At 61.9% G+C, this 169,051-nt stretch carries 161 protein-coding genes and 3 pseudogenes; 80 read left to right on the top strand and 84 right to left on the bottom strand.

What is annotated here, in order from left to right:
- Positions 1-317: 317 nt before the first annotated feature.
- Entirely contained in the window at positions 318-662 is a 345-nt protein-coding gene (locus J7302_RS20190) for a cupin domain-containing protein (protein WP_215378768.1), read from the bottom strand.
- A 221-nt stretch (positions 663-883) separates the two neighbouring features.
- On the opposite strand from J7302_RS20190, the gene J7302_RS20185 reads away from it, so the two are divergent.
- Positions 884-1,594: a lipopolysaccharide kinase InaA family protein gene (locus J7302_RS20185; RefSeq protein ID WP_215378766.1), complete on the top strand. Its 711-nt coding sequence runs from the start codon at positions 884-886 to the stop codon at positions 1,592-1,594.
- On the opposite strand, the gene J7302_RS27050 is transcribed toward J7302_RS20185, so the two are convergent.
- Together J7302_RS27050 and ada are read right to left on the bottom strand one after the other, a co-directional pair.
- Positions 1,582-1,938: an Ada metal-binding domain-containing protein gene (locus J7302_RS27050; protein ID WP_215378763.1), complete on the bottom strand. Its 357-nt coding sequence runs from the start codon at positions 1,936-1,938 to the stop codon at positions 1,582-1,584. The genes J7302_RS20185 and J7302_RS27050 overlap by 13 nt on opposite strands.
- The gene (gene ada / locus J7302_RS20175) at positions 1,935-2,999 is read right to left on the bottom strand and encodes a bifunctional DNA-binding transcriptional regulator/O6-methylguanine-DNA methyltransferase Ada (RefSeq protein WP_215378760.1); all 1,065 of its coding nucleotides are present in this window, start codon (positions 2,997-2,999) and stop codon (positions 1,935-1,937) included. Before ada ends, J7302_RS27050 begins: the two co-directional genes overlap by 4 nt.
- Before the next feature lie 220 nt (positions 3,000-3,219).
- Between ada and J7302_RS20170 the strand changes: the two genes are divergently transcribed.
- Positions 3,220-3,849 carry a class I SAM-dependent methyltransferase gene (locus J7302_RS20170; protein ID WP_215378756.1) on the top strand — a complete coding sequence of 210 codons (630 nt, stop codon included), beginning with the start codon at positions 3,220-3,222 and terminating at the stop codon, positions 3,847-3,849.
- A gap of 81 nt (positions 3,850-3,930) precedes the next feature.
- Here J7302_RS20170 and J7302_RS20165 read toward each other — a convergent pair whose 3' ends face one another.
- Positions 3,931-4,173 carry a hypothetical protein gene (locus tag J7302_RS20165; protein ID WP_215378753.1) on the bottom strand — a complete coding sequence of 81 codons (243 nt, stop codon included), beginning with the start codon at positions 4,171-4,173 and terminating at the stop codon, positions 3,931-3,933.
- Positions 4,174-4,278: 105 nt separating this feature from the next.
- On the bottom strand, positions 4,279-5,217 hold the full coding sequence (locus tag J7302_RS20160) for a LysR family transcriptional regulator (RefSeq protein ID WP_215378750.1): 939 nt from the start codon (positions 5,215-5,217) through the stop codon (positions 4,279-4,281).
- 121 nt (positions 5,218-5,338) lie between these two features.
- Here J7302_RS20160 and J7302_RS20155 point away from each other — a divergent pair, with 121 nt between their 5' ends.
- Positions 5,339-6,088, top strand: a complete 750-nt coding sequence (locus J7302_RS20155; RefSeq protein WP_215378747.1) for a 3-oxoacyl-ACP reductase family protein — start codon at positions 5,339-5,341, stop codon at positions 6,086-6,088.
- A gap of 100 nt (positions 6,089-6,188) precedes the next feature.
- Here J7302_RS20155 and J7302_RS20150 read toward each other — a convergent pair whose 3' ends face one another.
- The 9 genes and pseudogenes from J7302_RS20150 to J7302_RS26635 form a co-directional block, all read right to left on the bottom strand.
- Positions 6,189-7,115 (bottom strand): aldo/keto reductase, encoded by a 927-nt coding sequence (locus tag J7302_RS20150; protein ID WP_215378744.1) that lies wholly within the window; start codon positions 7,113-7,115, stop codon positions 6,189-6,191.
- Positions 7,112-8,416, bottom strand: coding sequence for an NTP/NDP exchange transporter (locus J7302_RS20145; protein ID WP_215378739.1), 1,305 nt, complete (start codon positions 8,414-8,416; stop codon positions 7,112-7,114). The genes J7302_RS20150 and J7302_RS20145 overlap by 4 nt, the downstream gene beginning before the upstream one ends.
- A gap of 96 nt (positions 8,417-8,512) precedes the next feature.
- A complete protein-coding gene (gene aauR, locus J7302_RS20140) occupies positions 8,513-9,835 on the bottom strand; it encodes a two-component response regulator AauR (RefSeq protein WP_215378737.1) in 1,323 nt (440 codons plus the stop codon).
- A complete protein-coding gene (locus J7302_RS20135; protein WP_215378735.1) occupies positions 9,832-11,730 on the bottom strand; it encodes a sensor histidine kinase in 1,899 nt (632 codons plus the stop codon). Before J7302_RS20135 ends, aauR begins: the two co-directional genes overlap by 4 nt.
- Positions 11,731-11,892: 162 nt before the next feature.
- A complete protein-coding gene (locus J7302_RS20130) occupies positions 11,893-12,627 on the bottom strand; it encodes an amino acid ABC transporter ATP-binding protein (protein WP_215378734.1) in 735 nt (244 codons plus the stop codon).
- Positions 12,624-13,292, bottom strand: a complete 669-nt coding sequence (locus J7302_RS20125; RefSeq protein WP_215378733.1) for an amino acid ABC transporter permease — start codon at positions 13,290-13,292, stop codon at positions 12,624-12,626. The genes J7302_RS20130 and J7302_RS20125 overlap by 4 nt, the downstream gene beginning before the upstream one ends.
- Positions 13,289-14,035, bottom strand: coding sequence for an amino acid ABC transporter permease (locus J7302_RS20120; protein WP_215378732.1), 747 nt, complete (start codon positions 14,033-14,035; stop codon positions 13,289-13,291). The genes J7302_RS20125 and J7302_RS20120 overlap by 4 nt, the downstream gene beginning before the upstream one ends.
- Before the next feature lie 184 nt (positions 14,036-14,219).
- A complete protein-coding gene (locus J7302_RS20115) occupies positions 14,220-15,128 on the bottom strand; it encodes a glutamate/aspartate ABC transporter substrate-binding protein (protein WP_215378731.1) in 909 nt (302 codons plus the stop codon).
- Between the two features lie 452 nt (positions 15,129-15,580).
- Positions 15,581-15,895 (bottom strand): annotated as a pseudogene (locus J7302_RS26635) (NAD(P)-binding protein); the annotation flags it as partial.
- 115 nt (positions 15,896-16,010) lie between these two features.
- On the opposite strand from J7302_RS26635, the gene J7302_RS20105 reads away from it, so the two are divergent.
- Positions 16,011-16,172 carry a hypothetical protein gene (locus J7302_RS20105; protein WP_215378729.1) on the top strand — a complete coding sequence of 54 codons (162 nt, stop codon included), beginning with the start codon at positions 16,011-16,013 and terminating at the stop codon, positions 16,170-16,172.
- A 108-nt stretch (positions 16,173-16,280) separates the two neighbouring features.
- Here J7302_RS20105 and J7302_RS26880 read toward each other — a convergent pair whose 3' ends face one another.
- Genes J7302_RS26880 through J7302_RS20085 form a run of 4 tightly spaced genes read right to left on the bottom strand, consistent with a single transcriptional unit; the run spans position 16,281 to position 25,192 of the window.
- The gene (locus J7302_RS26880; protein ID WP_285899563.1) at positions 16,281-22,046 is read right to left on the bottom strand and encodes an EAL domain-containing protein; all 5,766 of its coding nucleotides are present in this window, start codon (positions 22,044-22,046) and stop codon (positions 16,281-16,283) included.
- Positions 22,039-22,575: a response regulator gene (locus J7302_RS20095; protein ID WP_215378727.1), complete on the bottom strand. Its 537-nt coding sequence runs from the start codon at positions 22,573-22,575 to the stop codon at positions 22,039-22,041. Before J7302_RS20095 ends, J7302_RS26880 begins: the two co-directional genes overlap by 8 nt.
- Positions 22,572-23,921: an HD domain-containing phosphohydrolase gene (locus tag J7302_RS20090; protein ID WP_215378725.1), complete on the bottom strand. Its 1,350-nt coding sequence runs from the start codon at positions 23,919-23,921 to the stop codon at positions 22,572-22,574. Before J7302_RS20090 ends, J7302_RS20095 begins: the two co-directional genes overlap by 4 nt.
- Entirely contained in the window at positions 23,918-25,192 is a 1,275-nt protein-coding gene (locus J7302_RS20085) for an ATP-binding protein (protein WP_215378723.1), read from the bottom strand. Before J7302_RS20085 ends, J7302_RS20090 begins: the two co-directional genes overlap by 4 nt.
- 141 nt (positions 25,193-25,333) lie before the next feature.
- Between J7302_RS20085 and J7302_RS20080 the strand changes: the two genes are divergently transcribed.
- The gene (locus tag J7302_RS20080) at positions 25,334-26,041 is read left to right on the top strand and encodes a DUF6901 family protein (protein WP_251702167.1); all 708 of its coding nucleotides are present in this window, start codon (positions 25,334-25,336) and stop codon (positions 26,039-26,041) included.
- 388 nt (positions 26,042-26,429) lie between these two features.
- Here the strand turns inward: J7302_RS20080 and J7302_RS20075 are convergent, their stop codons facing one another.
- Together J7302_RS20075 and fnr are read right to left on the bottom strand one after the other, a co-directional pair.
- Positions 26,430-26,978: an adenine phosphoribosyltransferase gene (locus tag J7302_RS20075; protein ID WP_215378779.1), complete on the bottom strand. Its 549-nt coding sequence runs from the start codon at positions 26,976-26,978 to the stop codon at positions 26,430-26,432.
- A gap of 56 nt (positions 26,979-27,034) precedes the next feature.
- A complete protein-coding gene (gene fnr, locus J7302_RS20070) occupies positions 27,035-27,769 on the bottom strand; it encodes a fumarate/nitrate reduction transcriptional regulator Fnr (RefSeq protein WP_215378720.1) in 735 nt (244 codons plus the stop codon).
- A gap of 221 nt (positions 27,770-27,990) precedes the next feature.
- Here fnr and J7302_RS20065 point away from each other — a divergent pair, with 221 nt between their 5' ends.
- Complete coding sequence (locus tag J7302_RS20065; RefSeq protein WP_215378718.1) at positions 27,991-28,170, top strand: hypothetical protein; 180 nt, start codon at positions 27,991-27,993, stop codon at positions 28,168-28,170.
- Positions 28,171-28,370: 200 nt separating this feature from the next.
- Here the strand turns inward: J7302_RS20065 and hemN are convergent, their stop codons facing one another.
- The 14 genes from hemN to ccoN (J7302_RS19995) all read right to left on the bottom strand — a co-directional run bounded on the left by hemN (position 28,371) and on the right by ccoN (J7302_RS19995) (position 42,106).
- Entirely contained in the window at positions 28,371-29,753 is a 1,383-nt protein-coding gene (gene hemN, locus J7302_RS20060; protein ID WP_215378716.1) for an oxygen-independent coproporphyrinogen III oxidase, read from the bottom strand.
- 82 nt (positions 29,754-29,835) lie between these two features.
- Positions 29,836-30,561 carry a sulfite exporter TauE/SafE family protein gene (locus J7302_RS20055; protein WP_215378714.1) on the bottom strand — a complete coding sequence of 242 codons (726 nt, stop codon included), beginning with the start codon at positions 30,559-30,561 and terminating at the stop codon, positions 29,836-29,838.
- A complete protein-coding gene (gene ccoS / locus J7302_RS20050) occupies positions 30,554-30,763 on the bottom strand; it encodes a cbb3-type cytochrome oxidase assembly protein CcoS (RefSeq protein ID WP_215378712.1) in 210 nt (69 codons plus the stop codon). The genes J7302_RS20055 and ccoS overlap by 8 nt, the downstream gene beginning before the upstream one ends.
- 60 nt (positions 30,764-30,823) lie before the next feature.
- Positions 30,824-33,223 (bottom strand): heavy metal translocating P-type ATPase, encoded by a 2,400-nt coding sequence (locus tag J7302_RS20045; RefSeq protein WP_215378710.1) that lies wholly within the window; start codon positions 33,221-33,223, stop codon positions 30,824-30,826.
- A gap of 11 nt (positions 33,224-33,234) precedes the next feature.
- Positions 33,235-33,735, bottom strand: a complete 501-nt coding sequence (locus J7302_RS20040) for a FixH family protein (protein WP_215378709.1) — start codon at positions 33,733-33,735, stop codon at positions 33,235-33,237.
- A 14-nt stretch (positions 33,736-33,749) separates the two neighbouring features.
- Positions 33,750-35,162: a cytochrome c oxidase accessory protein CcoG gene (gene ccoG / locus J7302_RS20035; RefSeq protein ID WP_215378708.1), complete on the bottom strand. Its 1,413-nt coding sequence runs from the start codon at positions 35,160-35,162 to the stop codon at positions 33,750-33,752.
- A gap of 135 nt (positions 35,163-35,297) precedes the next feature.
- Positions 35,298-36,272 (bottom strand): cytochrome-c oxidase, cbb3-type subunit III, encoded by a 975-nt coding sequence (gene ccoP / locus J7302_RS20030; RefSeq protein WP_215378707.1) that lies wholly within the window; start codon positions 36,270-36,272, stop codon positions 35,298-35,300.
- Positions 36,269-36,457 (bottom strand): cbb3-type cytochrome oxidase subunit 3, encoded by a 189-nt coding sequence (locus J7302_RS20025; RefSeq protein WP_215378706.1) that lies wholly within the window; start codon positions 36,455-36,457, stop codon positions 36,269-36,271. The genes ccoP (J7302_RS20030) and J7302_RS20025 overlap by 4 nt, the downstream gene beginning before the upstream one ends.
- Before the next feature lie 6 nt (positions 36,458-36,463).
- A complete protein-coding gene (gene ccoO, locus J7302_RS20020; RefSeq protein ID WP_215378705.1) occupies positions 36,464-37,075 on the bottom strand; it encodes a cytochrome-c oxidase, cbb3-type subunit II in 612 nt (203 codons plus the stop codon).
- Positions 37,075-38,517 carry a cytochrome-c oxidase, cbb3-type subunit I gene (gene ccoN, locus J7302_RS20015; RefSeq protein WP_215378704.1) on the bottom strand — a complete coding sequence of 481 codons (1,443 nt, stop codon included), beginning with the start codon at positions 38,515-38,517 and terminating at the stop codon, positions 37,075-37,077. The genes ccoO (J7302_RS20020) and ccoN (J7302_RS20015) overlap by 1 nt, the downstream gene beginning before the upstream one ends.
- Positions 38,518-38,947: 430 nt before the next feature.
- Positions 38,948-39,883 carry a cytochrome-c oxidase, cbb3-type subunit III gene (ccoP, locus tag J7302_RS20010; protein ID WP_215378702.1) on the bottom strand — a complete coding sequence of 312 codons (936 nt, stop codon included), beginning with the start codon at positions 39,881-39,883 and terminating at the stop codon, positions 38,948-38,950.
- A complete protein-coding gene (locus tag J7302_RS20005) occupies positions 39,880-40,056 on the bottom strand; it encodes a cbb3-type cytochrome oxidase subunit 3 (RefSeq protein WP_215378700.1) in 177 nt (58 codons plus the stop codon). The genes ccoP (J7302_RS20010) and J7302_RS20005 overlap by 4 nt, the downstream gene beginning before the upstream one ends.
- A gap of 3 nt (positions 40,057-40,059) precedes the next feature.
- Positions 40,060-40,671: a cytochrome-c oxidase, cbb3-type subunit II gene (gene ccoO, locus J7302_RS20000; protein ID WP_215378698.1), complete on the bottom strand. Its 612-nt coding sequence runs from the start codon at positions 40,669-40,671 to the stop codon at positions 40,060-40,062.
- A gap of 10 nt (positions 40,672-40,681) precedes the next feature.
- Positions 40,682-42,106 (bottom strand): cytochrome-c oxidase, cbb3-type subunit I, encoded by a 1,425-nt coding sequence (gene ccoN / locus J7302_RS19995; protein ID WP_215378696.1) that lies wholly within the window; start codon positions 42,104-42,106, stop codon positions 40,682-40,684.
- A 110-nt stretch (positions 42,107-42,216) separates the two neighbouring features.
- Here ccoN (J7302_RS19995) and J7302_RS19990 point away from each other — a divergent pair, with 110 nt between their 5' ends.
- Entirely contained in the window at positions 42,217-42,834 is a 618-nt protein-coding gene (locus J7302_RS19990; protein WP_215378694.1) for an alpha/beta family hydrolase, read from the top strand.
- A gap of 14 nt (positions 42,835-42,848) precedes the next feature.
- Here J7302_RS19990 and J7302_RS19985 read toward each other — a convergent pair whose 3' ends face one another.
- A complete protein-coding gene (locus tag J7302_RS19985; RefSeq protein ID WP_215378692.1) occupies positions 42,849-43,325 on the bottom strand; it encodes an Lrp/AsnC family transcriptional regulator in 477 nt (158 codons plus the stop codon).
- 137 nt (positions 43,326-43,462) lie between these two features.
- Here J7302_RS19985 and kynB point away from each other — a divergent pair, with 137 nt between their 5' ends.
- From kynB to J7302_RS19965, 4 genes are all read left to right on the top strand, one after another.
- On the top strand, positions 43,463-44,104 hold the full coding sequence (gene kynB, locus J7302_RS19980) for an arylformamidase (protein ID WP_215378690.1): 642 nt from the start codon (positions 43,463-43,465) through the stop codon (positions 44,102-44,104).
- A 9-nt stretch (positions 44,105-44,113) separates the two neighbouring features.
- Complete coding sequence (kynU, locus tag J7302_RS19975) at positions 44,114-45,364, top strand: kynureninase (RefSeq protein ID WP_215378687.1); 1,251 nt, start codon at positions 44,114-44,116, stop codon at positions 45,362-45,364.
- Positions 45,365-45,448: 84 nt separating this feature from the next.
- Positions 45,449-46,765 (top strand): OprD family porin, encoded by a 1,317-nt coding sequence (locus tag J7302_RS19970; RefSeq protein WP_215378685.1) that lies wholly within the window; start codon positions 45,449-45,451, stop codon positions 46,763-46,765.
- Between the two features lie 53 nt (positions 46,766-46,818).
- Positions 46,819-48,234, top strand: a complete 1,416-nt coding sequence (locus J7302_RS19965; protein WP_215378683.1) for an amino acid permease — start codon at positions 46,819-46,821, stop codon at positions 48,232-48,234.
- Between the two features lie 146 nt (positions 48,235-48,380).
- Here J7302_RS19965 and J7302_RS19960 read toward each other — a convergent pair whose 3' ends face one another.
- Together J7302_RS19960 and acnA are read right to left on the bottom strand one after the other, a co-directional pair.
- The gene (locus tag J7302_RS19960) at positions 48,381-49,946 is read right to left on the bottom strand and encodes a methyl-accepting chemotaxis protein (protein WP_215378681.1); all 1,566 of its coding nucleotides are present in this window, start codon (positions 49,944-49,946) and stop codon (positions 48,381-48,383) included.
- A 248-nt stretch (positions 49,947-50,194) separates the two neighbouring features.
- Entirely contained in the window at positions 50,195-52,885 is a 2,691-nt protein-coding gene (gene acnA / locus J7302_RS19955) for an aconitate hydratase AcnA (protein WP_215378679.1), read from the bottom strand.
- Positions 52,886-53,107: 222 nt separating this feature from the next.
- On the opposite strand from acnA, the gene rlmM reads away from it, so the two are divergent.
- On the top strand, positions 53,108-54,157 hold the full coding sequence (rlmM, locus tag J7302_RS19950; protein WP_215378676.1) for a 23S rRNA (cytidine(2498)-2'-O)-methyltransferase RlmM: 1,050 nt from the start codon (positions 53,108-53,110) through the stop codon (positions 54,155-54,157).
- 220 nt (positions 54,158-54,377) lie between these two features.
- Here rlmM and J7302_RS19945 read toward each other — a convergent pair whose 3' ends face one another.
- On the bottom strand, positions 54,378-54,554 hold the full coding sequence (locus J7302_RS19945; RefSeq protein ID WP_215378674.1) for a hypothetical protein: 177 nt from the start codon (positions 54,552-54,554) through the stop codon (positions 54,378-54,380).
- A gap of 149 nt (positions 54,555-54,703) precedes the next feature.
- Here J7302_RS19945 and tusA point away from each other — a divergent pair, with 149 nt between their 5' ends.
- Together tusA and J7302_RS19935 are read left to right on the top strand one after the other, a co-directional pair.
- A complete protein-coding gene (gene tusA / locus J7302_RS19940; RefSeq protein WP_215378672.1) occupies positions 54,704-54,943 on the top strand; it encodes a sulfurtransferase TusA in 240 nt (79 codons plus the stop codon).
- Complete coding sequence (locus tag J7302_RS19935) at positions 54,943-55,398, top strand: gamma-glutamylcyclotransferase family protein (RefSeq protein WP_215378670.1); 456 nt, start codon at positions 54,943-54,945, stop codon at positions 55,396-55,398. The genes tusA and J7302_RS19935 overlap by 1 nt, the downstream gene beginning before the upstream one ends.
- Positions 55,399-55,428: 30 nt before the next feature.
- Here the strand turns inward: J7302_RS19935 and J7302_RS19930 are convergent, their stop codons facing one another.
- The gene (locus J7302_RS19930; protein WP_215378668.1) at positions 55,429-56,832 is read right to left on the bottom strand and encodes an MATE family efflux transporter; all 1,404 of its coding nucleotides are present in this window, start codon (positions 56,830-56,832) and stop codon (positions 55,429-55,431) included.
- A 250-nt stretch (positions 56,833-57,082) separates the two neighbouring features.
- Here J7302_RS19930 and pdxB point away from each other — a divergent pair, with 250 nt between their 5' ends.
- On the top strand, positions 57,083-58,225 hold the full coding sequence (pdxB, locus tag J7302_RS19925; protein WP_215378667.1) for a 4-phosphoerythronate dehydrogenase PdxB: 1,143 nt from the start codon (positions 57,083-57,085) through the stop codon (positions 58,223-58,225).
- Between the two features lie 30 nt (positions 58,226-58,255).
- Here pdxB and J7302_RS19920 read toward each other — a convergent pair whose 3' ends face one another.
- The gene (locus J7302_RS19920; protein WP_215378665.1) at positions 58,256-58,432 is read right to left on the bottom strand and encodes a PA1571 family protein; all 177 of its coding nucleotides are present in this window, start codon (positions 58,430-58,432) and stop codon (positions 58,256-58,258) included.
- Between the two features lie 189 nt (positions 58,433-58,621).
- Here J7302_RS19920 and J7302_RS19915 point away from each other — a divergent pair, with 189 nt between their 5' ends.
- Positions 58,622-59,743, top strand: a complete 1,122-nt coding sequence (locus J7302_RS19915; protein ID WP_215378662.1) for an ATP-NAD kinase family protein — start codon at positions 58,622-58,624, stop codon at positions 59,741-59,743.
- A gap of 120 nt (positions 59,744-59,863) precedes the next feature.
- Complete coding sequence (locus tag J7302_RS19910) at positions 59,864-61,660, top strand: ABC transporter transmembrane domain-containing protein (protein ID WP_215378660.1); 1,797 nt, start codon at positions 59,864-59,866, stop codon at positions 61,658-61,660.
- Between the two features lie 91 nt (positions 61,661-61,751).
- Here the strand turns inward: J7302_RS19910 and rne are convergent, their stop codons facing one another.
- Positions 61,752-64,856, bottom strand: a complete 3,105-nt coding sequence (gene rne, locus J7302_RS19905; RefSeq protein WP_215378658.1) for a ribonuclease E — start codon at positions 64,854-64,856, stop codon at positions 61,752-61,754.
- A 565-nt stretch (positions 64,857-65,421) separates the two neighbouring features.
- On the opposite strand from rne, the gene rluC reads away from it, so the two are divergent.
- Genes rluC through sppA form a run of 3 tightly spaced genes read left to right on the top strand, consistent with a single transcriptional unit; the run spans position 65,422 to position 68,036 of the window.
- Positions 65,422-66,375: a 23S rRNA pseudouridine(955/2504/2580) synthase RluC gene (rluC, locus tag J7302_RS19900; protein WP_215378655.1), complete on the top strand. Its 954-nt coding sequence runs from the start codon at positions 65,422-65,424 to the stop codon at positions 66,373-66,375.
- The gene (locus J7302_RS19895; protein ID WP_215378652.1) at positions 66,368-67,060 is read left to right on the top strand and encodes an HAD-IA family hydrolase; all 693 of its coding nucleotides are present in this window, start codon (positions 66,368-66,370) and stop codon (positions 67,058-67,060) included. The genes rluC and J7302_RS19895 overlap by 8 nt, the downstream gene beginning before the upstream one ends.
- Positions 67,053-68,036: a signal peptide peptidase SppA gene (sppA, locus tag J7302_RS19890; protein ID WP_215378650.1), complete on the top strand. Its 984-nt coding sequence runs from the start codon at positions 67,053-67,055 to the stop codon at positions 68,034-68,036. The genes J7302_RS19895 and sppA overlap by 8 nt, the downstream gene beginning before the upstream one ends.
- Before the next feature lie 64 nt (positions 68,037-68,100).
- Here the strand turns inward: sppA and J7302_RS19885 are convergent, their stop codons facing one another.
- Positions 68,101-68,679 carry a Maf family protein gene (locus tag J7302_RS19885; RefSeq protein ID WP_215378648.1) on the bottom strand — a complete coding sequence of 193 codons (579 nt, stop codon included), beginning with the start codon at positions 68,677-68,679 and terminating at the stop codon, positions 68,101-68,103.
- A 106-nt stretch (positions 68,680-68,785) separates the two neighbouring features.
- Here J7302_RS19885 and J7302_RS19880 point away from each other — a divergent pair, with 106 nt between their 5' ends.
- The 13 genes from J7302_RS19880 to J7302_RS19820 all read left to right on the top strand — a co-directional run bounded on the left by J7302_RS19880 (position 68,786) and on the right by J7302_RS19820 (position 78,834).
- Complete coding sequence (locus J7302_RS19880) at positions 68,786-69,313, top strand: YceD family protein (RefSeq protein WP_215378646.1); 528 nt, start codon at positions 68,786-68,788, stop codon at positions 69,311-69,313.
- Between the two features lie 13 nt (positions 69,314-69,326).
- The gene (gene rpmF, locus J7302_RS19875) at positions 69,327-69,509 is read left to right on the top strand and encodes a 50S ribosomal protein L32 (protein WP_041106089.1); all 183 of its coding nucleotides are present in this window, start codon (positions 69,327-69,329) and stop codon (positions 69,507-69,509) included.
- A 3-nt stretch (positions 69,510-69,512) separates the two neighbouring features.
- Complete coding sequence (gene plsX / locus J7302_RS19870; protein WP_285899562.1) at positions 69,513-70,523, top strand: phosphate acyltransferase PlsX; 1,011 nt, start codon at positions 69,513-69,515, stop codon at positions 70,521-70,523.
- A gap of 103 nt (positions 70,524-70,626) precedes the next feature.
- Complete coding sequence (fabD, locus tag J7302_RS19865; protein ID WP_215378644.1) at positions 70,627-71,565, top strand: ACP S-malonyltransferase; 939 nt, start codon at positions 70,627-70,629, stop codon at positions 71,563-71,565.
- Positions 71,566-71,580: 15 nt separating this feature from the next.
- Positions 71,581-72,324 (top strand): 3-oxoacyl-ACP reductase FabG, encoded by a 744-nt coding sequence (fabG, locus tag J7302_RS19860; protein WP_215378642.1) that lies wholly within the window; start codon positions 71,581-71,583, stop codon positions 72,322-72,324.
- A gap of 191 nt (positions 72,325-72,515) precedes the next feature.
- The gene (gene acpP / locus J7302_RS19855; RefSeq protein WP_003283670.1) at positions 72,516-72,752 is read left to right on the top strand and encodes an acyl carrier protein; all 237 of its coding nucleotides are present in this window, start codon (positions 72,516-72,518) and stop codon (positions 72,750-72,752) included.
- 111 nt (positions 72,753-72,863) lie between these two features.
- Complete coding sequence (fabF, locus tag J7302_RS19850; RefSeq protein ID WP_215378640.1) at positions 72,864-74,108, top strand: beta-ketoacyl-ACP synthase II; 1,245 nt, start codon at positions 72,864-72,866, stop codon at positions 74,106-74,108.
- Positions 74,108-74,923: an aminodeoxychorismate lyase gene (gene pabC, locus J7302_RS19845; RefSeq protein ID WP_215378637.1), complete on the top strand. Its 816-nt coding sequence runs from the start codon at positions 74,108-74,110 to the stop codon at positions 74,921-74,923. Before fabF ends, pabC begins: the two co-directional genes overlap by 1 nt.
- A gap of 6 nt (positions 74,924-74,929) precedes the next feature.
- The gene (mltG, locus tag J7302_RS19840; RefSeq protein WP_349814465.1) at positions 74,930-75,964 is read left to right on the top strand and encodes an endolytic transglycosylase MltG; all 1,035 of its coding nucleotides are present in this window, start codon (positions 74,930-74,932) and stop codon (positions 75,962-75,964) included.
- A gap of 13 nt (positions 75,965-75,977) precedes the next feature.
- Positions 75,978-76,610: a dTMP kinase gene (gene tmk, locus J7302_RS19835; RefSeq protein ID WP_215378633.1), complete on the top strand. Its 633-nt coding sequence runs from the start codon at positions 75,978-75,980 to the stop codon at positions 76,608-76,610.
- Complete coding sequence (locus J7302_RS19830; protein ID WP_215378631.1) at positions 76,603-77,589, top strand: DNA polymerase III subunit delta'; 987 nt, start codon at positions 76,603-76,605, stop codon at positions 77,587-77,589. Before tmk ends, J7302_RS19830 begins: the two co-directional genes overlap by 8 nt.
- 35 nt (positions 77,590-77,624) lie before the next feature.
- A complete protein-coding gene (locus J7302_RS19825; RefSeq protein ID WP_215378629.1) occupies positions 77,625-77,981 on the top strand; it encodes a PilZ domain-containing protein in 357 nt (118 codons plus the stop codon).
- A gap of 67 nt (positions 77,982-78,048) precedes the next feature.
- On the top strand, positions 78,049-78,834 hold the full coding sequence (locus J7302_RS19820; RefSeq protein ID WP_215378627.1) for a TatD family hydrolase: 786 nt from the start codon (positions 78,049-78,051) through the stop codon (positions 78,832-78,834).
- Positions 78,835-79,056: 222 nt separating this feature from the next.
- Here J7302_RS19820 and J7302_RS19815 read toward each other — a convergent pair whose 3' ends face one another.
- Entirely contained in the window at positions 79,057-80,190 is a 1,134-nt protein-coding gene (locus tag J7302_RS19815; RefSeq protein ID WP_215378625.1) for an aminotransferase class V-fold PLP-dependent enzyme, read from the bottom strand.
- Positions 80,191-80,264: 74 nt separating this feature from the next.
- Between J7302_RS19815 and J7302_RS19810 the strand changes: the two genes are divergently transcribed.
- The 5 genes from J7302_RS19810 (at position 80,265) to J7302_RS19790 (ending at position 84,143) form a co-directional block, all read left to right on the top strand.
- Complete coding sequence (locus J7302_RS19810) at positions 80,265-80,903, top strand: TetR/AcrR family transcriptional regulator (RefSeq protein WP_215378622.1); 639 nt, start codon at positions 80,265-80,267, stop codon at positions 80,901-80,903.
- A gap of 90 nt (positions 80,904-80,993) precedes the next feature.
- Positions 80,994-81,962 carry a GTP 3',8-cyclase MoaA gene (locus tag J7302_RS19805; protein WP_215378620.1) on the top strand — a complete coding sequence of 323 codons (969 nt, stop codon included), beginning with the start codon at positions 80,994-80,996 and terminating at the stop codon, positions 81,960-81,962.
- 44 nt (positions 81,963-82,006) lie between these two features.
- The gene (locus tag J7302_RS19800; protein WP_215378618.1) at positions 82,007-82,900 is read left to right on the top strand and encodes a radical SAM protein; all 894 of its coding nucleotides are present in this window, start codon (positions 82,007-82,009) and stop codon (positions 82,898-82,900) included.
- Positions 82,901-82,966: 66 nt separating this feature from the next.
- Complete coding sequence (locus J7302_RS19795; RefSeq protein WP_215378616.1) at positions 82,967-83,569, top strand: DUF4823 domain-containing protein; 603 nt, start codon at positions 82,967-82,969, stop codon at positions 83,567-83,569.
- A 10-nt stretch (positions 83,570-83,579) separates the two neighbouring features.
- On the top strand, positions 83,580-84,143 hold the full coding sequence (locus J7302_RS19790) for a DUF1285 domain-containing protein (protein ID WP_215378614.1): 564 nt from the start codon (positions 83,580-83,582) through the stop codon (positions 84,141-84,143).
- A 55-nt stretch (positions 84,144-84,198) separates the two neighbouring features.
- Here the strand turns inward: J7302_RS19790 and J7302_RS19785 are convergent, their stop codons facing one another.
- On the bottom strand, positions 84,199-85,854 hold the full coding sequence (locus tag J7302_RS19785; RefSeq protein WP_215378612.1) for an electron transfer flavoprotein-ubiquinone oxidoreductase: 1,656 nt from the start codon (positions 85,852-85,854) through the stop codon (positions 84,199-84,201).
- 319 nt (positions 85,855-86,173) lie between these two features.
- On the opposite strand from J7302_RS19785, the gene J7302_RS19780 reads away from it, so the two are divergent.
- Together J7302_RS19780 and J7302_RS19775 are read left to right on the top strand one after the other, a co-directional pair.
- Positions 86,174-86,923, top strand: coding sequence for an electron transfer flavoprotein subunit beta/FixA family protein (locus J7302_RS19780; protein ID WP_215378610.1), 750 nt, complete (start codon positions 86,174-86,176; stop codon positions 86,921-86,923).
- Positions 86,923-87,852, top strand: a complete 930-nt coding sequence (locus J7302_RS19775; protein WP_215378608.1) for an electron transfer flavoprotein subunit alpha/FixB family protein — start codon at positions 86,923-86,925, stop codon at positions 87,850-87,852. The genes J7302_RS19780 and J7302_RS19775 overlap by 1 nt, the downstream gene beginning before the upstream one ends.
- A 173-nt stretch (positions 87,853-88,025) precedes the next feature.
- Here the strand turns inward: J7302_RS19775 and J7302_RS19770 are convergent, their stop codons facing one another.
- Complete coding sequence (locus J7302_RS19770) at positions 88,026-88,949, bottom strand: alpha/beta fold hydrolase (protein WP_215378605.1); 924 nt, start codon at positions 88,947-88,949, stop codon at positions 88,026-88,028.
- 114 nt (positions 88,950-89,063) lie between these two features.
- Here J7302_RS19770 and J7302_RS19765 point away from each other — a divergent pair, with 114 nt between their 5' ends.
- The 8 genes from J7302_RS19765 (at position 89,064) to J7302_RS19730 (ending at position 96,287) form a co-directional block, all read left to right on the top strand.
- Complete coding sequence (locus J7302_RS19765) at positions 89,064-89,882, top strand: substrate-binding periplasmic protein (protein WP_215378603.1); 819 nt, start codon at positions 89,064-89,066, stop codon at positions 89,880-89,882.
- A gap of 14 nt (positions 89,883-89,896) precedes the next feature.
- Entirely contained in the window at positions 89,897-90,253 is a 357-nt protein-coding gene (locus J7302_RS19760; protein WP_215378601.1) for a DUF4398 domain-containing protein, read from the top strand.
- Entirely contained in the window at positions 90,253-91,062 is an 810-nt protein-coding gene (locus tag J7302_RS19755) for an OmpA family protein (RefSeq protein WP_215378599.1), read from the top strand. The genes J7302_RS19760 and J7302_RS19755 overlap by 1 nt, the downstream gene beginning before the upstream one ends.
- Before the next feature lie 155 nt (positions 91,063-91,217).
- Positions 91,218-92,651, top strand: coding sequence for an aminotransferase-like domain-containing protein (locus J7302_RS19750; protein WP_215378597.1), 1,434 nt, complete (start codon positions 91,218-91,220; stop codon positions 92,649-92,651).
- A 107-nt stretch (positions 92,652-92,758) separates the two neighbouring features.
- On the top strand, positions 92,759-94,483 hold the full coding sequence (locus tag J7302_RS19745; RefSeq protein ID WP_215378595.1) for a vWA domain-containing protein: 1,725 nt from the start codon (positions 92,759-92,761) through the stop codon (positions 94,481-94,483).
- Between the two features lies 1 nt (position 94,484).
- Complete coding sequence (locus tag J7302_RS19740; RefSeq protein WP_215378593.1) at positions 94,485-95,075, top strand: RNA polymerase sigma factor; 591 nt, start codon at positions 94,485-94,487, stop codon at positions 95,073-95,075.
- A complete protein-coding gene (locus tag J7302_RS19735; protein ID WP_215378591.1) occupies positions 95,072-95,713 on the top strand; it encodes a hypothetical protein in 642 nt (213 codons plus the stop codon). Before J7302_RS19740 ends, J7302_RS19735 begins: the two co-directional genes overlap by 4 nt.
- 73 nt (positions 95,714-95,786) lie before the next feature.
- A complete protein-coding gene (locus J7302_RS19730) occupies positions 95,787-96,287 on the top strand; it encodes a hypothetical protein (protein WP_251702165.1) in 501 nt (166 codons plus the stop codon).
- Positions 96,288-96,769: 482 nt separating this feature from the next.
- Here the strand turns inward: J7302_RS19730 and J7302_RS19725 are convergent, their stop codons facing one another.
- The 7 genes from J7302_RS19725 to J7302_RS19695 form a co-directional block, all read right to left on the bottom strand.
- Entirely contained in the window at positions 96,770-97,594 is an 825-nt protein-coding gene (locus J7302_RS19725; RefSeq protein ID WP_215378588.1) for an SDR family oxidoreductase, read from the bottom strand.
- A gap of 97 nt (positions 97,595-97,691) precedes the next feature.
- Positions 97,692-99,674 carry a geranyl-CoA carboxylase subunit apha gene (gene atuF, locus J7302_RS19720; RefSeq protein ID WP_215378586.1) on the bottom strand — a complete coding sequence of 661 codons (1,983 nt, stop codon included), beginning with the start codon at positions 99,672-99,674 and terminating at the stop codon, positions 97,692-97,694.
- Positions 99,675-99,812: 138 nt separating this feature from the next.
- Positions 99,813-100,610, bottom strand: coding sequence for an enoyl-CoA hydratase/isomerase family protein (locus J7302_RS19715; RefSeq protein WP_215378584.1), 798 nt, complete (start codon positions 100,608-100,610; stop codon positions 99,813-99,815).
- Positions 100,611-100,703: 93 nt separating this feature from the next.
- Positions 100,704-101,864 (bottom strand): citronellyl-CoA dehydrogenase, encoded by a 1,161-nt coding sequence (gene atuD, locus J7302_RS19710; RefSeq protein ID WP_215378582.1) that lies wholly within the window; start codon positions 101,862-101,864, stop codon positions 100,704-100,706.
- Between the two features lie 71 nt (positions 101,865-101,935).
- The gene (gene atuC / locus J7302_RS19705) at positions 101,936-103,552 is read right to left on the bottom strand and encodes a geranyl-CoA carboxylase subunit beta (RefSeq protein WP_215378579.1); all 1,617 of its coding nucleotides are present in this window, start codon (positions 103,550-103,552) and stop codon (positions 101,936-101,938) included.
- Positions 103,553-103,556: 4 nt separating this feature from the next.
- Positions 103,557-104,426, bottom strand: a complete 870-nt coding sequence (locus J7302_RS19700; protein ID WP_215378577.1) for an SDR family oxidoreductase — start codon at positions 104,424-104,426, stop codon at positions 103,557-103,559.
- Positions 104,427-104,562: 136 nt separating this feature from the next.
- Positions 104,563-106,353: an acyclic terpene utilization AtuA family protein gene (locus tag J7302_RS19695; RefSeq protein ID WP_215378575.1), complete on the bottom strand. Its 1,791-nt coding sequence runs from the start codon at positions 106,351-106,353 to the stop codon at positions 104,563-104,565.
- 202 nt (positions 106,354-106,555) lie between these two features.
- Here J7302_RS19695 and J7302_RS19690 point away from each other — a divergent pair, with 202 nt between their 5' ends.
- On the top strand, positions 106,556-107,185 hold the full coding sequence (locus J7302_RS19690; RefSeq protein ID WP_215378572.1) for a TetR/AcrR family transcriptional regulator: 630 nt from the start codon (positions 106,556-106,558) through the stop codon (positions 107,183-107,185).
- A gap of 117 nt (positions 107,186-107,302) precedes the next feature.
- Positions 107,303-108,124 (top strand): substrate-binding periplasmic protein, encoded by an 822-nt coding sequence (locus tag J7302_RS19685; RefSeq protein ID WP_251702164.1) that lies wholly within the window; start codon positions 107,303-107,305, stop codon positions 108,122-108,124.
- Here the strand turns inward: J7302_RS19685 and J7302_RS19680 are convergent.
- Positions 108,075-108,830: a CPBP family intramembrane glutamic endopeptidase gene (locus J7302_RS19680; protein ID WP_215378570.1), complete on the bottom strand. Its 756-nt coding sequence runs from the start codon at positions 108,828-108,830 to the stop codon at positions 108,075-108,077. The genes J7302_RS19685 and J7302_RS19680 overlap by 50 nt on opposite strands.
- Before the next feature lie 86 nt (positions 108,831-108,916).
- Positions 108,917-109,084 (bottom strand): DUF2897 family protein, encoded by a 168-nt coding sequence (locus J7302_RS19675; RefSeq protein ID WP_215378568.1) that lies wholly within the window; start codon positions 109,082-109,084, stop codon positions 108,917-108,919.
- 207 nt (positions 109,085-109,291) lie between these two features.
- Here J7302_RS19675 and J7302_RS19670 point away from each other — a divergent pair, with 207 nt between their 5' ends.
- Both J7302_RS19670 and pyrF read left to right on the top strand, forming a co-directional pair.
- Positions 109,292-110,026: a ZIP family metal transporter gene (locus tag J7302_RS19670; protein ID WP_215378566.1), complete on the top strand. Its 735-nt coding sequence runs from the start codon at positions 109,292-109,294 to the stop codon at positions 110,024-110,026.
- A 66-nt stretch (positions 110,027-110,092) separates the two neighbouring features.
- On the top strand, positions 110,093-110,791 hold the full coding sequence (gene pyrF / locus J7302_RS19665; protein ID WP_215378564.1) for an orotidine-5'-phosphate decarboxylase: 699 nt from the start codon (positions 110,093-110,095) through the stop codon (positions 110,789-110,791).
- A gap of 54 nt (positions 110,792-110,845) precedes the next feature.
- Here the strand turns inward: pyrF and J7302_RS19660 are convergent, their stop codons facing one another.
- On the bottom strand, positions 110,846-111,850 hold the full coding sequence (locus J7302_RS19660; protein ID WP_215378561.1) for an NADP-dependent oxidoreductase: 1,005 nt from the start codon (positions 111,848-111,850) through the stop codon (positions 110,846-110,848).
- 224 nt (positions 111,851-112,074) lie between these two features.
- Between J7302_RS19660 and J7302_RS19655 the strand changes: the two genes are divergently transcribed.
- On the top strand, positions 112,075-112,836 hold the full coding sequence (locus tag J7302_RS19655; protein ID WP_215378559.1) for an SDR family oxidoreductase: 762 nt from the start codon (positions 112,075-112,077) through the stop codon (positions 112,834-112,836).
- Between the two features lie 142 nt (positions 112,837-112,978).
- Here J7302_RS19655 and J7302_RS19650 read toward each other — a convergent pair whose 3' ends face one another.
- Together J7302_RS19650 and J7302_RS19645 are read right to left on the bottom strand one after the other, a co-directional pair.
- Positions 112,979-114,193, bottom strand: a complete 1,215-nt coding sequence (locus J7302_RS19650; RefSeq protein WP_215378557.1) for a benzoate/H(+) symporter BenE family transporter — start codon at positions 114,191-114,193, stop codon at positions 112,979-112,981.
- Positions 114,193-114,810: a LysE family translocator gene (locus tag J7302_RS19645; protein WP_215378555.1), complete on the bottom strand. Its 618-nt coding sequence runs from the start codon at positions 114,808-114,810 to the stop codon at positions 114,193-114,195. The genes J7302_RS19650 and J7302_RS19645 overlap by 1 nt, the downstream gene beginning before the upstream one ends.
- A gap of 152 nt (positions 114,811-114,962) precedes the next feature.
- On the opposite strand from J7302_RS19645, the gene J7302_RS19640 reads away from it, so the two are divergent.
- Complete coding sequence (locus J7302_RS19640; RefSeq protein ID WP_215378553.1) at positions 114,963-115,595, top strand: hypothetical protein; 633 nt, start codon at positions 114,963-114,965, stop codon at positions 115,593-115,595.
- Here J7302_RS19640 and J7302_RS19635 read toward each other — a convergent pair.
- On the bottom strand, positions 115,592-116,047 hold the full coding sequence (locus J7302_RS19635) for a MarR family winged helix-turn-helix transcriptional regulator (RefSeq protein ID WP_215378551.1): 456 nt from the start codon (positions 116,045-116,047) through the stop codon (positions 115,592-115,594). The two genes, J7302_RS19640 and J7302_RS19635, sit on opposite strands and share 4 nt — an antisense overlap.
- Positions 116,048-116,129: 82 nt before the next feature.
- Between J7302_RS19635 and J7302_RS19630 the strand changes: the two genes are divergently transcribed.
- From J7302_RS19630 to J7302_RS19620, 3 genes are all read left to right on the top strand, one after another.
- Positions 116,130-117,296 (top strand): aminotransferase-like domain-containing protein, encoded by a 1,167-nt coding sequence (locus J7302_RS19630; RefSeq protein WP_215378549.1) that lies wholly within the window; start codon positions 116,130-116,132, stop codon positions 117,294-117,296.
- Positions 117,297-117,315: 19 nt separating this feature from the next.
- Positions 117,316-117,918 (top strand): glutathione S-transferase family protein, encoded by a 603-nt coding sequence (locus J7302_RS19625; protein WP_215378546.1) that lies wholly within the window; start codon positions 117,316-117,318, stop codon positions 117,916-117,918.
- A gap of 154 nt (positions 117,919-118,072) precedes the next feature.
- On the top strand, positions 118,073-118,420 hold the full coding sequence (locus tag J7302_RS19620) for a GFA family protein (RefSeq protein WP_215378544.1): 348 nt from the start codon (positions 118,073-118,075) through the stop codon (positions 118,418-118,420).
- Positions 118,421-118,477: 57 nt separating this feature from the next.
- Here J7302_RS19620 and folE read toward each other — a convergent pair whose 3' ends face one another.
- The 4 genes from folE to J7302_RS19600 all read right to left on the bottom strand — a co-directional run bounded on the left by folE (position 118,478) and on the right by J7302_RS19600 (position 120,766).
- The gene (folE, locus tag J7302_RS19615; protein WP_215378542.1) at positions 118,478-119,026 is read right to left on the bottom strand and encodes a GTP cyclohydrolase I FolE; all 549 of its coding nucleotides are present in this window, start codon (positions 119,024-119,026) and stop codon (positions 118,478-118,480) included.
- Positions 119,027-119,127: 101 nt separating this feature from the next.
- Positions 119,128-119,700 (bottom strand): Smr/MutS family protein, encoded by a 573-nt coding sequence (locus tag J7302_RS19610; RefSeq protein ID WP_215378540.1) that lies wholly within the window; start codon positions 119,698-119,700, stop codon positions 119,128-119,130.
- Positions 119,701-119,749: 49 nt separating this feature from the next.
- Entirely contained in the window at positions 119,750-120,070 is a 321-nt protein-coding gene (locus J7302_RS19605) for a hypothetical protein (protein ID WP_215378538.1), read from the bottom strand.
- Between the two features lie 99 nt (positions 120,071-120,169).
- A complete protein-coding gene (locus tag J7302_RS19600; protein ID WP_215378536.1) occupies positions 120,170-120,766 on the bottom strand; it encodes a cysteine hydrolase family protein in 597 nt (198 codons plus the stop codon).
- Positions 120,767-120,980: 214 nt separating this feature from the next.
- Here J7302_RS19600 and prmB point away from each other — a divergent pair, with 214 nt between their 5' ends.
- Entirely contained in the window at positions 120,981-121,895 is a 915-nt protein-coding gene (prmB, locus tag J7302_RS19595; protein WP_215378534.1) for a 50S ribosomal protein L3 N(5)-glutamine methyltransferase, read from the top strand.
- Positions 121,896-121,904: 9 nt separating this feature from the next.
- On the opposite strand, the gene J7302_RS19590 is transcribed toward prmB, so the two are convergent.
- Both J7302_RS19590 and J7302_RS19585 read right to left on the bottom strand, forming a co-directional pair.
- A complete protein-coding gene (locus J7302_RS19590; protein WP_215378532.1) occupies positions 121,905-122,678 on the bottom strand; it encodes a hypothetical protein in 774 nt (257 codons plus the stop codon).
- Between the two features lie 55 nt (positions 122,679-122,733).
- A complete protein-coding gene (locus J7302_RS19585) occupies positions 122,734-123,714 on the bottom strand; it encodes an alpha/beta hydrolase (protein ID WP_215378530.1) in 981 nt (326 codons plus the stop codon).
- Between the two features lie 129 nt (positions 123,715-123,843).
- On the opposite strand from J7302_RS19585, the gene aroC reads away from it, so the two are divergent.
- The 6 genes from aroC (at position 123,844) to J7302_RS19555 (ending at position 128,980) form a co-directional block, all read left to right on the top strand.
- Positions 123,844-124,935 (top strand): chorismate synthase, encoded by a 1,092-nt coding sequence (gene aroC, locus J7302_RS19580; RefSeq protein WP_215378527.1) that lies wholly within the window; start codon positions 123,844-123,846, stop codon positions 124,933-124,935.
- Positions 124,936-125,029: 94 nt separating this feature from the next.
- On the top strand, positions 125,030-126,181 hold the full coding sequence (locus tag J7302_RS19575) for an MFS transporter (protein WP_215378525.1): 1,152 nt from the start codon (positions 125,030-125,032) through the stop codon (positions 126,179-126,181).
- A complete protein-coding gene (locus J7302_RS19570; RefSeq protein WP_215378523.1) occupies positions 126,178-126,792 on the top strand; it encodes a methylthioribulose 1-phosphate dehydratase in 615 nt (204 codons plus the stop codon). Before J7302_RS19575 ends, J7302_RS19570 begins: the two co-directional genes overlap by 4 nt.
- A gap of 87 nt (positions 126,793-126,879) precedes the next feature.
- On the top strand, positions 126,880-127,425 hold the full coding sequence (locus J7302_RS19565; RefSeq protein ID WP_215378520.1) for a 1,2-dihydroxy-3-keto-5-methylthiopentene dioxygenase: 546 nt from the start codon (positions 126,880-126,882) through the stop codon (positions 127,423-127,425).
- Positions 127,426-127,526: 101 nt separating this feature from the next.
- Positions 127,527-128,210: an acireductone synthase gene (mtnC, locus tag J7302_RS19560; RefSeq protein ID WP_215378518.1), complete on the top strand. Its 684-nt coding sequence runs from the start codon at positions 127,527-127,529 to the stop codon at positions 128,208-128,210.
- Between the two features lie 212 nt (positions 128,211-128,422).
- On the top strand, positions 128,423-128,980 hold the full coding sequence (locus J7302_RS19555) for a histidine phosphatase family protein (RefSeq protein ID WP_215378515.1): 558 nt from the start codon (positions 128,423-128,425) through the stop codon (positions 128,978-128,980).
- A gap of 6 nt (positions 128,981-128,986) precedes the next feature.
- Here the strand turns inward: J7302_RS19555 and J7302_RS19550 are convergent, their stop codons facing one another.
- Complete coding sequence (locus J7302_RS19550) at positions 128,987-129,487, bottom strand: methylated-DNA--[protein]-cysteine S-methyltransferase (RefSeq protein WP_215378513.1); 501 nt, start codon at positions 129,485-129,487, stop codon at positions 128,987-128,989.
- Between the two features lie 3 nt (positions 129,488-129,490).
- Positions 129,491-130,351 (bottom strand): DNA-3-methyladenine glycosylase family protein, encoded by an 861-nt coding sequence (locus J7302_RS19545; protein ID WP_215378511.1) that lies wholly within the window; start codon positions 130,349-130,351, stop codon positions 129,491-129,493.
- A gap of 226 nt (positions 130,352-130,577) precedes the next feature.
- On the opposite strand from J7302_RS19545, the gene speE reads away from it, so the two are divergent.
- Positions 130,578-131,438: a polyamine aminopropyltransferase gene (speE, locus tag J7302_RS19540; protein WP_215378509.1), complete on the top strand. Its 861-nt coding sequence runs from the start codon at positions 130,578-130,580 to the stop codon at positions 131,436-131,438.
- A gap of 293 nt (positions 131,439-131,731) precedes the next feature.
- On the opposite strand, the gene J7302_RS19535 is transcribed toward speE, so the two are convergent.
- From J7302_RS19535 to rloA, 3 genes are read right to left on the bottom strand one after another with little or no spacing between them, the layout of a single operon-like run.
- Positions 131,732-132,718 carry an alpha-L-glutamate ligase-like protein gene (locus J7302_RS19535; protein WP_215378507.1) on the bottom strand — a complete coding sequence of 329 codons (987 nt, stop codon included), beginning with the start codon at positions 132,716-132,718 and terminating at the stop codon, positions 131,732-131,734.
- 3 nt (positions 132,719-132,721) lie between these two features.
- Positions 132,722-134,248 carry an osmotic stress tolerance membrane protein RloB gene (rloB, locus tag J7302_RS19530; RefSeq protein ID WP_215378505.1) on the bottom strand — a complete coding sequence of 509 codons (1,527 nt, stop codon included), beginning with the start codon at positions 134,246-134,248 and terminating at the stop codon, positions 132,722-132,724.
- Between the two features lie 5 nt (positions 134,249-134,253).
- Complete coding sequence (rloA, locus tag J7302_RS19525) at positions 134,254-134,790, bottom strand: retropepsin-like aspartic peptidase RloA (protein WP_215378503.1); 537 nt, start codon at positions 134,788-134,790, stop codon at positions 134,254-134,256.
- 303 nt (positions 134,791-135,093) lie between these two features.
- Between rloA and J7302_RS19520 the strand changes: the two genes are divergently transcribed.
- The 5 genes from J7302_RS19520 (at position 135,094) to prpF (ending at position 141,876) form a co-directional block, all read left to right on the top strand.
- Positions 135,094-135,816, top strand: a complete 723-nt coding sequence (locus J7302_RS19520) for a GntR family transcriptional regulator (protein WP_215378501.1) — start codon at positions 135,094-135,096, stop codon at positions 135,814-135,816.
- The gene (gene prpB, locus J7302_RS19515; RefSeq protein WP_215378499.1) at positions 135,813-136,697 is read left to right on the top strand and encodes a methylisocitrate lyase; all 885 of its coding nucleotides are present in this window, start codon (positions 135,813-135,815) and stop codon (positions 136,695-136,697) included. Before J7302_RS19520 ends, prpB begins: the two co-directional genes overlap by 4 nt.
- Positions 136,698-136,770: 73 nt before the next feature.
- Positions 136,771-137,934, top strand: coding sequence for a bifunctional 2-methylcitrate synthase/citrate synthase (gene prpC / locus J7302_RS19510; protein WP_215378497.1), 1,164 nt, complete (start codon positions 136,771-136,773; stop codon positions 137,932-137,934).
- 1 nt (position 137,935) lies between these two features.
- Complete coding sequence (acnD, locus tag J7302_RS19505) at positions 137,936-140,524, top strand: Fe/S-dependent 2-methylisocitrate dehydratase AcnD (RefSeq protein WP_215378495.1); 2,589 nt, start codon at positions 137,936-137,938, stop codon at positions 140,522-140,524.
- A 158-nt stretch (positions 140,525-140,682) separates the two neighbouring features.
- The gene (prpF, locus tag J7302_RS19500) at positions 140,683-141,876 is read left to right on the top strand and encodes a 2-methylaconitate cis-trans isomerase PrpF (protein WP_215378493.1); all 1,194 of its coding nucleotides are present in this window, start codon (positions 140,683-140,685) and stop codon (positions 141,874-141,876) included.
- Positions 141,877-141,969: 93 nt separating this feature from the next.
- Here prpF and ppsR read toward each other — a convergent pair whose 3' ends face one another.
- Entirely contained in the window at positions 141,970-142,788 is an 819-nt protein-coding gene (ppsR, locus tag J7302_RS19495) for a posphoenolpyruvate synthetase regulatory kinase/phosphorylase PpsR (RefSeq protein ID WP_215378491.1), read from the bottom strand.
- 166 nt (positions 142,789-142,954) lie between these two features.
- Between ppsR and ppsA the strand changes: the two genes are divergently transcribed.
- The 10 genes and pseudogenes from ppsA to J7302_RS19445 form a co-directional block, all read left to right on the top strand.
- Positions 142,955-145,324, top strand: a complete 2,370-nt coding sequence (ppsA, locus tag J7302_RS19490) for a phosphoenolpyruvate synthase (RefSeq protein ID WP_215378489.1) — start codon at positions 142,955-142,957, stop codon at positions 145,322-145,324.
- A gap of 127 nt (positions 145,325-145,451) precedes the next feature.
- Positions 145,452-146,435 (top strand): alpha/beta fold hydrolase, encoded by a 984-nt coding sequence (locus J7302_RS19485; RefSeq protein WP_215378486.1) that lies wholly within the window; start codon positions 145,452-145,454, stop codon positions 146,433-146,435.
- 79 nt (positions 146,436-146,514) lie between these two features.
- A complete protein-coding gene (locus J7302_RS19480; RefSeq protein WP_215378484.1) occupies positions 146,515-146,814 on the top strand; it encodes a Rieske (2Fe-2S) protein in 300 nt (99 codons plus the stop codon).
- Positions 146,815-146,834: 20 nt separating this feature from the next.
- A complete protein-coding gene (rraA, locus tag J7302_RS19475) occupies positions 146,835-147,323 on the top strand; it encodes a ribonuclease E activity regulator RraA (protein WP_215378482.1) in 489 nt (162 codons plus the stop codon).
- A 47-nt stretch (positions 147,324-147,370) separates the two neighbouring features.
- On the top strand, positions 147,371-148,366 hold the full coding sequence (locus J7302_RS19470) for a CorA family divalent cation transporter (RefSeq protein WP_215378480.1): 996 nt from the start codon (positions 147,371-147,373) through the stop codon (positions 148,364-148,366).
- Positions 148,367-148,414: 48 nt separating this feature from the next.
- On the top strand, positions 148,415-148,666 hold the full coding sequence (locus J7302_RS19465) for a CrfX protein (protein WP_215378478.1): 252 nt from the start codon (positions 148,415-148,417) through the stop codon (positions 148,664-148,666).
- A 2-nt stretch (positions 148,667-148,668) separates the two neighbouring features.
- On the top strand, positions 148,669-149,493 hold the full coding sequence (locus J7302_RS19460; protein WP_215378476.1) for a mechanosensitive ion channel family protein: 825 nt from the start codon (positions 148,669-148,671) through the stop codon (positions 149,491-149,493).
- A gap of 96 nt (positions 149,494-149,589) precedes the next feature.
- Positions 149,590-150,180 (top strand): RNA polymerase sigma factor SigX, encoded by a 591-nt coding sequence (gene sigX, locus J7302_RS19455; protein WP_215378474.1) that lies wholly within the window; start codon positions 149,590-149,592, stop codon positions 150,178-150,180.
- A 109-nt stretch (positions 150,181-150,289) separates the two neighbouring features.
- Positions 150,290-151,342 carry an OmpA family protein gene (locus J7302_RS19450; protein ID WP_215378472.1) on the top strand — a complete coding sequence of 351 codons (1,053 nt, stop codon included), beginning with the start codon at positions 150,290-150,292 and terminating at the stop codon, positions 151,340-151,342.
- A 441-nt stretch (positions 151,343-151,783) separates the two neighbouring features.
- A pseudogene (locus J7302_RS19445) lies at positions 151,784-152,098 on the top strand (transposase family protein); the annotation flags it as partial.
- A 227-nt stretch (positions 152,099-152,325) separates the two neighbouring features.
- Here J7302_RS19445 and cobA read toward each other — a convergent pair.
- From cobA to J7302_RS26615, 14 genes and pseudogenes are all read right to left on the bottom strand, one after another.
- A complete protein-coding gene (gene cobA / locus J7302_RS19440; RefSeq protein ID WP_215378469.1) occupies positions 152,326-153,063 on the bottom strand; it encodes a uroporphyrinogen-III C-methyltransferase in 738 nt (245 codons plus the stop codon).
- A 10-nt stretch (positions 153,064-153,073) separates the two neighbouring features.
- Complete coding sequence (locus J7302_RS19435) at positions 153,074-155,806, bottom strand: nitrate reductase (RefSeq protein WP_215378467.1); 2,733 nt, start codon at positions 155,804-155,806, stop codon at positions 153,074-153,076.
- 132 nt (positions 155,807-155,938) lie between these two features.
- Positions 155,939-157,192: pseudogene (locus tag J7302_RS19430) on the bottom strand (NAD(P)/FAD-dependent oxidoreductase); the annotation flags it as partial.
- 262 nt (positions 157,193-157,454) lie between these two features.
- Positions 157,455-159,125: a bifunctional protein-serine/threonine kinase/phosphatase gene (locus J7302_RS19425; RefSeq protein WP_215378465.1), complete on the bottom strand. Its 1,671-nt coding sequence runs from the start codon at positions 159,123-159,125 to the stop codon at positions 157,455-157,457.
- A gap of 94 nt (positions 159,126-159,219) precedes the next feature.
- A complete protein-coding gene (locus J7302_RS19420; RefSeq protein ID WP_215378463.1) occupies positions 159,220-160,431 on the bottom strand; it encodes an MFS transporter in 1,212 nt (403 codons plus the stop codon).
- A 420-nt stretch (positions 160,432-160,851) separates the two neighbouring features.
- Positions 160,852-161,295 carry a thioesterase family protein gene (locus tag J7302_RS19415; protein WP_215378771.1) on the bottom strand — a complete coding sequence of 148 codons (444 nt, stop codon included), beginning with the start codon at positions 161,293-161,295 and terminating at the stop codon, positions 160,852-160,854.
- A gap of 163 nt (positions 161,296-161,458) precedes the next feature.
- Positions 161,459-162,145, bottom strand: coding sequence for a polysaccharide lyase family 7 protein (locus J7302_RS19410; RefSeq protein ID WP_215378461.1), 687 nt, complete (start codon positions 162,143-162,145; stop codon positions 161,459-161,461).
- A gap of 286 nt (positions 162,146-162,431) precedes the next feature.
- On the bottom strand, positions 162,432-163,085 hold the full coding sequence (locus tag J7302_RS19405; RefSeq protein ID WP_215378459.1) for a hypothetical protein: 654 nt from the start codon (positions 163,083-163,085) through the stop codon (positions 162,432-162,434).
- Between the two features lie 462 nt (positions 163,086-163,547).
- Positions 163,548-164,786: an alanine transaminase gene (alaC, locus tag J7302_RS19400; protein ID WP_215378456.1), complete on the bottom strand. Its 1,239-nt coding sequence runs from the start codon at positions 164,784-164,786 to the stop codon at positions 163,548-163,550.
- Positions 164,787-164,921: 135 nt separating this feature from the next.
- Complete coding sequence (locus J7302_RS19395) at positions 164,922-166,295, bottom strand: pyridoxal phosphate-dependent decarboxylase family protein (protein WP_215378454.1); 1,374 nt, start codon at positions 166,293-166,295, stop codon at positions 164,922-164,924.
- 162 nt (positions 166,296-166,457) lie between these two features.
- Positions 166,458-167,036 carry an ANTAR domain-containing response regulator gene (locus tag J7302_RS19390; RefSeq protein WP_215378452.1) on the bottom strand — a complete coding sequence of 193 codons (579 nt, stop codon included), beginning with the start codon at positions 167,034-167,036 and terminating at the stop codon, positions 166,458-166,460.
- A 21-nt stretch (positions 167,037-167,057) separates the two neighbouring features.
- Positions 167,058-168,272, bottom strand: coding sequence for a CmpA/NrtA family ABC transporter substrate-binding protein (locus J7302_RS19385; RefSeq protein WP_215378449.1), 1,215 nt, complete (start codon positions 168,270-168,272; stop codon positions 167,058-167,060).
- Positions 168,273-168,469: 197 nt separating this feature from the next.
- The gene (locus J7302_RS19380; RefSeq protein WP_215378447.1) at positions 168,470-168,679 is read right to left on the bottom strand and encodes a YgdI/YgdR family lipoprotein; all 210 of its coding nucleotides are present in this window, start codon (positions 168,677-168,679) and stop codon (positions 168,470-168,472) included.
- A 216-nt stretch (positions 168,680-168,895) separates the two neighbouring features.
- The coding region (locus J7302_RS26615) for a hypothetical protein (RefSeq protein WP_251702168.1) at positions 168,896-169,051 on the bottom strand (156 nt) is incomplete at its 5' end.

The raw sequence follows: 169,051 nt of genomic DNA, 5'->3' as shown, positions 1-169,051 counted from the left end.
CAGCGCTACGTCACGCGCTACAACACCGCCAGGCTCCATAGCTATAACGGGTATCGGTCGCCAGTTGCGATGGAAAGGCTGGCGGCGTGAAGCCTTAACTGGTGTCCAGAATTACTTGACCAGTTCAGCTTGCTGGCGAATGGCGCATGTTCGCCAGCAAGCTGGCTCCTACAGAGAGAGTACCGGCTATCCGGCTGTCAACTCGCCTCTCCCCCAGATTCCGCGATGAACCTTTTTTTGGGGGGGCAAACGGACGTGCCTGGCTATGCGTGGACAGCTCCCTCTCCCAGAGGGAGAGGGAGCTGGACGATGCGCTATTACGCGAAGACGAAGTACTTGCGTACCGTTTCCACCACTTCCCAGGTGCCCTTCATGCCCGGCTCGATGACGAACACGTCGCCGGCTTTGAGGTGCACCGGCTGCTCGCCTTCCGGGGTGATGATGCAGTAACCGTCGAGGAAGTGGCAGTACTCCCACTTCTCGTAGTTCACCTCGAACTTGCCGGGGGTGCAGATCCAGGTGCCCATGATCTTGCTGCCGTCCTTCGAGACGTAGGCGTTGAGGTTGACGGTGTGCGGGTCGCCGCCGATGCGCTTCCACTTGGTGGCGTCCAGCACCGGGGTCGGACAGGTTTCGCGCAGGACGGTGATGAAGTCGGACATGACAGCTCCAGGTCGATCGGATGAATGGCCCGTCACCATAGGTCTAATGTGAAAGAGGGAGTTGCCTGGTTTCGACCCCGATCTGCCTGGAAACGCATGCGAATGCTTATTTCATTGCAAAGGGCGCAGGTGTTAACCCGGTTCACTCACGCCAATTCTGCAGGTTAGGCGGCTTGATTCGGCGGAGCGTGCACTCAACGCTCCCGCGAGGAGGTGAAGCGATGAACATTCTCGAATCGAAGGAGGCGTCCGCCAACCGGGATGCGAATTTCGACAAATGGTGGGATACCTACGGCGAGTGGTTCGAGTCCGGTGACCAGCTGGTAAGCGGCGAGAGCGGCATCCAACGCCTGCATGCCGCGGATGGCCGGCTGCTATACAGCAAGCGCCAGGTTAACCACCTCAGTCGATCCGCCCTGCATCCCTTCGGGCGCCCGACCATCCTTGACGAATTGCAGGCCCTCGAGGCTCTGAAACGTTTGGGTGTCCGCGTGCCGGAAGTGGTTTTCAGTGATGCGCGGAAGGTCAACGGGGAGTGGCAGGCGTTGCTCGTCACCGAGGCGCTGGAAGGCTTCAACAGCCTGGAAGACTGGTACCTCAAAGGGACCCCGCAGTCAGGGGACGAGGCGCTTAACCAGCAGATGCTGAGGCAGCTGGCCAATACCGTGGGCCAGATGCATGTGGGGGGGTGGGAGCATGGCCGGCTTTCGCCGAAAACGATATTCGTCAAAGTGCGGATGCAGGGCGACGAGGCCGTTCCGGAGATTGCACTGCTCGGCCTGGCGAAAGCTCGGCATCACATGTCGACTCATCAGGCATCCAGTCATGACTTCGACTACTTCAAGGCGCATCACCAGCCCATGCCGGAGTCGGACTGGGTGCAGTTCGCGCATGCCTACCGGGGCGTGTTGGAAAGTGACTACATCCGCTGAGGCTTTGCTGCTGACGCGGTGACTGATCCGCTCCCAGTGTCTCCAAGGCGCGTAAGGCATGCATCAAGCGCAGTGACAGCCCGCCGATGATTTTGCCCTGCCTTCCAGTGCGCATAAGCTTCAGGCAGGCAACGGGCGCACGGGCGATAGCCGGCGGCCTGGGCAGTGGCTTGGTCGAGGAAGAACACGCGCTGCGCCACATAGCCACCCCGCGCGAGGGCGCGCAGCGCGGCGGGGCAGTCGAGCTTTCCATACACGCGGCTGCGTCGGTGGCCGCCGAGTGTTCCCGGCGAGGGGCTCCAGTAGGGCTTGCCGTCGGCGCCGAGCAGTGTCCAGCGCTTCACACCTCGGCCTCGCGGTCCAGCAGTTGGCGCTTGCGCTCGACACCCCAGCGATAGCCGGAGAGGTTGCCGTCGCTGCGCACGACGCGGTGGCACGGGATGGCCACTGCCAGACTGTTGGCCGCGCAGGCCTGGGCGACGGCACGGACCGCCTTGGGGGCGCCGATGCGGGTGGCGATCTCGGCATAGCTGGCCGTGCTGCCTGGGGGAATCTCGCGCAAGGCTTGCCAGACCCGTTCCTGGAAGGCCGTGCCGCGCACATCCAGCGGCAGGTCCAGGCCGAGTGCCGGAGCCTCGACGAAGCCCACTACCTTGGACACCAGTTGCTCGAACTTTCGATCACCGCCGATCAAACGGGCACGAGGAAACTTGTCCTGCAGGTCTTTGAGCAGCACGTTCGGATCATCGCCCAGCAGGATGGCGCAGACGCCGATGCCACTCTGCGCGACGAGGATCGAGCCGAGCGAGCATTCGCCCACGGCAAAGCGGATGTCGGTGTTTGCGCCGCCCGCGCGGTAATCGCTGGGCTTCATGCCCAGGACCTGGCTGGAGGCTGCGTAGAAGCGGCTATTGGAATTGAAACCGGCGTCGTACAACACTTCGGTCACCGAGGCTCCAGCGCTGAGGCGCTGGCGAACCCGCTGGGCGCGCTGGGCCAGCGCATAGGCCTTGGGCGTCAGCCCGGTGATGCCCTTGAATACCCGGTGGAAGTGCGAAGGGCTCATGCCGGCTTCGTCCGCCAGTGTCTCCAGGCCAGGCGCTTCCTCGGCAGTCTCGATACGCCGACAGGCTGTCTCGACCAGGGCCGCATGCTGCGCCGCGACGCTGGTCATGTCGGCGGCGGCGCGACGGCTGGGGCGGTAGCCGGCGGCTTCGGCCTGCTCGGCCGTGTCGAAGAACTCGACGTTCTCTGGACGTGGCAGGCGCGTTGGACTGCTGGGGCGGCAGTAGATCCCGGTGGTTTTCACCGCATACACGAAGTGCCGATCTGCGGCGGGATCACGAGCCTGCACCGCCGCCCAGCGTGGGTCCTGCTCCGTGCTGCTCTTGGCTGAGGCGTTCATCTCGGCTCCCGGTCTCCATTCGATTCAGGGCCAAGCTTATGCCCAGCATGAGGTCTGCGCATCCCGAGTCTTGCGGCCAAATTCGGACAGGTTGGTGCAGGCACGGTGGGGTGAATTCATTGACCAAGGAGCACATGGCAATCCCGCGAAAGGGCCGTAGGGTGGGATGAGCGCATCAGAGGTAAACTGACGCTTCGTTCATCCCTTTCACGAGCCTGCAATGCCACTGCTTCCTGCCGACCTAGCCAGCATCACCGCCACGACCCTGGACGATTACAACCGCAATGCCGAGGGCTTTCGTGAGGGTACCCGCGACCACGACGTCAGCCAGAACATCGAGGCCTTGCTGCGCAATATCCAGGGTTCGACACCGTTCACGCTGCTCGATTTCGGCTGCGGGCCAGGCCGCGATCTCAAAGTGTTCAGCCGCATGGGGCATCGGGCCATCGGGCTCGACGGTGCCCTGGCGTTCGTCGAGATGGCTCGAGCGGACTCCGGTTGCGAGGTGTGGCATCAGGACTTCCTGGCGCTGGACCTGCCTGCCGGGTTGTTCGATGGGATCTATGCCAATGCCAGCCTGTTCCACGTGCCGGTGCAGGAATTGCCAAGGGTGCTCAGGCAGCTACATGCCGCCTTGAAGTCTGGTGGTGTGCTGTTCAGCTCGAATCCGCGCGGGAGCAACGAGGAAGGCTGGAATGGCAACCGCTACGGCGCATGGCACGACTTTGATGCCTGGCGACAGTTGCTGGAGGAGGCGGGGTTCGTGGCGCTGGAGCACTACTATCGTCCCGCCGGCCTGCCGCGCGAGCAGCAGCCATGGCTGGCCAGCGTGTGGCGCAAGCCGAGTTAGTCGTTTCTGTCGAGCGCGCATTTCGCGAATGATTTCGCATCCCCCAGGATGCGGAGCTTCAGTGCCGACGTCCCTGATTTATCAGCTTCGGCCGGAGCGCTGGAGGGGAAGGTCCTTGCCGACGCTGGGAACCTTGGGATGCAGGATGGCGTTGCGGACCTTTTCGTAGTCCTCATAGGGCAGCCCACTGCGGCTGAGCATCTCGAGGGCGAACTGCTTCACTTCGGCGTCCGTGTAGGGGCGCTCCTCGGGTTTGGGCTGGCTGGCGCAGCCGGCCAGAATCACAGCTGTTACGGCCAGCGTCAGGATGTGAAGGGGTTTCATGGTGGGCACCGAGAGCAGGTTTCCAGATACCCGGCAGACTAACAACCACTCAGAGTGGGAAAAAATCATCCCGCCTGATAATGACTATTGCCTCTCGCGTAACGATCAGGAGGCTGGCCGCCAATTGGCGGAGAAGCGCTCGGCCAGTTTCTGGGCACGGAACTGTTCGACGATGAAGTCGATGAAGGCGCGTGTCTTCGCCGGCAGCAGCTTCTGCGCGCTGAAGTAAAGCACCAGGCTGCCCGTGTCGACGTACCAGTCCGGTAGCACCCGCACCAGGGTTCCGCGTTGCAGGTGGGGTAGGGCGTGCACGGTGCTGACCAGGGTGATGCCCAACCCCTGCATCGCCGCATGGCAGGCGGCCTCGGGATCGGTCATCGTCATGCGCAGCCTGAGGTCGAGGGTAGCCAGGCGATCATCTCGGGTGCGTAGTGCCCAGGAGCGCACGCGGCCGGTCTGCGGTGAGCGGATCAGGATGCCGTCGTGCTGCTGCAGGTCGGCAGGGGATTGGACGGCAGGCCGGCTGGCCAGGTAACCGGGCGACGCCAGCAATACGCGATGCGCCGGCCCCAGCTCACGGGCGATAACCCCCTGCGGCAGTTCGAAACCGCCGCCGATGGCTGCGTCGAAGCCCTCGCCGATCAGGTCCACTGGACGGTTTTCGAAGTGCCAGTCCGGGAGGATGGCCGGATAGCGCGTCAGGAATTCGCCCAGCAAGGGCAAAATGTAGTCCCGGCCGAACGCCATGCCCATGCTTACCTTCAAGGTCCCGGCCGGCTGGCCCTGGCTGCTGGCGAGGTTGGCTACGGCGCTCTGGATGCTGGCAAGGCCGCCGCTGACTTCGGCGAGGAAGCGCTCGCCAGCTTCGGTCAGGGTCAACCGCCGAGTGCTGCGCAGGAACAGGCGCACGCCGAGGTTGGACTCCAGCCGGGCGACGTTCTTGCCGACGGCCGCTGGGGTGAGGCCAAGGCGCCGCGCGGCCTCGGCGAAGCTGCCGGCTTCTGCGCTTCGGACGAAACACTCGATGCTGATGAGTGACTCCATGAGGAACTCCGTAAACCTTTGGTATCGACTGAATATAGCGATTGCCAGCTTATCGGTTTCGAGTGAGAGGTGAATACTGGGGCCGTATTCAACCTCACTCTCGGATTCCAGGAGATTCCACATGACCACTTCCAATCAACTTGCAGGCAAAGTCGCGTTCATCCAGGGCGGTTCGCGCGGTATCGGTGCAGCAACAGCCTTGCGCCTGGCGAAGGAAGGCGCGGCTGTCGCCCTGACCTACGCCAGCTCCGCCCAAGCCGCTGAAGCGGTCATCGGGACCATTCGGGCCACTGGTGGCCGCGCCATGGCGATCAAGGCTGACAGTGCCGACGAGCAGGCCATCCGCGGTGCCATCCGCCAGACCGTGGAAGCCTTTGGCCGCCTCGACATCCTGGTGAATAATGCCGGCGTACTGGCGGTGGCACCGATCGAAGACTTCAGCATCGAAGACCTCGACCGCACCCTGGCGGTGAATGTCCGCAGCGTGGTGATCGCCAGCCAGGAGGCGGCCCGTGTCATGGGCGAGGGTGGCCGCATCATCACCATTGGCAGCACCAATGCCGAGCGCATGCCCTTTGCCGGTGGTTCCGTCTATGCCATGAGCAAGGCGGCGGTGGCTGGCTTTACCAAAGGCCTGGCCCGCGACCTGGGGCCGCGTGGCATCACGGTGAACAACGTGCAGCCGGGGCCGGTGGACACCGACATGAACCCCGACGATGGCGAGTTCGCCGACTCCCTGAAGCTGCTCATGGCGCTGCCCCGTTACGGTCGGGCCGAGGAAATCGCCAGCTTCGTCGCTTACCTGGCTGGGCCAGAATCCGCCTTTATCACCGGCGCCAGCCTGATGATTGACGGTGGTTTCTCCGCCTGAAATGGAACTCCGTAGGGTGCGGCGGGCGGCACTCCGCTGAGCAACGCGATAGCCATGACAGGCGTTGATGGGTGTCGCTGCGCTCGACCCATCCTACGAGTTAAGAAATCTGGATCAGGCGCTGGCGCAGCGCCTGGTCCGGTTCCGTCCCCCGCCCGGCCTGGAGGTTGTCCAGCATGTGGCGCGGTTTTCCCGTTCCGGGGATCACGCAGGTGACCGCCGGATGGCTCAGGCAGAACTTCAGCAGCAGTTGCGGCCAGCTTGTGCAATCGTAGTCGCCGGCCCAGCCTGGCACGGGTTGCTGTATCAACCTGCGCAGGAGGTTGCCGCCGCCGAAGGGACGGTTGATCAACACGGCTACGCCGCGCTCCTGGGCCAGTGGCAAGATACGCTCCTCTGCTTTGCGGTCGGCCAGGGCATAGTTGATCTGCAGGAAATCCAGCTTCTGCGCGCGTAACACCTGCTCCACTTCATCAAAGGCGCTGGCGGTGTAGTGGGTGATGCCCAGGTAGCGGATCCGCCCTTCGTCTTTCCACTGCTGCAGCGTCTTCAACTGCTCCTCCCAGTCCACCAGGTTGTGCACCTGCATCAGGTCGATGTGCTGGCGTTGCAGCAAGCGCATCGAGTGCTGCATCTGTTCAATGCCGCGCTCGCGGCCCTGGGTCCAGACCTTGGTGGCGACGAAGGCTTTGGCATGGGCCTGGAGCTCACCGAGCAGGCTGCCGACCACCGTCTCGGCTCCGCCGTACATGGGCGAACTGTCGATCACCGAACCGCCGGCGGCGAAGAGATGTTCCAGAACCCGGCGGCAGTCGGTCCAGGCCTCACTGTCAGCCGGGGAAATGTCGAAGACGCGGGAGGTGCCGACGCCAATCACCGGCAGCAGCTCACCGCTGGTGGGAATGGCGCGGCGTTTGAGCGGTTGTGCTTCGACGGCCTCGGCGCCGAGGCCGAAGGGGCTCATGGCGCAGAGCGCGGCGCCTGCGCCGAGGCGCAGGAATTCGGCGCGGGTAATGCCTGTTTTCATGGTTCCACCTCGTGTGACGGATTTGCAGCGCTGCGCTCGTGGCGCCATCCCAGGCGCCAGCCCAGCAGGCCCCAGGCCAGGGCGACACCGGCGCCCACCAGGGCCACCTGTGCGGCACCGAGGCCGATGGCCGTGAGCAGGGCATTGAGCCAGGCGCTGACGGCATCACCACCGCGGTAGACCACGGTATCGATGAAGTTTTTCGCCCGGTACTTGAGTTGGGCGCCGAGCGGTACGAAAAGCATCTCCCGCCCCGGCCGGATAAAGGCGTATTCGCCGACCCGGCGCAGCACCATCACCCCGACGAACAACGTGAACTGTGGCACCAGCGCCAGCAACAGGAAGCCCAGGGCGACCAGCAGCGGCACTACGCCTAGCAGCGCGGCAACGCCAAAACGCTGGGCTACCCGGCCGGCAATGAACAACTGGCAAAGCAGCGACAGCGCCTGGACGGAGAAGTCGATCAGGCTGAAGACGCGGATCTGCTGCCGGCCTTCCGGGAACAGCGCCGCCACCAGCCGTGCCTGCTCGAAGTAGAGGAAGGTACTGGTGCAGGTCAGCAACAGGACGAAGGCGCAGATGCCCAGCAGATAGGGCGAACCCAATACCAGTGTGATGCCGGCGAAGAGATTGCCGGGCACCGGCCGTTCGGGGGATTCATCGTCGCCAGATGCACCGGGCCGGCCGGCGCCGCCATGCGTTCGCCAGCCCATCAGGTAGCGCCGGACGGGAAGGGTCGGCAGCAGGAGCAGGGCAGCCAGCACCAGCAGACCCGCGGCGCCCAGGTGCCCGACCAGCCAGCCGCCCAGCAGCGGGCCGAGCAGGCCGCCGAGGCTGGCCCCGGCGGCGATGAAGGGGAATAGCCGCTTGGCCTGCCGGCGGTCGAACACATCGGCCAGCAGGCTCCAGGCCAGGGACACCACGAACAGGTTGTAGACCGACAACCAGACATAAAAAGCCCGCGCCGCCCAGAGTGGTTCCGGGTTTTTCCACAGCAGCCAGGCGAAGCCCAGCAGGTTGAGCGCGAAGAACAGGTAGACCCAGTCGAGGAATTGCTTGCGTGGCACCCGCGCGTTCAGCCAGCCATAGGCGGGCACGGCCAGCAGCATGGTGATGAAGGTCGCGCTGAACAACCACTGCAGGTTCTCCACACCGCCCGCAATGCCCATGCTTTCGCGCACCGGCCGCAGCATGAAGTAGCCACCGAACAGGCACAGCAGCAGGGTAAAGGCGGCCATGGCCGGGGCCAGTTCGATTGGCTCGGCCTTGATCGCCTGGCTGGCTCGCTGAAGGAGGGGCATGGCGGCGGTCCATGCGGGTAGGATGTCTGAAGGTTTTAGACCATGGGGACGGGAGCCGCTTTTCCTGTGGGTTCGGCCCACCTCCGGGCCGGGTGGTCAGAGCCCGTACTTCTTCACCTTGTCGAACAGCGTGGTCTTGGCCATCCCCAGCGCAATGCTGGCCTGGCTGAGGTTGCCGCCATGCCGTTCCAGAGCCGTGCTGAGCAGGCTCTTTTCGAAGGCTTCCACCGCTTCGGCAAAACGCGGCTCGTTGCCGTCCGGCGTGAGGCCGGTTTTCTTGAACACCGGCAGGCCAAGGGCGAAGCGTTCGGCGACGTTGCGCAGTTCGCGCACGTTGCCGGGCCAGTCGTGGGCCATCAGCGCCGACACGGTGGCGTTGTCCAGTTCCGGTGCGACGCGGTCGAAGCGCAGCGAGGATTGCTGCAGGAAGTGCTCGAACAGCATCAGGATGTCTTCGCGGCGCTCGCGCAGCGGCGGCAGTTCCAGGGTGACGACATTGAGGCGGTAGTAGAGGTCGCTGCGGAAATTGCCGGCCTTGCCCTGTTCGTCGAGGTCGAACTTGGTGGCGGCGATCACCCGGCAGTCCACCGGGATCGGCTGGTTCGAACCCAGGCGCTCCAGGGTCTGCTCCTGCAGTACGCGGAGGAACTTGATCTGCAGGTTCAGTGGCATGCTCTCGATTTCGTCGAGGAACAGCGTGCCCTGGTGGGCGTGCTCGATCTTGCCGATGCGGCGCTTGCCGGCGCCGGTGAAGGCGTGGGCCTCGTGGCCGAAAATCTCGCTGTCGAACAGGTTCTCCGGCAGGCCGCCGCAGTTGAGGGCGACGAACTCCTTGGTGTGGCGGCGGCTGTAGTCGTGCAGGCAGCGCGCGACCAGTTCCTTGCCGGTGCCGGTTTCGCCTTCGATCAGCACGTTGGCAGCGGTATCGGCGACGTTGGCGATCAGCTCGCGCAGGGCCTGGATGGCCGGCGAGCGACCGATGATACGTTGCTCCAGCGACTGGCGGCCGGCCAGTTGGCGACGCAGTGACGACACTTCGCGGGCCAGGCGACGTTGCTCCAGGGCGCGGCGGGCCACGTCCACCAGGCGTTCGGGGGAGAAGGGCTTCTCCATGAAGTCGTAGGCGCCGTCGCGCATGGCCTGCACGGCCATGGAGATGTCGCCGTGGCCGGTGATCAGCACCACCGGCAGGCTGCGGTCGCGAGCTTTGAGACGTTCCAGCAGGGTCAGGCCGTCCATGCCCGGCAGGCGGATGTCGCTGATGACGATCCCGGCGAAGTCTTCGCCCACCTGCTTGAGTGCCTCTTCGGCGCTGCCGACGCCGATGCTGGGAATATCCTCCAGGTCCAGGGCCTGCTGGCAACCTAGCAATACGTGGGGGTCGTCTTCGACGATGAGGACGCTGAGCGGCTCGGTCATGGGGTGGGGCTCGCAGTGGAATCGGTGCTTTCCAGCAAGGGCAGGCTCAGCTCGAAGGCGGTGCCGCCGGTTTCCGGATGGTGGGCGGCCAGGCTGCCGCCGGCGGCGGTGGCCAGGCTGGCGGAGAGCGTCAGGCCAAGACCCAGGCCGGTTTCGCCAGGCTTGGTGGTGAAAAAGGGCTCGAACAGGTGGACGCGGTTGGCCGGGTCGATCCCTGGGCCGTTGTCGCGGACCTGCAGGCGATAGGTCTGGCCGTCGATCCGACCATCCAGCCAGAGTTGGCAGTCGGGCTGGCCGCTCATGGCGTCCAGGGCGTTGGTGATGAGGTTGACCAGGATCTGCTCCAGCCGAGTCTGATCGATGGCTAGCAATACGTCGCCGAAGTCCCGGTGCAGGGTTAGCGGGGTGCGCTCGAGGCGCGCGTGCAGCAGGAACAGCGCGGCATCCACCGCTTTGCCCAGGCGTGCCTGCCCATGGTCGTCGGAGCGTCGGGCGAAGGCGCGCAGGCTGGCGGTGATGCGGCCCATGCGGTCGACCAGTTCGTTGATCGCCGCGAGGTTGGTCGAGGCCGTATCGAGGGACCCTCGCTGGAGGAAGCGCACGGTGTTGCCGGACAGGGTCCGTAGTGCGGCCAACGGCTGGTTGAGTTCGTGGGCGATGCTGGTGGACATCTGTCCGATCACGGCCAGCTTCCCGGCCTGGACCAGGCCGTCCTGGGCCTTGCGCAGATTGTCTTCGGTCTGCTTGCGCTCACGGATCTCGTCGAGCAGGCGGGCGTTGCTGGCGCGCAGGTCCGCTGTGCGCTCGGCAATCTTGCGTTCCAGCTCATTGTTGGCGGTAAGCAACGCTTCGCGGGCGGCCAAACGGGTGGCGATGACCTTGCGTCGCTCATTCCAGGCAATCAGCAGGAAGGCCAGGAAGGCGAAGCCAACGGCCGCCAGCATCCCCTGAATCATGGCCTCGCGGCGTAGGTCGGTGAGGGGCGAAAGCAGGGTGAAGTGCCAGGGCGTGTCGTTCAGGGTGCGGGTCTGGGCGAGGTAGGCCACTTCACTGGACTGGTCGCTGGCGGCGAAGCTGATGGCTTCCAGCCCGTCGCCGAGGACCTCCCGCGAACGCGGCTCCCATTCGTTGAGGGCCCACCAGTGGTACTGCAGGCTGCGGGCCAGGCGTTCCTTGTCCTCGGCGCTGAGCGGGCGCACGGCCTTCATGCGCAGGGCCGGGTCGCTGGAGAGGATGATGATGCCGTTCTCGTCGCTGACGAAGGCCTGCAAGCGGGCCTTTTCCCAGCGCTCCTGCAGTGCCTCAAGCTTCACCTTGACCACGGCGACGCCAATGATCCGGCCTTGGTAGCGCAATCCGTGGGCCAGGTAGTAGCCCGCTTCGCCGGTGGTGCTGCCGACGCCGTAGAAGCGCCCCGGGCGCCCGTGGACGGCTTCCTGGTAGTAGGCGCGGAAGGACAGGTCCTCACCGAGGAAGCTGTCGGCGTCCCGCCAGTTGCTGGTGGCCAGCACGCGACCGGTGGTGTCGAGCAGGAAAATGGCGCGGTTGCCGCTGCGACGGTTGAGGCCTTCAAGGTAATCGTTGACCAGGGTGCGCCGGTAGGGCGTGGGGTTCAGCAGCAGATGGCTGACGCTGTTTTCCAGCTCCAACAGGCTGGGCAGGTAGGTGTAGCGGTTGATCTCGCTCTCCACGGCGCGGGCATGGAGTTCGAGCTGGCGTTCGCCGTTCACCCGCAGGGCGCGGATTCCGGATTGTTCGCTGAGGTTGTAGCCGATGTAACCGATGCCCAGCATCAGCAGGACCAGCGACAGGAACAGCAGGGTGTGGCGTAGCAGGCGCGGTTTCACGGTCAGGGCGGCGGGCGTGGCGCGGAAGCTGGCGGAAGGACATTGCATCATAGACATCCGGGCCTGACCAGTCGCCGCCCGCCGCTAGGCTTTAAGCGGCGGGGCGGGGCGTGTCGGAAAGCCTGTAGGAGCGAGCTTGCTCGCGAATTGCCTGGCGACCTTCGCCAGCAAGAACTCGGCGTCCCCCTGGCTCCTACAAAAGCCCTGCGATCAGTGTTGAAGAATCTTGGCGAGGAACTGCTGGGCGCGGTCGGAGCGTGCCGAGACGTCACCGAAGAACTCGTCCTTGGCGCAGTCTTCGACGATCTGCCCGCGATCCATGAAGATCACACGGTCGGCCACCTTGCGCGCGAAGCCCATCTCGTGCGTTACGCACATCATGGTCATGCCTTCCTGGGCCAGTTCGACCATTACGTCGAGCACTTCGTTGACCATCTCCGGGTCCAGCGCCGAGGTGGGTTCGTCGAACAGCATCACCACCGGGTCCATCGCCAGCGCGCGGGCAATCGCCACGCGCTGCTGCTGGCCACCGGAGAGCTGGCCTGGGTGCTTGTGGGCGTGGGCCTTGAGGCCGACGCGGTCAAGCAGCTTGAGGCCCTTGTCGATCGCCTCGTCCTTGCCACGGCCCAATACCCTGGTCTGGGCGATGGTGAGGTTCTCGGTGATCGACAGGTGCGGGAACAGTTCGAAGTGCTGGAACACCATGCCGACGCGCGAACGCAGTTTGGGCAGATTGGTGGCTTTGTCGGCGATGGAGGTGCCGTCGACCACGATATCGCCTTTCTGGAACGGCTCCAGGGCGTTGACGCACTTGATCAGGGTGGACTTGCCCGAGCCCGACGGGCCGCACACGACCACCACTTCGCCCTTGCTCACGTCGGTGCTGCAGTTGGTCAGCACCTGGAAGTCCCCATACCACTTGTTGACGTTTTTGATGGAAATCATACGGCTAACCTTTTCTGCAGGAGTTTGACCAGCTGGGAAGCGGCGAAGCTGACAGTGAAATAGACCAGACCGGCGAAGATCAGGAATTCATGTGGCTGGCCGATGATGTCGCCACGCGAGCGGGAGGCATTGAGGAAGTCCATCAGGCCCACGGTGTAAACGAGCGAGGTGTCCTGGAACAGGATGATGCTCTGCTGCAGCAGCAGGGGCGTCATCTTGCGGAAAGCCTGGGGCAGGATGATCAGGCGCATGCTCTGGCTGTAGGTCATGCCCAGCGCGGAAGCTGCGCCCATCTGGCCCTTGGGAATGGCCTGGATGCCGGCGCGGACGATTTCGCAGAAATACGCCGCCTCGAACATCATGAAAGCCACCAGGCAGGAGGTGAACGCGCCGACGGGGGTGTCTTCACCGGTGATCGCACGCAGCAGGAAGGGCACCGCGAAATAGAACCAGGTGATCACCAGCAGCAGTGGGATGGAGCGGAAGTAGTTGACGTACAGCCCGGCGATCTTCGACAGCATCGGGTTGTGCGACAGGCGCATGAGGGCCAGCAGGGTGCCCAGGGCCACGCCGCCGAACACGCCCAGCACCATCAGCTTGAAGGTCATCAGCAGGCCTTCGCCCAGGCCCGGCAACGCGGGGATGATTGCGCTGAAATCCATCATTTACCTCCTACGGAGATCAGGCCGGGCACCGCGACCTTCTGCTCCACCAGGCGCATGAACAGCATCAGGCTCATGTTCAGGGTGAAGTAGATCAGCGTGGCCAGGGTGAAGGCCTCGAACAGGTTGGCGGAGAACTCGGCGGTCTGCTTGGTCTGCGCCAGCAGTTCCATCAGGCCGATCAAGGACGCCACCGAGGAGTTCTTGAAGATGTTGAGGAACTCACTGGTGAGCGGCGGGATGATGATGCGGAAGGCCTGTGGCAACAGCACGTAACGGTAGATCTGCGGCAAGCGGAAGCCCATGGCGCGGGCGGCGCCCAGCTGGCCCTTGGGCAGCGCCTGGATGCCGGTGCGCACCTGCTCGCAGACGCGTGCAGCAGTGAACAGGCCAAGGCACACGACCACGCTGAGGTAGGCGGAAGTCGCGGGGTTCAGGTCTTGCTTGAACCACATCTCCAGCGGCTCGGGCAGCAGGTCCGGCACCAGGAAGTACCAGAGGAATAGCTGCACCAGCAGCGGCACGTTGCGGAAGATTTCCACGTAGGTGGTGGCGATGCCAGAGACCCAACGGTTCGGCACGGTACGCATCACGCCGAGCAAGGCACCCAGCAACAAGGCGATGATCCAGGCCACCAGGGCGATGGCGATGGTCCAGCCCAGGCCGGTGACGAACCAGTCCAGGTAGATTTCGCTGCCGATCCCGGTGGACTTGAAGAACACGCTCCAGTCCCAGTTGTAATTCATCAGGGAGTTCCCCTTTAAGGTCGATCTGTCTGCGGTTGAAGGCAGTGGAAGGGGGAGATAGCTCCCTCTCCCTCCGGGAGAGGGTTGGGGTGAGGGCTGCATGACTTTGCACGGAGCCCACGAACCCTCTCCCCCAACCCCTCTCCCTGACGGGAGAGGGGAGTAGCGGCGGAGCGCGGCGACGTCAGATTTCTTCGGCTGACTTGTCGGTCGGATTGGCCACCAGCTTCTTCAGCTCGTCGCTCATGGGGAAGTTGAGGTTCAGGCCCTTGGGCGGGATGGGCTGGGTGAACCACTTGTCGTAGATGCCGGTGATCTCGCCGGAGGCGTAGGTGTCGGCGATGGCCTTGTCGACCACTTTCTTGAAGGCATCGTCACCTTTGCGCACCATGCAGCCGTAGATTTCGAACGACTGTGGCTTGCCGGTCACGACCCAGTCGTCCGGCTTCTTGGCCTTGGCCATTTCGCCGTAGAGCAGGGCGTCGTCCATCATGAAGGCCACGGCGCGGCCGGATTCGAGCATCAGGAAGGACTCGCCATGGTCCTTGGCCGAGATGATGTTCATGCCCATCTGCTTCTCGGCGTTCATGGACTTGAGCAGACGCTCGGAGGTGGTGCCAGCGGTGGTCACCACGTTCTTGCCCTTGAGGTCGTCGAACTCGTTGACGCCAGCCGACTTCTTCGACAGCAGGCGGGTGCCCACCTCGAAGATGCCGACGGAGAAGCCAACCTGCTTCTGGCGCTCCAGGTTGTTGGTGGTGGAGCCGCACTCCAGGTCGACGGTCCCGTTCTGTACCAGGGGAATGCGGGTCTGCGAGGTGACCAGGTTGTAGCGGACCTTCAGCTCGGGCATGCCCAGCTCCTGCTTGATGGCCTCGACTACTTTCAGCTGGATGTCATGGGAGTAGCCGACTGGCTTGCCCGGCTCGGTGCCGAGGTAGGAGAAGGGGATGGAGGCGTCACGGTGACCGAGGGTGATGGTGCCGGTTTCCTTGATCTTCTTCAGGGTGCCGGTCAGCTCTGCGGCAAAGGCCGGAGCACAAATCAGGGTTGCTGCGATAGTGGAGGCCAATACCTTGGGGAGCATACGCATGAATTTCAGTCCTCGACGATGATTGTTCTTATCGGAGCGAGCGGGATATTCGCGTCCGTCGAGATCTTTGATGGCAGGATGCGTGCCAGCTATCTGGTAATCCGTATTTATAAATAAAGCTTTGAAATATAAGGGTTTTATTTAGTTGGCATGCTAACCGGAAAAACGCGTTGTCCGGTCTTCCGAATATCAATGCCGGACGTCGTTCGGATATCCGAACGAGTGTCACAGGGGCTGTCCGGTGGGAGGGCTCGCAGGTTGGTGCTGAGCGAAGCCCAGCATTCTCGGATTGCACGGCTCCGCTGTGTTGGGCTTCGTACCTCAGCCCGACCTACGTTCACTCCGCCGCCTTGGATGCCTCGACCACCTTGGGCTTGGGTGAGAACTTCGCGGCCAGGCGCATGGAACGGGTGACCAGGCGCTGAAACAGGGTCGAATGGATCTGCGATTCGCTCATGCCAGGTCAGGCGGATGATCTCGGTTTCCAGCAGCGTCTGGTCCTGCAGGCAGTGCTTTCCCCTGCAGCCTTTCAGGTAGGTCTTGATCTCGTCCTGCTTGGCGAACATCCGCGTCCAGTTGGGGTTGGGCTCGAAGGAAAAGGAGTACAGATGCGATTGCACGTCGCAGCCGCAGCCCGGGTCGTTGTTCACACGCCAGGTGCCGCCGATTTCAGCTTCCTTCTCCAACATGAGGAAATCGTTCTCGCCCTTCTGCTTGAGACGGATGGCCATGCCGAGGCCTTTATCATTGGTGTGCGCGAGCTGCATGGCGCTTCACCTGTGCTGCGAGCGGTGCTGCGCGAGGTGATGGACGAGTTCGCTGCTGACATGGCTGAGGACTCCGCAAGATCCAGCTGCTTACGGCCAACTCCCGGAAGCGGTGGTGCTGCGCGTGGCCAGCCAGGTCAGCGACAACCTGTTCCAGATGTCCCTGGACTACCTGGTTGAACCATGCCGTCGAGAGGCCATCCGCACCGAGGCCGAGGAGCAGGTGCTGTTCCTCTTCACGGGAGCCAGGGTTTTGCAGGCGTTGGGGGGCGAGTGAGTGGAGTCGGCTCGAGGTCGCCTTCACAGGATGGTTGAGCAGTGCGATACGCATCATTTCCGACCGCATGTGTAACCATCCGAACTCCATAGGATGAGCTGTCTGGAATTACACGCTTTCGTCCTGAGTGATCGCGGTTGTGCCGTCGTCCTTGTCCTGGGCCAGGCTGTGATGCAGGAAGGCCTGAGCGATGGCCGCGCGTAGCTGTTCGTCGTCCCAGGGCTTGGTGAGGAACTTGTAGATGGCTCCCTGGTTGATGGCATCGGTGACCGATTTCAGGTCGGTATAACCGGAAAGCACGATGCGCACGGTGTCCGGGTACAGGTCTTTGACCAGGCTGAAGAACTCGGTGCCATTCATCTCCGGCATGCGCTGGTCTGAGAGGATGACCTGGACGTTGTGCTTGGCTAGCAGCGTGAACGCATCCTGGGCACGGCTGGCCGTGAGGATCTGGTAGCCGTCGCGGCGCAGCACGCGGGTGAGGGCGCGCAGGATGTTTTCTTCATCGTCGATCAGCAGGAGTGTCTGGGTGCTGCTGGTCCCCGACCGGCTGCTGAGGTAGGCCGCCGGGCTCTTGTGGTGCTCGCGCAGGAAGGTTTCCAGGTCGGCGAAGGGCATGGGGCGGGCGAAGTAGTAGCCTTGGAATTCGTCGCAATGGCTCTTCTTGAGGAAGGCGAACTGGGATTCGTTTTCCACCCCCTCGGCGATGACCCGCAGGCGCAGGTGGTGGGCCATGGAGATGATGCCCAGGGTGATCGCGGCGTCGTGTCGGTCGCTGATGATTTCCTGGACGAAGGCGCGGTCGATCTTCACTTTGTCGATTGGCAGGCGCTTGAGGTAGTTGAGGCTGGAGAAGCCGGTACCGAAGTCGTCGATGGCCAGGCGCACGCCCAGGGTCTTGAGCGCCTGCAGTGTGTTGATGGCGCGCTCGGCATTGTCCAGCAGGACGGTCTCGGTGATTTCCAGTTCCAGCAGTTCGGCGGGTAGCCGGGTCTCTTCGAGGACGCGGCGGACACTGTCGACGAAGATGCTGCGCTGGAAGTGCACCGCCGAGATATTCACGGCCACCACCGCGCCGCTGATGCCGCGGTCCAGCAATTCGCGACAGTCGCGGCACGCCGTTGCAAGGACCCACTCACTGAGCGGGATGATCTGCCCGGTATCTTCGGCAACTGGAATGAACTGCGTCGGGGAAATGGACCCGAGCGTGGGATGCTGCCAGCGCAGCAGTGCCTCGTAGCCGGCGACACGGCCATTGCGACCGTCGATTTGTGGCTGGTAATGCAGGGTGAAGGCGTTGGACTCGATAGCCTTCTGCAGCTCGTTGCGCAAGGTCACCCGCTCGCTGACCTTCTGCTCCAGGTCGGTGGTGTACCACTGGTAGCAATTGCGGCCCTGCTGCTTGGCCTTGTACATGGCCAGGTCGGCCTGCTGGATCAGCTGCATGGGTTGCTGCATGCCGCCCTCGCTCATGGCGATACCCAGGCTGGCGGTGATGTGCAATTCGCTACCGGATACTGGATAGGGGCGGGCGATGCTATCGATGACCCGCTCCGCGATTTGCAGGACGTCTTCCTCGCGAGCCAGGTCTGGCAGGACCAGGATGAACTCGTCGCCACCCAGCCGGGCCACGGTATCGCCGGGGCGCACTTGCTGGCTCAGGCGGCGCGCCACTTCGACGAGGATCTGGTCACCGATGCTGTGGCCCATGGAGTCGTTGATCGGTTTGAAGCCGTCGAGGTCGATGAACATCACCGCAAGTTGGCGCTGGTAACGCTGGCTGATCTGGCAACCCTGGCGCAGCCGATCTTCCAGCAGCGAGCGGTTAGGCAAACCGGTCAGTACGTCATGGCTGGCGTTGTAGGCCAGTTCGGACTCGACGCGCTTCTGCTCGGAGATGTCGTTCTGGACACCGATGAAGTGGGTGATCCGGCCCTGTTCATCAGGTACCGGGGCGATGTAGAGGTCATTCCAGAAGGGCGTGCCGTCCTTGCGGAAGTTGCGCAGCACTACATGCACTTCGCGCTTGTGCTTCAGACTCTTGCGAATTTCGGCGACGCCGGGTTGGCTGTGGTCCGTACCTTGGAGGAAGCGACAGTTGCGCCCGAGCGCTTCGCCTGCGCTGTAGCCGGTGATCCGCTCGAACGCCGGATTGACGTAGATGATCGGCAGGTCGTCGGCTTCAGCGTCACAGATCAGCGCGCCGTTGTAGCTGGCCTCGAGGCTGCGTTGGAGGATGCGCAGCTGTTTTTCCGATTCCTTGGCGCGGGTGATGTCGCGGAAGGCGACGACCCAGCCGCCGAGGGCCCGGGCGTGCAATAGCGGGGCGCAGTCATAGGCGAGGTGACGGATACCGCCATGTTCTTCTTCGAGGCTCGCTTCGCCATGCCGCGACTGGGAGGCGGCGGTGCCGTCGTGGTCCAGCGACAGCGGCAGGCGTATGTCCAGCGGTTGCCCGAGTAGCGCGTCTGCGGTCTGGCCCAGGAGCCCGGCTGCGGCCGGGTTGACGTAGGTCAGGCGGCCCTGGCGATCGATGGCCAGCAGGCCCTCGCCGACGCTCTGGGTGATGGCCGAGGTGAAGTCCAGTTGTTCCTGCAGGCGTTGCTCGCTGGCAAGCACTTGGCGTACCAGGCGGATGTTCTCCAGGGCGGCAATGGCCATCTGGGCGAACTGCTGGGTAATGGCCAGGTCATCCTGGTCGAAGGTGCCCTCGAACTTGTCGGAAAGTTCGATCTGCCCTAGTTGTTTGCCGCTGTGATCGATCAGCGGCGCCGAGAGCTTGCCGGACGAGGGCGGTTGCCCATCGGCGGTGCCGGTGGGCGGTGTTGCTTCCAGTTCCGCAGAGGGCAGCAGATCCGGCTGGCTGGTGGCGACTGGTGGTGGTGGCTGGTGCTGCCTGGCTGCGTAAGTCTCGGAAAGCGACACCTGTTGCAGTGTGTCGGTCTGTTGGCTGTCGGCGGTGAGGGTGATGACGGCGCGATGTGCGCCAATCAGCAGGCGCAGTTGGCCGCACATGTAATCGACAAGCGCACGTGGATCGAGGATGCCACCGATGTTCAGCGCGGTTTCGCTGAGACCACGCAGCAGCAGCGCCTTGCGTTCGGACTGTTGCAGAGTTTCACGCAGTGCGCGGGTCATGCGGTTGCGTTCGCCGATTTCCTTGGCAATGCCGAAGACGCCAACGATTTCGCCTTCGACGACGATGGGCAACTGGGTGATGTCCAGCTCCATCACGTCGCCCAGCCGGGTACGGCATCGAACCTCGTAACGCTGAGCCTCGCCCTTCAGCACTGTACGAAAGTGCTGTTTGATTCGCTCGATATCTTCCTCGAGCAGCAAGGTGGAAAAGTGCTGTCCGAGCAACTCCGCTTCGCTGTATCCCACTCGTTCACAGCAGGCGCGGTTGAGGCTGAGGTAGCGACCAAGGCGGTCGGTTGCGAACACCGGATCGGGGTTGAAGGTGAACAGGGAGCGGTAACGCTGCTCGCTTTCCTCCAGGCGAAGGCGGTCATGCTGGCGCTCGATGGCGATGGCCGCCAACTGGCCGGCCGTACCCATCAGCTGCAGGTCGTCGTCGTCCGGCGAGGCGGGGTCGCGGCGGTAGACGGCGAAGGTGCCGAGCACGTCGCCGTGGTGGGAGATCAGCGGGATCGACCAGCAGGCGCGCAGGCCATGGCGCAAAGCCTGCTCGCGGTGTTCGTGCCAGAGCGGGTCCTCGCTGATATCCAGGCTGGTGACCATCTGCCGGCGGAACACGGCCGTGCCGCAGGTGGTTGCCAGAGGGCCGATGGGCAGGCCGTCGATGGCTTGTTGATAGGCACCTGGCAGGCTGGGGGCCGCGGCAAGGCGAAGTCGCTTCTTTTCTGCGTCGACCAGCATGACCGCGCAGAGCGACCCCGGCTCCAGCGCTTCACTCATCTCGCAGATAGCCTTGAGGATGCTCGGCAGTGGCTGGTCGGTGGAGATCATGCTGAGGATGTCGCGCTGGTCCTCTGCATAGGCCTCGTGCTGGACCAGGTGGGTGATGTCATGGGCCACGGCGAACAGGGTACGTTCGCTGGCTGACCACCCAGCCGACCAGAGCAGGTGGACCGTGCTGCCGTCACGGCGCTGGCACCGATTGCGCACTGACTCCCGGGAGTTGCCATCGATGATGGCGCGCACCTGGGCCTGGGTACGCTCCCGGTCCTCGGGATGGATGAAGTCCGTGTAGCGTCGTCCCATCAACTCTGCGGGGGTATAGCCGAGAGTGGCTTGGCTGGAGGGGCTGACCTGGATGAAACGGTCCGCTTCGTCGATTGAGCACAGCACGTCCATGGAGTGATCCATGATCCGCTGATTCTGGAATTGCAGGCGCGCCTGGAGGTGCAGGCTGTGTTCCAGGTCCTGGTTGCTCCGGTGCAGGCTCTGACTGCGCTCGACCGCCAGCCGCGCCAGGCTCTGGCTGATCATCAGGAAGAACGTGAAGCCGAGCCCGAAGAGCATGAACAGGGGCGGCAGGTAGGTCGTGGTGGCGTCCGCAGGCGGATTCACCTGATAGGTCACGAGGCGCCAATACCTCGAGGGCTCGAGGGCGACCAGGCGCTCACCCGTGGGAAAGGGCGCGCGTGCGCCAAGGCCATCCTGCGAGTCGTAGATGCGCTGCTGGCCTTCGTAGGCCTGGAGCACGAAGCCGCCCAGGTCCTTGCCCAGCTGCTCGTCGAGGGTGGCGCCAATGTTGAGGTTGGCTACGAGCAGGCTGGGCGTTTGATCGCCAATCCGCAAAGGGACTGCAATCAGACTGCTGTCGTCCTGAGCGCTGTAGCGTTGTGTCGGACTCATGCGGGCGACGTCGCCCTGCTGTACCTGCTGCAGCCATTGGCGCAGCTCCGGCTGGGCGAGGAAACGGGTCAGCCAGTCGCGTGCCTGCTGGCCACGACCTTGTTGGTGCTGCAGACGCAGGTCGGGGTCCAATACGGCGATCAGGTTGAGGTTGCTGAAGTCCCGCAGGTAACTCCCGCTTTCCTGATACCACAAAGGTTCGGCAGGCATCGCGCCCAGGCTTTGCCAGCGTTCGGCCATGCGTTTGATAAGTTGCTGGCGGTCGGCAACGGTACGCTCGATGGAGGCCTGCGTGCGCAGCAGCAGCTGGTCGCTGAGGTCGTTGAGGTTGGCAATGCCATTGAGGCTGAGCAGGAACCAGCCGACGCTGGTGAACAGCGCGCCGAGCAGGCCAATGCCCAGGGCGCGCCGGTCAGGCAGGCCGATGCGTGGGGCCGGTTGCGCGCACAACAGCACAATGGCAATGCCGAGCATGGCGACCAGCAGGTTGGCGATGCTGTTGATCTCTGGCCTGATGGCGATACGCAACGGGCTGGTGTCGGGCCAGAAGGTGACCAGTTGCGACAACAGGCTGATGCCGACCAATGCCATGCCTGTCAGGCGGCACAGCCATCGGCCTCCTTGGCGGATCGCCGAGAACAGCAAGGCAAGGCCGAACAGGCAGGCGATCGAGGCCAGTTCGTTGCGCATGCGCCAGTAGCCGCTGACGAGGGAGCTGCCCTGGTCATTGCCGCCGGCCAGAATGTTGTGGGCAAGGCTGTAGCCGGCCAGACCGAGTACCAGGAAACTTCCGATCAGGCACGGGTTGCGCCTGCCCCGGGTGGCAGCCAGCAGGGAAAATCCAGCCAGACCGGCAAGCAGGGCGCTGTCAGGTAGCAGGACCAGGTCCTGCCGCCCCGGGTTGTCGAAAAATGGAACGGCCATCAGGCCGATGCCACCCAGGGCCATGAGGACAAATGCCAGGCAATGCAGATAGGCCTGTGAAACCACGCTGCGGGTGGCATTAGCCTGGCGGATGCCAGCTCTCGCCGTGGCTGTGTGGCGCTCAATCATCCAGCTCGTAACCTTCGATCAGAACTGCACCGTCATTGTCACGACATACGCGCGTCAGGCCAGGATGCTCGGCCTCCAGGCGCAGCAGTTCGCGACGCTGGCGATCGAGGGTGTTCTGCTGGCTGCGGACCTGTGCCAGAAGACGCTGGTTTTCGTTGCGCAGGCGGTGCAGGTCGACGGCGGCGAGCAAGGCGCTTTCTATCTCGTATTCTTCCCAGGGTTTGGAAAGGAAGCGGTACACCTCGACCCGGTTGATCGCTTGCATGAGTGTGCTGCGGTCGCCATGGGCGCTCAGCAATATACGCAGGGCATCGGGTTGGCGCTGGCGGGCGAACTGCAGGTAGGTGAGACCATCGAGTCTGGGCATCTTCAGGTCGCAGACGATCGCGGTGTACTGGTGCTCGCCGAGGGCAGCCAGCGCCGCCTCGGGGTCGTCGAACAGGTGCAGTGTCCAGCCCTGCGGATGCAGCAGGCGTTGTAGTGCGCTGAGTACGTTGCGCTCGTCGTCCACCAACTGGATCTTGATCATCTGGACAGCTCCTCGATCATGCCCGCTGCGGTCGCGGGCTGCCTGACATAAAGGGTGTAGCGCGCCCCTTCGCTGGACTCGAAGGCGATCAGCTTGTCGATCAGGGGGCGGGTCAGTTGCTTGCCGATGTTGAGCAACAACATGCCGCTTTCGGCTTGCAGGTTACGGGCGAGGACCATGCCGGGCTCCAGGCGTCGGGTATCCAGCGCAACGACACCCGGTTCGGTGTCTGCCAGTTCAGGTGCAAGCTCATCACAGAGCTCGATGAAGTGGCGGCAGAGTTCCGGGTCGTAGAGTCGGCCGGCATTCTTGCCGAGGAACTCCAAGGCTTCTTCCCGTGTCAGGCGCCGCTGCAGGAGCAGTCCACACTGGAGTTCGACGAAGTCCACTGCAATCTTGAGCAGCCGTGCGCCAAGGGGGATCGCTTCTCTGTGCAACTGATCAGGGAAGCCCGTGCCGTTCCAGCGCTCTTGGTGGTGCCGAATCAATCGGCCCGCATCATGCAAGGGCTCCAGGGCCATCAACAGGCTTTCCCCGAGCGCCGGGTATTGTCGGTAGCGGTCGCGCTCCTCACTGTGCAGGAGGTCGGATGGTCGGTTGAGCAGGTGGTCATCCCAGGTCAGTTTGCCCAGGTTGTACAGCGCGGCCGCCATGGCCAGGTCGTGGCTTTCAGTCGCGGGCACTGAAAGACGACTGGAGAATGCGCGGACCAGGCCAATGACCTGGGCGTTGCTCTGTTTATCGCACGGCAGGCGCTGGTTGAGCAGGGCCGAGAAGACTTCGGTTGCCGTGACATAGCTGTGCCGCAGTTCGGCATAGGCCAGGTCGAGCATGTCGGCGGTCTGTTGCAGTTCGGCTGTGCGCTCGCGCACGCGTTGCTCCAGGTTGGCGTTGAGCTCTTGCAGGCGCAGGTTCTGTTCCCGGGTGAGCCGTTCCAGGCGCCGATGCTCACGCTCGGCGTGCTGGTGGGCCAGCGCCTGTCGCAAGTTGATGCGCAACTCGTCGTCGTTCCAGGGTTTGCTCAGGTAGCGGTAGATGTGGCCCTGGTTGATCGCACGGATACTGGTGTCCAGGTCCGCGAGCCCGGTCATCAGCAGGCGCAGGGTGTCCGGCCAGCGCTGCTGGACCTGGGCCAGCAGGGTGGGGCCGTCCATTCCTGGCATCTGGGCGTCGGAGATGACCAGGTCCACGGGCTGCCGCTCCAACAGTTGGAGCGCAGCACCTGCGCAGTTGGCGGTCAGCAGCTCGTAAGCCTCGTTGCGCAGCGAGCGGCGCAGGCTGCTGAGCACGTTGTCATCGTCATCCACCAGCAACACATAGCGGCCAGTTTGCCGGGCTTCGCTCATGCGGGCGGCGCTCCCGACGACTTGGCCGGGTCCGGCTGCTGGATCGGTAGCCAGATGCGGAAACGGGTGCCGATGCCGGGCTGGCTGAAGGCTTCAATGCGCCCGTTGTGCTTCTGCACGATGTTGTAGGAAAGGGCCAGCCCGAGGCCGGTGCCCTTGCCCACGGGCTTGGTGGTAAAGAAGGGTTCATAGATGCGGTGGAGGATGCGAGGCTCGATGCCTTTGCCGTTATCTTCCACTTCCAGCCAGACCCAGCCGCCTTCGTGGCCGGTACGCACGGTAATGCGTCCGAATCCTTCAATGGCGTGCGCGGCGTTGATCAGCAGGTTCATCGCCACCTGGTTGATCTGCGAAGGAATGCACTCCACTGCAGGCAGCTCGCCATAGGCCTTGATCACATCCGCTTTGTACTTGAGCTCGTTGTTGACCAGGTTGAGGGTGCTGTCCAGGCCACGATGCAGATCGGCAGCATGGAAGGCCTCTTCCTCGATATGCGAGAAGTCCTTCAGAGCCATGATGATCTTCTTGACGCGCTCGATACCGTCTCCCGACTCGTGGATCAGGGCTTCGACATCGTTGCGGATGTAGTCATAGTCCAGGCTACGCTTGAGCTGCTGCAGGTCCTCCAGGGAGGAGACGGTATCCACGCTGTCGACAATGCGCAGCAGGTCATTGACGTAGCCGGTCAAGGTCTTGAGGTTGGAGAAGACATAGCCGATGGGGTTGTTGATCTCGTGCGCAACGCCTGCCGCGAGTTGGCCGATGGCGGCGAGCTTCTCTGACTGCAACAGCTGGGCATTGGCCTTTTCCAGCTTGCGGATCAGCTGCTCCGGCTTCACTTCATCGATCAGCTCGTCCGGCGTGGCAGTTGGCTTGTCACTCGCGGATTCCTGGTTGGTGGCGTCGTACAGCAGCAGGCCCAGGCAGGCTTGGCCGTCAGCCGAGTGGAACGGTAGGAGCAGGGCGTCCTGCAGCATGCGGTCCGCCTGAAGGTACGGAAGCTGGAGCAGGTCTCGGGCATTGTTGCCGTGGCGATGGACATGGCGTCCGTTGCTGTGGGCTGTGGACGCCATCTGTTGCAGACTTGTTGCATCGGCTTCGGGAAAAACGTCGCTGAAGGGCTGCTGCCTGGCCTGCTGGAGCGATGTGCCGCTCCAACGACTGACAAGGGCATTCCAGTAGAGGATGTTCAGTTTCTGGTCGAGCAGAATCACACCGATGTCGATGTGTTCGGCCCAAGCACTGATGAGTTCTGACGGGCTGCTGTCCATGATGATCGCCCTGACTGCTTAGCTGAGTCCTAAATCGCCCTTGTTCCTGGCGCTTCTTGTATTTTGTTGTATGAATTGTATGACAGATTGCTGGCGCCTGAATTGTGTCGTTTTCGTTTTTTTACTGAGTGAGGCTAGACCATGACACCCAAGGCCATGGCTGATTCGCTGGTGCGTTACGAGTTTGCCTTCCCCGATGGGCATCGCTGGTCGCATCAGGTGAACCTGGCAGAGGGCGAGCAGGGGCCATGTTCGCAGGCCTTACCAGATTGGGTGCGTCTGGGTTTCCAGCAGTGCAGCCATTGCCCGCTGGATGCCCGACAGGTTGCCTGTTGCCCATTCGCCCGCGCGCTGGCGCAGCCGGTTGAGGTGCTGGCGCATTCGCCTTCCTACGAGGAGGTGAATGTGACCGTGTTCTGGCGCGGGCGTGAAATTCGTCAGCACACCACCTTGCAACGGGCACTTGGCTCGCTATTGGGCGTGCTGGGAGCCGCGTGCGGCTGCCCACACACGCGACTGCTCAAGGCCATGGCCTGGTTTCACTGGCCATTCAGCACCTCTACCGAAACCCTCTATCGGGCCCTGGGGACTTACCTGCTGGGCCAGCACTTGCGGCTGCAGCGGGGACTGACCGCGGATTGGTCGATGGCGGGGCTGCGCGATATCTACCGCAACCTCAGGCTGGTGAACCTCGGCATGGCTGGACGCCTACGGGCGGCCGCGGAAGAAGACTCCAGTCTCAACGGCCTGGTACTGCTGGACCTGCTGGCGGCGGACACGCTCTATTCGCTCGATAGTTATGACGGCGAGTTGGATGAGTACTTCGCCGATTTCTTCGAAGAGGAATAGAGGCTTAGCTTGGGGAGCGCACCGCGAAGGGGCGCCGGGCAGCCCAGCGGCCCATCTGAGCTTGACCATTGAAACCACGACGGTGCTTCCAGCACTCTTCCAGGCCCTTGGTCTCGTGGTCGAGGGGTGGAAGTTAGGGCGATAGTAGTCGAAGTAGGGTTTGATCATCTTCGGGAAGAAGCCATCGCGCGGCCCCAGTCGGATCTTCAGGCCGTATGCCCAGCTGCGCCAGTTGAACAGCGGGTCGTTGAAGGAGTCGCTACTCCGCCGTACTTTTGGGTCGATGCAATGCTGAAGTCCATTCGGCGGACCGGGCGGTTGACTTTGGGCTGGGATCGCTGGCCCAGCTACGATTGGGGCGGGCCCATTGGGAGGGCCCGCAGCGAGATCAACGTTCGGCGAGGGAGAAGGCCGTCAGCGAGAAGGTGGGAATGCCTGCATCTTCCAGACGCTGGGAACCGCCCAGCTCAGGCAGGTCGATGATGGCTGCGGCCTCAAACACGCTGGCACCCATTCTTCGCACCAGACGAGCTGCTGCCATCAGTGTTCCGCCGGTGGCGATCAGGTCGTCGAAGATCAGCACCTTGTCACCCTCACACAGGCTGTCGCTGTGGACTTCCAGCAAGGCCTCGCCGTACTCGGTCTGGTAACCCTCGGAGAGCACGTCGGCGGGCAGCTTGCCCTGCTTGCGGAAGAGAATCAGTGGCTTGTTCAGTTCGTAGGCGATGATCGAACCAATCAGGAAACCCCGCGCATCCATGGCGCCGATGTGACTGAAATCAGTCTCGACATAGCGCTGGATGAAGCTGTCGGCCACCAAGCGAAGAATGCGCGGTGACTGAAACAGCGGGGTGATGTCGCGGAAGATCACGCCGGGTCTGGGGAAGTCCGGTACCGGGCGGATCAGGGATTTGATGCTGATTTCGTCGTAGATCATCGTCATGGTCTATGGTGCGGAGGCTGGATCGAGGGCGGGGAGAACCCGCCGTTGGCTCAACTCTGGATGCTGCCGCCGGCCAGGGCGCAAAGCTCGATGGGGTCGAGGATGCTCACTTCCTTGCCCTCGGCGGCGATGAGTTGGTTCTGCTGGAAACGGGTGAAAACCCGGGATACGGTTTCGACCGCCAGGCCCAGGTAGTTGCCGATCTCGTTGCGCGACATGGCCAAGCGGAACTGGTTGGCTGAGAAGCCTCGGGCACGGAAGCGCGCTGAAAGGTTCACCAGGAAGGTGGCAATGCGCTCATCCGCTGTTTTCTTCGACAGCAGCAGCATCATTTGCTGGTCATCACGGATCTCTCGGCTCATCACCCGCATCAACTGCCTACGTAATTGCGGGAGTTGCACGGAAAGGTCATCGAGGCGTTCGAACGGAATCTCGCAGACCGAGGTGGTTTCCAGGGCTTGGGCCGAGACCGGGTAGAGTTCGGTGTCCATGCCGGACAACCCGACCAGTTCACTGGGCAGGTGGAAGCCGGTGATCTGTTCTTCGCCGGTATCCGTCACGGTAAAGGTTTTGAGCGCGCCGGAGCGCACGGCGAAGACCGAACCGAAGGCATCGCCCTGGCGAAAGAGGTATTCGCCTTTCTTCAGGGGGCGGCCGCGTTTGACGATCTCGTCGAGCGCGTCCATGTCTTCCATATTCAGTGACAGCGGCAGGCACAGCGGGGCAAGACTGCAATCCTTGCAGTGGGCCTGGGGCATGTTGCGCACCTTGATGATTTCGGACATCGGCTAATCCTTGCAGGGCATACACACAATGGCCGTAAGGGTAACGCAGAGTATGATCCACGGCCAGAAAAGGCCTACCTGAATGATTGTTCAATTTGCCAGCAGGCAGGCCGATATCGGTTCGCAAGGACGTAAGGAGCACTTCTGATTTGCACCTGGATACGACCGACTGATCGACAGCCTGTGCCTAGTCATGCGGCGACAAGTCGCAGGTGACCAGCATGAGGCTGTCAGTGGCGGCCGCCGGAGGAAAGTGTTCGGGTCAGTTTTTCGCCCTTGGGCAAGGTCGGGCTGTCTGGGCATATGATGCTATGGATCAAATCAACCTGCCCGACGTCATCAAACAGTTGCTCAAGCTGATTCGTGCGATCAAGGCACAATTCGTCGAAAAGCAGGCATAACTGCAGGCCCTGGTGGCGGATAGTAACCTGGCTCAGGCGGCAATGCTGACGCAGATGGAGGCGTTGAACACCGAGCTGTCTGGCCTGCAGTCGGCACTCATGGTCGCCGTTGGGCGCTATGGTCAAGGTGATGGCAGAGGCAAACCTCACCGACGAGCAATCGCTCGAGGCCACCAGGTTGATGGTGGCCCGAGCCTGTTTCAGATGACCCGCGAGTAGCGCTGGTTGTTCTGCCCGGCCAGGAAATGGTCGAACAGCATGCACAGCGAGCGCACCAGCAGACGACCGCTGGGTAGCACGTCTATACCCTTTTCGGTCAGGTTGATCAGCCGATCGTTGGCCATTTGCTGGAGTTGCGGCCATATCGTCGCGAAATAGCCACGAAACTCGATGTTGAAACGTGTCTCGATGTTGGCGAATTCGAGCTCGAATTCGCAGATCAGTTGCTGGATCACGGCGCGCCGGATGCGGTCATCTTCGTCGCAGACCAGCCCACGAGCGGTGGCCAGAAGCCCTTGTTCGAGGCTGGCCTGATAGTCGAGGAGCTGGCTGCTGTTCTGACAGTAAAGATCGCCGACCTGGCTGATCGCGGAAACGCCCAGACCGATCAGGTCGCAGTGTCCGTGGGTGGTATAGCCTTGGAAGTTGCGCTGGAGGCGGCCATCCTCCTGGGCGATGGCCAGCTCATCGTCTGGCAGTGCGAAGTGGTCCATGCCGATGTAGCGGTAACCTGCTGTGCTGAGTTGCTCGATGGTCCGCTCGAGCATTTCCAATTTCTGCGCTGGCGCCGGCAAGTCCTCATTGCGGATCCGGCGTTGCGGCATGAACCGCTCCGGAAGGTGGGCATAGTTGAAGACCGAAAGACGGTCGGGCTGCAAGGCGATCACCTCGTCCACGGTCCGGGCGAAGTTGTCCGGCGTCTGCTTGGGCAGGCCGTAGATGAGGTCGAGGTTGACCGAGCGATACTGCAGCGTACGTGCAGCTTCGACGATGGCGCGGGTTTCCTCGAGACTTTGCAGGCGATTCACCGCGCGCTGAACCGCGGGGTCAAGGTCCTGAACGCCGATACTGACGCGGTTGAAGCCGAGTTCGCGCAGCAGGCCCATGGTCGACCAGTCGGCCTCGCGCGGGTCGATCTCGATGCCGTAGTCGCCGGCATCGTCATCCAGGAGGTGGAAGTGCTTGCGCAGGTGGCCGATCAGGCGTCGTAGTTCGTCGTGGCTCAGGAAGGTCGGGGTCCCACCGCCGAAATGCAGTTGCTCCACCTTTTGGCCTGGGTCCAGGTGGCAAGCGATCAGTTCGATTTCCCGTTCCAGTCGTTCGAGATAGGGCAGGGCCCGACCGCGATCCTTGGTGATGATCTTGTTGCAGGCGCAGTAGTAGCAGATGTTGGCGCAGAACGGCACATGCACATACAGCGAAAGAGGGCGTTTGGCCTTGCGGCTTTCGCGCAGGGCATGAAGCAGGTCAAAAGAGCCTACCCGGTGGTCGAACTGCACCGCGGTGGGGTAGGACGTGTAACGCGGGCCTGGGGTGTCATAGCGCTTTATCAGGCCGGCGTCCCAGCGAATGTCATCGAGCATGCGGGAATCCCCGGATCAACAGTCAGTGTCGGCGAGTCTAGAAGTGGCCAGGGCTAGCCATCTTGACCTGCATCAAGGCTGCTCAGTGACTGTGTACGGGCTCGCTATTGGCGCTGCTATGACTGCTATGGCCCATCAGCCAGGCTTGATGGGGGCCGGGAAGGGACCAGAGGCCGAAGAGGATCACCAGTGCTCCGCCAGCCATGCGCACCCCGCGCTTGCGCAGCAGGGCGGTAAGGCGTTCGGCGGCGAGTCCAGTGGCCAGCAGGACGGGCCAGGTACCGACGCCAAAGGCCAGCATCAGTAGTGCGCTGTCGGCTGATGTTCCCTGGCTGGCAGACCACAATAAGGTGCTGTAGACCAGCCCGCAGGGCAACCAGCCCCATAGTGCCCCGAGCAGCAGGGCGCGCGGCAAGCTGGAGACGGGCAGCAATTTCTGGGCGATGGGTTGGATATGCCGCCAGAGGCCTCGGCCCAGCGCTTCGATATGGGTCAGGCCGCTCCACCATCCGGCCAGGTAGAGGCCCATGGCAATCAGCAGAAGTGCAGCGATTACGCGTAGGAGGGTTGCTGCGGGACTATTGGCGACAGCCCAGCCGACAAGTCCGATGAGCAAACCAGCGAGGCCGTAGCTGAGAATGCGCCCGAGGTTGTAGGCGAGCAGCAGGCGGAAGCGGCGGGTACGTTGCTCGGGCGGAATGGCGAGGGTCAGGGCTCCCATCAGGCCACCACACATGCCCAGGCAATGGCCGCCCCCCAGCAGGCCAAGAATGAACGCGGACAATAGCAGTGGGGCAAGTTCAGCCACGGGGGGCGTCCTGGTCGTCCTTCTCGCCCCCAGCTTCGGCGATGCCAGCTTTGTGCTTGGGATCTTCGTCATCGAACAGGATGCTGTGGGCTGGGCTGTCGAGGTCATCGTACTGGCCGCTGTCCACGGCCCAGAAGAACAGCCAGATGGCGAATCCGACCAATCCAATAGCGACGGGAATCAGAATGTAGAGCGCGGGCATGGCAATTTCTCTATTTGAGCGGCGAGCCTTGGGCGGTGGCAGGCTTCCCGCTTCAGGCCTTCAGCTTTTGGCCAGTCGAAGCGCATTGACTACCACCACTAGAGAACTGACTGACATACCGAACGCGGCCCAGAGTGGGGTGATCCAGCCAAGGGCAGCGAAGGGCAACACCAGGCCATTGTACAGCGTTGCCCAGGTGAGGTTCTCGATGATGATGCGGCGCGTCCTGCGAGCCACAGTGAAGGATTGCACCAGACTTTCCAGTCGGTTCGAGAGCAGCACGGCGTCGGCGCTGGTCTTGGCCAGGTCGGTTGCGCTGCCCATGGCGACGCTGATGTCCGCGCCGGCAAGTACCGGCACGTCGTTGACGCCGTCACCCAGCATGAGGACCCGGCGACCCTGCTTGTGCAGTTGGCGCAGAACTTCCAGTTTTGCATCCGGGGTCATGCCTGCACGGGCATCTTCGATTCCCAGCTGACGAGCGATGGCGGCGACCATGGGCGAGCTGTCGCCGGAGAGCAACAGCAGCCGCCAGCCGCGCTCGCGGCAGGCCTCCAACAAGGCCGGGGCATCCGCGCGCAGGTGGTCGTCGAGAACGAACCAGGCCAGCGGACCCTGATCGTCGCCCAGCAGCAGCCATTGGCCCTGGTCGCCAGGAATGGCCGGTACCGGCTGCCCGCTCAGCTCGGCGACGAACTCCGCCTGGCCGATGCGCAGGTGGCGGCCACTAACCTGGCCTTCCAACCCCCGGCCAGGAACGCTTTCAACGCAATCGGCGGCCTCGGGGGCGCGGCCGAAGGCGCGGGCGATCGGGTGCTCCGATCGGTTTTCCAGCGCGGCGGCCAGGGCTAGGCAGTTATTGCTATCAAGCAGGCCGAGGGGGTGGATGGCGCTGAGGGTCAGGCGACCTTCGGTGAGGGTGCCGGTCTTGTCGAAGATGACGGTATCGATGTGGTTGAGTCCTTCCAGCACATGGCCGCGCGTCAGCAGCAGGCCAAGCTTGTGTAGGCTTCCGGTGGCCGTGGTGAGCGCAGTGGGTGTGGCCAGGGCAAGGGCGCAGGGGCACGTAGCCACCAGCAGCGATAGCACGACCCAGAATGCCCGCTGCGGGTCGATCTGCCACCAGACGATGCCGACGACTGCCGCCGCAGTCAGGACGATGAGCAGGAACCACTGGGCGACTTTGTCGGCCAACTCAGCGAGGCGCGGCTTGTCGGTTTGGGCGCGCTCCAGCAGCCGGACGATCGCGGAGAGGCGGGTACTGTCGCCCAAGGCTTCGACTTCGATGGTCAGTGGGCCTTCGACATTGAGGGTGCCAGCCGTGACAGGGTCGCCCTGGCAGCGTGCCTGGGGCAGGTATTCGCCGGTCAGTACGGATTCGTCGATGCTGGATTGGCCTTCGAGAATGCGTCCGTCTGCGGGGAGCAAGGCCCCCGGCGGAACCAGAACGCGATCACCGGTGCGTAGTTCATTCAGCAGAATCCGTTCGCTGTGGCCATCGACATCCAGCCTCAAGCACGATGACGGTAGCAGGTTCACTAACTGCGCCGTGGCTGCGGCAGTGCGCTCTCGGGCCCTGCGCTCCAGATAACGGCCGGTCAGCAGGAACAGGGCAAACATGCCTACGGCGTCGAAATACAGTTCACCGACCCCGGTGACGGTGGACCAGATACCGGCGACATAGGCACCGCCGATGGCCAGGGAGACGGAGACGTCCATGGTGAGGTGACGGGTGCGCAGGTCGCGCAGGGCACCACGGAAGAATTGACCACAGCAATAGAAGACGATAGGCGTGGTCAGGAACAGGCTGACCCAGCGCAGGATGGTGTCGAGCTCTGCGGAGAGGTCGATATTGAACTCCGGCCAGGTGGCCATGGCAGCCATCATTACCTGCATCCAGAGCAGGCCGGCGACACCCAACTGGCGCATGGCGCGGCGGTTTTCCGCAGTCAGGCGCTCGGCGGCTTCGTCCGGCTTGTAGGGATGGCCGGCGTATCCGATCTTGCGCAGTTCCTTGAGCAGTTGGCTCAGGGGAAGCTGGCTGTCTGCCCAGCGCACCTGCAGGCGGTGGTTGGACAAGTTCAGGCTGGCTTCGGCGACTGCCGGGAGCGCACGTAGATGCTTTTCGATCAGCCAGCCGCAGGCCGCGCAGCTGATGCCCTCGATCAGCAGGCACGTCTCGCTCAGTTCACCCTGATGCTGGACGAAGGGCTGCTGGACTTCGGCGCGATCATAGAGCGCCAACTCGTCAGGCAACTCCCTGGGCAGGGCTTCGGGGTTGGGGGCCCTATCGCTGCGGTGGTGGTAGTAGCTCTCAAGCCCGCCGGCGACGATGGCTTCGGCCACGGCCTGGCAGCCCGGACAGCACATGGCCCGCGTCTCTCCCAGCACGCGGGCCTCGAAACGGCTGCCGGCGGGAACCGGCAGGCCGCAGTGATAGCAGGAAAGGGGGGTGTTCATTCCAGGCTGGCTTATTCGCCGAGACGGATTACGCCACCCTTCTCGAGGTTTTCTTCCTCGAACAGGCGCCAGTCCTGGCCTTGCTCCTGGCCGATCAGTTCAACGAAGCGGCGGCCACTGACCGGGTCTTGCAGTTGGCCACGATACTTGCCGTCAGCCTGGGGCTGAAGCACGACACGGCGGTCCTTTTCAGGCTGAGTGGGGGACAGCAGGCTGAGCACCAGTTGTTGAGGATGGCTTTCGCCGTTCAGTTCCAGTACCACCTCGCCGCTTTCTTCCTGGATTCTCAGGCTGGCCTTCATGCCTAAGCGCTCTGCCAGGTTTTCACGCTCCAGGGAGGTGTTGATGCCTTTGCCGACTTCGTAATAGTTGTCGGATACAAGGCTTGGCGGGTTCTTCGTGGCGATCACCAGCATGGTGGTCCCCAGCACCACGGAGGTGCCGAGGATACTGAGGATGAACCAAGGCCAGAACTGCTTGTACCAGGGGCTTACGGGTGCTTCGGACTGCATGGTGGTTCCATTGTCTAGCGGACGCTGGGGCCGATGAAACGGCTGTCGGCGTCAGTCTTGATGCTGGGGACATCCGCGGAGTGGACGCGGAAGAGGATCTTGTTGGTGCTTGAGGGCAGCTGGTCAGGTTCGATGGACAGCTCCACCGGCACCGAGAGGACTTCTCCGGCCTCTGCGCGAACCTCACGCTTGCCTTCATAGACAAGGCCGTCAAGGCCCTCGGCTTCGATGACGAAAGTCTGGTCCAACTGCGACTTGTTCATCACTTTCAGGGTGTAGACGTTCTCGATTCGGCCCTGTTCGTTCTCGCGGAACAGGACGCGGTCCTTGATCACGTCAAGCTCTACCAGCGAGCGTGCTGCCACGGCGTAGGCGAACATACCGATCATGGCTACAAGGGCGACAGCGTACCCGATCAGGCGCGGGCGCAGCAGATGGGTCTTCTGGCCGTTCAGGTTGTGCTCGGTGGTATAGCTGATCAAGCCTTTCGGGTAGTTCATCTTCTCCATGATCGAATCGCAGGCGTCGATGCAAGCAGCGCAGCCGATGCACTCGATCTGCAGGCCGTCACGGATGTCGATCCCTGTGGGGCAGACCTGGACGCACATGGTGCAATCAATGCAGTCGCCGAGGCCCTGAGCCTTGTAGTCGATGCCCTTCTTGCGCGGACCGCGTGATTCGCCGCGACGCGGGTCGTAGGAGACGATCAGGGTGTCCTTGTCGAACATCACGCTCTGGAAGCGCGCATAAGGACACATGTAGATGCACACCTGCTCGCGGAGCCAGCCAGCGTTGCCATAGGTGGCGAGGGTGAAGAAGCCGACCCAGAAATAGGCCCAACCACTGGCCTGGCCAATGAAGAAATCAAAAATCAGTTCGCGAATCGGCGTGAAGTAGCCGACGAAGGTCATGCCGGTGGCGAAGCCGATCATTAGCCACAAGCCATGCTTGGCCGACTTGCGCAGTAGTTTCTGCGAGGTCATGTGAGCTTTGTCGAGCTTCATGCGCTGATTGCGGTCACCTTCGGTGACCTTTTCGCACCACATGAAGATCCAGGTCCAGACGCTCTGCGGGCAGGTGTAGCCGCACCAGACGCGTCCAGCGAATACGGTGATGAAGAATAGGCCGAAGGCGCAGATGATCAGCAGCCAGGACAGGAGGACGAAGTCCTGGGGCCAGAAGGTGGCGCCAAAGATGTAGAACTTGCGCTCGGGCAGGTTCCACCAGACGGCCTGGCGGTCATTCCAGCTGAGCCAGACAGTGCCGAAATAGAGTAGGAACAAGAACGCTCCGCCGCTCATGCGCAGGTTGCGGAAGATGCCGGTGAAAGCGCGCGTGTAGATTTTTTCGCGGCTGGCGTACAGGTCGACGTTATCGCCTTTGGCCGGAGGAGGGGTGATGTTCTGGACGGGAATCTGTTCGCTCATCGTTCTCATACCACGGCAGTTATCGGCGCCCTGACCAGTACATTGCCGGTCGGAGTCTTGGAGCCTGCCGCATATGGTACGCCTGATAGCGGCCTGCCATGTGCGACAGTGCGTCGCGCATGGCAGGTTAGGGTATTACTTGGCTTCAGCTTCTGCAGCAGGTTTCTGCGACAGGCTGTACACATAGGCGGCCAGCAGGTGCACTTTGTCGTTGCCGAGGATTTGCTCCTGGGCAGGCATCATGCCTTGACGACCGTAACGGATGGTCTGCTGCAGTTGGGCAAAGCTACTGCCGTAGATGAAGGCGTTCGGGTGCGTCAGGTCTGGCGCGCCCATGGCTGGTGTACCTTTGCCTTCCGGACCGTGGCAAGCCACGCAGTTGGCGGCGAAGATCGCCTTGCCAGCTTGCGGATCAGCCTTAGCCTCCTTCGGCAGGTCGCGACCGTGCAGTTGCACGCGGACGAACGCTGCAACGTCACGCACGCCTTGTTCGCCGACTACCTCACCCCAGGCTGGCATTACGCCATGGCGGCCACCGAGAATGGTGGTCTTGATGGTGGCGGGTTCGCCGCCCCAGCGCCAGTCGTGGTCGGTCAGGTTCGGGAAGCCATAGGCGCCCTTGGCGTCGGAGCCGTGGCAGACCGAGCAGTAGGAGGCAAACATGCGGCCGCCCATTTTCAGGGCCTTCTCGTCCTGGGCCACTTCCTCGATTGGCATGGCAGCGTACTTGGCGAAGATCGGGCCATATTCCTTGTCGGCCCTGTCCATTTCCTTTTCCCACTGATGCACGCCGGTCCAGCCGGACTCACCGTTGGCGAACGGCTTCCCTTCAGCGACTTCGTTGTAGCCAGGGAAAATGCCTTTCCAGTTGCCCATGCCTGGGTACATGACCAGGTAGCCGACGGCGAAGATCAGGGTGCCGACGAACAGCATGAACCACCACTTGGGCAGCGGGTTGTCGTATTCCTCGATACCGTCGAAGGAATGGCCGACCTTTTCATCGGTGCTTTCCTGGCGCTGTCCCCGGCGGGTGGCGAAGATCAGCCAGGTCAGCGCTACCAGCGTGGCGCTGGTGAGCAGGGTTACGTACCAACTCCAGAAAGAAGTCATTCTTTGTTACTCCTAGAATCTTGCTCGTCACGCTTGGCGGACTTGGGAGGCTCATCCGCGAAGGGCAAGTTGGCGGCCTCGTCGAAGCTGCTCTTGCGCTTGCTGCTGTAGGCCCAGAGCACGACACCAATAAAGGCGACGAAGACCACGAAAGTGCCAATACCGCGGAGAGTCCCGATATCCATCATGCGTTACCGTTTGTTCTTGATAGAGGTGCCCAGGCCTTGGAGGAACGCAACCAGTGCGTCCATCTCGGTCTTGCCCTTGACGGCTTCCTTCGCGCCAGCGATGTCTTCGTCGGTGTAGGGCACGCCCAGTTTGCGCAGAGCTTCCATCTTGTCGGCAGTGTGCTTGCCGTCGAGCTTGTTCTCAACCAGCCACGGGTAGGCCGGCATCTTCGATTCCGGAACTACGTTGCGCGGGTTGTACAAGTGGGCACGCTGCCAGTCGTCGGAGTAACGGCCGCCAACGCGGGCCAGGTCCGGACCGGTGCGCTTGGAGCCCCACAGGAACGGGTGGTCCCAGACGCTTTCGCCCGCAACGGAGTAGTGGCCATAACGCTCGGTTTCGGCACGGAACGGACGAACCATCTGCGAGTGGCAGCCAACGCAACCTTCGCGGATGTAAATGTCGCGGCCTTCGAGTTCCAGCGCGGTGCGCGGTTTCATGCCTTCGACTGGGTTGTTGGTCACGTCCTGGAAGAACAGAGGCACGATCTGTACCAGGCCGCCGATGCTCACGGCGATCACCATGAACAGTGCCAGCAGGCCGACGTTCTTCTCGACTAATTCATGTTGCTTCATTAGTGATGAGCTCCTTGCGGAATCTGCGCAGCGGCGTCGTATTCAGCCGGCTTGGCAGCACGTACGGTGCGGTAGGTGTTGTAGGCCATCAGCAGCATGCCGGTCACGAAGAAGGCGCCGCCGATCATGCGCACCAGGAAGCCCGGATGGCTGGCCTCAAGGGCTTCGACGAAGGAGTAGGTGAGGGTGCCGTCTTCGTTGACTGCACGCCACATCAGGCCCTGGGTGATGCCGTTGACCCACATGGAGGCGATGTAGAGCACGGTGCCGATGGTCGCAAGCCAGAAGTGGGCGTTGATCAGACCGACGCTGTGCATCTGCTCACGACCGAAGACCTTCGGAATCAGGTGGTACAGCGAGCCGATGGAGATCATCGCAACCCAGCCGAGGGCGCCGGCATGCACGTGGCCGATGGTCCAGTCGGTGTAGTGGGAAAGGGCGTTGACGGTCTTGATGGCCATCATCGGGCCTTCGAAGGTGGACATGCCGTAGAAGGCCAGGGATACCACCAGGAAGCGCAGGATCGGGTCGCTACGCAGCTTATGCCAGGCGCCCGACAGGCTCATCATGCCGTTGATCATGCCGCCCCAGCTCGGAGCGAGGAGGATCAGGGACATGGCCATGCCAAGGGACTGGGCCCAGTCCGGCAGTGCGGTGTAGTGCAGGTGGTGTGGACCAGCCCAGATGTACAGGGTGATCAGCGCCCAGAAGTGCACGATGGACAGGCGATAGGAGTAGATCGGACGCTCGGCCTGCTTGGGTACGAAGTAGTACATCATCCCGAGGAAGCCGGTGGTCAGGAAGAAGCCCACGGCGTTGTGACCGTACCACCACTGGATCATCGCATCGGTTGCGCCGGCGTACATGGAGTACGACTTGAAGGCGTAGACCGGCATTTCCATGCTGTTGACGATGTGCAGCATGGCGGTGACCAGGATGAAAGCGCCGAAGAACCAGTTACCCACATAGATGTGCTTGGACTTGCGCTTGATGATGGTGCCGAAGAAAACCACCGCATAGGTGATCCAGACGATCCCCAGGAGGATGTCGATCGGCCACTCCAGCTCGGCGTACTCCTTGGAAGAGGTGTAGCCCAGCGGCAGTGTGATCACCGCCAGCACGATCACGGCTTGCCAACCCCAGAAGGTGAAGGCGGCCAGACTATCGGAGACCAGGCGGGCTTGGCAGGTGCGCTGTACCACGTAGTAGGACGTGGCGAACAAGGCGCAACCACCAAACGCGAAGATCACCGCGTTGGTATGCAGTGGGCGCAGACGGCCGAAGCTGGTCCACGGTAGGCCAAGGTTGAGTTCCGGCCACACGAGTTGTGCGGCAATGAACACACCTAGACCCATCCCTATGACCCCCCAGATCACCGTCATAACGGCGAACTGGCGGACCACCTTATAGTTATAAGCAGTCTGACTGATTGCTGTGCTCATGCTAGGGGTTCCACGGTTAATGGAGTTTTTCTGGGGACAAAAAATCGGCGGCAAGTATGGAGAAAGAGGGTAGCCATTGCAACGACACATGCCGACACAATCAGGGTTTCAGAGCCCTCTGGACAAGGATTGGCGCGCGTGCTTTCGGCGCGGTCAGAAGGTGACGAGCGCTCAATGCGCTGCGAGAAGAAGGGGATCGCCTTAGAGTCGGGACGTATAGCGACTGCGAGGAAGCTTAGCCTAAGTCAAAGCGGGATGTGTGCTGCTTGTCGGAGAGGTGCGACACTGGGTCGCACTATATAGAGGAAGATAAATGAAGGCGGACACATCCTTGTGTCCTGGCGCCTGTGGACGCCGTATTACGCGGCTGGCAGTTTGGCGTTCACCTGGCCGCCGAAGGGGGAGGCGTCCGTGCCTCCCTCGCGCCTTTCTACTTTCCGGCGGTTTGTTCGCCCTGTTGCGACAGGCTGTATACATAAGCGGCTAGCACGTGGACCTTGTCTTGACCCAGATATTCCTGTTGGGCGGGCATCTGACCGTTGCGGCCGTATCGAATGGTCTGCTGCAACTGCGTTAGGCCGGAGCCGTAGATCCAGCCGCCGGGACGGGTCAGGTCCGGTGCTCCCATCATTGCTGTGCCCCTGCCTTCGGCACCATGACAGGCGGTGCAGGTGCTGGCGAACAGGGCCTTGCCCGCTGCGAGGTCGGCCTTGGTGTCTACCGGCAGTTTCAGGCCAGCGAGGTCCTGACGCACATAAGCGGCGACATTCTTCACGCCCTCGTCACCAAGTATTTCGCCCCAGGCAGGCATGGCGGCAACGCGGCCATGGAGGATGCTGGCCTTGATGGTTTCGGGCTCGCCACCCCAGCGCCAGTTGCTGTCGGTGAGGTTCGGGAAACCCACTGCTCCCTTGGCGTCCGAGCCATGGCAGATGGAGCAATAGGTGGCAAACAGGCGGCCCCCCATCTTAAGGGCTTGGGGGTCCTGGGCCACAGCCTCGATTGGCATGGCCGAATAGCGCGCGAAGATCGGGCCGTACTGTTGCTCGGCCTTGTCCACTTCACGCTGCCATTGCTTGACCTGTGTCCAGCCGTCCTCATAGCCCGGGAACACGCCTTTCCAGTTGCCGAGACCTGGATAGACCACCAGATAGCCGGCTGCGAAGATCAATGTGCCGATGAACAGCAGGAACCACCACTTGGGCAGCGGATTGTCGTATTCCTCAATGCCGTCGAAGCTGTGGCCCATGGTTTGGTCCGTGGTGCCTTTTGCCTCGCCCTTGCGCGTGGCGAAGATCAGCCAGACCAGGGCGAGAAGGGTAAATATGGTGAGCAGGGAGATGTACCAGCTCCAGAAAGTGGTCATGCGTGAGGGCTCCTAGAGTCGTTCCGGTCGAGCGTGACGTCATCAGCGAAGGGTAGATTGGCCGCCTCTTCGAAGCTTGCCTTGCGTTTACCGCTGTACGCCCAGCAGATCACACCAAGGGTGGCGATCAGCACCACGAGGGTGCCGAGGCCACGCAGCGTTCCGATATCCATGGACTACCTCTTGTTCTTCAGGCTGGTGCCGAGGACCTGCAGATAAGCGACCAGGGCATCCATCTCGGTCTTGCCCTTGACTGCCGACTGGGCGCCTGCAACGTCTTCGTCGGTGTAAGGCACGCCCAGTGTCCGCATTGCCTTCAACTTCGCAGCGGTATCCTTGCCGTCGAGGGTGTTTTCTACCAGCCAGGGGTAGGCCGGCATCTTCGATTCCGGCACTACGTTGCGCGGGTTGTACAAGTGGGCGCGGTGCCAGTCATCTGAGTAGCGGCCGCCAACGCGAGCCAGGTCCGGACCGGTACGCTTGGAGCCCCACAGGAACGGGTGGTCCCAGACGCTTTCGCCCGCAACGGAGTAGTGGCCATAACGCTCGGTCTCGGCACGGAACGGGCGGATCATCTGCGAGTGGCAGCCAACGCAACCTTCGCGGATGTAGATGTCGCGGCCTTCCAGTTGCAGGGCGGTATAGGGCTTCATGCCTTCCACCGGGTTGTTGGTCACGTCCTGGAAGAACAGCGGTACGATCTGTACCAGGCCGCCAATGCTGACGGCCAGGACCATGAACAGCGCCATCAGGCCAACGTTCTTCTCGATTACTTCATGCTTTTTCATCTGGCGCTCCTCAGGCGATCTGCGCAGCTGCGTCGTACTTGGCCGGTTCTACGGCGCGGGCGGTACGCCAGGTGTTCCAGGCCATTAGCAGCATGCCGCTGAGGAAGATCGCACCACCGATCATGCGCACCACGAAGCCAGTGTGGCTGGCTTCAAGGGCTTCGACGAAGGAGTAGGTGAGGGTGCCGTCTTCGTTGACTGCACGCCACATCAGACCCTGGGTGATGCCGTTGACCCACATGGAGGCGATGTAGAGCACGGTGCCGATGGTCGCGAGCCAGAAGTGTGTGTTGATCAGGCCGATGCTGTGCATCTCCTCGCGGCCGAAGACTTTCGGGATCAGGTGGTACAGCGACCCGATTGACACCATCGCTACCCAGCCCAGCGCTCCGGCATGGACATGGCCGATGGTCCAGTCGGTGTAGTGGGAAAGGGCATTGACGGTCTTGATGGCCATCATCGGGCCTTCGAAGGTAGACATGCCGTAGAACGCCAGGGAGACGACCAGGAAGCGCAGGATCGGGTCGCTGCGCAGCTTATGCCAGGCGCCGGAAAGGGTCATCATCCCATTGATCATGCCGCCCCAGCTGGGCGCCAGCAGTACCAAGGACATAACCATGCCAAGGGACTGGGCCCAGTCCGGCAGTGCGGTGTAGTGCAGGTGATGCGGGCCGGCCCAGATGTACAGGGTGATCAGCGCCCAGAAGTGCACAATGGACAGGCGGTAGGAATACACCGGGCGCTCGGCCTGCTTGGGCACGAAGTAGTACATCATCCCCAGGAAGCCTGCAGTCAGGAAGAAACCCACGGCGTTATGGCCATACCACCACTGGATCATCGCATCCGTGGCACCCGAGTAGAGCGAATAGGACTTGGTCAGGGTGACGGGGAGTTCCAGGTTGTTCACCAGGTGCAGAATCGCAACTGTGAGGATGAAGCCGCCGAAGAACCAGTTGCCCACGTAGATGTGCTTGGTCCTGCGCTTCATCACCGTGCCGAAGAACACGATGGCGTAGGAAACCCAGACGATGGTGATCAGGATGTCGATCGGCCATTCCAGTTCGGCGTATTCTTTCGAGCTTGTATAGCCCAACGGCAGGCTGATGGCAGCCAGGACAATCACCAGTTGCCAACCCCAGAAGGTGAAGGCGGCGAGTTTGTCCGAAACCAGCCGCGTCTGGCAGGTGCGTTGCACTGCGTAGTAGCTGGTGGCGAACAGCGCGCATCCGCCAAAGGCGAATATCACCGCATTGGTATGCAGCGGGCGGAGGCGACCGAAGCTGGTCCAGGGCAGGTTGAAGTTGAGTTCCGGCCAAGCTAGCTGGGCTGCCAGGAGAACGCCGAGCCCCATCCCGACGATTCCCCAGACCACCGTCATAATGGCGAACTGGCGGACCACCTTGTAGTTGTAGGCGGTACTGGTTGCTGTGCTCATGTTGTGGGCTTCCGTACACGGTTTCTTGGAATTGCGTGGGAAGCATGGTGAAACGCCTCGGAACCCCTATTGACTTGGATCAACGGCCTCTGACTACCGGAGATGTCTGAATGTTGTTGTCGCAAAGGCCTTTGGGCCAGGTAAAGAGCACACTGATTCTTGCCCATGGGGCGGGCGCGCCGATGGATAGTCCATTCATGGAAAACGTGTCGGAGAAGCTGGTGGCGCGTGGGGTTGCGGTAGTTCGGTTCGAGTTTCCCTACATGTCGGCGAGGCGGGAGGACGGGCGAAAACGCCCCCCTAATCCACAGGCACAATTGCTCGCCCACTGGCGTGTGGTGTATGAGCAGGTGCGACAGCAGGTCACAGGGCCACTGGCTATAGGCGGCAAGTCTATGGGAGGGCGTATGGCCAGCCTCGTGGCGGACGAGTTAGGGGCGGATGCGCTGGTATGCCTGGGCTATCCCTTCCATGCCGTGGGCAAGGCTGACAAGCCGCGTGTCGCCCACCTGGCGGATCTAAAAACACCGACCTTGATCATTCAGGGGGAGCGCGACCGCATGGGGGATCGCCAAACGGTCGTCGGTTACAGCCTGTCCCAGGCGATTCGTGTGCACTGGCTCCTGGCCGCCGACCACGACCTGAAGCCGCTCAAGGCTTCAGGCCTGAACCATGAACAGCACCTGGAGACTGCGGCGGATGAAGTTGCGCGATTCCTCGCCAAATAGGCCAGCGCTGGCTGCTACCTCCTCGCCACCAGCAGGTCCAGCACGCCGCCGCCTTCCTTGATCTTTTGCAAGATGATCTCGGAGCGGATATCGGTGACCCCGACCGTCCGGTTCAGCTTGTTAACGATGAAGTCGGAGTACTGCTTGAGGTTGCGGGCCTGCACTCTCAGCACATAGTTGCTGGCGCCGGTAATTACGTAAGCGCTGACGACCTCGGGCCAGGACTGCACCTTCTGGATGAATGCCTCGTGCCAGTTCTCATCGTCCTGGCGCATGGAAATGTGCACGATGGCTCCCAGCTCCACCCCAAGCCGCTCGGCATTGAAGACGGCGCGATAACCTTCTATTACGCCGTTGTCTTCCAGGATGCGCAGCCGGCGCAGACAGGCCGACGGTGAGAGTGCGACCTTTTCCGCCAGATCCTGATTGCTGATGCGGCCGTTCTGCTGCAGGCAGAGGAGGATACGAATGTCTGTGGAGTCTAGTGTCATGATTTTAGAATAATATTGCGTATTTGATTTTATTAGTCAAATTATATTCGAGAATTGGACGATTGTTTCTCTGAATTTGCACGAAAATTCGAGTGGGGTTCCGTCATCATCTTCCCGGTAGCAACTGGAGATCGAGCATGTCGGTATCCCCTCGCTTATGGGACATCAGTCCCTGGATCAACCCGGCCATTCCCACCTGGCCCGGCGATACGCCCTACACCGAAGAGGCGGTTTGGCACATGGGGCCGGACTGCCCGGTCAATGTCGGTCGTATCAGCCTGTCGCCGCATACCGGCGCCCATGCTGATGCGCCCCGGCATTACGACCCGGCTGGTGCTGCTATCGGGGCCGTGTCCCTGGAGCCTTACCTGGGGCCCTGCCGGGTCATCCATTGCATGGATGGCAGGCAACTCGTGCGTCCGGAAGATATTGCACCGCATCTGCAGGGCGTTCCGCCGCGGGTGCTGTTGCGAGCCTGCCAACAGGCCGCCCAAACCCAGTGGGATGAGTGCTTTCGGGCGGTGGCGGCGGACACGATCGAGTTGCTCGCCGCCCATGGCGTGCGCCTGATCGGTATCGATACGCCCTCGCTCGACCCGCAGCAGTCCAAGACTCTGGACGCCCACAAGACCGTTGCACGGCATGGTATGGCGATTCTGGAGGGGCTGGTCCTCGATGAAGTACCGGCTGGCGACTACGAGCTGATCGCGCTCCCTCTCAAGTTCACCCACCTCGATGCCAGCCCGGTTCGTGCGGTGCTGCGTCCTCTATCGACCTAGGAAAAGAAGATGACAACAAGAGAACATTGCCTGGCGCTCGACGCCCAGGACTCGCTCGCCCATTTGCGCGCTGACTTTGCCCTGCCCGAAGGTGTGATCTATCTGGACGGCAACTCCCTCGGCGCCCGCCCGGCTGCCGCGCAGGAGCGTGCCCGACAGGTACTCGCGGAGGAGTGGGGGGACGGCCTGGTCCGTAGCTGGAATACCGCCGGCTGGCGCGCCCTGCCAGAGCGCTTGGGCAACAAGCTCGCACAGCTGATTGGCGCAGCCGAAGACGAAGTAGTAGTGACTGATACCACCTCGATCAACCTGTTCAAGGTGCTGGTGGCAGCACTCCGCGTCCAGGCCAATCGCGACCCCTCACGCAAGGTGATTGTCTCCGAGGCCAGCAACTTCCCCACTGACCTCTACATGGCCGAGGGCCTGGCCGACATGCTCCAGCAGGGTTATTCCCTGCGTCTGGTACAGAGCCCTGAGGAGCTTCCCGCAGCCATCGGCGCGGACACGGCTGTGGTGATGATCACCCACGTCAACTACAAGACTGGCTACCTGCATGACATGGCTGCCCTGACTGCACTGGCCCATGAGTGCGGCGCGCTGGCCATCTGGGACCTGGCCCACTCGGCCGGCGCCGTGCCGGTGGACCTGAAGGGCGCGAATGCCGACTACGCCATCGGCTGCACCTACAAGTACCTGAATGGTGGTCCTGGCTCACCGGCGTTCGTCTGGGTTGCGCCACATCTGCGTGACCTGGTCTGGCAGCCGCTCACTGGTTGGTGGGGGCACGCCCGTCAGTTTGGCATGGAGACCAGTTACGAGCCGGCGCCGGGCATCGGTCGATACCTCTGCGGCACCCAGCCCATCACGTCGTTGGCGCTTGTCGAGTGCGGCCTGGATGTTTTTGCCAAGACCGATATGCAGGCCCTGCGATGCAAGTCCCTGGCGCTGACTGACCTGTTCATCAATCTGGTTCAGCAGCGTTGTGCCAAACACCCGCTCACTTTGGTGACGCCGCTCGAGCATGCCCATCGTGGCAGCCATGTCAGCTTCGAGCATCCGGAAGGCTACGCGTTGATCCAGGCGCTGATCGAGCGCGGCGTCATCGGTGATTACCGTGAGCCCCGCATCATGCGATTCGGCTTTACCCCGCTCTACACAAGCTTCGCCGATGTATGGGATGCAGCAGAGATCCTGGGCGAGATCCTCGACTCCGGTATCTGGCAACAAGAGCGCTTCCGCGTTCGCCACAAGGTGACCTGACCTTCAGACCCACCTGAGACGGCGCCCCAGTACCCGGGGCGCTACGCGATGAAATGCCATAACCACAACAAGAAAGGAAAACCCATGAAGCTGAATATGTCTTCGGCGTGCCCACTCCTGCTGCTGGGCGCGTTCAGTCCGGGCTTGATGGCAGAGGAGGTTGCGGGCGGGCTCTTGGCCGACAGCAGCCTGGTGCTGACGCAGCGCAACTTCTACTTCCACCGTAACCTGCTGAACAATCCAGGCGGCCAGAACTACAGGGAAGAGTGGGCCCATGGCTTCCAGCTCGACTTCGCTTCGGGCTACACACCTGGCACCGTAGGGTTTGGTGTCGACGCCTATGCTCATTTGGGTCTCAAGCTCGACAGCGGCAAGGGGCGCACGGGTACGGACCTGCTGCCGGTAGGCTCCGATGGCCGTGCCGAGGACGAGTACTCCGAGGTAGGCGCCGCAGTGAAGGCGCGGGTATCACGCAGCGAGCTGAAATACGGCAACCTGATGCCCATGAATCCGGTGTTCGGCACTGGCGCTGCGCGCCTGTTCACGCCGACGGCCACCGGATTTCAGCTGAACAGTCGCGAAATCGATGACCTGTTGCTGGATGCTGGTCATTTCACTGCTGGCAACGACGGCAACTCCACCAACTTCGATGGCGCGCTCAAGGCCCTGTACGCGCAGGTCGAGACTGGTCATGTGGACTACGCCGGGGTGGCGTTCGCCCCCGCTGGGGGAACCAGCCTGAGCTTCTATGCCTCGCGTTTCGACGATATCTGGCGGCAGTACTACGTCAACGCAGGTCATGTCTTCCAGCTGGACGAGCTGCGTGCCCTGTCCTTCGACCTCAACCTCTACCGCACGCTCGATGAGGGGCAGCGGCGGGCAGGGGAAATCGACAACACCACTTGGTCGCTTTCCAGTCGTTACAGCCAGGGCCCGCACAGCTTGACCTTGGCTTACCAGCGCGTGCATGGCGACGAGCCATTCGACTACCTGGGCTTCGATCGTCAGCCCGGCACTTCGATCTATCTTGCCAACTCGGTGCAGGTTGTCGACTTCAACGCCCCCAACGAACGTTCCTGGCAGATGCGCTATGACCTCGACATGGCGGCATTCGGCGTGCCGGGGCTTAGTTTCATGACTCGTTACGTGAGTGGCGACCACATCGATGACAGCCATTACGACGGTGGTCCCAATGGCGCCTATGGCCGTTATGGTAGTGACGGCAAACGCTGGGAACGCGACATCGAGCTGCGCTACGTGGTCCAGGATGGGCCGGTCAAGGACCTGTCCGTGCGGCTGCGCCAAGCCAGCCTGCGCTCGTCGGCCGAACTGGCGCGGGCTGACACAGCGGACAACAACGAGGTCCGCGTCATCCTGGAATATCCGTTGAGCCTGCTGTAGCGCCCGGCTCGGATGCTTCTGCTTTCAATAATCACAAGACTCAGAGACAAGAAATGAACGAATCCAATGGTTTCCAGGCGATCGCCGGGCGTGAGAAGGGGCTGCGGCAGCAGTTGACCAGCGCCCAAATGAGCATGATCGCGATCGGCGGTGCCATCGGCACTGGTCTGTTCATGGGCAGCACCTTCGCCATCGGTTTCGCTGGCCCCAGCGTGCTCATCAGTTATGCCATCGGCGCCCTGATCACCTTGTTGCTGATGGGGTGCTTGGCTGAGATGACGGTTGCCCATCCGACTTCGGGGTCCTTCGGGGCCTATGCCGAGTTCTACGTCAGCCCGCTGGCAGGCTTCCTGGTGCGCTACGCATACTGGGCCGCGATCGTCCTGGCTGTGGGCACGGAGGTCACGGCAGTTGCCCTGTACATGAAATTCTGGTTTCCGCAGGTCGCAGAGTGGGTCTGGATCCTGTCGTTCTCTGCCGGTCTGGTGTTGATCAACGCGATCAGTGTGAAGACCTTCGGTCGCTTCGAATACTGGTTCTCGGCGATCAAGATCAGTGCCATCGTCGGATTCATCCTGCTTGGTGCGTACCTGGTCTTCGGAGTCAGCGGAAACGGCTACGGTGTGCATCTCTATAGTGCCCATGGTGGGTTCTTCCCCAATGGCATCCATGGCATGTGGATTGCCGTGATCGTCTCCATCTTCAGCTATCTGAGCGTCGAGATGATCGCGGTGGCGGCCGGTGAGGCCGAGGACCCGCAGCGCGCCGTGAAGCAGGCCTTCCGCGCGACCCTCGTGCGCCTAGTGGTGTTCTATCTGCTGACCCTGGCGCTGATCCTCGCCATTGTGCCCTGGAACACAGCGGGGACGGGCACCCAGAGCCCGTTCGTCACTGTGATGCAGGAAACTGGCATTCCCGGTGCAACAGGGCTGCTCAACTTCGTGATTCTGGTAGCGGCTGTCTCGGCCATGAATAGTCAGCTCTACACCACCACCCGGATGATGTTCAGCCTGTCCCGTGCTGGCCATGCGCCCAAGGCCATGGGGCGACTGAGCCAAAACGGCGTGCCGCTCAATGCCCTGATGCTGTCCTGTGTGGGCATTGCGCTGGCGACCCTGGTGAACCTGATCTATCCGAAAGAATCCTTCACACTGATGATGGCCGTCTCCATGTTCGGTGCGTTGTTCGCCTGGATGATGATCTTCCTGACCCACTATCGCTTCCGTCGCTACCACGAGCGCAATGGTGGTTTGCAGCTTTCGTTCCGGATGCGCCTGTTCCCCTGGACGACATTGCTGGGGCTGGGACTGATGCTGGCGATTCTGGTGACCACGGCATTCACCGAGGTATTCAGGATGACGCTGGTGTTCGGCGTGCCGTTTCTAGTGGTGCTAGTGGTGGCCTACCAGTTTGGACTGCGCAAGCGCTCAGCCGCGGGCGAGGTGGCACTGGAGCCGTCGTCGCGCTGACGCTTGTTCAGGTCTTGAGATAAAGCCATGGCCCCAGCAGGGGCCATGGCTTTTTGTTCTACGGAGAAGCCTGCGATGAGCCCACCAACAAAAACGCCATCGCCCCGAACCGGGGCGATGGCGTTTTTGCTGACGCATGGAAATGCTTAGCGGTTGAAACGATCCACCAGCGAATACTGTCCTTGAGCGGTATTGGTCAGCTCCTCGCTGAGCAGGGCCGTGCGCTGGGCTTCGCCCGAGGTCTGGTCGGCCAGGTGTGCGATGCTGCTGATGCTCTGGTTGATCTGCTCGGCCACTGCGCTCTGCTCCTCGGTAGCGGCGGCGATTTGATCGGCCATGTCGGCGATGTTGGCGACCGCATCGCTGATGCCAGCCAGTGCCTGGTCGGCCTGTTGCACTCGCTCGACGCCCTCGTCTGCCTGGCGACGACCGTTTTCCATGATGAGCACGGCTTCTTCGGCAGTCTTTTGCAGTTGTGCGATCAGCTGGTGGATCTGCCCGGTGGACTCCGCTGTGCGCTGTGCCAGCTGGCGTACTTCGTCAGCCACCACAGCAAAGCCGCGGCCCATTTCACCGGCCCGGGCGGCTTCGATCGCCGCGTTGAGCGCCAGCAGGTTGGTCTGATCGGCGATACCCTTGATCACGTCTACGACACCGCCGATTTCATTACTGTCCTGGGCCAGGCGGGTGACGGTCTCACCGGTTTCACCCACCGACTGCGACAGGCGCTGGATGGCTTCGCGGGTTTCAGCTGCAATGGTCCGGCCCTGGCTGGTCAGGCGGTTGGCTTCCTGGGTTGCATCGGCTGTGCGCTGCACATTGTTGGCGACTTCCTGGGTGGTGGCCGCCATCTGGTTCACGGCGGCGGCGACCTGCTCGGTTTCCACGCGCTGGCGCTCCAGCCCGTCGGAGCTGTTGTGCGCGAGGGTGTCGGCCTGGCGGGCCTGTTTGGTCAGGTGCTCGGCAGTATCCTGCAGGCGGGTCAGGCAGGTCTTCAGGCGAGCCTCCTGGCTGAGCATGGCCATCTCAAGACGGCCTTGTACGCCTCGGCTGTCGGTGTACATCTGAGCGATCAGCGGGTCAGAAGTGGCCTGCTCGGCGAGGTGGAGCAACCGTTTGATGCCCCGGTTCTGCCAAGCCAGGCCGATCAGACCCAGCGGTATCGAGAGGAGGGCTGCCGCCAGGAATCCCCAGTGGGAGTTGAGCCAGGCGCCAATCAGGAAACCGATCTGGCTGATCAGGATGAAGGGCAACCAATCCTGCAGGACCGGTAGCCACTGATCCCGTTTTGGAATGGGGGATTTGCCGGAGTTGATGCGTTGGTAGAGCGCCTCGGCACGGCGAATCTGCTCAGCCGTCGGCTTAACGCGCACGGACTCGAAGCCGGTGATCTGGCTGCCTTCAAAGATGGGGGTGACGTAGGCATTGACCCAGTAGTGGTCGCCATTCTTGCAGCGGTTCTTGACGACGCCCATCCACGGGCGGCCTTTCTTGAGCGTGGCCCACATATGGGCGAACACCGCCGGCGGCACATCGGGATGTCGCACCAGGTTATGGGGGGTGCGAATCAGCTCTTCTCGGTTGTAGCCGCTGATATCGATGAACGCGTCGTTGCAATAGGTGATGACGCCCCTGCTGTCTGTGGTGGAGATCAGACGCTGTTCAACGGGGAATATGCGCTCACGCTGGGTGATAGGTTGGTTGTTTCTCATGGTGTTCTTCCGGAAGGCCTGCTGCTTGTATCGGCATCCAGGCGCTAAGGTTGAGCCTTTTTTCGACGGTGCATTCTAAAGGGTTGGTTTCCCTGGGCGCGGTGCAATGAGCGTGGAGTGTCGTTGTCAGGCGGGTGCTGGCGTAGATGAATATCAGGGGCAGCAGTCTCGCGACGAGTGGGCTCTGTCAGAAAGCGTGGGGCGGTTCGGGGCTCGGACAAATGTGCCGAGCCCCGAACCGCAGCGGATCAAGCCGCCAGCATCTGCCGCAGCACGTAGTGCAAGATGCCGCCCGCCTTGAAGTACTCCACCTCGTTCAATGTGTCGATTCGGCAGAGTAGCTGGACCCTGTCCTGCGTGCCGTCCTCGCGAGTGATCTCCAGTGTCAGGGGCATGTGTGGCTTCAGGCTGGCGCCTGTCAGGCCAAGGATTGCCAAGGTCTCCCGGCCGGTCAGGCACAGCGTCGTGCGGTCATTATCTGCTTCGAACTGCAACGGTAGCACGCCCATTCCCACCAGGTTGGAGCGGTGGATTCGCTCGAAGCTCTCCGCGATCACAGCTTTGACGCCCAGCAGATTGGTGCCCTTGGCGGCCCAGTCACGAGAGGAGCCGGTGCCATATTCCTTGCCGGCCACAATCACCAGCGCAGTTCCCTCCGTCTGATAGCGCATGGCTGCGTCATAGATCGCCAGCTTCTCACCACTGGGAATGTGCAGGGTATTGCCACCTTCCTCGCCACCGAGCATTTCATTCCTGATGCGGATGTTGGCGAAGGTGCCGCGCATCATCACTTCATGGTTGCCGCGTCGTGAGCCGTAGGAGTTGAAATCCTTGGGCTCCACACCATGCTCTCGCAAGTAGCGACCAGCTGGGCTGTCGGCCTTGATGTTGCCGGCAGGGGAGATGTGATCGGTGGTGACCGAGTCGCCCAGCAGGGCGAGGATGCGCGCTTGACGCACATCCTCCACTTTGGGTGGGGCTTTGGAGATGTCCGCAAAGAATGGCGGGTGCTGGATATACGTGGAGTCTGTCTGCCACGCATAGGTGTCGGATTCCGGCACAAGGATGTTGCGCCACTGCTCATCGCCAGAGAACACTTCGGCGTATTCCCTGCGGAACATCGCAGTGTCGACTTTCTGGATCGCCTCGGCGATTTCCTTCTGGCTGGGCCAGATGTCCTTGAGGTACACCGGCTTGCCCTTCTGGTCCTGCCCCAGCGGCTCCTGGCTGATGTCCAGACGTACGGTGCCGGCCAGCGCATAGGCCACGACCAGCGGTGGGGATGCCAGCCAGTTGGCTTTGACCAGCGGATGGACGCGACCCTCGAAATTGCGGTTGCCCGAAAGCACCGAGGCGACCGTCAGGTCGGCCTGCTGGATTGCCTGCTCAATGGGCGCCAGCAGCGGTCCGGAGTTGCCGATGCAGGTGGTGCAGCCGTAACCCACCAGGTTGAAGCCGAGTTGGTCGAGGTAGGGCGTAAGACCGGCGGCCCTGAAGTATTCGGTCACCACCTTGGAGCCAGGGGCCAGCGAGCTCTTGACCCAGGGTCTGCGGGTCAGGCCCTTCTCCACGGCTTTCTTGGCGACCAGGCCGGCGGCCATCATCACGCTTGGGTTGGAGGTGTTGGTGCAAGAGGTGATGGCTGCGATGACCACGGCGCCGTTTTCCAGCGGATAGCGTTGACCGTCATCTTGCTCGACCAGCACGCTTGTGGCGGCAGGAGCACCCCCCGACTTGAGTTGCAGGCCGAGCAGGTCATCGAAGGCCTTCGGTACCTGCGGCAGCGGAACGCGGTCTTGGGGGCGCCTGGGGCCGGCGAGGCTGGCTTCGACACTGCCCAGGTCCAGCGCCAGGGTGTCGGTGAAGAATGGCTCATGGCCCGGCTCGCGCCACAGTCCCTGGGCTTTGCTGTATGCCTCGACCAGTTGCACCGTTTCTTCTGAGCGGCCGGACAGGCGAAGGTAACCCAGGGTGATGTCGTCAACAGGGAAGAAACCACAGGTGGCGCCATACTCCGGCGCCATGTTGGCAATCGTGGCCCGGTCGGCCAGTGGCAGGTCAGCGAGGCCGTCGCCATAGAACTCGACGAATTTCCCCACTACCCCCTTCTTGCGCAGCATCTGGGTGACGGTGAGGACCAGGTCGGTGGCGGTGATGCCCTCCTTCAACTTGCCGGTGAGCTTGAAGCCGATCACCTCCGGAATCAGCATCGACACCGGTTGGCCGAGCATTGCCGCTTCTGCTTCGATGCCGCCGACACCCCAGCCAAGCACGCCGAGGCCGTTGATCATGGTGGTGTGGGAGTCTGTACCGACTAGGGTGTCGGGGTAAGCCCAGGTCTGCTCGTCCTCTTCGCGGGTCCAGACGGTGCGGGCCAGGTATTCCAGGTTGACCTGGTGGCAGATGCCAGTGCCGGGCGGTACCACGCTGAAGTTGTTGAAGGCTCGCTGGCCCCATCGCAGGAAGGCATAGCGCTCGCCATTGCGCTGCATCTCGATCTCAACGTTCTCCTCGAAGGCAGCCGGTGTGGCGAAGCGGTCCACCATCACCGAATGGTCGATCACCAGATCCACCGGGGAGAGCGGGTTGATCCGTTGTGGATCACCGCCCGCGGCGGCCACAGCCGCGCGCATGGCGGCCAAGTCGACGACTGCCGGTACGCCGGTGAAATCCTGCATCAGCACCCGCGCCGGGCGGTACTGGATCTCGCGCTCCGAGTTGCGTGGACCAAGCCAGGCGGCCATGGCTTTCAGGTCGTCACTGGTGACGGTCTCGTCGTCCTCCCAGCGCAGCAGGTTCTCCAGCAGCACTTTCATCGACATCGGCAACTTGTCGATCTGGCCAAGGCGCTTGGCCGCCTCCGGCAGGCTGAAGTACTGGTAGGTCTTGCCTGCAACTTCAAGGCTGCGATGGCAATTCAGGCTATCTAGCGAAGGCATCGTAAATCTCCTCTGGGCCCACACAGCATGGGCCGGCTGCACGTGCGGAGCTTTACAAACTAGCTCTGCTTGGCGGGCCTCGCCATCTCAGCCGACCGAGAGGGTGGCCAGGGAGTTCCCGGTGCCCGCGCATTCGCAGGACTTTGAATGAAGGTTTTTGCTGATTGGGATGTGTGAAAACTGCCGCGGCGGCACTATAGTGCGCGCCCAGGAGGAGCCCCGATGAACACTTTGCTGTTGCACTGCCGCCCCGGTTTCGAAAGCGAGGTTTGTGCCGAGATTTCCGAGCAGGCCGCGCGTCTGGATGTGGCTGGCTATGCCAAGGCAAAACCGAACAGCGCTTATGCCGAGTTCATCTGCAGCGAGCCCGGCGGTGCCGAGCACCTGATGCGCCGTGTGCGCTTCAACCAACTGATATTCCCGCGCCAGTGGGCGCGAGGCGAATATGTCGAACTGCCGGAGAACGACCGCATCGGTGTGTTGCTTGAGAGCCTGGCCAATTATCCAGTGTGCGGCAGTCTCTGGCTGGAAGTGTTCGATACCAACGAAGGTAAGGAGCTCTCGAATTTCTGCCGCAAGTTCGAAAAGCCCCTGCGCACCGCCTTGATCAAGGCCAGCCGGTTGCAGGACGACCCGAAGAGGCCGCGCCTGCTGCTGACTTTTCGCAGTGGCCGTGAAGCGTTCGTCGGCGTAGCTGAATCGAACAACTCGGCGCTCTGGCCCATGGGCATTCCACGTTTGAAGTTCCCCCGCGAGGCACCTAGCCGCTCCACTCTCAAGCTAGAAGAAGCCTGGCACCATTTCATCCCGCGCGACCAGTGGGATCAGCGCCTGGCGCCCGGCATGACCGCCGTGGACCTGGGGGCTGCGCCGGGTGGTTGGACCTGGCAGCTGGTCAATCGGAACATCAAGGTCACCGCGGTCGACAACGGCCCCATGGCGGAAAACCTGATGTACTCCGGGCTGGTGGACCACCAGCGTGCTGACGGTTTTGCTTTCAAACCACGCCGGCCGGTGAATTGGATGGTCTGCGATATCGTCGAGAAACCTGCGCGTACCGCCGCGATGATCGAGACTTGGCTGGGAGAGGGCTGGTGCAAAGAGGCGGTGGTCAACCTCAAGTTGCCGATGAAGCAGCGCTATGCCGAAGTGCAACGCCTGCTCGCTCGCGTCGACGAGGGCCTCAAGGCTCGTGGCTTGAAAGTGTCCATCGCCTGCAAACAGCTCTATCACGACCGCGAGGAAGTCACCTGCCACCTGCGCAGGTTGTGATCTTATTCAAGGGGATTCCTTGTAGGGGCGAACTTATTGGCTATGTCTGGGTTAGCTGTTACTAGCAATCAATGGCCGGGCTGAGAGCGTTGTAGGAGTGAGCTTGCTCGCAAAAGGGGCCGGTTCGCGAGCAAGAACTCGGCGTCCCCCCGCTCCTACAAGGAATGCCGCCACTTGCAACACTCAACGCAGATAGAGCGAATTTATTCGCCCCTACGACTCAATTGGCCATCCGGCTCGCCCAATAGCTCTGCTTGTGCCCCCGATCCTGATACTCGGCGGCCAGCCGCTCGGCCTCGGCGCGGGTCAGGCTATCGCGCAGGATGAACTCGTTGCCGTTGTCGTCCAGGCGTTTGACGCACCAGCAGCGAGCGTCACGAGTCGCGGCATCAGCCATGGCGTCATTCTCCCCATGCGGAAGCACCATGCTGCGCTGGTGCGACAGGAATGGCCAGCGAGGTTGGCCGGATGTCGAACGGTACCCGGCAAGGCTGGGCGTGCTCGCCGCTTTGCGCGACAATGACAGCCAGTTTCTGGAGTCCCCCAATGTCCGATCAGCCTGAAGCCATTCTCGATGCCACCGGCCTCAACTGCCCCGAGCCGGTGATGATGTTGCACAACAAGGTACGTGACCTGCCGGCCGGTGGCTTGCTCAAGGTCATCGCCACCGACCCTTCCACTCGTCGCGATATCCCCAAGTTCTGCATGTTCCTTGGACATGAACTGCTCGAGCAGGCCGAAGAGTCAGGTACCTACCTCTACTGGATTCGCAAGAAGGCTGATTGATGCCGTTCTATTTTGCTTACGGATCCAACATGAACCCGGCGCGCATGCACACTCGTGGGTTGGTGTTCAGCGAGGCGTTGCCGGGGCGTCTGGAAGGCTATGTGCTGTGTTTCGACAAGCGAGCACATGATCGGCCCGGACGCTCCTACGCCAATATCCGTTACCAGCGCGGCGGCGTGGTGGAGGGTGTTCTCTATCGCCTGGAGCACCAGGACGAAATTTTCAAGATGGATCCCTTCGAAGGAACCCCGGTGTTCTACAGCCGCGAACGGATGCCGATCGTCACCACACTGGGCGTCCAGTCAGCCTGGGTCTATGTTGCCAACCCTGCCATGCGGGAAGCGGGGCTTTGGCCGACGCGGAGCTATCTCGAACACCTGTTGGCGGGGCGCGATTTCCTGAGTCCCGCATACTGGGAGTCGCTGGCCGCTGTGCCGGCTCACCCGGACGAGTAAGCATCAGTCGGGTTGCGGCCGCAGCCGGCATCACGTAGGTCCAAGCGACGTAGCGCGCCGAATGCGCGTGCGGGCGCTGCGCACCAGTCTCCAGCCCAGCAGAACCGCCGCGCAGGTCAGCCCGACCACCAGCCCCTGCCACAATCCTTTGGGCCCGCTCGGCTCGCCCAGCCAGTCGGACAGCCCGAGCGCATAACCAACCGGCAGGCCGATGCCCCAATAGGCGAACAGGGTAATGACCATGGTGGCGCGGGTGTCCTGATAGCCGCGTAGCGCACCTGCGGCGGTGACCTGAATGCCGTCAGAGAACTGGAACAGCGCCGAATAGACGATCAGCATCGCTGCCACGGCGATGACCTGCGGATCTGGCGAATACATCTTCGCGATCTCTTCGCGGAACAGCAGCATCAGACTGGCCGAGAGGCAGGAATAGGCCAGTGCTGTGGCAAGGCCGGTGCCGGCAGCAAAGCGTGCTGCGCGTGGTTCCCCCCGGCCCAAGGCTTGGCCGACCCGCACGGTGATAGCCATTGCCAGGGCATAGGGAATCATGAACATCAGCGCGCTGAAGTTGAGGGCAATCTGGTGCCCGGCCACTACTGTGGCCCCCAGGCCACCGATGAGCAGGGCGATCACGGCAAAGATGCTGGACTCGGCGAATACAGCGACGCCGATGGGCGTACCGATGCCTAGCAGCCGCTTGATCTCCGGCCACTTGGGCTTCTCGAAGTGGCTGAGCGGCCGGCTCGCTTTGTAGGCTGGCGCGTGGATGACCCAGACCAGCATGCCCAGGAGCATGAACCACATCACCGTGCCTGTTGCCCAGCCACAACCGACGCCACCCATGGCCGCGAAGCCGAGGTGGCCGTAGATCAGCACATAATTCAGCGGGATGTTCAGCAGCAGGCCGCAGAGTCCGAGAATCATGCTCGGACGGGTCCGGCCGAGGCCGTCGCTGTAGCAACGCAAGACATAATAGAAAGCCACGGCGGGCAGTCCGAAAGCGATGCCCTGCAGGTAGCCCATGCTTGGCGTGACCAGCGCGTCGTCCACCCCCATTAACACCAGTACCGGTCGAGCATTGAGCAGCAGTACAGAGCCGCAGATGCCGACCACCAGGGCCAGCCAAAGCGCTTGACGCACCAGCGGACCGATCTCGTCCTGCTGGCCAGCGCCGAACCGTTGGGCGACTTTCGCCGTGGTGGCGAGGAGGATGCCGGTCATCAGCAGGAACACAGGAATCCAGATCGAATTACCTAGCGCTACAGCGGCCAGGTCTCGCGGGCTGACACGTCCGGCCATCACAGCATCGACGAAGCCCATGGCGGAGTTGGAGAGCTGGGCGATCATGATCGGTAGGGCCAGCTTAAGAAGTGCCCGTACCTCGGCCAGGCTGCGGTCGAAACGGGATGACGAATGGGGCACGGATAGTTCCATATCAATCAGGCATCCACTGCACGTGGCAGGGGCGTCCATGTTGGGTGGCTGGCAATGGTCGGAAAGCTGCCTGGCTGCGACGGGCTCGCAGCGGTGCTCTGTCCCAGCCTTTGCAGGTAGGCTGCCGGCGGAACGGGACAGGGGAGGCTGAAGGACGGCTAGTCTACGCCCTGACGCCTTGGTCAGGAAAGGGGCAGCGCAGTGTCCCACGGGAACGCGTAGAATTGGCCAACCTTTGCTGGAGCCTGCCATGCGAATCGTCGCTGATGAAAACATTCCCCTGGTCGATGCCTTCTTTGCCGGCCAGGGCGAGATCCGCCGACTGCCTGGGCGTTCGATAGACGCCACCGTCCTGGCTGATACCGAAGTGCTGCTGGTGCGCTCGGTCACTCGGGTCGACCGGGCCTTGCTTGCCGGCAGTCCCGTGCGTTTCGTCGGTACTTGTACGATCGGCACCGATCATCTCGATCTCGACTACTTCCAGGAGGCCGGTATTGCCTGGTCCAGTGCTCCGGGCTGCAATGCCCGCGGGGTGGTGGACTATGTGCTTGGCAGCTTGCTGGCATTGGCCGAGGAGGTCGGCGTCGCACTCGCATCTCGCACCTACGGTGTGGTTGGCGCAGGCCAGGTGGGTGGGCGGCTGGTGGACGTTCTACGTGGGCTGGGATGGCGCGTGCTGGTTTGCGATCCGCCACGGCAGGCGATGGAAGGGGGCGACTATGTGGATCTTGCGACCATCCTTCGGGAATGCGACACCATCAGCTTGCACACACCTTTGAGCCACGCTGGCGAACACCCGACACATCACCTTCTGAACGAAGCGCGCCTGGCCGAGCTGCAGTCCGGCGCTTGGCTGATCAATGCCAGCCGCGGTGGTGTGGTGGACAACCAGGCGTTGCGCGCTGTCCTCGCTCGTCGTAACGACCTTCGGGCAGTGCTGGATGTATGGGAGGGGGAGCCTCAGGCAGACGTCGAGTTGGCTGGGCTGTGCCGCATCGCCACGCCGCACATTGCGGGATACAGCCTGGATGGCAAGCTGCGCGGCACGGCGCAGATCTACCAGGCCTATTGCCGAACGCAGGGCTTGCCCGAAACGGTAGTGCTGGATGAGCTGTTGCCAGCCCCATGGCTGGAGGAGCTCACCCTGGATACAAACTGTGACCCGGACTGGGCGCTGGCTACCCTGTGCCGGGCGGTCTACGACCCGCGCCGCGACGATGCCGACTTCCGCCGCAGCCTGCTGGGTGATGACACCCAGCGCCGCGCGGCCTTCGACGGACTGCGCAAGCATTACCCGGTTCGTCGCGAGATCGACGGGCTGCGAGTCAGGTTATTGGGCGAGGCGCCTGGATTGGCGAGCTTGGTCCGGGCGCTCGGCGCAACCTTGGTATAGCGAGCCCCGGGATATCCGGCGCGGCGCTCATCAGGTGGGCCGATTATCCTTGTTCAGCTGCCTTTGTAGTTCCTGGCAGGCACGCTGGATCATGGATTCGGTAATCGGTATCTCGCGCCCCTGGGCGTCGATGATGGCGCCGCCTATTGGCTGGCGTGGCTGAAGCGGAACGACGCGACGGTCGGATGTGCTGTTTGGCAAGCTCATGGCCTGTCTCCTCATCAGTGTGTGCGCAGTCTAGGTCCGCAAGATGAATACGCAGTGACAGTAGGTGGCAGTTTAGCGCCATAAAAAAAGAAGGACCGTTCACAACAGGCTGTCATTTAGCCGCAGCCTGGTTGTCGGTCCTCATGGGTGGACCCCGTTTGCGGGGCACGAGTTCAGATCGAGGTAGGCATGTCCACATTCCATATGGGCCTGATCATCAACCCCTTGGCCGGGCTGGGGGGGATGGTGGCGCTCAAGGGCAGCGACGGCGTCGCCGCAGAGGCCCTGGCCAGAGGCGCTGAGCCACGCGCGGAGATGCGCACGCGACAGGCGCTGGAGTGCCTGCAGCCACTCGTCGGGCGGATCGAGTTCCTGACCTTCCCAGGTCCCATGGGCGCTGATCTTCTGGAGGAAATGGGCTTCGCTCACCGGGTCCTGGGTCACTTGGAAAACCAGGTGACCAGCGCACAAGACACCCGACATGCGGTCGACGCGCTGCAGCAGTCTGGCGTGGCCTTGATCCTCTTTGCTGGTGGCGATGGTACGGCGCGAGATGTCTGCTCGGTCGTGCGTGCGGACCAGCCAGTGCTGGGCATCCCGGCAGGGGTGAAGATCCATTCCGGTGTCTATGCCATCAGTCCGCGCGCAGCCGGTGAGTTGGTGAGACGCCTGGTAGAGGGTGGCCTGGTGCGCCTGGCCAGTGGCGAGGTCCGCGACCTGGACGAGGCCGCCTTACGCGATGGACGCGTGGCAGCACGCTGGTATGGCGAGTTGACCGTGCCGGAGGAAGGCCACTTCATGCAGCACGTCAAACAAGCGGGCATGGAGTCCGAAGAATTGGTGCTGGTGGACCTTGCGGACTGGCTCTCGGACAGCTGGGAGGAGGGCGTCCGCTACATCTTCGGTCCCGGTTCGACCTTGCATGGTCTGGCGGCAAACCTGGGGATGGAGACCACGCTGCTCGGAGTGGATGTGATCCAGGATGGTCGCGTGATTGCACGGGACGTGTCTGAGCAGCAGCTCTTCGATCTGGTTGACCGCCATCCAGCGAGGTTACTGGTCACTGCGATCGGCGGGCAGGGGCACATCATCGGGCGCGGCAACCAGCAGATCAGTCCTCGCGTATTGCGGGCCCTTGGCCTGGACAATCTTCGGGTCGTGGCTACCAAGCGCAAGCTCGGCACCCTGGAGGGTCGGCCATTGTTGGTGGACAGTGGCGATCCTGAGCTGGACTCGGCCTTCCCGGACGCCGTCCGGGTCTGGGCGGGCTACAAAGAAGAGCTGCTCTACCCGCTTGGCTGGGGCGACTGACGTCCCGCCACGACTGTTGTTGTGGAAATGGCTACTATCGAAAGCGCCAGTGTGTTGTGGTGACCGCTGACACCGACCTACGTGCGCTTGAATCCTTTCGACTGGCTGACCGAGACGCATATGGTATCGCTCCTTACTTCACGGCAGCGCAAAGCGCTGCGCATGGCGGGACAGTTCGTGGCGCCCTATCGATGGCGGGTCATTGGAGCGTTGCTGGCGTTGCTTTTCACGGCGGGTATCACCCTGTCGATGGGGCAGGGCATCCGGCTGCTGGTGGATCAGGGCCTGGCAACGCAGTCCCCCGCCGCGTTGAATCGGTCGATCGGCTTTTTCTTCGGTCTGGTGTTGGCATTGGCGGTTGGCACCTTCACCCGTTTCTACCTGGTGTCGTGGATCGGAGAGCGCTTCGTCGCAGATATCCGCAAGCGAGTGTTCGACCATCTGATACAGCTGCATCCGGGCTTCTACGAGACCAATAGAAGCTCGGAGATCCAGTCGAGGCTGACGGCGGACACCACCTTGCTGCAATCGGTGATTGGTTCCTCGCTGTCCATGGCGCTGCGCAACGGCATCATGCTGGTTGGCGGTATCGTCCTTTTGTTCATCACCAATCCGAAGCTGACTGGCATCGTGCTGCTGGCCCTCCCCCTGGTGTTGGCCCCTATCCTGATATTCGGTCGGAGGGTGCGCCGGCTCTCGCGACAGAGCCAGGACCGAATTGCTGATGTCGGCAGCTACGTGGGGGAGACGCTTGGGCAGATCAAGACAGTTCAGGCTTATAACCATCAAGCCCAGGATCGCCTGCGCTTTGCCGGGACTGTCGAGGGTGCGTTCGAGACGGCGCGCAAACGCATTGCCCAGCGCGCCTGGTTGATCACCCTGGTCATCGTCCTGGTCCTGGGCGCCGTCGGCACGATGCTTTGGGTTGGCGGCATGGACGTGATCGGTGGGCGGATTTCCCCGGGAGATCTTGCAGCATTCGTGTTCTACAGCCTGATCGTCGGCGCAGCATTTGGAGCGATCAGTGAAGTGATTGGCGAGTTGCAGAGTGCAGCCGGGGCGGCGGAGCGGATTGCGGAGTTACTGCAGGCGCGTAACGAGATCATGCCGCCGCAGCAGGATAGGGTAGTGCTGCCGGACAGGGTCAGTGGCCGCCTCGAAATGCGCAACGTGCGTTTCGCCTATCCAACCAGACCGCATATCCCGGCACTGGACGGCGTAAGCCTTGAGGTGCGTCCCGGGGAGACGCTGGCTCTGGTGGGGCCTTCGGGGGCTGGAAAGACGACCGTCTTCGAGCTGTTGCTGCGCTTCTTCGATCCCCAGGAGGGCAGCATCCTGGTCGAAGGACTACCGCTGCAGCGCCTGGACCCGGCAGACCTGAGGCGTTGTTTTGCGCTGGTCTCGCAGAACCCGGCGCTGTTCTTCGGCAATGTCGAAGACAACATCCGCTACGGTCGGCCTGATGCCAGTCAGGCCGAGGTGGAGGCGGCGGCCCGCGCGGCCTATGCCCATGAGTTCATCATGCGACTTCCCGAAGGCTACAAGACGCACCTCGGTGAGGGCGGTATTGGATTGTCGGGTGGTCAGCGACAGCGGCTTGCAATCGCGCGGGCGCTGCTGGTGGATGCTCCAATCCTGTTGCTGGACGAAGCGACGAGTGCTCTGGATGCGGAAAGCGAGCACCTGATCCAACAGGCGCTGCCGGCATTGATGAGTGGACGGACAACTTTGGTCATCGCGCACCGCCTGGCAACGGTACAGAACGCGGATCGGATTGCGGTCATGGATCACGGGAGGCTGGTAGCCATTGGCACCCACTCGCAATTGGTCGTCAGCAATCCTCTATATGCGCGCCTTGCCGAGCTGCAGTTCGGCGCCCAGGAAGCAATCGAAGAAACCGGTGAGGTCAGCCGCTAAGTCTCTCCACCAGGCTCCGATAGGGCTTTCTGGCAGGTAAAGAAAAAGGGGGATGCTGGCAGCATCCCCCTTTTTCTATTCAGGTCGGGCTTTAGACTACCGGTTTTGGTTCGTCCTTGGCTTTAGCCTGCTCATGCTCTTCGGTCTTGGGCTCGGCTTCGAGTTCGACCTCAGCTTTGGCAATTGCCTCGGCAGCTTCGTCGGCGTGCTCCTGCTGTTCAGCGGGGGCCTCGGCGATCTGCTCAGGCTGCGGCTCGGTTGCTGCGGCTGGCTGCTCTTCGACATTGGCAACGGCGTGAGCCACCACAGATATCGGTTCGGTGGCAGCGACAGCCTCGACAACGTTTGCGGCTGCCTGTTGGGCTTCCTTGGCCAGACGCTCGGCTTCCAGTTGGCGGCGGCGAACTTCGCGCGGATCGTTAGGTGCGCGACCGGAGCTGGACGGCGCTGTTGCCGGTGTAGCGACAGGTTCCTCCATCTGCGGGGTCGGAACAGGCGCTTCGATCACGGCAGGTTGCTCGGCTTCGACTTCAGCTTCGGTAACGGTGGCCGCAGGTGCTATTTCAACAGCACTGGTCTCTTTGGTGACCGTGGCTGCTTCCATTTCAGCAGCGGCTGGAGTTTCCACTGCCTCGACTTCGCGAGCAGCTACCTCGACCTCGGTGGTCTGGACTTCGGCCCTGGCTTCGACCTCCTGCGCCGGAGCGGCTTCGGTCACTTCGACGGTGGCGCTGGCAATAGCGGTGGCGACTCCAGCGGCAACAACAGCGGAGCCGTCTTCACCCTCGGCAATAGCTTCATTGCCTTCCTGATCGTCGATGACTTCGCCGTTGGCTTCACGTTGACGTTCGCGACGATTGCTGCGGCGACGCTGACCGCGGGAGCGGCGGCGAGGGCGGTCGCCATCGGTGCCTTCCTGGCCGTCATCCTGCAGCAGTTCTTCGTTCAACAGCTCTTCCTCTGGAACCTCGACTGCAGCCAGTTCGTCGTGCGGCTGGCGCGCCTCGCGGGGCTGACGCTCTTCACGCGGCGGGCGCTCGGCGCGCTCGCGGCGCCCTTCCTGAACTTCGCGGGGTTCGCGCGGTTGGCGCTCTTCTCGAGGCTGGCGCTCTTCGCGCGGCTGACGCTCCTCTCGAGGCTGGCGCTCTTCGCGCGGCTGACGCTCCTCTCGAGGCTGACGCTCTTCGCGCGGCTGACGCTCCTCTCGAGGCTGACGCTCTTCACGTGGCTGGCGCTCTTCGCGGGGCTCGCGAGCAGGACGCTCTTCACGCGGCTGGCGTTCTTCGCGGGCAGGGCGCTCGCTACGCTCGCGGCGGCTTTCCTGGCCTTCGCGTGGCTGACGCTCTTCACGCGGCTTGCGATCTTCATCGCGGCGGGTGTCGCGGCCATCGCGGCGACGGTTCTGCTGGCGGCCGTTGCGACGCTCCTCGCTGCGAGGCTGACGCTCGGCTGCCGGCTTTTCCGCTTCCGGTTGAGTTTGTTCCTTGCCGGCGAACAGGCTGACCAGCGACTTCACCAGCCCCTTGAACAGGCTCGGCTCGGGGGACGGCTGCTCTGGGGCCAGCGGAGCAGCGGGGGCAGGGGCTGGAGCCGGAGCCGGGCGCTCTGGGGAAACGGTCTTCACCGCAGCCTCCTGGCGGACCAGGGTGCGGGTGGAGGTGGCCGGTTGGAGTTCTTCGGTTTCGGCCGGGGTCATTTCATAGCTGGACTGGCCTGTCAGCACTTCAGGGCTGTCGTCGCGCAGACGCTGAACTTCGAAATGTGGGGTTTCGAGGTGGTCGTTCGGCAGAATGACGATGCGCGAACGGGAGCGCAGCTCGATCTTGGTGATGCTGTTGCGCTTCTCGTTGAGCAGGAAGGCGGCGACCGGAATCGGTACCTGGGCGCGAACTTCTGCAGTGCGATCCTTCAGCGCTTCTTCTTCGATCAGGCGAAGAATGGCCAGCGACAGGGATTCGACGTCGCGAATTATGCCTTGGCCGTTGCAGCGCGGGCAGACGATGCCGCTGGTCTCGCCCAGGGATGGGCGCAGGCGCTGACGGGACATTTCCAGCAGGCCGAAACGCGAGATGCGGCCGATCTGCACGCGGGCGCGGTCGGCTTCCAGTGCTTCGCGGACTTTTTCTTCCACTGCGCGCTGGTTCTTGGCGGGTGTCATGTCGATGAAGTCGATGACGATCAGGCCACCGATGTCGCGCAGGCGCAGCTGGCGGGCGATTTCCTCAGCCGCTTCCAGGTTGGTCTGCAGGGCGGTTTCTTCAATGTCGCCGCCTTTGGTCGCGCGTGCCGAGTTGATGTCGATGGACACCAGGGCTTCGGTCGGATCGATCACGATGGAGCCGCCGGAAGGCAGCTTCACTTCGCGCTGGAAAGCAGTCTCGATCTGGCTCTCGATCTGGAAGCGGTTGAACAGTGGGACGCTGTCCTGGTAGAGCTTGATCTTGCTCTGGTACTGCGGCATGACCTGGCGGATGAAGCTGAGCGCTTCCTCGTGGGCCTCGACGCTGTCGACCAGTACTTCGCCGATGTCCTGGCGCAGGTAGTCGCGGATGGCGCGGATGATGACGTTGCTTTCCTGATAGATCAGGAAGGGGGCACCACGCTCACCGGAGGCTTCTTTGATGGCGCTCCAGAGTTGCAGCAGGTAGTCGAGGTCCCACTGCAGTTCTTCGCTGGAACGGCCGAGGCCGGCGGTACGAACGATCAGGCCCATGTCTGCGGGTGCATTGAGACCATTCAGGGCCTCACGCAGTTCGTTGCGCTCTTCGCCTTCGATACGACGGGAGATGCCGCCCGCGCGCGGGTTGTTGGGCATCAATACCAGGTAGCGGCCGGCCAGGCTGATGAAGGTGGTGAGGGCGGCACCTTTGTTGCCACGCTCTTCCTTCTCGACCTGGACTATGACTTCCTGGCCTTCGCTCAGCACTTCCTTGATGTTGATTCGTCCCTCTGGGGACTTCTTGAAGTACTCGCGGGAGATTTCTTTCAGCGGCAGGAAGCCGTGGCGTTCAGCGCCGAAATCGACGAAGGCTGCTTCGAGGCTGGGCTCGATACGCGTGATACGGCCTTTGTAGATGTTGGCTTTCTTCTGCTCGCGGGCACCCGACTCAATGTCCAGGTCATACAGGCGTTGGCCGTCGACCAGGGCAACACGCAACTCTTCGGGTTGAGTTGCGTTAATCAGCATTCTTTTCATGTGGTACCAACAGGTTTCCGGGCTGCCGGAAACGGCGATTGGCGCACACGACTCTCGCGGTCGGTGTCAGGTGCGTATCAGAGGTGGCATGCCGCCTCAGTGTCCAGCGAATTCCGGCCAGTGGGGCCTGAATCGCGACTACGTCTCCTGCTTGCTGTGTTGTGACAGAAGCACTTGTTCAGGAGGAGGAATCAGCCGTCGGTAGCGGACGAAGTGAAGCGTCTTGAATAAAGCTGGTGCTACGCAGTCCGACGAATGTGCATCTCCACCCTACACTTATCCCTTGAAAATCGGGTGCCGCTCGCTGAATCCGTAGCGGGTTGCATTTACCGTGATCTCCCATTGGGGTAATCACGCGTCATGGCTCAAGGCTTTGATTTCGGAAAATTCGCGGGCATTTCGGCGAATTTTCTGTCGGACGGCCTCACGTCCTGAATGAGTTGCTAGCGGCTGGGATGGTGGTTTTGATGCGCATCCCGAAGCCAGGCCGCTTTTGGCGGCGTTCGCGACTATAGCAGTAATCATTAAGTGCTTCAAATCCATAAAAAATTGTTATGATGCCGCGATGACTACTCCTTCCTCCCCAACCTTCGGCGTTCAGCTGCTTGAGGTTGCGCCGGAATATGCCGGCCAGCGCATCGATAATTTCCTACGCACCCAGCTGAAAGGTGTGCCTAAAACCCTGATTTATCGCATTCTCCGAAAGGGTGAGGTGCGTGTGAATAAGGGGCGAATCAAGCCTGAATACAAGCTTCAGTCTGGCGACATCGTCAGGGTGCCGCCACTGCGATTGGCTGAGCGTGATGAGGTGCCTCCAGTCGCGCAGGGGCTTCTGGAGCGCCTGGAAGCGGCCATCGTGTATGAGGACAAGGCGCTCATCGTGCTGAACAAACCGGCGGGTATCGCTGTGCATGGTGGGAGCGGGCTCAGCTTCGGTGTGATCGAGGCCTTTCGTCAGCTGCGTCCGGACGCCAAGGACCTGGAGCTGGTGCATCGGCTGGATCGTGATACTTCCGGGCTGCTCATGATCGCCAAAAAACGTAGCATGCTCCGGCATCTTCATGAGGCGCTGCGTGGCGACGGTGTTGATAAGCGCTATCTGGCTCTGGTTCGAGGCAGTTGGCCTACTTCGAAGAAGAAGGTCAGTGCGCCGTTGATGAAGAACAATTTGCGCTCCGGTGAGCGAATGGTCGAAGTGAATGCCGAAGGCAAGGACGCGCTGACGGAGTTCCGTGTCGTGCGACGCTTCGGTGAGTTCGCAACCCTGGTCGAGGCCAGTCCCATTACCGGGCGGACCCATCAGATCCGTGTTCATGCGAAACATGCGGGGCATTCCATTGCGGGTGATCCGAAGTATGGCGATGAGGAATTCACTCGCGAGATTCGCGAGTTGGGGGGCAGGCGCCTCTTCCTGCATGCCTACGCGCTCACCATTCAACTGCCGGACGGCGGTGAGCTGAAGCTCGAGGCGCCCGTGGATGAGGTGTGGCAGAAGACCTTGGAGCGTCTCGGTGCGTGACTATCAGCTATTGATCTTCGATTGGGATGGCACGCTTGTCGATTCCATTGCTCGCATCGTCGAGGCCATGAGGATTGCTGCTTCAGATTGCGCGCTGCCTTCATGCGACGAGCGGGCAATCAGGGGGATTATCGGGCTGGGTCTTCCTGAAGCGATCCATACGCTTTATCCAGAACTCGATGATCCTCATTGTGTCGAGCGATTCCGGCGGCGCTACAGTGATCATTACCATGCGCTGGAGCAGCAGCCTTCGGCTTTGTTTCCAGGGGTCGCTGAGGCTTTGGATGCGTTCAGGAGCGAGGGCTATCGCCTTGCGGTTGCTACAGGCAAGACGCGTCGAGGCCTGGATCATGTTCTGGCCGGGCGTGATTGGTTGGGGTATTTCGATGTCACTCGCTGTGCGGATGAAACGGCAAGCAAGCCTGATCCGCTGATGTTGCACGAGATACTGGCGTTTTGTGGACTTGGGCCTGAAAGCGCGCTGATGGTGGGCGATTCGCCTTTTGATCTGCGCATGGCGCATCGCGCAGGAATGGATTCGGTGGCGGTAGGTTATGGCGCCCAGCCGCTCGATGAGTTACTCAGGGAGTCGCCCAGGTTGGCGATCGATCATTTTGATGAGTTGCGTCACTGGTTGAGTGGTGGCGTCAGTCGGCAACCCAATGAGGTGGCAATTAATGTCTGATGAATGGAAGGCATCGGCCCCTGCCGACAAGCCTGAGGACAAAAGCTGGAAATTGCTGGAGAAGGCGGTTCTTGCTGGCGTTCAGGAGCAACGTCGGGCGCGGCGCTGGGGCATTTTCTTCAAGTCGCTGACCTTTGTTTATCTGTTTGTCGTGTTGGTGTTGTTCTCTCCTGTCTTCGACTTGCAGAAGAGTGCTGCGCGTAGCCAGGAGCATACGGCGCTGGTGGAGGTCCGTGGCATGATTGCTGATACCGAGGCGGCCAGTGCGGACAATATCGTCACAAGTCTGCGGAAGGCCTTCGAGGATCCGAAAACCAAAGGGGTTGTCCTGCGCATCAATAGCCCTGGGGGTAGTCCGGTCCAGTCTGGCTACATCTATGACGAGATTCGGCGCCTGCGTGAGGCGCACAAGGACATCAAGGCCTATGCGGTCATCACTGACCTTGGGGCGTCGGGGGCCTATTACATTGCCAGTGCTGCGGATGAGATCTATGCGGACAAGGCCAGTCTGGTCGGTTCCATCGGTGTAACGGCTGCCAGTTTCGGGTTTGTCGATGCGATGACCAAACTCGGTGTTGAGCGTAGGGTCTATACATCGGGTGAGCACAAAGCGTTTCTTGATCCGTTCCAGCCGCAAAAACCGGCAGAAACGGAGTTCTGGCAAAGCGTCCTCGAGACTACCCACCAGCAGTTCATTGAAAGTGTGAAGAAAGGGCGTGGCGACCGTTTGAAGGTTGCTGATCATCCGGAGTTATTCAGTGGTCTGGTCTGGTCTGGCGAGCAGGCCCTGAAGTTGGGATTGGTGGATAAGTTGGGTAGTGCCAGCTTTGTGGCTCGGGAAGTGATTGGGGCGAAAGAGATCGTTGATTACACGGTGCAAGAGACGCCGTTCGATCGTTTTGCGAAGAAATTTGGTTCCAGCGTCGCGGAGCGGTTGGCGCTCTGGATGGGTTTTCAGGGGCCTGCGTTGCGCTGAGTGTTTCTCGTTCAATGAAAATGCCCGGCCATTGCCGGGCATTTTCATTCGTGGGGCTGGAGAATCAGGGTATCTGCACGCCTTCGGCGAGAAGCATGTCGACTAGGCGGATGAGGGGGAGGCCAACGAGGCTGGTGGCGTCACTGCCTTCTGTAGCGCTGAAAAGGCTGACTCCGAGCCCTTCGGCCTTGAAGCTACCGGCGCAGTCGTAGGGGTGTTCTGCTTCGAGGTAGCGGCCAATGCGTGCTTCGTCGAGTTGGCGGAAGTGTACGGTGAAGGGTACGCAGCCCACTTGGCAGGTGTTGGACGCGCTGTTCAGGAGTGCCAGGCCTGTCAGGAAGGTCACATGAGTGCCGCTCGCGGCCATCAACTGGTCGCGGGCTCGCTGGAAGTTGTGGGGTTTGCCGAGGATCTGATCGCCAAGTATGGCCACTTGGTCCGAGCCGATGATGAGGTGATTCGGGTGGGTCGTGATCAGGGCTCGTGCTTTTTCCTCTGCAAGTCGGCGTACCAGTTGTTCGGCGCCTTCTTCAGGGTGGCGCGATTCGTCGATGGCAGGGGCGCTCCAAGTAAAGGGAAGGCGCAGGCGTTCGAGTAATTCGCGACGGTAGGGCGAGCTGGATGCAAGCACCAGGGGAAGCATGACGGTCTCCGGGGCAAAGGGCGTGAGTTTATAGAGCTCGTCCGTGGCTGAACAATGCGGAATTTCTTTTGACAGGGGCAGGGCTCGTCCCTAGAATGCTGCGCCTATGTTGAATGGGCCGATTCCACCTTATGTAGATCCGCGCAAGCTTGCGGACCGCGAGACCACCCTTGAGGGTGAGATCGCGCTCGCCAGCCTGGAGCGGCTCTGCGACACACTTTCGGACAACGCGGGCATCGTGCGAGCGAGTCTTGCGTTTGGTCGTGATGAGCGCCGAGCCGTTTTCATCCATAGTCGGATCGACGTCGAAGTTAAGATGGTTTGCCAGCGTTGTCTTGAGCTGGTCGCCCTGAACATCCACAGCGAGTGCGATTACGCCGTGGTGAGGGAAGGGACTGACAGTCAGTCGCTGCCGAAGGGCTATGACGTGCTGGAAGTGGGTGAAGATCCATTGGATCTAATGACTCTGGTCGAGGATGAGCTGTTGCTCGCCCTGCCCATAGTTCCGGCCCATGACCCTGAAGATTGCCAGCAGCCGGCGGGTCTCGATGAGCCCGAGCCGAGCGAGGACGAGGTTTCGCGGTCCAACCCGTTCAGCGTATTGGCGCAGTTAAAGCGTGACCCAAACGTTTAGGAGTTAATTGATTATGGCTGTTCAGCAGAACAAAAAATCCCGCTCGGCACGCGACATGCGTCGTTCCCACGATGCCCTCGAAGCCAATGCGCTGTCCGTAGAAAAAAGCACTGGTGAAGTTCACCTGCGCCACCACGTTTCCCCGGACGGTTTCTACCGTGGTCGCAAAGTGATCGACAAGGGCGCTGACGAGTAATCCTTGTCCGCCTCGATCATCGCGATTGACGCAATGGGTGGGGACTACGGTCCCTGCTGCATTGTTCCAGCTAGTCTTTCTTGTCTGGCTGAATACTCCTCGCTTCATCTGGTCCTTGTCGGCCAAACCCCCCTCATAGAAGAAATTATCGCCCGCTACCCTGGGGTCGATCGTCAACGCCTGCATGTCGAGCATGCCAGTGAAGTCATCGCCATGGATGAGCGTCCGGCTCAGGCCTTGCGCGGCAAGCCTGATTCCTCGATGCGTGTTGCGTTGGAGCTGGTGCGTAATGGTCGTGCCCAAGCCTGTGTTAGTGCGGGCAACACCGGCGCACTCATGGCACTCTCCCGGTATGTGCTGAAGACTCTGCCAGGTATTGATCGCCCAGCCATGATGGCTGCCGTTCCTACAATGGCTGGCCACTGCCACTTGCTGGATCTCGGTGCCAACGTTGATTGCAGTGCCGAGCATCTTTATCAATTCGCCGTGATGGGTGCAGTTGCGGCCGAAACCTTGGGTACCGTTCAGCCGCGGGTGGCGTTACTTAACGTCGGAACCGAGGACATCAAGGGTAACCAGCAGGTCAAGCTCGCTTCTAACCTGTTACAGCAGGCGGCAGGGCTTAACTACATCGGTTTCGTCGAAGGTGATGGTCTTTATCGCGGCGATGCGGATGTGGTTGTCTGTGATGGCTTCGTTGGCAATATCCTGCTGAAGTCCAGTGAAGGATTGGCGTCGATGATTTCTTCGCGCATCGAGGCGCTTTTCAGTCAGAGTATCGGCTCGCGCATGATTGGGGCTCTGGCATTGCCGGTGCTGCGTCGGCTGCGTACCGAGTTGGCTCCAGCTCAGTACAATGGCGCCAGTTTCCTCGGATTGCAGGGTATCGTCGTCAAGAGTCATGGTTCGGCGGCGGGCGAAGGGTTCCAGAGCGCTATTCGTCGTGCCTTGATCGAGGTTCGGGAGAACCTGCCGCAGCGGCTACATGGTCGTCTCGAGCATCTGTTGTTGTAGGATGTGACCACTGCCGGGGGCTTGTCATCCAACTGTCAGTTCCGTGCGCTTGGCTATGTCGAGCGTCAATTTCCCTATACCGCCAGATAAGGGACTCATTTAAATGTCCGCATCCCTCGCGTTCGTTTTTCCCGGCCAAGGCTCCCAGTCCCTGGGCATGCTGGCCGAGCAAGGGGCTCAGCAGCAGCTGGTCCTGGATACCTTTGCCGAAGCTTCCGAAGCCCTTGGTTATGATCTCTGGGCGCTGACCCAGCAAGGCCCGGAAGAACAGCTGAATCAGACCGACAAGACCCAGCCGGCCATCCTCACTGCTTCCATTGCCCTCTGGCGCCTCTGGCTTGCTGAGGGCGGCAAGCGTCCCGCCTATGTTGCAGGTCATAGTCTGGGTGAATACTCCGCGCTGGTGGCAGCCGGCAGCCTGGCATTTGTCGATGCGGTGAAGCTGGTAGAGCGCCGCGGTCAGCTGATGCAGCAAGCCGTGCCCGCCGGGCAGGGCGGCATGGCTGCAATTCTCGGTCTTGAGGATGCCGACGTGCTGGCTGCTTGCGCCGAAGCTTCCCAGGGCGAAGTGGTCAGTGCCGTGAATTTCAACGCCCCCGGTCAGGTGGTGATCGCCGGGGCTGCTGCTGCCGTTGGTCGTGCTGTCGAGGCCTGCAAGGCGCGTGGCGCAAAGCGCGCGATGCCGCTTCCGGTCAGCGTGCCGTCCCACTGCGCGCTGATGAAGCCTGCTGCCGAGCGTTTTGCAGAGGCGGTCGAGGCTGTCGCGTGGCAGGCGCCACAGATCCCGCTCGTGCAGAACGTCAGTGCTGCCGTTGTAGGTGATCTGGAGGTGCTCAAGCGTGACCTTCTGGCGCAGCTCTACAGTCCCGTGCGCTGGGTTGAGTCTATGGTCTGCCTGTCCGAGAGCGGCGTTGCCGACCTGGTCGAATGTGGCCCGGGCAAGGTGCTGTCCGGCCTCAACAAGCGTTGTGTGAAGGGTGTGAACACCCACAACCTGGATACCCCCGATGCCTTCGCAGCCGCTCGTGCTGCACTGGCCTGAACAAGGAGAAGACCTATGAGTCTGCAAGGTAAGGTGGCGCTGGTTACCGGTGCGAGCCGCGGTATTGGTCAGGCGATTGCGCTTGAGCTGGGCCGTCAGGGCGCAGTAGTCATTGGCACTGCAACTTCTGCTTCGGGCGCCGAGCGCATCGCCGAGGTACTGAAAGCGAACGGCATCGAAGGCGCCGGCCTGGTGCTGGATGTCAGTAACGACGAATCCGTTGCCAGTACGCTGGAACACATCCAGCAGCACTTGGGGCAGCCGCTGATTCTGGTCAACAACGCCGGTATCACCCGCGACAACCTCATGCTGCGCATGAAGGATGACGAGTGGTTCGACGTGATCAATACCAACCTCAACAGCCTGTATCGTCTGTCCAAGGCTGTGCTGCGTGGCATGACCAAGGCTCGCTGGGGGCGCATCATCAACATTGGCTCGGTAGTCGGTGCCATGGGGAACGCCGGGCAGACCAACTACGCTGCCGCCAAGGCCGGCCTAGAGGGCTTCAGCCGCGCGCTGGCGCGAGAAGTCGGTTCGCGTGCTATCACTGTCAACTCTGTAGCGCCGGGCTTCATCGATACCGACATGACGCGCGAGTTGCCGGATGCTCAGCGTGATGCACTACTGACCCAGATTCCGCTGGGTCGTCTGGGGCAAGCAGAGGAGATCGCCAAAGTGGTAGGATTCCTCGCGTCCGATGGCGCTGCCTACGTGACTGGCGCCACCATCCCCGTGAACGGTGGCATGTACATGAGCTGAATGTGACGAATCCCTTCAGGAAACTGTCATACGGGCTGTCTAAAATCCGTTATAAAAGTGCAACTGGTTTATAGGCATTTCGTTGCGGCGATCCAGGGGGGGTTCAGGCGTTCTGCTTGAAATGCGGAAAACCCTTTCTATAAACTGCAGCCCCAGCTGCACGGATTTTTCCATAGGAGTGAAAACAAGGTATGAGCACCATCGAAGAACGCGTCAAGAAAATCGTCGCCGAGCAACTGGGCGTCAAAGAAGAGGAAGTCACCAACAGCGCTTCCTTCGTTGAAGACCTGGGCGCCGACTCCCTTGACACCGTTGAGCTGGTGATGGCTCTGGAAGAGGAATTCGAGACCGAGATCCCGGACGAGCAAGCCGAGAAGATCACCACCGTTCAGGAAGCTATCGATTACATCAACGCGCACGCGCAGTAAGTTGTAATCGTCGGTTCCCGACTCGGAAAAGCCGCACGACCTTAACTAGGCGTGCGGTTTTTCTTTAAGCCTGAATCAACCGCCGTGTAGAGATTGAAGAAGGAGATCGCTGTGTCGCGTAGACGCGTCGTGGTCACTGGCATGGGCATGCTGTCACCGCTGGGTACCGATGTGCCGAGCAGCTGGCAAGGAATTCTGGCCGGCCAAAGTGGCATTGGTCCGATCGAACATATGGATTTGATGGCCTATTCCACCCGTTTTGGTGGATCGGTCAAAGGGTTCAATGTCGAGGAATACCTGTCGGCCAAAGAGGCGCGCAAGCTCGACCTGTTCATCCAGTACGGCCTTGCTGCAAGTTTCCAGGCCGTGCGTCACTCCGGCCTCGAAGTGACTGATGCCAACCGGGAGCGCATTGGCGTGGCCATGGGCTCGGGTATAGGTGGCCTCACCAATATTGAGAACAACTGCAAATCCTTGATTGAGCAGGGGCCCCGGCGGATTTCACCGTTCTTCGTCCCAGGCTCGATCATCAACATGGTTTCCGGCTTCCTGTCGATCCACTTGGGTATCCAGGGGCCGAACTACGCCATCGCAACCGCCTGCACCACGGGTACCCATTGCATTGGCATGGCCGCCCGCAACATTGCCTACGGCGAAGCCGACGTTATGGTTGCCGGCGGCTCCGAGATGGCGGCTTGTGGTCTTGGCATCGGCGGTTTTGCGGCAGCCCGCGCGCTGTCTACACGCAATGACGATCCGACCCGTGCCAGTCGTCCGTGGGACAAGGGACGCGATGGCTTCGTGCTGTCCGATGGCGCTGGTGCATTGGTGCTCGAGGAGCTCGAGCATGCCAAAGCGCGCGGCGCTACCATCTATGCAGAGCTGATCGGCTTTGGTATGAGTGGCGATGCTTTCCACATGACTTCGCCGCCAGAAGACGGTGCTGGCGCGGCCCGTTGCATGCGCAATGCGCTTCGCGATGCTGGCCTCAACCCTGACCAGGTCGACTATGTGAACGCCCACGGCACTTCGACCCCGGCAGGCGACGTCGCCGAGGCCATGGCGCTCAAGTCGGTATTCGGCGAGCACGCCTACAGGCTCGCGATCAGTTCGACCAAGTCCATGACCGGCCATTTGCTGGGCGCTGCGGGTGCGGTTGAGGCGATTTTCAGCGTGCTGGCTATACGGGATCAGGTCGCGCCGCCGACCATCAATCTCGACGAGCCTGATGCAGGCTGCGACCTGGACTTCGTGCCCCATCAGGCGCGACCCATGCCTATGGATGTCGTACTGTCCAACTCCTTCGGCTTCGGCGGTACCAACGGCTCGTTGATCTTCCGGCGGTACGTGGGTTGATGCCGAGCTGGGTCGATGGCCGCCCGGCCGAGTCGCTGTCCATCAAGGATCGCGGCTTGGCCTACGGTGATGGGGTGTTCGAGACCATCGCCGTGCGCGCTGGCCGTCCTCCTTTGCTGGAGTACCACATGGCCCGTCTATCGACGGGCTGTGCGCGACTGGGCATTGCCCTGGATGTTGCGCTGGTACGTACTGAAATCTTGTCCTTTGCCAGTAAGTTGGGGGAAGGCGTTGCCAAGCTCATACTCACTCGCGGGGACGGGCTGCGTGGCTATGCACCGCCGCCCACGACGCAGGCTCGGCGGATACTCCAGGGCAGCCCAATGCCAGCCTACCCTTCTGTCAATGCCGAGCAAGGGGTCGAGCTCTACCCGTGCGCTACGCGGTTGGCCGAACAACCCCTGCTAGCTGGTCTCAAGCATCTCAATCGTCTTGAACAGGTGATGGCCCGTGCAGAGTGGCAGTCGACCGAGTATGCCGAAGGGCTTGTTCGGGACATTTCCGGTCGTGTCATCGAGGGGGTGTTCAGCAACCTTTTCCTGCTGGTCGATGGGGTGCTGGTAACAGCTGAGCTATCTCGTTGCGGTGTTGCCGGAGTCATGCGGGCCGCGCTGCTCGAGCGTGCGAAGGCCGTTGGCATTCCGGTCGAGATACGCGACATCGAATTCGATGAGCTTCTCGCTGCCCAGGAAGTCTTTCTCTGCAATAGCCTCTATGGCGTCTGGCCCGTGCGAGCGATGGCGGGCCATCACTGGTCGGTGGGCCCGCTGACCCGTACACTTCAAGCTATCGCCCGCGATCTACTGGACAACTGATTCGTGATACGCAAATTCCTGCTGATGCTGGAGGCAGGCCTGTTGCTTGCCGGCCTGCTGGTGGCCTTTGCCGCCTGGCAGCAGCACGTCACCTTGCAACAGAAGCTGATCTTGCCGGAGGAGCGCCTGCTGGACGTGCCGGCAGGCTCCACGCCAGGCGGACTGCTGAATCGTCTGGAGGAAGAGGGTGTCCTGCACAATGCCTTCTGGCTCCGGCAATACTGGCGATTCAATCTGGACGGGGCATCGCTGCACAGCGGTGAATACCGTTTGACGCCCGGCATGGATGCCGCCGAGTTGCTGGCGCTGTGGCAGCGCGGCGAAGTGGTGCAATACAGCCTCACCCTGGTGGAGGGGTGGAGCTTCCGCCAGGTGCGTGCCGCATTGGCGAAGCAGGCCAAGCTCGAACAAACCCTGGAAGGCGCAAGTGATGCCGAGCTGATGGCGCGTATCGGTCGCCCGGGCGAGCATCCCGAGGGGCGTTTCTTTCCAGATACTTATCGCTATGTGCGTGGGACTCGCGATGTCGACCTGCTGAAGCAGGCGCGTGGTCGCCTGGATGAGGTGCTGGACGAAGAGTGGAGTAAGCGCGCCGACAAGCTGCCTTATAGTGGGCCTTACCAGGCCTTGATCATGGCCTCGCTGGTCGAGAAGGAAACCGGCGTGCCCGACGAGCGCGCACAGATTGCCGGGGTTTTCATTCGCCGCCTTCAGAGCGGCATGCTGCTGCAAACCGATCCGACCGTGATCTACGGTTTGGGGGAGCGCTATAACGGCAACCTGACCCGTGCCGACCTGCGTGAGCCGACGCCGTACAACACGTATGTCATCAGTGGCCTGCCACCTACGCCAATCGCCCTGGCCGGGCGCGAGGCGATAAATGCAGCCTTGCACCCTGCTGCAGGAAAGAGCCTCTACTTCGTCGCCCGTGGCGACGGTAGCCATGTATTCTCCGAGACCCTGGGTGAGCACAATCAGGCAGTGCGCGATTTCCAAATGAAACGCCGCGCAGATTACCGCTCCAGCCCGATCCCGCAATGAAGAAGGACACCCCGTGAGCGGTCTGTTCATTACCCTCGAAGGCCCCGAGGGTGCCGGAAAAAGCACCAACCGAGATTATCTTGCCGAAAGGTTGCGCAGTGCTGGAAAGGAGATCGTGCTGACCCGTGAGCCGGGTGGCACCCCCTTGGCTGAGCGCATTCGCGAAATTCTCCTCACACCCAGTGACGAGAGCATGGCTGCCGATACTGAGCTCTTGCTGGTTTTCGCCGCTCGAGCGCAGCACCTGCATACGGTGATTAGGCCAGCCTTGGCGCGTGGGGCGATCGTGCTGTGCGATCGTTTTACCGATGCGACTTACGCCTACCAGGGCGGTGGCCGTGGTCTTTCGGCGGAGCGCATTGCCTTGCTGGAGTCTTTCGTCCAGGGCGATCTGCGCCCCGACCTGACCCTGGTCTTCGATCTGCCCGTCGATGTGGGCCTTGCCCGCGCTGCCGCACGAGGGCGTCTGGATCGCTTCGAGCAAGAGCACCGAGATTTCTTCGAGTCGGTCCGGCGTACTTACTTGCAGCGTGCGGCACAAGCTCCGCAGCGATATCGAATCATCGACTCGTCCGTGCCGCTGGCAGATGTGCAGCGCAGCCTCGATTGCTTGCTTCCAGAGCTGCTGGAGCGCTGCGATGGCTGAGGTCTACCCATGGCAGGAAGGTCTATGGTCGCAGCTCGCAGGCCGCCCTCGGCATGCTCATGCCTATCTCCTGCACGGTCCAGCTGGAATCGGCAAGCGGGCCATGGCAGAGCGCCTGATGGCTTTCCTGCTTTGCCAGAGTCCGGATGGCCTGCAAGCCTGCGGTCGGTGCAAGGCCTGCATGCTGCTGTCTGCCGGGACGCACCCGGATGCTTTCGTGCTGGAACCCGAGGAAGCTGACAAGGCGATCCGGGTCGACCAGGTCCGTGAGCTGGTCGGCTTCGTGGTCCAGACCGCCCAGCTCGGTGGGCGCAAGGTCATCTTGCTGGAGCCGGCGGAAGCGATGAACCTGAATGCCGCCAATGCTCTGCTGAAGAGCCTGGAAGAACCCTCTGGCGATACGGTTTTGTTGCTGATCAGCCACCAACCTAGCCGACTGCTACCAACGATCAAGAGTCGTTGTGTCCTGCAGGCCTGTCCCTTGCCGAGTGAAAGCCAGAGCTTGACGTGGTTGGGCGCTGCATTACCTGGCTCGAGCCCGGAGGAGCGTCATGAGCTTCTCGTGCTGGCAGGTGGTTCACCCTTGTCTGCAAAGCGGTTGGAGGAACAGTCCGTTCGTCAGCAACGTGCTGACGTGGTGGATGGGGTCAAGAAGCTGCTCAAGCAGCAGGTGGGGGCGAGCCAACTGGCCGAAGGCTGGAATGCGGTTTCGCTGATCCTCTTGTTCGACTGGTTCAGCGAATGGGCGCAGTTGATGTTGCGCTATCAGCTGACCCGAGATGAGGCGGGGCTTGGTCTGGCCGACATGCGCAAGGTGGTGCAGTACCTGGCCGACAAGGCGCCGCAGCACAAAGTGCTGGCCATGCAGGATTGGCTCCTGCAGCAGCGACAGAAAGTCCTTGGTAAAGCCAACCTCAATCGTGTCCTGCTTCTCGAAGCTCTGCTCGTGCAGTGGGCAAGCCTGCCCGGGCCGGGCTAGAATCCCGAGTTGAGCCAGACAGCCAGGAATGCCGCATGAGCCTGCCACCGAATATGGGTCCGCGTAACGGGATCTTGTCTCTTACCATCAAGGACAAGTCCGTGCTTTACGCCGCCTATATGCCGTTCATCAAGAACGGTGGCTTGTTCATCCCTACCAACAAGAGCTACAAGCTCGGTGATGAAGTCTTCATGCTGCTCAACCTCATGGACGAGCAGGAGAAGATTCCGGTCGCCGGCAAGGTTGTCTGGATTACCCCGAAGGGCGCCCAGGGCAACCGTGCTGCAGGCATCGGTGTCCAGTTCAACGACGGCGACAGCGGGGCGCGCAACAAGATCGAGACCTACCTGGCCGGCGCCCTCAAGTCCGATCGCCCCACCCATACGATGTAGCGGGCGCCTGCCCAAGGCTGCAAGCAACAGGCTTGAGTCTGGCAGATGCGGCCTGGAGCCTTGAACCATGTTGATCGACTCCCATTGCCACCTGGACCGCCTCGACCTGGCGGCCCACGGCGGTTCACTGGACGCTGCACTTGAGGCCGCTCGGGCCCGTGGCGTAGGTCATTTCCTCTGCATTGGCGTCAGCGCGGACAATGCGGCCAGCGTCAAGGCGCTGGCCGAGCATTATGCGGATGTCGACTGCTCGGTTGGCGTGCATCCGCTGGATCTGCAGCCAGGCGAGGACCTCGCGCTGGACTGGTTGCTGCGCGAACTCGACCATCCTCGTGTAGTCGCCATCGGTGAAACCGGTCTGGACTATCACTACGAGCCAGAAGCAGCGGATCTTCAGCAGCGTGCCTTCCGATTGCACCTTGAGGCTGCGCGGATTACCGGCAAGCCGGTCATTGTGCATACCCGCGAGGCGCGTGCCGATACCTTGGCCCTGCTGCGTGAGGCTGCGTTGCCCCAGGCCGGCGTGCTGCACTGCTTCACCGAGGACTGGGCAATGGCCCGGGCGGCGCTGGACCTCGGCTTTTACATTTCCCTTTCCGGCATCGTGACCTTCCGCAATGCTGATTCGCTTCGTGATGTCGCGCGCCAGGTTCCTGCCGATCGGCTGTTGGTGGAGACCGATTCCCCTTATCTCGCGCCGGTCCCGTATCGCGGCAAGGCGAATCTCCCGCAGTATGTGCGTGAGGTGGCCGAGTTCCTGGCGATGCTTCGCGGTGAGGATTTCGAAGCGTTTGCCGAGCAGACCACTGCCAATTTCCAGCGGTTGTTCCCGTTGGCTCGGGTTGCCGGGTAAATCCTGCGGGCAAAAAAAACCCGGGTTCTGGGGGATGAATCCGGGTCAAGACCATTAGGAGTAAAACAAAGGTACACGATCCACGGTACCTCGACTGGCTGGGCACTTGGGGGGAGATGCCGCGCACCAGTAACAAGAAGTATTGGCTAATATCCCTTCACGTCCAGAGTAGGTCCCGGTGTTTTTAAACGTATTTGGAATACACTCGCACCGGCTGAGTCCTCATCCGTCTGCCAGCTGGCGCAGCAGGGCCAGAGTCTCGTCGATCACCCGCAACTCCGTATAGAAATGGGGAGAAAAGCGGATGCCGCCTCCCCGTTGGGCGCAGACTACCTGTTCGTCTCTTAGTCGCTCGAAGAGCGCGAGATTGTCCCAATGATCAAGGCGGAAGTTCAGAATCCCGGCGCGCCGCTCAGGAGCGGGTGGGCTCAGCAGTTGTACGCCTGGAATGCCGACAAGTCCGTCCTGAAGCCATTGCACGCGCTCTGCCAGGGCGCTGCCGACCTTTACCATGCCCACTTCCTCCAGCAGCGAGAGGCTGGCCTCCAGGGCCATTGCGCCCAACATATTGGGGCTGCCGCACTCGAAGCGCCGAGCCGTGCACGCTGGTTCCCATTCGTCGAACTCGTAGTTTCCGGGATTCTCCAGCATGTGCCAGCCGTACTCATGAAGCTTTAGCTGTTGTCGCAGGTCGCTGCGGCAATAAAAGACGCCCAATCCCTCGGGGCCCAGCATCCACTTGTGCCCGTCGGCCATCGCGAAGGCGCAATCATAGTCCTGGACGTCGAAGGGCAGGGCACCAAGCTGCTGGATGGCATCCACGCAGAACAGCACGCCGCGCTGGCGGCAGCCGTGTCCAAGGCGCTGGAGGTCCATGCGCAGGCCGCGGGCATACTGCACGGCGCTGATGGACATGAGGCGAGTCCGCGGGCCGCAGGTATTTAGCAGGGCGGCCTCCGGGTCGGCCACATCGAGGTCGACGTGCAGTACCTCCACGCCGAAGCGCTCGAGGGCCTCCCAGACCACCCGGTTCGAGGGGAACTCCTGGTCGCTGATGACCACCTGGTCACCCGTCCGCCAGTCCAGACCAAAAGCGACGAAGGAGAGGGCTTCCGATGTATTCTTGACCAGCGCAATATCGGTAGTGGTTGGTGCGTTCATGAGGCGGGTAAGGCGTTCTCGTAGGCTACGCTCTACCTTCAACCAGTCTGGATAATCGCGTGCACCGATGCTCAGGTTCTCGTTGGCGAAGGGTGTGACCGCCTGGGTCGCGCGTTTCGGCCAGGGCGCGACAGCGGCATGGTTCAGATAGCGAAGGCCAGAGGCCTGGGCAAACTCATCGTGCAATAAGCTCATAGTCGGATGATCCGTGCATTTTTGCGCTAGTTAGGCATAATACGCGGCTTGATTTTTGACCCCACAGTCCCTTTATGCAGAAAGAACCCCGTAAAGTCCGTGAGTTCCGCCGCCGCGAGCAGGAAATTCTCGACACCGCCCTTAAGCTCTTCCTCGAGGAGGGTGAGGACAGCGTTACCGTCGAGATGATCGCTGACGCAGTGGGTATCGGCAAAGGCACCATCTACAAGCACTTCAAGTCGAAGGCGGAAATCTATCTGCGCCTGATGCTCGACTATGAGCGCGACCTCAATGCCCTGCTGCATTCGGCCGATGTGGATCGAGACAAGGAAGCCTTGTCGCGCGCCTATTTCGAGTTCCGTATGCGTGATCCGCAGCGTTACCGCTTGTTCGACCGTCTGGAAGAGAAGGTGGTCAAGAACAGCCAGGTACCTGAGATGGTCGAGCAGCTGCACAAAATCCGCGCGTCGAACTTCGAACGGCTGACCCAGCTGATCAAAGGGCGGATAGCCGAGGGCAAGCTCGAAGATGTGCCGCCGTATTTTCACTATTGCGCGGCCTGGGCGCTGGTCCATGGCGCTGTCGCACTCTACCACTCGCCTTTCTGGAGCAGCGTCCTCGAAGATCAGGAAGGTTTCTTCCAGTTCCTCATGGATATTGGCGTGCGCATGGGCAACAAGCGCAAGCGCGAAAGCGACTCCCCAGCCGGTTGACGTATTCAGTAGGCCTATGTCGCGTTGGCGGGCATGTGAGGCGGCTGGTTGCAGGGATATACTCCGGCTTATCCATTGCCGGAGCGTCCCATGATCGTTGACCGCCAAGGCAGGCGCTTCCGAAACCTGCGAATCAGCCTGACCGCCGCTTGCAATTACGCCTGCACCTATTGCGTGCCCGACGGCAAACGTCTGGTGGCGGCCCAGGATGAGCTGTCTGCTGAGGCGATGGTGCGCGGTGTGGCCTACCTGATCGAAGCGGCCGGCATCGAACGACTGCGCGTCACCGGGGGTGAGCCTTTGGTCAGCCCGAAGCTGGAACCCTTCCTGCGGGAGGTCAGCCAGTTAGGGCTTGAAGACATCAGCTTGACCAGCAATGGCCAACTCCTGTCCCGCAAGTTGCCGCTCTTGCTCGAGTGCGGCATCCGTCGCCTGAACATCTCCCTGGATACCCTGGATGCCGGAGCCTTCCGCAGCATTGCGCGTGGTGGGGACCTGGCTACGGTCCTTGCCGGGCTGGATGAGGCGAGGGCGGCGGGCTTGAAGATCAAGGTAAACATGGTCCCCCTTCGCGGGAAGAACCTCGACCAGATACTGCCGCTGTTGGAGTACTGCCTGGAGCACGGCTTCGAGTTGCGCTTCATCGAGTTGATGCGGATGGGCCACCTGGCGCGTGACCCCAATGGGTTCCATCAGCAGTTCGTTGGGATGGAGGAGCTCCTGGCCTTGATTGGCAGCTCTCACGAGTTCGTCCAGGCTGAAGCGCCGTTGGATGCCACCGCCCTGCGCTACGAAGTGCCTGGTCAGGGCTATTTCGGAGTCATCGCCAACGAGAGCGTGCCATTCTGTCGAACCTGTTCCCGGTTGCGCTTGTCGTCCACCGGCTGGCTGCATGGCTGTCTTTCTTCCAGTAACCGCCACTTTGTTGGTGACCTGCTGGATAAGCCACGCCATCAAGCGCTGCCCGCATTGCAGCGCTTGCTGGTGAAGGCGCTGGCGGACAAGCAGGAAGTTGCATTTTCCGGTGGCATAACCGTGATGAAGATTATTGGCGGCTGATTACCGCGTCAGTTCACTCCCGTCTTGCAGAGTTAATCAGGACCATGTCCAGCGCTTTTCCGATTTCCTACATCGACCCGGTATTCCGCCCGCCGAGTGAAGCCAATTCCCTGATCCTCCCGGTTACCAACGGCTGCTCCTGGAACCGTTGCACCTTCTGCGAGATGTACACGCAACCGCAAAAGAAGTTTCGCGCCCGTGACGAGTCTGATGTGCTTGAGGATATCCGTCGTTGCGGCGAGCGCCTGATCGTCCAGCGAGTGTTTCTCGCGGATGGCGACGCCTTGGTTCTGCCAACGCGACGGCTGCTGAACATCCTGACTGCCATTCGTGAGCACATGCCCGAGGTGCGCCGGGTTTCCAGCTATTGCCTGCCCAGGAACCTGCGCAAGAAGTCGGTGGCCGAGCTCAAAGAGTTGGCCGATGCGGGGCTTGCGATGGCTTATGTCGGCGCCGAGTCGGGTGACGACGAGGTTTTGGAGCGCGTAAGCAAGGGCGAGACGTTCGAGTCGAGCCTGAGCGCCCTGGATAAGCTCGGTGAGGCAGGCATCACCCGCTCGGTGATGATTCTCAACGGTCTGGGCGGCAAAACCCTGAGCGTCCAGCATGCTGACAATTCGGCGCGCCTGATGAACGCCGTGCAGCCAGAATACTTGTCGACCCTTGTGGTCAGCTTTCCGGTCGGGGAGGCCCGGTTTCGCGATGGCTTCCCGGATTACCAGCCGCTCAGCCAGCAGGGGTTGTTCGGCGAGCTCGAGCGCATGCTGGCGGCGTTGGAGCTGAAGAACACCGTTTTTCGCAGCGACCATGCGTCCAACTACCTCGTCCTCAAGGGGCGACTAGGGTTGGAAAAAGATCGCTTGCTGGGTCAGGTCCGCGCCGCGATCGAGCATCCGGACGAGGCTGGTCTACGTCAGGAGTGGCAGCGTGGCCTGTGATGGCGCGGAAGCTGCATCGACTACCTGTCCGCCGGTTTTACGTCACCGGCGCATGGAGACCGCACGATGCGTAGCATGATTCTGTTCCTGACTGTTCTCAGCCTTGGCGGCTGCATGAAGGTCAGCGACATGGCCGAAGGTACCCGTGTCCAGTTGAGCGACGCTGGGTTGCTCGATCACAGTGAAACCCGGCGTGCCAGCCCTTGGCGTCTGCAACCGGATTCGTTCATTTATATCGCGCAGGGTTATTTCGTGCCGCCCGGGTCCGCCTATCCGAGACCCAACGTGGTGGCGGAAGAGGCCTTCAAGGGCTTTGTCGAATATTTCCCAATGGTGCGTCGAGCCAACGGACCGGCAGGCCTGGAGGCGGCGATGGGACAAGCTCGTGCACAAGGCGCTCATTATCTGCTGTACGCTCGTTTTGCCAGCGCCGATGACCGCATTGGGACCTATGAAGAGTGGGAAGATCAGGAAGCCCTGGATCGCCTCGGACGTGATCGTGGCGTTATTCAACTGATGCTGGTGGAAACCAATACCCGCTACCTGGTCGATACGGCGCGTATCCGTAACCGTGGCGGCTTTCTGACGTTCTACGACGCCAAACCGGAAGATCTGATTGGCCCTCCCCTGGAGGAGTATGCCCGCAGCCTGCTTGGGCTCAGTCGTTGAGGAGAGTGAGATGAGTGACCCGGGAAAGGCCGGAGATCTGCTGGCGCAGATACCTAAGGGTGACAAACAGGGCGGTGCTCCCGTGCACCTGTGGAATCCACCTTTCTGTGGCGATATCGACATGCGCATCGCGCGTGATGGCACCTGGTTCTACCTGGGTACTCCGATTGGCCGCAAGCCGATGGTCAAGCTGTTCTCGAGCGTGATGCGACGCGATGGTGATGACTACTTCCTGGTGACGCCGGTAGAGAGAGTCGGTATCCAGGTCGACGATGCGCCGTTCGTTGCTGTTCAGGTGCAGGTCGAAGGGGTGGGTGAAGAGCAGCAGCTACTATTCATCACCAACGTGGAGGATGAAGTCTTCGCTGGGGCAGAGCACGGCATCCGAGTCGCGCTGGACCCGCTCACCCAGGAGCCTTCGCCCTACGTGCATGTGCGCGCCAATCTGGAGGCGCTGATCCATCGCAATGTCTTCTATCAGTTGGTGGAGCTGGCCGTTCCGCGCGAAATCGACGGCGTAACCTGGCTTGGTGTCTGGAGTGGCGGGCAGTTCTTCCGCATCGGAACCATCTAGCTAGCAAGCCGTTCGAAGCAAAATGAAAAAAGGCCCCGAGGGGCCTTTTCGTTTTTTACATGTTGGGATAGTTCGGACCGCCGGTGCCTTCCGGGGCAACCCAGGTGATGTTCTGGGCTGGGTCCTTGATATCGCAAGTCTTGCAGTGCACGCAGTTCTGCGCGTTGATCTGGAAGCGCTTGGCGCCGTCTTCCTGGGTCACCACTTCGTACACGCCAGCCGGGCAATAACGCTGCGCCGGCTCGTCGTACATCGGCAGGTTCTTGGCGATCGGGATGCTCGCGTCAGCCAGCTTCAGGTGGCAGGGTTGTTCCTCTTCATGGTTGGTGTTGGAGAGGAACACCGAGCTCAGTTTGTCGAAGCTGAGCTTGCCGTCCGGCTTCGGATACTCGATGCGCTGGGACTGGGCGGCAGGTTTCAGACAGGCGTAATCCGGCTTGTTGTCGTGCAGGGTGACCGGGATCTTGCCGCCGAACCAGTTCTGGTCGATGTAGTTGAAGGCACCGCCCACGAGCGTGCCGAACTTGTGGATGGCGGCGCCGAAGTTACGGCTGCGGAACAGCTCGTCATACAGCCAGCTGGACTTGAAAGAGTCGACGTAGCCAGTCAGCTCGTCACCGCCTTCCTTGCCTGCAGCCAGTGCAGCAGCCACGGCTTCAGCGGCCAGCATGCCGGACTTCATGGCGGTATGGCTGCCCTTGATCTTGGCGAAGTTCAGGGTGCCCAGGTCGCAACCGATCAGTGCGCCGCCCGGGAAGACCATCTTCGGCAGCGAGTTCAGGCCGCCCTTGCAGATGGCGCGGGCGCCATAGGCCACGCGCTTGCCGCCTTCCAGGTACTGCTTGACCACCGGGTGGTGCTTGTAGCGCTGGAACTCGTCGAAGGGCGACAGGAAGGGGTTGCTGTAGGACAGGTCGATGATCAGGCCCACCACGACTTGGTTGTTCTCCAGGTGGTAGAGGAAGGAACCGCCCGGGTTCTCATCGTTCAGCGGCCAGCCGGCGGTGTGGATTACCAGACCGGGCTGGTGCTTGGCCGGGTCGATGTCCCAGATTTCCTTGATGCCGATCCCGTAGTGCTGGGCATCGGCTTCGGAGTCCAGCTTGTACTTCTTGATCAGCTGCTTGCCGATATGGCCACGGCAGCCTTCGGCGAACAGGGTATATTTGGCGCGCAGTTCCATGCCGGGGGTGTAGTAACCCTCTTTCGGGTTCCCTTCACGGTCAACGCCGAGATCACCGGTGATAATGCCGCGAACCACTCCGTTCTCGTCGATCAGCGCTTCCTGGGCGGCGAAGCCCGGATAGATCTCTACGCCTAGGCCTTCAGCCTGTTGGGCCAGCCAGCGGCAGAGATTGCCCAGGGAAATGATATAGTTGCCCTCGTTGTGCATGGTCTTGGGCACGAAGAGGCCGGGAACCTTGATCGCGGACTGGGCATCCTTGAGCATATAGATGTCGTCGCCGGCTACCGGGGTATTCAGCGGGGCGCCCAGCTCTTTCCAGTCAGGGAACAGCTCGTTCAGGGCTCGCGGTTCGAAGACGGCACCAGAGAGGATGTGGGCGCCGACTTCGGAACCTTTCTCGACCACGCACACGCTGATCTCTTGACCAGCTTCCGCGGCCTTCTGCTTCAGTCGGCACGCGGCGGACAGGCCAGCGGGGCCGGCACCGACGATGACGACGTCGAATTCCATGTATTCGCGTTCCACAGTCAATCTCCTCAAGGCTCTTCGATATTTTGTGTTGGAGGGCTAGGCTCGATCCCTGACCTGAGCCGGCGCATTATATCCAGACCCTTTGCCTGGTCCAATACAAACGTTTGTTTGAATTTTGTGAAACCCTGATAGGATAAGGCTCTGCGGCTTATGACGCGGTATTTTTCCGTATTGACCCGATTGGGGGATACGGTCAAGATACGGGCGGTTTTGCGCTCGCTGTCTGGGCTGACAGTCGGTTCCGGCCGACCTGCATCACTGGCCAGGCTCGTCTTGGCGACATTCTTATTAACCGGAGAGTAACGAGGAATCCATGAAGGTTCTTGTAGCTGTCAAACGAGTGGTCGACTACAACGTCAAGGTCCGCGTCAAGGCGGACAACTCCGGCGTCGATCTCGCCAACGTCAAGATGTCGATGAACCCCTTCTGCGAAATCGCCGTGGAAGAAGCCGTCCGTCTGAAAGAAAAAGGCGTAGCGAGTGAAATCGTCGTCGTCACCATCGGTCCGAACACCGCTCAAGAGCAGCTGCGTACGGCCCTGGCCCTGGGTGCCGACCGTGCCATTCTGGTCGAAAGCGCTGACGAACTGAACTCCCTGGCCGTGGCCAAACTGCTGAAAGCAGTCGTTGAGAAAGAACAGCCTCAGCTGGTCATCCTCGGCAAACAAGCCATCGACAGCGACAACAACCAGACTGGCCAGATGCTCGGCGCCCTGACCGGCTACGCCCAGGGCACCTTCGCCTCCAAAGTTGAAGTGGCGGGCGACAAAGTCAACGTGACCCGCGAGATCGACGGCGGTCTGCAGACCGTTGCGCTGAACCTGCCAGCGATCGTCACCACCGACCTGCGTCTGAACGAGCCGCGCTACGCGTCGCTGCCGAACATCATGAAAGCCAAGAAGAAGCCGCTGGACGTGGTGACCCCGGATGCCCTGGGTGTTTCCACTGCTTCCACCGTGAAGACCCTGAAAGTCGAAGCGCCGGCTGCCCGCCAAGCCGGCATCAAGGTCAAGTCCGTGGCTGAACTGGTCGACAAACTGAAGAACGAGGCGAAGGTAATCTGATGGCTATCCTGGTTGTTGCTGAACATTCGAACGCCGCTCTGGCAGCCGCCACCCTGAACACCGTTACTGCTGCGCAAAAAATCGGCGGCGACATCCACGTGCTGGTCGCTGGCCAGGGCGTAGGTGCCGCAGCTGAAGCCGCCGCCAAAGTCGCCGGTGTCTCCAAGGTGCTGGTAGCCGACAACGCTGCCTATGCTCATCAGTTGCCGGAAAACGTCGCGCCGCTGATCGCTGAGCTGGGCAAGGGCTACAGCCACGTGCTGGCCGCTGCCACCACCAACGGCAAGAACTACCTGCCGCGCGTGGCTGCCCTGTTGGACGTCGACCAGATCTCCGAGATCATCGCCGTCGAAAGCGCGGATACCTTCAAGCGCCCGATCTACGCCGGTAACGCCATCGCCACCGTGCAGTCCTCGGCGGCCGTGAAGGTGATCACCGTGCGTGGTACCGGTTTCGACGCTGCTGCGGCCGAAGGCGGTTCCGCTGCCATCGAAGCCGTGAGCACCGTGACCGACGCTGGCAAGTCCGCCTTCGTTGGTGAAGAGCTGGCCAAGTCCGACCGTCCAGAGCTGACCGCCGCGAAGATCGTGGTGTCCGGCGGCCGTGGTATGCAGAACGGCGACAACTTCAAGCACCTCTACGCCCTGGCTGACAAACTGGGCGCGGCTGTCGGTGCTTCCCGTGCCGCCGTCGACGCCGGTTTCGTACCGAACGACATGCAGGTCGGCCAGACTGGCAAGATCGTCGCGCCGCAGCTGTACATCGCCGTCGGTATCTCCGGTGCCATCCAGCACCTGGCCGGCATGAAGGACTCCAAGGTCATCGTCGCCATCAACAAGGACGAAGAAGCCCCGATCTTCCAGGTCGCGGACTACGGCCTGGTGGCTGACCTGTTCGAAGCCGTACCGGAACTGGAAAAGCTGCTGTAATAGCGATTCCTGCTCCGCTGCGCAGGAAAACCCGCTCACTTGAGCGGGTTTTTTGATTTTGGAGAAGAAGTGAAGGCTCAGGCCGGGTGGTAGCTCAGACTTCAGTCCGGCTTCGGCCGAGGGAGTTCCCGGACTGAGGTCCGCTACAGCCGCGAGGCGACCCCAATTTATGGTTACAGGCTGTCGAGAAACGCCTGATAGTGGCGTGCAGTTTCTTCAGGGCGCTCGATCATGGGGGCGTGGCCACAATTCTCCAGGATGGCCACGCTGGGGCGCTGTAGCAGTGGCTTCATCACCTCGATGCTGGAAACATCGAGCACTCGGTCCCTTTCTCCCCAGAGCAGAAGGGTCGGGGCCTTGATCTTCGGCAGTTCGGGTTCCAAGGGAATGTAGCGTTGCATCAGTTGCTGGAATACGAGGTCGTAATGAGCTTCATTGGCAATCGACTGTTCGGCCAGGTAGGCCTTCAGGCCGGTGGTCAGCGGCGGCGGGGTAACGAAGACGAAATCCAGCAGGCGGTCATAGTCGGCCGCGCTCTTGACGACCAGCGGGTTGGGCTTGCCTTGCTCCAGAAGCGCCAGCAGTTCGCTCTGGCGTGGGGAGCGTACGCCCGCATTGTCGAATAGCGCCAGGCTGCGGACCTGATCCGGGTAGCGGGCGGCGTAAAGCGCCACGATATGGCCCCCCATCGAACTGCCGACCAGATGGGGTTTATCCAGTTCCAGTGCCTTGATGAAGGAGGCCAGGCGCTCGGCCTGGGTGCCAACGTCATAGCTGCCCGCAGGCCGATCACTGTCGCCAAAGCCGGGGAGGTCAAGCGCGATTACGTGGTAACGCTCGGTGAAAAGGGCAGCAAAACGCAGCCAGTTGTCCTTGTTGGTGCCGAACCCGTGGACCAGCACCAAGGTTTCGGCTTTGGCTGAGCCGCCTTCGTAGTAGCGGATAGCCAGGTCGTCCAGCATGACTTGGTTAACCGAGAGTCCGGCGCGCTGGCGCTCGACCCACTGAACGCCCGTCATTAGGGCCGCTGGAGACAGGTACAGCGTCGCGGCCGTTGCTGTTAGCAGCAATACGAAAGCGATCAGTACTTTTTTCATGGCACATCCTTATTGCGAATGGTTCGGTCAGGCCTCAGTAAGCTAGCATGGTGCTCGCCCTGGGTGAGGTTGCCGAGGGTTCAGCCAATCGAATGTCCAGTTCGGGAAACCCAGATGTCTCGTCGACTCCAGCTAGCCCCGTTGCTCGTCTTTCTCAGCTTCCTGCCTGGGCTGACTACGGCCGCGGGAAAGTGCGAGCGCCTGGTGGCGACCGGTAATCCGGAGTATCCACCTTATCTGTGGCGCGATCCGCAGGACCCGCAGCACCTGATCGGCACTAACGCCGACCTGTTGAAGCAGATCGGCAAGGAGTTGGGGCTGAAGGTTGATGTGATCTACACGGGGTCCTGGTCCAAAGCGCAGGATGAAGTGCGGACGGGGCGAGTGGATCTGATTGCCGGCGCCGTCCTGACCATCCCCCGGCTCGAGACCATGGACTATGTCCATCCTGCGTTCCTGCAGACGCAGAGTGTGGTCTGGGTGAAGCGCGATAGGGCGTTTCCTCTCGGCACGTGGGACGACCTGCGTGGCCGTAACGGTAGCAAGCTGATCAAGAGCAGCTTTGGCGAGTCCTTCGACCGCTTCGCGCAGGAGAACCTCACCCTGGAACCTATCCCCAACCTGACTCAGGCGTACCAGAAGCTGCTGCTGCATCGCACCGACTATGTGCTTTACGAGCGCGCCCGGGGCCTTGCGCTCGCCGACACTCTGGGTATGGCGGATGATCTCGTTGCATTGGAACCGCCGATATCCAGTGAGGGTCTGTACTTCACGCTGTCGCATAACTCAGCGTGCAACGACCCCTGGCTGCGGGGACAGCTGGCGAAAAAAATGACAGAATTAGTCGCCGCCGGGGTGCCTAAAACCCTGCTGGAACGCAATCTGGAGCGCTGGAAGGCCTCTCAGATGCAGCCCGTCAGCACCCCCGAATGATTAGGAAATCTTCAGTGATCGATAAGTCCCTTCTGGCCGTCGGCCTGACCGCGCTGGTGCTGGCTGGCTGTGCCAATGACCCGGCGCCAGTGGAGCAGATGCGCCTGACCGAACAGGCTGTCGCCCAGGCTAAGGCCGTGGGTGCCAGCGAGCAGGTCGAAGAGTTGAAGTTGGCGCAGGAAAAGCTGGCCCTGGCCGAGAAGAACATGGGCGAAGCGGATTACAAGCGCGCTCGCGTGCTGGCCGAGCAGGCCGAACTGGATGCCCGTTTGGCGGAGTCGAAAGTCCTTACGCTGAAAAGTCAGGAGCAGCTTGCAGAGCTGACCGCGCGCATCAATCGCCTGCGCAAGCAATTGGGGGACCAGCAGTGATGTCGAGAGTCCACCTGCCTATCGTTGTGATGCTGGGCCTGGGGCTGCTTGCCGGTTGTGCCGGCCAGCAACAATCCGAGCAAAGCTTGGAGCAGGCACGCCAGATGTTCCAGAAGGTCAAGGAAGATCCCGACGTCCTGGGTAGCGCGCCCAAGGACGTTATCCGGGCTGGAGAGTCGCTTGCACGCGCCGAGCGGCTGTCGAACTACTGGGGCAATGAAGACGACGTTGCCCATTATGCGTACCTGAGCCAGCGCTACAGCGAGATCGCCAGCCAGCACAGCGAGCAGAGCCTCAACCAGGCGCGCGCAGCCAAGCTGCAGCTCGAGCTTGAGCGCCTGCAGCTGGCGCTGCGGGAGGCCAAGTTGCTCAGCGTGCAGCAGCAGGGTAAATGGCTGGAAGAGCAGATGATCAGCCTGGCGGCTACCGAGACCGATCGTGGCCTAGTGATGACCCTGGGTGACGTGCTGTTCGATACCGGACGGTCGGACCTCAAGGCCTCGGCCAATCGCACCGTGCTCAAGCTCGTGCAGTTCCTGCAGATAAACCCCAAGCGCATCGTGCGTGTTGAAGGCTACACCGACAATAGCGGCAAGAAGCAGGACAATCTCAGGCTCTCCCAAGAGCGCGCGCAGTCAGTTGCCGATGCGCTGATAGACCTGGGTATCGATCCCAAGCGGATTCAGGTGGAGGGATATGGCGAGGCCCATCCGGTGGCGGAAAACGCCTCGAACCGTGGGCGCGCACAGAACCGTCGGGTAGAGATTGTCTTCTCCAACGACAAGGGCGTTCTCGGCCAGGCCCGCTGACGTCCATAACGCAAAAGCCCCGGCTGCCGTCTGGCACCGGGGTTTTTTGTGGCCTGGACAATTTCACTGTATCGCCCACAATTCATTGATCTGTACCGGTGCACTTCAGGTGTGTTCGGATACTGTCTCGGTCCAGTGATACAGGTGCCGCCGTCATGACCAATCTGTTGTTATATCAACGCATCGCCCAGCAACTGGCCGACGACATTCGCCGTGGCGTGTACCAGCCAGGAGAGCGGGTGCCTTCGGTACGTAAGTTGAGTTCGCAGCTCAGCGTCAGCCATGCCACGGTCCTACAGGCTTATGCGAGCCTTGAGGACCAGGGACTGATTCGCGCCCGCCCGCAATCTGGCTTCTATGTGCACCAGACTCCGGCCCTGACGGCTTCCACCCCGGACATCGCGCGGGTCGAGCGGCCCGGATTAGTGACGCGCGCCAGCATCATTCAGCAAGTATTGACCGAGTCGCGCCGTGAGGGCGTCTTCCCGCTGGGTGCGGCCGTGCCCCACGTCGACTACCTGCCGGTACGCACCCTGCACCAGCAGTTGGCCAAGGTCACCCGTTTCCAGAGCCCCCGAGCCTTCAGCTACATGTTCAGCCCGGGCTTCGAGCCATTGCGCCGCCAGGTGGCGATCCGCATGCGCGATGCGGGTGTGGTCGTGGATCCCAGCGAAGTGGTCATCACCCATGGTTGCGTGGATGCACTGCAGATGAGCCTGCGGGTACTGACCCGGCCCGGCGACCTGATCGCTACAGAGTCACCGACTTACTACGGTCTGTTGCAACTGGCCGATCTGCTCGGGCTCAAGGTCGTCGAGATTCCTAGTGACCCCACCACCGGCGTTAGCCTGGAGGCCCTGCAACTGGCGGCCAACCAGTGGCCGATCAAGGCGCTGGTCCTGACGGCCCGCTTGAGTAATCCCCTGGGCGGCACCATCCCAGAGGATCGCCAGAAACAGCTGCTGCGCCTGGCGTCGGATTTCGACATCCAGATCATCGAGGACGATATCTACGGGGAGTTGATGTTCGACCAAGGGCCTTCCAAGGCGCTCAAGGCCTACGATCTGGATGATCGGGTGGTCTACTGTTCGAGCTTCTCCAAAACTTTGTCGCCCGGTGTGCGAATCGGCTGGATGATCGCCGGCAAGTACCAGGCCGAGATCCAGCGACTGCAGACCTTCAGCACTCATTCGGCGTGCAGCGTTACCCAGATGGGCGTCGCGGCCTACCTGGAGAACGGTGGCTACGACCGGCACTTGCGTTACATTCGCCAGGAGTACCGGAAGAACCTCACGGCGTTCCAACTCGGCGTGCAGCAGTACTTCCCCGAGGGGACGCAAATTACCCGGCCCAATGGTGGATTCATCCTTTGGATCAGTCTTCCGGCGAAGGTCAACACCAAGGATCTGCATGTGCGCGCATTGCAGCAGGGCATCAGCATCGCGCCGGGCTTGATCTTCAGTAACACCGAGCAGTTCAACCACTGCGTGCGGCTCAACTGTGGTATCCCCTGGAACCGTGAGGCCGAGCGCGCCATCATGACCCTCGGCATGCTGGCCAAGCAACTGTGCCAGGAGGCTGGCTTATAGGGGCGAGTGAAATCGCCCCTATAAGGAGCTCCGCATTGCGTTAACCCGTTAGGCAGGTTGTCTCCGTCTATTGGTGCGAAGGGTTCATTCGTATCCGGGAGGCGTCCATGTCCAGTCACTCTTCGATTCTCCAGCAGCCACTTGCCGCCGGCTTCACCGCAAGTGTTCTGCTGTTCCTGGCAGCTTGCGGCGGACAGGATTCCGCTGTGTCCACGGGCGGCCAAGCCGATAGTCGTGATTCGCAAACGAGCCAAGTCCAGCGCGAGGCACCGGTCCAGGCCGAGGCCAAGTCAAATGCGCCCGCTCCACCGGCGGAGCGGTCCAGCTACTCCGGCATGCTGCAGGTTGCGCCGATGCCCGCACCCATGGCCGACGCATTGCCGCCCGGTTATCGCGATGTGCCGCGCGAGCAGTACCAGCATCTGGCCAACAACCCGGTGCATGCCGTTGCCAGTGATCCGGTTTCCACCTTCAGCATCGACGTGGACACCGGCAGCTACGCCAATGTGCGGCGTTTCCTCAATGGCGGGCAGATACCTCCTGCTGATGCCGTGCGGCTGGAGGAGCTGGTCAACTATTTTCCCTATCACTATCCGTTGCCTGAGGGGGATGTGCCCTTCGGCATCGGCATAGAGGTGGCCCAGACGCCCTGGAACCCCCAGAGTTGCCTGTTGCGGGTCGCCATCAAGGCGTCGGATCGTCAGGTTGAGCAACTGCCCCCGGCCAACCTGGTATTCCTGGTGGATGTCTCCGGCTCGATGGACCGGCGCGAAGGCCTGCCCATGGTGCAGGGCACCCTGAAGCTACTGGTGGACCAGCTACGTCCTCAGGACCGGGTTTCCCTGGTCACCTATGCCGGCGAGGCGCGGGTGGTGCTGACCTCCACCTCTGGGAGTGAGAAGGCGAAAATACGCCTCGCTATCGATCAGCTCAGCGCCGGAGGTTCGACGGCCGGCGAGTCGGGTATTCAGTTGGCCTATGCCCAGGCGCAGAAGGGGCTGCTGAACGACGGCATCAACCGCATCCTGCTGGCCACCGACGGCGACTTCAATGTGGGCATCAGTGACTTCGAGACGCTTAAACAACTGGCTGCCGACAGGCGCAAGACAGGCGTGTCGCTGACCACCCTGGGTTTTGGCGTGGACAACTACAACGAGCGTCTGATGGAGCAGCTGGCCGATGCGGGTGATGGCAATTACGCCTACATCGACAACCTGCGCGAGGCGCGCAAGGTGCTCGTGGACCAGTTGAGCTCGACGCTGGCGGTCGTTGCTCGAGATGTAAAACTGCAATTGGAGTTCAACCCGGCCCAAGTCAGCGAGTACCGTTTGCTTGGCTACGAGAACCGGGCGCTCAAGCGTGAGGACTTCAGCAACGACAAGGTGGATGCCGGGGAAATCGGTGCTGGCCATACCGTGACCGCGCTCTATGAGATCGTCCCGGTTGGTGGCAAGGGTTGGCTGGAGCCGTTGCGTTACCAACAGGCCACCCAGCCAGCGGGCAGGGCAGGCGAGCTGGCCTGGTTGCGAATTCGCTACAAGACCCCGGGTGCCGAGCAGAGCACATTGCTGGAGCGACCAATACCTGCGGGTGCGGTTGCCAAGCTGGGGGAGGCCAGTGAAGACCTGCGCTTCGCCGCTGCGGTGGCTGCCTTCGCCCAGCAGCTGAAGGGAGGCCAGTACACCGGTGCTTTCACCATGGCTGACAGTGCTGGACTGGCGCGAGGCGCCCGAGGCGACGACCGCTTCGGCTTGCGTGGCGAGTTCATCCAACTGGTAGAGCTCGCCCAGAGCCTGCACACTCCACTCCCGGCTCAAGCACGGAAGGAATAATGTGAACGGACCCTTCACGGACGACGACGCCGTCCTGCTGCGGCGCTACCGAAGCGGCGATGCCGAGGCTTTTGGCGAGCTCTATGCTCGCCATCGTCTTGGGCTTTATCGATTTCTTTGTGGCTTGTCTGGTGACGGTGCCCTGGCCGAGGAGATTTTCCAGGAAACCTGGCTGAACCTGATCCGCAGCGCATCCGAGCCGCTTGGTCAGGCCAGCTTCAAGACCTGGCTGTATCAGATCGCGCGCAATCGCCTGATTGACCACTGGCGCAAGCACGGGCCATTGCAAGGCCTTCAGGAGCGCTTCGATGAAGCTGTGCATGGCGATGCGCTGTTCGATTGGGGACCAGATCCGGAGCAGGCGCTGTCCTTGAGTCGGGATCAACAGCGGCTGCGTGAGGCCCTCGACGAATTGCCGGGAGATCAGCGTGAGGTGTTCCTACTACGTGCCCATGGCGATATGGAATTGAGCGAGATCGCCGAACTGACCCGCACACCCGCCGAGACGGTCAAGAGCAGACTGCGCTACGCGTTGCAGAAGTTACGTCGGCTGCTGGCCGACCCGGCTGCGTCCGAGGAGGTATCCGCATGACCCTAAAGCCGCATAAGCCGGATAGCTCCGAGCAGGAGATGCTCGAGCATTACCGTCGCTACAGTACGGACCAGCCTTCGCCAGCGCTGGATAAGCAGATCCTGGAAGCCGCATCTGCCCAGGCCGGTAAAGGCAAACCCAGCCTGGGGGAACGGTTGCAGCATTGGCTGGCCAGCCACGGTGGGCGCCAGCGTTGGTCGGTGGCATTGGCTGGCCTGGCCACGCTGGGTATTGGGCTCAGCCTAACCATGCGGATCCAGGAACAGGCCCTCGAGCAGTTCGGCGCCCCACCTGCCCAGGTCTCACCGATCGCCGCGCCAGCGCCTATGACCAAGGCTGCGCCTGCCACCTATGCCAGCCCGCCGGTGCAGGCCGAGAAGAAGGCTTCCGCCATGGCTGACAGCGTCGACGAAACAGCAAGGCAACAGGCTGAATCCGCTTCCATGCAGGAGGCGTCGAAAACTGCTGGGGCCAGCTCGCCTCTGGCCGACCCGACAGCCAGCTTGCGACAGGTCCTGGCGCTACGGCAGGCCGGTAAGCGCGAGGAGGCGGCGAAGTTGCTCGACGATCTGATGGCGCGCTACCCGCAGCGGGATATTGCAGGCGAACTGCGTGAGCTGACGCGTGGCCGTGAATAGCGGTCGCGCCAGGCTTGCCTCGATGGCTGCTTAGGTGGAGCATGTTCGCATTACTGACCTTTCCGAAGATTCCATGCGTTTGATCCGTTTCGCTGCTGCCTGTATTGCGCTGACACTAGTGGCTGCCTGTGACAAGGAGGCCTCGCCTCCTGCTGTGCCACCCGTTCTACCCAATCCTCCAGCGGTGCCTGCAGCCCCGCAGACACCCGTCGAAGAGCCGCCAGAACCCGTTGAAAAGGCCGAGCCGAAACCCGCGGCGCCGGTACCCAAACCGGCGTCTCCTGCACCGGACCCGAGAAAGCCCAAGTTGCCGCCGGCCACTGTCACGGCCAAGGCGGAAGAGCCCAATGCCAAGCTGGACCTCAGTCTGCCCGAGGAACTGGCCAGGCAGTTGGAACAGAATGATGTGATGGAAAGCCTCCCACCTTCACCACTTCTACCGCAGATGTTCGTTGAGAAGCCTGCGCCGCAGAGTCCGTTCCAGCTCAATGGCAAGTTGATCACCGACCAGCGTGAGGACGATTACTGGCGTTCGGTTGAAGGGGCCGAGCTGCAGTTCGAGTTCAAGCGCTGAGCGGTGCGAAAAAACCTCGTGGGAGCGCAAGGATTGGCTCCTTCCCTGTTAAGTGTTGCAACTGGATGCATCTCTGGTAGGAGCGAGCTTGCTTGCGAAGCGGACCTTTTTGCGAGCAAGAACTCGGCGTCCCCCTTGTAAGTCTTTACTCAACCTGCTTCAGACCGTATTCCCCTCCGGTTACAAGACTGTGAGATCAGTTCGGCTTGGCTCATGGTCTTCGCGTATTGTCGTTGTTGCATGCAGGCGTGGGCTCGCTCTAGAACGGTGCTGGGCGGGCGGCCATGACCGTGGCGCGACTGTGGGTGGGCAGATGGGCAAATGCAGGGAAGCTCGGACTGCTGTTGAGCTTTTGTGGGGGCGAATTCATTCGCTAAGCAGTCCGCAGGACTGCCCAAGTGCCCATTGGGGCCGCTGCGCAGCCCGTAGCGAATGAATTCGCCCCCGCAAGGAAGATCATGGCCGGCGTGTTCGGGACGGCTTCAGTCCAGGAATAGATCCGGCACCAGGGACCCTCCTTGCGGGTCGAAGCGGTAGTGCTCGAATTCGGTCTGCCCTTGCTCGCGCAGCAACTCCTCGTCGATCAACAGGCGTCCGGTTATTACGCGTCCCTGGCTGGAGAGGATAGCGTGGGCGGCGTCAGCCATGATCGCCGGGGTGCGCGCACGTTTGAAGGCATCGCGACTGCCCAGTTCGAACTCGATGGCAGCAGTGGCGATCATGGTCTGCGGCCACAGCGAGTTGACGCTGATGCCGTACCTCTTGAACTCCTCGCTCATCCCTAGGGTGAGCATGCTCATGCCGTATTTGGTGACGGTGTAGGGGCCATGCTGGGCGAACCATTTCGGCGCCAGATTCAGCGGCGGCGAGAGGTTGAGGATGTGGCCGGAGGCGCTTTTCTTCAAAAAGGGCAGTGCGGCCTGGCTGCACACCATCACGGCGCGGGTGTTGATCTGGTACATGAGGTCGAAACGCTTCGGCTCCAGGTGCTCCACACCCATCAGCTTGATGGCGCCGGCATTGTTCACCAAGGCGTCGATGTCGCCGAAATGCTCGGCGGCTTTGGTCATGGCCTCTTTGACGGCAACTTCATCGCGCACATCCAGCTGCAGGGGGAGGGCCTTGCCGCCGGCCGCTTCGACCTCCTCGGCAACGCTGAATATGGTGCCGGGCAGCTTGGGATGGGCTGCGGCGCTCTTGGCCGCGATGACGATGTTGGCGCCATCCCGGGCCGCGCGCAGGGCAATCTCGCGGCCGATGCCACGGCTGGCGCCGGTGATGAACAGGGTTTTTCCGGACAGTGACATGCGCGTTCTCCTGATTGTTCTTGTTGTTCTTGCTGTCTTTGTTGTTCTTGTGGCCCCGTTGCAGCCCTTGGCGAATGAGTGCACCTGCACAAGAACGCTAGGCTTCCTCGATTTCCACCAGCAGCTGGCGGCTCTTCACCTGATCGCCCTTGATTACCTGGACGCAGCGGATGATGCCGTCGATCCCTGCTTTGAGCGGATGCTCCATTTTCATCGCCTCCAGCACCACCAGCAGCTGGCCCTTACCGACCCGTTCCCCCTCGCTCACCAGGACGTCGACGATGGCACCGTCCATCGGGGCCTTCACGGTGCCGGAACTGGCGCCAGCCTGGCCGCTGGCGGGCTCGTGGGTCACGTCGAGCAGTTCGAGGTTGCCGTTTGGGCCAAACAACCATAGACGCTCGGCCTGTTGATGGTAGGCAATACGGCGGCGAATGCCGTTCAGTTCGATCACGGCCCAGCGGCCATCGGCTTGGCTCAGGCAAATGGCGAGTTCGTCATTGCCAACCTTGGCGAGCAGGCGGGGCCGCTCACCAGTCTCGCTGACGGTCAGTTCGACCTCATGCTTGTGTTCCCACTGGCGCAGACTGAAGCGCCAAGGAGTGCTACGGGCGTTGCGCCAACCAGCCAGTCCGCCCTGATGGGCAGTGGACATGGCTGAAGCGTGGTAGAGCAGGGCGGCCGCCACCCCCAACTCGACCGGGCTGACAGCTTGTGGAGTCAGACTCGGGTCGTCGCTGAACTGTTCGTCGATGAAGGCCGTGGTGGCTTGGCCGGCTGCAAAGTGCGGGTGACGGAGCAGATTGGCGAGGAAGCGCTGATTGCCGTTCACGCCGAGCAGCACACAGTCTTCTACCGCCCGCGCCAGCTTGCGTCGCGCCTCGTCGCGGGTGCGGCCCCAGGCGATGACCTTGGCCAGCATAGGGTCGTAAAAGGGGGTAACCGCCTGGCCTTCGACCAGCCCGTGATCGATGCGGATGCCATCGAGCTCAGCGGGTTCCCAGCGCAGCACCTGGCCGGTCTGTGGCAGGAAGCCCGCGGCTGGGACCTCGGCATACAGCCGTACCTCGATGGCGTGACCGTCGAGACGCACCTCGTCCTGGCGCAGCGGCAGGGGTTGCCCCTCTGCCACGTTGATCTGCCAGGCCACCAAGTCCTGGCCGGTCACCAGCTCGGTCACCGGGTGCTCAACCTGCAGGCGGGTGTTCATTTCCAGGAAGTAGAAGGCGCCATTGGCGTCGAGTAGGAACTCCACCGTGCCTGCACCGACGTAGTTCACCGTGCGCGCGGCCCTGACTGCTGCTTCACCCATCGCCTGGCGCAGCTCGGGGGTCATGACCGGGCAGGGCGCTTCTTCGATGACCTTCTGGTGGCGGCGTTGCACCGAGCAATCGCGCTCGCCGAGGTAGATCAGGTTGCCGTGCTGGTCGCCGAATATCTGGATCTCCACATGGCGCGGCTGCAGCACGGCTTTTTCCAGGATCAGCTCGGCACTGCCGAAGGCATTGAGCGCCTCTGAACGAGCGGTGCGCAGTTGCGCTGCCAGCTCATCCCCGCTCTGCACCCGGCGCATGCCGCGCCCGCCCCCTCCGTCGCTGGCCTTGATCATCAGCGGGTAACCGATGCGCTCGGCCTCGCGGGCCAAGGTGGCGTCGTCCTGCTCGGCGCCCTCGTAGCCGGGGATGCAGGGCACCCCGGCTTCCAGCATGGCCAGTTTGGATAGGCGCTTGCTGCCCATCAGGTGGATGGCTTCCACGGTTGGCCCAATGAAAGTGAGGCCAGCGGCCTCGCAGGCGCGGGCAAAGCCGGCGTTCTCGGAAAGGAAGCCGTAGCCGGGGTGGATGGCATCGGCGCCCGTCTTTCCTGCGGCGGCAATGATCGCCTCGATGGAGAGGTACGATTGGCCCACTGGGGCAGGGCCAATGCATACCGCCTCGTCCGCCAGTTGCACATGGCGCGCATCGCAGTCGGCCTCGCTGTAGACGGCCACGGTGCGGTAGCCCAGCGCCTGGGCTGTGCGCAACACGCGGCAGGCTATCTCGCCGCGGTTTGCGATCAGGATTTTGTTGAAGCTGGGCATGTCAATTGGCTCCTTGGTTCTGTTCCTCCCGCCCCTTGGGATGGGGGCCAGGGCGGGCCGCGTTCGGCTGAGGGAGGAGGCCTGCGCGCGGAGGCCCCCCTCACTCCACCCCTCTCCCGGAGGGAGAGGGCTAGTTGGTCACTGCGCCCAGTTGGGCTTGCGCTTTTGCACGAAGGCCAGGGTCCCTTCGCTGCCCTCGGCGCCGGTCACGGCTTTGGCGAACTGCTCGGCCGCCCGGTCAAGCAAGGGGCCCAGCGGCTCGACATCGGTCGAAAGCAGCAGCGCCTTGGTCTGGGCATTGGCGCCTGGTGCACAGCGGCGCACCTGTTCCAGCGTTTGGGCCAGACGCTGCTCCAGCGTTGCGCTGTCGCCTTCCGCGAAGTGCACCAGGCCCAGGCGCTGCGCCTCGCTGCCGTCGAAACGGGCGGCAGTGAGGGCCAGGCGGCGGGCCTGGGTCAGGCCGATGCGCTTGACCACGAAGGGGGCGATCTGCGCCGGGAGGATGCCGAGGCTGGTTTCCGGCAGGCCGAACTGCGCGTCCTGCCGGGCGATGGCGATGTCCGACACGCAGGCCAGGCCGAAGCCGCCACCGAGTACGGCGCCCTCCAGCACCACTATCAGCGTCTGGGGCTGTGCCTGGGCTTCTTCCAGCAGGCGGCCGAAGGCGCGATTCAGCGTGCGGTAGGCGTCCTCTCCAGTCGCCCGGGCGCTGGCCATGTCCTTGATGTCGCCGCCGGCGCAGAAGTGTCCAGCCGCCCCGCGCAGCACCAGGGCGCGCACGCCGAGGTCATCGTGTACTGCAGCCAGCACGGCGCGCAATTCCTCGACCATCTCCAGGCTCATGGCATTGCGGTTCTGCGGACGGTTCAAGGTGACGTGCAGCACGCCATCGGCCTGTTCCAGCAGCAGGGTGTCGGTACTCGGCAAAGCGGTCATGCCGGTGTCCTCGCAGGATTTTCGTAGGAGCCAGCTTGCTGGCGAAGCTTCTCGCAGCATTCGCCAGCAAGCTGGCTCCTACAGGTTCGGGGTTCAGCCTTTCTTCTTGCCCGGCAGGATGCCCATCAGCTTGCAGATGATGCCCAGCATGATTTCGTCGGCACCGCCACCAATCGACACCAGGCGGGTGTCGCGGTAGGCGCGGGAGACATGGTTGTCCCACATGAAGCCCATGCCGCCCCAATACTGCAGGCAGGCGTCGGTGACTTCACGGCCCAGACGGCCAGCCTTGAGCTTGGCCATAGAGGCAAGGCGGGTGACGTCCTTGCCACTGACGTAGAGCTCCACTGCCTGATAGACCAGGGCGCGTAGCGATTCGATTTCGGTCATCAACTCGGCCATGCGGAAGTGGATGACCTGGTTTTCGATCAGCGGGTTGCCGAAGGTCCTGCGTTCCTTGCAGTAGTCGATGGTGACATCGACGCAGTGCTCCAGCCCCTTGAGGATATTGGCGGCCCCGAACATTCGCTCCTCCTGGAACTGCAGCATCTGCATCATGAAACCGGCGCCTTCGTGGCCGATGCGGTAGCGCTGCGGCACGCGAACGTTATCGAAGAACACCTGGGCGGTTTCCGAACTGCGCATGCCGAGCTTGTCCAGATGCGCGCTGAGGCTGATGCCGGGGGTGTTCATCGGCACCATGATCAGCGACTTGTTGACGTGGGGCTTGTCGTCGGAGGTGTTGGCCAGGAGGCAGATGAAGTCGGCGCTGGGCGAGTTGGTGATCCACATCTTGCTGCCATTGATCACATAGTCGCTACCCTCCTTGCGGGCAGTGGTCTTCATCCCGGCAACGTCGGAGCCGGCGCCCACTTCGGACACGCCAATGCAACCGACCATTTCACCGGCGATAGCCGGGCGGAGGAACTCCTCGCGCAGTTCGTCGGAGCCGAAGCGGGCCAGTGCCGGGGTGCACATGTCGGTCTGCACGCCAATGGCCATGGGGATGCCGCCGCAGTGGATGGTGCCGAACTCCTCGGCGGCGACGATCGAATAGCTGTAGTCCAGGCCCATGCCGCCGAACTTTTCCGGCTTGGAGATGCCCAGCAGGCCCAGTTCGCCGGCCTTCTTGAAAATGTCGTGGATGGGGAAGCGTCCTTCCTTTTCCCACTGGTCGACATGGGGGTTGATCTCCTTGTCGACGAAATTGCGCACCGTGCGGCGGAGTTCTTCGTGTTCCTGGGTGAAGATCATTTTGTTGTTCTCCTTGTAGGGTGCGTCGTGCGCACCGTGATCTGGGGCAGTGCGCACGGCGCACCCTGCCGTCAAAACCGAGCGACGCCGAACGTATTGCCTTTGAGTGGCCGGACTTCCGCCTCTGCACAGATATCCAACAGATAGCCCAGTAGCCTGCGCGTGTCGCGCGGGTCGATCAGCCCGTCGTCCCAGAGATTGGCGGTGCCGTAGAGCGCCGTGGACTGGCTGTCGAGCTTCTGCGCGGTCATCTGTTCCAGCATGTCGAGCATCTTCGGGTCGGCTTCCTTGCCTTCCTTGGTGTGCTTCTCCTCGGTGACGATGCGCAGCACCTTGCCGGCCTGGGCGCCACCCATCACCGCGGTGCGGCTGTTGGGCCAGGCGAAGATGAAGCGGGGGTCGAGGCCGCGGCCGCACATGGCGTAGTTGCCGGCGCCGTAGGAGCCGCCGACGACCACGGTGAGCTTGGGCACCCGGGCATTGGCCACCGCCTGGATCATCTTCGAGCCGTGCTTGATCACACCCAGTTGTTCCGAGGCGGTGCCGACCATGAATCCGGTGGTGTTGTGCAGGAACAGCAGCGGCACATTGGCCTGGTCACAGAGCTGGATGAACTGCGAGGCCTTGGCTGCCCCTTGCGGCGTGATGGGGCCGTTGTTGCCGATCAGGCCGCAGCTGCGGCCCTCGATGCGCAGGTGGCCGCAGACGGTCTGGTTGTCGAACTCCGGCTTGAAGTCCAGGAATTCCGAACCATCGGCGATGCGCGCGATGATCTCGCGCACGTCATAAGGCTTCTTTGCATCGGCAGGGACCACGCCCAGCAGCTCTTCGGCCGGGTACAAGGGTTCGCGCCAGTTGCGCTGAGCGCGCTCCAGCAACTGGGCGCTCCACGGCAACATGGCCAGAATTTCACGGGCCAGGCGCACGCCGTCGGCGTCGCTTTCCGCCAGGTATTCGGCCGTGCCGGCCACCTGGGCGTGCATTTCAGCGCCGCCGAGTTCCTCATCGGTGGCGACTTCGCCCGTGGCGGCCTTCAGCAATGGCGGCCCTGCGAGGAACATCTTGGCCTTGCCGCGCACCACGATGACGTAATCGGACAGACCCGGCTGGTAGGCTCCACCCGCCGTGCTGGAACCATGTACCACGGTGATCTGCGGCAGCCCCATGGCCGACATCCGGGCCTGGTTGGCGAAGCCGCGCGCGCCCTCGACGAAGATCTCCGCGGCGTAATTGAGGTTGGCGCCGCCGCTTTCGGTCAGGGCCACCAGCGGCAGTTTGTTTTCCACAGCGATCTGTTGCAGGCGCAAGGTCTTCTTCAGCCCAGTGGGGGAGATAGTGCCGCCCTTGATCGCGCTGTTGCTGGCACTGACCAGGCAGCGTACGCCAGCGATGTAACCGATGCCGGCGATGATGCCGCCGCCGGCCTGGGTGCCGTCCTTGTCGTCATGTAGCTTGTAGCCGGCTAGTGAGCAGAGTTCGAGAAACGGCGCGCCCGGATCGAGGAGCAGGTTCAGGCGCTCGCGGGGCAGTAACTGGCCACGCTTCTGGAACTTCGGCTTGGCCTCATTAGCCTTGTCCAGCACCCGCTGCTCCACATCGCGGAAGCTGGCGATGGCCGCCAACATGGCCTCGCGATTGCGGGCGAAGTCGTCGCCCTGGATGTCCAGTTCGGATTGGATGATCGTCATCGTCTCAATCCTTCAGCACGTCGGGCAGATAGGCTCGGTGGAAGCCGTTGTAGGCCTGGTTTTGCCCGGGCTTGGCCTTTGGCAGCGGGAAAGCTCGGCTGCCTTGGCTAGCGGCTCCGTCGATGCGGATGGTGTTGCCGCTGATGAAGGCAGCGCCGGGTGAGAGCAAAAAGACGATGGCTGCGGAGACTTCCGATTCGCTCCCGATGCGCTTGAGTGGTACATGCTCACGCAGGGTCGGGATGATGGTCTTGAAGGCGCCCTCGTAGGTGTCCATGCCGCTGGAGGCGATCCAGCCCGGTGCCACGGCGTTGACCCGCACGCCCGCGTAGCCCCATTCCACTGCGGCGGTCCTGGTGAAGTTCTCCATGCCGGCACGGGCGGCGCCGGAGTGGCCCATGCCCGGCATGCCACCCCACATGTCGGCGAGCATGTTGACGATGCTGCCGCCGGTCTTGCTCATGCTCTGGTTGAACACTTCGCGCGCCACCAGAAAACCGCCGACCAGGTTGGTGCGAACCACGGTCTCGAAGCCTTTCTGGTTGATCGAAGCCAGCGGCGCCGGGTATTGGCCGCCGGCGTTGTTGACCAGGTGGTGGATGCTGCCGCGCTCGGCCAGTACGGCCGCGACCATGGCCTTCACCGCCTCCTCGTCGCGAATATCGCAAGCCTGCCAGCTGACACTGCCGCCGTCCTCGTGGATTTCGCCTGCCGTCTTTTCCAGCTTCTCCGCCTTGCGCCCCACCAGCACCACGTGGGCGCCCAGCGCTGCCAGCTCATGGGCGGTGCAGCGGCCGATGCCGCTGCCGCCACCGGTGACCATGATCGTCTGGCCTGCGAACAGGCCGGGCTTGAATACCGAGTCGTAGCTCATTCTTGTTGTCCTTCCGTCTGTCGCGTCGGGGGCTCTGTTCGCTTCAGGAGCGAGGGGGACGCCTAGTTCTTGCTCGCGAAGCTCCGGGCTGAAGCCGTTTGCCAGCAGGCTGGCTCCTACAAAGGCGTCAGGTGGCTCATTGCAGTCTTTCGGCCAGTGCCTTGGGCACGGCTACGGGGAATTCCAGGAGTTGCTGGGCGAAGGCCTTACCTTGCGGGTCAATACGCAGGCTGGCGACCCCGCCACCGCCGAGAGCATTTTCCAGCAGGAAGTTCAGGCTGTGGCTGCCCGGCAAGTACCAGCGCGCGACACGGCCGAGCTGTGGGTCCAGCACGTGACCCATCCAGTCGACGATGGCCTCCGGTGTCAGCGCTTCAGCGATCCAGGGCAGATACTCGGGTTTGCGCGCCATGACGCCGATGTTGCTGTGATTGCCCTTGTCGCCGGAGCGGGCCACCGCGAGCTTGATCAGCGGGACGCTGGCGTCGGCTTGGCCCGGCGCAGCGGGTGGCGCCAGGTCATCGGCCAGGGCCTCGACGGCGAAGGCTTCTACGGCCGGCAGCTCGACGAGGTGGCGCTGCCCGGTGAGATCAACCTCCAGTGTGCAAGCGGACTTGTCCACCAGGAAAGAGTACAGGCGGATCACTGGATACACCGTTGGGCGACCGCCGACGATTCCGGTGAGGCCAGGCGCCATGCCGGTAGCGGCCTGGGCGATCTCTCGGGAGAACAGCGCCAGGGCCTCCTTGCGGCTGTGGCTGACGCCGATCTTGATCACCACTTCGCGGCTGTCCGAGCGCTTGCCGTGGGGGCCGTAGGTGGCTTCGCTGCCGAGCAGTTCAATGTTCACCTCGCGGTAGGGGCCCCAGCCGCGTTCGGCGAAGAGTTCCTCGGTCTTGGCAATGATGGCCCGGCTGACGCGCTCGGCTTTCTTCACCGCATCGATCCCGGCGAGGAGGCAGCTGGCGGTGCAGCGAAACCCGTCCGGATAGGTGGCGCTGACCTTGTACTGCGCGGTCGGCGGTAGGCCGCGGGCGCCCTGGACGAGGACCCTTTCAGGGCCTGCCTGTACCAGCGTTGCATGGGTGAAGTCGCAGACTACGTCCGGCAGCAGGTAAGCGCGCGGGTCGCCGATTTCGTAGAGCATCTGCTCGCCGACCGTAAAGGGCGTGACCAGTCCGCCAGAGCCTTCCGGCTTGGTCACGCAGAAACTGCCGCTGGCTTCGACCTCAATGATGGGGAAGCCGATGTGTTCGTAGTCCGGCACCGCTTCCCAGTCGGTGAAGTTGCCACCGGTGCACTGGGCACCGCATTCGATCAGGTGCCCGGCCAAGGCAGCCTGGGCCAGCTTGTCGTAGTCCGTCCAGGACCAGCCGAACTCATGCACCAGGGCGGCACTGACTACTGCGCTGTCCACCACGCGTCCGGTGATCACGATGTCCGCGCCCTGGCGCAGGGCTTCGACAATGCCGGGGGCGCCGAGGTAGGCATTGACCGACACGCACATCGACGGCATGGGCGCGCCGCTGAACATTTCCGTCGTGCCGGCCTTGGCCAGTTCACCTTGCCTGGACTGCAGATTGTCGCCGTGCAGCACAGCGATCTTCAGGGAGACGCCGGCCTTTTCGCAGGCAGTCGCGAGGGCATTGGCGCAGGCAGTCGGGTTGATGCCACCGGCGTTGCTGATCACGCGGATGTTCTTCTCGGCGATGCTTGGCAGCAGCGGGGCGAGCACTTCGACGAAATCGGTGGCGTAGCCCGCATCGGGATTCTTCAGCCGAGCCCCTGCCATGATCGACATGGTGATTTCGGCTAGGTAGTCGAACACCAGATAGTCCAGCGCGGCGCCCTTCACCAGCTGGGAGGCGGCGGTAGAGGTGTCGCCCCAGAAAGCGGAGGCGCAGCCGATGCGTACGGTCTTTGTCATTGGTATATCCGCAGCGCGTAGGGAAGATAGGGAAAACACTACCAAGCAAGCGCTTGGTTGAAAAGTGGAGCGCGCAGGATTTTTTACCCAAGCGCTTGCTTGGTGTACGGCGGAGGCATAGATTTCACCAATCAAGACAGAGACTTGCAGACCATTCCTCAGTTGAGTGGGGACTGCGAGCAGCCTAACGACGGTGATTTCGATGAGCCTTGACGATGAAAAAGCCCAGGCGGTGATGCGCGAACTGGTCGCCACCGGCCAGATCACTGATCCGGAGAGTGCGCGCGGAAAGCTGCTGCAGACCGCCGCGCACCTGTTCCGTAGCAAGGGCTTTGAGCGCACCACGGTGCGCGACCTGGCCAGCGCCGTGGGTATCCAGTCCGGCAGCATCTTCCACCACTTCAAGAGCAAGGATGAAATCTTGCGGTCGGTGATGGAGGAGACCGTCCTCTACAACACCGCGGTGATGAAGGCCGCGCTGAGCGATGCAGGCGACCTGCGGGAACGGGTGCTGGCGCTGATCCGTTGCGAACTGCAGTCGATCATGGGCGGAACCGGCGAAGCGATGGCGGTGCTGGTCTACGAATGGCGGTCGCTGTCCGAGGAGGGCCAGCGCTACATCCTCGGATTGCGCGAAAGTTATGAGCAGATTTGGCTGGAGGTGCTGGCGGAGGCCCGCGCAGCAGGATATTGCACGACTGACCCGTTCATTCTGCGGCGCTTCCTGACAGGCGCTCTGAGCTGGACCACGACCTGGTTTCGCCCGGAAGGGCCAATGACGCTCGATGAGCTTGCAGAGCAGGCGCTTACGCTGGTGCTGAAGGACGGCTGAATCGATTGCAACAAATGTGATGCACGTCACGATCGGTTTGATCAGGGAGTGAGGACGGTCACAGGTTTCGCGTAGTCTGAGGCAATGTGCCAGCATTTGTAGAGAGTGGTGGGGACTATGGAGGGTGGTCTGCGCTTGTGGATTGGCGTGTGGCTGTGCTTATGCGCCTCGCTCGTCTCAGCGACCGCGCATGCGACGGAAACGGTACAGGTTGCCGGCGCACAGTTTCCTCCCTATGTCGTCAAACCTGATTCAGCCGACGCCAGTGGCCTGCTGCTGGAGTTTCTGGCTGCGCTCAATGCAATACAGTCCGACTACCGTTTTGTCATGCGCCCCACGGCCATTCCGCGTCGTTTTCGGGATTTCCAGGAAGGCCGGATCGACCTGGCGGTATTCGAGAATCCGGACTGGGGGTGGCAGGGCATTCCCAGCGTTCGCATCGACATGGGGCTTGAAGACACTGAAGTCTTCGTCGCTGCGTCTCGACCGGGGCGTGACCAGCGCTATTTCGACGACTTGAGCGGCAAGCGCCTTGCTTTGTTCAGCGGCTACCACTACGGCTTTGCCGGCTTCAACGCCGATCCGCAGTTTCTCAAACTGGAATTCAACGCCAAACTCAGCTATTCCCACGACAGCAACTTGCGCATGCTCCTGCGGGAACGGGCGGATATTGCCTTGGTGACCCGTTCGTACTTCGGCGCCTATCTTGAAGCCCACCCACAGGAGGCCGGTCGGTTCCTGGTCAGCGATCAGGTCGACCAGCGATATCGCCATTTCGCGCTGCTCCGCCCCCAGGCGCCAATCAGCGGTCGTGCATTTCACACGCTGTTGGAACAGTTGCGTGCCAATGGCCAGCTCGAAAGGATATTCGCGCCTTATGGCGTGACAGTCAGACCAGCCGCAGCGGGTAGCTCAGCAACAGCAGATGACTCAGATTGACGGCCAGGTGCAAGACCACGGCCGCAGTCAACCGCCCGCTGTAATGGAACGCCAGGCCATAGCCGAGCCCCGCGCATCCGGCCAGCAGGGCGAACAGGGGGCTGAAGGGCAGGTGAACTGTTCCGAATAGCGCTGCGGTGGCCAGGAGACCCGGCCAGACGCCCAGTCTTGAGACCAGCGCTGGCTGCAACAGCCCGCGAAACAGCAGTTCCTCCGCCAGGACCGCCACCAGCAGGTTGACCGCCAACCACTCCCAGATCAGTCCTGGCCACTTCGGTTGCCAGGCTACCAGGCCGAGTGCCAGGGCTAGCAGCGGCACCAGCAGCAGGGTCGTCAGTATCACCAGACATGTCAGCCTCAGGTTGCCGTAGGCTGTACGTGGACGGCCCAGCCACCAAGCCAGCAGCGTCATGCCCACCAGCAGCTTGTCCCATGACAGGCGCAAGGCGTAGGGCGGTGCGTCTGGGCTGAGCGCTTGCGGGGCGCTCAGCAGCAGGGGCTTGAAGCCCGGTAGCAAATGGGCGGCCAGGGCAGTTGCGGCGAGCAGGGTGATTGGCAGCCAGAACCGCGCCGACAGCCGCTCGCCGGCGAGTACCCAGGCGGTAAATAGGATGCCCGTGAGCAGGCCGCTGACCTGGACTCCGCCGAGGCCGTGACCCAGGGCAAGCACGATGAAAGGAATCAGCAGTTGCAGATGGAGCGGCATGGCACCTCCTTGTGGCGATGCCGCAGTCTAGCGGGTACCGTTGTGGCCGTGAGCAACCTTCTTCAACGGCCTGTTTGGACGTGATCTCAACGGTCCTTCGCGTCCTTGGCGTCCGCCTCTGCATTGCGCTCGTGGACGCGCTTGAGTTGTTCCTCGGTCAAGGGCAGCTTTTTCGCCGTGTCGCGCAGCAGCATGAGGCTGCCAACGATTGAGCCGATCGCCAGAACCAATATCAGCCACGCATACCAAGGCATGTCGAGTCTCCCGATTCAAAGGACTCCACTGTATTCGATTGCACGCGCCTTTCCACGTTCCATGGCTTGGGGAGCCTGAAGCGGTCCTTCCAACCGATGCATTGGCCTATGATGCCCGTGGCTTGGCAGCGGACGGGGAATGCCTGTTCGGACAAGCGGTTGGAGGTGCCGCCTGAACGGTGGCCGAAGGGATTCGAAGGAGGATGTATGCAGATACCCATGACTATCCAGGCTGGCCTCTGGGGGTGGCTGGCGGCAAGCAGCCTGCTACTGGGCGCGGCGATCGGTTTTCTGGTGACTTTGCCGCAGAAGGTGGTGGCTTCGGTCATGGCCTACGGCAGCGGCGTCCTGATCGCTGCACTGTGTTTTGGGCAGATTCCTGATGCCGAGCGCATTGGCGGGTTGTGGCCGACCCTGGGGGGCCTGCTGGCGGGGGGCGTGGTTTTCGTCGTGGCCAGCCAGTTCATTGAAAGGCTGGAGATGCACCACCGGTCCAAGGACGGTGGGGCGATGGTGGCGCTGTTGATCGCCGTTGGGGCGTTCCTGGATGGCATTCCCGAGTCTCTGGGGCTTGGCCTCGGGTTACTGGATAGCGGCCAAGTCAGCGTAATGATGCTGGTGGCGATCTTTCTCGCGAACTTGCCCGAGGGGCTGGCCAGCGCGGCCGGCCTGCGTGCCGAGAAGCGTCGTGGTTGGCTGGTGTTCGGCCTCTGGGGTGCGATAGTGCTGCTTTCCGGGCTGGCGGCCATGGCCGGCCCTGGACTGTTCGCCGATGTTCAGCCCAATTGGTTGGCATTCGCCCTCGGTTTTTCGGCAGGCGCCGTGCTCTGCATGCTGGTGGATACACTGATCCCGGATGCATTCGAAACCACGCATGCCTGGACCGGCCTGATTACCCTGGCCGGTTTCATGACGGCCTTCATGATCGACCATCTGGTTTGAGGCAGCGGCGCGCGCCTGCTTCCGCTACAATGCGCGCCGTTTCCGATTTGCCAGAGAGCTTTCCCCATGTCCGCCTGTCAGACGCCGATCATCGTCGCCCTCGACTTTCCCACTCGTGAAGCAGCCCTGCGGCTGGCCGACCAGCTCGACCCGAAGCTGTGCCGGGTCAAGGTGGGCAAGGAGCTGTTCACCAGCTGCGCTTCGGAGATCGTCTCGACTCTGCGTGACAGAGGCTTCGAGGTGTTCCTCGACCTGAAATTCCACGACATCCCCAACACCACGGCAATGGCGGTGAAGGCCGCTGCCGAGATGGGCGTGTGGATGGTCAATGTGCACTGCTCGGGTGGCCTGCGCATGATGGCGGCCTGCCGCGAAACCCTCGACAAGTTCAATGGGCCCAAGCCGTTGTTGATCGGCGTGACCGTGCTGACCAGCATGGAGCGTGAGGACCTGGCGGGAATTGGCCTGGATGTCGAACCCCAGGTGCAGGTGCTGCGCCTGGCTGCCCTCGCCGAAAAGGCCGGTATGGACGGGCTGGTGTGTTCGGCCCAGGAAGCCTCGGCCCTGAAGGCCGCCCACCCGGGGCTGCAACTGGTGACTCCGGGCATCCGCCCGGCCGGTAGCGCCCAGGATGACCAGCGCCGTATCCTCACGCCGCGCCAGGCCCTGGATGCCGGTTCCGACTATCTGGTGATCGGCCGGCCGATCAGCCAGGCCGCCGACCCGGCCAAGGCGTTAGCGGCGGTGGTCGCTGAACTGGCCTGAAGCTCACCCGTCTCCTTGGGTGGGCCGCCCGGCCCACCCGCGGCTCAGTCCGGCTCAACGGACCTTCAGCACCAGCTTTCCGAAGTTCTCCCCGCTGAACAGCTTACCCAGGGTCTCCGGGAAGCTTTCCAGCCCCTCGACGATGTCTTCCTTGCTCTTCAGCTTGCCGCTGGCCAGCCAGCGGCCGATCTCCGCTGCGGCCTCGCCGAAGCGTGGGGCGTAGTCCATCACCACCATGCCTTCCATGCGTGCGCGATTGACCAGCAGCGACAGGTAGTTGGCCGGCCCCTTCACTGCCTGCTTGGCGTTGTACTGGCTGATTGCGCCACAGATCACTACACGGGCCTTGAGGTTGATTCGAGTGAGCACGGCATCGAGGGTGTCCCCGCCGACGTTGTCGAAATACACGTCGACGCCTTGCGGGCATTCGCGCTTGAGCGCCGAGTGCAGGTCTTCCGCCTTGTAGTCGATGGCGCCGTCGAAGCCCAGTTGGTCCACCAGGAATCGGCATTTCTCGGCCCCGCCGGCGATGCCAACGACACGACAGCCTTTGAGCTTGGCGATCTGGCCCGCAATGCTGCCGACTGCACCGGCGGCGCCGGAGATGACCACGGTCTCGCCCGCCTTGGGTTGGCCCACATCCAGCAGGGCGAAGTAGGCGGTCATTCCCGTCATGCCCAGCGCCGAGAGGTAGAGCGGTAGCGGTGCACGGCTTGGGTCCACCTTGTGGAAGCCTCGGGGTTCGCCGAGGAAGTAGTCCTGCACACCCAGTGCGCCGTTGACGTGATCCCCCGTGGCGAAGTCTGGGTGCTGCGAGGCGATGACCTTGCCAACACCCAGGGCGCGCATCACTTCACCCAACGCAACTGGCGGGATGTAGGACTTGCCTTCATTCATCCAGCCGCGCATGGCCGGATCCAGCGACAGGTAGAGGTTCTCCACGAGAATCTGGCCGGGGCCAGGCTCGGCGACTGGCGTTTCAACGAAGTTGAATGTCTCGCGGGTGGCCGGGCCGATTGGGCGCTGGGCAAGGAGGAACTGGCGGTTGTGCAAGGTCATGGTTGGGGCTCCGGGATCAGGAAACGATGGTGATAGTCCGCCTGCACCGAAGCGGCAAGGGTGGTTGGCCGACCGAATGTAGTGCCATGGATCTTGGTGATTTGGTTTCCGGTTGAGCATCATTGAAATGGATGCCTGGCCCACCAGAGTCCTGATGATGCTGACGCGGCTGGCGGGTGACTGACTAGACTCGGCGCAGGTTTTAATCCATCGAGGATGAACAGATGAGCATGAATTTTTCCGGCCAGGTTGCATTGGTCACCGGCGCTGCCAATGGAATCGGCCGGGCGACTGCCCTGGCGTTCGCTGCCGAAGGCCTGAAAGTGGTGGTTTCCGATGTCGACACCGCCGGCGGTGAGGGGACAGTTCAACTGATTCGCGATACTGGCGGCGAAGCGTGCTTCATCCGCTGCGATGTGACCCGTGACGCAGAGGTCAAGGCACTGATGGAGGGTACGCTCGCGGCTTATGGTCGTCTGGACTATGCCTTCAACAACGCCGGCATCGAGATCGAGAAAGGTAAGCTGGCCGAGGGTAGCGAAGCCGAGTTCGATGCCATCATGGGCGTCAACGTCAAGGGCGTGTGGTTGTGCATGAAGCACCAGATTCCACTGATGCTGGCCCAGGGCGGTGGTGCGATCGTCAATACCGCGTCAGTGGCGGGGCTGGGTGCCGCGCCGAAGATGAGCATCTATGCCGCCTCCAAGCATGCGGTGATCGGCCTGACCAAGTCGGCAGCGGTCGAGTACGCGAAGAAAAAACTGCGGGTCAATGCAGTGTGCCCGGCGGTGATCGACACTGATATGTTCCGCCGTGCGCACGAAGCCGACCCGAAGAAGGCCGAGTTCGCCGCCGCCATGCACCCGGTTGGGCGCATCGGCAAAGTAGAGGAAATCGCCGCGGCGGTGCTTTATCTCTGCAACGATGCTGCCGGATTCACCACGGGTCATGCCCTCGCCGTGGATGGCGGGGCGACGGCGATCTGAAGTCTCACACGGACCACGCCCCTCTCCCTCTGGGACAGGGGGAGAGGTGAGGGGTACTGGCCAGAATGCCGGTTTGAATTGCGAACGAATTCGCCCCCACAGGTTCCCCCATAGCGTGAATGGCGCCTTCCGGCGCCTTTCTTCATTTCTGCTTCTCACCACCCCAGTTGAGGATCAGTAAGGTCAGCACCCCGGCGATCAGGCCCCAGAAGGCTGAACCGATGGAGAGCAGGGTCATGCCGGAGGCGGTGACCATGAAGGTGATGAGCGCCGCCTCGCGTTCCTTCGCTTCATGCATGGCGGCTGTCAGGCCGCTGCCGATCGAGCCGAATAGCGCCAGGGCGGCGATGGACAGCACCAGTTCCTTGGGCAGCGCGGCGAAGAGGGCTGCCAGGGTGGCACCGAAGGTGCCTGCGGCGCCATAGAAAAGGCCACACCAGACCGCTGCCGTGTAGCGTTTGTCGCGATCCTCATGGGCATGGGAGCCGGTGCAGATGGCGGCGCTGATCGCAGCCAGGTTGATGCCATGGGAGCCGAAGGGTGCGAGTAGTACCGATGCGATGCCGGTTACCGAAATCAGGGGGGAAGCGGGCACCTGGTAGCCGTCGGCGCGGAGCACGGCGATCCCAGGGATGTTCTGCGAAGCCATGGCCACCACGAACAGTGGGATGCCGATGCTGATCATCGCCGTCAGCGAAAACTCAGGGGAGGTCCAAACCGGTTTGGCGAGGGCAAACTCGAAGCCCCGGAAATCCAGCAGGCCAAGTGCTGCTGCAACAACACAGCCCACCACCAATGCCGCAAGTACCGCATAGCGCGGCTGCAGGCGTTTGAACAGCAGGTAACTGAAGAACATTGCCAGCACCAGTGAGGTCCTGTGCTGGGCGGCAATGAAGATCTCGCTACCGATCTTGAACAGGATCCCGGCCAGCAGGGCGGAGGCCAGCGAGCCGGGCAGACGACGCATCAATCGTTCGAAGCCACCTGTCAGGCCGACCAGGCTGAGCAGCAGGGCACAGACGATGAAGGCGCCGATGGCTTCGCCATAACTGACACCGGGCAGGCTGGTGATCAGAAGCGCGGCACCGGGCGTCGACCAAGCGACGACGATCGGGGTGCGGTAACGCAGCGACAGGCCGACGGTGGTGGTGGCCATTCCAATGGAGAGCGCCCAGATCCACGAAGAAATCTGTGCATTGCTGAGGCCTGCAGCCTGTCCCGCCTGGAACATCAGCACCAGCGAGCTGGTGTAACCCGTGAGCATGGCGATGAAGCCTGCCACCACTGCGGAGGGGGAGGAGTCCGCCAGCGGGCGCAAGCGTGCTGGGGCTGCAGGATTTTCGGTGCGTGGATGCATCACAGGCTTCCGTTGACGTCGACCAGGATGGGGTAGAGCGAGGCCACCAGCAGTAGAGCCATGCCGATATTGAACAGGCGCAGTATGCGCGGTTCATCAAGCCAGCGGCGCAGCAGGCTCCCAGCCACCGTCCAGAGGCCGACGCTGGGGCAGTTGATCAGGGCGAAGAGGCCGGCGATCAACAGCACGTTGGTGGCGAAGTCCTCCTGAGGCGTATAGGTGGTGATGGCGCCGATTGCCATGACCCAGGCCTTGGGGTTGACCCACTGGAATGCAGCAGCCTGCAGGAAGGTGAAGGGGCGTAGCTGGCGCTCTGAGCTGTTGCTGTCCGGTGCCCCGGAGCCGGCGATCTTCCAGGCCAGGTAGAGCAGGTAGGCGGCACCGGCATAACGCAATGTTGTGTACAGGGCTGGAATCTGCTCGAAGACCTGGGCGAAGCCGAGTCCCACCGCCATCACCAACACCATGAAGCCCAGGCTGATACCGAGCATGTGCGGCACGCTGCGACGAACACCGAAGTTCACGCCGGAAGCCAGCAACATCATGTTGTTAGGGCCAGGCGTCACCGAAGTGACGAAGGCGAAAAGGGTAAATGCGAGTAATAGTTCCAGGCTCATGGCGGTCACCTTGTCGTTGTGCTCGCAGCCTAAGCCTTGCCTGTTCGCCGAGTCCCGATACAGCAACACGCAGGTTGGGCAATACAGTCGGTTGGCAGGCGGCCGCTCAGGGACTAGTGTCGTGACATTCCTCCCCAGGTAGAGCGATACCCATGGACGAAAATCCCTATGCTGCACCTCAGGTCGAGCTGGTCGACGACGCTGGTCCGCGCCAGATGCTTGGCTGGAGCCCGGAACAGCTCAGGCTGCTGGGTTGGCTGAGCCTGGTGAGTGTCGTTGGCACCCTGGTCCTGACCGGACTGGCCGCCGCCAGCGGAGCCATGCAGAGTGACACCATGGCGACCAGCGCCGATTGGCTGAGTGCAGCCCTGACGTTGCTTGGCTGCTACCTGCTGATCCAGCTCAAGCGCTTTGCTGAGGCGCGCTTCTCCGCAGTCGGCCTGGGATGGCCGGTCTGGGCGGTAGTGGTGGCGAGCCTGCTAGTGGAGTTACTGGACTTTGTGCTGGGAGATGCAAGCCTTGAGCCCGGGTGGTCGATGCTGCTGTATTTTGGCGTTCTGGCGCTTTCCGGAGCGCTGACCACCTGGATGGCCGTCTGCCTGCTCAAGGTGCAGAACGCCTACCCGGTTTTTCGGGTCATGGCCTGGCTGGATCTGGCGGGGGGCATCCTTCTCGCCACAGTGATTCTGATGCTATTGGCCTTGTTTCCGCTGATCGCCGCTGGCGCTGCAATGATGCTGGTGTTCTTCAAGGCCGCTGGCGAGCTCGCGGGGCGCAAGGTCTAGGGCTCGGTTACTTCGCTTTGCCGGGCGCTGCACAAGGCCTGGTTGACCTGTAGCCAGCCGCGTACGGCCTCTTCGCCTGCTTCACTGAACGCTCGCTGCAGCAGGCGTGCCTGCTCTCGACGCAGGGCCTGCTCGAGCTTCGCGCCTTCCGCGGTGAAACCGAGCAAGCGTTTACGTTTGTCATCGTCGGCGGCGACGCTTTCGACCAGATGCATCTCGATCAGCTGCCGCAGTGGTATGTTCAGTGCCTGCTTGCTGACGCCCAGATAGCCGAGCAGTTCCTTGACGCTCAGGCCGGGGTACTTGGCGATGAAGAACAGGATCCGGTGGTGCACCCGCGACAGACCACGCCGGGCGAGAATTTCGTCCGGCTTGCTGGTGAAGGCCTGGTAGCCGAAGAAGAACGCTTCCATGGCGGCTTGCTGAATGGCTGGATTTTTCAGGTCAAGCATATTGACGTATCTGTCATTGGCGTCGTAGTTTCGGTCAAGCAGTTTGACTTAATTTTATTGCTTCCGCACCCGGTGACATTCCATGGCCTTCTCCGAACGCATTGCCCGCCTGAAAAGCTCCCTGATCCGTGAAATCCTTGCCGCCGCCCAACGTCCGGAAGTGATGTCTTTCGCCGGAGGGCTGCCGGCCGAGCCGATGCTGCCGAAAGTGGAGTGGGCCGAGATGCCGGCGAGCATGGGCCAGTACGGCATGAGCGAGGGCGAGCCGGCGCTGCGCGAGGCCATTGCCACCGAGGCGCGAGCGCTGGGCGTACCCTGTGAGGCCAGCCAGGTGCTGATCGTCAGCGGTTCCCAGCAAACCCTGGACCTGGCATCCAAGCTGTTCATCGATCCGGGCACCGAGGTGCTGCTGGAGGCTCCGACCTACCTCGCGGCGCTCCAGGCCTTCCAGTTGTTCGGTGCCGACTGCATCGCTGTACCCCAGGAGGCCGATGGCCCCGAACTGGCTGCACTACGTCAGCGCCTGGAGCAGCACAAGCCGGCCTTTGCCTACCTGATCCCGACGTTCCAGAATCCGTCCGGCACCCGCTACAGCGAGGCTAAGCGCGATGCCGTGGCGGCATTGCTCGACGAGTTCGGCGTTACCCTGATCGAAGACGAACCTTACCGCGAGCTGGTGTTCGATGAAGGCTGCGCAACGCCTATCGTCAGCCGCCTGAAAAAGGCCAGCTGGATCTACACCGGCACTGTCTCCAAGACGCTGCTGCCTGGCCTGCGCGTGGGATTCCTGATAGCAACGCCGGACCTCTTCCCGCACCTGCTGCGCCTGAAGCAGTCCGCCGACCTGCACACCAATCGCATCGGCCAGTGGCAAGCGCTGCAATGGTTCGGTACCGAGCAGTACCGCCAGCATCTGGCCGAGCTGCGCGACTTCTACCGGATTCGCCGCAATTCGATGCAAGCAGCGCTGGAAGAGCACTTCGGTGAGCTGGCGACCTGGGAAATCCCCCAGGGTGGGCTGTTCTTCTGGCTGACCCTGAAGCAGCCACTCGATACCCGTACACTGCTCAAGCCAGCGCTGGAGCAGAATGTGGCATTCATGCCGGGCGAGCCTTTCTTCATCGATCCGGATCAGCATCCGGGTCACCTGCGCCTGAACTTCAGCCACGTGGCGCCGGAGCGCCTGGGCGAGGGGCTGAAGCGGCTCGCCAGCGTCATTCGCCAGGCCCATGCGGCCGAGGCCGCCTGATCACAAGGGAGGGGTGAGGATGTACAAGGTCTACGGTGATTACATCTCGGGCAACTGCTACAAGGTCAAGCTGATCCTCAATCTGCTTGGGCTGCCTTACCAATGGGTGCCGATCGATATCCTAAAGGGTGAGACGCAAAGCCCCGAGTTCCTGGAAAAGAACCCGAACGGCAAGATCCCGGTGTTGGAGTTGGAAGATGGCACCACCCTCTGGGAATCCAACGCCATCCTCAATTTCCTGGCCGAGGGCAGCGACCTGCTGCCCAGCGAGCCACGCTTGCGGACTCAGGTGCTGCAGTGGCAGTTCTTCGAACAATACAGCCATGAACCCTACATTGCGGTCGCGCGGTTCATCCAGCTCTACCAAGGCATGCCCGCCGAGCGGCTGGAGGAATACAAGGTCTGCCACGTGCGCGGCCACAAGGCGCTCAAGGTGATGGAAAAGCAGTTGCAGCGCACGACGTACCTGGTGGGTGAGCATTACTCGATCGCTGACATCGCCCTTTACGCCTATACGCATGTGGCTCACGAGGGGGGATTTGACCTCTCGGGATACCCGGCGATCCTGGCCTGGCTGCAACGTGTGGCCAGCCATCCACGGCATGTGGGTATGCTCGATTGACTGAAGCCGGCGTTATGCCGGCTTTTTCATCTGGGGCTGGCCTAACTGTCGCAGGGTGGGCTATGCGCCCCTGCACTCGGCATGGCGGGTTCAGTGCTGCTGGGCTAACTTGGAGGCTCCAGCCTGTCCATAGGCTTCCGAAGGAGCGCGCACCATGAAGTACCGAGGCAGTTGCCACTGCGGAAAAATCGCGTTCGAGGTTGAGGGAAACCTGGAGCAGGTCATGGACTGCAATTGCTCCCTGTGCAGCCGGCGCGGCTACCTGTTGTGGTTTGTCCCTCGCGACCAGTTGCACCTCGAGACACCCGAATCGGACCTGTCTACCTACCGCTTCAATCGCATGCACATCGCCCACTATTTCTGCGCGACCTGCGGCTGTGGGCCGTTTGGCGAGGCCCTTGATCCGAAGGGCAATGCCATGGCGGCGGTTAATGTGCGCTGTCTTGAGGATGTGCCGCTGGATGGCCTGAAGGTCGTGAAGGTGGATGGACGCAGTTTTTAGGAACACCAGAAAGGAAAAAGCCGGCATCAGCCGGCTTTTTTATGCATGTGTTCCGCTTCAGTTGTTGATCAGGCTGAGGAATTCACTGCGAGTCGCTGCGTTTTCGCGGAACTCTCCGAGCATCACCGAAGTGACCATGGACGAGTTCTGCTTTTCGACACCGCGCATCATCATGCACATGTGCTGGGCTTCGATAACCACGGCCACGCCAAGCGCGCCCGTGACCTGCTGAACGGCCTCGGCAATCTGGCGGCTGAGGTTTTCCTGAATCTGCAGACGCCGGGCGTACATGTCGACGATGCGCGCCACCTTGGACAGGCCCAATACTTTGCCGTTGGGAATGTAGGCGACGTGCGCCTTGCCGATGAACGGCAGCAGATGGTGTTCGCAGAGCGAATACAACTCGATGTGCTTCACCAGCACCATTTCGCTGTTATCGGAGCTGAACAGGGCGCCATTGGTGACTTCCTCCAGCGTTTGCTCATAACCACGGCAAAGGTACTGCATGGCTTTGGCGGCGCGCTTCGGGGTATCGAGCAGGCCTTCGCGGGAGACGTCCTCGCCGATCTGGTCGAGGATGGCGGTGTAATGCTGTTCCAGGGACATGGAAATTCCTGTGGGGATTTACGCAAAGGCGCAGGGTAGGGCGCCTTTGCGATGCTGGCAAGGGTATGCGGCACCCGTCGAGCGATTGGTGGATGTTTGGCTCACTCGTCACGGCCCTCAAGCATGGTGCGGCGCAGCATCACGTAAACCGCGCCCGTGCCGCCATGTTTTGGCAGGCAGGAAGTGAAGCCTAGTACCTGCGGGTGCTGGCGGAGCCAAGTGTTGACGTGGCTTTTGATCAACGGACGCTTGCCGTCCAGGCGCGCGGCCTTGCCGTGGGTTACGCGCACGCAGCGCACCTCAAAGCGGGTGGCTTCGGCGATGAAGTCCCACAGGGTCTCACGGGCCTTCTCGACGGTCATGCCATGCAGGTCCAGGCTGCCCTCGAAGCCGATCTGGCCTTGTTTGAGCTTACGCATCTGGCCTTCCTGGACGCCATCCCGGGCCCAATGCAGCTCATCTTCGGCGCCAACATCGATGATGAACTGGTCCGAGAGCCCATCGACCTTGACGTTGGCAGCGCGGACGGTGGCATTCTGCCGCCGGGTGGCCAGTTGCTTGAGGTCGGTCCTGGGCTTGCCGGTGTCGGCACGGTCGTCCTGGATGCGCTTTACGCCGCGCATTTCCTGGGCGAACAGGGAAGTTTCGTCGTCTTTGTGGGCATTATCTTGCATACAGGCCTCCGCGAAGGGCGGCTAGTTTACCCAATGCCTGGTGCTGCGGTCAGTCGCGTTTCTTCATCAGCTGCGGCGATAGGCTCAGGTCACTCCGGCGACGGGATCGGCGCCTGCAGACTCGCCAGGCGATTACGCCCAGCCACAGGAAAAGCAGGCCCACGACCAGCAGCACGATGGCCGCGCCGGTGCTTTCGTTGAGTGGTCCGAGCGCTGGGGGGCGGCCGAGCAGCGTAGCAGTGCCGGCCATGGCCAGAAGTATGCCGAAGCCGGCAAACAGGGCCGACAGCGCTGCTGCGAAACGCCAGCGCCAGCTACCCGGGCCTCGTGGGCGCAGGCGGCGGGCATCAAATCCATCGGATAACTTCATCCGGACGTCCTCTTGCTTTATCGGGGGTATGACCGGCGCTGGCGGGCGTGGTTCCGGTCAACCTCGGGGCGGATGTCGCGGGATGTGTCGACGCGTCGGTCAGATCAGCGCCTTGGCCTGCGGCACCACGCTAGCGAAATTGTCGGCGAGGGCGATGACCTCGACGCGATGCATTTCATCCGCGCTGATGACGCCGCCGTCGAGAGTCGGTAGGTCGCGAGTCGCGCAAGCAGCACTCACCAGCGTGCAGCGATAACCATAGTCCTTGGCGGCACGAACGGTGGTGCTGATGCTGGAATGAGTCATGAAGCCGCAGACGATCAGGTCGAGATGGCCGATCTGCTGAAGGCGGTCGTGGAGTTCTGTACCGGCGAATGCATTCGGCAGGCGCTTCTCCACAACGATTTCGCCCGGCAGGGGGGCAGCTTCCGGCAGATGCTGGCCGCGGATACCCTGAGGGTCGAGCAGGCCGCCGGGAACGCCGAGGTGCTTGACGTGAACGATGGTGCTACCCATGGCGCGGGCAGCGGCGAGCAGACTCGCAATCTCGGCGAGGGCAGCGTCCAGGCCTGGCAGGGCAAGGACGCCGCTGCGGTACTCTTCCTGAGCATCGATGATCACAAGTGTGGCGTTGTTGAGACTGGCCGGCGGGTAACCGCGGCCACTCAACTGGAACATGGATTTCGGGGCGGACATGCGAATCTCCGGGTACGACATTGGCACCATTGTCCGCCGTGCGGAGCAATAAGTGAACCATGGACCAAGGTCCAGTTGCTTGCCGTGCCACCGGGCGAGCCGGTTTCCGTGGTGTGCAGGGCCGTGGCGGGGCTTCCGTTCGTCGGCCGCCCGAGGCTGATGCCATGCGGCAGGAGTGCTAGAATCGCTGGCCCGTTTCCAGAGGTCGTCCGACGTGTCCGAATCCCGCCTGCGCACCCTGCGTGATCACATCCGCTGGGCTGTGAGCCGTTTCCATGCTGAAAGCCTGTTCTTCGGTCATGGCACCGACAATGCCTGGGATGAGGCTCGTCAATTGGTGCTGGGCGCCTTGCACCTGCCGTATGAAATTGCCGACAGCTACCTCGACTGCCGTCTGGAAGAGGATGAAAGCGCTCTCCTGCGTGAACTGCTGCGCCGCCGCATCGAAGAGCGTGTGCCCGTAGCGTACCTGCTCGGGGAGGCGTGGTTCTGCGGCATGCCGTTCGTGGTGGATGAGCGGGTGTTGGTGCCACGGTCACCGATCGCTGAGCTTATCCAGCAGCAGTTCTCGCCCTGGCTGCCGCAGGAGCCTGCGCGAATCCTCGATCTCTGCACCGGCTCGGGCTGCATCGGCATTGCCTGCGCCCATGCCTTCCCGGACGCGGAGGTCGTCCTCGCCGACCTGTCGTTCGAGGCGCTCGAGGTGGCCAACCTGAACATCGAGCGGCACGGCCTCGAGGAGCGTGTATTTACGGTTCAGGGTGATGGCTTCGAAGGGCTTCCGGGGCAGCGCTTCGACTTGATCGTTTCGAACCCGCCCTATGTGGACGCTGAGGACTTCGCTGATATGCCAGCGGAATACCAGCACGAACCTGAGCTGGGCCTGGCCTGTGGCAACGATGGTCTGGACTTGGTGCGGCGTATGCTCGCTGAAGCGGCAGACCATCTGACGGAAAAGGGCTTGCTGATTGTCGAGGTGGGCAACAGCCAGGTCCACGTCGAGGAGCTCTACCCGGAGGTGGATTTCCTCTGGCTAGATTTCGAGCACGGTGGCCACGGCGTGTTTCTGCTCAGTGCCAAGCAGTGCCGCGAGCACCAGGCGTTGTTCCGCTTGCGCGTGAATGGCTGACGCCGGGCATCAGCGGGTCGCGATCCAGATCAGCAGGCCTGCCTGGAATACCGCGAAGGCCACCAGGCAGGCGATGGTGAAGCGTAGTCCGCTATCATCACGCTTGTAGATATCGACCCGCTCTTCCAGCTTGCGAAGCTCCAGAGCCTGGTGCTGCAGGTTCTGCTCGGCCTGCTGGAGCATCATGGCCGCTTCTGCCAGGCCGATGAACTGGACCTTCTGATCGTGCCAGTCTGCATGTAACTCACTGACCCGGCCGGCGCCATAGGTCGCCTTCATCTGCAGGCTGTCGAGGTAAGTGACGGTGAAACCCTGCGCCTTGAGCGCATGGTCGCGACGCAGGCGCATTTCGTCGTTCAGCGCATCCTTCGCGGGTAGAGCGCCGCCCTCCACCCGATAGTGCGTCCATTTCTGCCGTACCCAGGCAATGCCTTGTGCCAGGAGGAATCGACCGAGTCCACGGTTCGCGGGCTCGACTTGCAGACCGCTGTCAGGGCCGAAACGAACTTCCTTGCTCCGGTGATCGACCCAGACCTCGAGCATGTTCCGTGCTTTGCGCAGGTGCTGGTCCGGCAGGTTGACGACCAGGCGTAGCATGCTCAGCTCAGGTGAGTGGCGCTCGATCCGCCCCAGCTCGACGAAACGCAACGGCCGCGCCCCGGTGTGGCGATCCACCGGCAGGGGGGACAGGCGGAGCAGGTCGAAGTGCTCGGGGGCCAGCCCTGACCACGGATGAAGCGGGACTTGCTCAGCATTCGGCTTTTCGGGTGGGCTGTCAGTCATGAGGATTTCCTGTCGAGCGCACGATCCGTTGTCTATAGGAACTCTGGCAAGCAGGTTATCGACCGTTTCCTGCATTACTGGAGGTCGATTCCGTCTCGATGAAGCTGACGATGCTTTTTCCGAGCTGCTGCGCCAGGGGGAGGCGTGGCTCACGGTAGGACGCCAGTTGCTGGGCCATATCCATTGGAACGATGCGCAGCATGTGGTTCATGCCGTCGATGATGATCAGGCGAGCATCCGGCTTGACGGCCTTGAGGCGCTCTGCGTCGGCGACGCTGACCTGGATGTCATGGCTGCCCTGGATGATCAGTGCGGGTATCCGCAGGCGCGCAAAGGCGTCAGCCGGGTCCTGACGGAACAGGGAAATCAGGTAAGGCTGCACGCTGGGGCGGAACAGTAGCTCCAGTTGCGGCGGCACGTCTGCGACTGTCTGGCCATTGCGGAGGCTGGCCAGCAGGCGCTCGCTCTGGGCCAGCAGTGGTGGCGGGAGCCTGACGCGCAACTGGGCGTAAAGCAATTGGTCGATGGGGCGTGCGCTGCCTGCGAGGCTGACTAGCGCATTGGCACCCGCGGCGTCTGCCGCCAAGCTGGCGAGCAGGGCTCCCTCGCTGTGGCCGATGAGGATCAGGCGGGAGAAGCGCGGGTCCTGCTTCAGTTTCTGGCCCCAGGCTGCGACATCGGCGGTGTAGCGTTCGATGCTCAGGGTCCGCTCGTCCGCGCCTGCTGCCTGGCTGGCGGCAACGCCGCGCTTGTCATAGCGAACACTGGCAATGCCCTGGTTCGCGAGCAGGCGGGCCAGCTTCTTCAGGCTGTCATTGCGTCCGCCAATAGGGTTGTTGCCGTCGCGGTCCGTGGGGCCGGAACCGGCGATGATCAGTGCGACGGGCACTGCCTTGTCGCGCCTGGGGACCAGCAGCGAGCCGTACAGCGTCCCACTGTGGGTATCCAGCTCGATGGGGCGTTGCAGAAAACTATCGGGTGCCGCCAGCGCTTGGCCGGCGAGCAGGGGCAAGAGAAGCAGGAGAATGCGTAGCATGGGCTGAGGTGGTGGCTGGAGTGTTCGTTGGACGCGATTGCCGGGCCAAGGTTCGAGGGTGAACTGGCCGAACGCCGCAGGTATACTGCTCGGCCTTCGATCGAGGCCCATTTCTGCGGAGCACTGTGCATGTCCGGCAACACCTACGGCAAGCTATTTACCGTCACCACCGCTGGCGAAAGCCATGGTCCGGCGCTGGTCGCCATCGTTGACGGCTGCCCGCCGGGGCTCGAGCTGTCACAGGAAGATCTGCAACGTGACCTGGATCGCCGCAAGCCAGGCACCAGTCGCCACACCACTCAGCGCCAGGAAGCCGATGAAGTGGAGATCCTTTCCGGGGTGTTCGAGGGACGTACCACCGGTTGCTCCATCGGCCTGCTGATCCGCAATACCGACCAGAAGTCCAAGGACTACTCGGCGATCAAGGATCTGTTCCGCCCGGCCCACGCTGACTACACCTACCACCACAAGTATGGTATCCGCGACTACCGTGGCGGCGGTCGCTCGTCGGCGCGGGAGACCGCGATGCGCGTGGCAGCTGGTGCCATCGCCAAGAAGTTCCTGGCGACCCAGGGCATCCAGGTGCGTGGCTACATGAGCCAACTCGGCCCGGTCGAAATCCCTTTCAAGACCTGGGACTCCGTGGAGCAGAACCCGTTCTTCTGCCCCGATCCGGACAAAGTGCCGGAGCTGGAAACCTACATGGACCAGCTGCGCCGCGACCAGGATTCGGTAGGTGCGAAGATCACGGTGGTTGCCGACGGCGTACCCCCGGGCCTGGGCGAGCCGATCTTCGATCGTCTGGATGCTGAGCTGGCCCATGCGCTGATGAGTATCAACGCGGTCAAGGGCGTCGAGATCGGCGCCGGTTTCGCCAGTATTGCGCAGCGCGGCACCGAGCATCGCGATGAGCTGACCCCGGAAGGCTTCCTGTCGAACAATGCCGGCGGCATCCTCGGCGGCATCTCGTCCGGCCAGCCGATCATCGCCAACCTTGCGTTGAAGCCGACTTCCAGCATCACTACACCCGGCCGCTCCATCGATGTTCACGGCAATCCGGTGGAGGTGGTCACCAAGGGCCGCCACGATCCCTGCGTGGGCATCCGTGCGACGCCGATCGCGGAAGCCATGATGGCCATCGTTCTGATGGACCACCTGCTACGTCACCGCGCGCAGAACGCAGGGGTCAGCGTCACCACGCCGGTGCTGGGCCAGCTGTGAGAACCATGGGCTGGGGTGGGCGGCGCTCCGCTGAGTCCAGCGATACTCGACAATCAGCCTCCAGGCTACTGCTGCGCTCGTCCCAGGGCACCGCATGACCGCTGCGTTACCCTATTGGCGGCTGTCCGGCTTTTACCTGTTCTACTTCTCCCTGTTGGGCGCCACAGCGCCCTTTCTTGGTTTGTACTTTGCACACCTGGGGTTTTCCAGCGCGCGAATCGGCGAGTTGCTGGCCATCCCCATGCTCATGCGCTGCGTGGCGCCGAACATTTGGGGGTGGCTCGGGGATCGAAGTGGCCGGCGCCTGCAGATCGTCCGGTTGGGGGCTGTCTGCACATTGGCGACCTTTGCCCTGATCTTCGTTGACCAGAGCTATGCCTGGCTAGCATTGATCATGGCCTTGCATGCGTTTTTCTGGCACGCGGTGCTGCCGCAGTTCGAGGTCATCACCCTGGCGCACCTGGGCGACCAGGCAGCGCGCTATAGCCAGATTCGTCTCTGGGGCTCGATAGGCTTCATCCTCGCCGTGATCGCGCTGGGCCAGTTGTTCGAGCTTTACAGCCTGGACCTGTATCCCTGGGCGCTGGTGCTGATCATGGGCGGCATCGTCCTGGCCAGCCTGTGGGTACCAAACGCTTTGCCTTTGGCCCGCGACGACATGAGCAGTGATGAAGGATTCTTTCGCCAGTTGCTCAATCCGGTCATGCTAGCGTTCTACCTCAGTGTTGGGCTGATGCAGCTTTCCCACGGCCCCTACTACAGCTTCCAGACCATCTATCTGGAGTCCCTCGGTTACTCCCGTGGCCTGATTGGCCAACTCTGGGCGTTGGGGGTGGTGGCCGAGGTCCTGCTGTTTCTGGTGATGTCGCGGATACTCAGCCGCTACTCTGTGCGCCGGGTGCTGATGGCCAGCTTCCTCATCGCGGCGCTGCGGTGGCTGCTGTTGGGCGCTTTCGCCGATCACCTGTTGGTGCTGCTGTTCGCCCAGTTGCTGCATGCCGCTACCTTCGGCAGCTTTCATGCGGCGGCCATCCATTTCGTGCAGCGTCGCTTCGGGCCCGGCCAGCAAGGCCAGGGGCAAGCGCTCTATGCGGCGATGGCCGGCACTGGCGGGGCGCTCGGGGCTCTGTACTCGGGGTACAGCTGGAGCTCGCTCGGGCCGTTCTGCACCTTCGCCATCGCCAGTCTGGCGGCGCTGGCTGCAACCGTTATCATTGCCACCCATTTGCAAGAGGAGCGGGCATGAATCGCCAACAACTCGCCCAGGAAATCATCGATGCCGGCCGCTTCCTTTATGGACGTGGGTGGTCGCCGGCCACCAGCAGCAACTACTCGGTGCGTCTGTCAGAAAGCCAGGCGCTGCTAACCGTATCCGGCAAGCACAAGGGGCAGCTTGGTCTCGATGACGTGCTGGCCACGGACTTCGATGGCAAGAGCCTGGAACCGGGCAAGAAGCCGTCGGCGGAAACCCTGCTGCATACGCAGCTGTACCGCTGGAAACCGGAGATCGGCGCGGTGCTGCATACCCACTCGGTAAACGCCACCGTGCTGTCGCGCCTGACCCTGGCCGATTCGCTGGTGTTTGCCGACTACGAGTTGCAGAAGGCTTTCAGTGGCATTTCGACCCACGAGTCTCAAGTGCTGGTGCCGATTTTCGATAACGACCAGGACATTGCGCGCCTGGCCAGCAAGGTACAGCCCTGGCTCGATCAGCACCCCGATTGCGTGGGATATCTGATCCGCGGGCACGGCCTCTATACTTGGGGGCCGTGCATGAGCGACGCCCTGCGCCAGGTAGAAGCCTTCGAGTTCCTGTTCGAGTGCGAGCTGAAGACCCTCTCGATCGCCAACCGCTGATGCTTCCTTTGCACAAGGATGCCTGACCGATTGATGGCGTGCCGACCCGCCCGAGAGCTGGGAGGCCGCCTGCAAGGAGTTCCAAAGATGAGCAGCCTGACCGTTTACCACGAATCCAGTCCGGACCAGCCAAACAAGGTCTTGACCCACCTGGAGGACATCGCCTCCACCCTTGCCACGGTGGGGGTGCGCTTCGAGCGTTGGGAGGCCTCCGCGCCCATTGCGCCGGGTGCTAGCCAGGACGAGGTGATCACTGCCTACCGCCCGCAGATCGACCGGCTGATGCAGGAGCAGGGTTACGTCACCGTCGACGTGGTCAGCCTCACCAGCGACCATCCGCAGAAAGCCGAGTTGCGGGCCAAGTTCCTCGACGAGCACCGCCATGGCGAAGACGAAGTGCGCTTCTTCGTAGCGGGCCGCGGCCTGTTCACCCTGCACATCGATGATTATGTTTACGCCGTGCTGTGCGAGAAGAACGACCTGATTTCCGTGCCCGCCGGTACGCGCCATTGGTTCGACATGGGCGAGCACCCGCACTTCGTGGCCATTCGGCTGTTCAACAATCCCGAGGGCTGGGTAGCGCAGTTCACCGGCGACGACATCGCCGGCCGCTTTCCGCAGCTAGAAGACTGAGCCACGAGCCACGAGCCACGGTAGGTTGGGCTGCAGCGGTTTCCCGCCCAGACCCGCCTGTTTGCGGCGCTTGGCAATTATCGATTTACCTGGAGTTCCCCATGCCAATCAAGGCCGTCCTCACTGATATCGAAGGCACCACCAGCGCGGTGAGCTTTGTCTTCGACGTACTCTTTCCCTTCGCCGCTCGTCATTTGCCCGCGTTCGTCGTGGAGCATGCTGCTGTTCCGGAAGTCGCGGTGCAGATCGAGGCGGTCCGGGTCGAAAGCGGGGAGGCCGATGCAAGCATCCAGCGAGTCGTGGAGATTCTTCTCGGCTGGATCGCCGAGGATCGCAAGGCGACGCCGTTGAAGGCGCTGCAGGGAATGGTCTGGGAGCAGGGCTACAAGACTGGCCAGCTAAAGGGGCATGTCTACCCCGATGCTGTCGAGGCGCTGCGTCGCTGGAAGCAGGAAGGCTATGAGCTGTATGTCTATTCCTCGGGCTCGATCCAAGCGCAGAAGCTGATCTTCGGTTGCTCGGAAACGGGTGATATGACGCCGCTGTTTTCCGGTTATTTCGATACCACATCGGGACCAAAGCGCGAGGCGGCTTCCTACGAGCGCATCGCTAAGGTGATTTCAGTGCCGGCTGACGCGATCCTGTTCCTCTCCGATGTCGTGGAGGAGCTGGATGCGGCCCAGGCGGCGGGCATGCAGACTATCGGGCTGGCGCGCGATGGCGGCGAGTTGCCCGGTCATGAAACGGTGGCGAGCTTCGCGGTCATCGATCTGTCGCGCTTGTAAATTCGCGGCCTACGCGAAAGGCACCGGGCACACGCGTCTTTCGTGGGCGACCTTATCTGATGGGTCGCCAGGAAGGCTCGCCTGGTGCGATCTATCCTGTTGGTACAGCGTCTTCCTTGGGAGCGTTACGCCATGGGGTTTCGCCCTTGTGTCGTTGCAGTTCGGCGTAGTCGGGCGTTTTACAGGCAGCATTTCGAGCATGTGGTCACAGCATGCTCCGCGTAATTGCGCTCCTGCTGTTGGGGGTGCTGGTTTTGCCTGTCCAGGCTGACCAGAAAGCAGCGTGGGCGGCCTTGCGGGAAGGCCAGGCACTGCTGTTGATGCGTCATACCACGGCCCCCGGAACGGGTGACCCGGAGGGTTTTCGACTAGGGGACTGCAGCACCCAACGCAATCTCAATGACCGTGGGCGCCGTGAGGCGCGGAGGTGGGGGCAGTTACTGCGCAAGCGCAAGGTCGAGCAGCCCCGTCTCTATGCCAGCAGTTGGTGTCGCGCCCAGGACACCGCTCTGGAGATGGGATTCGGCGCGGTTGAGACCCTTCCGGCGCTGGATTCCTTCTTCAGCGACCCCTCCAGTCAGGCCGCCCAGACCGCCGAGATGCGCAAGGCGATCCAGCAGTTACCGGCCGACCGGCCAGTGATCATGGTCAGCCATCAGGTGAACATCCAGGCCCTCACGGGCGTTTCACCCCGAAACGGGGAAGGGGTGATCATCGCCTTGCCGCTGTCGGAACCGGCCAAGGTGCTGGCACGTATTCGCCAGCCGTGAATGCCATCAGACCAGCATCAGTTGGTCTTGCTCGGGCAGCAGGTTCACCCCTTCGAGTTTCAGCAGCAGTGCCTTGCGCGCCAGGCCACCGGCGTAGCCGGTCAGGCTGCCGTCACGGCCGATCACCCGATGGCAGGGAATGATGATGGCTATAGGGTTGGCGCCGTTGGCGGTGCCGACGGCCCGCACGGACTTGGGATTGCCAATGCGTTGGGCCAGTTCGCCGTAGCTGGTGGTGGTGCCATAAGGGATCGACTGCAAGGCTTGCCAGACCCGTTGCTGGAAGCTGGTGCCGCGAGGTGCCAGGCGAAGATCGAAGCGGCGCAGCCGGCCACTGAAGTAGTGGTCCAGTTGGCGACAGACTTCGTCGAATTCATTCGTCCCTGCGTGCCAGCCGGCATCCAGTTGCCAGGGTTGAGCGGCGTCCATGTGCAGCAGGCGAAGGCCGACGTCGTCCCCGGCCAGCAGCAGCGGGCCCAGGGGGCTGTCGTAATAGCGGTAGAGCATGGTTCAGTCCTCGTCGGCGTAACTTTGCCAGAGATAGACGGCAGCATAGGCGCGCCAGGGACGCCAGAGTTCCGCGCGCTTCTGCAGCTCACGTGCACTGATTCCCTCGGCGCCCCACAAGGGAGACTTCAGGAGGCCCAAGTCAGCGGTTGGGAAGGCGTCGGGCTCCCCAAAGGCGCGCAAGGCAATATACTCGGCGGTCCAGCGGCCGATGCCGGGTAATGCGCAGAGCCTGTCGATCAGTGTTTCGATACCGTCAGCGGTAGTCAGTTCAAGCGTGCCGTCAGCTACTGCGCTGGCCAGCCGGCGCAAGGTGTCGACACGTTTGCCAGGCATGCCGATACCGGGCAGAGGATCGTCAGCAATGGCCTGTGGGGTTGGGAAAAGCCTGAGTGGACCGTCCACAGGAGCGTCGCTCAGCAACTCGCCAAGGCGCTCCACCAGACGTCCGGCAATGGTCACGGCGGCCTTCACGGTCACTTGTTGGCCGATGATGGTGCGCACCGCTTGCTCGAAGGGGTCGAATGCGACCGGCAGTCGCAGTCCGGGATAACGTCGCAGCAGAGTGTGCAGGAGTGGGTCCTGCGCCAGATGGTGGGCGATGGCGGCTGGGTCGCTGTCCAGGTCGAACATGCGTCGCACTCGCGCTGCGAGTTGTGATTCCAGGTCTTTGGCAGAAGGGCTGACATCCAGGGTAAGGGAGCTGGATGCGGCCGTCAGCCGAAACCAGCCGGTGCATCCATCCAGGCGAAAGCTACGGCTGTAGCTGTCTGCCGTCAGGTGCTCGACGCCCGGTAGTCGGCGCAGGGCAAAATGACGTTGGAACTGCTGCCAGTTCCAGGGCTCGAAATAGTCAAGGCGCATCGGCTCGATCCAGTCGGTCAGCGGTTGCGAAAGAGGCGTCTCCGCTTGGTTGTGGTGCGACGATAGCTGTAGGTGTCTGAACTGTCTCTGCAAAACTGACTTTCAATTTCTACCCGGCGTGCGGTTCGACCTGACATCGAAGCCATCGTAGAATGCGCGCCTTTCATGGGGGCGGGCGCCTCACCAAGGCGCCGTCCGTCAATGCAGCTACCAGGAGAGATGACCCATGAGCGATTATCAGGAAACCCTCTATGACGGTTACGGCCAGCGTTTTCGCATGGATCGCCTGCTGCATGAGGTGCGCACCGAGCATCAACATCTGGTGATCTTCGAGAACGCGCGCATGGGCCGCGTCATGGCGCTGGATGGCGTGATCCAGACCACCGAAGCCGACGAGTTCATTTACCACGAGATGCTCACCCATGTGCCGATCCTGGCCCATGGCGCAGCGCGCCGCGTGCTGATCATCGGTGGCGGTGACGGGGGCATGCTGCGCGAAGTGAGCAAGCACCGTGATGTCGAGAGCATCACCATGGTCGAGATCGACGGCACTGTGGTCGATATGTGCAAGGAGTTCCTGCCCAACCACTCCAAGGGTGCATATGACGATCCGCGCCTGAACCTGGTGATCGATGACGGCATGCGCTTCGTCGCCACGACCGAGGAGAAGTTCGACGTCATCATTTCCGACTCCACCGATCCGATCGGTCCGGGCGAAGTGCTGTTCTCCGAGAACTTCTACCAGGCCTGCCGCCGTTGCCTGAATGATGGCGGCATCCTGGTCACGCAAAACGGCACGCCGTTCATGCAGCTTGCCGAAGTGCAGACTACCGCCGGTCGGATGAACGACCTATTCGCGGATTGGCACTTCTATCAGGCGGCTGTGCCGACATACATCGGCGGTGCCATGACTTTTGCCTGGGGCGCTACCGACCCGGAACTACGCAAGCTACCGCTGGAGACCTTGCGTCAGCGTTTTGCTGGTAGCGGTATCGTGACCCGTTACTACAACCCGGAAATCCACCTAGGTGCCTTCGCCCTCCCGCAGTATGTGCTGCAGGCCGTGGGCAAGCCGAGTAACGATTGAGGGATGTGATGCATTAAGAAGGGGCCGAAAGGCCCTTTTTTATTGGTTTGGGGAGTGCGTGGGCTGCCGGGGAGGAGTGTGGTTTATGGGGTGTAGGGTGGATGTTGCTTTTCACATCCACCTGTGTAGCCAGGCGTGGTGCCGATGGTGGCTCGGTGAAGGGTGATCCCCCTACGAAACCGGGAGGCGGATAGCTTAAGGAAATGTGGGCCCTGCAGGGGTTCCGCACGCCAGTAGTCTGCCCGGCAAAGAAAAGCCCGGCACTTGGCCGGGCATTTTCAAGGAGCAGGCGATCAGATCTCAGCCGGGTGAACGTGGCCGAACAGTCCCTGGGAAACCCGGACACGCTCTTCCGGGGTTTCCTGGATACCCTTGGCCTTCAGCTCTTCGATGCGAGCCTCGATGGCGTGGGCGCGATGGGTCAGGCCGCAGTCGTTGGCTATCTGGATATTCAGGCCGGGACGGGCGTTGAGCTCAAGGATCAGTGGGCCCTTTTCCTGGTCCAGCACCATATCGACACCAATGTATCCAAGACCGCACAGCTCGTAGCAGCCGGCCGCGAGCTTCATGAAGCCATCCCAGTTCGGCAATTGCACGCCATCCACCGCGTTTGTGGTGTCCGGGTGCTTGGCGATCTTGTTGTTCAGCCAGGTGCCACGCAGAGTGACGCCGGTTGCCAGGTCGACGCCGACGCCGATGGCGCCCTGGTGCAGGTTGGCCTTGCCGTTGGACTGGCGGGTCGGCAGGCGCAGCATGGCCATGACCGGGTAGCCCATCAGCACAATGATGCGGATGTCCGGTACTCCCTCGTAGCTGATGCTCTTGAAGATCTGGTCAGGGGTTACGCGGTACTCGATCAGTGCACGGTCGCGGTGCCCGCCGAGCGAGTAGAGCCCGGTCAGGATGCTGGAGATCTGGTGCTCGATCTCCTCGTGGCTGATGATCTTCCCGGATACGGTCTTGTAGCGGCCTTCGAATCGGTCGGCAATCACGAGAATGCCGTCCCCGCCGGCGCCTTGCGCCGGCTTGATCACGAAGTCGTTACGCTCGCCGATGATCTCGTCGAGCTTGTCGATTTCCTTCTCGGTGGAAATGATCCCGTACATTTCGGGTACGTGGATCCCCGCCTCGATGGCTCGCTGCTTGGTGATGATCTTGTCGTCGACGATCGGGTACAGGTGCCGTTTATTGTACTTCAGCACGTAGTCCGCGTTGCGTCGGTTGATGCCCATGATGCCGCGGGCACTCAGGGCTTTCCATGTTTTGATCAGGCCGAACATGGCTCAGTCCTTCAGGAAGGCTTTGAAGCGGAAGAGTTCGGTCAGGCGGTAGCCGCGGTAGCGACCCATCGCCAGCATGAAGCCCACCAGGATCATCAGCACGGCCGGGAAGGTGAAGATGAAGTAGATCAGCTCCGGAATGCTCATCAGCACGTGCGCCAGGGATGCCGCGATGATGGTGCCCACGCCGACCTTGAAGGCATGGCCGCCGCCGCGTTCCTCCCAGGTGATGGACAGGCGCTCGATGGTCATGGTCAGGATCACCATCGGGAACAGGGCAACGGACAGGCCGCGTTCCAGGCCGAGTTTGTGGCTGAACAGGCTGATGACCGCGATCAGCACCACCACGAAGGTCAACACCACCGATAGGCGTGGCAGCATCTGCAGCTTCAGGTGCTCCAGGTAGGATCGCAGCGACAGGCCGAGCGCGGTGATGATGGTGAACAGCACGATGCCGAAGCCGAGCTGGGTCTCGCGGAAGGCAAGGGCGATAAGGACCGGCGTGAAGGTGCCGAGGGTCTGGATGCCAATCAGGTTGCGCAGGATCAGGATCACCAGCACGCCGATCGGGATCATGATCATGATCTGGTAGGTCTGCTGGGTCTGCAGCGGCAGGCCGTAGAGCGAGTACTCGAGGAAGTCGGCGTCAGTGTTCTCGTCGGTCAGCTTGGCCAGGCGGATGGCGTTCATCTCGCTGTTGTTCATGCTGAAGGTCACCTGGGCCTTCTTGCCACCGTCCACGTTGACCAGGTTGTCGTCACCGGTCCACCAGATCAAGCGGTCTGTGGGCAAGCCCTGCTCACCCGTCTCGGGGTTGAAGTACAGCCAGTTTTCACCGTTGAAGCTGCGCAGCCAGAGTTCTGGGCTCTGCGCTTGCTCGCTGATCAGGCGGATGGTGTGCACGCGCTCCATGGGGACGTGGGCAATGGACAGCAGCAGCTCGATGACCTGGGCCTTCCTGGAAGTCGAGGGATCGCCGGCCAGGAGGAGCTTGACGTTGTCATCATTGACGTTGTTGACGCGCTTGATGGTCTCGGTGATGAAGGTCTCGACATCCGCCGAGTGCTGACGGATGGGGGCGAGCAGGGCTTCGGCCGCGATTTTCTCGGCGCCTTCCACGGGGATGCTGTCGCGGAAGATAGGCCCCTTGTCCTTGGGCTTCTCGCCGCTGTAGCGCTTGGTCAGCACCAGGCGGTAGTAGAGCGTCTGGTTGCCGCTGGCGCGACGCGCGGACCAGGTCACCTTGCGGTTGCCGTCCACGCGATTAATGCTCACCCCGTAATTGTTGGAGATGAAGCTCTCGTTGAGGCTGACGTAGTCCCGGTTCAAGGGCGGCACGAACATTTGCACCTTGATCGGGTCGCGCGGGTTGGCCTGGAACTCGACCTTGGCATCGATGTTCCACAGGTCGTCGGTCGCATCCTCGGTAATCGGAATGCCCTGGATGAATATCTGGTAGGCCGTTATCAGAATGCCCAGGCTCACCAGGAGGGTGATCAGGACTTTCAGATGCAGGGTAAGAGAGCGCATGTGGGTTACTCGTCAGAGTTTGCGTCAGTGGCACAGCCGGGCTTGCCGGCAGCGTATTTAAGGCTCGGGTCGACCAGTGCGTCGAAGCGCTTGAGCGCTTCGGAACCGATCAGAAGCGGGTATTGGAAAGCACTGCGGTCAGTGAGGTTCACTTCAATTTGCCGCAGGGCATCGCCCATGCACACCTCAAGCTCGATCACGGGGCGTGCAGTGTAGGTCTTGCCTTCTTCGGGGTTGAAGTCGCCGGCGCGTCGCTTGATCTTGCTGATGCGCGCCAAGGGGCGTTCGATCGGGTGTTCGTGGGCATCGTCGATGGCCAGGTAGAAGCGTACCCAGGGTTCGCCGTCGCGCTTGAATCGCTTGATGTCGCGGGCGCTGAGGGAGGCGGTCTTGGCGCCTGTGTCCAGCTTGGCGGCTACTATCAGATCGAGGTCTTTCAGCCTGGCGTATTCGTTCAGGCCGTAAACGGTCTTTTCGGTGGCTAAGCCGAGGCCGGGGAGGGCAATCAGACAGGCAAAGAGGGCGAAGGGCTTGAGTGTCATAAGTCCTTTGAGCGTAACGCGGTCATCGGTCCAGGAGCCCGGCCCACGGCCTTCGTGGCTGCGGCGCCTGGTCTGGGAGTCTAGCAGGCAAGTCAGTGTCGCCCAGACTGGCGCTGGCGGCGCGCATTCTAACACGGGGATTTTCCGCTGCGACAGACGCTTTTGGCTCGGCTGCCGGGAGTGTGTGGCGCTTCAATCATTTTGTTAGGCGGGCAGATTGTTGACAATCTGCCCGACGGCGTTTGACAAGGTTGGGGCTGTGGCGCTAGTTTTGCGCAACTGACAAACAATGTGTCGACAATCATGCTTGAAGTATCTGAAGGCCCTATAGCGGAATCTCTGGATTCGGAAACCCTAGCCGAGCACGTCTTCCGACGCATCCAGGCAGCCATCGTTCGAGGTGAGATCGCCCCGGGCAGCAAGATCTCCGAACCGGAGTTGGCGCGTACCTACGGCATCAGCCGGGGCCCGCTGCGCGAGGCGATCCATCGATTGGAAGGACAGAAGCTGCTGGTTCGGGTGCCTCATGTCGGTGCTCGGGTGGTTTCCCTGAGTCATGCCGAGCTGATCGAGCTCTACGAAATTCGGGAATCCCTGGAGGGCATGGCCTGCCGCTTGGCTGCCGAGCGCATGACTCAATCCGAGATCGATGAGCTGCGCCGCGTACTGGATACCCACGAGCGCGACGAGGCCTTCCAGGCGGGTCGTGGTTACTACCAGCAGGAAGGCGATTTCGACTTCCACTACCGGATCATCCAGGGCAGCGGCAACCGCACCCTGACCCAGATGCTCTGTGGCGAGCTTTATCAACTTGTTCGCATGTATCGCATCCAGTTCTCTGGCGTACCGAACCGGCCGCGCCAGGCCTTCAATGAACACCACCGGATTCTCGATGCCATCGCCGACCGAGACGGCGAACTGGCCGAGTTGCTGATGCGCCGTCACATCGGCGCCTCCAAGCGCAATATCGAGCGCCACTACCAGGAAGCGCTCGCCAACCCGTCCAAAACACGAGGTGAGTCATGAGTCAGAAAACCGCCGGCCAGCGCTTCCGCGACGCCATCGCCGAGGAACGTCCGCTGCAGGTCATCGGCGCAATCAACGCCAACCATGCGCTGCTGGCCAAGCGTGCCGGCTTCAAGGCCATCTACCTGTCCGGTGGTGGTGTCGCCGCTGGCTCGCTGGGTCTGCCGGACCTGGGAATCAACACCCTGGACGACGTGCTCACCGACGTGCGTCGCATCACCGACGTCTGCGACCTGCCGCTGCTGGTGGACATCGACACCGGCTTCGGCCCCAGCGCCTTCAACATCGAACGCACAGTGAAGAGCCTGATCAAGGCAGGTGCTGCTGCCGCCCACATCGAGGACCAGGTCGGCGCCAAGCGCTGCGGCCATCGTCCAGGCAAGGAAATCGTCTCCGTCGAGGAGATGGTCGATCGCGTCAAGGCCGCTGCCGATGCCAAGACCGACCCGAACTTCTTCCTGATCGCGCGTACCGACGCCATCCAGGCCGAAGGTGTCGATGCCGCCATCGAACGTTGCCTGCAATACGTGGAGGCTGGTGCCGACGCTATCTTTGCTGAAGCCGCCTACGATCTGCCAACCTACAAGCGCTTCGTCGATGCGCTGGGCGTGCCGGTCCTGGCCAACATCACCGAGTTCGGCGCGACCCCGCTGTTCTCGCGCGACGAGCTGGCCTCGGTCGGCGTGGCCATCCAACTCTACCCGCTGTCGGCGTTCCGCGCCGCCAACAAGGCGGCCGAGGCTGTCTACACAGCCATTCGCCGCGACGGTCACCAAAAAGAAGTCATCGACCTGATGCAGACTCGTGCCGAACTGTACGACCGCATCGGCTACCACGCTTTCGAACAGAAACTCGACGCCCTGTTCGCCGCCAAGAAATGACCGGTCCGCCGGTGGCTCCGGCTGCCGGTGGAAAGCAAGAGAAACAACCGGAAGAGATGAGGAGATCCTAGCGATGAGCGCTACCGCCGAAACCACCACCACAGCCTTCAAGCCGAAGAAATCGGTGGCTCTCAGTGGCACTGCCGCTGGCAATACCGCCCTGTGCACCGTTGGCCGCACTGGCAATGACCTGCACTACCGCGGCTATGACATTCTCGACTTCGCCACCACCTGCGAGTTCGAGGAAATCGCCCACTTGCTGGTCCACGGCAAGCTGCCCAACGTTGCCGAGCTGGCTGGTTACAAGGCCAAGCTCAAGGCCCTGCGTGGCCTCCCGGCCGGCGTCAAGGCTGCTCTCGAGCAGCTACCGCCTTCCGCTCACCCGATGGACGTGATGCGTACTGCCGTCTCCGTGCTGGGTTGCCTGTCGCCGGAGAAGGACGACCACAATCATCCGGGCGCTCGCGACATCGCCGATAAGCTGATGGCCTCCCTGGGTTCCGTGCTGCTGTACTGGTATCACTACAGCCACAACGGCAAACGCATCGAAGTGGAAACCGACGACGACTCCATCGGCGGCCACTTCCTGCATCTGCTGCACGGCGAGAAGCCACGTGACTCGTGGGTGCGCGCCATGCACACCTCGCTGATCCTCTATGCCGAGCACGAATTCAACGCGTCCACCTTTACTTCGCGGGTGATCGCGGGTACCGGCTCCGACATGTTCTCGTGCATTGCCGGCGCCATCGGCGCGCTGCGTGGGCCCAAGCACGGCGGCGCCAACGAAGTGGCCTTCGAGATCCAGAAGCGCTACGACAATCCGGACGAAGCCGAGGCTGACATCCGCGCCCGCGTAGAGAAGAAGGAAGTAGTCATCGGGTTCGGCCATCCGGTCTACACCGTCTCCGATCCGCGCAACAAGGTGATCAAGGAAGTGGCTCGCGAGCTTTCCGCCGAGCAGGGCAATACCAAGATGTTCGACATCGCCGAGCGCCTGGAAAGTGTGATGTGGGAAATCAAGAAGATGTTCCCCAACCTGGATTGGTTCAGCGCAGTCAGCTACCACATGATGGGCGTGCCTACTGCCATGTTCACCCCGCTGTTCGTGATCGCCCGCACCTCCGGCTGGTCGTCCCATGTCATCGAGCAGCGCATCGACGGCAAGATCATCCGCCCGAGCGCCAACTACGTCGGTCCCGAGGACCTGAAGTTCGTGCCGCTCAAGGATCGCAAATAAGATGAACACTCAATTCCGCAAGAATCTGCCGGGTGCTGCGCTGGATTACTTCGACGCACGCGCTGCGGTCGAGGCGATCAAGCCTGGTGCCTATGACACGTTGCCCTACACCTCGCGTGTGCTGGCGGAAAACCTGGTGCGCCGTTGCGACCCTGCCACGCTGAACGATTCCCTGAATCAACTCATCGAGCGCAAGCGTGACCTGGACTTCCCGTGGTTCCCGGCCCGCGTGGTGTGTCATGACATCCTCGGTCAGACGGCGCTGGTGGACCTTGCCGGCCTGCGCGATGCCATTGCCGACCAGGGCGGAGACCCTGCCCAGGTCAACCCGGTGGTACCGGTGCAGCTGATCGTCGACCATTCGCTGGCGGTAGAGTGCGGCGGCTTCGACCCGCAGGCGTTCGAGAAGAACCGTGCTATCGAGGATCGCCGCAACGAAGATCGCTTCCACTTCATCAACTGGACCAAGAAGGCATTCAAGAACGTCGATGTGATCCCGCCGGGCAACGGCATCATGCACCAGATCAACCTGGAGAAGATGTCGCCGGTCATCCAGGTGCGCGAGGGCGTAGCCTTTCCGGACACCTGCGTGGGTACCGACAGCCACACTCCGCATGTTGACGCGCTGGGTGTGATCGCCATCGGCGTCGGCGGCCTGGAAGCCGAGAACGTGATGCTGGGCCGCGCTTCCTGGATGCGCCTGCCTGACATCATCGGCGTAGAGCTGTCCGGCAAGCCGCAGCCGGGCATCACCGCTACCGACGTCGTACTTGCGCTGACCGAGTTCCTGCGCAAGGCCAAAGTGGTGGGTGCCTACCTGGAGTTCTACGGCGAGGGCGCTTCTGCGCTGACCCTGGGCGACCGCGCGACCATCTCCAACATGGCGCCGGAGTACGGCGCCACTGCCGCGATGTTCTCCATCGACCAGCAGACCATTGACTACCTGAAGCTCACCGGTCGTGATGATGAGCAGGTCAAGCTGGTGGAAACCTATGCGAAAGCGGCCGGCCTCTGGTCCGACAGCCTGGTGAATGCCGAGTACGAGCGTGTGCTCAAGTTCGACCTGTCCACCGTGGTACGCAACATGGCCGGCCCGTCCAACCCGCATGCCCGCCTCGCAACCGCCGATCTCGCCGCGAAAGGCATTGCTGGCGAGTGGGAAGAAGTCCCGGGCCAGATGCCCGATGGCGCGGTGATCATTGCCGCCATCACCAGCTGCACCAACACCAGCAACCCGCGCAACGTGATCGCTGCCGGCCTGCTGGCACGTAACGCCAACAAGCTTGGGCTGACCCGCAAGCCCTGGGTGAAGTCCTCCCTGGCGCCGGGCTCCAAGACCGTGAAGCTGTACCTGGAAGAGGGCGGTCTGCTGCCGGAACTGGAGAAGCTCGGCTTCGGCGTGGTCGCCTTTGCCTGCACGACCTGCAACGGCATGTCTGGTGCGCTGGATCCGAAAATCCAGCAGGAGATAATCGATCGCGACCTCTACGCGACCGCCGTACTCTCCGGTAACCGCAACTTCGACGGCCGTATCCACCCCTATGCCAAGCAGGCTTTTCTCGCCTCGCCGCCGCTGGTGGTGGCCTACGCGATTGCCGGTACCGTTCGCTTCGACATCGAGAAGGATGTGCTGGGCGTAGTGGATGGCAAGGAAATCCGCCTGAAGGACATCTGGCCAAGTGACGAAGAGATCGATGCCGTGGTCAAGGCCTCGGTGAAGCCGGAGCAGTTCCGCCAGGTCTACATCCCGATGTTCGCGATTCAGGAAGACAACGGTCCCAAGGTCGAGCCACTGTACGACTGGCGCCCGATGAGCACCTATATTCGCCGTCCGCCCTATTGGGAGGGTGCACTGGCGGGTGAGCGCACGCTCAAGGGCATGCGTCCGCTAGCGGTGCTGCCGGATAACATCACTACCGACCATCTGTCGCCGTCGAACGCCATCATGGCCAACAGTGCAGCGGGTGAGTACCTGGCGAAAATGGGTCTGCCAGAAGAGGACTTCAACTCCTACGCGACCCACCGCGGCGACCACCTGACTGCGCAGCGCGCCACCTTCGCCAACCCGCAGCTGGTCAACGAGATGGCCGTGGTCGATGGCCAGGTCAAGAAGGGCTCCCTGGCCCGCGTCGAGCCGGAAGGCAAGGTCATGCGCATGTGGGAAGCGATCGAGACCTACATGGACCGCAAGCAGCCGCTGATCATCATCGCGGGTGCCGACTATGGTCAGGGCTCCTCGCGTGACTGGGCAGCCAAGGGCGTGCGCCTGGCGGGTGTCGAGGCCATCGTTGCCGAAGGCTTCGAGCGTATCCATCGCACCAACCTGATTGGGATGGGCGTGTTGCCGCTGGAGTTCAAGCCGGGCGTGACCCGCAAGACGCTCGGTATCGACGGCACCGAAACCTTCGATGTGGTAGGCGAGCGCAAGCCGCGCGCTGACCTCACGCTCGTCATTCGTCGCAAGAACGGCGAATGCGTCGAGGTGCCGGTGACCTGCCGACTGGATAGCGACGAGGAAGTCTCTATCTACGAGGCCGGCGGCGTGTTGCAGCGCTTTGCCCAGGACTTCCTGGAGGCGGCGGCGGTCTGAGCTGCCCAGCGCAATGAGGACGCAGGTTGGCGTTGAGTGCAGTGAGACCCAGCGAGCCCAGGCTCCATGGATATCGCTTTGCTCAATCCATCCTGCGGGTTAGACCTGGCTGAGCGGGGCTGCAATGCCCCGCCCCAGCCCAACAGGAACGACGCTTTATGGCTCATGTACCTCAGATCAAAGTACCCGCCACCTACATCCGTGGCGGCACCAGCAAGGGCGTATTCTTCCGCCTGCAGGACCTGCCCGAGCGCGCGCAAGTGCCAGGCGGGGCGCGCGATGCCCTGTTGTTACGGGTTATCGGCAGTCCAGACCCCTATGGCAAGCAGATCGACGGCATGGGTGGGGCGACCTCGAGCACCAGCAAGACGGTCGTCCTGTCCAAGAGCTCGAAGCCGGACCATGACGTGGATTACCTCTTCGGTCAGGTGTCGATCGAGAAGGCCTTTGTCGACTGGAGCGGCAACTGCGGCAACCTGTCCGCTGCGGTAGGCTCCTTTGCCATCAGCTCCGGCCTGGTGGATGCCGCACGCATCCCGCAGAACGGCGTCTGCACTGTGCGAATCTGGCAGGCCAATATCGGCAAGACCATCGTTGCCCACGTCCCCATCACCAACGGTGAAGTCCAGGAAACCGGCGACTTCGAGCTTGATGGTGTGACGTTCCCCGCGGCCGAGGTGCAGCTGGAGTTCCTTGACCCCGCCGACGAGGGTGACGGCGAGGGCAGCGGCTCAATGTTCCCCACTGGAAACCTGGTGGATGACCTGGAAGTGCCGGGTGTCGGTACTTTCAAGGCGACCCTTATCAACGCCGGCATCCCGACGATCTTCGTCAACGCGGAAGACATCGGCTACACGGGCACCGAGTTACAGGACGCGATCAACGGCGATACCAAGGCGCTGGCCATGTTCGAGACGATCCGCGCCTATGGGGCGGTGCGCATGGGCCTCATCGATGACGTGGATGAAGCCGCCAAGCGTCAGCACACGCCCAAGGTGGCCTTCGTCGCCAAGCCGGTCGATTACATTGCTTCCAGTGGCAAGCCGGTAGCGGCTTCTGACGTCGACCTGCTGGTGCGCGCATTGTCCATGGGTAAATTGCATCACGCCATGATGGGCACCGCCGCTGTGGCTATTGGGACCGCAGCTGCGATTCCGGGCACGCTGGTGAATCTCGCCGCTGGTGGCAGCGCGCGTAGCGCCGTGCGCTTCGGCCATCCCTCGGGCACCCTGCGCGTGGGCGCGGAAGCGAGTCAGATCGACGGCGAATGGACAGTGACCAAGGCGATCATGAGCCGCAGCGCCCGTGTGTTGATGGAAGGGTGGGTTCGCGTGCCTGGTGATGCGTTCTAAGGTGCGCGACTGCTGGATCCGCGAGTGCGGAGACAGCATGCGCTGATGAAAAAGCCCGCCGAGGCGGGCTTTTTCACAGGATCTTCGAGCGGTTTACTTGAGGCGGCGCTCGATACCTTTTTCCACCAGGATCTTGGCGGAGATTTCCTCCACCGAGAAATGCGTGGAATTGATGAAATTGATGTTCTCCCGGCGGAACAGGCTCTCCACTTCGCGCACTTCGAACTCGCACTGGGCGAAGCTGGCATAGCGGCTATTGGGTTTGCGTTCGTGACGGATGGCGGTCAGGCGGTCGGGGTCGATGGTCAAGCCGAACAACTTGCTCTTGTACTGCTTGAGGGCAGATGGCAGCTGCAGGCGCTCCATGTCTTCCTCGGTCAGCGGATAGTTGGCGGCGCGAATCCCGTACTGCATGGCCATGTACAGGCAGGTCGGGGTCTTGCCACAGCGTGACACTCCAACCAGGATCAGGTCGGCCTTCTCGTAAAAATGAGTTCGGGCGCCGTCATCATTGTCCAGGGCGAAGTTGACAGCTTCGATGCGCTCCATGTAATTGCTGTGCTGGCCGATGGAGTGGGATTTGCCGACCGAGTAGGATGAGTGCGTCGTAAGCTCTTGTTCCAGCGGGGAAAGGAAGGTCGAGAAGATGTCGACCATGAACCCGTTGGAGGTCGCCAGGACGTCGCGGATGTCCTGGTTGACGATGGTGTCGAAGATGATGGGGCGCGCCCCGTCTGCCTCGGCAGCCTTGTTGATTTGCTGTACGATGGCGCGCGCCTTTTCGACGTTGTCGATGTAGGGGCGCGTGATCTTGCTGAAGGTGGTGGTTTCGAACTGCGCAAGGAGGCTCTGGCCCAAGGCTTCTGCAGTGATGCCAGTGCCATCTGAAATAAAGAAAGCGGTACGTTTCATTTGCGCCAAGGGCCTTAAGTCAGGATCAATTCTTGGCTATGATAGGCCGCGTTTTTTCGCTGGGCCCCAGCCGGTCGGCATTGTGACTTATTTTTCTGGCTCAAGGCCAGAACGCAGCGGACCTGCTCCGTTTGAGCTTTTCCAACACATTAGTGGAGAGATCACCTTGGTAGAGTACGTAGTTTCCCTCGATAAGCTCGGCGTCCACGATGTTGAGCATGTGGGGGGCAAGAACGCATCCCTGGGCGAGATGATCAGCAATCTGGCTGGCGCCGGTGTTTCTGTCCCCGGTGGTTTCGCCACGACCGCCCAGGCCTACCGTGACTTCCTCGAGCAGAGCGGCCTGAACGACCGTATCCATGCTGCCTTGGATCAGCTCGATGTGGATGACGTCAATGCCCTCGCAAAGACCGGCGCGGAGATCCGCGGCTGGGTGATGGATGCCGAGTTTCCTGCGCGTCTGGATGCGGAAATCCGCACTGCCTTCGCCGAACTGGCCCAGGGCAACGACAACCTGGCTGTAGCCGTTCGCTCTTCCGCTACCGCCGAAGACCTGCCGGACGCTTCCTTTGCCGGTCAGCAGGAAACTTTCCTCAATATCCGCGGCGTGGATAACGTGATCCGCGCAGCCAAGGAGGTATTCGCCTCCCTGTTCAACGACCGAGCCATTGCTTACCGCGTGCATCAGGGCTTCGATCACAAGCTCGTCGCCCTGTCCGCCGGCGTGCAGCGCATGGTCCGCTCCGAAACCGGCACCGCCGGCGTCATGTTCACCCTGGACACCGAGTCCGGCTTCCGTGACGTGGTTTTCATCACTGCCGCTTATGGCCTGGGTGAAACCGTCGTACAAGGCGCCGTGAACCCGGACGAGTTCTACGTGCACAAGTCGACCCTTGAGGCGGGCCGTCCCGCGATCCTGCGCCGTAACCTGGGCAGCAAGGCCATCAAGATGATCTATGGCGAGGAGGCAAAGGCCGGCAAATCGGTCAAGACCGTCGAGGTGGATCGTGCCGATCGTGCCCGTTTCGCCCTGTCTGACGCCGAGGTCACCGAGCTGGCCAAACAGGCGCTGATCATCGAGAAGCACTACGGCCGCCCGATGGACATCGAGTGGGCCAAGGACGGTGACGACGGCAAACTGTACATCGTCCAGGCTCGTCCCGAGACCGTGAAGAGTCGCGCCAGCGCCACCGTCATGGAGCGCTACCTGCTGAAGGAAAAGGGCAAGGTTCTGGTCGAAGGCCGTGCTATTGGCCAGCGCATTGGTGCCGGCCCGGTGAAGGTGATCCACGACGTTTCCGAGATGGACAAGGTCCAGCCGGGTGACGTGCTGGTCTCCGACATGACTGACCCGGACTGGGAGCCGGTGATGAAGCGCGCCAGCGCCATCGTCACCAATCGCGGGGGGCGAACCTGCCACGCTGCGATCATCGCTCGTGAGCTGGGTATTCCGGCTGTTGTGGGTTGCGGCAACGCCACTCATGTCCTGCAGGATGGCCAGGGCGTTACCGTTTCCTGTGCCGAAGGTGATACCGGCTTCATATTCGAAGGCCAGCTGGGTTTCGACATTCGTAAGAACTCGGTCGATGCCATGCCCGAGCTGCCGTTCAAGATCATGATGAACGTCGGTAACCCGGACCGCGCTTTCGACTTCGCCCAACTGCCGAACGAAGGCGTTGGCTTGGCCCGACTGGAATTCATCATCAACCGCATGATCGGCGTGCACCCCAAGGCCTTGCTCAACTTCGCCGGCTTGCCGGCTGAGATCAAGGAGAGCGTCGAGAAGCGCATTGCCGGCTACAACGACCCGGTTGGCTTCTACGTCGAGAAGCTGGTCGAGGGCATCAGTACCCTGGCTGCTGCGTTCTGGCCGAAGAAGGTCATCGTGCGCCTGTCGGACTTCAAGTCCAATGAATACGCCAACCTTATTGGCGGCAAGCTTTACGAGCCGGAAGAAGAAAACCCGATGCTCGGCTTCCGCGGTGCCTCGCGCTATATCAGCGAGTCGTTCCGTGACTGCTTCGAGCTGGAGTGCCGTGCGCTGAAGAAAGTGCGCAACGAGATGGGCCTGACCAACGTCGAGATCATGGTGCCTTTCGTTCGCACCCTCGGCGAGGCCTCGCAGGTTGTCGAATTGCTCGCCAGCAATGGCCTGAAGCGCGGTGAGAATGGCCTGAAGGTCATCATGATGTGCGAGCTGCCGTCGAACGCCCTGCTGGCCGATGAGTTCCTGGAGTTCTTCGATGGTTTCTCCATCGGTTCCAACGACCTCACCCAACTTACCCTGGGCCTGGACCGTGACTCTGGCATCGTTGCGCACCTGTTCGACGAACGTAATCCTGCCGTGAAGAAGCTGCTGGCCAATGCCATTACTGCCTGCAACAAGGCAGGCAAGTACATCGGTATTTGTGGACAGGGCCCGTCGGACCATCCCGATCTGGCCAAGTGGCTGATGGAGCAGGGCATCGAGAGCGTTTCGCTGAACCCCGACTCCGTGCTGGATACCTGGTTCTTCCTGGCTGAAGGGCAGGGCTGATACCTGGCTTGGCTTAAAGGCTTTGCGAGCGCAGCTTAGGCGCGCTCGACGGCCCTGAAAGCAGGCTCCAGAAGTCATCTCGAAAAGGGCGGGCGTAAGTCCCGCCCTTTTTTGTGCAAGCAGAATCATGCAGAGCAGTAGTGATCTATTTCCCGTTGCGCTGATGAGCGCGGAACTTCGTGGCGACCTGACCGAGGATGTCTATCGTCTGAAGCCAGGCAATAGCCCGGACCCCAGTGTTGAACTGGTTTTGACCCGACTTGGGATATTCGGCCGTGAGAGTGCACGTGGCGCGCCAGTCATCCTGTTGCATGGCAGTTTTTCAAACCGGCGATTCTGGTATTCGCCCAAGGGGATCGGCCTGGGGCCTTTCCTGGCCAGGGCGGGCTTCGATATCTGGATAGCGGAAATGCGTGGGCATGGCCTTTCGCCGCGCAACCAGCACTATCGACGCAATCGCGTGGCTGATTACGCGCGCTATGACTTGCCCGCCATCGCCGATTTCGTGTGCGAGCAGACGGGCGAGGTTCCGCACTGGATCGGCCATTCCCTTGGGGGAACGACCCTGGCTGCGGCGCTCGGTGGGCACTATCTTGGCGAAGGGCAGGTCGCATCGGTGGCGCTGTTCGGAAGTCAGGTCAGTCGTACCTACTGGCCGTTGAAAATGCCGCCGGTGGAGTGGGGCGGTCGTCTTCTGCTCAAGCGCTTTGAGGTGCTGTCCGGCTCTTTGCTGAAGCGCGGTCCAGAGGACGAACCAATCGGGCTTGCCCTCGAGAGTTTGCGTTGGCACGGGCTGTTCGGCCGCTTTGGTGACGCCGAGAGCGACTGGTGGGCGGGCTTGTCCGAAGTGCCCATGCCCGTGCTGGCAGTTGCTGCTGCGGGTGACGTGCAAGATCCCGTCTGGGCCTGCCGCAAGCTGTTGGAGCAATTTCCTGAGGAAAGTCGGCATTTTCTATGCCTGTCTCGGGAGGAAGGTTTTGCCGGCGATTACGGGCATGTCGAAATGCTCATCGGCAAGGATGCCCAGCGCGAAGTCTGGCCGCTCGTTGCGCGTTGGCTTGAGGATCGGCAGCTGCCAGCGCAGATCGGGACGGAAATCGCTGCGGGCTAGCCGAATACGGCGAGTTTTCGATTTCGGCTCACTGGGGCATATGCAAATATGCACAGAACCCCAGGGCGTCGGAGGCTCCATGTTCGTAGCGTTGGAACGATTGATCAATCTGGACGAAGGCTATCGCGGCACTTTTCAGGTGCAGGGTCGTCATTTGCTGTTGATCGTCGTTGATAGGCAGCCGATCCTCATGGAAAATCGCTGCCCACACCAAGGCGCGCCCCTGCACAACGGAACCCTCGAAGGAACGATGCTGCGCTGTTCCCGGCATGGGATAACCTTCGACCTGTCCACTGGTTGCGCCATCAATGCACCCTGTGCGCCTCTTCAGCGACTGTCACTGGCGTACGATGGTGATCGCGTCGGGCTCGATCTGTAACTGCTATCAAGGAGATGACCATGCAATACGTTACCCCTGACTTGTGTGACGCCTATCCGGACCTCGTGCAGGTTGTCGAGCCGATGTTCAGCAACTTCGGCGGCCGCGACTCCTTCGGTGGCGAAATCGTCACCGTGAAGTGCTTCGAAGACAACTCCCTGGTGAAAGAGCAAGTCGACCTGCCGGGCAAAGGCAAGGTCCTGGTCGTGGATGGTGGCGGCTCCCTTCGTCGCGCGCTGCTGGGCGACATGCTGGCCGAGAAAGCGGCAAAGAACGGCTGGGAGGGCATCGTGGTCTATGGTTGCATCCGTGATGTCGATGTCATCGCTCAGACCGACCTGGGTGTGCAGGCGCTGGCCACTCACCCGATGAAAACCGACAAGCGCGGCATTGGCGACCTCAATGTGCCGGTTACCTTTGGCGGGATTACCTTCCGCCCGGGTGAATTCATCTACGCCGACAACAATGGCGTAATTGTCTCGCCCAAGGCCCTCGAGATGCCTCAGTAAGGCAAGTCCATCAGCATCACTTGGAGTTTTTGGGGGCAGGAGTCGTCATGTTCGAGGAGCAGAACGCCCAATGGGGGCTGGTCCATGCCTTTGTACTCGATGGCCTGGGCGGGGCTGCTCCCATCTCCCGGCTGGCGCTGGAGAGTCTGGACCTGCAGCCGGGGCAGAGCCTCTGGTTGCACTGGGACAGAAGCCATCCTCAAGCGCAGCGTTGGCTGAGGGAGCGTAGCGGATTGGCCGAGTTCACTTGTGACCTGCTGCTTGAGGAATCTACGCGGCCACGTTTGCTGTCCCTGCCTGGCGACGAACTCCTGCTATTCCTGCGCGGTATCAATCTGAATCCTGGGTCTGAACCCGAGGACATGGTTGCAGTCCGCATCTTCGCCGATGCGCAGCGAGTCATCTCGTTGCGACTGAGGCCCTTGCACGCCACTGATGCGCTCATCGAGCAATGGGGCCGTGGCTCCGGCCCGAAAACCGGCTCGGAGGTACTGCTTTATCTCGCGGAGCACCTGACGGACAAGGTCGACACCCTGGTCAGTGATTTTGCCGAGCGGGTGGACGAGCAGGAGGAGCACCTGGATGAGGACGAGCGTTTCCGCCCGGACCATGACCTCATGCTCCAGGTGCGCCGCCGTGCAGCAGCCCTGCGACGATTCCTGGCGCCGCAACGCGACCTTTACGCTCAATTGGGGCGCAATCGCCTTCCCTGGTTCGTCGAGGACGATAGCGGGTACTGGAACGAGCTGAACAACCGCCTTACTCGCTATCTGGAAGAGCTAGAGCTGACGCGTGAGCGGGTTGGACTGGTGCTGGAGTCGGAAAGCCGCCGCCAGAGCGAGCGAATGGGCAAGACCATGTATTTGCTGGGTATCACGACCGGCTTTTTCCTGCCGATGAGCTTCATCACTGGGTTGCTGGGTATGAACGTGGCCGGAATTCCCGGTGCAGGGACGAGCTATGGGTTCTACGTCGTTTGCGTCCTGATTGGTGGAATGGTTCTGTTTCAGTGGTGGTTGTTCCGTCGCCTGAGCTGGCTTTGATGTGACCTGCCCAAGGCCGGCTGCGTCTAGCCGACATATCCACGTGAGGTGCGCATGCACGATCCGTTTGAAGAATCCCTGAGAGACCTGCTCAAGGCGCCGTCGTCTGATCATGATGACGATGCGACCCTGGGGCGGGTACTCAAGACCGCCAACCGCCAGGTCGGCGCGGGGGACTTGTTCGGCCTGATGGGGCACTGGCTAGAGGCCATGATGATTGCCCTGAACAATGGTTCACCTCACCTGGCGCCTGTTTCGCGCCGTAATGCTCCTGACCGCTCTGCAGATAAGGCTGATTGAACATGGAATTCGACCCCTGGACCCAAGGACTCGTTAACGCCATGACCTCGGTGTGGGCACCGGTGGCTGGCTTCATTCCGCGTCTTTTCGGCGCGCTGGTCGTAGTCCTGCTCGGTTTCGTGGTGGCCAAGCTGCTCGATACGCTGCTGTCGAAGCTGCTCGCCAAGGTCGGGCTTGATCGCCTGATGGGCGGCACCGGCCTGACCAAGATGATTGCCCGTGCCGGTATCCAGGTCCCGGTTTCCACCTTGATCGGCAAGATCGTCTACTGGTTCGTCTTGCTGATCTTCCTGGTGTCCGCTGCCGAATCCCTGGGCCTGGATCGAGTGTCGGCGACTCTGGATGTGCTGGCCCTATATCTGCCCAAGGTTCTTGGCGCTGCCCTGGTATTGCTGGCTGGCGTATTGCTGGCCCAGTTGCTCAGCGGCGTGGTGCGCGGTGCGGCAGAGGGTGTTGGCCTTGAGTACGCACACGGCCTTGGGCGCCTCGCCCAGGGCCTGGTCATCATCATCAGCATTTCAGTGGCCATCGGTCAGCTCGAGGTCAAGACCGACCTGCTGAACAACGTCATCGCTATCGTGCTGATTTCCATCGGATTGGCGGCTGCCCTGGCGTTGGGATTGGGAAGTCGCGAGATCGCAGGCCAGATCCTGGCCGGCATCTACGTGCGAGAACTTTATCAGGTCGGGCAACAAGTCAAGATCGGCGATGTCGAAGGGCAGATCGAAGAGATCGGCACGGTGAAAACGCTCCTGCTTACCGAGGATGGTGAGCTGGTTTCGCTGTCGAACCGCGCATTACTTGATCAACGGGTAACCAGCCGCTAACACGACGGCATTTCCCTGCTAATGTATGCCGCCAGAATTGGAGCGCGAACGTTCGTGCTCCGGCGGCTTTTGACCTGACTGTCGGCCCGACCCGCTTTGAACAAGCCCCAATCGCTGTCCTTGCGCTATGACCCACGCGAGCTTTCTGACGAGGAGCTGGTGGAGCGTGCGCACGTCGAGCTGTTTCACGTCACGCGCGCTTATGAAGAGTTGATGCGACGTTATCAGCGCACTCTTTTCAACGTTTGCGCTCGTTATTTAGGGAACGATCGTGATGCGGATGATGTCTGTCAGGAGGTCATGCTGAAGGTTCTGTACGGCCTGAAGAACTTCGAGGGCAAGTCCAAGTTCAAGACATGGTTGTATAGCATCACGTACAACGAGTGCATTACCCAGTATCGGAAAGAGCGGCGAAAGCGTCGTCTGCTAGATGCTCTGAGTCTTGATCCGCTTGAGGAAGCCTCTGAAGAAAAGTCTCCCAAGGTCGAGGAGCGTGGCGGCCTAGAACGTTGGCTTGTACATGTCAATCCCATTGACAGAGAAATCCTGGTGCTACGTTTTGTCGCAGAGTTGGAGTTCCAGGAAATCGCCGACATCATGCACATGGGCCTGAGTGCGACTAAGATGCGATACAAGCGTGCGCTGGATCGCCTGCGTGAGAAATTCTCGGGCCTCTCCGAAACTTAGTTTGGGAAAATTATCTCTTAAGGGACGGCAAGTTCTGCTAGACTTCGGCCCGAAGTTGTCCCAGCGATTGATCGACAACTTATTTACCACCAATGATGGGGATTTACGGATGAAACTGAAAAACACCTTGGGCGTAGCCGTTGGCTCTCTTGTTGCCGCTATCTCGCTGAACGCGTTGGCTCAGGGCCAAGGCGCAGTTGAGGTGGAAGCTTTCGGTAAGCGTTACTTCACTGACAGTTCTCGCAACCTCGAGGACGGCAACCTGTACGGCGGTTCAGTTGGTTACTACCTGACCGACGACGTCGCCCTGGCCCTGTCGTACGGTGAATACCACGACATGACCTCCGACGACGCCTTCGCACCGAACGGCCACAAGGACATCAAGGGCAACCTGGCTTCCCTCGATGCCGTCTACCACTTCGGCACCCCGGGTGTTGGTCTGCGTCCGTACGTTTCTGCCGGTTTCGCCCATCAGAACATCAGCAACATCCCGCCGCGCACCGGCCGCGACCACAGCACCTTCGCAAACGTTGGCACCGGTCTGAAGTACTACTTCACCGAGAACTTCTTCGCCAAGGCTAGCCTGGACGGTATGTACAACCTGGACGCCCAGGAATCCGAGTGGATGGCTGGCGTAGGTGTCGGCGTCAACTTCGGTGGCTCCACCAAGCAGCCTGAGCCGGCTCCGGCTCCGGTAGCCGAAGTCTGTGCTGACAGCGACAACGACGGCGTTTGCGACAACGTCGACAAGTGCCCGGACACCCCGGCCAACGTCACCGTTGACGCCGATGGCTGCCCGGCTGTTGCTGAAGTCGTTCGCGTCGAGCTGGACGTGAAGTTCGACTTCGACAAGTCCAAGGTCAAGGAAGAAAGCTACGGTGATATCAAGAACCTGGCTGACTTCATGAACCAGTACCCGGCGACCTCCACCACCGTTGAAGGCCATACCGACTCCGTTGGTACCGACGCCTACAACCAGAAGCTGTCCGAGCGTCGTGCCAACGCCGTTCGTGAAGTTCTGGTCAACCAGTACGGTGTAGGTGGTGAGCGCGTCGAAGCTGTTGGCTACGGCGAGTCCCGCCCGGTTGCCGACAACGCCACTGCTGATGGCCGCGCGATCAACCGTCGCGTAGAGGCTGAAGTAGAAGCCCAAGCCAAGTAATTGGGTTGCGCTTGAGGAAAACCCGGCTTCGGCCGGGTTTTTCTTTGCCTGGAAAAAGATTGAGCCAGGTCGGCCGGTCGGCTTGCAGGGGGGCGACCTGTCCGGTGGAGGCTACCCTGTCCGGCGGGGGATATTGGCAGTGCTCAGGGCCGTTGGGCTTTTCGGGCTCAGCGGAGCACCGCCCAACCTACATGTCTGTTTTTCTGGATGGCTCTTCGTCCTGACGGGCGCTGGCGAGCAATTGCTAGCCCAGAAAAAGCCAATTCACCGCCGGTGATGAAGTAAATTCCTCACCTCGGTCCTTTCCTGGTGGGCGAAAAGGCTGATCGTGCCATAAAAAAGGTTCTTCGCAGAATCGGGGGGGAAGAGCGAGTTGACAGTCGGGGAAGTGGGTAAATTGGCAATCGCCAAACATCCCAACCCCCACCCCCTGCTGTCGCCGTGCATCCTATTGATCTTGCCCCTTTCTGGCCAGGCTACGAGGTCGTCGCCTGTCGCCAATCCACTCACGACACCCTGCTGATCAGTCTTGAGCCCCAAGCCGAGCGCTTACCGATTTGCAGCCGCTGTGCCAAACCCAACCTGTTGATCCACGAGCAGCAGCACATCCGCCAGGTGCGGGATCGTGACCTGCAGGATCAGCGCGTCTTGCTACAACTGCCGGTGCGTCGCGTCGACTGCCTGTACTGCGGACGCGTATCCGAGCGGATCGACTGGCTGGCGCCGGCTTCCCGCCTTCCCCGGAAAGCAGCCTGCAACACCTCCTTGGCGGACTTGTCGGGCGGAGTGAATCGAAGGCGCGCGAAACCTTGTAGGAGCCAGCGTGCTGGCGAATGGCGCATGTTCGCCAGCAAGCTGGCTCCTACAGAGAGAGTACCGGCTATCCGGCTGTCAACTCGCATCTCCCCCAGATTCCGCGATGAACCATAAAAAAGCCCGGCCAAGGCCGGGCAAGCACTACTTCGCAGGAGCGAAGATGGGGACTAGGCGCTCAGGGCCTGGGGCAGGGCCGAGGTATCGGCTGCCACTTCACCGATCACCAGGATCGCAGGGCTCTTGAGCTGGAAGGCCAAAGCATCAGCCTGCATCCGGCCAAGCGTGCTTCGACATTCGCGCTGAAAGGGCAGGGAGGCGTTCTCGATCATGGCGACTGGCATTCCGTCGGACATGCCGCCCGCGAGCAGACCGTTGCGGATGTCCGCCAGTTTGGCCACCCCCATGTACACCACCAGAGTGGTTCCACTCTGGGCGAGGGCATGCCAGTTGAGTTCGCTGTCGTCCTGGGTATGCGCGGTGACCAGGGTCACGCCGCGACTGATGCCGCGCAGGGTCAGCGAAATGCCACAGTTGGTGGCGCCGGCTAGACCTGCGGTGATGCCGTTGATCAGCTCGCTTTCCACGCCATGGGCCGCGAGCCATTCGGCCTCTTCACCGCCGCGGCCGAAGATGCATGGGTCGCCGCCTTTCAGGCGTACGACGGCCTTGCCTTGACGGGCATAGCGCAACATCAACCGATGGATGAACGCCTGGGGCGTCGAACGGCAACCGCCGCGTTTGCCGACGCGGATGACGCGTGCGTTAGGGCTGTGCTCAAGAACCGCGGGGTTGACCAGGTCGTCGATCATCACGATTTCCGCCCGATTCAGTGCCCGTACCGCCTTGAGCGTCAGCAGTTCCGGGTCGCCTGGGCCTGCGCCTACCAACCATACCTTGCCATTCATAACGGTCTCCTCAGGCAAACGCTGCGGAGGGCGCCGCGTGCGCCACCAGCAGTCTCTTGATTTCCGGAACGCAGGAGCCGCAGCTGGTGCCGCAGCCCAGTTCCTGCTTCAGGCTGGCCAGGTCCAGCCCGCGCTCGATTCCCGCGCAGACGGCCTGTTGGCTCACGTTCATGCAGTTGCACAGGGTTTTGCTCGGGACGCTTGAAGCGCCTGCGGCCGAGGGCGGGGTGCTGAGCGGAGCGAGCAGCCAGCGCCGCATCTGCTCGTCCATCTGCCCGCTCTGCCAGAGATCCTTGAGCCAGTGCCGTGCTGCCGTTTCGCCTGCCAGGCGTACGGCTGTGATGCGACCCTGGTCGACGCGCACGCGCTTGCCGACGGCTTGGCTGGGGTCGTCGTAGGCGATGACAGGGCCATCGCACAGGTTCAGATGCGCGTCGATCCGGTCGAGCAGCTCCTTGGCGATTGCGCCATGGTGTGCGGCGCGCAGTACCAGGGCGGGACGCTCCCTGCCTGCCAGACTCAAGCTGGCATAGTCGAAGTCCTCGCACAGAGGGCGCAGTGCTTCGAAGCGTTGCTGAACGTCGCCTTCGATCAGCGCGAACAACTGCCAGGGCAGTTCGGCTTCTTCTATCGCAACGGCCGCGTGCTTCAGTTCCGGCTGCTTTGACAGCGGGTCGAAGGCGGGGAGTGTCAGCACGTTGCAGCCGAGGCCCTTGAGAAAACGGTCGCCCCAATGCATGGGAAGGAAGGCCTCACCGGGCTGGATCGCGTCATCGCTCTGCACCGGCAGGATCAGGCTCGCGCGCCGGCTGGTGACGCGCACCAACTGGCCGTCCTGCAGGCCCCGCTGGTGCAGTTCGTCCGGGTGCAGGCTCAGCATGGCTTGTTCCACATGGCCGAACAGCCGGGCAGCGGTGCCGGTGCGGCTCATGCCATGCCACTGGTCGCGCAGGCGGCCGGTGTTCAGCGTCAGCGGATAGCGATCATCACGTGGCTCCTGTGGTGCGCAATAAGCGTCGGCCACGAATCGCGCACGTGAGCTCGCAGTGGGGAAGCGGCCATCGACGTAGAGCCGTGGGGTGCCCTGGGTGGCCCCCACGGGTAGAGGCCATTGCTGGGGGCCTTGGTTGTCCAGCAGGGCATAGTCGATGCCGGTGAGATCGAGGTCGCGACCGGAGGTCAGCTGCTTGTATTCCTCGAACAGGGCTTCTGCGTTGTCGAAGTCGAACAGGCTTGGCAGGCCGGGGCGGAGTTGGGATTCCAGGCGCTGGGCGAAGTCACAGACGATTGCCCAGTCCGGTCGCGCCTCTGCGGGCGCTGGGACCGCGCGCCGCACATGGCTGACGCGGCGCTCGGAGTTGGTCACGGTACCTTCCTTCTCGCCCCAGCTGGCAGCGGGCAGAAGCAGGTCGGCATAGCGGCAGGTCTCGGTGGTGAAAAAAGCTTCCTGGACCACGACAAAGGGACAGGCTGCCAGCGCTTCGTGGATTTTCAGCTGATCGGGCAGCGATTGGGCCGGATTGGTGCAGGCGATCCAGAGTGCCTTGATGCGTCCGTCACGGACCGCTTCGAACAGTTCGATGGCCGTGAGGCCCGGGCGCACGGGAAGCGAGTCGACCCCCCAGTATTGAGCGACCTCGGCGCGGTGCTCGGCGTTGCCAGCCTCCCGATGCCCGGGCAGCAAGTTGGCCAGGCTACCGGTTTCGCGGCCGCCCATGGCGTTAGGCTGGCCGGTGAGGGAGAAGGGGCCGCAACCGGGGCGACCGATCATGCCGGTGGCCAGGTGGAGGTTGATCAGTGCGCTGTTTTTGGCGCTGCCGGCAGTGGACTGGTTCAAGCCCATGCACCAGAGCGAGAGGAAGGTTGGCGACTTGCCGATCCATTCGGCGCAGCAGCGCAGGTCGCTCTCGGTGATACCGCAGAGTTCTGCAACCGCCTCCGGGGTGCTGTCGGCAGCCTGCGTTTCGAGCGCCTCGAAGCCTTCGGTGTGTTCGGCGATGAAGCGCCGGGCGACCCAGCCTTCCTGGATCAGGATGTGCAGGATGCCGTGGAACAACGCCACGTCGGTGCCGGGACGAATGGCCAGGTGCAGGTCCGCCAGGTCGCAGGTGTCAGTGCGGCGCGGGTCGATGACGATGACGCGCATGTCGGGGCGCTGCGCCTTGGCCGCTTCCAGGCGACGAAACAGGATCGGGTGGGCGAAGGCCATGTTGCTACCAGCAATCAGCACGCAATCGCTCTGTTCGAGGTCTTCGTAGCTGCAGGGCGGCGCGTCCACGCCCAGGCTGCGCTTGTAGCCGACCACAGCCGAGGACATGCACAGCCGGGAGTTGCTGTCGATGTTGTGGGTGCCGACCAGTGCCCGGGCCAGCTTGTTGAAGGCGTAGTAGTCCTCGGTCAGTAGTTGCCCGGAGATATAGAAGGCCACGCTGTCCGGACCGTACTCGCGGATGGTTTCGGCGAAGCGGCTGGCCGCGTGGTCCAGGGCAGTGCTCCAGTCGGTTCGTGCTCTTGCCAGGCCCTTGGCGAGGCGCAGTTCCGGGTACAGCGCACGCGCGTCGATATCGCCGGTCAAGTGCAGGGTGGAGCCCTTGCTGCAGAGCCGGCCGAAGTTGGCCGGATGCGCGGGGTCGCCCTGCACACCCAGGATCCGCTCGCCGTCGTGCTCGATCAGCACGCCGCAGCCAACGCCGCAGTAGCAGCAGGTGGAGGCGGTGGTTTGGGTTTCACTGTTCAGGGACATGTTGAAGCTTCCGTAAGTCTGGGCTTGAAGAGGTATCGAAGCGTCCAATCACGCGCTCAGAGCGGTTTGCTTGGCATGCAGCCGGGCCAAGGTGGCTGTCAGGAGCAAACTGGCCGGGGCCGCCGGAACCATGGGGCTGATACTGGCCTTGCGGGTTTCCTGCGCGTAGGCCGATTCCAGTGACGGTTCGCCAAACATCAGGTGGTCGCGAATGGCGCCGATATCCTGCTGCTCGCGGATCTGCCGGAAGTACCAGGCGCCGTCGGCGATGTCGCCATACAGGCAGGCACCCACCAGCAGGTTGTCCTTGATCACGAGCTTCTTGTAGATGCCGCCAACCGGGTCGGAGAAGGTGATGGTTTCGCAACCCTCGCTGCCCATGAAGTCGCCGGCGGAGAATAGGTCGATGCCGGTGACCTTGAGCTTGGTGGACGTCACCGAACCCTGGTAGCGGGCGAAGCCGAGGCCTGCGAGGTGGTTGGCGCAGACCTTGGCCTGGTCGAAAAGGGGCGCCACCAGGCCGTAAGCGACACCGCGATGGTTGGCGCACTCGCCGATGGCATAGATGCGCGGATCATAGGTTTGCAGCGTGTCGTTGACCAGGATGCCGCGGTTGCAGGGCAGGCCTGCTGCTTCCGCGAGCCGGAAATTGGGGCGGATGCCGGCGGCCAGCACGACAAGGTCGGCGGGTATGATGTCGCCGTCGTTGAACTGGACGGCACAGACCAGGCCTTCGCCGTTGTCGACCAGTTCCTCTGTGTTGGTTCCCAGGCGGAAGTGGATCCCACGGGCCTGAAGGGCCTCCTTCAGTAGGCCGGCGGCGGTTGCGTCGAGCTGCCGATCCAACAGCCAGTCACCGAGATGCACCACAGTGACGTCCATGCCGCGCTGGCGCAGGCCGTTGGCAGCTTCCAGGCCGAGCAGGCCGCCACCGATGACGACGGCGTGGCTGTGGGTACGGGCGGCCTCGATCATCGCGCGGGTATCGGCGATGTCGCGGTAGCCGATCACGCCCTGCAGGCGGTTACCCGGTACCGGAGGAACGAATGGAGTGGAGCCCGTGGCGATGACCAGGCGATCGTAGTCAGCGACTGTACCGTCCTGGGCGATCACCTGGCGCTTGATCCGATCGATCTTCACCACTTCGCGGCCTAGCAGCAGCTTGATGTCGTGCCGCGAATACCAGTCGAGATCGTTGAGAACGATGTCCTCGAACGCTTGCTCGCCGGCCAGTACGGGGGAGAGCAGGATGCGGTTGTAGTTCGGGTGCGGCTCCGCGCCGAACACGGTGATGTCGTAGCGCTCTGGGGCAAGCGTGAGCAGTTCCTCCAGCGCACGGACCCCGGCCATGCCATTTCCGATCATCACCAGCTTGAGTTTCTTCATGCGGGAGGCTCCTGCATTTCAATCGCGCAAACAAAAAAGGCGCCTGCTGTTGCCAGCAGGACGCCTTTGTCCAAGTCCCGTTCGATCGGGAAAGTGCCACTTCGTCGTTGAGGTGGGCGCTTTTGTAGATTGTCGAATCTGTCTTTGCAGGTGCTGTGCCAACTCTGCAAGGCCGCATGGTTATTGGGTTTCACCAGAGGTTCAGTGTTTGCTGGGGCCGCTGGCGCACCTTATTGCAGCCTGCTTGCCCTGGGTTGGTGCGTCAGGTGTTGGCGAGCAGGAAGGCCAGCGCGAGGTTCACCAACAGCGACATCAGGGCGATGCCACGCCAGACCTTCAGTGGTTCTCGTTCCAGCAAGGGACGTGGTCGCGTGTTGAGCGACTTGCGTTCATCCTGTTCGAGCGCCAGCAACCATTCTTCGGCTGTTTCGTAGCGTTTTTCCGGATCGGCACTGAGTGACCGGAGCAGCCATTCATCAATCCAGTTCGGGAGATCCGGACGGTAGCGGCTGGCTGGGGCGGGGGTGCCGAACTTTGGGTGCTGAAATGGCTCGATTTCGCCGTAGGGATAGTGACCGGTTAGCAGGTAGTAGAGGGTAACGCCCGCAGCAAAGAGATCCTGGCGGCTTGTCGGGGCTGCGCCGCTGAAGGCCTCGGGGGCAATGAAACTGGGGGTTCCAGGGAGGCTGTTGGGGTCGTCCTGGGAGATGCCGGGGCAGTAGGCCAGGCCAAAGTCCAGCAGGCGAAGCTCGCCATCATCGCCCCAGAGCAGGTTCTCTGGTTTGATGTCGCGGTGCAGGATATTGCGCCGGTGCAGCATGCCCAGGGCCTTGATCAGCCGGGGTGCGATGTCCAGCCATTCCGGCAGCGCCACTGGCCCACTGATGTGCAGGTGTTCGGCCAGGGTCCGGCCAGGATACTCGCGCTGGACGTAGTAAAGGTGTTGGCGGTGCGGCAGCGGGTGGACTTCCGGAAAGTTCCGGCCGGCGACGCGACGCAGGAACCATTCCTCCTGCATCAGCGCTGGTCCGGCTTGAAGCTCGTCGCGACGGCTGGGCGGCAAGGTTTTCAGTAACCAGCGGCGGGCCTGCGCATCGCGCACGCGGTAGACCATCGACTGGCGGGACTCGGCCAGAAGGCGGTCCACCTCCCAGCCTTCGAAATCCTGCCCGGGCTGCAGCAGAGGGGGCAGCGGCCAGTGATCCAGTTGGGCAAGGGTGTCCGCCAGTCCAGCCTCAGGCAAGTGGTCGACCTGAATCAGCAAGGCGCTGGCATTGTCCTGACTGCCGGCCAGGTGCGCCGCGCTGACCAGCGCCTTGGCAGCGCCACTCAAGTCTGACTCGTCCTGCAGGATGCTCTGGATACCGCGGTCCCCCAGCACCGCCCAGACACCGTCGCTGACCAACAGAAAGCGCTGCTGCTCCTGTAGTTCGCCATCCAGGTAATCCACCACCAGATGCTGGTCTAGCCCCAGCGCACGCTTGAGCACATGCTGCATGCCTGGTTGTTCCCAGACATGGTCCTCGCTGAGGCGTTCGAGTTGGCCGGCATGCCAGCGATAGGCCCGGCAGTCTCCGACATGCGCGAGGGTGAAGCGACGGCCGCGCAATACCAGGGCGGAGAGGGTTGTCAGCAGCGATTGGCCGGCGCCGCTTGCCTGAAGCCAGCGGTTGTGGGCGACCAGGAGGCGATCCAGCGATTGCGCGACGGGCCAGGTTTCCGGCGTGGAGTAGTAGTCCAGAGCCAGGGCCTGCAACGTGGCGCGGGCGGCCAGGCCACCGTCCGCACACTGGCTGACACCGTCGGCGAGAGCGAAGAGGTAGCCCTTGCTCGCTGCAAGTGCCGGGGCCGGGGTGACCACGCGCAGGGCATCTTGGTTTTCGGCCCGGGGACCGGTGGCGCTGGCTTCGCCGAAGCTGAGTTGCAGGGGCATGCGCGCGTCCTGGGGATTGAAGGAGCTGTTGGGCTGGCGTGCCAACCTACCACGTGCAAGCGGCCCGGATCGTTTCCGGGCCGCAGGGCAGAGGTTAGACGCGGGCAGCGGTCACGGCAGCCGAGCCCCAGGTGGTGCGCCAGCGCATTTTCACGCCGTGCAGACCGAACCAGGCGAGCACGCCAAGGCTGGCGAACAGCCACAGACCGAGCTGGTAGTCCCCAGTGTGTTGCTTGATGGCGCCGAGGCCAGCCGTCAGACAGAAACCGCCAATGCCGCCTGCCATTCCGATCAGGCCGGTCATGACGCCGATTTCCTTGTGGAACCGCTGCGGTACCAGTTGGAACACGGCGCCATTGCCTGCGCCAAGGCTGAGCATGGCGACCACGAACAGGGCCAGCGCTGCAGTGGGGCTGGAGATGTGGAAGCCCACGGCGGCGATGCACAGTGCGGCGACGGTATAGACCGCAAGCAGGGTACGGATACCGCCAACACGGTCGGCAAAGGCCCCCCCCAGCGGGCGCATCAGGCTGCCGGCGAAGACGCAGGCGGCGGTGTAATAGCCAGCTGTGACAGGTGCCAGGCCGTATTGGTCGTGGAAGTAGCCGGGCAGGGTGCTGGCCAGGCCGAGGAAGCCGCCAAAGGTCACGCTGTAGAAGAACATGAACCACCAGCTGTCGCGGTCGCCCAGCGCTTTCAGGTAGTCACCGAGGGCCTTGGGCGCCGGGCGGTTGGGCGCGTTACGGGCGGCCAGGGCAAAGATCGCCAGGGTCAGCACCAGTGGGATGAGGGCAAGTCCGAAGACGTTGTTCCAGCCGAACATGGTTGCCAGGCCGGGAGCGAACAGGGCGGCCAGCACTGTGCCGGAGTTGCCTGCGCCGGCAATACCCATGGCCTTGCCCTGATGTTCTGCCGGGTACCACTGGGAAGCCAGCGGCAGCGCTACCGCGAAGGAGGCGCCGGCAAAGCCGAGGAACAGGCCGAGCAGCAGGGCTTGCTCATAGCTGTGGACCCCCATCTGCCAAGCACCGAACAATGCGCAGATCACTACCACTTGGCCAAGCAGGCCTGCGGTCTTCGGCGAGGTGCGATCGGCCAGCAGGCCCATCAGGAAGCGCAGTACCGCGCCAGCGAGGATCGGGGTGGCGACCATCAGGGCACGCTGCTGCGTGGTCAGTTGCAGGTCGGCGGCGATCTGAACACCCAGGGGGCCAAGTACGTACCAGACCATGAAGCTCAGGTCGAAGTAGAGAAATGCGGAGAACAGGGTGGGCGTGTGGCCGGCCTTCCAGAAACTCGTAGTCATCGAACACCTCATCTGCAGTTAGGGGCCGGGAGGCGCGTCCGCCGTGATCGTGGGCACGGCGGTCGTGCCTCCCGGTAAAACGTCGCGCTTGTGGCGCTCCGTTCTGCGGCTGGAGCCGCAGCGGGATTGAGTGAGCTGCATGCGAACGTCCGGATCCCGGCCCGTCCACCGGCCCCATCGCTGGGGCTGAAACGAAAAAAGCGCCGCATCACTGCCCGCATTGATGCGGAGTGACGCGACGCCTTTGTCGTTTGGTCGGGCAGCCGCCGTTGGCTACCTTTGGCAATTGCTGAGCAAGAGCTGGGCCATATTCTGGAAAGGCCTGTTTCAGAGCGGTTTTCGGGAAAACACGGCTTGAGTCGGCTGGCTCAAAAGGGGGCGAAGTGGTCGCGTGTGCACCGAGTTGGGACGGTGCGGGATTCAATCCAGCCAGTTCACCCTGGGAAAGGTGCCGCGGAAGCCGTCGGGCATCGGCACGACGCGGGAGGTTTGATAGTTGAAGAAGACGAAACCGGACTTGGCCATAGCGATGAGTTTGCCATCGGCGGGTCGGCTGATGCGGAAGGTGATGTCCCCACCGTATCTGTTGAAGTCCATGACGCCGACCTCGAACAGCAGCTGGTCGCGGGCATGGGCTTCCGCCCGATAGGTCGTGGCCAGGTCTGTGACGATGATGCCCGTGCCGTCTTCCGTCGCTTCGTTGATGCCGTATTCGAACAGGAAGCGCGCACGGGCTTCGGAGATCATCGAGATCATCGAGTCATTGCCGAGGTGGTTGGCGGCGTTGATGTCGGTAACCCGGACGGTGAGGTGGGTCGAGTAGCAATACTGGTCTTCAGGAAATTCAAGCGACAGTCGGGCCATTGCGCAGGAACTCTCCAGGGGGATGCGGCGGAAAGTTGATTCTACGCCGGCACGGCCCGATTGATGACTCATTCCGCCGCTCAATGGTAGCCCGGGCTTCAGTCCGGGACTTTATCGGATGGAGGGCCCGGGCTCCGTGCCGAAGGGTGCGAGGTGCAGGAAGTCAGCGATGCAGGCCGTTGAGCCAGTAGAAGGTCACCCGCCCACCCTCGTTGCTGGGGCCATAGTTGTCCTGGATATAGGCGCCAGCCTTGAAGTAGAGCTGCTGCAGACTCCAGTAGCCACTGAGTTCGCGGTAGTGATTGCCGTCATCGTCAGGACTGGTGATCACGATACCCAGTTTACCGGTAGGCGTCAGGCGGAAGTCGTAGCCGAAGCGTTGGCCAAGCGGCACATCATCAACCAGCAGGATGTTCTCCACTTCGGTGTCACCGGGACGTTTGCGCAGCAGTGCCTCGATTCGACCTTTGCCGCGCAGGTAGTGGTACTGCAATTTAAGCAGCGGGTCGTTCTGGCTGCCGGGCTCGTCCTTGCTGTGGATCTGGCCAATGATGATCTTGCCTTCGCTGGGCACCTGCTCTACGGAGAGGACGGCACTCAGGTAGCTATCCGAACTGCTGTGGTACCAGTAACTCAGCGTTCCGTCAGCCTGGGTTTCGCGAAGTTCTGTACGGGGATATCGGGCATCCTCGGTGACGGAGCCGGTTACCGGAACCCAGAAAGTGATACTGCCGTCGTCATTACGGCGAAAGTACTGGCTTTCATAGCCGTTATTGAGACGCTCGGTGCTGATCAGGGTTGCCGAGTCATAAGCGGGAACGGTCAGGTTCCAGGTTGTCAGGTCGATCACTGCATTTCCTTAGCGTTGTTTGGAGTTGCAGCAGTTCGTGTGCGAGACAGACAAAAAGTTCTACCGGGTCGACCGACGGATGGTCGCGGAGTTTGGTACGGAAGTACGAGTATTCGTAGGCGGGATTGTGGTCTTATCTATGAAGAGTACTTGCATGTACCCGAAACATTAAAAAGAGTTTATTGCAGGGGATATGAAAGAAGAAAGTCTTGCGGAGAATTACTGAGTGGATGTCGCGAAAAATAGTATTTCTTAATACTGGGCATCCCTGCCCAGTCAGCTCCTGTCAGGAGGCGAGTGCGGGGGCCACTCGAGCGCGAGTGACACGTTCAGCTCGCTTGCTTGCCCAACTGACCAGCAGTGTCATCATGATGAAGCCTGCGCAAATGAACAGCGGGTAAGCAAACATGATTTCGCCAAGGGAGTATTTCCAGCTGAGCGGGCGGGCGATGCCCAGCATGGCCGCATAGAACCAGGAAACTCCGGAGACGACGCCCGAGAATACCGCGAGGGTACGGGCATTCGCTTCCAGCTTGAGCAGCGTGCCAGCCTTGACCAGGGCAGGCATTACAACGCTGTGGAGCAGGAAGCCGTTGATGGTCAGGAGCATTACGATCAGGATCTTGGCCTGGAGTTTGGGGTTGAGGAAATACACCGCGCCTTTGACAGAGTAGTCCAGTAGGACGATACCTATCCCAGTTACCCAGAGTGCCGCAAGTGCAAACAGTACAGTTTTCTTCAGCGTATCAAGATGGGTTTTGTCACTATGAGCGGCGTCGTTGCCTTGTACCAGTTGCTTGATCATGGCGACGTCGCTTGTGAGGACAAGACCGATCGCTACGCAGCAAGCAATAAGGTGGGCATAAACAATACCCATGCGCATTAGTTCCATGGTTGCTTCCTGTTGGAACAGGGAAGTCATCAGATGGTACAGCTCCATGGTTTACCTCTTGTTCTACAAAGTAAGTTGGTGTGCTGATGCAGTAAGGGCACCGATTAGATCTAGTTGCTTACTCGTGAGCCTCTTTGGGCTTTGAGTCATGGTTCTTTGTTGTCACGTCGCACAGTTGCTTTCATGTCTTCATACGCCGTTCCTCCTTTTTTGAGACAAAGAAGTCGCCTGCACCGGATTGGGTGCTTTGGGAATCTCTCCGGACTCAAGGGGAAATAAGGTATGCGCGCCGTAAGCCGACCATGGATGAGAACAGCGCGATGTACTAAGGCTTACATCAGAACCTATTAAGCCCTGTTTTGTTCAAAAAATGATCTAAAAGCCGACGAGTGGTTATTTTTTGTTCTACTCGAAGAGCTGTCCGCGAGGGCGGGAACCCTTGCCAGGCGGGGGGTTCAGGCGAAATGAAGGGAAAATGCGCCCCCTGTGACTCGGGGGCGCGGGTCAGCGTCACGGCTGCTCGTTTTTCCGTGCCCTGGCGGGGGGCGTAAGCAGGCCGTCTGCCCGGAACATGCTCTTGATACCACGTACTGCCTGGCGAATACGGTCCTGGTTTTCGATCAGGGCGAAGCGCACATGGTCGTCACCGTAATCACCGAAACCGAGGCCCGGTGAGACGCAGACCTTGGCCTCCGCCAACAGTTTCTTGGCGAACTCCAGCGAGCCAAGTTCGGCATAGGCGTCGGGGATTTTGGCCCAGACGTACATCGAGGCCTTGGGGTTCTCAACCATCCAGCCGATCTCGTGCAGGCCTTTCACCAGAACGTTGCGCCGCTGCCGGTATTGCTCGGCGATATCCCGTACGCATTGCTGGTCCCCCTCGAGTGCGGCGATGGCCGCCACCTGCAGCGGGGTGAAGGTGCCGTAGTCGTGGTAACTCTTGATCCGCGCCAGGGCGCTGACCAGTTCTGGGTTGCCGACCATGAAGCCAATGCGCCAACCAGCCATGTTGTAGCTCTTGGACAGGGTGAAGAACTCCACCGCGATGTCCTTGGCGCCCGGTACTTGCATGATCGAGGGCGCCTTCCAGCCGTCGTAGACGATGTCGGCGTAGGCCAGGTCGTGGACTACCAGGATGTCGTACTGCTTGGCCAGGGCCACCACACGCTCGAAGAAATCCAGCTCCACGCACTGCGCCGTAGGGTTGGAGGGGAAACCGATGATCATCATCTTCGGTTTCGGGATGCTTTCGCGAATGGCCCGCTCAAGTTCGGCAAAGAAGTCCACACCCGGTACCAGGGGCACGGAGCGCACCTGGGCACCGGCGATCACGGCGCCATAGATGTGGATCGGGTAGCTGGGGTTGGGCACCAGCACCGTGTCGCCGTGGTCAAGGGTGGCGAGCATCAGGTGTGCCAGGCCTTCCTTGGAGCCGATTGTGACGATGGCTTCGGTTTCCGGATCGATCTCCACGTCGTAACGGTCCTTGTACCAACGCGAGATGGCTCGGCGCAGGCGGGGAATACCGCGGGAAGTGGAGTATCCGTGGGTGTCTTCACGCTGGGCGACTTGCACGAGCTTCTCGACAATGTGCGGCGGGGTAGCGCCGTCGGGGTTGCCCATGGACAGGTCGATGATGTCCTCGCCACGACGACGGGCAGCCATCTTGAGTTCGGCGGTGATGTTGAAGACGTAGGGGGGGAGACGATCGATGCGCGCAAAACGGCGCGGAGAACGCTGGTCAGCCATGCTTTCCTCGGATACGTAAGCGCCCGGAACCGTCCGAGCGACGTCAGCCACTGTGGTGGCCTGGCGGGGAAGATAAGCGCAATGCAGGGGCCTGTCGAGTGCTTGCGGCACCTTTTCATGGCAGGCCCTGGCGCTTCAGCTCGCGGGTGAGGCGCTCGCTTGGCGCAGCGCAGCCAGCAGGCTAACCAGTTGTTGGACGTCGGCATCGGTGGTGCGCCATGAGGATAAGCTGAGGCGGAACGCCGGACGCCCTTGCCAGAGCGTGGGCCCGAACCAGACCTCGCCTGAGCGCTGCGCGGCTTCGCGGATGGCCACCGTGTGTGCGTCGCTGGTGGCACGCACTAGCACCTGATTGAGCACAGGACGGTTGAGTACCTCGAAACCTGCTGCGCGCAGCCCGGCCGCCAACTCAGCGGCCTGTCGCAGGTGCCGGTCGATCATCGACCGCAGGCCGTCGCGGCCAAGGGCTGCCAGTGCTGCCCAGATCGGGATGCCACGGGCACGGCGGGAGAATTCCAGGGTCAGGTTCTTCTGCGCGTCGCGAGAGGCGGTGGCGTAGGCCGCATCGCTGTTCATCGCGCTGGCCATGGCGTCAGCGTGGCGGCAGATGGCCATGGCGCCGTCATAGGGGGTGTTCAGCCACTTATGGCCGTCGGTGGTCCAGCTGTCGGCCTGCTCCACGTCTGCCGCCAGCGCCGAACTCGACGAAGCGCGCACCCAGAGTCCGAAGGCGCCATCGACATGAACCCAGGCGCCCGCTGCTTTGGCTCGGGGCATGAGTTCCGCGAAGGGGTCGAATTCGCCGGTATTCACCTCGCCGGCCTGTAGGCAGAGGATAGTGCGGGCGTCCAGCTCCGGGAGCCGGGAGGCATCTACGCGCCCTTGGGCGTCGGTGGGTGCGACTATGAGGCGCCGCATTCCGAAACCGAGAATGCGCAGGGCCTTCTTCACCGTGATGTGAGTGGTTTCCGAGACCACTACTCGAATCTCCGGTGCGCCGATCAAGCCGTCGGCGTCGAAATCCCAGCCTTGGCGGGCGAGCAGGCTACGGCGTGCAGCCGACAGTGCGGCGAGAGTACAGGCGGTGGCGCTGGTGCCGAAGCCCACGGCGCATTGTCTGGGCAAGCCAAGGGTTTCCAGGACCCAGCGGGCTGCGACTTGCTCGATGCGGTGGGCAGCCGGTGAGTTGTCGAAGGACGAGGCGCATTGATCCCAGGCCAGTAGCAGCCGCTCTGCCGCGGCGGCGGCCGGCAGCGTCGCGCCGATGACGAAGCCGAAATAGCGTGGTCCGTTGGAGGCGGTGGTGGCCGGCGAACCCAGTTCGTCAAGCTGGCGCAGCACCTCATTGGCTGGGCGTCCCTCTTGTGGCATGGGCTCGTCGAATCCCCGCAATGCCTCGATGGCTGCCTGGGAGGGGAAGACCCTGCGGCAGTCAGTACCATCGAGATAGCGCAGGGCGCGCTGGTCGGCGTCTTCGAGCAACTGGCGTTCGAGCGGCTGAGTGGTCATCGGGGAGCTCGCAGGCAGTGTGTGGTGCCTACAACCCTAGCGACTACCGTTGACGGCTTGCAGATACACGGCCGTACAACGCAAGCCGTACAGTTTTCCTGTATGACGCGACTGGAGCAGTACAGCGGTGCCGGTCAGCGATACAGTTGCCAGAGTCTGCGGTCAGTGCCCCAGCATCTCGTGCATGGCGATGATCTGTTCGGCTACCTGGATCAGCTTCTGCTGTCGACTCATGGCCTGGCGCCGCATTAGGGTATAGGCCTCCTCTTCGTTGCAGCTTTTCATCTTCATCAACAGCCCTTTCGCCAGTTCGATGCGCTTGCGTTCGGCCAGTTGCTGGTCGCGGGCTGTGAGCTGGGCGCGTAACGCCTGGTCGCTTTCGAAGCGGGCCATGGCGACGTCGAGAATAGGCTGGAGGCGATCGGCCTGAATGCCTTCGACGATGTAAGCGCTGACGCCGGACTGGATAGCCTGGCGCATTACATTGGGGTCGTGTTCGTCGGTGAACATGACGATGGGGCGAGGCTGGTCACGGCTTACCAGTACGACCTGTTCCATGACGTCCCGCCCAGGGGACTCAGTGTCGATGAGGATCACGTCCGGGCGAATTGCCTCGACCCGCGCCGGCAGATCGATGGTAAGGCCGGACTCGTCGATGACCTCGAAGCCGGCTTCGACCAGAGCGGCTCTCAGGCGGCCGACTTTCTTGGCCGTATCGTTGATCAGGAGAATGCGCAACATGATGTCGGTCTTCCCTCGCGGCTACAGGGCCATGGCCTGGGTGCTGCCAGCCAGTGCATGGATCGGGAAGCTGCGGGCATAGCCTGCTGGATCGCTACCGTCCCAGCGCTTGCCGTCGAGCAGTGTGGCGCTGCGCATGGGTTCGGGCACCTCGATGCCCAGTGCTCCAGCGGCCTGTTTGTAAAGATCGATCCGCTGAACCTGGCGTGCGATGCCGAGATAGTCTGGATCGTCACGCAACAGGCCCCAGCGACGGAATTGAGTCATGAACCACATGCCATCCGAGAGGTAAGGCATGTTGACCCTTCCCTGATCGAAGAACCGTAAGGGATGAGCGTCCTCCCAGGCGTTGCCGAGACCGTCCTCGTAGTGCCCCAGAAAGCGTGGTTCGATAGCCGAAACGGGGACGTCGACATAGTCGCTGCCACTGATCAGCTGGGCCGTGCTGCGGCGATTCTCCAGGTTGTCTTCAATAAAACGGCTGGCCTCCAGCAGGGCCATGGTCAGGGCACGGGCTGTGTTGGGGTATTGCTCGGTAAATGCCTGGGTAACGGCGAGGACTTTCTCCGGATGATCGGACCAGATCATCTGGCTTGTGGCGAGGGTAAAGCCTTGGCCTTGCTCCACGGCCAGCGCGCCCCAGGGGCCGCCAGCACAGAAGCCATCGATGCGGGCAGCCTTGAGGTGAGTGACCATCTGCGAGGGCGGCACCACCACTGTGTCGACGTCATGCAGCGGATGAATGCCTTGGGCCGCCAGCCAGTAGTTGAGCCACATCGCATGGGTGCCAGTAGGAAAGGTCTGGGCGAAGGTCAGGCGTGCACCGCCATGGAGCACGTGGCGGGTCAGTGCCTCTGAACTGGTCACGCCGGTGCGCTTGAGGGGTTCCGAGAGGTTGATGGCCTGACCGTTTTGGCACAGGGTCATCAGGATCGCCATGTCGGCAGCAGGGCCACCGATCCCGAACTGGATGCCATAGACCTGACCGTAGAGTGCCTGCGCGGCATCAAGCTCTCCGCCCAGCAGCTTGTCGCGCAGGGTTGCCCAGGATGCCTGGCGCTGCAGATTGAGTGTCAGCCCGTATGGCTGCGCGAATCCCTGAGTGGCGGCGACGATCAGGGAGGCTGAATCGGTCAGGGGCATGAAGCCCAGGTTGAGCATGCACTTTTCCGGGGCATCGCTGCCGGCCACCCAGTCCAGGCTGTCCGATCGTGTAGGGGTCTGCTTATCGGTCATGGTTTCTTGCCACCTAATCAGCAAAATGGCGCCGCCCCAGTGCTGCCGGAGCTGCCACTGGAATCGACGCCATCGTCATCAACCCGCTCCGCCATTGGAGTGAGTATTGGTGAACTGGCTAAAGCAAGCGATGTGCCAGTGGCTCAAAAAAAGAAACCCCGCCAGGGCGGGGTCAAGGATTTGAGGCTGGAGCTACCTCAACGTTCGATGATCTGCTTCACCTGGGATTGGGGAATCTGTTGGGTGCGGCCCTCGTCGTCTTCGAACTCAATCATGCCGGTGTCCCGGTCCAGTTCGGGCTTCTCATGGGTGGTGATGATCTGGCCGTCGGCCGTGGCAATCAGGTATTCGCTGGAGCACGCAGCAAGGCCCAGCGCGAAGATCACAATCAACACCGTCTGTTTCATCACTTAGCTCCGTCACGATTGTCCGCCCTTACATGGAACATAGCTGCTGCAGGTACGTCTGCAAGGCGGGGCGCGTGATTGCTTGCGGCCGGTTGCCACTGGGCTAGCGAAGCCCAATGTTCAGTGGCTCGGGGTCTTGTTGGGCTACGCGGCGTTGCGACAACGACAAAGAAGAAGCCCCGCACGGGGCGGGGCTTCTTCATGGCCGGTTAGGGCTTAGGCTTGAACGACCGGGATCTTGGCGTTCGCAGCGGCTTCCTTGTACTCGGCGATCTGGTCGAAGGACAGGTAGCGGTAGATATCGGCCGCCATGCTGTCGATGTTCTTCGCGTAGGCCATGTACTCCTCGACGGTCGGCAGTTTGCCCAGGAT

Origin of the sequence: Metapseudomonas boanensis, from assembly GCF_018704125.1 — a bacterium.
Taxonomy (GTDB): domain Bacteria; phylum Pseudomonadota; class Gammaproteobacteria; order Pseudomonadales; family Pseudomonadaceae; genus Metapseudomonas; species Metapseudomonas boanensis.
The sequence above is the reverse complement of the archived record's forward strand: the minus strand, read 5'-3'. Positions and strand labels throughout refer to the sequence as shown.

Excerpts from the sequence above, each read along its gene's own strand:
- J7302_RS20190 (WP_215378768.1), bottom strand. The coding sequence starts at position 662 with ATGTCCGACTTCATCACCGTCCTGCGCGAAACCTGTCCGACCCCGGTG.
- J7302_RS20185 (WP_215378766.1), top strand. The coding sequence starts at position 884 with ATGAACATTCTCGAATCGAAGGAGGCGTCCGCCAACCGGGATGCGAAT.
- ada (WP_215378760.1), bottom strand. The coding sequence starts at position 2,999 with ATGAACGCCTCAGCCAAGAGCAGCACGGAGCAGGACCCACGCTGGGCG.
- J7302_RS20170 (WP_215378756.1), top strand. The coding sequence starts at position 3,220 with ATGCCACTGCTTCCTGCCGACCTAGCCAGCATCACCGCCACGACCCTG.
- J7302_RS20165 (WP_215378753.1), bottom strand. The coding sequence starts at position 4,173 with ATGAAACCCCTTCACATCCTGACGCTGGCCGTAACAGCTGTGATTCTG.
- J7302_RS20160 (WP_215378750.1), bottom strand. The coding sequence starts at position 5,217 with ATGGAGTCACTCATCAGCATCGAGTGTTTCGTCCGAAGCGCAGAAGCC.
- J7302_RS20155 (WP_215378747.1), top strand. The coding sequence starts at position 5,339 with ATGACCACTTCCAATCAACTTGCAGGCAAAGTCGCGTTCATCCAGGGC.
- J7302_RS20150 (WP_215378744.1), bottom strand. The coding sequence starts at position 7,115 with ATGAAAACAGGCATTACCCGCGCCGAATTCCTGCGCCTCGGCGCAGGC.
- J7302_RS20145 (WP_215378739.1), bottom strand. The coding sequence starts at position 8,416 with ATGCCCCTCCTTCAGCGAGCCAGCCAGGCGATCAAGGCCGAGCCAATC.
- aauR (WP_215378737.1), bottom strand. The coding sequence starts at position 9,835 with ATGACCGAGCCGCTCAGCGTCCTCATCGTCGAAGACGACCCCCACGTA.
- J7302_RS20135 (WP_215378735.1), bottom strand. The coding sequence starts at position 11,730 with ATGCAATGTCCTTCCGCCAGCTTCCGCGCCACGCCCGCCGCCCTGACC.
- J7302_RS20130 (WP_215378734.1), bottom strand. The coding sequence starts at position 12,627 with ATGATTTCCATCAAAAACGTCAACAAGTGGTATGGGGACTTCCAGGTG.
- J7302_RS20125 (WP_215378733.1), bottom strand. The coding sequence starts at position 13,292 with ATGATGGATTTCAGCGCAATCATCCCCGCGTTGCCGGGCCTGGGCGAA.
- J7302_RS20120 (WP_215378732.1), bottom strand. The coding sequence starts at position 14,035 with ATGAATTACAACTGGGACTGGAGCGTGTTCTTCAAGTCCACCGGGATC.
- J7302_RS20115 (WP_215378731.1), bottom strand. The coding sequence starts at position 15,128 with ATGCGTATGCTCCCCAAGGTATTGGCCTCCACTATCGCAGCAACCCTG.
- J7302_RS26880 (WP_285899563.1), bottom strand. The coding sequence starts at position 22,046 with ATGATTGAGCGCCACACAGCCACGGCGAGAGCTGGCATCCGCCAGGCT.
- J7302_RS20095 (WP_215378727.1), bottom strand. The coding sequence starts at position 22,575 with ATGATCAAGATCCAGTTGGTGGACGACGAGCGCAACGTACTCAGCGCA.
- J7302_RS20090 (WP_215378725.1), bottom strand. The coding sequence starts at position 23,921 with ATGAGCGAAGCCCGGCAAACTGGCCGCTATGTGTTGCTGGTGGATGAC.
- J7302_RS20085 (WP_215378723.1), bottom strand. The coding sequence starts at position 25,192 with ATGGACAGCAGCCCGTCAGAACTCATCAGTGCTTGGGCCGAACACATC.
- J7302_RS20080 (WP_251702167.1), top strand. The coding sequence starts at position 25,334 with ATGACACCCAAGGCCATGGCTGATTCGCTGGTGCGTTACGAGTTTGCC.
- J7302_RS20075 (WP_215378779.1), bottom strand. The coding sequence starts at position 26,978 with ATGATCTACGACGAAATCAGCATCAAATCCCTGATCCGCCCGGTACCG.
- fnr (WP_215378720.1), bottom strand. The coding sequence starts at position 27,769 with ATGTCCGAAATCATCAAGGTGCGCAACATGCCCCAGGCCCACTGCAAG.
- J7302_RS20065 (WP_215378718.1), top strand. The coding sequence starts at position 27,991 with ATGAGGCTGTCAGTGGCGGCCGCCGGAGGAAAGTGTTCGGGTCAGTTT.
- hemN (WP_215378716.1), bottom strand. The coding sequence starts at position 29,753 with ATGCTCGATGACATTCGCTGGGACGCCGGCCTGATAAAGCGCTATGAC.
- ccoS (WP_215378712.1), bottom strand. The coding sequence starts at position 30,763 with ATGCCCGCGCTCTACATTCTGATTCCCGTCGCTATTGGATTGGTCGGA.
- J7302_RS20045 (WP_215378710.1), bottom strand. The coding sequence starts at position 33,223 with ATGAACACCCCCCTTTCCTGCTATCACTGCGGCCTGCCGGTTCCCGCC.
- J7302_RS20040 (WP_215378709.1), bottom strand. The coding sequence starts at position 33,735 with ATGCAGTCCGAAGCACCCGTAAGCCCCTGGTACAAGCAGTTCTGGCCT.
- ccoG (WP_215378708.1), bottom strand. The coding sequence starts at position 35,162 with ATGAGCGAACAGATTCCCGTCCAGAACATCACCCCTCCTCCGGCCAAA.
- ccoP (WP_215378707.1), bottom strand. The coding sequence starts at position 36,272 with ATGACTTCTTTCTGGAGTTGGTACGTAACCCTGCTCACCAGCGCCACG.
- J7302_RS20025 (WP_215378706.1), bottom strand. The coding sequence starts at position 36,457 with ATGGATATCGGGACTCTCCGCGGTATTGGCACTTTCGTGGTCTTCGTC.
- ccoO (WP_215378705.1), bottom strand. The coding sequence starts at position 37,075 with ATGAAGCAACATGAATTAGTCGAGAAGAACGTCGGCCTGCTGGCACTG.
- ccoN (WP_215378704.1), bottom strand. The coding sequence starts at position 38,517 with ATGAGCACAGCAATCAGTCAGACTGCTTATAACTATAAGGTGGTCCGC.
- ccoP (WP_215378702.1), bottom strand. The coding sequence starts at position 39,883 with ATGACCACTTTCTGGAGCTGGTACATCTCCCTGCTCACCATATTTACC.
- J7302_RS20005 (WP_215378700.1), bottom strand. The coding sequence starts at position 40,056 with ATGGATATCGGAACGCTGCGTGGCCTCGGCACCCTCGTGGTGCTGATC.
- ccoO (WP_215378698.1), bottom strand. The coding sequence starts at position 40,671 with ATGAAAAAGCATGAAGTAATCGAGAAGAACGTTGGCCTGATGGCGCTG.
- ccoN (WP_215378696.1), bottom strand. The coding sequence starts at position 42,106 with ATGAGCACAGCAACCAGTACCGCCTACAACTACAAGGTGGTCCGCCAG.
- J7302_RS19990 (WP_215378694.1), top strand. The coding sequence starts at position 42,217 with ATGTTGTTGTCGCAAAGGCCTTTGGGCCAGGTAAAGAGCACACTGATT.
- J7302_RS19985 (WP_215378692.1), bottom strand. The coding sequence starts at position 43,325 with ATGACACTAGACTCCACAGACATTCGTATCCTCCTCTGCCTGCAGCAG.
- kynB (WP_215378690.1), top strand. The coding sequence starts at position 43,463 with ATGTCGGTATCCCCTCGCTTATGGGACATCAGTCCCTGGATCAACCCG.
- kynU (WP_215378687.1), top strand. The coding sequence starts at position 44,114 with ATGACAACAAGAGAACATTGCCTGGCGCTCGACGCCCAGGACTCGCTC.
- J7302_RS19970 (WP_215378685.1), top strand. The coding sequence starts at position 45,449 with ATGAAGCTGAATATGTCTTCGGCGTGCCCACTCCTGCTGCTGGGCGCG.
- J7302_RS19965 (WP_215378683.1), top strand. The coding sequence starts at position 46,819 with ATGAACGAATCCAATGGTTTCCAGGCGATCGCCGGGCGTGAGAAGGGG.
- J7302_RS19960 (WP_215378681.1), bottom strand. The coding sequence starts at position 49,946 with ATGAGAAACAACCAACCTATCACCCAGCGTGAGCGCATATTCCCCGTT.
- acnA (WP_215378679.1), bottom strand. The coding sequence starts at position 52,885 with ATGCCTTCGCTAGATAGCCTGAATTGCCATCGCAGCCTTGAAGTTGCA.
- rlmM (WP_215378676.1), top strand. The coding sequence starts at position 53,108 with ATGAACACTTTGCTGTTGCACTGCCGCCCCGGTTTCGAAAGCGAGGTT.
- J7302_RS19945 (WP_215378674.1), bottom strand. The coding sequence starts at position 54,554 with ATGGCTGATGCCGCGACTCGTGACGCTCGCTGCTGGTGCGTCAAACGC.
- tusA (WP_215378672.1), top strand. The coding sequence starts at position 54,704 with ATGTCCGATCAGCCTGAAGCCATTCTCGATGCCACCGGCCTCAACTGC.
- J7302_RS19935 (WP_215378670.1), top strand. The coding sequence starts at position 54,943 with ATGCCGTTCTATTTTGCTTACGGATCCAACATGAACCCGGCGCGCATG.
- J7302_RS19930 (WP_215378668.1), bottom strand. The coding sequence starts at position 56,832 with ATGGAACTATCCGTGCCCCATTCGTCATCCCGTTTCGACCGCAGCCTG.
- pdxB (WP_215378667.1), top strand. The coding sequence starts at position 57,083 with ATGCGAATCGTCGCTGATGAAAACATTCCCCTGGTCGATGCCTTCTTT.
- J7302_RS19920 (WP_215378665.1), bottom strand. The coding sequence starts at position 58,432 with ATGAGCTTGCCAAACAGCACATCCGACCGTCGCGTCGTTCCGCTTCAG.
- J7302_RS19915 (WP_215378662.1), top strand. The coding sequence starts at position 58,622 with ATGTCCACATTCCATATGGGCCTGATCATCAACCCCTTGGCCGGGCTG.
- J7302_RS19910 (WP_215378660.1), top strand. The coding sequence starts at position 59,864 with ATGGTATCGCTCCTTACTTCACGGCAGCGCAAAGCGCTGCGCATGGCG.
- rne (WP_215378658.1), bottom strand. The coding sequence starts at position 64,856 with ATGAAAAGAATGCTGATTAACGCAACTCAACCCGAAGAGTTGCGTGTT.
- rluC (WP_215378655.1), top strand. The coding sequence starts at position 65,422 with ATGACTACTCCTTCCTCCCCAACCTTCGGCGTTCAGCTGCTTGAGGTT.
- sppA (WP_215378650.1), top strand. The coding sequence starts at position 67,053 with ATGTCTGATGAATGGAAGGCATCGGCCCCTGCCGACAAGCCTGAGGAC.
- J7302_RS19885 (WP_215378648.1), bottom strand. The coding sequence starts at position 68,679 with ATGCTTCCCCTGGTGCTTGCATCCAGCTCGCCCTACCGTCGCGAATTA.
- J7302_RS19880 (WP_215378646.1), top strand. The coding sequence starts at position 68,786 with ATGTTGAATGGGCCGATTCCACCTTATGTAGATCCGCGCAAGCTTGCG.
- rpmF (WP_041106089.1), top strand. The coding sequence starts at position 69,327 with ATGGCTGTTCAGCAGAACAAAAAATCCCGCTCGGCACGCGACATGCGT.
- fabD (WP_215378644.1), top strand. The coding sequence starts at position 70,627 with ATGTCCGCATCCCTCGCGTTCGTTTTTCCCGGCCAAGGCTCCCAGTCC.
- fabG (WP_215378642.1), top strand. The coding sequence starts at position 71,581 with ATGAGTCTGCAAGGTAAGGTGGCGCTGGTTACCGGTGCGAGCCGCGGT.
- acpP (WP_003283670.1), top strand. The coding sequence starts at position 72,516 with ATGAGCACCATCGAAGAACGCGTCAAGAAAATCGTCGCCGAGCAACTG.
- pabC (WP_215378637.1), top strand. The coding sequence starts at position 74,108 with ATGCCGAGCTGGGTCGATGGCCGCCCGGCCGAGTCGCTGTCCATCAAG.
- J7302_RS19830 (WP_215378631.1), top strand. The coding sequence starts at position 76,603 with ATGGCTGAGGTCTACCCATGGCAGGAAGGTCTATGGTCGCAGCTCGCA.
- J7302_RS19825 (WP_215378629.1), top strand. The coding sequence starts at position 77,625 with ATGAGCCTGCCACCGAATATGGGTCCGCGTAACGGGATCTTGTCTCTT.
- J7302_RS19820 (WP_215378627.1), top strand. The coding sequence starts at position 78,049 with ATGTTGATCGACTCCCATTGCCACCTGGACCGCCTCGACCTGGCGGCC.
- J7302_RS19815 (WP_215378625.1), bottom strand. The coding sequence starts at position 80,190 with ATGAGCTTATTGCACGATGAGTTTGCCCAGGCCTCTGGCCTTCGCTAT.
- J7302_RS19810 (WP_215378622.1), top strand. The coding sequence starts at position 80,265 with ATGCAGAAAGAACCCCGTAAAGTCCGTGAGTTCCGCCGCCGCGAGCAG.
- J7302_RS19805 (WP_215378620.1), top strand. The coding sequence starts at position 80,994 with ATGATCGTTGACCGCCAAGGCAGGCGCTTCCGAAACCTGCGAATCAGC.
- J7302_RS19800 (WP_215378618.1), top strand. The coding sequence starts at position 82,007 with ATGTCCAGCGCTTTTCCGATTTCCTACATCGACCCGGTATTCCGCCCG.
- J7302_RS19795 (WP_215378616.1), top strand. The coding sequence starts at position 82,967 with ATGCGTAGCATGATTCTGTTCCTGACTGTTCTCAGCCTTGGCGGCTGC.
- J7302_RS19790 (WP_215378614.1), top strand. The coding sequence starts at position 83,580 with ATGAGTGACCCGGGAAAGGCCGGAGATCTGCTGGCGCAGATACCTAAG.
- J7302_RS19780 (WP_215378610.1), top strand. The coding sequence starts at position 86,174 with ATGAAGGTTCTTGTAGCTGTCAAACGAGTGGTCGACTACAACGTCAAG.
- J7302_RS19775 (WP_215378608.1), top strand. The coding sequence starts at position 86,923 with ATGGCTATCCTGGTTGTTGCTGAACATTCGAACGCCGCTCTGGCAGCC.
- J7302_RS19770 (WP_215378605.1), bottom strand. The coding sequence starts at position 88,949 with ATGAAAAAAGTACTGATCGCTTTCGTATTGCTGCTAACAGCAACGGCC.
- J7302_RS19765 (WP_215378603.1), top strand. The coding sequence starts at position 89,064 with ATGTCTCGTCGACTCCAGCTAGCCCCGTTGCTCGTCTTTCTCAGCTTC.
- J7302_RS19755 (WP_215378599.1), top strand. The coding sequence starts at position 90,253 with ATGTCGAGAGTCCACCTGCCTATCGTTGTGATGCTGGGCCTGGGGCTG.
- J7302_RS19750 (WP_215378597.1), top strand. The coding sequence starts at position 91,218 with ATGACCAATCTGTTGTTATATCAACGCATCGCCCAGCAACTGGCCGAC.
- J7302_RS19745 (WP_215378595.1), top strand. The coding sequence starts at position 92,759 with ATGTCCAGTCACTCTTCGATTCTCCAGCAGCCACTTGCCGCCGGCTTC.
- J7302_RS19735 (WP_215378591.1), top strand. The coding sequence starts at position 95,072 with ATGACCCTAAAGCCGCATAAGCCGGATAGCTCCGAGCAGGAGATGCTC.
- J7302_RS19730 (WP_251702165.1), top strand. The coding sequence starts at position 95,787 with ATGCGTTTGATCCGTTTCGCTGCTGCCTGTATTGCGCTGACACTAGTG.
- J7302_RS19725 (WP_215378588.1), bottom strand. The coding sequence starts at position 97,594 with ATGTCACTGTCCGGAAAAACCCTGTTCATCACCGGCGCCAGCCGTGGC.
- atuF (WP_215378586.1), bottom strand. The coding sequence starts at position 99,674 with ATGCCCAGCTTCAACAAAATCCTGATCGCAAACCGCGGCGAGATAGCC.
- J7302_RS19715 (WP_215378584.1), bottom strand. The coding sequence starts at position 100,610 with ATGACCGCTTTGCCGAGTACCGACACCCTGCTGCTGGAACAGGCCGAT.
- atuD (WP_215378582.1), bottom strand. The coding sequence starts at position 101,864 with ATGATCTTCACCCAGGAACACGAAGAACTCCGCCGCACGGTGCGCAAT.
- atuC (WP_215378579.1), bottom strand. The coding sequence starts at position 103,552 with ATGACGATCATCCAATCCGAACTGGACATCCAGGGCGACGACTTCGCC.
- J7302_RS19700 (WP_215378577.1), bottom strand. The coding sequence starts at position 104,426 with ATGAGCTACGACTCGGTATTCAAGCCCGGCCTGTTCGCAGGCCAGACG.
- J7302_RS19695 (WP_215378575.1), bottom strand. The coding sequence starts at position 106,353 with ATGACAAAGACCGTACGCATCGGCTGCGCCTCCGCTTTCTGGGGCGAC.
- J7302_RS19690 (WP_215378572.1), top strand. The coding sequence starts at position 106,556 with ATGAGCCTTGACGATGAAAAAGCCCAGGCGGTGATGCGCGAACTGGTC.
- J7302_RS19685 (WP_251702164.1), top strand. The coding sequence starts at position 107,303 with ATGGAGGGTGGTCTGCGCTTGTGGATTGGCGTGTGGCTGTGCTTATGC.
- J7302_RS19680 (WP_215378570.1), bottom strand. The coding sequence starts at position 108,830 with ATGCCGCTCCATCTGCAACTGCTGATTCCTTTCATCGTGCTTGCCCTG.
- J7302_RS19675 (WP_215378568.1), bottom strand. The coding sequence starts at position 109,084 with ATGCCTTGGTATGCGTGGCTGATATTGGTTCTGGCGATCGGCTCAATC.
- J7302_RS19670 (WP_215378566.1), top strand. The coding sequence starts at position 109,292 with ATGCAGATACCCATGACTATCCAGGCTGGCCTCTGGGGGTGGCTGGCG.
- pyrF (WP_215378564.1), top strand. The coding sequence starts at position 110,093 with ATGTCCGCCTGTCAGACGCCGATCATCGTCGCCCTCGACTTTCCCACT.
- J7302_RS19660 (WP_215378561.1), bottom strand. The coding sequence starts at position 111,850 with ATGACCTTGCACAACCGCCAGTTCCTCCTTGCCCAGCGCCCAATCGGC.
- J7302_RS19655 (WP_215378559.1), top strand. The coding sequence starts at position 112,075 with ATGAGCATGAATTTTTCCGGCCAGGTTGCATTGGTCACCGGCGCTGCC.
- J7302_RS19650 (WP_215378557.1), bottom strand. The coding sequence starts at position 114,193 with ATGCATCCACGCACCGAAAATCCTGCAGCCCCAGCACGCTTGCGCCCG.
- J7302_RS19645 (WP_215378555.1), bottom strand. The coding sequence starts at position 114,810 with ATGAGCCTGGAACTATTACTCGCATTTACCCTTTTCGCCTTCGTCACT.
- J7302_RS19640 (WP_215378553.1), top strand. The coding sequence starts at position 114,963 with ATGGACGAAAATCCCTATGCTGCACCTCAGGTCGAGCTGGTCGACGAC.
- J7302_RS19635 (WP_215378551.1), bottom strand. The coding sequence starts at position 116,047 with ATGCTTGACCTGAAAAATCCAGCCATTCAGCAAGCCGCCATGGAAGCG.
- J7302_RS19630 (WP_215378549.1), top strand. The coding sequence starts at position 116,130 with ATGGCCTTCTCCGAACGCATTGCCCGCCTGAAAAGCTCCCTGATCCGT.
- J7302_RS19625 (WP_215378546.1), top strand. The coding sequence starts at position 117,316 with ATGTACAAGGTCTACGGTGATTACATCTCGGGCAACTGCTACAAGGTC.
- J7302_RS19620 (WP_215378544.1), top strand. The coding sequence starts at position 118,073 with ATGAAGTACCGAGGCAGTTGCCACTGCGGAAAAATCGCGTTCGAGGTT.
- folE (WP_215378542.1), bottom strand. The coding sequence starts at position 119,026 with ATGTCCCTGGAACAGCATTACACCGCCATCCTCGACCAGATCGGCGAG.
- J7302_RS19610 (WP_215378540.1), bottom strand. The coding sequence starts at position 119,700 with ATGCAAGATAATGCCCACAAAGACGACGAAACTTCCCTGTTCGCCCAG.
- J7302_RS19605 (WP_215378538.1), bottom strand. The coding sequence starts at position 120,070 with ATGAAGTTATCCGATGGATTTGATGCCCGCCGCCTGCGCCCACGAGGC.
- J7302_RS19600 (WP_215378536.1), bottom strand. The coding sequence starts at position 120,766 with ATGTCCGCCCCGAAATCCATGTTCCAGTTGAGTGGCCGCGGTTACCCG.
- J7302_RS19590 (WP_215378532.1), bottom strand. The coding sequence starts at position 122,678 with ATGACTGACAGCCCACCCGAAAAGCCGAATGCTGAGCAAGTCCCGCTT.
- J7302_RS19585 (WP_215378530.1), bottom strand. The coding sequence starts at position 123,714 with ATGCTACGCATTCTCCTGCTTCTCTTGCCCCTGCTCGCCGGCCAAGCG.
- aroC (WP_215378527.1), top strand. The coding sequence starts at position 123,844 with ATGTCCGGCAACACCTACGGCAAGCTATTTACCGTCACCACCGCTGGC.
- J7302_RS19575 (WP_215378525.1), top strand. The coding sequence starts at position 125,030 with ATGACCGCTGCGTTACCCTATTGGCGGCTGTCCGGCTTTTACCTGTTC.
- J7302_RS19570 (WP_215378523.1), top strand. The coding sequence starts at position 126,178 with ATGAATCGCCAACAACTCGCCCAGGAAATCATCGATGCCGGCCGCTTC.
- J7302_RS19565 (WP_215378520.1), top strand. The coding sequence starts at position 126,880 with ATGAGCAGCCTGACCGTTTACCACGAATCCAGTCCGGACCAGCCAAAC.
- mtnC (WP_215378518.1), top strand. The coding sequence starts at position 127,527 with ATGCCAATCAAGGCCGTCCTCACTGATATCGAAGGCACCACCAGCGCG.
- J7302_RS19555 (WP_215378515.1), top strand. The coding sequence starts at position 128,423 with ATGCTCCGCGTAATTGCGCTCCTGCTGTTGGGGGTGCTGGTTTTGCCT.
- J7302_RS19550 (WP_215378513.1), bottom strand. The coding sequence starts at position 129,487 with ATGCTCTACCGCTATTACGACAGCCCCCTGGGCCCGCTGCTGCTGGCC.
- J7302_RS19545 (WP_215378511.1), bottom strand. The coding sequence starts at position 130,351 with ATGCGCCTTGACTATTTCGAGCCCTGGAACTGGCAGCAGTTCCAACGT.
- speE (WP_215378509.1), top strand. The coding sequence starts at position 130,578 with ATGAGCGATTATCAGGAAACCCTCTATGACGGTTACGGCCAGCGTTTT.
- J7302_RS19535 (WP_215378507.1), bottom strand. The coding sequence starts at position 132,718 with ATGTTCGGCCTGATCAAAACATGGAAAGCCCTGAGTGCCCGCGGCATC.
- rloB (WP_215378505.1), bottom strand. The coding sequence starts at position 134,248 with ATGCGCTCTCTTACCCTGCATCTGAAAGTCCTGATCACCCTCCTGGTG.
- rloA (WP_215378503.1), bottom strand. The coding sequence starts at position 134,790 with ATGACACTCAAGCCCTTCGCCCTCTTTGCCTGTCTGATTGCCCTCCCC.
- J7302_RS19520 (WP_215378501.1), top strand. The coding sequence starts at position 135,094 with ATGCTTGAAGTATCTGAAGGCCCTATAGCGGAATCTCTGGATTCGGAA.
- prpB (WP_215378499.1), top strand. The coding sequence starts at position 135,813 with ATGAGTCAGAAAACCGCCGGCCAGCGCTTCCGCGACGCCATCGCCGAG.
- prpC (WP_215378497.1), top strand. The coding sequence starts at position 136,771 with ATGAGCGCTACCGCCGAAACCACCACCACAGCCTTCAAGCCGAAGAAA.
- acnD (WP_215378495.1), top strand. The coding sequence starts at position 137,936 with ATGAACACTCAATTCCGCAAGAATCTGCCGGGTGCTGCGCTGGATTAC.
- prpF (WP_215378493.1), top strand. The coding sequence starts at position 140,683 with ATGGCTCATGTACCTCAGATCAAAGTACCCGCCACCTACATCCGTGGC.
- ppsR (WP_215378491.1), bottom strand. The coding sequence starts at position 142,788 with ATGAAACGTACCGCTTTCTTTATTTCAGATGGCACTGGCATCACTGCA.
- J7302_RS19485 (WP_215378486.1), top strand. The coding sequence starts at position 145,452 with ATGCAGAGCAGTAGTGATCTATTTCCCGTTGCGCTGATGAGCGCGGAA.
- J7302_RS19480 (WP_215378484.1), top strand. The coding sequence starts at position 146,515 with ATGTTCGTAGCGTTGGAACGATTGATCAATCTGGACGAAGGCTATCGC.
- rraA (WP_215378482.1), top strand. The coding sequence starts at position 146,835 with ATGCAATACGTTACCCCTGACTTGTGTGACGCCTATCCGGACCTCGTG.
- J7302_RS19470 (WP_215378480.1), top strand. The coding sequence starts at position 147,371 with ATGTTCGAGGAGCAGAACGCCCAATGGGGGCTGGTCCATGCCTTTGTA.
- J7302_RS19460 (WP_215378476.1), top strand. The coding sequence starts at position 148,669 with ATGGAATTCGACCCCTGGACCCAAGGACTCGTTAACGCCATGACCTCG.
- J7302_RS19450 (WP_215378472.1), top strand. The coding sequence starts at position 150,290 with ATGAAACTGAAAAACACCTTGGGCGTAGCCGTTGGCTCTCTTGTTGCC.
- cobA (WP_215378469.1), bottom strand. The coding sequence starts at position 153,063 with ATGAATGGCAAGGTATGGTTGGTAGGCGCAGGCCCAGGCGACCCGGAA.
- J7302_RS19435 (WP_215378467.1), bottom strand. The coding sequence starts at position 155,806 with ATGTCCCTGAACAGTGAAACCCAAACCACCGCCTCCACCTGCTGCTAC.
- J7302_RS19425 (WP_215378465.1), bottom strand. The coding sequence starts at position 159,125 with ATGCCCCTGCAACTCAGCTTCGGCGAAGCCAGCGCCACCGGTCCCCGG.
- J7302_RS19420 (WP_215378463.1), bottom strand. The coding sequence starts at position 160,431 with ATGACTACGAGTTTCTGGAAGGCCGGCCACACGCCCACCCTGTTCTCC.
- J7302_RS19415 (WP_215378771.1), bottom strand. The coding sequence starts at position 161,295 with ATGGCCCGACTGTCGCTTGAATTTCCTGAAGACCAGTATTGCTACTCG.
- J7302_RS19405 (WP_215378459.1), bottom strand. The coding sequence starts at position 163,085 with ATGGAGCTGTACCATCTGATGACTTCCCTGTTCCAACAGGAAGCAACC.
- alaC (WP_215378456.1), bottom strand. The coding sequence starts at position 164,786 with ATGGCTGACCAGCGTTCTCCGCGCCGTTTTGCGCGCATCGATCGTCTC.
- J7302_RS19395 (WP_215378454.1), bottom strand. The coding sequence starts at position 166,295 with ATGACCACTCAGCCGCTCGAACGCCAGTTGCTCGAAGACGCCGACCAG.
- J7302_RS19390 (WP_215378452.1), bottom strand. The coding sequence starts at position 167,036 with ATGTTGCGCATTCTCCTGATCAACGATACGGCCAAGAAAGTCGGCCGC.
- J7302_RS19385 (WP_215378449.1), bottom strand. The coding sequence starts at position 168,272 with ATGACCGATAAGCAGACCCCTACACGATCGGACAGCCTGGACTGGGTG.
- J7302_RS19380 (WP_215378447.1), bottom strand. The coding sequence starts at position 168,679 with ATGAAACAGACGGTGTTGATTGTGATCTTCGCGCTGGGCCTTGCTGCG.